The organism is Arthrobacter glacialis, assembly GCF_002909415.1.
Lineage (GTDB): Bacteria > Actinomycetota > Actinomycetes > Actinomycetales > Micrococcaceae > Specibacter > Specibacter glacialis.
Genome location: NZ_PPXB01000005.1, coordinates 113692 through 342923, shown reverse-complemented (window position 1 = coordinate 342923; position 229232 = coordinate 113692). Strand labels below are relative to the sequence as shown.

Here is a 229232-nt window from a genome sequence, read left to right as displayed (position 1 = left end):
TCAGAAAAGCAAATCCACTAAACAGCGAACCAACCAACCAAAACACCACAAAAACACCGGAAAACCGGCATCAAGTAGGGGGTTTTTCGTTCCCCCAACGAGCGGGGCAACTCGAAAAACAATACACTCTTTTACGCGAACACGCAAACCACAGAACCCTCCCATGTCTAAGCATGCGAGTGGCGATGCTGGACACGGTGAAGCTAGTTGGTGACGGATTCCTTCAACACGTACTTGGGCACCAGAACGGCGCAAAGGGCAGTCACTGCCCAGACGATGAGCGGCGCAAGCATCCAGGTAAAGAATCCGTTGATGTTGATCCCGCCAAAACCGAAGTCTGCAATGACGAGTGCAAGGAACGTTGAGACCAACGATGCGATGCCGGCAAGTGCCGGTGTGTACTTGGTGGCTAATTTGGCCACCAGCCCTACCAGCAACGACTGCGCAATGGTAAAGACGATGATCGCCGTCAGGAATCCCGAGAAGCGCAGATGGAACCCCGGCAGGAATAGTGCGGCGAGAATAATGGCCACGGCCGAGCTGCCCAGCTGTACGCCGATGCCTATCACTAGTTTCTTCATGTCCCGAGCCTAATCGCTGAGAGAGATGAACGGGAGGATCCGTGCCTGCTTAGGACTGTTGCTGCACCCACGTAGACGAGGAAGCCATACCTACGCATCCCTGATGCGTCCACTATCCATCCATCGGGCCTGACGCCGAGCTCCACAAGCAGCACTGCACGACTATGGGCTCCTATATAAGGACTCCTATGCCTCTACATAGACTGCTGCTATATGGGTTAGCCGCCAGAATGTGTTTACAGGATTGCCATTTTGGTCAGAGTTTATGGGGGTTGTAGGGGTGTGCGCCTGCTTTGAAAGCATGCGGGGTTGCGGTTCCTAACAGTCAATCCCGGTGAGGTGTGTGTACTCAGAAGCTCGTGCGGAACGGTTCTGCCAGTGCTGTGAGACCTGGGTGGCGTTGAAAATCTGTGGCGCTCCAAGCCCTTAGTCACGCGTTGGCGCTAGCAAAAGGCCTGAGTTCCCAATGCGTCCCCAACTCGATGCCAGCAAGGAATCAGTGGCCTTAGCCAAAACAGACCCACCGGACACCGAGCCTTTGACTGGTACCTCTATCCTCCGCACCGATTTGCCGCAAGACCTCTGCGAACTCGTGTGGTTCAGATCGGGGCACAACAAAAAATCCCCGGTGGAACCATTGGTTCCACCGGGGATTGATTCAAAAACGTGCGCGAGGGGGGATTTGAACCCCCACGCCCTTTCGGACACTGGCACCTGAAGCCAGCGCGTCTGCCGTTCCGCCACTCGCGCGTTTTTCGCAGTCCATCGAATGTTTTTCAACATTCAGTGGAACAGCGAAATCAAGCATATAGGAGACTTTCCGAAATACCAAAACGAGCATCCCCACACGACTCAGGATGCCACTACTGCTGCCATCCCAGACCCTGAAATCCTCTATTTCTAGGGGCTTTAGCTAGCTTTTCCCGCTAAACCCCCAACCCCTACCCTGGTAGGAAATCCGCCACATCCCCTCCCGGCAATAGGGATATTCCAAGACTCGCGCAGTAGTATCAACTTTGAACCAGGTTGACCGCGCTGCGGGCAGCTCGGCATCTGCGCCGTTTCAAAGCGCTGATGCCAGCCGATTTTGCTGTTCCCGTACTGGGGCAGCAAGAGAGATTAGGAGAGGAGAGCACATGGGATTGTTTGACAACGTTGAAAAAGGCATTGAAAAGGCAGTTCGCGGCGCCTTCTCCCTCGGCTCGAAGCAGCTCCAGCCCGTGGAGATGGCCAGCGCCCTTCGCCGTGAACTCGATGACAAGGCGATGACCTTGGATGCAGGTCGCACCTTGGCCCCCAATGTCTTCAATATTCAATTGGGCGATGCAGATTTTGAGCGGGCCCGCGCCTGGGGCGTCACCCTGGCCGAAGAATTGTGCGATGTGGTCATTAACCACTCACGGAGTCAGGGCTATGTGCTGCAGGGGTCCGTACGGGTTGCCTTCAATCACCTTGCCGAGCTCCGTGCGGGACAATTTGACGTCTTGTCCGCCACCGAGAAGGAAAGCGGGGCTCCGGCAGTACCAGCAGCCAGCCCGTCACGCCCTCCGGCAAGGCCCAGCCAGAATCCGGCCTCATCGACATCGGCACCTGCGCCGCTCTACAAGCGCCAGCCAACGCCGTCGTCGGTCCAAGGCCAGCCGGTATTGGACATTGACGGCCAGCGGTACTCCCTTAACGCCCAGTCAATCATTCTGGGCAGGTCGACTGATGCAGACATATTGATCGACGACACAGGCGTTTCACGCAAGCATTTAGAGATCCGCACCCAAGGCACTGCCACAACAGCCGTTGACCTGGGCTCCACCAACGGCAGCTATGTGGACGGACGTCGCGTCAACGGCACGGCGCCGCTGCATGACGGATCGACGATCACCATGGGGCACACCCAAATAACTTTCCGGATCTTGCCAGCACGAGGCGGTATTCAAGGATGAACGATCTCAGTCTTGTAGTCACCATCATGCGGTTCGGCTTCCTGGTCTTGATGTGGATCATGGTGTTTGCCGTGGTGGCAGCCATGCGACGCGACCTGGTCATTGGGCGCAAAGCAAAAGTTGGTGCCCCCACGGCCCGCCAGGCACGCAAACATCCGGAGCTGGTTCAGGATTCTCCTCCAGCCAAGATTCAGGCCCGCCAATTGGTGGTCACCGAAGGTCCCTTGGCGGGCACCACCTTAGAACTCGATGGCACGCCCATCTTGTTGGGCAGGGCGCAGGAGGCCACCTTGGTCTTGGAGGATGACTACGCTTCAGGACGCCATGCACGCCTGTTTCCGCAGGGTACACGCTGGTTCATTGAAGATCTGGGGTCCACCAATGGGACCTATTTGGGCGGCACCGCGCTGACACGCGCACTCCCTGTGGAACTCGGTGTTCCGGTGCGGATCGGTAAAACGGTCATCGAATTGAGGCCATGAGTATGGCCAAAAACCCACTGATTCTGCGGTATGCCGCCCGATCACATGTGGGCATGGTTCGGGCCAAGAATGACGACTCTGCCTATGCAGGCAAGTACTTGGCCGTGGTTGCTGACGGTATGGGCGGTCATGCCGGTGGCGATGTAGCCAGCGCCTCCACCGTCCTGGATCTGATCCATCTCGATCACAACCACCACGACGGCGACGCCGGCACGCATCTTGCTGACGAGATCCAAAGCGCCAACTCCCTGCTCTCGGAGCTTGTCCACGTCAATCCCAAACTTGCCGGCATGGGCACCACCGTCACTGCCCTGCTGCTCTCCGGGGACCGCTTGGCCTATGCGCACATTGGCGATTCACGCGCCTACAGGCTCAAGGATGGCACCTTCGAGCAGATGAGCACCGATCATACTTTTGTGCAGCGCATGATCGATGAGGGGCGCATGACCGAGGCCGAGGCCGAGGTGCATCCCCACAAGAACGTGCTGATGCGCGTACTGGGTGATGTTGATGCATCCCCCGAATTGGATTTGAAATACTTCGACGTCACGGCTGGTGAGCGTTGGCTCCTGTGTTCGGACGGGCTGAACTTTGTTCGCCATGAAATGGTCGAAGAGGTCATCCGGCACACCAAATCGCTAGCCACGGCCGCGGATACCTTGATTGAACTGACTCTTGCGGCCGGTTCTCCTGACAACGTCACCGTGGTGGTGTTCGACGTCGTTGAAAGCGTGCCAAACGACACTGACACCGCCGCATTGTCCACCGTTGGGGCCACGACTGTTGCCGAAGAGCCAGAGCTGGCATCGTTGGCCGATGAGACTGCCACGGACGACGCCACGGACGCCCCTGAGCAGCTCCCGGCAGCTGAGGCGCAAAGCCAGGCCGCCGACGATTCAGCTGCCCTCGACGAGGGCCCAGGCACAGCAGAATCAGGCGCTGCAGTACCAGTCGCTGCAGTACCAGGCGCCGAGACATCAAAAACCCGCGCCGACGACGCGGCTGCGCTTGATACGCACATCCGGGCTGCGGTGATTCTGCGGGAACTGGCCTCGCGCGAGCATGAGCTGGTGGGAGCGGCAGTGACAGCCAATGCTGAGGGGAAGATCCCACAGCTGGCCAGACAACCTGCAACGCAGCGAGCTGCAACTGTCCTCACACACAAAACCAACACTGCGCCGGTCCTTGTGGAGGACACGGAAGTCTCCTTGCCTCGACTTCGGCAACGCCCATGGGTTTGGGCAATCACCGGCGCACTGACGGCACTGGTCATCGTGGCGGCCTCCTGGGGAGCGTACGCATGGACCCAAACACAGTACTTTGTGGGCGAATCCAACGGCAATGTAGCAATCTTCCAAGGCGTCTCACAATCATTGGGCCCCATTTCGTTGTCCCACCTGCACCGTGAAACCGGCGTGAACGTTGATTCCCTGCCGAGCTATTCGCAACAGCTGGTTTCCCAGACTGTGCCGGCCTCCACACTGGCCAGTGCGGAGCAAATCATCAGCGACCTGCAACTGGGCACCGGCACGAGCACGCCCCCGTGCGATCTTGCATCAACGGCCCCACCGGCGAGCAGCTCTGCCAGTTCAACCACCACGGCAGCTCCAACATCCAGCCCGTCTGCCTCCGCCAAAACCAGTGGGACACCAACTCCGCAGGCAAGCAACACAGCAACCGCGCAAGCTACGTGCATCCCCGGAGGCGGACAATGAGCCAACTGTTAACCGTGGCAAAGCCTCGGCGCAACACTGAACTGCTCTTGCTGATCTTGGCGCTGAGCCTTGCCACCATGGCCAATGCTCTGGTGAATCTCAATCTGGGACGCACTTTTGACAACGACTTTTACACCCAGATCGCTATTCTCGCCGTTCTTTCCATCGGTTTCCACATAGCGCTTCGCATCAAGGCTAAATATGCCGACCCGGTTATATTACCGGTGGTTGTTGCGCTTAACGGCATTGGATTGGCCGTCATTCACCGCCTGGACATCACCTCAGGCGACACGGCCGGACAGCGCCAGTGGATGTGGACAAGTCTCGCCGTAGTTGCTGCCATAGCTGTGATCTGGTTCCTGCGCGATCACCGAATTCTGCGCCGCTACACCTACATCTCCCTGCTTGCCTCCGTTGTGCTGCTGGTCTTGCCGCTCGTTCCCGGAATCAGTGCCGGCAACGTCAACGGCGCCACCGTATGGATTGCCATTGGGCCCTTCACTTTTCAGCCAGGTGAAATTGCGAAGATCACCCTGGCTATATTCTTTGCCGGGTACCTATCCTCAAACCGTGACTTGATACTGCTGGCCGGCAAGAAGATCGGCAAGCTCCAATTGCCTCGGGCCAGGGACTTGGCGCCCATGATCGTAGCCTGGCTGGCCAGTGTGGGCGTGCTGGTTTTCCAGCGGGATCTTGGTTCATCAATCCTCTTCTTTGGCTTGTTCATGGTCATGATCTATGTGGCCACGAGCCGCATCAGCTGGATCTTGATCGGCCTAGCCCTCATCGCCGTTGGTGGTGTCGCGGCATACCAGATTTTCCCCCACGTCACCCGGCGCATCGACGTGTGGGTCAATGCCCTTGACCCCGAATACATTGGCGCTGCAGGCGGCAGTTTTCAAGTGGTCGAAGGGCTTTTCGGGCTGGCGAATGGCGGCCTCATAGGGACCGGCTTTGGTCAAGGCTCACCCGACACCGTACCCCTGGCCAATAGCGACATGATCATTGCCAGCATTGGTGAGGAGCTTGGCCTTGTTGGCCTATTCGCCGTTCTTAGCCTCTACACACTCTTCATTTCCCGCGGCTTCCGAGCTGCCCTGGGAACTCGGGACGCTTTCGGCAAGCTGCTTGCTGTGGGGTTGTCGTTTGCTGTCGCACTGCAGTGCTTCATCATCATCGGCGGAGTCACACGGCTCATTCCCCTGACAGGACTGACCACGCCGTTTCTGGCCGCCGGCGGTTCTTCACTCTTGGCGAACTGGATCATCGTGGCCTTGATACTAAAGATTTCCGACGCCGCACGCCGCCCCATTGACGTCTCCAACACGCCCGAACCATCAGCTTCAGGGCCGCAAGAACACGATACGAAACTGGAGGTGACCAAGCCATGAATCAAGCAATTCGAAATTCCTGGATAGTAGCCATCGCCTTGTTTGCACTGCTTTTTGGATCGATCTCCTATGTGCAGTTCTTTGCCGTGGACTCGCTCAACGCCAACCCCAACAACAACAGGCAACTGCTCAAGACTTTCTGCGGAAACCGTGGGCCCATTCTTGTTGACGGACAAGCCATCGCCGAGTCCGTTCCCACTAACACCGATTGCAAGTTCCAGCGCAAATACAACGATCCATTGCTGTATGCGGGCCTGACAGGTTTCTTTAGCAGGTTCTCCGGACAGTCCGGCATAGAGTACGCCATGCGGGAGCAGCTCACGGGCACCTCCGACGACGCCTTATTTGATCGCATCGCCCAGACCTTTACCGGGAAACAACCTCAGGGCCGCTCCGTGGAGCTGACCATTGATGCGAATATTCAAAAACTTGCCTATGACATGATTCCTGACGGTGTGGACGGCTCCATCGTGGTCATGAACCCCAAGACTGGCGCCATCATTGCCATGGTGTCCAAGCCTTCCTATGACACGAACCTGCTGGCCAGCCACGACGAGAAAGCTGTCAATGCGGCCATGGCGTCACTCGTGGGTGTTCCAGGAATCAACCTGTATGGCTCCAAAGCCTACAAAGGCTTGTACTCACCAGGCTCTGTTTTCAAGCTCGTTGACACGGCAGCCGCGCTCGAGTCCGGAAAATACAACAAGGACAGTATCCTTCCCAACCCTTCCCCCATGACCTTCCCCGGCATCACCTACACGCTGCCAAACTACGCGAACGGGCAGTGCGCAATCCGGGACAAGGCGTCCTTTGCCTTTGCTCTGGAGAACTCCTGCAACACACCGTTTGCCAGCATCGCGCTGGATCTGGGCCAAGATGCCATGACAGCCCAGGCCAATAAATTTGGCTTCAATGATGATTCCGTGTACTTCCCGGATAGAGTTGTTGACAGCCGCTTCCCCGGGAGTCAGGGTGTCCTCGACGCCCCCGGCCTGGCCCAGAGCGCAATCGGCCAGAAGGATGTTCTGGCATCGCCGCTGCAAATTGCCATGATGACAGCCGCGATTGCCAACGGCGGCCAACAAATGACACCCAATTTGGTGAAAACGGTCCGCACCCCGGATCTAAAGACCGTTTCAAGCTTGACCCCTGAGGTCCTGCGCCAGTCCACCACGCCGGAAATCGCAGCACAGATCACCGACTGGATGGTCAGTGTTGTTGACAATGGCATTGCCTCGGCGGCGGCAGTTCCCGGCGTTGAAGTTGCAGCCAAGACGGGCACGGCTGAGCTCGGTCTGAATGAGTCCGGCACTATGTTGAACAACGCATGGTTTACCGGCTTCGCTCCAGCCAATGATCCCGAAGTGGTGGTGTCGATCGTCATGCCAGGGGTCGACGTTGCCACCGGAGCACAATTAACTAGTCCAAACGCAAGCAAACTCTTCAAGGCGGTGTTGAATAAGTGAGGCCTATTTCTGGTATCACCTTAGGCGGCAGGTTCCAACTCACATCACGCATTGCCATTGGCGGTATGGGCGAGGTTTGGAAGGCACAGGACCTGGTCCTGGGCCGTATAGTGGCCATCAAGATTCTCAAGGACGAATACACCGGTGATCCCGGCTTTCGAGCCAGGTTCCGGGCCGAAGCCAAGCACACAGCCCTGCTGAACCATGAGGGAATCGCTAACGTCTTTGACTACGGCGAAGAAGATGGCTCCGCCTATCTGGTCATGGAATTGGTGCCCGGCGAGCCGCTGTCGGCTTTGATCGAGCGTGAGCATGTGCTCTCCGCCGACTGGACACTGTCCATGATCGCCCAGACGGCCCGCGCCTTGGCTGTGGCGCACGCCCAAGGCTTGGTCCACCGCGACGTCAAGCCCGGCAACTTGCTCATCACCCCCGATGGTCGGGTCAAGATCACCGATTTTGGCATTGCACGCTTGGCTGACCAGGTGCCTTTGACGCAGACGGGCCAGGTCATGGGCACCGCCCAGTACTTGGCTCCCGAGCAGGCCACCGGCCAAATAGCCACGGGATCCTCTGACATATATGCCTTGGGCGTTATTGGTTACGAGTGCATCACCGGACACCGGCCGTTCTCCGGCGAATCGCAGATTGCCATCGCCTTGGCTCAGGTCAATGACGCGCCGCCGCCACTGCCCGACACTCTGCCCACACCAGTGCGGGCCCTGCTGATGTCCATGCTCGCCAAGGAACCCAGCAACAGGCCTGCAAATGCCCTGAAGCTGGCGGAGGCTGCCGAGGCCATCCGCGCTGGCGACATTCCGGCTGCCCATGCGGCAGTCCCTGGCATGCTGCTGTTTGAATCCACCACAGGTCCCATCACGGCGCCCGTTGACATCAACGCAACGGCGCCCACGACTGTGGTTTCGAGCATCGCTGAGCCCAGCACCACGGCCCTGCCCATTCTCGGTGACGACGGCCAGGAAACAGCCGCACATCAGACACGGGCTGAAATCCTCGGTGCCGAACGTGCCTGGCAGGCCGAGAGCGAAGACCACGATCTCGCCCTGGACGAGGAAGAGCAGCAGGAACCGGCCAAGAAGCGCCGCAGTCCCTGGACTTGGCCGCTCATTGCCTTGATTGCCTTGCTGGTCTTCGCACTAGGCGCCCTGCTGCTGCAGGGTGCAGGGTTCTTTGGTGGAGATGCTTCACCGACCGAAACTAAGGCGCCCACCACCGCCACGCGCACGACGTCGGCCCCGCCCACTACCTCGGAAGCCCCCACCCCCACACAGGAGTCGTTGCCCCCCACGTCGGAGGCTCCCCAGCAATTCGACGTCGTCAGCAATATGTTGGTTGGCAAGACCTTCGGCGAGGCCGAAGGGATCCTGAAGAACGCTGGAATGACTGTGGTGAGCGTTGAGGAGTTCAGCGACTCGGTGCCCGCGGGGCAAGTCGTCTCCGTGAGTCCAACTGGGCTCCAAAATGTTGGCTCCGCTGTCACCCTCACGGTTTCAAAGGGCGCTGAGCCGCCTGTAACGGCGGCTGTCCCATCGTCCGCTGGTCAGGAAGGCAATGCATACGACGCTGCCTTGGTTGCAGCTGGCTTCATCCCGGCACGTGTTGAAGAAGCATCAGTGGTTACCGTGGGGAACGTGATTCGCACCAATCCGACTGCAGGAACACAGGTAGCTGTTGGTTCAGTTGTCACCTACTACGTCTCCACCGGTCCCGCCACTGCAGCTACCACCCCGGCACCGGCGGACGGCAAGAAGCCATAGTCTCAACCCGCGCATCTCTCCAATCTCATCCACCAACGCCTCACAATGAAAGGACAAACCAGATACTCATGAGTGTTCCGCGCGTCCTGAATGACAGGTATGAGATTGGGGAGTTGCTGGGTCGTGGCGGCATGGCTGATGTCTACATGGCTCATGACATCCGTTTGGGCCGTACTGTGGCCATCAAATTGCTGCGCGCCGACGTCGCTAGGGACTCTCACCTGCAGGCCCGCTTCCGCCGTGAAGCTCAGGCTGTGGCCGGGCTCAATCACCCGTCGATCGTTGCTGTCTACGATACTGGTGAGCACTTCACCGCGGATCAGACGCGTGACACCGCGCATTTGCCCTACATTGTCATGGAGTACGTCCGGGGCAAGACGTTGCGTGACTTAATCCGCAGCAAGGACATGAGCGTGGATGCGGCCATCGACTACACCCTTGGCGTGCTGGCTGCCCTGGATTACAGTCACCGCGCCGGCATTGTGCACCGCGACATCAAGCCAGCCAACGTCATGGTCACCCAAGACGAACACGGCTTGTTGGGCCAGGTCAAGGTCATGGATTTTGGCATCGCCAGGTCTCTTGCCGACTCCGCGGCAACCATGACACAAACTCAAACGGTCATGGGCACCGCCCAATACCTGTCACCCGAACAGGCTCGCGGTGAAAGTGTTGACGCCCGCAGTGATCTCTACTCAGCTGCCTGCCTGCTCTACGAAATGCTGGCTGGGCGCCCACCATTCACGGGTGATTCACCCGTTTCCGTCGCCTACCAGCACGTGCGTGAACAACCGCCCACCCCGAGCACCTTCAACCCCGAGCTGTCAGCCGCGCTGGATGCTGTGCTCATGCGCGCACTTCAAAAGGATCGCAACCACCGATTCCAGGATGCCACATCCTTCCGCAGAGCCCTTCGTGCTGCCCGTACGGGAGTCATGCCGACGCCCGGGCCCAGCGTGGACCATTCGGTTGATCCGGTTGTTCCGGTTTCTGCGCCTGCCCTGGCAACACTTGCGAGTTCCCCAGTTCTCGACGACGACGGACCTGCCACCCGCGCCATGGCAAAGGTCATGGCAGGGGGAGCGCTCACGACGGCGGACACCAGTGGACAGGAAGTCGCGGATCTCGCTCCGGACCTGAAGCGGCGCCGCAGGGCTTGGATGGCAACACTTTTTGTCTTGTTGGCGATTGTGCTGGGCGGTGGTGCAGTTCTGGGCTACAACCTGCTCAATCCCCGGCCTATAGCCGTTGAGCAAGTCTCCGTGCCATCCCTTGTTGGTGTCAGCAAGGATGACGCTCTGACCCAGTTGCTGAATTTGGGGCTCGAGCCCGACAGTACAGAGGAATTTTCCGCAACGATGGCACCAGGAGACGTCATCCGCACCGATCCGGGCACCGGGGCTTTAGTGAACCCTCAGTCAAAGGTCGATGTTTTTGTTTCAAAAGGTCCCTCGGAGGTCACCATCCCCAAGGACTTGGCAGGAAAGACCGAGTCCGAGGTCCGGGCGAACCTGGGCGCGCTGAACTTGAAATTCAATTCCAATGACTTCGTCACTGACCCCGCCATCGCCGCAAACCTTGTGGTCACCACTGACCCGGCACCCGGGGCCAGCGTGGCCGTGGGTACCAGTGTCACTTTAAAGATCTCCAACGGCCAGGTCATCATGCCGTCACTGTTTGATCTCACCAAGGATCCGGAGAAGGTGAAGGAAGCTGTCACGGCAGCGCTCAAGAAGGCTTCCCCCTATTTGGAACCCGAGTGGCAAGAGGCTGAAAACTCCGTTGTCACCCCTGGCATGGTGACGGATCAGTCGATAACGGCGGGGAGTAAAGTGGCACAACGGACCACCGTTGTCATCACCTTGGCCAAAGCACCCGAACCGGCCACCCCATCACCGAGCAGCACGCCGACACCCACGCCGCTGGCACCGGTGAAAACCAGCGATCCGGCCCCGCCGGACCCTTAAGCCAAAGCTCCGGGCCAATCCGGGCAACTGCCGGACTAGCTGTTGATAAGCGGGCTCAGGGTTGCCGCTGTAGCCGCCGCTCCTGCCAAGCCCAACGATTCGAGCCAGTTGCCCAACATAAGGTAACCACCCTGGGTGAGAACAGATTCTGGGTGGAACTGCACACCGCACAATGGGGCGTGCTTGTGCGCCAAACCCATGATCACGCCGTCGGCCGTCTCTGCAGTAATCTCCAGTACGTCCGGGATAGTCGCACGCACTGCCGAGAGTGAATGGTAGCGGGTGGCTGTCACGGGGCTGGGTAGCCCCGCAAAAACGCTGGTGCCGTGATGGAGCACCTCGCTGGTTTTGCCGTGCATGAGCTGTTCGGCATGGGTTACGACGCCACCATAGGCCTCGGCCAGCGCCTGGTGGCCCAGGCACACGCCGAGCATGGGCTTGGCGTTCTCGCCGCACCACTTGATGAGATCGATGCAAACGCCAGCCTCGGCGGGGGTGCCCGGGCCGGGGGAGACCAGTACGCCGTCGCGCGCAGATGCCAGTTCAATGGCTTCAGCCAAGGTGACGTCATCGTTGCGCACAACTGTTGTCTCTGCACCCAGTTGCTGCAGGTAGCCAACCAGTGTGTAAACAAAGCTGTCGTAGTTATCTATGACAAGGATTCGTGTGGCCATCTTAGGGTCCGCTGCCAATCGTGGAGTCGGTAAGGGGGTTGAACTGTGACAACCACGGGAAGGCGTATTGCATCAACAGGAACACGGCCGCCACGACGAACAGAACTGCAGTGATGATGCGGAACCACAGGGGCCCTGGCAGGTGTCTAAAAATCCAGCCGTACATTATTGGCCTTTCTGGTTCGCTGCAACTTGTGCGGCAATCGCTGCGGGCGGGCCAACGCTGGCAGGCTGCCACGATTCGAGGATCGAGTAGGCAATGATGCGTTCCTCGGCACCAAACCTTGGATTGCAGCTGGTCATAGTCAAGAAACGCTCGGTGGCTTTGGCATCCGGTTGGGTCGGTACCGGCAACAAGACGTCCCCACGGCTGGGCATCACGATCTGGTTGTTGCGGAACACGTAGGTGTAGTAACCATCTTTGGTTTGGATGTAAATCTTGTCGCCGGGAACCAGTGTATGAATGGCATCCAAAACAGCGCCGTGGGTTTGCCTGTGCCCGGCCACGGCAAAGTTGCCAACACCGCCCGGCATGGTTGAGCTGTCATACCGCCCCAGACCCAAGGTATCCAGCTGTGCCTGGCCCACACCCTCCACGAGCGGACGGCTGTAATTTTCGCCAAATCGCGGAACGTAGGCGATGCCGAAGACTGTGCTGGGTAGTTCAGGGGCGTCCATGACCTTGGGTGGACCAAAATCGGTGGGAGCGGCTGGGGCCGGGGGAGTTACCGGGCCCTGAAATTCCTGGGCAAACTGTGACACGGCCGCCTGCTGGGCCGTGTTGGCCTCAATATTGGTCCACCACAGCTCCCACACCACAAACAGCAGCAAGATGATGCCGCAGGTGATGAGGAGTTCACCAATGATCTGGACCAAGGTACGGAAGAAGCCTTGCTTGGGACGCTGGGCGCGCTGGCGCCGGGCGGCACGTCTGCGCTGATGGCGCACGTTTTCGTTGTCGGAGATCAACTCATCGACGCCCACGGCTGAATCGACGTGGCCTGGCGATCGAACCACGCGGGTCTCCTGACTGAAGTTGAGCGGCAATGTCATGCAATCCGCGACTGCACTAAATGCAGCTAGAATTACGTCAACAATAGCGGCAGTTCACCGCCTTGGAATAATTTGCCCAGCAACATCACAGCAACAAGAACTGCCGTCCACCCACCACGGTCGCCGATTTAGTCGGCCACTTCGTCAAGGAGCTCCTGTGCCCGAGTCAAAATCGCGTCCCCGCCCCACCAAAGGGCCGGCCACTACGCCTTCCAGCAAGACACAGAAGCCCAACGCCGTCTGGTTCTTGCCGGTCATGGTCACGCTGATGTTGCTCGGGTTGGTGTGGATCATCACCTACTACATCTCCGACGGCGCCCTGCCCATCCCAAACATTAATAACTGGAACATTGGCATTGGCTTCGGCATCGCCTTGGCCGGCTTCATGATGACCACCCGCTGGCGCAGCTAGTCCTTTAAGTATTGTTTTCTTCCTCTTGCTCGCTTTGAATGTAGCGGCCTTTAGGATCCTCAGCGGCACGGCCAGGGACATCTCCGGCCGTGCCGTAGTCAGCTTCAACGAACTGTCCGCGGTCCCCACCGTCCTGAGCCTCCTCTGAGCCTGCCGTCCCGTAGTCACCTTCTACGTAGCTACCCTCCGGATCTCCGGCCCTGTGACCCGCCTCGGCGCCGGCCTTACCGAAGTCACCTTCCACGTAGCGTCCACTCTCAGCTTCCTGCTCAGACATCCTGCTGCCCTGCTTTCTAGAGCATCGCGCCAGACCTGTTCCGGCGTCAATGCCATCCTGCTTCTGAGTCTAGGCGGATTGCAATCCTGTGCACAGGGCAACAACAACCTGATGGCACAAAACCCACCCCTGTCAGATCCGAATTGTTCCAGCGGTTCATCGTGGCCCGGAAAAACACCGACATTGGTGTGTATTAGAACGTCAAAGGGGTCTAGGAGTAGAGAACATCCGAGTGTTGCTCGGAAGTGTCGTCTCCACCGTTGATTTTGGTGGCCAATTGCTCCCTAGACTGAATGTCCAATTTAATAAATGTCCTGTAGAGGTGTCCTTCAATGGTGCGCAATGAAACATTCAGCCTGTCTGCAATGAAATTGTTGGACTCCCCTTGGGCCACCAATAGTGCTATCTGGTGCTCGCGGCGGGTCATTTGGGGCTGATCGATGGCCTGAAAAACCGGCGACACCAGCCCTGGCATCTTTTCCCGCATGGCCACGACCTTGCTGGCTGTCTTGCGGCTTTTGTGAACCTTGCCGTGATCGTTGAACTTCTTCAGGGCAAGGGTGGCCAGCTCAACGGCAATAAGCTCAAAACCATATGCCATGGCGGTGTTGCTTGCCTTGTCAAGGCCTGCCGGTTCCTGTGATCGCATGGCACTGGACCATTCTTCGAAGAACCCTTTACTGCCGGACTCCAATAGCCTGGCCACCTCGAATAGCCTAAGCACGGCCGCAGCATCACCCACACGAACCATGAGTGACAAAACAGTCAGCTCGATGCCAAGAAAGCCCCGAGTGGCACACTCACGTTGCAGATGCCTCAACCGTGCCAGGCCCAGCTCGGATTGGCCTGACATGAATTGGGCCGCCGCAGCGTAGGCCGCTCCTTCCAAGTAGTAAAACTTGTTGCTGCGCCGATTGAGGGCTGCCAACTGGCTCAAGCGTTCTTGCGAACCAGCAATGTCCCCACGCATCGCCAGACAATAGGCCAGCAGCCCAAGTGCCGAATGCAGTACCGACCAGGGATCATAGTCAGACAAAACCCCCACTGCCGCGTTCAACGCCACAATGGCTTCCTCGACGTGGCCACGGCGGCACTGCACCATGGCAGCTGCCAAGTCTTTCAGCCCGCCTGAAAACAGCATGAGGTCAGGATTGGTAAACGTTGAAGGTTCCAGGGCCCCGCGCACATGCTCCCAGGCGCCGTCGTATATGAAGACGGCAACAGATCTGGCATAGGCCAGCAGGGCTATATCTGGACGAGGGAATCCCTCAGGGCGGCTCAGATTGGCGATTACTTCCATGGCTGTCAGCACGGCTGAGCTCATCCGGCCGGTGGCGCTGAGAATCTCACCCATCAATGATTTCAAGGCCGTTTGATCGCTGATGTTGGCTGTCAGCGGGTGCCGCAGCAATGCTTCAATATTCTCACTTGCCCGAACACTGTCCCCTACCGCCACATCCCTAAAGGCACACAGGATTAGCACTTCGATGTCAGCCCGGGTAGAGGATTCCTGCAGGATCACCGGAGAAAATCGGCTTTCAAAATTCTTCAGGGCACCATCAAAGATGGTCTCGTAGTCCAAATGCGACAGGTGGCTCAGATGCACTGCATGCAAGGCGCTGGCGGCAATCTCCGGTGTTGGTGCCAGAGCAAGCGCCTGCAGTGCGAGCGAGCGTGCCACATCTTTATGGTTTTGGTTCAGTCGGGCAATGGATTGCTGTGCCAACAACGCCGCGGAGTGGTTAGCATCTACTTTGATGGAGCAAAATTGCAGGGCCTCCAAGGGGCGCATGAGCCGGTTCGCCCATGTGGCCGCCGCCAAGATTTGCCCATCACCGACGGGGACCCCGCAGTCCAAGGCCCATCGGGTGAAGTTGACGATGAATTCCGGATTGCCATGCTGTTCCGGGGGCACGACCTTTGAAACGTCGGCATAGAGCCGGCGACTGCTTCCCACCGGAATCGCCGCCCGGATGGGTGCCGCCGTGGCGGCCCGTGCCAGGCGCATGGTTAAACATACGCCGGGCACAATGACCACTAGTTCACGCTGTTGAATATCATCCACCACGTCGGGGCTGGTTAGATCAAGGAGCACATCCAATGGCAATGGGCCGGCCAGAGCCAGAATTTCAATGATGCGTCGGGATGGCGCAGGCACGTGGTCCAGATCCATCTGCAGGTATTCCCAAGATTCCGAACCGAGCCGATCGGCCGGGTGAGCCAAAATCCACACATTGTTGACTTTGCGTAGGGAACCCTCTTCTTGGGCGCCAGCCACCAAGCCATTCAAAATCAGTGGATTCCCGCCCGAACGGCTGGTTAGATAGTCGGTTGTTGGGCGCGCTACTTTGCCGCCCAGCAGTCCTTCAAGGAAATCTTGCACATCTTCGGGCTTGAGCGGTGCCAATTCAAAGCGGGACAAGTGCCCATCACGCCATAGTTCCCTCAAATGACTTTGATGGCTGCCGTGTTGGTCCACCAGGATCAATTTGGCGCTCGAGGACATGACCACTTGGAGAATGATGGCCGTGCTCTGGGAATCCAAATGTTCGGCATTGTCCACCATCAACAGCACCTGACTGGCGCCCTCTGCCGATGCATGGATCTGATCCATAAGTCCGTTCAGGACCTCATAGTAGTCACTGCTGCGGATCACACTTGTGCCCACCCGGGCATTGACGGCACCAAAAGGTATGGCGGCCAAGGATTTGCTGGCCGAGAGCCTGATAGTCACAACGTCCGGGCCAAGGGCGGCCAGAAGCTGACCGAGTATCCACGTTTTTCCCGTGCCTCTGGAACCTACTATGAGGACACCTTTGGAGGTGCTGTCCATGAGTAGCTCAACTATTTCCCCAATATTTGCCCCGCGGGCCACACATCCCCATTTCATGTACCAAGACCTGTGCGTCCAGCCGAAGCGTGGCGCCACCGCCGCCGTGGCTGGCAGCTGGTCCAGGTGAGGCCAATAACACTGTCCTTAGTCTAAGTACGTGTTGGTGATTGTGTCGATAGGGATGCCGTATTAGTCCCGCGAAACGAAATATAGGTCACTATCCCCAAGGTTATCCACACTGTGTGTAACTTTTTCCCACAACCCACAGACTTATCCACCGACGTTGAAAACCCATTCGAACTATCCACAGCCCGTCTTCGAAGCTGTGGTTATCCATAGTTGTTCACAAAGTTATCCACAGAAGTGGATAACTTTGTGGCGGTTTGGTCCGAAAGTACGAAAAACTGCGTCAGGAAAGTAATCCACAGCTGTGGAATTACATGTGTGTAACTTATGCCCAATGTGCAAAACTATGGGGATAACTAGTAGTTCGAGTAGTTTTAAAGTACTCGAACTACAGCTCTGTAAGTTATGCCCAACTGTGGATAGTGCTGTGGACAACTGTGGATACGTGCAACCATGGAGCCATGGAAATATCCGATCCCCTTGATATCCACAGAGTTTTCCCACAGCACCCTGAACAAGATCAGATAGACGAGTACCGCCGGCTCACTGCAGAACAGGCCGGTGGCGTTGCCATCATCAGCACCTCCGTGCGCAACCGCGATCTTGCTGCAACCGTCAGTTCTTTTCTGTCAGTCTCCTACGACCCTCCGACATTGCTGGTGAGCCTGTACGCGGAATCTCGGATCGCATTGGCAGTGTTGGAGTCGGGATCCTGGGCCTTGTCTCTACTGACGGCTGAGCAGAAGGGCCACGCAAACTGGTTGGCCAGCCCTGGAACACCTGTTGAGGGGCTGCTCCAGCAGATTGATTTTAGGCGCGGGCCGATGACAGGCAACGCCGTGATCGCGGGCGCGCTGGCCTACTTTGAGGTGGAAACCACTGCAGTCCATGAAGCGGCCACCCACGTGTTGGTGGTGGGACATGTGCTTTCCATGGGCGAAGACGCACCCTGGAGCAAAGAATTGTCGCCCCTGCTGCACTACGGCGGAGACTACCGCCGGCTGAAGTAATTCGCGGGCGGGCGCTCCAAGGGCTGCTAAAAAGGTCGGGGGCGGGCATGGATGTCCATGCCCGCCCCCGACCCGAGTCGATCAGCAGAATTCACTAGCCCACTATGAAGTTGGGGAACGTGGAAACCTTGTAGAAGGTCAGCCCGATCAGCAGAACAAGGACGGCAGCGATGCCGCCCCACTGGATGAGGTTGCGGTTCTTGGCCGGCGCGTAGGCTATGGCGGCGGCGCAGAGCGCACCTGCAATCAACCCGCCAAGGTGGGCCTGCCAAGCGATGCCTGGAATGATGAATCCAATGGCCGCGTTGATGAGCAGCAATACAACGATTTGCCGAAGATCGCCGCCACGTTTCTTCTGCACCACAAACAGTGCACCAAACAGACCAAATACGGCTCCCGAGGCGCCAACAACCACTGTGTCCAGCGGCGAGATCAGCAGCACGCCGACCGAACCCGCAAAGGCACTGACAAGGTACAAGGCCACATAGCGGGCCCGGCCAAAGGCTGGTTCCAAGGCGTTGCCCAGAATCCAAAGCGCGTACATGTTGAAGGCGATGTGCATGATGTTGCTCGAATGCAGGAAGGCGCTGGTCACCATGCGCCACGGTTCGGACTCGGTCAAAAATGGTGCATAGGCAAAATTCTGGAACACAAAGCCATTGGGAATAGCCCAGTCCAGCGCGAAGGCAACAACACAAATTGCCATCAGGGTAATGGTGGCCACCGGCCGCCCGGTGCGCACTACACCACCGAAAATGGTCCGTCGGGATGGGGTCGACTTCGCGGATTCCCGCACGCAATCCACACACTGAATTCCCACAGCCGCGCTGCGCTGGCACTCCGGGCATGTTGGCCGCCCGCAACGCTGGCAGCTCACATAGGAGACCCGTTCTGGGTGGCGAGGGCATACGGGAGCCTCTGAGGGGGCGCCCGGAGGTGGGAAAGCAGAACTCATGGATTGGGTCCTAACGAAAAACAAGGAAGGCCTCAGCCGCCGGATCCCACAAGGAATCCGGCGGCCAAAGCCATGGAGATTACGAGCTTGTTAGAGCTGTTCAACCGTGATGGAGTTGATGACAACATCTTCACGCGGCTTGTCGCCTGCGCCTGTTGCCACGCCTTCAATGGCGTCAACAATTGCCCGTGAGGCCTCATCTGTGACGTCACCGAAGATGGTGTGCTTGCCCTGAAGCCAGCTGGTGTTGACAGTGGTGATGAAGAACTGTGAACCGTTGGTGCCGCGGCCGCCCTGGATGCCGGCATTTGCCATGGCGAACTTGTAGGGATCGTTGAAGTTCAGATCGGGGTTGATCTCGTCGTCGAACTGGAAGCCGGGGCCGCCAATTCCGCGACCCAAGGGGTCTCCACCCTGGATCATGAAGTCCTTGATGATGCGGTGAAAGATGGTGCCGTTGTAGAGCGGCGCGTTGGTCTTCTCACCCGTACCCGGGTGGGTCCACTCAACGGTTCCGGTCGCCAGACCAACAAAGTTGGCCACTGTCTTGGGCGCGTGGTTACCAAAGAGGTTCACCTCGATATCGCCAAGGCTTGTGCTGATAGTTGCTTTTGCGGTTGGGATAGCAGTCATGGCGATATTCTGCCATGCCATGCTGAAGATTTTCACGCTTACCGGGCGCATTCCGCGTCAGGCGAACTGTCCAGGGATAGCAAGCAGGCAGCAGGAGACGTAGGCTAAGCCTTGAAACAGCTGAATATCTGGAGGAAACGTGAAGAAGGTTGACCGCTTTACCCAAGGCCTGGAAGATTCACTCACTACTGGTGTTGACAATGCCATCGAGTGGGCTTCTCCGCATGTTGAAAACGCCAAGGACTGGACAGCTCCGCGGGTGGAGGCTGCCTTGAACTGGGCTGTTCCGCGCATTGAGAGGGGCATTGAACAAGCTTCCCCCATGGTTCAGGACGGTCTTCGCAAGGCTGCCCAGTACACGGCCGACGGCGTTGCTGCCGTCACACCGAAGCTCCAGGAAGGCCTCGAGAAGCTTGCGCCACGCATTTCCGACGCCGTCGACGGGGCTACCCCGCATATTCAAGAGGTGTTGGACAAGACAGCTCCGGCCATCACCTCGGCCAAGGACAAAGTGGTGGATGACTTCATCCCCAGGGTTTCGAGCAAGTTGGGTGTAGCAGCCCACGCTGTTGGTTCGGCGTTGGACAGTTCAGCGATGACCCACCAGGTAGAGATTGCTGCGGCGAAACTCACAGGCAACAAGAAGGCTCTGGCGAAGGCTGAAAAGGCCGCGTCGCAGGCGAGCAAGAAACTGGCTGCCGAGTTGCACAAAGCCAGCAAGGGAACGAAGAAGAGCCACAAGGGCTGGATCATTGTGGGCATTGTTGCTGCCGCCAGTGCCGCGGGTGTAGCTGCATGGAAGGCTTCAAAGCCAGTGGCTGATCCGTGGAAGACGCCCGCCCCCGTTGCGCCAGCTGCGGTTCCCCCTTCAGTGCCGGCGCCGGTTCCTGCTAACCGCGACGCTGAGAAGGACGTCGAAAACGCTGTTGAAGACGTTGTTGAGAAAATCAGCGAAGGCGCCAAGAACGCCGCCGGGACCGTGAAGGAGAAGGCGGCAGAGATCGTCAAGGACTCCTCTGACGCAGTTGAGTCTGACTCAATTGAGAAAGCCAAGGAGAGTGCCGCCGAGGCCGTTACCAAGGCCAAGGAAGCTGCGGCTGGGGCCGCGTCTACGGCAAAACACGCTGTCACCGACGCGGTGGGCGATGGAACTCCCAAGCCCAAGCCCACAGGGCCCAAGAGCTAGCTTCCAGCGCGCAACAGAGCATGAAACGGCAGGTGCCCGGATCCTTGATCCGGGCACCTGCCGTTGTTTAACGGGTCATCTGAGGGTGCAGATCATCTTTCCTGTTTGAGTCCGCTGCGTCCCTGGCGCAGAATGACCACTGCCAGGCCTGCCAAAATTAGGCCAAGTCCTAGGTAGGTTCCCGGCGGCAGGGCTTCGGCAAGGAAAATAGCAGCCAAAATAGCGGCTCCTGGAATCTCCACCAGAATCATCATGGACACCACCAGCGGCGAAATGGTGGCCAGCAGGTAGTTGAAGATGGTGTGGCCAAAAAGTTGGGCCGCCACAGTGACGCCCACGATCCCCCACCAGGCCTCGGCGGGGATGTCCACCAGTGGCTGGCCAAAAGCAAAACACATCAGCAGCAAAATCACCGAGCACAGGCCATAGCAGAGGCTTGAATAAACGCCCGTGGAAAGGCTTTTGCGGGCCTTGGCCCCCGCCAAGGTGTAAACCGCTGCCAGGGCGCCTCCTGCAAGCGCCAGAACGTCTCCTACCAAGGCTTCGCGGGACACTCCCATGTCAAAGCCTGTGATGACCACTACGCCAAGCATGGCGGCGCCCAATCCCAGCAGAATGGGACGAGGCGGCTTTGAGCCCCTGATCCACTGGAAGAGGGCTATCCACGCCGCCTGAAGGCACACCAAGGCCGTAGCGACCGCCACACTGGTCATTTTTACGGAGGTGATGAAACAGGCGAAGTGCAGTGCCAAGGCAGTTGCAGCAATGGCTGTGTATTTCAGTTCCTGGCGGGTCAACGCCTTTAAAAACCCAGGATTCTTAATGAGAGCCGGGGTGCCTAGGGCTAGTGCACCCAACACGTTGCGCCACAAGGCAATGGTCAGTGCGGGGGCTGCAGTGGCTGCCATGATGGGACCGGAGGCCGAAACGCCCAGGATCCCTACGATGGCCAGGAAAAATATCACCCCTCAAGCGTAGGGGGTGACCTACAGGCTTAAGACAAAACAACCCCGGTCCAAAGACCGGGGTTGTTTCCCATGGTGGAGGCACGGGGACTCGAACCCCGAACCCCCTGCTTGCAAAGCAGGTGCGCTACCAATTGCGCCATGCCCCCATGAGGCTTGTTCAGTATATCTGTAACAAGTTCAAAAGATTCAATTGACTGAATCAGTTGCCTTGCTCCAGGTTGCCTTCGCAACTTTGGATTCCCGCCGCTTCTTATTCAAGAAAACCGCTGCACTGAGAGCTGCGACCAAGATCATCAACTTCTTCACTACAAACCATCCTTGCCTAAGAACCTTTAGGTTCCGTGGGCGCACCAGGACTTGAACCTGGGACCTCTTCGTTATCAGCGAAGCGCTCTAACCGCCTGAGCTATGCGCCCTTCCGGCCCTGTTCGGGCCGAGACAAAACTTTACCGCACACTTTCCCAAAATCCCAAATCGGCGGGTCCTAGGCCTGCTCGGACCCGCCGATTCAAGGGATTTTGGCGATATTTCTACCTGTTAGTCATCGGTCAGGGTAACGCCGATGCCGCCGACCAAGGTGGCCGAGATGTTGTACAGGAACGCTGAAAGCACCGAAAGGGTTGTCAGCAGCAAGACATTCACCACGGCAACGATCGTTGAGAACGACGCAACCTGGCCCAGTGACACAATCGTCAACAGGTCAATGGGTGTGCCGCCCTCCTTGCCCTGAATGTCATTGATGAAGGAGTTGACAGTGTCAAACAACCCAATGGTGTCCAGCACCGTCCACAGCACAATGGAAGCCACAACGGTGACGATGCCCAGTGCAACCGACAGCAGGAACGCCATCTTCAGCACGGACCACGGCTCAACTTTGCTCACCAAAAGGCGTGCTCGGCGGGCTTTTGCCTTGGGTGCGGGCTTGACCAGCGCCGGCGCTGTTTTGGGCGCTGGCTTAGGTGCTGGGCGCTTCGCCGCAGCACTCGTGGTGGTTGCCGGAGCAACGCCAGGCCGCTGCGGAGGGCGCGCCGGAGCACCTACCCTCGGGGCGGAACCAGGCCGCGGAATCGGGTTATTGGCGCTCAATCGGTACCTCCAGTTGTTCCATCTTCGTTGCTTAACGGTACTTCATCAAGCTGAGGCTCACCTTCGAGAGCACCCTCAACGGATTCTTCAGGGACGTCAGTTTGTACTGACTCATCTTCGTCATCAAGGCCCCGCTCGCTGTTTCGGGCCACCTCAATGATGCGGTCGTTCTTGTCCGGCTTGGCAAAGATGACACCCATGGTGTCACGGCCTTTGGCGGGCACTTCCGAGACGTTGGAGCGCACCACCTTGCCGCCGCTCATCACGACCAAAACCTCGTCATCCTCTTGAACAATCAAGGCACCAACCAGGTCTCCGCGGTCGTCGGCGAGCTTGGCAACCTTGATGCCCAAACCGCCTCGACCCTGCAAGCGGTATTCACTGACGGCTGTGCGCTTTGCATAGCCACCCTCCGTGACAATAAACACATATGAGTCTTCGGTGACAACATCGGCGGCAAGAAGTTCATCAAAGTCACGGAATTTCATGCCCGTGACGCCCGATGTTGCCCTGCCCATGGGCCGCAACGCCTCATTGCTGGCGGTGAACCGGATGGATTGGCCCTTGCGGGACACCAGCAGCAGGTCGTCGCTGTCGGACACCAGCTGGGCTGAGACCAGCTCATCACCGTCGCGCAGATTGATGGCAATGACTCCAGCCGAACGGTTGGTGTCGTAGTCCGCCAAGGAAGTCTTCTTGACAAGACCGTTCTTGGTGGCCAGTACCAGGTAGGGGGACTGCTGGTAGTCCTTGAGCTCCATGACCTGGGCGATTTTCTCGTCAGGCTGGAAGGCCAGCAGGTTCGCCACGTGCTGTCCCTTGGCGTCACGGCCGGCTTCAGCGAGCTCGTAGGCCTTGGCCCGGTAGACGCGGCCCAGGTTGGTGAAGAACAGCAGCCAGTGGTGGGTGGTGGTGACAAAGAAATGCTCGACGACGTCGTCGCCCCTCAGCGCTGCTCCCTTGACCCCCTTACCGCCACGGTGCTGGGAACGGTAGTTATCGCTTCGGGTGCGCTTTACATAGCCGCCCCGGGTAATGGTGACAACCATTTCCTCTTCAGGGATGAGGTCTTCCATGCTCATGTTGGGGTCGTAGCCCATCATAATTTCGGTGCGGCGGTCATCACCAAAGCGGGCAGTGATTTCAGCTAGTTCGTCGCTGACGATACCCCGCTGAATTTCAGGATCGGCCAGGATTCGGTTGAACTCGGTGATCATGCCCTCGAGCACGTTGTGGCGATCAGTGATCTTTTGGTGTTCCAAGGCTGCCAAACGGCGCAGCTGCATGTCCAAAATGGCCTTGGCCTGGATCTCATCAATGTCCAGCAGCTGGATCAAGCCGTCGCGGGCTTCCTCCGTGGTGGATGAGCGTCGAATCAACGCGATGACCTCGTCAAGGGCGTCAAGGGCCTTCAACAGTGCGCGCTGAATGTGAGCTTCTTCTTCCGCCTTGCGCAGGCGGAATCTGGTGCGGCGGACAATGACGTCCATCTGGTGGGTTACCCAGTGGCGAATAAAAGCATCCAAGGGCAGCGTGCGGGGGACACCGTCAACGATGGCCAACATGTTGGCGCTGAAGTTTTCCTGCAGCTGAGTGTGCTTGTACAGGTTGTTCAGAACAACCTTCGCTACGGCGTCGCGCTTGAGCACGACAACCAGGCGCTGGCCCGTGCGTCCGGAAGTCTCGTCACGGAGGTCAGCGATGCCGGAAATCTTGCCGTCCTTGACCAGATCGGCGATCTTGATGGCCAAATTGTCAGGGTTGGCCTGGAACGGCAGTTCGGTAACTACCAAGCAGGTGCGGCCCTGAATTTCTTCAACGTTAACCACAGCACGCATGGTGATGGAACCACGGCCAGTCCTGTAAGCATCTTCGATGCCCTTGCGGCCCAAAATCTGGGCACCTGTGGGGAAGTCGGGGCCCTTGACACGCTCAATGAGTGCCTCCAGGAGTTCTTCGCGTCCCACATTGGGGTTGGCCAAGTACCATTGGACGCCCTCGGCAACTTCGCGGAGGTTGTGCGGGGGAATATTGGTGGCCATACCCACGGCAATGCCCGAGGAACCGTTGACCAGAAGGTTCGGGAACCTTGAGGGCAAAATGGTGGGCTCTTGGTTCTTGCCGTCATAGTTGTCCTGAAAATCGACGGTTTCCTCGTCGATGTCCCTGACCATTTCCATGGCGATGGGTGCCATTTTTGTTTCGGTGTAACGAGGCGCAGCAGCGCCGTCATTGCCCGGTGAGCCAAAGTTGCCCTGTCCCAGTGCCAAGGGGTAGCGCATGGTCCAGTCTTGGATCAGGCGTACCAAGGCATCGTAAATGGAGCTGTCGCCATGGGGGTGGTACTGACCCATGACTTCACCCACCACGCGGGCGCACTTGTTGAAGGAGCGCTCGGGGCGGTATCCGCCGTCGAACATGGCGTACAGCACGCGGCGGTGCACAGGCTTGAGCCCATCACGGACGTCGGGGAGCGCGCGGCCCACGATGACCGCCATGGCGTAGTCGAGGTAGGAGCGTTTCATCTCCTCCTGGAGATCAATTTGCTCAATCTTGTCGTGCATTACATTGCCTTCAAGGACGTCATTTCCCGTGGCATCCACGGAAATATCGTCTGGATTCTGAGGTGTTTCGTCACTCATAGTTCTTTATATTCCATTCGCAATATATGTCTGATTCGCTCTATAACTAGGGGGTATATCTTGCCCTGGCTAGATGTCGAGGAACCTTACGTCCTTGGCGTTTTGCTGAATAAAGTTACGTCGTGATTCAACGTCTTCGCCCATGAGGGTGGAGAAAACCGTGTCCACTTCGGCGGCATCGTCCATGGTGACCTGCAGCAAGGTGCGGTGTTCCGGGTCCATGGTGGTGTCCCACAGCTCCGTGTAGTCCATTTCACCGAGGCCCTTGTAACGCTGGATTCCGTTGTCCTTGGGGATGCGACGCCCCGCAGCAGCTCCGGCAACCAACGCCGCGTCACGTTCCTTGTCACTGTAGACGTAGTCGTGAGGCGCATTGGACCACTTGATCCGGTACAGCGGCGGCTGGGCCAGGTACACGTAGCCGCTTTCTATCAGCGGACGCATGTAGCGGAACAGCAGAGTCAGCAACAAGGTGGTGATGTGCTGGCCATCAACGTCAGCATCAGCCATCAAAACAATCTTGTGATACCGGGCCTTGTTGACATCAAAATCTTCACCAATGCCGGCGCCGAAGGCTGTAATCATGGCCTGAACTTCGGTATTCCCCAAGGCACGGTCGAGGCGGGCACGCTCCACGTTCAGGATTTTTCCGCGCAACGGCAAGATGGCCTGCGTGGTTGGGTTGCGACCTCGCACCGCCGAACCACCAGCTGAGTCACCCTCCACAATGTAAATCTCTGAAAGCGCAGGATCCTTGGACTGGCAATCCTTGAGCTTGCCCGGCATGCCGCCGGACTCCAACAAGCCCTTGCGTCGGGTGTTTTCGCGAGCCTTGCGGGCAGCCAATCGGGCCATGGAGGCCTGGATGGACTTGCGAATGACGTCCCTGGCCGGGCCGGGGTTGCGCTCCAGCCAGTCACCCAAACCATCGGTGACGACGCGCTGAACAAAGCCCTTGACCTCGGAGTTGCCCAACTTGGTCTTGGTCTGGCCCTCAAACTGCGGCTCGGAGAGCTTCACCGAGATGACGGCAGTGAGGCCTTCACGGATGTCGTCACCGGTGAGGTTGTCATCCTTTTCCTTGATGATGTTCTTCTCGCGCGCATACCTGTTGATCAACGAGGTCATAGCTGCGCGGAAGCCCTCCTCGTGGGTTCCACCTTCATGGGTGTTGATGGTGTTTGCATAGGTGTGGACGCTCTCGGAGAACGAGGTGGTCCACTGCATGGCAATTTCCACAGCCATGCTGCGTGAGGAATCCTCAGTTTCGAAGGCGATGACGTCCTCGTGGACGGGCTCGTACTTCTTCGATGTGTTCAGGTGTTTAACGTAGTCAAGCAGCCCGTCCACGTATTGGTAGATGACCTCGCGCTTGCCGGTGGTGACATCCTTGCCTTCAGGGATGGCATCCAGATCGGGGTCTTCATCGTGGACAGCATTCACTTCACGCTCGTCGGTGAGCGTGATCTTCAGACCCTTGTTCAGGAACGCCATCTGTTGGAAACGGGCACGCAGGGTCTCAAAATCAAACTCAATCGATTCAAAGATCTCCGGGTCCGGATAGAACGTCTGCGTTGTTCCAGTTTCGGTGGTGGCTTCGCCCTTGACCAGCGTGCCCTGGGGCTTGCCGCCGTCGGCAAAGCTCATCCGCCAAACGAATCCCTTGCGCCGAACTTCGGTGTCGACCCGCCGTGACAGGGCGTTGACAACGGAAATGCCCACACCGTGCAGACCACCAGAAACTGCGTAGCCGCCGCCACCGAATTTTCCACCCGCGTGCAGGATGGTCATGACAACTTCAACCGTGGGCTTGCCCTCGGTGGGGTGAATGTCAACCGGAATGCCACGGCCGTTGTCCACCACTTTGACACCACCGCTGGCTGTCAGGGTGATCTCAATGTGGTCGCAGTAGCCGGCAAGAGCCTCATCGACGGAGTTGTCCACCACTTCGTAGACCAAGTGATGCAAACCGCGCAGGCCAGTGGAACCGATGTACATGCCAGGACGCTTGCGGACGGCTTCCAAGCCCTCCAGCACAGTGATGTCACTGGCGTCATAGTGACTGGTGTCCGCTGGCTTTTCGGTTACTGCAACCTCACTAGGCTGCGTGTTTACCGACTCTGGATTCACGGCACTATCCGAATTATTCGTCGTCACAGGCGCGTTCGACCCCTCTTATTGTTCAGCTCGATTGCCAACGTTGAGACAGGGCAAGACTTTCACTTGCCCGTGCATCGAGTCCTCGTTGAAGGCAGATAAATACCGCTCTCAACGAAACTAAAAACGAGCCACAGCGCCGCAGAGAGACGGTTATGGTCCAATTCTACCTTGAGGCTGGTGTATATGTGCCCTCAACGTGCCCTAGCTGGGCAGAAAAGCGCCTTAGAACGCAATTGTTATTCCATCTTTAAGGGGATGTACGGCGTGAGGGGTTTGAATCGTCCTACAGCGGCCTGGCTAGCTCGGTTACTGTTTGGCTGCCGCAGCCGGATCTACCCGTAAGTGTCCCGGGGACCACGGCCCTTCACAGTGCGGAAACCCTTGCGCCAACTTGGTGCGGCAGGTCCCAGCACAAGAATTTTTGTCACCACGCCCCGGCCAAGATCGGCGTCAAATTTGGCCAACAGTGACGATGATAGCAACCGCAACTGGGTGGCCCAGCTGGTGGAATCACATCTGACGTGAAGCGTTGTTGCTTCAAAACTCTCCGGCTGGCAGTGGGCTGCTATCTCCGGTCCCACCAACGTGTCCCACTGCGCCATGACCGAGCCCACGGCCAGCGGGGAACTCCACCCACGGTCCGAGACCAGCCGGCTCACAACGTTGCCCAGCCCCAAAGGATCCCTGCCGCCGCCATATTTGGCATCGAGAAACGGCTGCCGTTTTGCCTTGGGCGTGGCCTTTTCACCCAATCTGCTTCGGGGGATCCGCAATTCGCCACGGCTTTTGGCGATGGTGCGCATCCGGTTCAGGGCTGCCTGGGCCGCATCCACTTCTGTGACATGGTCCGTGGCTGCCGCGAGTTTGCTGCGTCCTATTCCCGTGGGGTCGCTGCTTGAGGGACCGTTGGGATCCTCACTCATGGGGAACCACTCCACCTGGAATGACCTGGACCTTGGAGCCGGACAGCTCCTCGGGAATATCTTCTGCCACGGCAGCTGTCACCAAAACCTGTTCGGCCGAGCCAACCATCACTGCCAATTTTTTCCGCCGTTGGGCATCGAGTTCAGCAAAAACATCATCAAGAATCAGGATGGGCTGGTTTCCGGCCACATGTTTGTCTTCATCAAGTACATGGAATGAGGCAAGCCGCAGCGCCAGGGCAATGGACCAGGATTCCCCATGGGAAGCATAGCCGCGGGCCGGGGCCTGGCCCAGAAGCAGGTCCAACTCATCCCTGTGCGGCCCCACCAATGACATACCGCGGTCAAGTTCACGGGCACGGGACCTCTGCAGCTCGGCACCATACATCGACGCAAGTTCTTCCACACTGAAAAGCGAAAGATCCACGTTTTCGCCTGCACCAGGAGCATCGGCGACACCGAAAGTGTCGGGGGAGGCGCCGTCGTGCGCGGAAGTGTCAGCCAAACTGCTGAGGTAGTTGGCCCGCAAAAGTTTGGAACCATCGGTCAGCTGGGCATAAGCCTCGGCCATGTGGGGGCGCAGGCGGTTGAGTAAATCGAGCCTGGCAGCCAACAAATTTGCGGCAACGGCGGCCAGGTGCTGGTCCCACACATCCAAGGTTGCCAGCTGAACTTCCGGGACACCCGATCGGGAAAAATGGGCTGCCCTTGCGGACTTCAACAGTGCATTGCGCTGTTTGAGTACCCTGTCATAGTCGCTGCGCGTGGCAGCATGCCTAGGCATCAAAACAACCAACAGGTCATCCAAAAACCGGCGCCGGTTCCCGGGATCACCCTTTACCAAGGCCAAATCCTCCGGCGCAAACAGGACGGTCCGGCAGATACCCAAAATATCGCGGGACCTGATCGGGTTGGCCCGATTGATGCGTGCACGGTTGGCCCGTGAGGCGTTGATTTCCACCTCCACCATGACCTTTTGCTCGGCGCGAACCAACTGTGCCCGGATGAGGGCCCGTTCAGTGCCGAAGCGCAAAAGAGGCCCGTCCTGGCTTACTCTGTGGGAAGAAAGGGTTGAAAGATAGCCGATCGCTTCCACCAGATTAGTTTTGCCCAAACCGTTGGAACCAACAAGCACAGTTACACCGGGGCTAAGCGTTAGATCCACCTGGGTGTAACTGCGGAAATCGGTGAGGGAAAGATGTTCAAGATACATTGAGCTGAGAATTATCCACTGTTAGGAACCCGCAGGTTTTGTGGCGTGTCCACCAAATTGGTGGCGCAAGGCCGAGACCATCTTCATGGCCGGCGAGTTATCTTCCCGCGAAGAGAACCTGGCAAAAAGCGCCGCCGTGATGGCTGGTGCCGGGACGGCATTGGCAATGGCTTCCTCAACGGTCCACCTGCCTTCACCGGAATCTTCAACGTAGTCATCGATCGATTCGAGCCCCGGATCCTCATCCAGTGCCTTCACCATGAGGTCCAGCAGCCAGGAACGGACAACTGTCCCTTTTTGCCATGCACGGAAAGTGCCCGGCAGGTCTTCGATGATTTCCTTCTTCGCGAGCAGCTCATAGCCTTCGGCGTAGGCCTGCATCAAGCCGTACTCGATGCCGTTGTGAACCATCTTGGCGTAGTGCCCTGCACCAATGTCTCCCACGTGAACAAAGCTGTCGGCCCGTTCACCTTCGGGGCGGAGCACATCCAAAACGGGAAGTGCCCATGCAACGTTCTCCTTGGATCCGCCTGCCATCAGTCCGTAACCATTTTCCAGACCCCAGACCCCACCAGACACGCCAACATCGATGAATCCGATGTTCTTTTCAGCGAGCATGGCACCGTGCTTTTGGTCCTCAGTGAATCGTGAGTTTCCGCCATCCACCAGCAAATCACCAGCGTCCATCAACACCGACAGTTCGGTGATGACCGAGGAAGTGATATCCCCTGAAGGGACCATGACCCAAATGAGCCTGGGAGCAGGAACAGCAGCCACCAATTCAGCCATTGAGGCTACATCGGTGACTGCTGGGTTCCTGTCAAAACCTGTCACCTCAATCTGCGCTGCACGCAGGCGAGCCCTCATATTGAAGCCCATTTTTCCTAGTCCAACAAGTCCAATATGCACGTTCGTCTCTCTTCCGTGTTTGGCTGATCTTGGTGCGGCAGCGTTGCTGAGGCTTACTGGTTGGGCAACCTCACCGGCATAACCAGGTAGCGGTATTCATCACGTCGTTCACCGTCAATGTCATCCTGCGCACTGAGCATGGCCGGCTTGGGGGCCGAGGTGAAGGAGAACCTGACGTACTTGCTGTCAAAAGCACTCAGACCTTCGCTGAGGTAGTGCGGGTTGAAAGCCACTGTGATGTCCTCGCCCACCAACGTTGCTTCAAGGTTTTCCGAGGCCTGGGCATCCTCGCCAGTTCCGGCGTCGAGTGTCAGCTGACCGTCTGTGAAGATCAAACGGACAGGGGTGTTCCGCTCGGCAACCAGGGATACACGGCGAACTGCTTCAGCCAATGCGTGGGTTTCCACCGTTGCGTGGATGGGAGTATCGCTGGGGAACAAAGAACGGATCTTGGGGTAGTCACCGTCAACCAGCAATGACGTGGTGCGGCGACCGCCACTTTCGAAACCGATCAGCTCGCTGTTCTGGGAAAGGGCGATGTTGATATTTCCGGAGCTTCCCAACGTCTTGGCTACTTCGCTCAGAGTTTTAGCCTTGACCAAAGCCCCCGTTGAAATGTTCGGTGAGCTGGGGTTCCAGCGAATTTCACGGAGTGCCAAACGGTACCGGTCCGTTGCCAGCAAGGTAATCAGGTCGCCTTCAATTTCCATTTTCACGCCAGTGAGAATGGGCAAGGTGTCGTCCTTGCTCGAGGCAATGATGACCTGCGAAACGGCCTGAGCGAATGCTTCGCCGTCAACGGTTCCACTGACTTCAGGCAAGGCAGGCAATTCTGGGTAGTCTCCCACTGGCATGGTGGCCAAATGGAAACGGCTGCTGCGGCAGGTCAAGGTGACTTTGTTGCCGTCAGTTTCAACGTCAACCGGTGCAGCCGGCAGGCTGCGGCAAATGTCAGCCAACAAACGGCCGGAAACCAGGATGGTTCCTTCCTCAGAAATGTCCGCAGGGATCTGCAAGCGTGCCGAAATTTCGTAGTCAAAGCTAGCCAGGCTCAAAGTTCCGGCTTCAGCTTTTAACAAAAGCCCTGACAGTACGGGAACTGGTGGGCGTGGTGACAAGGATCGTGCGGCCCAGCTGACTGCTTCAGTCAGAACATCCCGTTCGACTCGGAACTTCACGGAAGGGTGCCGCCTTTCATGGTGCGAAAAATTTTGGTGAACCACTGATTGACCAGACCTGGGAAGGGTCTGGTGTAACCATCGGAATTACATACTTTCCAACAGCTTAGCCCCTTGATGGGCCCTCGTGGGCATTGGACTTTCCTTCAACGAGGGTGCTGGGCGGCGCAAAGGTAAATGTTGTTTGAAACGAATGAATCTTGTAGTTAGAAGTGTTAATAAGTCCTGTGGATACTGTGGATAACTGCCCCTGTCCACGCGGTCTAGCCGAAGTTGCCTGTGCACAGCCTGTGAGGTCCCACCGCTTTGGGCTGTGGGCGGCGGTGGAGAACTTTCTGGCCGGATTTAACGATCCACAGCTGCACTAGGGGTTATCCGCAGGAAGAGGGCGGTTGTGCACTTAACCATCCACAGGGTTATCCACAGCTGTTAATTTTAAGATTTTTTCTCCGCTACGCGGATTAGCCTTCGCGCTGTTGCTGCTTGATCTTGTTCGTCAGTTCGGTGACCTGGTTGTAGATGGCGCGCCGTTCGGCCATCAATTCCCGGATCTTCCTGTCTGCATGAATCACTGTTGTGTGGTCGCGCCCACCGAATTCCTGACCAATTTTGGGAAGTGACATGTCAGTCAGTTCCCGGCAGAGGTACATGGCGATCTGGCGGGCTGTCACCAAGGACCGAGTCCGGGACTTGCTGCAGAGTTCTTCCAGGGAGATGTTGAAGTAGGCGGCCGTCTGCCCCAGGATCGCCGCAGATGTGACTTCCTGGGCGCCGTCGTCAGTAATCAGGTCCTTGAGAACCAGTTCAGCCAAGCCAACATCCACCGGTTGGCGGTTCAGGCTGGCAAAGGCAGTGACGCGGATGAGGGCACCCTCAAGCTCGCGAATGTTTGTGGAGATCTTCGAGGCGATGTACTCCAGGGCATCGTCGGGGGCTGAAAGACCTTCGCCGATGGCCTTCTTGCGCAAGATGGCAATGCGTGTTTCCAGTTCCGGAGGCTGAACATCCGTCAAAAGGCCCCACTCGAAACGTGAACGCATCCGCTCTTCGAAGCCCTGCAAACGCTTGGGAGGCAGATCGGAGGTGATCACAACCTGCTTGTTGTGGTTGTGAAGGGCGTTAAAGGTGTGGAAGAACTCTTCCTGGGTGGCGTCCTTGTTGGCCAGGAACTGAATGTCATCGATCAGCAGGATGTCCACATTGCGGTAAAGCTGCTTGAAACTGGCACCTTCGTCATCGCGGATCGAGTTGATAAAGTCATTGGTGAACTCTTCAGAGTTGACATAGCGGACGCGAATGCCTGTGTAAAGTCGGCGCGCATAGTGGCCAATCGCGTGCAGCAGGTGGGTTTTGCCCAAACCAGAATCACCGTAGATGAACAAAGGGTTGTAGGCCTTGGCCGGAGCCTCCGCAACTGCCACAGCCGCTGCGTGGGCAAAACGGTTTGAGGAACCAATGACAAAGGAATCAAACACATACTTCGGGTTGAGCCGGCCAAATTCCTGCGAAGTACTGGGCAACGTTGGTGCAGGTTTGGAGACCTGTTCGGTTCGTTCGGTGTGTGTGGGGCGTTCGGTGCGCACCGCAACTGGTGCTGCAACGGGCTCCTCTTCCTTAACAGGAGGCACCAGATCGGCGTTGACGCTGAAGGCACAACTGATTTCTTCTGAAAACACTTGAGACAGCGCGTCGCTGAGAGCGGTACTGAGCTGAGTCTGCAGGACTTCCCGGGTTAGTTCATTGGGAACAGCCACCAACAGGGTGTTGCCAATCAAACCCTGGGGCTGGGTAAGGACCACAAAACCACGCTGGCGCGGCGAAACGCGTTCGTCTTGTTCAAGAATTCGTATGACACGCCGCCAGGAACTACCAACGTCATTGATGTCCTCAGTGCTCATTGGCAATTCCACCCTTACTACCGGTTGTTGAACCGGAATATTTATTGATTGCGCGCGTACTGCACGTGACTTCCATTACACACTTCAAAGCTCTAGCCAGGATGCGTAAGTAGCCGTTAAATCGCGGTAATCCACAGAGTTATGCACATCCGTGGATAACTTTCTACTGGCCCAGCCTAAGGGATGCATACGTCAGAAGATAGCGGGAGAAAGTGCTTGTGGATAAATGTCACAGGTGGGTGCCTTGAACTACTTCGTCCACAGACGTTGTCCACGGGGTTATGCACAGCTGTGGATGGAGACTATGGGAATGCGTTAAAGTGGCCTACAGACGGATTTGGCTGGGCCCGGTGCCCTCGGAAGCCGGAATTTGGCAAACCCTGGTTTGACTGCCGGGGCGCAAATGACCTAATGTTGTGAAGTCCCATGTGTCTGCTTTGCGCTCTTGCGTGTGCCTCTTGTAAATGAGAGGCAAATGAGCAGGCATCCATATACTTAGCGTCGACCCCTTTCTTACTGTTAGCTACGGGCAAGGCGCATCTTTGATTGTCTTGGAGTAACTACCGTGAGCAAGCGGACTTTTCAGCCGAACAACCGCCGTCGTGCCAAGAAGCACGGCTTCCGCCTTCGCATGCGCACCCGCGCCGGCCGCGCCATTTTGGCAGCACGCCGCACCAAGGGTCGCGTAGAGCTGTCGGCCTAAACAATAACTGCTTGACGATTCGTCGGGCCTTAGTGAAGTTGCGGTTGATCGCAGGGTGCTAGCCACCAAGAATAGAATGCGGACTTCCGCCAACTTCTCACATACTGTACGTTCCGGCGTCCGCAATGGACGCCGGAACTTAGTGTTATATATGGTGTCCACTTCTTCGGATGCGCCCAGCCAAGTTGGGTTCATCGTTGCGAAGACTGTTGGGAACGCTGTGACCCGCAATCTCGTTAAACGGAGACTGAGGGAAATTGTTGTCGAGACAATTAAGCAGCATCCCCAGGGAGTCAATGTCGTGGTGCGGGCTCTGCCCGTATCCGCCGATGCCTCCTTCAGTGACCTTGCTAAGGACTACCGCAAGGCCGTTTCCACTGTTTTCCCCCGCCTGCGGGAGAGAATGGGAGATTCTGCCCTGTTGGCACCAACACCTGCAGTAGACAAGGCTGACGTGTCTAAAGGAGAAGATGTGTTGTGACCCCGTCACCAACCGAGTATCGCGCGCGTAGGCCCATGGCCGCCGTCGTACGTTTCTTCTGGCATCTTCCCCGCAATATTCTTATAATCGTTTTGAAACTGTACCGGCGCGTCGTCTCACCCACTTATGGGCAGGTGTGCCGGTTTTTTCCGTCATGTTCGGCTTATGCTTTGGAGGCTGTGACCGTTCACGGCGCAGTCAAGGGCGGTTGGTTTGCTGCGCGCAGAATTGTGCGGTGCCACCCTTGGAACTCTGGCGGGCTTGATCCGGTTCCATCACCGGCCACTGTTGATTGGGATGACCCTTCCATGGTGCCCATGATTGTCCAGCTGAACCACCCGCATGTTTTTCTGGCCAAGCAACAGGAAACACAAAGCCGCAACGCGGCTTGAGGAGATTAGAAAAGAAAAATGGGCTTCTTCGATACAATTCTGTTCCCCTTCAAATGGCTTGTGTCATGGATCATGGTGCAGTTCCATGATGGCTTGACCTTCCTTGGGATGGATGCTGCCTCCGGTGTTACGTGGACGCTGTCCATCATCGGTCTGGTGCTGGTCATCCGTGCCGCGTTGATTCCTGTTTTTGTCAAGCAGATCAAGGCCCAGCGTGGCATGCAGGCGCTGCAGCCGGATATGAAGAAGCTTCAGGCCAAGTACAAGGGCAAGACGGACCAGCTGTCCCGTCAGGCTATGGGCCAAGAACAGATGGCCTTGTACAAGGAACATGGCACCAACCCGTTCTCCGCGTGCTTGCCCATGTTGATTCAGATGCCGTTCTTCTTCTCCCTGTTCCAAGTGCTTTCAGGTGTAGCCAAGGCCAACGCCGATAGCGATGGCATCGGCGCCATGACCCACGACCAGGTGGCTCAGTTTGACCAGGCGACCATTTTTGGAGCCCCGCTGTCCGCGGCCTTCCTGCCGCAGCTCCAGGGTGGCGACCTGAACGTCGCCGTAGTTTGGCTCTCCATCATCATGATTCTGGCCATGATTGCCTCGCAGTTCATCACGCAGAAGCAGATCATGTCTAAGAACATGTCTGAAGAAGCCATGCAGGGCCCCTTCATGAAGCAGCAGAAGATGATGCTGTACGTGCTTCCGCTGGTCTTCGGTATTGGTGGCGTGAACTTCCCCATTGGTGTTTTGATCTACTGGACCACCACCAACATTTGGACCATGGGTCAGCAGTTCTTCGTAATTCGCCGCATGCCTACGCCCGGGTCACCTGCTTACAAGGAGTACCAGAAGCGCCGCGAAGCCAAGGGCTTGCCGCTGTTGGGTGCTTCGAAGAAGAAGGTCGAAGAGGTCGTTGAAGAGATTCCTGAGCCCAAGGGCCAGCGCAGCCAGCCACAACGTAAGAACAGGAAGAAGAAATAATGCCTGACGAAACGCAACTTGCCACTGAAGAAGTTGAAGAGGCAACAGCCCCCGAGGGCACCGGCGCAAGCCGCCTGGAAGAAGAAGGCGACATCGCCGCCGACTACCTCGAGGAACTTCTGGACATTGCCGATATCGATGGTGATATTGACATCGAGGTCCGCAACGGACGCACTTACATTTCCATCCTTACGGATGAAGAGACCGATTCACTGGCCAACCTCGTTGGTGAAGGTGGCGAAGTTTTGGACGCTCTGCAGGAATTGACGCGTTTGAGCGTTCTCTCCGCTACGGAAAACCGCTCACGCCTGGTTCTGGATATTTCCGGCTACCGTGACCGCCGGAACGTGGAATTGGCCAAGATTGCTGGCGATGCCGCAGAGCAGATCAAGGCTGGCAGCGCCTCCGTTCCGCTGGAACCGATGGGTGCTTACGAGCGCAAGATTGTGCACGACGCCATTGCTGAATTGGGTTTGGAATCCGAATCAGAGGGCGAAGGCGCTAAGCGCCACATTGTGGTGTCAGCCGCCGAATAGGGCGTGCTGGTTGAGAAGTTTACAAATGGTCCCGCTCATTGCCCTTGGCAGTGGGCGGGACCACGGTTAAGAGGACACAAAATAGTGGTGGAACTTACTGCACAAGAGGCCGTTGCAGCGGAACGCATTTTTGGGGATCGTTTGGATCTCGCCAAGCGCTACGTGGAGCATTTGGCTACATCGGGGATCGAACGAGGGCTGATCGGCCCGCGTGAAGTGCCCCGTTTGTGGAGCCGTCACGTGTTGAACTGTGCTGTTGTGGCGGAGCTGATTGCCGACGGCGCAAAGGTCGCCGACGTAGGCAGCGGTGCAGGCCTGCCAGGACTATGCTTGGCGATTGCCCGCCCGGACCTGTACCTTACGCTCATTGAGCCGTTGGAGCGCCGAGTGGTCTGGCTTGAGGAAGTGGTCATGGACCTGGGCCTGAACAATGTGGAGATCGTACGCTCACGTGCCGAGGCAGCCATCGGCAAGGTCGAATGCTCAGTTGTGACAGCCCGAGCTGTATCAGCACTGGACACTCTGGCGCCATTGACCATCCCTCTTCTGGGCGGTGAAGGTGAACTCTTGGCCATCAAGGGACGCAGCGCCGAGGAGGAAATAACCAAGGCAGCCAAGACACTTAAGAAGCTTGGCGGCTACCAGACCGAAGTACTGGTTGCCGGCCAAGATGTATTGGAAGAACCCACCACAGTGGTTCGGGTCAAGGTGAAGCGGCGCTGATCCACAATCGTGTGGGTTGGAACCGATAGGCTAGAGGTTGGCAACCATTGCCTGAGGAAAGTGAGAGTGTCAGCGTGACCAGTAGCGAAGCAGCTTCGCAACGGATCCCCCCGTTCATGACGTTGGGGTCGGCACGTTCAAATGCCTCCGGTCAACCAAAATTGGTTGATTACTCGCAAGCGGGCACCAAGGTGGATGTTTCACGTGAAACGGACCCCATTGCCGCCATTCCGCTGAACAATGAATTTGACGACAGTAGCCCCATTGCAAGTCAATTGGTCAGCGAGACCAGGCGACGTGAACGGCTGCTCGGGCGGAAATTGCCGCGCCCCTCACACACCAGAATTCTGACTGTCGCCAACCAAAAGGGTGGCGTTGGCAAGACAACAACGACAGTCAACGTTGCGGCTGCCTTGGCATCAGCCGGGCTGCAGGTTCTGGTTATCGACATCGATCCCCAAGGGAACGCATCCACAGCCTTGGGTGTACCGCACCATGCTGACGTCGACAGCATCTACGATGTGTTGATCAACGATATTCCCATGTCTGATGTCATTGCAGAATGCCCCGACATTGCGAACCTCTATTGTGCGCCGGCCACCATCCACCTTGCTGGTGCGGAGATTGAACTCGTATCCCTGGTAGCGCGCGAACAGCGGCTTCGACGCGCAATTGATGAGTATGTAAAGTACCGAGCCACCCAAGGGCAGGAGCGCCTGGACTTCATCTTCATCGACTGCCCGCCTAGTTTGGGGTTGCTGACTGTCAATGCTTTCTGCGCTGCCAATGAGGTCATGATCCCGATTCAGTGCGAATACTATGCACTTGAGGGATTGAGCCAGCTGTTGAAAAACATTGAGATGATTCAAAAGCATCTCAATTCGGACCTGGTGGTTTCTACGATTCTGTTGACGATGTATGACGGGCGAACCAATTTGGCGGCCCATGTGGCAGCCGACGTTCGTGAGCACTTCCCCAAGCAGGTATTGCGTGCGCTGATTCCACGTTCCGTCAGGATTTCCGAGGCTCCGAGCTACCAGCAGACGGTCATGACCTACGATCCTTCGTCGACCGGGGCGCTTTCGTATCTGGAAGCCGCTGCGGAATTGGCAGAGCGTTCAACGGAATAGTGCGTCCCGTAGCTCGGAACTTTGCAGATTACAATGAATTTAAGCAGACCCCACTCTTTGGGGTTCATTCAACGGAGGAAGTCACAATGACTGACAAGCGCAGGGGTCTTGGTCGTGGTTTGGGTGCCTTGATACCCAACTCTTCTGGTGATGAAAGCGGATCCTCGCAGCCGACACGGCCAGTAGACTTGTTCTTTCCTGAGCCCAAGGGGCGCAAGCCCGTTGCAGCTCCAGTGCGAAGCGCCAAGAAGCCTGTCGTTGAAGCTGTGGAACTTGTAGAAGTTCCTGGTGCACGCTTTTTGGAACTGCCGGTTGGCCAGATCCACCCGAACCGCAAGCAACCCAGAACCGTTTTCGATGAAGACGATATGGCCGAGCTTGTACATTCGGTACGCGAAATCGGTGTTCTGCAGCCCATTGTGGTGCGCGTATCGACCGAAGTTGGCGATCAGCCGTATGAATTGGTCATGGGTGAGCGCCGCTGGCGCGCCAGTCAGGCCGCCGGTCTAGAAACCATTCCTGTTATTGTCCGGGAAACCAGTGATGACAACCTCCTCCGTGACGCGCTGTTGGAGAACCTCCACCGCAGTCAGCTGAATCCCTTGGAAGAAGCTGCGGCTTACCAGCAGTTGCTGGAGGATTTTGGTACCACTCACGAACAATTGGCTGATCGGATTGGGCGTTCGCGTCCCCAGGTTTCGAACACGCTTCGTCTGCTGAAGCTTCCTCCAGTGGTGCAGCGCAGAGTTGCGGCAGGTGTTTTGTCCGCTGGTCATGCGCGCGCTTTGCTCGCTCTGCCAGAAGCTGCCGCCATGGAGCAGTTGGCTCAGAAGATCGTGTCTGAGGGGATGTCGGTCAGGGCCACTGAGGAAGCTGTGCAGCTTTACCAGGCGCCGCTTAATGGTCAGCAGCCCGCAGCAAAGAAACCCAGTCCCCGCCACGAGCGGTTGGATTTCTTGGCAAGCTCTCTGGCCGACCGCCTTGACACCAATGTGAAGATTTCCCTGGGTGCCCGCAAAGGCAAGGTCAGTATTGAGTTCGCCTCCGTTGAAGACCTCAACCGGATCATGGATGTCTTGAGTCCCGGCGGCAACTAGTTCTCACCTCTAACCAGCGGCAGTGTTTCACGTGAAACACTGCCGCTGGTTGCTTAATTGGAGTTCCCCAGGATTGATTCTAAGCATCATTTTTTCGAACGTCCGAAGTGGAGTGATCAGACCCTGATGGGCCATTTCGAATAGCGCGATAGTGTTTCACGTGAAACAAGAGACAAATTCGGAAGTTGCCACTGCTGCTGGATTTGATAGTCAACAATTGGGCGACGCTCACTTTTGGTTCATATGGCGAATTGTCATTTGCTCGCATGGCCGAAGCCAGACCTTTGGTCAGTTCGATTCCCCGGGCACGAGCCTTCCCTGGAGATGAGTCGATCGTGGTGCATCCACTTGAGTGGGATCCACAGACTGTCGGGGGAGGGTGGCGTTTAGCCAGACGTCTTAATCGCATCAGGCGCAGTGAGCCAATCAGTCCCGCTTCAGCGGAGCCTGCGGAACCTGGTTGCCATTCGGAACTTAACGGCTGTGTTGCATACTGGTGGTGAATCCGGTGCACTTGAGGCCCACGGGTGTAGCGATGGCTCCTCCGTCATTGTATCCGTGAGTATGACGTCAGAATACTGTGCCCCCTCGAGTGGAATCGGTTCAGAATTCAGTACGGTCGCAGTCCGACCATCCTCCCCAATTGCTTCCATGCGGGACCCGGGAGTTGGGTAGGTGGAGGGCGGGTGTCGTGCGGTCAGCCCGGCCTCCGTGCCCCTGGATTCTACCTGGGGGATCAACCCACCCCGCCAATGGGCGCCAATGGCCGCCAGGGCCCGCCCTAAGGGGCTCCAGTCCACCAAGGTAACCCGGGTTGCCCTAAGGGCCCCGCAGGGCCCTGTAGGGGCGTTGTAGCCACCAGCGGTGCCGTCGACCGCAAGAACCGGCCCTACGTGACCGGCGGCGCCGACCCGGACCTCACCCGGTGCGCTGAAGTGGAAGCCGTGCTGCCGCGGTCAGGAAACCCAAGTATGGGCGGCCACGATCCGCGCGAATGTTTCACGTGAAACGGACGATGAAAGAGCCGGTCCTACGACACCCAAAGGACTCCGTGTCCTCGTAAAATCAGGGACAGCAATGGTAGGTGGGTGCGCGATCGGCGCTTCGATCAGGTTGACTGGAATGCCCTGCAGGGTGGAAGCTTTCGCATGCGAAGTACAGCCGCGCCCTGGTCATGGACATTTGGGGACGACGGCCCTGAGTTGCGGTGCGGCCGGCAGATACCCTCATTCGCGGGCTACCTTGCTCAGCGGTGAGTGTTGGGTATTTCAGAAGCGTGAATACCGGCGGTCGCCACTATTGTCGTCGGAGATTGTCCGCCCAAACCGGCACTTCGCCAGCGAGACACCACCTTGATCAGGGAATCCGATGATGTTGCAGCCAGAAAGGGCAGGGCTGAGAGTTGGTGGGAATATCCCATGTCTCGCCGCGCGCCTCGGGCCCGTCTTCGAAGGATAATTCCAGGCCTGTAGTCTTCCGGAAGGCTCCATGGTGGTGAATGTGGGAACTGGGTATCGGCATAGAATTACGCCGCAAATCCTGGCAAATCGGTCTCGGTCGCGCAACCACTCACACAGTGCATATCCCCTTCCGTTCTCCATCAATCGACTGGAAGTTGACCCCACCGCTCGTCTACGCCTCGCTGGCCAAAAGCTGACGGACGGGAATCGAGCCTCAGGCGGATGCCACCGAATCGTCAGTGTCGCTCTGGAGTTGAGACGCATCCACACTGCCTGTCGTTTCGTGGAGATTCGTCCACGTCATTGCTCCAGTTGCGGCCATGGGATCTCAGGTCATACTTCCCGCTGTGCCGGTGAGGGGATGCTGGATTGCGAGTGCGCTGCCACGATCACTTGGCATCTTTGAACCCGAAAGCCACCAGCCACCTGCGGTGGCGATAGCCTCGAAATGGCTGCACCAGGCAAGGGTCTCTGCATTCGCGAACCCCACAAGCGCCCACCTGCCACACTGGGAAATCAGCGTGACCGCCCAGCTGATCGAGGTCAGGCATTCCGACCTCGCCCGTCGGCACCTGGGCAACGACCAAGACGTGTTGGTCTTGAATCCCCGATGACCACTCACGGGTGCGGAAAGGGCGCGTAATCCACACCAGCGAGGCCGGCCCGATTGCATTGTAAGAAATCCTGAGACCGGGCGTGAGTAGACCCGGAAGATACCGGCCGTCGCCGACTTGGCAGTGCCGAATGCAGTCCCGGAACAGGAGCAGGGTGGGCAGCAGGTCTGTGTGGACCGATCCAATGGGAAAGGGCGTGGGTGCCAGCGCTGCTGAACCAAACTGTTGCAGTTCGGTCCGGTGAGTTTTCAGGAGTATGACAAGCTGCAGCGGCTCATCGCAGAGTTCACTATGGACGACAACAAGCACCGGCAGCCAAAAAAGGAAGCCCCCGGTCCACAGACAGGATTGCAACTATTCCGTACCCACCTCAAGTGGGAACTAGGTCTCGAGGAATGGTCGGAGTCACGCACCCAGACGTGTCACTTCGGTGTAGCTTCCCACCGGCAAGATCATGCTTGCCTGCCTCCTGACAGATTCTTGGCGGGTTGGAAGGACAGTGAGGGTGCCACGCAAAACCTGACGCGAGGTCTGGACCCCGAGGCCAAGTGACTGAGCGACGCCAATTCGCAGTTGGAAGCCGCGTACCCCAAGGCATGGGATACCCTATGCAGCAAAACCAACGGAGCTACGGAGCTGCAGTGCGTATGTGGGCTGCTCGTTGCAGCGTCGCTTCCATGGGCCACAAGCATGACCCGCATTTCTCTTGGACTGGATTCCCTCCAATTATTGGCTAATGAGCCGACGAGCTGCACCAGTGCCGGGCCCAGCCTGGTCAGGCACGCAGTGCGGTGCAGCAGACGCCCTGTCTTGACGAAGGTCAGGGAGGTTACAGCGGAGCGGTCCCGTGGATTCCACTGCCCGCCATATTGCGGGGAGTGGACCGCAGTAGGTTTGGGCTGTCCAGGTGTGGTTGTCCCGGCATTGCCCAGCGTCCGGCAAACAACCCATCGTGCCCAACGAGGACGACGATGTCGATCAAGGATTCCTTTGGCAAGGAGCACATCGGGCAAGTCTTGGCGACTGGCCACTGGCCTGGATTCTTTTGGTGATGACCGCTGCCGTGATCTCGGGTGAGGTGGTCTCGTCAAAGTGAACGTTCCACCAGGGTGGAAGCCAGACATCAATTCCAAGCATGGCCGGTACCGATTGTCCGTCCGGATTGACCCATCCTCCGCTTGCCTGCCTGAAACTAAAACCCACTTCCAATGACCCCTGCAGTCTGAACGTTCTCCTGGTCATCCAGTCAAAGTGCGTGGCAGCTATTTCAGGTGTTGGACAGGGAGTTACGTGGTTCGGCAGTGCACCATAGCAATATGGATGCTGCAGGGGGAGTGCCTTGTGAAAAAAGCGTGGGGTATTTGTCGAAGGTGCCACCGCAAGAGCCGCGCGGTCGCATCAAAACGCGTGACACCGGGCGGCTGGGATGGTCTTCGGGAAGATGAAACGGCCCGAATTCTTCTGTGCATGCTTGGTGACGAAAGCAAGGCCTGCAACGCACTAGATCAGTGACTGGTGGTCGGAGCGCCGATGTGTCACTGCGCAGCGGAAGAGTTGTGGTTGGCGCTCCACACCTCAGCGAGCGGATGCACCCTGTAATCCCATTGGACCGGAAACTCTCCCGCGGGAAGACGGCCATGCGCAGGCCCGTAAATCTTGGATGCGGCTGGTGTCGACGCCAAAGTCCGACAGTTGTACTGAGGGACTATGCATCGTGGTGAGAGGCAAGGCAATAGGGGCTAGTCGCAATCGAGGGTGTTGTCGGGGTCTTAATCCACCGGCTTCGAACAACGGGCATGCCGTGTAGTTCCTTAGGATCCGGATCCGTGAGGAGTGTCCGCGGAGGTGTGCGAGTCCGCCAAGGACGTCCGTGGCACGTTGCTTGAGGGCCGGCCGACGAGGCAGTGGTAGTAGGTCGCGCAGGTCGCCACGACCTCGACATGCTGCGAGACAGAGAGAAAGGCCGCGAGACAGACTTGGCACTTCTCGACGATCCGCATGGCGCTGGTGTGGAGGGTGCGCTGCGCGGCATGGAGCGGAGTGGGCTTGCGGCCGCGGTTTCCACAGATGGGTTGCTGGACACGGCGGCGCCAATCAAGTGCACACCACCGAGCCGGTGTGGGCCCTGGATCAATGCATGTATGCCCACAGCCAGCACCGTGTCGTTCCCCGTGTTCCATGAAATGCCGAGCCCGCGGCTCGGCAGTCCGCCAGTGTCCTGGCGCCACACACGCCCACAACCGCTGCAGCGACAGGGACGGATCACGATCGACAATGTCCTCGGGAGCCAACCCGGCCGCTAATGCACCGGCCGCGGGGTCATGCTGTCGCGCCGCTCAGCCTGGCATCCGCAGCCGCGACACCACCGGGCGAACTTGTCTGTCTCGACGACCCGGTAGGCAACCGCCGCTCGACCTGGATCGAACTGTTGACTCACGAGCTCCACACCGAGTTCGTGAAGACGGCCGAACGAGCCTGCATCAGGGGCCGGACGCATCGACAGAGCCATCGCATTGGCGCCGAACATCTCCCCGGGGTTGCCGTCCAGGATGATCGTTTCGACGCTGCTGCCGCCTGCGCGCAGTTCTTCGAGCTGCATGCCCCCCGTCCAGCGGATGCCACGTTCTGCCGCCGAAGGGGGCGACTACAGCACCCGCCCGTAGCTGGCTCGACTCCGTTCTCGCGGTCTAACACCACCGGTTGACCAGTGTGGGAATTGACCGCCGTGATGAGTGCGGTGCGTTGCGGCCAGCGCTGACTGGGAAGCCGGGCGGCGACGGCAGCGCGCCGCGTTGCTCAGGAGCCGTCCGCCACCACCGAGGACCAACGCTCGCTTTCTGGCGGCGCGGATCCGGTAGTGGCGTCGAGCTGCGGCTGATCCTGCTCGGACCTCCGCTGGTTGGAGCCCGTCGTCGAAGTGACGAGCACAGTTGAAAATGGGGTCGTGTTCATGGGTATCGCCTCCGGCCGTAAGATCACGCTCCGACTCGGTGCGCAGCCAGGATCGCGCCGGTGCTTTTCGCCGCGGAACGCTCCGCGGCACCAACTTTTCTGTGGTGGGGGGATTCATCGCCTGCCGGTTGAGAGGCTTCGTGCAGGACGATGTACTTGTGTGGACGTCGATGGGGAAGGGGTGCAGATGAATGACGATGCGACTTTGAGCTCTTTCGAAGCCAGCATAGGTGCGGGCCCATACATGCTCGTTGTCAATACTGGCGAGGGGTCATGCGGAAATTGGTCGATGGGAAGTCCCCCGGGGACTCGACTGTCGGAAAGGTAATCAGACGGGCAGCCGGCATCGAAGTTTCACGTGAAACAACCAGATGACTGGCCGGCACCCGCCGCTGATGAACCAAACGAGGGCGAGCCCCCACGGCGGGACTCCCGATGGGAGACACTTAGGCAGGCTGTTGGAAATCGCAGATGATGCCGATAGTTGGCGACTTCGTCATGCCCCATGCCTTTCGATACCCAGATGGCAGTCAAGCTTCTGACACTGGCCGATGTGGCTTGGGTGAGTTCTCTGGCAATTCTGGCTGGTGGGTTGGCTGGCCTGAGATCGAGGCAGTCACTTCCAACTTGTACAGATGCCAAGGGGCCATTGGGGGTTCGGGCGGGGTGCTTGAACAGTCGCCTTAACTAGTTCAGCGGTGTCCACTGCATACATGCTGAGCCAACAATGAGGGCTCCGGGGCCACACAACGCAACTGACGGAAGCTGAAACATGGATCCCTCATCCCAAGACTCCGCACCTCACTCCGAGTACAACTCTCGAACGACATCAGCCACTGATTCCGTGGCTGGCAGGCGTCTCTGTTTCACGTGAAACACGGGCAGGAGCGGGGCCCGTTTGGGACTACTCTTTGCCGATTCTTGAGGGGCGCCCAGTCACGGCTAGGTGTCCAGGACCATGGCGTGATGTGAGTGCCGCGGGCTGGGCTAGAAGTCCATCAGCTGCGATCTGCAAATAATTGGGTATGGGCGCTGTGGGCGTTTCGGGGTGTTATTCCTCGTGTGGTCCGTTGAGGTCGCGTTGTGCGGCCTGCTCATTGCATTGTTGTTGGGCTTCATGGTTGTCAGGGAAGGCCCAAGCGGGTGGTTCGGGCAGGGGGTGGGTGCCGTAGTCTTCTTCAAAGTCCATGGCCATGATCTCGTTTTCGTTCAGTTGGCTGAAGGGGTCCTCATCCCAGCCCAGGGCGTCGAGGCGTTGCTGGATGTTCTTTTTGAGCCATTTGGGGTAGCTGGCGGGCTGGGTTTCCAGGGGCTGGGGTGGGTGGTACCGGCCGGAGGGTGAGATCCAGCTGGGCCGGCCGCTCTCGGTCATGACGGCTGTCCAGCCGCGGAGTTTCAGGGCCCGCCGTTCCGGTCGTTGCTGCTCCCGGACCTGCCCGGAGCGGGTTTTGCCGTCCTTGAAGTGCTTGGCCAGGTGGTGGCGTTTACACAAAAATTCAAGGTTGCCCGCGGCGGTTTTCCCGCCGCTCTCCCACGGCAGGATGTGGTCGAGTTCGGCCAGAGACGCCTTGGCGGTGCAGCCTGGAAATTGGCAGTAGTGATCCCGGCCGCGGAGCATGAGCCGCATGGCCTTGCCCACCCGGTACGTGTCCGGGGCAAGATCCAGGGGTTCGTTGCTGATGGGGTCGGTCAAAACCCGGTAGAAACTGGTGGACCCGGCCAGCAGTCGATTGGCGACCTCAACACTGATCGGCCCGTACCCCTCCAACACGGCCGGGGCATTAATGTGCCCCAACAACGACAGTGCCGGGACGGTCACCAACACAGTGGCCCGGGGCATGGGCGGCCCGTCAATCCCACAATAGTCCGCTGCATCATTGATGCCAGAGGGCCACTGAGCATCATCAACCCGGGGAGGGTATGCTGTGCGGTCAGCTTCTGTGGCCGTGGCTGTGGCTGGTATCAGGGGTGGAGGTGTGGCGTTGGGATGCCAATCGGGGTGACTGCGATCGTCGGGATCCTTGAAGCCCGGGTCCTGATAGTCGGGGTCTTCAAAAACGGGAATGCTGGTGCCAGGGATCCTGTAGCGGCCGGTGTCAGTATCCGGGAAGGGTGCTCCAGCGCACGGATCAGTCTCGATCTGAATGAACCTTGGATCAGCAATCGGAGATGTTTCAGGGACTCGGACAGCTGTTGAAGGAAAGCCCATGTCTGCTCTGCTGTCAGTGGCTTGGCCGCAATCCTGGCTGTTGCCGAGGCTACTACCGTGGACGTCCGCGTTGCCAGCGGCGGTGGCGCCCCAGCCGTCGGAGTAGGGAGTTCCGCTGGTGGGGGTTGGTGGGGTGTGGATGTTGTTCCGGGACAGGGACTGGTTCAGGAGCAGCGCTGCGGCGACGTCGGCACGGAGTTGGGTCAGGGTGCGGGGTTCGTGGGGGCCTTGGGCAGCTTGGGCGGTGAGGGTGCATTGGTCCCAGATGCCCTCGATCGTGGCTGCCGGGGCGTACAGGCTTAGCCAGTACATGCCGTCATGCGCGCGGCTGACACTCAGGGCCCGGCGCCGGCAGGCGTCGCGGGTGCGGGCGGGGATGCTCTCGGGGTGGAGACGTTCGCGGAGCCGGCGGGCCTTGTCCTTGAAACTGTTCAGGGAACAATCCCGGGCCTTCTCCAGCAACAAGGTCTCGTACTCGGTGACACCGTCCGTTGGGAGGTTATTGTTGCGCAACAGGGTGGTTTCCTCGGCAATGATCACCGCGTACGGCCATCCCAACTCCCCACTGGCCAGGCGTTCATGCGTGGCCGGCAGCTCACGGACCATGACAGTGGAATGGTCCACCAGGCCGTTGGCGGCGGCCTCACTGATGCCCAGGATCGTTGCAATCTCAGCATTGGTCCCGGCCGTGGACACCTCGTTCTGCCAAGCGTCCAACCCCAGGAGCCTGCGCTCGGCCTCTGCAGCAGTGGCGAAGCGTTCCAACACTGTGGCCAGGGACGCGGCAGCCCGGTTCTGCAGGGCGTTAAACGCAGCCACTATCCCCACACACTCATCCATGAACGCCTGCACCAAGGCCAACTGCGAGGGGGCAACCCCGGTGCCGTCCGGTCCACGATTCAAGGATGGCAGGCGGGGCAACGAGGACACGGCTGCCATGTCAGTAGCCAGCGGTTCAATGGAGGGAAGAACGATCCCAGCCACCAGTTCCGCCACAGCCGCTGTGGTGGATGAACCTTCCCAGCCATCCGGGAAATTCACTGAACCGCCCATACCATAAGTCTAGTTGGCATGTACCCAAATATCAATAGGACTCTTTACTTTCCCAAACAAAAGTTCTATTTAATTTTCAGCTCATCTCCATGCGAGTGAATCCCCTGAATCAACGCAAGTGCCCGAAGGATGGAGTGGCACACGGCAACTACAGGCCGTGATGGGCACAGCGTTTCACGTGAAACCGGATTTTGGGCCGAAGAATGCGGTGTCCAACGGGGATAGGCCACAACTTTCTGGAGCTTAGAATCAATCTGGGAGAAGTGGAAATGACCCGTTAAACAGGTGTGGACCGGACAATGTCCGGTCCACACCCTTCAAGAAGAATTCATCGCTGCGACCCCATTATGGGGCGCAGCAACTGACTAGCTCAGTACTCCGGAGAATTCCTTCTCGAAGTACTGCTTCGGCCGGGCCCCAATGACGGAGCCGATTACCTCGCCGCCCTTGAACAGGTACACGGCCGGGATGGAGGTAATTCCGTACTTCGCGGAAATGGCGGGGTTGGCATCGACGTCGACCTTAACGACGTCAACCTTGTCCGCGTACTCAACTGAAATCTCATCCAGGATAGGACCAAGTTTGCGGCAGGGGCCACACCACTCAGCCCAGAAATCCACAATGACAGGCTTTTCGGAGTTCAATACGTCTTCGGCAAATGTTGCGTCCGTTGCACTCTTGGCATTACTCATGGTGAACTACTTTCTCTTAGGAATTCTGATCGGCCAGGAAGTGTTCCACATCCAGTGCGGCAACACATCCCGAGCCCGCGGCCGTGATGGCCTGGCGGTAAGTGGGGTCCACTACGTCTCCGGCGGCAAATACACCCGGCAGGCTGGTCTTGGAAGACCGGCCCTCAACGGCAATGGTGCCGGCTCCGGTCAGGTCCAAAACTCCCTTGACCAGGTCGACGCGGGGATCGTTGCCTATGGCAACGAATACGCCTGTGACAGCAAGCTCGCTCTTCTCACCCGTGACCAGGTTGTTCAAGCGAATGCCGGTAACCTTGGCCTCGCCGTCAACGCCAACAACCTCCGAGTTCCAGATGAATTTGATCTTCGGGTGGTTCAGGGCGCGATCGGCCATGATCTTGGAGGCACGCAGCGTGTCGCGGCGGTGAACCACTGTCACGGAATCCGCAAACTTGGTCAGGAAGATTGCCTCTTCCATGGCGGAATCGCCACCACCAATAACGGCAATATCGTGACCCTTGAAGAAGAAGCCGTCGCAGGTGGCGCAGGAGCTCACCCCGTGGCCAACAAGACGCTTTTCGCCCTCAACACCTAGCTCGCGGTAGGCGGAGCCGGTGGAAATGATGACGGTGCGTGCCTTGAATTCCTGGCCGTCGGCCAGGGTTACAGTCTTGATGGTGCCTTCCAACTCAACGGAAGTCACGTCGTCGTACATCACCTCGGTGCCAAACTTCTCAGCCTGCTGGCCCAAGTTCTCCATGAGATCCGGACCCATGATGCCTTCGGGGAAGCCGGGGAAGTTCTCCACCTCTGTAGTGTTCATGAGCTCGCCGCCTGCGGTAACGGAACCGGCGATCATGAGCGGCTTCAGATCCGCACGGGCGGTGTAGATCGCCGCGGTGTAACCTGCGGGACCAGAACCTACGATGATGACATCACGGACATCGCTTGCGGGGGTAGCTTGCGTGCTCACGGGTGAGTGTTCCTCTTCCTACTTTGACTGACCGCGGCGTGGCGGTTCAATGGGACCTTCGCTATCCACAACCGGCATGGGGGCGCGGTTATTCCTCTCACGCGGACGTGGGGGAATGCCAGCGGCTAACTAATGCTGATCTCGGTGATCTTCAACCCAAAGGGGTAGGTCACGAATGGCTGGAGTTTGGGCAACTCCGTGAAGCTGATGATGACATACTTTGCCTTGACGCCGGGGGCCGCCTTCAACGTGAAGTCGGGGGAGCTAAAGGAGCCGCTACCAATTTTGGTGGCACCAGCGATCTCGGGCTTGCTGTTGGTCAGGATGTTGAATTGCCCACCCGATCCAGCTAGTTGATTGATGGTCACGGAGCTGATGGTGGATTCCTCCGCGAGTTCAACCACTAAATCAACGCCCTCAGTGAGGTTGGCGAAGTCGGCATTGGAGAACTCCACGGTGGGCCAGTAGGTGCCCTTGTTGCCGTCAATGGCGTCCTTGAGGCGGGGGAAGTACGCTTCACCGTAGTTCTGCACGCCGGGTGCATAGGTGGTGATGTCAGTCAGGCCCTTGATGACGGGGGCAACAGCAGCTGGCACCGGCGCCGCGGAGGGGGATTGTGCCTCAGTGGGGGGCGGCGTAGCTGAGGAGCTGGTGCCGGCCTGATTGCTGGAACCGTTAAACAAAGTGCCAATGTGTTGGAGCGCAAAAATAAGTGCACCGATGAGCAAAACACTCACAATGGCACCGGTCAGCAAGCGCCCGCTGATCCGGGGAGCGTTTCTGTCGTCGTCGTCGTCCTCGTCAAGCAAATCATCGGCGACGTAGTCATTGCTCGCCTGGCGCGCCGCCGCCGGGAAGGTCCCCGCGCGGCGTTCCTGGGCCACGGTTTCCTCATGGTCCTCATTGATAAATCCGTAGTCGTCCTCATCCCACAAGGTCACCTTGGACGGGGTTCCCGGGGCGGGAGAGGAAGGCTCGACGGCGGGAATCGCCGCAGCTGCCACAGCCGCCGTGGGCGGTGTGGGGGCGGGTGTTTGCCGGACGGGAGGCAAGGGGTGCGCCGGTGTCATGGGCGAATTGTCCTCATACACGTAGGCGCTGCTCACGGGAGCAGCGTCGCGTGCCTTGCCAAAGATTTCAGTGCCGAGGGTATCTGTGAAGAACGGCTCCTGGTAGACCTGCTCCACAGCATCTGTGGGGACAACAAGGTCCAGCAATTCCGCCGGCGAGGTTCTGGCTGCGATGAGGTAGGTGGCTTGATCCTGGACACCCAGATCAAGGATGGAGACACCGGACACACGTGTCCCAATGGCAACCTCACGGGCACTTTGCGTCAGGTTGGCTGAGTTGTCAACAGCCGAAACCAGGATGCTGACAGGCCTGTTGAGAACCTGGTCAAGGCCATCCAAAATGACGTCGTTCTCGGCAGAAGCCAAGATACGGCCAGTAACCTTGTAACGGCCGCCAAGGATGGAGCCCACGTCGATGGGTTGTGGCACCAAATCCTCCTCTTACAAACACGGTGGCTTCGGCGGGTAATGCGCACAAAGCCATATTTTGACTGATTCTATCGGAAAACACTGCATGTTCCGTGGTTGCGGCTCGATTGGCCGCAGATACTTCCAGCTACCTTGACGGCAGGCGACTACGAACCTTGCTGATCAGCGGATTGAGCAGCGCATCAACTTCGTGCACGCGCATACGTTTAAGGATCATGATGTAGACCACAGCCATGATGGTGCCCACAACTGCCAAAGTCACTGCCGCGGCGGGAATGGAACTCCACATAAACCCTCCGGCCACGGTTCCGCCAAAGAGCATGAGGGTCAACTCTCCGACAATTCCTGCGGCCAGGGCCGCCGCCAGAAAGCGCATGTGCGCACGGACAATGAGGCCACCGCCGTAGTCGCCCAGCTTGGCCCGCAGGAACAGGTGGCTGACAACGGGGCCCAGAACATTGCTAACGGTGTAGCTGGCTGCAAGGCCGTAAATGATGAACTCCTGCGGCAGGAGACTTGCCAGCAATGCCCCGCCCAAGCCAATGCAGACCATGATGCATTGGATGATGAACGGGGTCTTGGCATTCTCCTGCGCGTAAAAAACCCGGTTGAGGATGAAGTTAATGCTGTAGAACGGTGCGCCAATGGCCAGGATGGAAAGTGTGATGGCAATGTGACGGCCCACTGTTTCCGTGCCGCCGCCGAAGAGCATGCCGAAGGGGCCTGAGAGCACCACCAAGGCAATTCCAGCGAATACAGTGGCCATGCCGGTGGTGCGCAGCGCCCCGGCCAACGAAGTGCGCAGACCCGACATGTCTCTGCTGGCCGCGGCGTGCGACATGGCCGTGAACATCACGGTGGCAATGGACAGGGCAATGATGGAGTGCGGCATGATGTACAGCTCGGTGGCGCGGTTCAGCACCAGAATGCCGGGAATGGTGGCGTCGGAATCGGCGCCTCCATCGCCTCCGGCAGGGATGGTGGCGACGCGCAAGATGATGATGAAGCTCAGATTGCCAATGACCATGGTGCCCATGGTCCACACGGCAACCTTGGCGGCAGCTCCCAGGCCGGAATCCTTCCAGCCGAACTTGGGACGCAGATTTAGGCCCAGTCGGTGAACGGGCAGTAGCAGCACTGCCGACTGCGCCACGATGCCCAGCGTGGCCGTTCCGGCCAGCATCCACGTTTGGCCTGCGGTCCAGTTGTCCACCGTGTGCGGGCTAGTGGTCGCACTGCCTGCCACGAGGATGAACACCAGCAGGCCGGCAATCGCCACCACATTGTTGACGACAGGGGCCCAGGCATAGGCCTTGAAGGAGTTGTGGGCGTTCAAAACCTGGCCCAGTAGGGAAAACAAGCCGTAAAAGAAGATCTGCGGCAGCAGGAACAGGCCAAAGGTGATGGCCAATTCCAGGTTCTTGCCCGTGAAGGACGTGGACAGTCCCATGATGGGAGCGGCCAAAAGCATGACAACAGATGTCAGCGCCAGGAGGCCAATGACACCCAGGGTCAAGAGCCGGGAGATGAAATCTGTGCCCTTGTCAGGCTGTTTGCTTGCCTTGGCGATCTGCGGGATCAGCACCGCGTTGAACAAACCGCCGGCAAGCATCAAGAAGATCAGGTTCGGCAGGTAGTTGGCGCCTTCAAAGATGTTTCCAACAGTGGAGTTGGCGATCGCGATGCCGAGCACGATGGCCTTGATGAAGCCAAGGATGCGCGAGGCAAGTGTGCCGATCGCCATCGACGCGCTGGAGCGGGCGGCGCTCGACGGTATGGTGTTCTTGCTTTGCTGGCTAACCACGGGCTGCGACTGCGTTGGCGGCGCCTGCATTGCAGACTGCGGCATGGTCTCCATATTGCTCGGGGCTATGGTTTGCAGCAGGGACACTCGTGGCGCAGCAGTGGGTTTTGGCGGGATATTGACCCGTTCTTCGTTAGACATCGTTCCCATCATCTCACTGCCCGCTTCAAGAGTGCTGACAGCGCACAGCCACGGTGGTGGCTAGAAGTATTCGGGGAGCAGTTCGCGGGCCAAATCGCTGATGCGGCGTTCATTGGGGAAGGAGAGCTTCTTGGCCAGCTCATTCAAGGGTACCCAGGCCACGTCCACTGCTTCATGGTCGGGGTCATTTTCAATGGTCAGAAAACCGCCCGTGGCGCGCAACAAGAAGTGGTGAACAGTTTTATGGACCCGGTGCCCGCTGACAGTGAACCAGTAGTCAATGCTGCCAAGGGTTGCCAAAATGTCCCCGGCAATACCTGTTTCTTCTTCAATCTCGCGCACGGCAGCTTCGGCATGCGTCTCTTGGCCTTCGGGATGACCCTTGGGCAGGCACCACTCCAGCCGGCCACCGCGGTTGATGCGGGCAATAATCGCAACCCGGGGGACGCCGTCGTGCATCTGAACAACCACGCCGCCGGCGGAGACTTCCTCAACAGTGGGCAGCTGGCTCGGGGCGCTCGGTGCTGCGGGCACAACCAGCGGACCCATAGCCGTTGGCAACGGGTTCCTCTTGGGCGCGCGCGGCACTGGGTGAACCATGGAGTCCACTCTAGCTATCTTTGTGCACGGATGATGACAGCCACGGATCCGTAGTTTTCGATGGCGCCCAAACTCATGGCGGCGTGAGGGCAAGCGCGTGGCGGGAAAAGTCTGGCATTCTTAAGGGACTATGAATTTGGTGGCCGATACTTCAAAATTTGACCCGGTGGTTCTTGAGCTGGGACGTCTCTTCACTGACGCAGGCTACGAGCTTTCTCTTGTGGGTGGACCCGTTCGCGACCTCTTTTTAGGGCGCATATCGCCTGATCTGGATTTCACCACGAACGCCACACCCGATGAAATACTCCAGGTAGCCAAGAAATGGGCGGATTCACACTGGGAAATGGGCCGGGATTTCGGCACCATTGGTTTCCGCAAGCGGAACAGCAATAAAGAAGTCTTGCTCATTGAGGTCACCACGTACCGTGCCGAGGCGTACGACCCGCAGTCGCGTAAACCCGTTGTGGCTTTTGGCACCTCCTTGATAGAGGACCTGCAGCGCCGTGATTTCAGTGTCAATGCGATGGCCCTGCGGCTGCCTGCCATGGAGCTCGTGGACCCCTTCGGCGGTGCCGAGGACCTAGCCGCGGGCCTGTTGCGGACCCCTGGCAAGGCGGAGGATTCGTTCTCCGATGACCCGCTGCGCATGATGCGTGCTGCGCGTTTTGCCTCGCAACTGGGCTTCTCGCTGCACCCGGACGTCCTTTCGGCCATGACAGGGATGGCCGAACGAATCAGCATTATTTCCGCCGAGCGGGTTCGCGATGAACTGGTGAAGCTGATTTGTGGGGCTCATCCGCGCGCCGGCGTCGACATCCTGGTGGGCTCGGGACTGGCCGATCTGGTGCTGCCGGAAATTCCCGCGCTCAAGTTGGAAACCGATGAGCACCACAGGCACAAGGACGTTTACCAGCACTCCCTGCAGGTCCTGGAACAGGCAGCATCCCTGGAGAGCGGGCCTGACGGGGCCGTTCCGGGCCCTGACTTTGTGCTGCGTTTCGCTGCCCTGATGCACGACGTCGGTAAGCCCAAGACCCGCCGTTTTGAGCCCGGCGGTGGTGTGAGCTTCCGCCACCATGATCTTGCCGGCGCAAAGCTGACAGCAAAGCGCATGAAGGAACTGCGCTTTGACAACGACTCCATCAAGGCTGTTTCACGCCTGGTGGAGCTGCACATGCGCTTCTACGGCTACGGCGAAGCCGGCTGGAGCGATTCAGCTGTGCGCCGCTACGTGACGGACGCCGGGCCACTGCTGGAGCGTTTGCACCGCCTGACCCGCTCCGATGTGACCACCCGCAACCAGCGTAAAGCCGACCGTCTGGCGTTTGCCTACGACGACTTGGAAGAACGCATTGCGGTGCTGGCTGAGCAGGAGGAGCTGGATTCCATCCGTCCGGACCTTGACGGTGGCGCCATCATGGCCTTGCTGGACATCAAACCGGGGAGGGTGGTGGGCCGTGCCTACAACTTCCTGCTGGATCAGCGCATGGAGTACGGACCCTTGGGTGCCGAAAAAGCTGAAGAGGTATTGCGTCAGTGGTGGGCGGAGCAGCCTGAATCACAGCCTGCGCCGGCCGTTGAAGCCTAATTAACAATCGCCGATTGGACTGGATCACAATGAGCAACAGCACCACGCAGGCACCGAACATTCCGGCACCGCAGCCTCCTATTCCTGGCGGCCCCAAACTGTGGCTTCTGCGCCACGGCGAAACGCAGTGGTCCCGCAGCGGGCAGTACACGGGCCTGACGGATATTCCGTTGACCAGCGAGGGCGAAGCGCAGGCCCGCTCCGCGCAGGCGGCACTGTCCGGCGTCGACTTTGACCTGGTGCTTTCCTCACCGCTGCAACGTGCCCACCGCACGGCGGCCCTGGTGGGCTTCCCCGACGCCGTGGTGGAGCCGAACGCCGTCGAATGGGACTACGGCGACTACGAGGGCATTGACAGTGCAGTGGTGCGGGCGCAGAACCCCGGGTACTTGATTTGGGATGATGGCGTGCCCAACGGCGAGCTGCTCTCCCATGTGGCGGAGCGCGCCGATGCGATTGTTGCGCGTGTGCGTGCGGTTCAGCGGCCCGACGGAGCCCCGGCGAACGTGTTGCTTGTGGCTCACGGCCACTTCCTGCGCATCGTGACTGCGCGTTGGCTGGGACTGCCCGCGGGGCAGGGCCGCCACTTTGTTTTGGGCACCGCCAAAGTGTGCACGCTGGGTTGGGATAAGAAGACTCCGGCCGTTGAACAGTGGGGCCTGTAGCGCCGTCGTGACGCAATCCGGTTGAAAGGGCAACACCGAGTAGGCTCGTAATCATGGCGGATTCACAGGCTCCGGGGACAAAGCCCCGGCATCACATAGTTGTGCCCTCACGCAGCGACTCCTTGCTGCGCACCATGACGGAGCCGGTTGGCGGACCGTTGGGCAGGCGGACGGCGCCGGGGAGCACCAACCCCGGTTTCTTCACCGTGGAACGGGTCTTAGTGTTGATGACAGCCGTTTCCGCGATCATCGCCGTGATGACCAAATCCCATTGCCGGACCGCCGGGTGGACCACGCCAGACCAGCAGTCAACGGTGTGCTGGTCTGCTTTTCCAAATTCATTTGTCGACGACAAATTGGGCACCATGGTTCCGTTTTTTTCGCAGGGATCACCGTTCGACCATCCTGTGTTGGCGGGCTGGATTGCCGGGATTACTGCATGGTTGACCCGTAGCTCGGGCGACGGGGCGCTGCGCCAGCTGGCGTTTTTTGATCTGAACGCGGCATTGATCGCCGTCGCGTGGATGGTCACAGTGGTTCTTGTGGCCCGCACAGCCGGGCGCAGGGTCTGGGATGCTGCCCTTGTGGCTGCCAGCCCGGTTCTCATCCTCACCGCCTATGTCAGTTGGGACTTCTGGGCCGCAGCCTTAGTGGCGTTGGCGATCTATCTCTTTGCCCGCAGGCAAACACTCTGGGCTGGAGCGGTGTTCGGCGTTGCCGCCTTGGCCGCCCCCTACGTGATCTTCATTGTGCTCGCCCTGCTGCTACTGGGCATCAGAACCGGCCACACCACCAAAATGCTGGAGATGGTTGCTGCTGCGGCCATTGCCTGGCTGCTGGTGCTGGCCCCCATCATGGCGGTGAACCCGCCGGCCTTCCCGGATTATTTGAAGAACTTGCTGGCCAGTGAACCCTCGGAGTCGTCGATTTACGGCGGCATGAACCTGCTGGCCAAGCGCATGGGATGGCCGGGGCTGGATGTTGGGGCCACCAACACACTGGCCACCATCCTCCTGGTGGTGCTGGTGTTTGGGCTGATTGCCCTGGCCCTCTACACCCCACGCAAACCCCGCATGGCCCAATTGATGTTTGTGGCGGCCGCGGGATTCATGGTGGTCAACAAGTCCACCGAACCGTGGCATGCGGTTTGGCTGGTGCCGCTGCTGGCCTTGGCGTTGCCGCGATGGCGCCCGGTGCTCGTTTGGCAAGCCGCCATCATCACCCATTTCATTGCCCTGATGCTGTTCCGCAGCAAGGTATTGGGCAATCTCAGCGACCAGCATGCCATTGACGCACCATATTTCCTGATGGCCGCACTGGCAGCTGGCGTTGCCACATGCGCGCTCATTGGCCTGTGCATTCGCGACATGTTCGTCCCCGGTTTCGACGTGGTGCGCCGTGGCGCTGGCGGTGACCCGCAAGGCGGTGTCCTGTTGGATCCACCCGCAGCTGCCACAAGGGCCCTCGTTACTGGTGCGCGGACCGACGTGTCCGATGCAGCAGAGACGGGTAGTCCCGAAAAGGACGCTGCAGAGACGGGCGGGGAGAAGTCTTTGCAATGACAGATGTAGCCGTGGTGGGGGCCGGACCCAATGGTCTTGCTGCCGCCGTAACGCTTGCCCGGGCCGGGCTCTCGGTGCGCCTCTTCGAAGCCGCCGAGTCCATCGGAGGTGGCACAAGAACGGCCGAACTGACGTTACCCGGATTCCGGCACGACGTATGCGCGGCCGTTCACCCGATGGCGTTGGCCTCACCGTTTTTCAAGGCCTTTGAGCTGAGCCGGCGGATCGAGCTGCTGGTGCCGGAAGTCTCTTACGGGCACCCTCTGGACGGTGGCCGGGCAGGGATCGCCTACCGCGATCTGGAGCGGACAGTTGAGGGTCTTGGTGCCGACGGTCGTGCCTGGCAGGCCCTGATGAAACCCCTGCTGCGGCGCCTGGACGGCGTTGTTGATTTCACCCAGGGGAGCCTGTTGCGCCTACCCAAAGACCCATTGGCAGTTCTTGAGTACGGGTTGCGGACGCTGGCGCAGGGAACCCCCGCATGGAATATGGGGTTCAAGGAAGATGTTGCACCGGCCATGCTGACGGGTGTCGCCGCGCACGCCATTGGCCGCCTGCCTTCCTTGTCCGCCTCGGGTGCGGGAATGCTGCTGGGGGTGCTGGCCCATGCATCGGGTTGGCCTGTTCCCCGTGGTGGCTCGCAGGCCATTGCGCAGGCCATGGCGGATGACCTGCTGACCCACGGCGGCCAGATTGAGGTAAGCCACCGTGTTGTCAGTGTGGCCGGTCTGAAAAATGCCACGGGAGCAAGGGCCGTCATCTGCGATGTCACGCCCCGGGCACTGGCCACCATGGCAAGCGATGCATTACCGACCAGATATATACGCCAGTTGGAATCATTTAAATACGGGGCAGGAGTGTGCAAAGTTGATTTTGCGCTTTCCGGACCAGTGCCGTGGACAGCGCCGGAACTACGCAACGCACCTACCCTCCATCTCGGCGGCACCCGCAGGGCCATTGCCTTTGCTGAAAATGAGGTATTGGCGGGGCGGCATCCGGAAAATCCCTATGTTCTCGCCGTTCAGGCGGGGGTCATTGACGACAGCCGGGCACCTGCCGGACAGCATACGTTCTGGGCCTATACGCACGTCCCGGCAGGGTCCACGCGGGACTGCACGGAGGACATTATCCGTTCCGTGGAAAAATACGCCCCAGGGTTCAAAGACCTTATCCTGGCCAGCACCACCCTAACGGCGCAGGATGTGGGCAACTACAACGCCAATTACATTGGCGGGGACATTAGCTCCGGAGCGGTGACCATGGCGCAGTTGCTCAAACGTCCCGTGATCTCACCTGATCCCTGGCGGACGCCTGCGGAAGGGCTCTATTTGGGTTCGGCCTCCACGCCGCCGGGACCGGCCGTTCATGGCATGGCCGGCTGGCTTGCGGCCAAGTCTGCCCTGAAGAATACCTTTGGCCTGCCCGCCCCCGACTTGGGCCTGTAACTTAAACAACTGACCCGCAGTAATCGCCGAAAAAACAGGGAAATTCGTGTTTTTTCGGCGATTACTGCGGGTCAGTTTGGCGTAGCCCCGTATTTGGGGAGGGCGCGGGGACTAGCCGCGTCGTTCCAGCGTGCCCAGGGTTGCGCCGTTGGCATCGGTGACCGTCAGAACGTCGCCGGAGATGGTGCCCCCTGCTGCCTTGGACAGCCAGGTGTCCATGCCTTCGCACGCCATCTGGGTGCCACCGATCTGCGGGAAGGTGAGTTCTCCGTCGAGCATGAGCCACTGGCCTGAAAGGCGGTTGCAGCCATCGCTGCCCGTCAGGAAACCAGCCTTGTTGGCATCCTGCTCCTGGCCCAGAGCAAGCTCCAAATACGGCAACTTGTCAGTCTTGTAGCCCTCTCCCCACGTGCCAACGGGGCCCGTTGCGGCGCCGCAGGAGGAGATGGTCAAAGCAAGGAGAAGGCTGCCGGTGAGGGCTGCAAGGCGTTTCATGATGAAGGTGGCTCCGATCGCGCTGGTCTAACAGAAGAGTTTCCTTCATGGTATTGCATTGCCGGGAATTAGTGGCTGTGCGCCGTGGCCCCTAGCGGGCGGAGGCAGTCTCCATTGCCGGGACAGGAGCCGTAAGAGCGCCATCGAGCATGGTGGCAACGGCATCAGTCAGGGGAACGAACTCTGTGTCATGGGTGACCATGACGGTTGCCACGTTGAACTGGTCGCAGACCTCACGCAACAGCCCCACAATGGAGGCACTGCGTTCATGGTCCAAGGCCGCCGTGGGCTCATCCACCAACAAAACCTTTGGCTGTGCCATGAGGGCACGAGCAATGTTGACCCGCTGCCTCTGGCCGCCCGAGAGCTGATGCGGGCGCTTCTTGGCACAGTCGGCAAGGCCCACCATCTCCAGCAGCTCATTGGCTCGAACAGCTGCCGCGCGCAACGACTTCCCGCGCAGGTGGTCTGTGATGATCAGTTGCTCGGCTGCCGTGAGCGAGGCCAAGAGATTGGGCTGCTGGAAGATGATGCCTACTTTGTCCCGGCGCAAGGCGGCCAGTTCCTTCTCACGCAAGGCCGTAGCATCAACACCGTCAATCATGACCAGACCCGATGTGGGCTTGATCAAGGTGGCGGCCACGGCCAACAAGCTTGACTTTCCGGAGCCCGAGGGGCCCACCAAGGAAATGAATTGGCCAGGATGGACCGCGAGATTCACGGTGTCCAAGGCCGTCATGAGCCCCTCACCATCGGGGTATTGCAGCGTCACGTTGATCAGATTCAGTGCAGTCATGGGGGATTCCTTAGCAAGTAAGAGAGAAAGAAAGGAGAGGGCGGGCGGAATTGGTTGGGCCCACGCCTGCGAGGGGCCCCATTTGTGGGTCGCTTGCGACCCACAAATGGGGAGCAGGTGGAAACTAGTTCCCGCCGAGGGCGATCATGGCGTCAACCCGGGTGACCTTGCGGACGGCCAATGCCGCGCCAGCCAGGCCCAGCGCCACAATGCCAAGAACCGGGAGCAACGTCGTTGCTGGGGTTAGCAGGAACGGCGCTGCCTGTCCGGCAAGGATGCCGCCCACCACCCCAATGAGACCGCCCAGGCCCGCACCGGCGAGCAGCACCAACGTCGCCTGGGTCAGGGCATCGCGGAGAAGGTAGCTCCCTGAGGCTCCCATGGCCTTCAATACGGCAATGTCGCGGGTGCGCTGAACTGTCCACACTGTCAGGAATGCCACGATGACAAGGGCTGAAATTCCGTACAGGAACGCCTGCATCATCATCAGCGAGCCGTTCTCGCTCTTGTACCCGCCCAGGCCGGCAAACGATCCGCTGCGCGTGGTGCTGATGGTGCCGGCTGCTGCGTTGGCGGCGTCGATGTCCACCGTGGCGCCCTTCTCAAAGGTCACGGCCAGCACTGTTGCCAACTGGTCCGGGTCGCTGAGGTGTGCCACCTTCTTCCACGTGGGCAGTGTGGTCCATACAACCGAGCTGTGTGAATACCACTGGTCGGGCACGATCCCCGTCACCAACAGCTCCGTGCCGGCAATGGTCACGGGGTCGCCGGTTGAGAGGGAGAGTTCCTTGGCCACGCTTTCGCCAATGACCACTGTTGAGTCGCTGATGGCCGCCGGCGCGATCCCGGCTCCGGCGCCATTCCCGCCCGATGCCGGTTCGCCAACACCAAACACGGCTACGTTGGCAATGCCTTTGCTGTCGCCGGCGCCCTGAAATCGGCTTTGGCTGATACCCAGGGGCACTACTGAGCCCACGCCGGCCTCCGCCGCCCACATGTTTAGCTGGTCTGCCGTGACCTGGCTTTCGGTGAAGGAAATCTTGGGATCGTTCTCGGCAGGGGCACCAAACACCAGCTGGCCGACGGCGTTGCCGGTTTCCTCGCCAAGTTGGGCCACGGCGGAGGTGGACTGGTTGCCCAGACCCGCGGTGAGGCCGGAGAGTAGAACTAGCAGCAGACTGATCAACGCCACCACGGCGCCCATGAGGGCAAACCGGCCTTTGGCAAAACGGATATCTCTGATGGCGAGGAACATGTGCGACTTCTTTCATATGCCCATTCGATGCGGGCTCTTGTGAAGGAGATTTGGCTGGTACTTCCACTGTCCTGCGAATGGGGGGCACTTCCATCGCGGTCTTGGTTGATCTCGCAACTGCCAGGAGGATGAACTCGGACTCAACCATTTGGTTGACCTGCTGGCGGGTCCCAGCGCCTAAGCTGGTGACATGTCTGCCGTGGAAGCCCCGCCCGTGACAAGTGGAACCATTCTTCGATTCCTGCGCGTCACCTTGCATGTTGGCTTTGCCGTGCTGTTGGGCGTTGGCGTGGTTCGCCTGCTCGCCATGGAATCCGGGCACCACTTGAGGTATTTGTTCCTGACCTTGGCCCTGTTGTTGGCAGTGGTTTACCTGCTGGGCACCGTGGCCGAGAAGAGATTCTCAGTTGGCGCCATAGCCCGCAACCCTCGGCGTTTTGCCGTCCTGTGGCTGGCGGCGATCACTGCGCTCTGGGCCGTGCTCATGATTGGTTCGGTGGAATTCTCCTGGCTGGCCTTCCCTTTGTTCTTCCTTCACCTGCACCTATTGCCCCGCTGGGCTGGACTCTGCGCAGTGGTGGCCATGACGGCCGGGGTCATCGTGGCCCAATGGATTTCCACGGGATCCAGCACACCGCCCCTGCCAGTGATTCTGGGGCCGGTTTTCGGTGCAACATTTGCCGTGGCGACATCCAAGGCGTACAGGCTTCTGTACCAGGAGGGCGAAAATCAGCGCCAGGCCGCCGAGGAATTGCGCCGCACCCGTGCCGAGCTGTCCGCCACCCAGCACGAGGCCGGCGTATTGGCCGAACGGGCCAGGCTGGCACGGGAAATCCACGACACCCTGGCTCAGGGATTTTCTTCCATTATTTTGGTCTCCCGCGCGGCGTTGCGCAGTTTGGAAACGGGCGACCAGGAATCCACCAAGGAAAGTTTGTCCATGGTGGAAGCCACCGCGGCTGAAAATCTGGCGGAGGCCAGGAACTTCGTGCGCGGACTGTCCTCGCCCGCCTTGGCCGAAACTTCCTTGGCGGAGAGTTTGTCCCGGCTGTGCGCAAAAACCCAGCAGGAGGCAGCCGTGCGCGGCGGATCGTTGCGGTGCAGCTTCCGCCTCGACGGCGAACCCATCGACCTGCCGCAACCTTTCAAGGTGACCCTTCTGCGCGCCGCCCAGGCGAGCCTGGCCAATGTCTGGCTACACGCCCACGCCAAGTCCGCCGTCGTCAGTCTGGCCTTTCTGGGCAGCGAAGTGACCCTTGACGTGTACGACGACGGCCGTGGCTTTGAGCCCCAAAGGCTTGCGGACACTGTGGCGGCCCGGGCGGACGGGAGCGGCTTTGGCTTGAGGTCCCTGCGTGAACGGGTGGAGGCGCAACACGGAACCCTGACGGTCGAGTCGGCTCCGGGTGAAGGAACTGTGGTGGCCATCCGGCTGCCCTTGGAAGGCAGCGGCACGCAGGGAGAGAGCGCATGAGCGAGATCCGCATTTTATTGGTGGATGACCACCCTGTGGTACGTGCCGGACTGCGCGCCATGCTCACCGAATTCGAGGGCTTCACAGTCGTAGCGGAAGCGCCAGAGGGAGCTGCCGCCGTGAAGGAAGTGGAACGCCTGCACACCTTGGGTGAACCCGTGGATGTGGTGCTCATGGACTTGCAAATGGGCGTTGGCATGGACGGGGTCAGCGCCACCAGGGCGATCAAGGCGTTGCCGGATGCGCCGCCTGTCCTGATTTTGACCACTTACGATACAGACTCCGACATTCTGGCTGCCGTAGAGGCCGGGGCAAGCGGGTACATGCTCAAGGATGCCCCGCCCGAACAGATTCGAGGAGCCGTGCAGTCCGCGGCCGCAGGGCAAACGGCCTTGGCCCCTGAAGTTGCTGCCCGGCTCATGGGTAGAATCCGCAACCCTGCCCCTGTCCTATCCGCCAGGGAAGTGGAACTGGTGGAGTTGCTGGCCACGGGCATGAGCAACAAGGCCATTGCCAAAGCCCTCTTTATCTCCGAGGCAACTGTGAAAACGCACCTGGTGCACATCTACGACAAATTGGGTGTGGACAATCGCACGGCTGCCATCGCTGTCGCCGTGACGCGGCGGATCATTCGCAGCGCCGGATCTTAGGTGGTGTAACGCGAAACACATTTTCGTCTTAAAAGTCCCCCGTGAGCTTCATAAGTGCAGCAAGGACGAAGATGATCTACAGTGTGATATGCATAACATTTGTGCGGGTAGTTAGAAATAACGTTCGCCGATGAAATCTGTGTTTTTTGTAAAAACGCTGTTTGCTTCTGAGGATGCGGCGTATGCTCATCACTATCTTGTGCAAGGAAGCGGGGGACCACCGAGTGAAGTTTTCACCAGGCAAATCACGGCCCTATCAGTTGAGCATGGCAGTTGCCTGCACGCTCTTGGCCTCGGGTGGATTTGTGGGGGCTGGTTATGTTGGTACGTCCACGGCAGACACCGCTGCCGCGTTGAGTGCCCAAAACCTGATCAGAACGGCTGAAACCTTCCAGGAGGCCACGCCCCTTGGATTTGATTCCTTTGCAGCCCAAGGACTTGGAGTGAAAATCTCCTTCGCTGACACCTTGATTCTGGCCAAGAAGCCCGCTGCCAAACAAATTTTTGACCTGACGGACCCCAATGGAAATACGCCGCAGCTGGGGCGTTCCGTCAGCGCCATGCGCGGGGATATTCCGGAGGTCTCCGCGGAGCTGATCTCAAAGGTTCGCAAGGACATTCTTGCTGCCGCATACCAAGGCCTGGGCCACAGTTACGTTTGGGGCGGCACCAGCTTTGAAAATGGCTGGGACTGTTCCGGTTTTGTGCAATGGGCCTATCGCCAGGCTGGCGTGGGTCTGCCGCGCACGGAGCAGTGGCTGCCCATGGTGGAAACCAACAATCCTCAACCCGGCGACATTGTGGTTCAGAATCCCGACGGCCCCAACCACTGGTCGCATATTGGGATTTACATTGGTGGCGGCAAGATGATCAGTGCCCTGAACCCCTCGGTGGGAACCATTTTGCACACACCAGCATCCACGAGCAGCTCCTCCACGTACTTCACCATGCCCGCGTTTGCCGCCGCTGATGAAAAAGCCAGAGCCGAGGCCGCCAAGGACAAGTCCACCTCAGCGCCTGGGGCAAGCACGAGTCCATCCGCCAAGCCCGCCCCTGACACCACGCCCCCGGGCACCACTGATCCGGGCACCACTGCTCCAACCACGCCGCCCGTGACAACGGACCCGGGCACCACGCCTCCGGTAACCACCCCGCCTGCGACGACGGACCCGGCAACCACTCCGCCGGCAACGACGGACCCGGCAACCACTCCGCCGGCAACGACGGACCCGGCAACCACTCCGCCGGCAACGGTTGACCCCACGCCGGAAGTAACGAGTCCACAGACGGCAACGGCACCGGTGGCAAATCCGCCTGCGTCGACAGCTCCCACCACTTCCGAACCGGTGACAGAGGGTCCTTCGCCCACTGCGACGGAGCGAATGAGCGCCTTGGCTACAGAGCCACAGTCAATTGAAAGTGCTTTCCCCGCCCCCTAGCCGTCAGAGCTCTATGAACTTTCCTGCGGCGTTTGCCACCAACTTTTAAGCGGTGGCAGGCGCCGCATGTTTTTGGCGAGCCGGGAAAGACGTGCCTGGTCATGCGGACAATCCGTGTAACAAATTGTTGATATCGGTCACATGACCAAAAGAACTTGACCTGGATCACATATCTGGGTGATTGTTAATGAGTGTTTGGATAAGCAATTAGTCACAAACCATCGCGACAGTCCGAAAGAGAGTTCACATGACATTGCTTCATGAGTCGAGTCCGGCGAAAACGCCGGTCAAATCACCCGGTCGGAGGAGAATGAGCCGGCGGGCCACGGTCGTGGCGCTTGTCGGGCTGCTTGCCGTGGGAACTCTGCCGGCGTTGGCGCTGTCCCAGGCTGCCGTGGCTGCCCCCGGAACCCCCATTGCGGCGTCGAACATCAAGCCCGAAGTTCAGGTGGAAAGCAACGGCACCACACTCGGTACCATCAGCACCTTCACCAAAACAGGCAACGTGGTCACTCTGACCCCTGCCAGCGGTGCCATTCGCGTCACCTTCCTTGACGACGGCAACTTCCGTTTGGAAGCCAGCCCCACAGGAACGTTTAGCGACCCGGCCAACACACCGGCGGCTCCGGCAGACCCCCAGCGCTCGGCCAATATTGTTGTAGGCCAGGGCGACTTCACAGCCGGTACTGTCACCGCGACCGAGGCAGGTGGCGTCATCACCATGGCCACTCCCAAGGTCAAGCTCGAGGTCAGCAAGTCCACGGGCGCCTTCACGCTCAAGCGGGCCGACGGCAGCATTGTGTGGCAGGAATCCTCCGCACTGAGCTTCGGTACAAACACCACAACGCAGCACCTCAAGCCGATCACCGGCGAACAGTTCCTCGGTGGCGGCATGCAAAACGGCCGTGTAGTCCACACCGGCTCCACCATCAACATCTCCAACAACTACGACTGGGATGATGAAGGTCACCCCAACGCGGTCCCGTACTACATGACAAGTGCCGGCTATGGTGTCCTGCGAAACACCTTTGCCCCCGGTTCGTACACGTTTACGGAGAATGAAACCACCACGCACAAGGAAAAGCGGTTTGACGCTTACTACTTTGTGGGCGACTACAAGCAGAATCTTGACGGCTACACCAAGCTGACAGGACGGCCCAACCTTCCCCCCGTTTACGGCTTGGAATACGGTGATGCGGACTGCTACAACCGTGCCCTCCGCGGGGAAGCCCCGCCGGCCGATCCCAATGCCACGAAAAAGCAGAACACCTTCGACTCCGTGGCAACGGCCAAAGAGTTCAAGGCCAATGACATGCCCGCCGGCTGGATGATTGTCAACGACGGCTACGGCTGCGAGTACACCCAAGATGCTGCCGACTTTGACAAGAACGCCCCCTACGACCCGAACAGCACCGACAAGGGCTTGGGTAACACCGTCAAGGCCATCAAGGCCGAGGCGGATCTGAAAACCGGTTTATGGACCCAGCGAACGCTGACCAACCAGGAAAAGGAAGTCGGCACCGACGGCATTGCGATGCGCAAGCTTGACGTTGCCTGGGTCGGCGAAGGTTACCGCATGGCCCTGACGGGCTGTGAGTCCGCCAAGAGCGGCATTGAAACGTACTCATCCGGCCGCGCCAACACCTTGATGGTGGAGGCCTGGGCAGGTGCCCAGCGTTGTGGCGTGCCGTGGACAGGTGACCACTCGGGCAACCTGGACGCAGTCCGGTGGGCTGTTCCGGCCATGGCCGGTGCCACGAACTCCGGACAGGCCTTCACCTCCTCCGATGTTGACGGCATCTTCGGCGGCAGCACCGAGAGCTACGTTCGCGATTTGCAGTGGAAGGCTTTTGCCCCGGAGCTTTACTCCATGAGCGGCTGGTCCAGCGTGGACAAGCGCCCCTGGCTCTACGGCGAAACCGCCACCGAGATCAACCGCAAATACCTGCAGATGCGCCAGGAACTCATGCCCTTCATCTACTCCCTGGCTGTTGATTCCAACACCAACGGCGTGGGCATGATGCGCAGCATGCCGCTGGAATTCCCCAACGATCCGCTGTCCTACACCAAGGAAGCTGAAACCCAGTTCCTGCTGGGCAGCGACTACCTGGTTGCCCCCGTTTCCACCAACACCCCTGTCCGCAACGGCATTGTGCTCCCCACCGGAACCCAGTGGGTAGACTACTGGTCCGGCACCGTCTACACGGGTGGCCAGGTCCTCAACGGCTACAGCGCCCCGCTGGAGAAGCTGCCCATCTTTGTGCGCGCTGGTGCCATTGTGCCCAAGGGACCCATTGCCCGCAACGCCTCGCTGGTTCCGGAAAATTCTGCCCTCACGGTAGACGTATTCCCGGCCGGGGCTTCCTCCTTCACCTTGAACGAGGATGACAAGGTTTCGCGAGAATTCAAGAACGGCAAGTCCAGCAAGCAGGCGTTCAGCGTCACCGCTCCGGCCAAGAATGGTGGCGACGTTGTTGTCACCATTGGCAAGCGCGACGGCGACTACGCCGGCAAGGCTGCTGCCCGCCCCTACAACCTGGCTGTTCACAGCGGTTCCCAGCCCCAGGCTGTCACCATTGGCGCAACCACGCTGACCAAGGTGGCAGACGCTGCTGCATTCAAGACGGCCGTCACCGGCTGGTACTACGATGCTGCCGACGCCGGTGGCACGGTCCACGTCAAGGCCGGCGACATTGCTTCCACGGCAACCGCCACTGTCACGCTGAAGGCAACCTCCGCCGTCGGCGGCACCGATTCCGATGCACTGGCGGCCCAGGTGGCTGTGAACCTGGAAACTAAAGTATTCCAGGGCCAGAAGACATCAGCTTCGGCAACCTTCACCAACAACGGCAGCAATGCAAAGACAAACGTTGTCATCACCCCCGTCACTCCGGCCGGCTGGACCGTGAGCAATGCCCAGGGTGCCACAGTTGCCTCCGTGGCGCCGGGTGCCACGGTGCAGGCAACCTTTGACCTAGTTCCGGGCACCACATCGGCCGCTGGACTGCAGAGCGTTGGTGCCAAGGCAAGCTACAAGGACTCCAAGAATGTGGCCCAGGAAGTCACCGGATCCAACCAGATGTATGTTGCCTACGGTTCACTGGCCGGGGCATTCAACAACATCTCCGTCACGAGCGCCAATGGTTCATTCGTGGACAAGTTGGGCAACTTTGACGGCGGCGGAGCCTCCTTCAATGCTGAGCAGCTGAAGAATGCAACGCTCCCTGCTGGCGGAGTGACCCCCGGTTCCACCGTTACCGTGGACGCTGGCCTGGCCACCGAGGTCAACTACACCTGGCCTGCCGCGGGTGCCGATAAGGACAACGCCGTTGCGCTGAATGGGCAGACAGTTGCCTTGACTGGCAAGGGTACCGAGCTGGCAATTCTTGGATCGGCTGCCGCTGGTTCAGGTGTCAGCCCCGAGCTGACCATCACCTACAAGGACGGCACTGTGCAAAAGCAGAGCCCGTACTTCCCGAACTGGCTCCCGCAGGGTGACACCCGTGGGGCCAAGGTGGCCATCAAGGCCATGGGTCGCAATAGCAAGGCACAGGCCAGCAACCCGGAGTACGTCACCACCGGCTACCAAATCTACTCAGCCACCGTGCGTCTGCTTCCCAACAAGGAACTGGCCTCCGTGCAGTTGCCCGTTGCCGAGAACGTCAAGTTCTTCGACTGGAAGGTAGTGGACTTCCCGCTGCCCACAGCACCGAACAAAGACAGCTTCATTTCTGACCTGACAGCCATGAGTTCCACCAACGGCTACGGCATCATCGGCAAGGACGTTGTCAACAAAGATGCTGCGAACTCACCGGATGTCCCGTTGACAATTGTTGACCGGACAGACACCGCGAACCCGAAGACCACAACGTACACGAAGGGCCTGGGTGTCCACGCGGCGTCCAAGCTCAGCTACTACGTGGGCGAACAGTGCAGCCTCTTCACCGGTGAGGTTGGCCTCGAAGGCGACTTTGGCGGAACCATCATCTTCACGGTGATTGGCGACGGCAAGGTTCTCTACCAGAGCCGCACCATCGTCAAGGGCTTCGCCCCGGAAAAACTGAACATCGACCTGACCGGCGTTTCCTATCTGGAACTCAAGGTTGACCCGATTCCCGGCGGCTCCATCAACGGCGCCCACGGTGTGTGGGGCGATGCAAAGTTCGCCTGTGCAGAGCCCGCACCTGCTGACACGGTTGCTCCGGCAACCACTGCCACGGTTTCCCCGGCCACCCCGGCTGCCACGGGTTGGTACACCACCGCCCCGAAGGTCACCTTGGCTGCAACTGACAACGTTGGCGTTGCCAAGACCGAATACCAGATCGGTACCGGCCCCTGGACTGCCTACACCGCAGCAGTGACCCTCCCAGAGGGTGTCAACGGCTTCAAGTACCGCTCCAGCGATGCCGCAGGCAACGTTGAAACCGTCAAGGCCACAGCTGATTTCAAGGTGGACACCCAGGTGCCTGTTGTGGCAGCCGCGGTGGACGCCAAGGAACGCACCGTCACCGTGACGGCCAGCGATTCCGGATCCGGCGTTGCCGCAGTGGAATACTCCACAGACGGCGGCACCACCTGGAAGGCATACACGGGCGCAATCAAGGCCGGGGACGACGGCGTATCCGTTGGCTACCGCGTCACCGACAAGGCAGGCTTGCGGGCCTCCTCAACGGTTGATGCCGTTGTGGTACCCGTGGAGACGCCGGAGCCGGCGGCCCCCACCATGTCGGCACCGGCCAAGGCAGCTGCTGGTTCCTCCATCACTGTCACCGCCAAGAACTTGGCTGCCGGTGAATCCTACGAACTGTGGATTCACTCAGATCCGGTCAAGCTGGCAACAGTGAAGGCTGGCGCTGACGGCTCAGCGTCGGTAACGGCAACCATTCCGGGCGCACTTGCCGCCGGAGCCCACGAGCTGACACTGGAGCAGGGCGGCACAATTCTGGCCCGCACCGCCCTGGTGGTTACGGCTGCAACGGTTGAACCCCCGGTTACCCCGGAACCGACCGTTCCTGCAACCACGGCTCCGGCAACCAACAATGGCAGCAACACTGCCGGCGATGCTGACGACCTGGCCAACACCGGCGCGAAGGTCCTGCTTCCGGCAGGCCTGGCATTGTTGCTGGTGCTGGGAGGTGCCGGCGCGCTGGCAATCACCCGCCGCCGTCGTACATAGGCAGCGGTACATAAGTAAAGAGCAGTAACTGATGGGCCCGTCCGCAGTGCGCGGACGGGCCCATCAGTTTTCAGTCTTGTGGAGTTGCTGACCCTAATTGCGTTGCAGGAAGCTCAGGACGGCGAGCACGCGGCGGTGGTCGTCAGTGCTTTGGTGCAGGCCCAGCTTGGCGAAGATGGCGCTGATGTGCTTTTCCACGGCGCCGGCGCTGACCACCAGGGACTTGGCGATCCCGGCATTCGTGAGCCCCTGGGCCATCAGCTCCAATACCTGTGACTCACGGGGGCTCAGGGTGTTGATCGGATCGCTCGCGCCGCGATTGGTCAGCAAGGCACTGATGACCTCGGGATCAATGACAGTTGCCCCGGCCGCCACACGTTCAATGGCGTCAGTGAAGTCCGCAAAACGGGCCACCCGGTCCTTGAGTAGATAGCCCAGACCTGCACCGTTTGAGGCGCCTGCCAGCAACTCACTGGCGTAACTCAACTCCACATACTGTGAAAGCACCAAGACAGCAACGGAGGGGAACCGCCGTCGGACATCAATGGCCGCCCTGAGCCCTTCGTCCCGGTGCAAGGGAGGCATTCGCACATCCGTGATCAGCAGGTCCGGAACATGCTCGGCAACGGCCAGCAGCAGCGCCTCGCCGTCGCCCACGGCTGCGCACACCTGCGCGCCAGTCTCTTCGAGCAGGCGGACAAGGCCCTCGCGGAGCAATACAGAATCTTCAGCCAAAACAACACGCATAACCTCAGGGTAGCCGCTGGCTGCGTGGTTGCCGGCCTGGCTCATGGGTGCGGGATTCAAGCGTCCAGGACTCAAATGCCCAGCGGGATGCTGGCCCGCAGAGTTGTGGGGCCGCCCGCTGGACTGACGATTTCCAAGGAACCATCCACGCCAGCCAATCTGTCGACCAAACCGGCCAGTCCGTGCCCCTTGCCTACATGGGCGCCACCATTTCCGTCGTCCCTGACCTCGATCAGCAACTCTGCCGGTTCCGCGTTGACTGTTATGGCGGCCTTGCTGGCCCCGGAATGTTTGGAGACGTTGGCCAGTGCCTCGGAAATCACAAAGTAGGCAGCATTCTCCGCACTTTCGGCCAAGCGGGTGCCATGCTCAAGGTTACTTGTAAGCGCTACCGGCACAACTGACTTGCCGGCTAGCGACTCCATGGCTGTTCGCAGGCCCCTGTCGGCGAGCAATGGCGGGGCAATGCCACGGGACAATGACCGTAGTTCGGCCAAAGCTTCCCGGCTTTGCTCCAATGCCCCGTCCATCAGGTCCCGGGCAGCAGCCGGGTCGGAGGCCATGCGCCGCTGGGCGGCTTCAATATCCATCTGCAAGCGAATGAGGCGCTGTTGGGGGCCGTCGTGCAGGTCCCGCTCAATCTTGCGCAAAGTGGTGGCTCCCCCCGAGACGACTTGGGCGCGGCTGGCGGCCAGCTCCTCGCTGCGGGCGCGCAATGCGGCGTTCTCGTTCGTGAGCAATCCACGGGTCATGGCGGCATCGGTGCCCGCCAGGAAATGGGTGACAAATGGCAGGGTCAAGAGAAAGAGAACACCGTAGGCCAGGCCCAACCAACCCTCGGCGGCCGCAGGGCTCAGGCCGATCAATTCCGCTAGCGGAATATTGTCTGCCGGCAGGAACCGTCCCCAAAACCATTGTGTCAAACCGCCAAGCGCCGCGGCCAGCCAAGTGACAGCAACGCTGAAGGAGGCGGTGCGAAAAGTGAACGACACTACTGTTCCGTGGATCAGGTCCTTCCACAGCTGCGGATCCGCCAGGTTGCTGAACATGCCGCCAATGGTATTTTTATGCCGCGCCTTGTAGTGCACGGGTGGGACTCTGCCAGCCCAGCGCTGCACCATCGCCCGGTTAATGTTGGCGAACCAGCGGGAAACGCCAAGGCAGCACAGCAGGATGGGCAGACCAAGCCAGATGATGAGCGTGGAGACACCCACGGAAAACAAGGTCACCAAGACAATGAAGGACACTAGCGAAACGAAGAAGCCTGGCAGGATGTAGACCACGTCAGCACCGATCTGGCGCCAGGTGGCGGGGCGTAGGATCAACCACGAATTGCGGGGCTTGGAAGTAGCTGAGGTGTTCATAGTTCCATCCTTGCCGCGGCGCCGTCGTGAAACCATCATGCCACCCGGTCAATGCAGGGTAGGGAAAACCCCACCCCGGCGCCCCGCACCAGTGCCTGCCGAACGGGCAGTAGTTGTTGATGTTTCCGCTCAACATCAACAACTACTGCCCGTTCGCGAGGCGGGGACTGCCCGTTCGAGGGGAAGCGAGGGTCCCGCCGTCGGCCGTTCGGCGTGGAGCACCGGGGATGGGAGAATTGCTGAGTGGGACATATAGACGTTGCAAACATTGACTACTTTCTCTCCGACGGCCGACAGCTGCTGAACGGGGTGAATTTCCGCGTCGCCGATGGCACCAAGACCGCCCTGATTGGCCCCAACGGCACAGGCAAGACCACCCTGCTGCGCATCATCTGCCAGGACATTAAGCCCGATGAGGGGGCAGTGTCCCGCTCGGGAACCATGGGCGTCATGCGCCAGTTTGTTGGCCAGGTGCGCGATGACAGCTCCGTGCGAGACCTGTTGCTCTCCGTGGCTTCGGCCAACATTGCCGCCGCCGGCAAGGCCGTCGATGACGCCGAACTGGCCATGATGGAGCGCGACGACGAGCCAAGCCAGATGGCGTACGCCCAGGCGATCGCCGACTGGGGTGATATTGGCGGCTACGAAATGGAAACCACTTGGGACGAAGTCACCATGGCCGCCATGGGTGTGGATTTTTACACGGCCCAGTACCGCAAAGCGTCCTCCCTCAGCGGTGGCGAGCAGAAGCGCCTGGTGTTGGAAGCGTTGTTCTCCGGACCCGACGAGGTCCTGCTGCTGGATGAGCCCGATAACTACCTCGATGTTCCCGGCAAGCGCTGGCTGGAAGCCAAAATGGCTGCGTCAGAGAAGTCGGTGCTGTTCGTCAGCCACGACAGGGAACTCTTGGCCAACGCTGCAGACAGGATTGTCACGCTGGAGCCGGGCATCAATGGTGCCTCAAGCTGGACCCACGGTGGCGGTTTCGAGTCCTATGTGAAGGCCCGCGAAGACCGCAATGCCCGCTTTGAGGAGCTGCGCAAGCGCTGGGACGAGGAGCACATCAAGCTCAAGGAACTCGTCATCATGTACAAGACCAAGGCCGCGTTCCGCTCTGACATGGCCAACAGGTACCAGGCCGCGCAGAGCCGCCTGGCGCAGTTCCTGGAAAAGGGCCCGCCGGAGGCGCTGCCCATTGAGCAGAACGTGAAGATGCGACTCAAGGGCGGGCGTACGGCCAAGCGCGCCATTGTGGCCACCAAACTTGAACTCACGGGGCTGATGAAGCCGTTCACCACCGAGATTTGGTTTGGTGACAGGGTGGGCGTTCTGGGTTCCAACGGTTCAGGAAAATCCCACTTCCTGCGGCTTCTGGCGGCGGGCGGTTCGGATCCGGACAAGGAACACGAGCCAGTGTCCGACGTCGATATTGCCCATGTGCCGCACGAGGGCAAGGTGAAGTTGGGTGCCCGCATCCGGCCCGGCTTCTTTGCCCAGACCCATGCGCGCCCGGACCTGCTGGGCAGGTCCTTGCTGGACATTTTGCACCGAGGGGACGAGCACCGCTCCGGGCTGGGTCGCGAGGCCGCCGCTGGCGCTCTGGACCGCTACGGACTGGCGTCCAGCTCTGAGCAGAAGTATGACTCCCTGTCCGGTGGCCAGCAGGCGCGGTTCCAGATTCTGCTGCTGGAGCTCTCCGGCGCCACCCTGCTGCTGCTTGACGAGCCCACCGACAACCTTGACCTGCACTCGGCCGAAGCGTTGGAGAAGGCCATCGACTCCTTTGAGGGAACAGTGCTGGCCGTGACCCACGACCGTTGGTTTGCCCGTTCATTTGACCGGTTCCTGGTGTTTGGTTCAGACGGCAAGGTGTACGAATCCGAAGAGCCCGTGTGGGATGAAAAGCGGGTTGAGCGCGCCCGCTAGGAATCTCTCCAACTGACCTCTCCACCTGAAACGTAAATAGGGCGGGTTGGGCAGTTTGGATAGGGGCGACCGCAGTATCCGAGTTGCCCACAGCTCTTGAGTGTCTGCTGGTGGCGAGCTGTGTGGTGTTGGCAGCTTATGCGCCCGCCTGGGAGTTGGGGCCGCGCATAAGCCGGGGCCGCTTTGGGCATGCGCGCTACTGATACCGGGCATGGCGCCAGTGTCAAAGCTGCGCCGCACTGGCTCCTGGCGCGACGCATAGCCAAAGCAGGCGTGCCCAGATTGAGGTCTATGCGCCACACACGTTTCCACGGCTGCGCATAAGCCACGGCAGAATTTACAGTTGCCACTGGCGCGGCGAAGCCGCACACCAGCTGACTCAACTGACCCGCAGAAAACGCCGAAAATCAGGGTTTCCCCCTGTTTTTCGGCGTTTTCTGCGGGTCAGTTGTTTGGGGGAGGGTTAGAACTGGCTGAACGTCTTTTTGGCCAGACCAAAGGAGATGGTCATGCCGATTCCGCTGGTGACGGAGACCGCCGTGACGTTGGGTGCAACGTCCTTGATCAAAAAACTTTGCTGCGGGCTCGAGGCGTAGATTCCCTGCCAGCGTTGCAGCACGGTGTAGCTGCCCATGCCAAGTAGCTTGCTGGTGGCGTTCAGCAGGGTGTCCTGGGTTTGTTCAATCAGGAATGGGTCTTGGGTGGTCGCCGTGTGGTGGCTGTCGCCAATCAGCAGCGTGCCGTCGGGGCGCTGGGTCAGCATGAGATTGGCGTCAATGGCCAGGAGTTCGGCGCTGTTGGCGGCCAGTTCCTTCTTCAGTTCTGCGGCTGCGCCCGTTTCAGCGAACGCCGGGTAGCGCAGCATGGAGGTGCCCGTCAGGACTGCGCGCTTGATCGTCAGCGGTGCGGCTGGGCGGACCAACGCCATCTGCAGGGAACAGCGGTTCACCTCAAAAGGTTCGGCAACGTCCGGGTGCACGTAGTCAAGATCGTGGCCAACGCAGACGATGACCCGCGACGCCGTGAGTGTGCCGCGGGAGGTGCGCACGGTCACGTCGGTGCGGTGGGAAGTTTCGGCGTCGGGCGTGGCACTCGAAACAGGCTCTCGTGAATCGGTGCCGAAGTACGAGGTGCGCCACGAGAAGGTGACTTTGGGCTGCTTTGCCAACCAAGCGGCCAGCTTGGCAACCGCCTCACGGGGATCCACCCGGATGTCATCACGGATCAGGGCTCCGGCCAGAATTGCCGGATCCCCGCTGCCGGAGAGCTCCTGGCGGACCTGCGCGGCATTGATCAGCTGCATCTGGTCGGAGCCGCGCGTGGCGGCCAGCTCCTCCAGGACGGCAACTTCCGCTCTGCTGCGGGCCACGACCAGGCCGCCGGATTCCACGGAGAAGAAACCGGCCAGCTCGCTATGGCGCAACCAGCCTTCGCGGGCCACCGTGGCCAGCTCGAGCAGTTCACCGGACTGGGCGCCCACGCAGCAATGCCCAAAGTTGCGGATGGAGGCGCCCACGGCCCGCGTGTCCCGGTCAATGATGTGTACGCTCAGGCCGCGGGCAACTGCCTCGGCAGCGTGTGCCAGCCCGGTGATGCCGGCCCCCACAATCAAGACATCCGTGGGCTGAAGGTGAATTTTGGATTGGTTCATGAGAACGACTGTGCCTTGCAGTTGACCCCCAAATCAAATGAAAATGGCACTTGTATGGACAAGTTCTTTGACGGTTCATTTTGGTGGCCAAATGTTTACCATTTGTTCAACGAGAGAGCCGAAATTTAGCGTTTTTTGGCCATTTTCCACTTGTACACTCAAGGAATGAAAATGGCCATGCACCAACAACTTCGGGATGAATTCAGGCACAGGATTGACTCCGGGAGTTGGCCCGAGGGCCAGCCTGTGCCGTCCGAGGCCGTGCTGTGCCAAGAGTTTGGTGCATCCCGCGGGCCCGTTCGCCAGGCGTTGGCCGCCCTTCGCCAAGACGGGGCCATTTCAGGTGGCCGGGGCAAGCCTCCCGTGGTTCGCCCGGCAGTGATTTCCCAGTCGGTGGAGACGTTCCTGTCCTTCACCCAATGGGCCGAATCCATGGGCAGGGTGCCCGGGCAGCAGACTCAGGAAATTACGCGCAGGCCTGCCGGGCCTGTTATTGCCGACCAGCTGGGATTGCAGGCAAGTGAGCCGGTGGTGAGCCTGCTGCGGCTTCGCCTGCTTGACGGCGAACCCGCCATGGTGGAGCGCTCACACTTTGTGCCCTCAGCTGGGCGGGCCCTCTTCGACTTTGACACCGACTCCGGTTCAACATTCAGCTACCTTTTGGGTGCCGGTGTGGACCTGCACAGTGCAAGGCACACCATTGATGCCGTGGCCGCTGACACCGTCGACGCCGAACTGTTGGGGATTGCCAAGGGTGCACCCCTGCTGCGGGAGCGGCGCGTGACATTCTCCAGCACCGGCGACCGCCTGGAATACGCCGATGACAGGTACCGGCCCGAACTTGCCAACTTCATGATCAACAACACCCTGCACGGCCGGACCCCCGTGGCCCGCGTCCAAAGCACCACCACTTATTAAGGAATGAACACCATGATTGAACTTGCCGTCTTTGACATGGCCGGAACCACCGTGGATGACCACGGCATTGTCTACGTTGCGCTGCAGGACGCCGTGGAAGAGACCGGGGCTCCCGTGGCCACAGCAGATTTGCAGGAATGGATGGGGGCCGACAAGGTCAGTGCCATCACCGCGTTGATGGCGCTGGGCGGGCAGGAAGCAACTCAACAGCGGGTGGCCGCGGCGTTTGTCCGGTTCCGTGAAATCCTGGTCGAACGGTACACCGCAACACCTCCTGTGGCCCTGCCGGGCGTTGCCGCAGCCATTGCCACGCTGCGTGAGCGAGGCATTAAAGTTGCCCTGACCACAGGATTTGACGACGACGTTGCCTACCCCCTGCTGGAATCGCTGGGCTGGGCAGTGGGTGCCGATGCCGGTTCCACCGTTGATGCCGTTGTCACCACCTCCGACGTCTCCGCCGGACGCCCGGCCCCCTACATGATTCACCGCGCCATGGAAAAGACCGGCGTGATCAATGTGCGCAAGGTGCTGGCAGCCGGAGACACTGTGGTTGATGTGCAGGCCGGACGCAACGCTGGCGGTATCTCGGTGGGCGTCCTGACGGGCAAATTGAGCCGGGATGACCTGGCCGCCCACTCTCACGACTACATCCTCACCGGAGTGGTGGAGGTGCCTGAATTGGCTGAGACTCAGCGCCCAGCCTGAGCCGCCGGCGGGAGGGCGACACTAGAGTGGTTCCATAGACTTATGCCGACCATCGACAGAAGAGCGTCTCCACCATGAATCAGCAAGCGGTCCGTTCCGCGGCCATTGCCACATTTGCCGTGTTTGCCATCAACGGCTTTGTGTTTGCCAGCTGGGCGGCACGCATTCCTGCCGTGACCCGGATCCTTGACCTGACGGCCGGTGAGATGGGCATGCTGCTGCTGACCATTGCGGCAGGGTCGGTGGTTGCACTGCCCCTGGCGGGGGCGGTTGTGGCGCGGATTGGCACGGCGAGCACCGTGCGGACCGGCGGATTCACTGCCGCCTTTGGTGGGCTGATTGTGGCGTTCGCCCTGGCCCAGGGCTCCGTGACGTTCACGGCAGTGGGGCTGGTCTTCTTCGGTGTGGGGATTGGGCTCTGGGACGTTGCCCAAAACATTGAGGGCGCCGATGTGGAAAGGCATTTGGGCCGGACCGTGATGCCGCAGTTCCATGCCGGGTTTAGCGGCGGGGCGCTCATTGGTGCGCTTGTTGGTGCGGGGTTGTCAGCCATTAACGTGAGCATGTCCTTGCACCTGGCCGCCATTGTGGTCCTGGTCAGCACCGCGATGGTGCTCGTGCCGCGTTGGTTCCTGCCCGAAAGCAAGGCCGGCGCCAGCATGGTTGCCACAGGCGGCGGGCCCGCGGAAACAGCTCCCAAGGGCCGCAGCGCGTGGACGGAGAAACGCACGCTGCTGGTGGGCCTGGTGGTTTTGGGTGCCGCCCTGACCGAAGGTGCCGCGAACGACTGGATTGCCAAGGCCACGGTGGACGGGCTTGGCGCCACGGAAGCTGGCGGGGCCATCATGTTTGCCGTTTTTGTTGCTTCCATGACCTTGTTCCGGTTTTTCGGCGGCCGGTTCGTTGACAGCTACGGCCGGGTGCCTGTGCTGTACTTCAGCCTTGGCACAGCTCTGGCCGGCCTGGTGATCTTTGTGCTGGCGCCGAACATGCTGGTGGCGGGACTGGGTGCCGTGTTCTGGGGCGCCGGCGCCGCCATGGGCTTCCCCATGGGCATGTCGGCGGCTGCCGATGATCCGGCACGTGCTGCGGCAAGGGTCTCCGTGGTGTCAACCATTGGCTATGTGGCCTTTTTGGCCGGGCCGCCCCTGCTCGGGTTCCTGGGCGACCATGTCACCATTCGTTGGGCGTTGCTGGCCATTGGCATTGCCATTGTGGCCTCCATCCTCACGGTTCCGGCCGCACGGCCGCTCGCGGAGTCCGAGTTTGAGTCGGTCGAGCGCTAAGGCCTGAAAATATTCCCACCAAGGCATTTATCCTTCAGGGCCACCCACAGCAAAAGTGTGACACCCACCCCCAGCAGCGCCCCGGCGATGGTGTCCGATACCCAGTGGGCGCCAAGGTAGGTGCGGCTGTACATCATGGCCACACTCAAAATGGCCCCGCTGATCCACATCCACACCTTTCCCAGCACGACGGCGGTTGTCACCATGGCTGCCACCGTGCCACTGACATGCCCCGACGGGTATGAGCCGGAATCCACGTGCACCAGCTGGTCTTCCGGCCGTGGCCGGGCCACCAGGAACTTGATCAAGTGTGTCAGGCCTAAGGCGGTCAGATTGGCCACGGCAGTAAAGTATGCCAGGCGCCTGTGGCGGATCATGAGGACAAGAAACAGTACGGCGCAGTACATGACCATGCCGGCGTTGCCAACAACGTTCAAAACCAGGTTCGCGGCCGTGAGCCACGGCGTCCGCGAGTCCACCATGAGGTGGTACCAGCCGTCGTCGAGCCCCTGAAATGGCGGCTGGTTCCCGGTTGCGAAGACCACCACGGCGCCGGCCAGCACGATCGCCAGTGCTGGCAAGGACGCCCATAGCAGGCGGGTGTGGGGCCAGTCCACAGGCTGAAGGCCTGCAGCTGACTGTGTTTGAGTGAGCATCTGGCCATTCTATGGTGTTCATCTGTGGGCAAGCCCTGCCGCGGCATCATCCAAAGGGACGACCCTGAATGGACCCTGATTCATCCCTGAGATAGAGGAAAAATGGTTGGCGGGTGCGTACGGTAGTAAGTAGATTCCAAAAGAATGCAACAACTTTTCAGAGATCATCCAAAGGGGATGTCCACATGATTGAGGCAGTAAACCTGGCCAAGCACTACGGTGCCAAGACGGCCGTTGGCGGCGTCACCTTCACGGTCAAGCCCGGCATGGTCACAGGCTTCCTGGGCCCGAATGGTGCAGGCAAGTCCACCACCATGCGCATGATCGTAGGCTTGGACAAGCCGTCGGCCGGCAAGGTGACCGTCAATGGCAAACGCTACGCCGACCACCACGACCCCCTGCATCAGGTGGGCGCGCTGTTGGACGCCAAGGCAGTGCACACTTCCCGCAGCGCCTACAACCACCTGCTGGCCATGGCAGCCACGCACAACATCCCCACCAAGCGGGTCAACGAGGTCATCGATATGACCGGACTGGCAGCCGTCGCCAAGAAGAAGGCCGGCGGTTTCTCCCTCGGCATGGGGCAGCGGCTGGGCATTGCCTCGGCACTGCTGGGCGATCCTCAGACACTGATCCTGGATGAACCCGTGAACGGTCTGGACCCCGAAGGAGTGCTGTGGGTGCGCAATTTGGCCAAACATTTGGCTGCGCAGGGCAAAACAGTGTTCCTGTCCTCGCATTTGATGAGTGAAATGGCGCAAACGGCCGATCACTTGATTGTGATTGGTCGTGGCCAGATCATCGCGGACGCCCCCATCGCCGAGATTCTGGCTGGCACGCAGCAGGCCAAGGTTCGGGTGCGCACCGCGGAGGTCACCCGCCTGAGCCAGCTGCTGGGCGCCAACGGCGTCAAGGTTGAGTGCCACGAGAACGAGACCCTGGAGGTGTCCGGCCTGGATGCCCGCCAAGTTGCAACGATTGCCATGGACAACAGGGTGCTGGTGTATGAACTGACACCGCTCACCAACTCCCTGGAAGAGGCCTACTTCAATCTCACTAAGGACGCCGTTGAGTACCACTCGCAAGAATTTACTGACAACGCGCCCGTTCCGGCCGCTGTGAAGGGACGCTAACAATGAGCACTGCAACGATTCCGGCCTCCAGTCGTGCTGGCCGCAAGTCCCTCACCTTCAGCGGAGTGTTGCGCAGCGAGTGGATTAAGTTCCGTTCCCTGCGCTCCACCCAGATGCTGCTCGCCTTCACCTTTGTGGCAGTGGTTGGCGTGGGCGCCTTTGCCGCCTGGGTGCGCGGCACAGTCATTGACGCGATCATGCATAGCGGCCCGGCAGGCCCCGGCTCCGGCACAGGTGAATCGCAAATGACGCTTCAGCAGGCCATGGACGCCGCCAGTGCGCAGGGCTTCAGCATCTACGGCACACCGATTGCCGGGTTGCAGCTGGGCGTTCTTGTGCTCGGTGCACTGGCCGTGCTGTTGATCTCCTCCGAATTTGGTACGGGCATGATCCGCTCCACCTTGACCGCGGTGCCCAAACGCCTGCCGGCGTTCTTCGCCAAGGCCATAGTCCTGGTGGTGGTTTCCTACGTGCTGACCCTCGTGGCAGCCTTCGCCACGTTCCTGGTCTCCATCCCGATCCTGGGTTCCTTCGGCATTGACATGTCACTGAGCATGGACGGGGTGCTCTACAGCATCCTCATGGGCGGCGTATACGTTGCAGGTGTTTCCCTCATTGGCCTGTCTCTGGGAACGCTGATCCGGAGTTCCGCAGGAGGCATCATTGTCCTCGTGGGGCTGCTCTTCCTCCTGGAAATCGGCACTTCACTGCTGACCCTGGTTCCCGGTGACTTCTGGAAATACGTGGGCCAGTACGTGCCCAGCGTGGCCGGTGGACGCATGCTGGAAATCGGTGACAAGGCCGCCTTCATCAGCCCCCTGGCCGGCGGCATGATCTTCCTGGGCTGGATTGTCCTGGTCACCGTGCCGGCCTTGGTGTCCCTCAAGAACCGTGACGTCTAAGCAGGGCGCCGGACCCGTGCCAGGGTCCTAAGCTCACACTTATGCGTACAAAAAGCCAGGCGGGGGCCGCGGAACGAACGGCCCTGGCCCCCGCCGAATTACCTTCCGTTGAGCGGCGGGCCGACGAGTTTTCGGCCCGCCGCCGCGGCAAGCTGCGCACGTACTTTTACAACCATCCCCGCGTCATGGACGTGGTGGTGGTTTTTGCGTACCTGCTGGCCGGATCAGGTGTCTTCCTGAGCTCCCGGGCGGAGATGAATTTGACGGCCCACTTTGTCATCGTCGGGGCCTCGGCCACGGTGCTCATGTTCCGCCGCGACAAGCCCCTTGCGGTACTGGCCATCCTCTCCGTTTTTGAGTTGCTCAATATTGCCATGGTGCCCAATTCCGGCAGTATTGGCATCAGCATCTGGTTTGCCCTCTACGCCGTGGCGGTGGCCTACCGCCCCCCGCTGAGCTTCACGCTGGCCGTGGTGGCTGCGGTTCCCCTGAGCCTGTACACCCTCTTTATCTACCAACTCCCCAGCGAATACCTGGTGGCAGACGGTCCCACAGCCGATGAAACGAACATTATTTCCGCCATCATGATGCCGCTGGCCAATATTATTGCCACAGGAATTGGCGCTTCCGTGCGCAGCGGGCGCAAACATGAGGCGGAGCTGCGCCAGTGGGCCGTCCGCAACGCCCAACTGGCTTCGGTGGCAGAGCGAAACAGGATTGCCCGGGAAATGCATGACGTCGTGGCGCACTCGCTGACAGTCATGGTGGCCCTGTCCGACGGCGCCGCCGTGGTGGCCAGGCATGATCCGAGCAAGGCTGGGGAGGTGCTGAGTCAGCTGTCCCAGACGGGGCGCACTGCGCTGAACGACATGCGCCGGGTTTTGGGCGTCCTACGTGCCGACGGCGGTGCCAACCGTTCCCCGCAACCGGACCACACCACCATGGGTGCCCTGATTGAGGGCTTCCGGCAGGCTGGCCTGCCGCTGGCGCTGACCCATTCCGGGCCGCCACTGCCAGCGGACCCATCCCTGGAGCTGACGGTGTACAGGATTGTGCAGGAATCACTGACCAACGTGCTTCGCTATGGGACGGCTGTTTCCCGGGTTCAGGTGATGGTCGAGAACAACTTGGCCCAGGGAGAGCTCACCGTGCGAATAAGCGACGACGGGCACGGAACCATGAACGCCTCATTGGGCTCCGGCAGTGGCATTGTGGGAATGCGGGAGCGTGCTGGGATTTATGGTGGAACGGTCGACGCCGGACCGGCGCCCCAGGGTGGCTGGACGGTCCAGGCAATTTTGCGCCCTAACGTAGGTGCACCATGAGCGATGTTATGGGGGAGAACGCTGTGGATGAAGATGCAATAAAGGTTCTGCTGGTGGATGACCAGCCGTTGTTACGGATGGGTTTCCGGCTCATCCTTGAAGGGGAAACGGATCTGCTCGTTGTTGGTGAGGCCTCCAACGGCGTTGAGGCGCTTGCCGCCGTGGATCGCTTGACGCCGGATGTGGTCTTGATGGATGTCCGCATGCCGCTCATGGACGGCATTGAAGCGACGGGGAAGATCAGTGCTTCCCCGTCGGAGGCAAGGGTCATTATTTTGACCACCTTTGATGTGGACGAATACGCCTTTGCCGGACTGCAGGCCGGTGCCAGTGCCTTCCTGCTCAAGGACGTGGCCCCGGCGGAATTGGTGCAGGCTGTGCGGCTGGTGGCCAGCGGCGACGCAGTGGTGGCGCCGCGCGTCACCCAGCGGTTGTTGGAAAACTTTGTGCGCAGCCGTCCGCCCCGCCCGGCACACCAGTCCGATCCGCTCCTGGAGGATCTCACCCCGCGAGAGTTGGAGGTGGCCCAATGCATTTCCCAAGGACTCTCCAACGCCGAAATTGCGCACAAATTGTTCCTCTCCGAGGCCACCGTGAAGACTCATGTGCGCCGGATTCTGACTAAACTGCATCTGCGGGACCGGGTGCAGGTGGTGGTGTACGCCTACGAAACAGGCTTGGTCATCCCCAGCAACCCTGACTACTAGCGCAGGTGCCGCCGTCCTGGGGTTGCCCTTGCCTGCGGCCTCACAGTTCTAGTCTTGGTCTACGCCGTGGTGACGTTTCCGGCGGCCACTTCAACTCCGCACCGTCCGCGGCCCTTCGTGGTTGAATCTAGGTATGACTTTCGTTAAGCACATCGTGGACCTTCGTGACTTCATTGAGGCGTCGCCGTCGAGCTTTCATGCAGCTCACGAGGCGGGACGCCGGCTGGAGGCGGCAGGGTTCAGTCAACTCGCGGAGACGGCTCCGTGGCCCACGCACGGCAAATTCTTTGTGATCCGCGACGGCGCCATCATCGCCTGGGTGGTGCCGGAAAACGCCACCGCCACCACCGGGTTCAACATTCTGGGTGCGCACACGGATTCGCCGTCGTTCAAGCTCAAGCCCAAATCCACCACGGGCCGTTATGGGTGGCTGCAGGCAGGCGTTGAGGTTTACGGCGGGCCCCTGCTCAATTCATGGCTGGACAGGGAACTGCAATTCGCCGGACGTTTGGTGGACCGCGACGGCACCGAAACCCTGGTGGCCACCGGGCCCCTGCTGCGCTTCCCGCAACTGGCCATCCACCTTGACCGCAGCAGCAACGACGGACTCAAGCTGGACAAACAAGCGCACATGAACCCCATTTGGGGCCAGGGCAACCCGGCCGACGAGGATCTGCTGGGCTTGTTGGCGAGCCGGGCAGGGGTGGATGCCAACACGATTGGTGGCTACGACATTGTGGTGGCCGATACTCAGCCCGGTGCGATCTTTGGCGCCAACGATGAGTTCTTTGCCGCAGGCCGGATGGACAATCTGACGTCGGTGCACGCGGGCGTTGTGGCACTCATTGCCGCCGCTGGCGCTGCAGAAGCAGGGGAGGCCAAGGCCGCCGGGGCTGCACAGGCGGGGGGACGGCCCGTGATCCCCGTCCTGGCCGCTTTTGACCATGAAGAAATTGGTTCGGCTTCCCGCTCCGGTGCGTGCGGGCCCATCCTGGAGGATATCCTGACCCGGGTCTCGGATGGTTTGGGTGCAAGCGTGAGTGAACGGCGCCGCGCCTTTGCGAACTCCCTGTGCATCTCGGCCGACGCCGGCCACGCCGTCCACCCCAACTATGGCGAACGGCATGATCCGGCGAACCTACCCGTGCTCAACGGCGGCCCGCTGCTGAAAATCAATGCCAACCAGCGCTATGCCACAGATGCTGTGGGTGCCGCCATCTGGGCGAACCTCTGCGCCAGCGCCGGTGCGCCGTACCAGGAGTTTGTCTCCAATAACGGCGTTCCCTGCGGATCAACGATCGGCCCGTTGACGGCCACCCGTTTGGGCATCCGCACCCTCGATGTGGGGACTCCGCTGCTGTCCATGCATTCCGCCCGGGAGTTGTGCGGCATTGCCGATCCCTACTATCTGGCGCGGATCTCGGAGACCTTCTTCGGGGCCGCCATTTAGTGGCGGCTAGTTGGCCAGGCTGACCACCAGGTTGATGGTGGTGGCCAGAATGCCCGTGCCAAACACGAAGGCGAGCAAGCTATGCCGCAGCGCCGCCGAGCGCATGGTCCGGGTGGTGATGTTGGTGTCCGAAACTTGGTAGGTCATACCCACGCTGAAGGCCATGTACGCAATGTCCGTGTACTGGGGCGGCTCCTCCTGGTTGAAATTTATGCCGCCGGGCTCGCCGCTGTAGTAAATCTCGGCGTATCGCAGCGTAAACAGGGTGTGGACCATGAGCCAGGACAGGGCCGTGCAGCTGGTGGCCAACAGGGCTAGCAGCAACCGCCCCGGCCCCTCCACATCTTTGCTGCCCAGGATGACCAGCACGACGGCGGCCAGCGAGCCTATCGCCGACAGCAAGATTAACAGATCCGAGGTGCGCAGCCCCGGGTCCTCCTCCACAGCATGCGCTGCAGTGCGCTGGGCATCCATGGGAGCAATGGCGAGCCACACGGAGGCGTTGTAGATGAGTGCCGCCGCAGTCCACCCCACAGCCGGGGCGTAGATCCAAGCGCCCAACAAGCCCGTCAGAACTGTGGCCAGGGCACCACAGATGACCATACTGAGAATGCGAAGCTGCCGGTGCCGCCTGCGGCCGGAAGTCAGGTGGTCCATGCTGTGATCATGCCATGGTGTCTGGTCCCGGTGCCGCTGCCGCGCCCTTGGCTGACATGGAATGGGCAGGCGCCGCGTTGCACAATCCAATGAAAGCGCCCAGCTCAGCCATGCCGGAGGTCTTGGACGGCATGAAGTTGCTCAGTTCAGGGGAACGGATGATGACTGCCCGCCACTGCCCACGTGAGACCGCCACGTTGATGCGGTTCCGGTTCAGCAGAAACTCCATCCCGCGGGGAGCTCCCGTGGGATCGGCACACGCCATGGTCACCAATACCACTGGCGCCTCCTGGCCCTGGAACTTGTCCACGGTGCCAACTTTGACGCCCGTGAGTGCTGCCGCATCCAGCACTCCACGGACCAGGTGGACCTGTGCGTTGTAGGCTGCGACCACCAGGATGTCTTCCTGCACCAACGGGCGAGGTGTTTGGCCTTCCCCGGGTGTCCAGAGAAGCCCAAGATGGGCCTTCGCCTGAGCCGCCACCTCGGCAGCCTCCTCGGGGGAGGACTGTTTATTGTCCTTCCCGCTGTCCGGGGCTTGGGCCACGAAAACTGTCTCCACTCCGGGAGCTCGGCCCGTCAGGTGACGCTGGGATGCTGCGGGAGCTGCGGACAGCTTGCCGTCGTAGCTCAGTTTGGAAACGGCTGCGCACAGTTCGGGGTGCATGCGCCAGGAATCGGCCAAAAAATAGCCTTTGGTCGCGGGCAGCGTGGCGTGGCCGGCTGACAGCCAGCCCAGCGCCGATTCGTCCACGGGTGCCGGGTGCGATCCCTGGGTGACTTGGGGAAGCTGCTGCGGGTCTCCCAGCAGCAAGAGGCGTTGGGCGGACTGTGCCACGGCCAGCGTGTTGGCCAGCGAGTACTGCCCGGCCTCGTCAATCACCAACAGGTCCAAGGAGCCGGGCGGCACATTGGCGCCCGTCATGGTCCAGGCAGTCCCGCCAATCAGTGCGCCTTGGGTACTATTGAGCAGCTTGCCAAACTGCTTGTCATCGGTAATTTTCCACGGTACGTCGTGAGGTGCTGACAGCTTCTTGCCCACCCGCTCCGGGTCCACGCCGGCGGCTTCGATGGCTTTGCGGAGCAAATTCTCCACCACGGCGTGCGATTGCCCCACCACGCCAACTTTCCAACCCTCCTTGATGAGATTCGCGATGACGTGGGAACCCACGTGCGTCTTGCCGGTCCCGGGCGGGCCCTGGACAGCCAGGTACGAGTGGTCCAGATCCAGCACCGCCGCTGTGATGGCGCCGATGTAGTTATGCTGTTGCGTGCTGTGCCCGTCGCTATGGACGACGGCGGAGGGCAGGCTGCCGCCGCTGGCCAGCCGGGGCTTGGCCTTGCGCAGGATCTCGATGCCCGGATGCTTGGGCAGGTGCGGCACGTTGCTGCCCACGGTGTTGGCCAGCGTTGCAAGGGCCTCGCGGATGCTCGCGGTGGGAACAGGCTTGTTGGGTGTCAGGGCTATGGGTTTTTGATGGTAGGGCTGGACTTTTGTGGTGGACTTTTCGGTCACCAGCAAGGTGGTCAGCTCCGGCGTTGACGGCTCGGAAAGGTCCTCGAGCACGGTGATGCTGAAGTGCCCGTCCCTCCCGAGCTTGCTGCCTTCCGAGGCTTCCATGCCGTCGGGCAGCGGGGCATTGAACATGCCAAACCACGACGTGCCCGGGCGGAAGTCAGATCCTTCCGTGGCCGAACCCGAAAGTTTGAGCGTGCGCGTTTCAGTTCTGGCCCGAGGGGTTGCCTTCGCCCAGTCGTCGATCTCCTCGGCAGCCTGGACGATGAAGATGTTGCGTTCCTCCGACCAGCTATCCACTGCGCTGTCCAGACGGTCAAAGTGGCCCCACCAGAACTGCTTGTCCTCGCGGCGGTGGTAGCTGGCTGCCGCGGCCACCATGGCGATGGCGTTCTCGTCGTCCGTGAACGTGTGGCCTTTTTCCTGCGCCAAGTTTTCGATGAACGCCTGCAACTTGCGCTCATCGTCGGTGGGTTCGTAGCTGACCTTCTTCTCGTCGGGAAGGTTGAGCTTGCCGCTGCCCTCGGTCCAAGCTCCGATTTGAACGGCCGCCCCAATCTCAAACAGCCAATCGCGCAGGTGCAGGGTGGAGAGGCAGTCATATTCGTTGTAGTCGCTGATGGACGCCAGTATCTGCGCGGCCTTGGCGGTCAGGGCAGTGTCCCCGGCCAGTCCGGCGTCGCGCGCTGTGCAGTAGTCCGCGTAGGCAACCACGGAGGCCCCTGCATCCGTCACGTCGCCCTCCCGCCCGGCGGGCATATAGAACGGTTCGAGCTTCTTGATGGAGTACGAGGATTCGGAGATCCGCACTGACTGGCGCACAGTGTCCAGCAGGTCAACCAGAAGGCCCGTGCGCAGCCAATTGTCCACAATGTCCTCGGTGGCCCCGCCCGCGCCATGGCGCACCGAGAGGTTGCGCAGCGCCGACTTCTCGTACGGCGCGTAGTGGTAAACATGCATGTCCGGCCATATTTGCCTGCGGGCTTCCACATAGTCCAGAAAAGCTGTGAAAGCCTTTCGTTCCTGGTCGCGGGAATGTGCCCAGAAGGGTATGAATACCGGAGGGATCTCGGAGCCGGCCGGGGGCGCCTCGATGGAGCCAAAGAGATACTCGATGCCCCACTTTCCATCCGCGGGATCCTGCCAGAGCGGATCGCCCTCAAAGTCAAAGAAGATGTCCCCGTCGCTGGGAGCGGGCAACTTGCTGATGCTGCTCCGCAACACCTTGTAGCTGATGGGGTGGGCGGCTTCGTCTTTGCCAGCCATGGCAGTCCCGTCCACCACCTCCTGACCCAGCTGCATCCGGGCCTGGTCACGCAGCCGCACCAGCGGGCCGGACTCGGGTGCGGGCAGCTCTGCCAGCTTTTGGATAGTGGTGATGCCGGCGGCCATGAGCTTGCGTCGCTGGGAAGTGCTCATGCCGTTGACCAACAGCAGATCCTGGTGCTCCTGCACTTGCTGCGCGCAGTAGTCGCACCGCCCGCAATAGCTGATGCCCTCCTGGAGCCAGGCAACGGGTTCCGGCTGGGCCCGGTGCGCCGCCGTCACGGCCAGGAAATTGTCGCGGCGTTCGCGGAATACCGGCAGCAGGTCCGGCATGGGGTGCTCACTGTGGTCGCGATTGCCCAACACCAAGGTGGCCACGTCTGAGACGGGAATATCGTATTTCTGCAGCTGATCGCCATAGGCGGCCAGCTGCAGCAGTGCACTGACCTTGGCGTGCCGGGCCAGCTTGGTGTCGTGAACGGCGTAAGTGCCGTCGGGTTGCCGGACGAGGAAATCGGCAAACCCCACCAGCGAGCCGTCAAAGAACGTCGCCTGGAAGACCACATCGGCCCCGGTCCGCAGCGCGTCAAGGGTTTCCTCCCGTTTAGCTTCGAGTCCCGCCCAGCTGAGTGCGCCGCGGTCAACCACCTTCACGCCCTTGCCCGTGGCGGGGTCCCACACGCCGAATTCAGCCTTGTACTCGTCAAGGATTTTGTGCTCAAAGGCGTCGCCCAACTCGGCGGCACGCTCCAGCATGGCGTCCCTGGCGAAGCCGGGCTTAGCTGTCCTGCCCAGCTTTTCATCCAGGATCCGCAAGGATTTGTACTGGCATTCGCTGGCCGTCACCAGGTCCGACGCCGAGAAGATCAGCGGGGTGCCGCCCCCGGGAGAGTCAAGCAAAAACATGTCAGTACCTTCCGTGCCGTGTGAGTGCAGCACCTTGAATCTAGCAAGGGTCGCCCACATTCCTTCGCATGCCGTCCCCGCCATGGGGCAAGATGGAGGTGTTACCCACTTTGGAGGCATCATGAGCTCGTTCCGCTACGTAACATCCATCCCCTACCCGCGCGCCGACGTCTTCGCCTGGTTTACCCGGCCCGGCGCCCTGGTGCGGCTCACGCCGTCGTTCTTTGGGAGCATCCTGGCCGAACCATCCGACGGCATTAATCCAGGCTCGACGGCGGCTATGGGCGTGGGTGCCCCTGGCGGGGTGGGCATGTGGCTGGGCTCGGCCGCGGGCAGTGTGCGGGGCCTGTTGCCTGCCTCGCTGGCGGCGAAGAAGTGGACGCGTCCGGAGATCCGCTGGGACGCGCTGCATACGGAACTGGTGCCCGGAACAAGCTTTACCGACGTCATGGACAAGGGTCCTCTGGCCGCGTGGACGCACCGCCACACGTTCACCGACGGGGCCCAGGCCGGCACCACACTGATGGTTGATGAGGTCACCTATGAGCTGCCGGCCGTGGCGCGCGGGGAGTGGGCGTACAAGCGGATGGATGCGGAGCTGACGCGCATGTTTGCGTTCCGGGAACGGCAGCTGCTGGCGGACCTGTCCTTCCATTACGCCCATCCCGGAGAGCAGCTGACCATTGCCATCTCCGGTGCCTCTGGCCTGGTGGGGCGCCAATTGGGTGCACTGCTGACCGGCGGCGGGCACAGGGTGCTCACACTGGTGCGGCGGGCACCGCGGAACGAGGGCGAGATTTTTTGGGATCCGGAGACCGGGGCCATTGATTCCGCGGCCCTGGCCCAGTGCCAAGCGGTGATTCATTTGGCCGGGCACCCCATTGGTGGACGGTTTACCGATGCGAACAAGGAAGCCATTCACCAAAGCCGGATACGCGGCACCACGCTGCTGGCGCAGGCACTTGCTGAGCTGGCCTCTGACGGTGTGGAGCGGGCGCTGGTTTCCGGCTCGGCCGTGGGGTACTACGGTGCGGAGGGGCAGGCTCCGGGCGGTTCTTCCCGGGCACTGGTGGAAACTGACCCTGCCGGCAGCGATTTCCTGGCCACGGTGTGCAAGGACTGGGAGGCCGCCTGCGCGCCAGCTGCTGCGGCCGGGGTGCGGGTGGTCAACGTGCGCACGGGCATAGTGCTTTCGGCTGCCGGGGGCGTTTTGCAACGGCTCCTTCCGCTGTATCTGGCGGGTGCTGGCGGGCCGTTGGGGGACGAACAGTGGCAAAGCTGGGTTGGCATTGATGACATTGCCGGGATCTTTGCCCACGCGGCGCTGAACCCCACGCTGGAGGGGCCTGTCAACGGCGTGGCCCCGTACCCCGTCACGGCCAAGGAATTTGCCCACACCCTGGGCAAGGTGCTGCACAGGCCCGCAGCCCTGAAGGTGCCGGCGTTGGGCCCCAAACTGCTCTTGGGGGCCCAAGGCGCCGCCGAACTGGCGCTGGCGAGCCAACGGGTCTCGGCCGCAAGAATTCAGGCCAGCGGCTACCAGTTCAGGCATGCAAGCCTGGAACTGGCCTTACGGCACATCCTGGGGGAGTAGACGGCTGCGGACCGGACGCGAGTGCTGACGCCAGCCCCGAGATGCATGGTTACTCAGGCATTCCTGCGGCTACAGTCAGCATTCGCGTTCATTTGACGTCCGGAGCCGAACGCAAGGCGCGAACACCAAGGACCACCACGGGGATCAGCACGGCCAGGGCCATCATGTTGACCCAGAAGAAGCCGCCCAGAGCTAGGACGGGGCCGGCCAACGCAGCCATGCCAGCCGCGCCAAAGTTCATCATCATGTCATTGGCGCCCTGCAGTGGTACGCGCAACTCGGTGGGGGCCGACTGGGTGAGAAGCGATGAGCCGCCGATCAGGCTCGCGGACCAGCCCAGACCCAGCATGGTCAGGGCCACGGACATTAGCAAGGGGTCGCTGCTGTCCGAGACCACAGCGCCCAGGCTGATGGCGGCCAGAAAAATGCCGCAGCCAATGAACACCACGGGAAGTGCGCCCAGCTTGTCCACCAAGATGCCAAACACCGGGCTTGCCGCGTACATGCCCAGAATGTGCAAGCTGATGACAATGCCAATGATCTCCAAGGTGTGCCCATGGGCGTTCATGGCAACGGGTGTCATGACCATGACGCCCACCATGATCGAGTGCCCGCCAGTGACAGCTGCCAGGGCAAAAAGTGCCCGCGGATTGTGGGCAGCCAGGCGCAGCGCACGCCAAGCCCCATGGGTTTTGACGCGCTGGCGGGGCTCGGTGCTGGCGTCAGAAAACGCCGGGGGCGTCAAGAAGAAGACGGCTATGACCAGGGCTGCCGTGACAAAGGCAACGAGGGAAAAAACAAAGGGACCGGCCAACGGCACAAGACCCAGCTGGAGGCCCATGAGTCGGCCCGGTTCGGATAGATTTGGGCCTGCCACAGAACCCACCGTGGTGGCCCAAATGACAATGGCCATGGCGCGCCCGGCCTTCTCCGGGGCCGCGCCGTCCACTGCTGCATAGCGTGCCTGCAGGCCGGCAGCCGTGGCCGAACCAAAGAACATCATGCCGGCGGCCATGAGCCAGAACTGGCCAAGGGCCGCTGCCAGCAAAACCAGGGCGGCACCCACGGCGCCCAGGGCAAAGCCTGTGCTCAGGGCCCAGCGGCGCCCGGCACGGACCGCCAGGTTGGCCAGCGGCACTGCCACCAGCCCGGCGCCCAAGGCTGCCGCCGTTTGAACAAACCCCGACGCCGCCGTGGTGCCAGCCAATTGGCCCGCCAGGATGCCGCCCACGGCCACCCCTGAGGCAACCCCCACCCCTGACAGCAGCTGGCCAATGACCAGCACGCTTTGGTTGCGGCGCTGGAGGGAAATGGTGCTCATGGAGTGGATCCTTGCGTGGAAGCTGGAGGTCGACGCAACGCTGCGCCGTCGGGCTCGAGTGCGGCAGCCGCCGTCGTGCGGACAGCATGGCTGAGCATGTCTAGGGCGGCTGAATTGATCTTCCAGCGCTGCCAGTACAGCTTAATGCTGGAAACGTGGCCGGGAACAAGTTCAAGCAGTGCCCCGGAGTCCAGCCCCGCCCGGCAATGCGCTTCGGGCATGAGCCCCCAACCCAGCCCCAGCTCAACGGCCCTGGCAAATTGAATGGTGTCGGGGATGAAGTGCTGGGCGCCGCTGAGCGTGGTGCCGGTGATGGCGGCGAAGAAGTTGCTTTGCAGGGTGTCGCTGCGGTCGAACTGCACCGCAGGGGCCGCGGCGAGCAGTTCGGCGCAGAATCCCTGCGGAAACCAGTGGCGCATGAAATCAGCCGAGGCAACAGCGCGGTAGTTCATGGCGCCCAGCGGCACCACTGAGCAACCCTGGGCGGGCTCGGCAGATGCCGTGACCGCCGCCATGACCTCGCCGGAACGCAGCAGGTTCACGGAATGGTGCTCGTCCGCGCGCACTATTTCGAAGGTCATGTGCTCGGTGGGCGGCACCGCAGCCAAGGCATCCATGAACCAGGTGGCCAGGGAGTCTGCGTTGACCACCACGGCAATGGCGCTTTGATTGGCACCGGTCATCCCCAGTTCCGCAGCCGCATCCGCTTCCAGCTGCCGCAGTTGGCGGGCCAGCTTGTGCACCACGGCGCCGGCGGCTGTGGGAGTGACAGGGGTGGTGCGCTGCAGCAGGACCCGTCCGGCGGCTTGTTCCATGGCCTTGATGCGCTGGGAGATAGCGGAGGCGGTGACGTGCAGGTGCCCGGCGGCGGCGTCAAAGGTGCCCAAGTCCAGTACCGCCAGAAACGTGCGCAACTGTTCCGTCTGAAAAGCCAGCATTAGTTTTCCTTATGTAGCATCAAAATAATTAGCTGTACTGTCTGTCCCGAGCCTAGTAGTTTCAATGCTTATGATGCCACTTGAAATTTTCGCCACCGTTGCCACAGGACTCGGAGCCGGCTTGGCCCTGATCATCGCCATCGGCGCCCAGAATGCACTTGTGCTCAGGCAGGGCATTCGAGGTGAACATGTGGGGCTGGTGGTCCTGGTTTGCATGCTCAGCGACATAGTTCTGATTGCGGCCGGGATCTTCGGCATTGGCGCCGTGATCACTGCCGTGCCTGCTGTTGTTGTGGTGATCAGGCTAGCCGGGGCGGCATTCTTGATTGGCTACGCCGTTCTTGCCGCCAAGCGTGCCGTACATCCGGGCACGCTGCATGCCAGCACCCAAACGGGGACCATGAGCAGGAAGGCTGCACTGATCACCGTCCTGACCCTGACCTGGCTGAACCCCCACGTATATCTGGACACCGTTCTGCTGCTGGGCACGCTTGCCAACCAGCACGGGGAGCTGCGCTGGTGGTTCGGCGCCGGAGCGGCGCTGGGCAGCGTGGTGTGGTTCAGTGCCCTGGGCTTCGGTGCCAAACTGCTGCGCCCGGTGTTCGCCAAGCCCGGTGCGTGGCGCGTGCTGGATGGGATCATAGCCGCCGTCATGCTGTTCCTGGGCATCAAGATGGCATTGGGCGTCTAACCTGCGGCGCCGCAGGTGGAGGGGACCGGTTCATTGGTTCCCAAAAAATGGTGTTGCGGTGTAGTTCGCCTCAGACCCGCCCACTGGACCTTCCCGCGTCACTTGAAACAGCAGCTATTGCGGGTGTGCCGGCGGTGATTCAGCGGAACTGGCCAACGCCGCCAAGAATAACTTGGATGTGGGCCTTCATACATGGCCAGGGAAACGGCCAAGTACGGCGAGCAGCAGGGCTTCAAAGTAACATGCAAGAATCCCGTCAGGGATGGTCCGCAAGGCGCCCTGGGCCGTTGCGGGCCATCCCTTCTTTACTTTTTCGATCGGAACATCAATGTCACTCTTCACCATCGGTGAGCAGGATTTCATGCTCAATGGAAAACCCCACCGAATACTGGCCGGTGCCCTGCACTATTTCCGGGTGCATCCGGACCAGTGGGCGGACCGGATCCGAAAGGCACGCCAAATGGGTTTGAACACCATTGAGACCTACGTGGCCTGGAACATGCACGCCCCAACCCCCGACACCTTTGACACCACCGGGGGGCTGGACCTGGGCCGTTTTCTGGACTTGGTCGCCGCCGAAGGCCTGCACGCCATTGTTCGGCCCGGGCCTTACATTTGTGCTGAGTGGGACAATGGCGGACTGCCGGCCTGGTTGTTTGGCAGTGGAAATCCCGTGATCAGGTCCTCTGACCCGGTCTATATGAACCTTGTCCGCAGGTACTTTGAACAGCTGGCCCCCATCCTGGTTCCCCGGCAGATCGACGCCGGCGGCCCCATCATCTTGGTGCAGATTGAAAACGAGTACGGTGCCTACGGTGCCGACAAGGATTATCTTCAAGAACTGGTGGAACTAAACCGGCAGATTGGTTTGAGCGTCCCCTTCACAACCGTGGACCAGCCGGAGCCGGACATGCTGGACAACGGGAGCCTGCCGGGCCTGCACAAGACAGGCTCCTTTGGTTCCCGCGCGAAGGAACGCCTGGCAACACTGCGCCAACACCAACCCACCGGTCCCTTGATGTGCTCCGAATTCTGGGTTGGCTGGTTTGACCATTGGGGCGCCCACCACCACACCACCGCGGCAGGGCAGGCGGCCCAGGAACTGGAGGATCTGCTCGCGGCTGGAGCCTCAGTCAACATATACATGTTCCATGGCGGAACCAACTTTGGGTTCACCAACGGAGCCAACGACAAGGGCGTTTTCCAGCCAACGGTCACCAGCTACGACTACGATTCGCCACTGGATGAATCGGGGCACCCCACGGCTAAGTACTGGGCGTTCAGGGAAATCCTGGCCCGCTACACGGAGCTTGATGAGCACGACGTTCCGGCGGCCAAGGAAGAGGCGTGCTCCCTGGAGCTGCCCCTGACACAGGAACTTTCCTTGTGGGATTACTTTGACGCAACCGCCGATTGGACCGGCTCACAAGAACTAACCAGCACCGATGCCATGGGCCACTACAGCGGATTTAGTGTTTACCGGACCCAGGTTCAGGCAAGTGCGCAGGCAGTCCTTGAATTTGAGGAAGTCCGGGACCGGGCCCAGGTCTTCCTCAACCGCCAGCATGTTGGGACTCTTTCACGGGACCAAAAGGAAACGTCCCTGGTGCTGCCGGCACACAGTGGTGGGACCCTTGAGGTTTTGTTGGAGGACCAAGGCCGCGTGAATTATGGACCACGCCTGGGTGAGCCGAAGGGCTTGATCGGCTCTGCCAGGCTGAATGGGGTGCCGCTGAAGAATTGGCAGGTGTCGCCGCTTCAGCTGCTGGCTGGCGGCCCCGTTTCGCAAGCCTTCGACGGAGTGCCGCAACAACAGGTGGAGGTATTGGCCGGACCGGTATTTGCGCGGGCCACGTTTGACCACCCCGTTGCCGGGGACCTGTATTTTGCCACGCACCACTGGAGCAAGGGGTTGGTGTGGGTCAATGGTTTTTGCCTTGGGAGGTACTGGGCCCGCGGGCCGCAGCAAACCCTCTACGTTCCGGGAACATTGTTGAAGCCCACGGGCAATGAGGTTTTGGTGCTGGAATTGCATTCGGCAACCCGCGCCATGGTCTCCTTCGTTGCCGAGCACAACTTGGGGCACACGGAGTCCTAGGGCGTTCAGCGCCGGGTAACTTCCTGGAGGGTGCCGCCACGGAACACCTCATTGTTCCGTGGCGGCACCTCTTTTGGGCCGTGGCCTAGATGAAATCCATCTCCACCTGCAGGAATGACTCGGCCGAATTGATGGCCTGGGCGAAGGCTTCTTCCTCGGTGGGGGACTGCTTGGGGGTGCGCAGATACCATTCGTGGATGGTGGTGTGGACCCGAATCACCCCTCCGCTGGCCGGGGCGTAAAACAGGCCAAAACGTTGAACCGGCCACTCGGCGGAGGTTTCGATCCCCACTAGCAGGGCGGCACCCAATGCCGGATTGAACCACTGGGCGATGGGTCTGCGCCTGTCCTCGAAAAATAGTCCCGCTGCGTAGCGGCTCGCCACGGTGGGGCCCATTTCGGCGCACAGCCGTTCACGCCATAACGGCAGAATCTCCGTGTCATGGCGTCGCCACACTGCTGGGACCAAGGGCTGGTCGCTATGAGAGCTCACACCCCAATTTTAGCCACTCCTGAACTAGTTGCTAGAGGGAATCTCACATACTGTGCAGAAGAGCAGCCCGCGGCGGAAAAAATACTACTCGCAGGCCACGCCGTCGCCGTCGCCGTCCAATTTGGTGCTGTAACCCGGCTGGCCAGCACGAATGGGCGCGGCTCCAGCGGCGCGAACAGCGGAACAGTTCTTGTAGAAAACATCCGGCGCCTGGACCAGCGGGGCCGCCGGCACCATTGCGGGTGGGGCCGGCGCAGCCTCCACAGGGGCCACGGGAGCAACCGGAGCCACGGGCGGCACAATGACCGGCTTCACCTGCGGTTCGGCAGCGGGTGCAGTTTGATTGGTGGGCACTTCAATGGCCGCGCAGCTGGCCAAGACCTTCGCCATGGCGTCATGCTCCGCCTGCGTTATCCACAGGGAGTAGGTGGCCTTGACGGAAATCTGCCGTGCCACATAGTCGCAGCGGTAGCTCTTGTTTGGCGGCAGCCAGCTTGCCGCGTCACTGGCACCCTTTTGCTGGTTGGCGGGGCCGTCCGCCGCCAGCAGATTCAGTGGATCGTTGGCGAGGGCTGTGCGCCGGGCAACGCTGAGCTGCTGGGCGCCCTTTTGCCAGGCGTCGTTGAGCGCCACAACGTGGTCAATCTGGACGGCGCTGCTGGTGGCCGAGCCGCGAACAAAATCGATGGTGGTTGCCGTGTAGGGATCCGCCAAAACACCCGTCAGCACCAGGCATTCGCCGGTTCCGGGCTTGAACGTCTTGGCGTTCAGGTCCCGTTTGAGGATGTCATTGCGCGTATCGCAACCGTTCCTGTCCACATCGGCCCAAGCCTGCCCAAACTCTTCCCGGCTGTAGCCCGTCTTGGGGGCCCGGCCCTTGATGGGAATCGTGGCCAGCACTGCTACGGCCGTGGCCGCAAATGCTGGCTGGCTGTTGGCGGCCAGATCGGCGCCGCCGGCGTCTGGAACCACATCGACTTCGAGCGGGGCGCTGTCAGCCGGCGTCGTTGTGGGTTCGGCAGGGACACCCTGGGTTGGCATGCTCGACGCCGGGGCCGCAGCGGGTGCCGGGGCGCCGCCACATGCTGTGCCTAGGAATAAAACGGAGGCCAGGACCGTGCCCACAATGAATTCGGTGGCCCCAACAGGGCGGGTGCTGCGTACAAGCGACAAGACAGAGTTCTCCCCGGATAACGGATTGTGGTGAACGTCCAGCCTACCGCCAGCCACCGACAACGTCGGTCTCAAGCCCAAGGGGTCAGGCGGCGGTGACCTCTGCCAGGATGCTGCGCAGGATTTCTTCGCCCGCCAGGATGCCGCGCACCGAAGTGAGTCGAAGATGGGCGGCTAGGTATCCGACGTCGTGCAGTTCTCCGTGGATGGGCCGGAAGGCAAGGGTGGCGTCGGCGAGCATGTCCGCATCCAGCAGCGAATCTCCCGCGGCAATGACCGTCGTGGCGCCTGTGCGGCGGGCAACCTCGGCCAGGGCGTCAGTCTTGTTGATGGGCACGGGGACGCAATACAGCTTCCGACCCTGCACCGAGACAGTCCAACCGGCCTCCGTGCACACACGTGTCAGCTCAGTGAGAAACGCCTCCGGCATGGCGTCGCGGTCAATGATGGCGTAGACAAAAAGGTCCTCGGCACGGCGCAAACGCAGGATCCAGCCGGCAAAATCAGGGTTGGCCAGATAGGCCTCAATGGTTTCCAGCGGGGCGCAGGCTGCTGCCATCTTTGCCGTGAGCTGTTCATGCCAAGCCGCGTCCGGGGTTCCGTGGTGCAGCAGCACGCCGCCGTTGGAGGTGATGGCGTATTGGGGGACAGGGCCGGGCAATTGCACGCGCTCATATTGGGCCTGTGTACGGGTGGTGACGGGCACAAAAGTGGCTGTGTGCTTGAGTGCCAGCAGGTGTTCCTGGGCCGTGCGGGTCATGTAGGAGAGGGGTGCGCCGTCGTACACCTCAGCCACCACCATGGCGGGGGCGTCCTTGTCGGCGCCCGTGAGCCAGAGGGCGTTCTTGGAATAGATCAGCGTCCGGTCAAGATCGCAGGCTACAAGAATCGGGGTATTCATGCGTTGTGTACTGCCTTACCGTCGGCGCCCACGGCGCTTTTATCGAATTGGGGGTGGATCAGGCCGACACAGCTGTAGGGAAGGTCCGGCACCGCCTCCACGGGGACTCCGCGTTGTTGCGCCAGCAGCAGCACGTGGGCCACGTCGTCCATGGCGTCAGGGTTGACCAGCACACGCCACGGGACGCGGCGCAGCAGCACGCGCGTGGTTTCACCCACGCCCGGTTTGACCAGGTTGACGTTGTTGATTCCGTACTCTGTGCTGATCCGCTCCACTGCCTGCCAGCCCACCCAGGTGGGGGCCGGGGCGGCGGCTGTATGCTGCGCCAGCTGTTGTTCAACGGCTGCTTGAACTCCCGGAAAGTGCGCACAGATGGCGGCCAGGAAGTCGTTGGAAACGTCGGCCGGGGCCAGTTCGGCATAAAACTTGGCGCCGTGGAAATCGTGGGGGCCAATGTGGTCGGTGTTGAAAACGGTGCGCGACACCAGGCCTGACACTGTCGAGTTCAGGCAGGCCGAGGGGATCAGGTAGTCCTCCCGGGTGCCGAACATCGACACGCAATGCCCGGGATCGGCCAACACGGCAAGGTCATCCGGAAAACGGACGCCATCGCTGGCCGCGAAAGCGTCCAAGGCGGCGCTCAGCTCCCGTGAAATGGCTCCCTTGCCCGTCCAGCCGTCCACAAACAGTATCCGGGCAGGGTCAAAATTGGCTGCCAAGTACCGCAGCGCCGTTTGATCCAATCCCACTCCGCGCACAATGCTCATGGTGAAGTGCGGCAAGTCCAGACCGTGAATCTGTTGGGCCCAGCGGCGCATCAAAATGCCAATGGGTGTGCCGGCGCGTGCTAGGGACACCAGTACGGGCCGGTTTTGGCGGGCGGCCAGGGCCAGCTCGGTCACGACGCCTACGGCCGTGGCAATACGCTCCCCGGCGCGTTCCACGGCTTCCTGGTACAGGGCCTGGTATTCGGGGCTTGGCGTGTACTCAACCGGCAGGGACTCGGCGTAGTTCGCCGCACCCGATTGGATGGCGTGCTCGCGGTCGGCTGTTGGCGCCTCCAAGGCAAGGTGGCTCAGGTCCTTCAACAACCAGGTGACCTCACTTGCCTCGTAGGAGCCAAAGTCCGGCCCGGTCAGGGGCGTGGGGAGTGGAAACTGGCTCATGGCTGATCCTTTGTGGCGGTGGCGGATGGTGCATCAGCGGGCAGGAGAACCACCACAACGTCGTCGGCGGCTGTTCGCAGCGCCCCCGCCAGTGGCGGAAGGTCGGTGGCGGGATCGCCCTGCAGAACCGCTTGCCTGTTGGTGCCCGGCTCCGGGAACACCACAATGGTGCCGGGGCGCTGCCCCGGTCCGTTGAGGTTGTAGGCAAAGCGCACGCCCGGGCCGTCGGTGGTTAGGTCGTGGCTGGCAAAGGTGAGTGCCCCGGCAATGGCATAGTCGTCCCGCGCGAGAGGGACTATGGGGGAGCGGGTGGTGGTGGAAAAACGCACGGCGATCTCCGGCAGCATGGCGGCCAACACATCGGCAACGGCCAGCGGCAGGAACATGTTCTCCTCGGTTCCCACCACAACCACAGGCCCGCGCAACGCCAGGCTGCTCAGATGTTCGGCGACCTGGCCGGCCACCAGCGCAATGGTGGCCTCCTGCGGCGGCGCGGCGTTGCCAAATCTGTCGCTGCGTACGGGCGCCACGTCCTGCGCCGCGAGCTCCAGCATGGACAACCGGCCGGGCTCCTCTGCTGCAACTACTGGCTGCGGCAGGGTGGCAAGAAGCTCCGCAGCCTGGTCCAGAATGTCATCGGCGAGCTCAACACGGCCCGTTCCCAATGCTGCCACGGCAATGCGGCAGCCCAGCTCATCGGCCAGCGCATCAAACCGTGCCCTGTCCGTGTCGCTGCGCAGGTCAATGAGGGCAGCCACCACATAGACGGGGTGCGGGATGAGCGCGTGCAGCTCGCGGATGGTGTTGATGACGGTGGAACCCGTGCTGAGCTCGTCGTCCACCAAAATCACGGGACCTGCCCCGTCAAACCAGTGCGGATCCGTGGGTGCCAAGCTGTGCGAGGTGGCGTGCGAATGCCCCTCTTCAAAGCCGGCCGCGGAGGGAATCCCCGGTGTGGCATGGCGGGTGGAGTGGATGTAGTAGGCGCCCAGGGCATTGGCCACCAGGCGCCCCAAGCCGGTGGCCGTCTCTGCATAGCCAAGGACCACGGCGCCTGCAAGCTGTGTGCGCATGCCCGCCACCGCACCGGCCAGGGCGGCTACGGCATCCGCGCGATGCCCGGTCGGGCTTTGCAAGACTGTTGCCAATTGCGTGGCGGCGTCCGCAAGAGCCTGGTCCGGAACGGCGTAGATGGGCATGGCCAGCCGGTCGCCGGCGTCGTACGTGAGCCTTGAAAGCTGCCTGGCAACAAAGGCGCCCAACAATTCCCCGGCGGCGATCACCAGGGCAGGTTCGGTGGGGACATGTTTGGCCAGCACCTTGGAGACCAAGAGGTGCGCCCGTTTGGGGTTGCGGCGCAGCGCCAAACCAACCAAATCCTGCACTGCCACGGCGCTGCCGGGATCGGAGTGGATGCGGACTTTGAGGCGCTCGGCAACAAAGCCGCCGCTCCAGGCAGGGCCAGGCTGGAGGTGATCAGCGGTGGAAGTGTTCATCTCATGCTCGCTTCCAGGAGGTCCACGAACGTGACGTTGGCGGCGGAAACACCAAAGGCATCGGCGCGCAACAAGGTCCGTTGGGCCCAGGCTTGGTGGGGTTTCATCTCATTCATTTTGTTCCCATAGGGGGATGCGGCGGCGCCGCCGCCAACGTTTGAAGCGATAGCCAGCGCATCGAGGTATTCCTCATGGCTGACAACGCTCATGGCATGCACCAAAGCAACGTGGGTGGGATGGATGACCGTCTTGCCCAACAAGCCGTTGGCCAAATCCAGCTCAATCTCCCGAATCAGGGTGTCCAGGTTTGCCGTCATGATGCGTTTGCGCAGGTTCTGCTCGTCCTGGCGCGCAAACGGTGTGACACGCAATTGTGGACGCAGCACCCGCTCAGTGTTGGAGTAGTGTTCCCAGACGGGACCGGAGATGACAAAGCCGCCCTCCGGCCGCCCCAGCACGTTCACAATATCCCCAATGACCCCTGCCACCACGTTGACGTCGTAGATGGTCAAATCTCGGGAGCGGCGCAACCCAAAGGTGCTGGACATGTCGGTGGCGCCTATCCGCACCGACAAAATGTCCTCGCGGTTGGCGGCCAGCAGCGAGTAAATGTTTGTCAGCGCAGCAGCCCGCGTCTCCAAGTGGATCACCGCGGGCGATTCCAGGATGGGCATGATGCGCAGCCGCCGTCCCGGCACGCCATCGGGGCTCTGTGCGCCGTCGAGCCCCAACTCGGTCTGAACCACATGCAATGCCTGCAGGAACGCGGCACCCTTGCCCGATTCGTTGTCGAACTTGGGGATCACAAAACCCGTCAGCAAGGACGTGGCGGCACCTGCACGGCGCGCCACCGAGAGCAGCTGTTCAGGTGTGCGGACGCGCACAAACAGCAAGGGCAGATCGTGCTGGTGCCCGGCGAGCGAAAGCAGGGTGGAAATGACGTTTTCCTCGGCCCGCGGCACTTCTGCGTCGGAGATGGAATCCTCCAGGCACAGCACCATGGACACGCAGCCCAGATCGCGTTGGCGCAGCACGTCCTTGACCAGGTCCAGTCGATTGGCCGGGGTGTACAGGGTGCCGCCCAACGCCACCGCGAGGAATGCCGGGCTGCTGGCAGGGCTCACCTCCGCAGGGAGGCGGTGGAAGAGCTGGGCGGACTGGGATTCGGTCAGAGAGCGGAAATGTCGCATTAGCCCTTTCAAGCTGGGGCAGGGTTTGCGGCCCTGCAGGGAAGGAAACTAGCGCCCGTAGGCGGAGGCTGGCGCCCTGTGTGTCATGGAAAAATCAAACTCCGCCCAGACCTCAATGTCGGGCCAATCGTGCGGGACAGGCTCCGCGCGAAGCTCCAGAACATTGCCTATCCGGTGGACCAGCAGCACTATCTGGGTGCCGTTGGTGGCCGGGGGCACCGCAATGGATTCACCGGACAGCAGCCGCACACCCATGGCGGCGCTGCTGCGGTTGATAAAAATCGCCCGCCGCAACTCACGCACATGACGCAAAGAAATTAATGCGTCCTTGCCGTGATAGCCCACCAGTTCACGGTTCCCGGCTGTCATGACGGGAGTCCCCGCCTTGTGCCCGTCAGCAGTGGCGCCACCTGTCACGCGGCGCACGCTTTCCCATGCCACGGCCGAGCAACCGCTGACCACCATGGTGCCAACAGCCGATTCAAGGGCAGAGAGCCGCAACACCCGTTGGGCCAAATTCAGCTCATACAGCTCCGCGATTCCCGGGGCGGGGAAGAGCAGCTGGACCTCATGGTCCTCGTTTTGGGCCTTCTCACGCTGGGCCGCCAACATTTGGGCCCGACCATCGGTGGCCAGCACCGGGGCTGCACCTCCCAGAACCAAGCCCGCGGGGCGCTGGGCACCCGTTGATCGGGCTGGCGGTTGGGGTGCTTGGGTTGCTTGGGGCCGAAGCGTCAGCGAGGGGCTGGATGCGGCCGGACTGCTGGGCGCTGTTGCGCGTGCGGGCACCGAAAGTCCGGCCGTTGCCGCGGCACCGGGTGCGTCTTGGGTGCGGCCCGGTTTTATCCGCCGCCGCAGGAAGGGCAGATCGGTGCGTGGGTTTGCAGGAACATTCACCGGGGCGCCCTACAGACTGATTCCGTAGTCCTTGGCCACTCCGGCCAAGCCTGTGCTGTAGCCCTGGCCCAGAGCCCGGAATTTCCAGTCCGTGCGGTGCCGGTACAGCTCACCAAAGATCATGGCGGTGACGGAAGCCAGCTGGATCGCAGCAATGTCAAAGCGCACCAGTTCGCGGTTTTGCGCGTTGGCCACCCGGATATGGGAGCTGCGAACCGAGGCGAAAGTCCCTTGGCCGCGAACCTCAGGATCCACATAGGCGAGGAAAACAATCTTGGCAACGTCCTGCGGGACCTGGTTGAGCAGAACATCAATTTGTTCCTGGTCCGCGTCACCGATGAATGTCATCGACGCATCGGCACTGACCAGCTGGTTGAAAAAGACCAGATGGTCGTTGGAGATGGCCTTGCCGTCCGTGTTGCACATAAGCGCAAAAGGCACCAGTTCCACCTGCGGGCCATTGCTGGGGATGGTGTCCCAGCCCATACCCACCACCACGTGGTCCAGGTCTGGATTTTCAGCTGTCAGGGCGGCGTTTGCCCCCGGTACTAGTGCTGCCACTGTTGGCCCTCCAGACGCAATGGGTCCCTTTCTTGAACTGGTTGTTGAAGTTGCAAGGCAACATCCTGGGCGGAAAATTTATCCGCCAAAAAGCGCCCATGGGTGGAGAGTTCCTCCACAGCGCCGATGCGAATCTGGTTCAGCAAGTCCGCAAGAGTTTCCTCAAGGGTGGCCAGCTGCTCCGCAAACATGAACGTTGCCTTCGATTCCTCGTCATGATGCGCCGGCGGCAAGGCCAGGTACGCCTGCAAGGGCGTTGGCACGTAGCTGGTGATCATGGCGTTGAGCAGCACCCGCTGCTCTGTGGAGCAGCCACGGACACTGATATCGGCCACAGCCTCCTGCATGAGGTCGCCCAGATGGCGCAGCTGTGACATGAGCAGGGGAGGCAGCTTGCTCCCTGCCCTGCGCACGGCAGAGCGCAAGCTGTCCACAGCTGTGCCCATCTCGGCAATCTCCTGTGCCACGGGATCCACTGCGGGGAGGTTTGGCTGCTGCGGTGCTGACCCGCCACCAAACCTGCCCGCCACAAAACGGCCAATCATCGCACTACCCTTGCTTCGTCGTCGGTACGTTCTAGGCTACTCCCGATCGGACTGGCGGGACCGCTCCAGGTACGGCTTGGCCTTGGCCAGGCCGTCTTCGAGGGCGTGCACGGTGCCTTCCATGTTCTTGGCGGCAGACGCCCGGAACGTGTCAATGGCATCCATGGTCTCAAAGACGTTGTCGAAGGCCTTTTGCAGCGTCTCAACACTGACGCCGGAGCTCGCGGCCTGCTGGTGAATGCGCACGGTTTGATCCTTGAGCATTTCACTGGTCTTCAAAATCATGTTGTTGGTGGTGGTGTTGATGGCATCGATCTGATCCAGCACCATCTTCTGGTTGGCGAGGGCTTGGGCCACGATGACGGCCGTGCGCAGGGCCGAAATGGTGGTGGTGCGGGCCCTGTCAACGCCCTTGATCAGTTCAAGGTTGTTTTTGCGGATCAAGTCCATGGCCAGGTAACCCTGGACGGACACTGCCAGCTGGGTCAGGATGTCCTGGTGGCGCTGGCGGATGGGGAAGAGCACATCCGCTTCCAGCTTCTGGGCCTGCTCAATCTGGCCCGAGGCGCGGGTGGCGTCGATCTTCTCAACACAGGCGCCATCCAGGGCCTTGGCGAACACGGCGTACTCGCTCAGGCTTTGCATGGTCTCCCAGAGCTTGACCTTTTCCCCTGCCAGCGAAGCATTGTCCTTGAGGAGTTCATCCTGGCCGGCCATGAGGGATTTGATGATGGCGTCGAGCTGGGTTTGTGCCGACTCGTACTTCTGGAAGTACTTGGCCAGCTTGTTGCCACCGGGGATGAAGCCCAGGATCTTGCGGCCGGTGCTGAGGTCGGCGTTGTTGGGCGTCAGGTCCTCAACGGTGGTGCGCAGATCATTCAAGGTGCCGGCCACATGGGCCTGGGCGCCGTTGCCGCTCTTCTTGGCTCCGGCAATGGAGGTGGTGGAGCGCTCCAGCATGCGGCTGGAGGCGTCCGAGGAGCTTGTCATCTCGGAGCCGGCCAGCTTGGAAATGCCATCCACCTTGCTGGTGAATTCGGGGCTGCGGGCATCGAAGTCGGCAATCTCGGCGATGAAATCCTTCGCCTGGCGGCTGATCTCCGCCTGACGTTCTGCCGGGACAGGCACCATTCCGGGTGCCTCTTCGGCCACAACAATGCCGGGGGCGTCAGGGGCTTTCAGCACGAGGGCAGTTTCAGACTCGGTGGGAGGTGTCAAAGGTGAAGTCATAGTGAGATCCAATTTCCAGTTGCCAGGGGTGAAGTGATTGGGGCCCTGTTGCAGACGCGCCAACGGCTGCAACAGGGGAGGGCGGAGGAGCTGGGTGGAGCCGCGCCCGCGAGGGTCCCAAGCCGAGGTACGAGGCTAGGGAGCGGGGGCGGACTAGCCCATGGGGACGCCGAAGTCGGACACAATTCCAGCCAGGCCGGAGGCGTAGCCCTGGCCGACTGCCTTGAACTTCCATTCGGCGCCGTTGCGGTAGATCTCCGCAAACAGCATGGAGGTTTCCGGTGCGGCGTCTTCGCTGAGATCAAAGCGGACGATCTCGTTGTCGTTGCTCTGGTTGATGACACGGCAGTAGGCGCCGCGCACCTGGCCAAAGTTCTGGCCGCGCGTATCCGCCTGGTCGATGGAGACAACTATGACAACGCGCTCAACATCCGCGGCAACCTTTGTCAGGTCAATCAGGATCTGCTCGTCGTCGCCCGCGCCTTCACCTGAACGGTTGTCACCGAGGTGGGTTACTGAGCCGTCCTTGGCTGTGGGTTGGTTGTAGAAAATGAAGTCATCGGCGGAACGAACCTTGCCGTTGGCGGCGACCATGAGTGCAGAAGCGTCCAGGTCAAACGCCTCACCAGTGGTGGTGCGGGGGTCCCAGCCCAAACCAACCACGGCCTGCTGCAGGCCCGGATCAGTTTTGGTCAGAGAAAGGTTGTTGCCCTTTGCAAGCGTCAATCCAGCCATGAGATCTTGTCCTTACGTTGTTGATATTCGGAGGTGGCTCTTCTGGGAAAGAAAAGCCTGTGTGCTGTGCCCTGGGTTGGGCGAGGCACTAAAAGTTAGTCCAGAACAATTCCGTAGTCCGTGGCAATGCCGTGCAGTCCGCTGGCGTAGCCCTGGCCGACGGCGCGGAACTTCCACTCCGCACCGTTGCGGTAAATCTCGGAAAACACCATGGTGGTTTCCGAGGCGGCGTCTTCGGAGAGGTCGTAGCGAACAATTTCGATGTCGTTGTCCTGGTTGACCACGCGGCAGTAGGCGTCACGGACCTGGCCAAAGTTCTGCCTCCGTGCGTCAGCTTGATCAATGGAGACAACTATGATGACGCGTTCAATGTCCGCGGAGACAGCATTGAGGTCGATCAGGATTTGCTCGTCGTCACCGTCGCCCTCGCCCGTGCGGTTGTCGCCCAGATGCTTGACCGAGCCGTCTTTGGCTTCGAGCTGGTTGTAGAAGATGAAGTCATCGTTGTTGCGGACTTTACCGTTGCTGCCTACCAACAGGGCTGAGGCGTCCAGGTCGAAGGCTTCACCACTGGTGGTGCGGGGATCCCAGCCCAAACCAACTACGGCCTTGCTCAAACCGGGGTCGGCTTTGGTCAAGGATAGGTTGTTGCCCTTGGAAAGCGTTAGAGATGCCATGAAAGCTAAAACTCCTTAGATACGAAGCTGTCGGAACGATTGAACTGTTGGCGACACCCTACAGGGCGCTGGCGGCAGGCTGGATCAAGTCCATGACTGTGCGGCCGTTGGCACGGTCGCCAATGGCGGTGAATGTCCAGCCCGCAGCATCACGGGAAACCTTCGCCATGACCATGGCGGTGTGGGTGCCGGCATCCGTGAGTTGGAAGCGGGCAACCTCGGGGGAGCCGGGGGTGGAGTCGTCCACCAGGCGGCAGAAGGCGTTCGCCACGGTGTCAAAGGTCTGGCGGCTGTAGCTGCTGATGACAAACACGATCTGGGTGACGGCCGGTGAAACCTTGGCCAGGTCAACCAGGATGACCTCATCGTCGCCGTCGCCCTCGCCGGTGAGGTTGTCACCTGTGTGCTGGGTTGAGCCGTCCTTGCTCTTGAGCTGGTTGAAGAAGACCGTGTCCACTGCGTTGCCGGTGGCGTCAAAGAGGATCGCCGAGGCGTCCAAGTCAACCTCGCCGCCCTTCTTCATGCCGAACAGGCCGCGCTTGACAGGAGCGGCTGAATCCCAACCCAAACCCATGCGCACACGGGTGAGGGAGCCGCCGTCGTTCTTCTTCAGCGAGAGTGACTGGCCCTTTTGTAAGCTGAGTCCCATAACGTTTTGCTCCTTTGAAAATGGTGAGAATTGAGTAATTTGATGCGCTAGCTGGAAAGCTGGTCCACCGAGGGCAGACTTGCCGCAGTCACGCGTTTGTTGCGAACAATTGATGAAATGAACGCCGAGCCGATAAACAGCACGCCGATAAGTCCTGTGATGATTTCGTTGATTTCTACGCTAATGGTTAGCAGCAAGATCAGGGCCAAGGCGCCGATGGCCCAATGCGCGCCGTGGTCCAGGTATTCGTAGTCATCCAAGGTACCCTCGCGAACCAGGTACACGGTCAGGGAGCGGACAAAGATGGCGCCGATCAGGCCAAGGCCCAGGGCGATGATGATGGGGTCGGAGGTGATGGCGAACGCGCCAATGACGCCGTCGAACGAGAAGGACGCATCGATGACTTCAAGGTAGAGGAACAGTATGAACGCCGCCTTGCCGACGGCCTTGCCCAGGCCTCTCGTGGCGGACTTCGCGAGGGCCCCGGCGTCGTCGGCGTCAGTGTCGCCGTCGTTGTCGACGTCGAACAAGTCGCCCAGGCCACGGACCAGGAAGTACGTGACAAGGCCCAGAATGCCGGAGATTAGGACGTCGATTTCCTTGCCAGGGCGCACCATGGTTGCCGAAGCAACCAGGACCAGCAAGCCGATGACCAGGGATGCCCCATTGAGGCGGCCCACGAACGCCAATGGCCGTTCCAGCAGGCCCAACCAGCGCAGCTCGCGCTCCTCAAACATGAAGTCAAGGAACAGCATGAGCAGGAAAATGCCACCAAAGGCGGCGATTTGCGGGTGGGCTTCATGCAGAAGATACGCGTAGGAGCCGGGGTCGTCAATGCTGCCCTTTTCCATGGCCAACCGGATGGCTTCAACGGGGTTGAGGTTGGCTGTCACGCCCACGATGAGCAGCGGGAACGCAACGCGCATGCCCACAACGGCTATCAAAATGCCCACAGTCAGGAACATTTTCTGCCAGAACGCGCTCATCTTTTCAAGGATGCGGGCGTTAACCACTGCGTTGTCGAAGCTCAGGCTGACTTCAAGAACGCCCAGGATTGCGCAGAGAATAAGTGCTTCAAGGCCGCCATAAATGAACGCGACAATGAGAGCCACTGCGGAGATCGCGAACGACCACCCAAACGTTTTCATGAACACGCGCTGACAAGCTCCTCAAAAGTTCCCCAAACAATGCTGACTTAAGGAATCATGGTCGATGCTCTTACGGACCCATCTGCCCCGGTGGAACAGATGAGAAATCGTCCAAACTCAATTATCTCCACTCCCGCTACATATTCCTAATGGAATGGGGGCAATAAAGCTGGGAAAACGCTGGGTATTGGCCGCACATCGCTCGGGTGCCCGCCTAAACTGGCGGGCAAGGCGATCTGAGGGCAATAGTGTTCCCAGCTGCCACCTAGCGCCCGGACCGAAAACGATTGGGGGAATCAAAAAATGGAGAATTCGGCAATTGATGCAAAGTCACGGCTGCGGTCATGCTGCGGCCGTATACTTGCGCAATGACCACAGCTTCTCTGAAAAATATTGACTCCGCCGCGCTGACAGCCCTGCCCAAGGCGGAGCTGCACCTGCACATTGAAGGCACCCTGGAACCGGAGCTGATCCTGGCTCTTGCTGCCCGCAATGGCATCGCGCTGCCGTTTCCCACGCTGGAAACGTTGCGCGAGCAGTATGAGTTCAGCGATCTGCAATCATTTTTGAACCTGTACTACGCCAACATGGCTGTCCTGATCACCGAGGCCGATTTTGCCGACATGACCCGGGCCTACCTGGCCCGCGCCAAGGAATCCGGGGTGCAACACGTTGAGATCATGTTTGACCCCCAGGCGCATGTGGCCCGTGGTGTGGAACTTTCGACGGCGGTCAACGGCATAGCAGCCGCGCTGGCTTCCAGCGAGGCTGAGTTTGGCATCACCACGGGGTTGATTGCTGCGTTCCTGCGTGATGAGTCCGAGGAGTCGGCGCTGGCTGTTTTGGAAGCGCTGCTGGAAATGCGGGCGCCCATCATGGGCATTGGCCTGGACTCTGCGGAGGTGGGGAATCCGCCGTCGAAGTTTGTGCGTCTCTACCAGCGGGCCAAGGAAGCGGGTCTGCATCTGGTGGCCCACGCGGGCGAGGAAGGACCGCCCAGCTACGTGGAGGATGCCCTGGATTTGTTGGGTGTGGAACGCATTGACCACGGGATCAGGGCTGTGGAAGACAAATTCTTGATCAAGCGGTTGGTGACGGAGCAGGTTCCGCTGACGGTGTGCCCGCTCTCCAATGTTCGCCTGCGGGCAGTTGATACGCTGGCCGCCCACCCCTTGCCGCAGATGATCGAAGCGGGGTTGAATGTGTGCGTGAATTCCGATGATCCGGCGTATTTTGGCGGCTATGTGGGCGCCAACTTTGCGGCGCTCGTGGCTGAGTTCGCGTGGGACGCCGCCACGGTGGAGACACTGGCACGGAACTCCATCCGTTCCTCCTTTGCCTCGGCGGAGCGCAAAAGCGAGTTGTTGGCAGATCTGGCGGCGTGGAGTGACACCCACGGCTGATTCAGGAATGCACTTCTGCGCTTTGGCGGCTCATCAGCGGTTCGCCAACCGCTGATGAGCCGCCAAAGCGCAGATATGCGCCAAAAGTTCTAGACGCGGGCCAGCCAGTGGCCCGCCACCTCCACGACGGGGCCGGCCTGCTCCACCAGGAGCAGGGCGCCCAAGGCGCACATGATGATGCCGCTGGAGAGTGTCACGCCACGGGCCGCGCCCGGTCGTGAGCGCAGGAGTTTGCGCGAGCCGGCGGCAATCGCGGTGTAGATGACAGCTGTTGTGGCTACGAACGTCAAGCCCAGAATCATGGATTGCAGCGGCACCGAAAATGCGGCGTCGGACTTGATGAACTGGGGTGTGAGGGCAACGAACAGCAGCATGCCCTTGGGGTTGATGCTGCTGGTGCCAACACCCTGGAGATAGGCGCCCATGTGCGTGCCGGAGGAAGCCGCGCCCGGGGAGCCTGCCGGCAACTCCCCGTTGGGGCCCACCGTCATGAAGCCGGCGCTGCGCCAGGACCTGGCAGTCGTGACGCCCAGCCACAGCAGGTACACCGCGCCGGCCACGGTGAGCCAGATCAGCAGGCTTGGAACGGCCGCCATGAGGGCTGCAATGCCCGCCGCGAGCAAGATGGTGTGCAGCACGTAGCCGCTGCAGAGTCCCGCCACGGCGGGGAGAAAGCTGCGCTTGCCCAGACCCGCGGCAATGGAATAGGCCCAGTCCGGGCCAGGCGTGCACGTCAGGGTGACGGCAACTATGAGGAAACCAATGAGTGCCTACGGTTCCATGCTGCTCCTTGTGGTGGGCTGACAGGAGCAAGCTTAAGGAAAATATCGCCATAAGTGTTTGCCTTTTTAGCCGCAAACCACCGTAGGAGCGATAAGATTTTGCTGTGATTGACGCCATTGACAGAGAAATTTTGCGCACCCTCCAAAATGAGGGCCGGATGAGCGCCACTGCACTGGCCGCCCAGGTGGGTTTGACGGTGGCGCCCTGCCATCGCCGGCTCAAGGATTTGGAGGCGTCCGGCGCCATTAGCGGCTACCGGGCTGTCATCAATCCCAGCTCAGTGGGTCTCGGTTTTGAGGCGCTGGTGTTCGTGACGCTGGCGCAGGTGGACAGGGACACCATTGACGACTTTGAGGCGCAGGTGGCAGCGAACACCCGCATCACCTCGGCCCAGCGCTTGTTTGGCGACCCCGACTACATTCTCAAAGTCATGGCCCGGGATTTGAACGACTACCAAAAGTTCTATGACACCGAGCTGACAAGCCTTCCGGGTGTGCTGCGGCTGCGCTCAACCCTTGTCATGAAGAATCTCAAGCCCGGCGCTGGCCTGCCGCTGTAACTTCCCGGCCCGGGTTCCGGCTCAGCCGAAGTTGTGGTCCCCGGTGCCGTGGTCGATCAGCTCCCGGACAATGTCCGCATGCCCGGCATGGCGGGCGGTTTCCTCCACCATGTGAACCAGCACCCAGCGCATGGACACCGTCTCCCCGTCCCAGCTGCTGCCCGTCTCTTCAAGTCCGACGGCGGCAATCACCTCATCCGCGGCGGCGCAGGCGCGCTGGTAGAAGGCTAGGATACCTGCCGTGGTCTCCTCGGCGGTGGCCCGCATGTCGGCTTCGGGATCTGCATCCACATCGGGCAGCGGTTCGGTGGGCCGGCCAAAGGTCTCGCAAAACCAGCCGTATTCCACCGCCGCCAAATGCTTGATCAGGCCCAAAAGATTCGTCCCGGATGGAACCATGGGGCGGCGCAGATCGGTGTCTGAGACGCCGTCGAGCTTCCACACGACGGCGGCACGGTGGCGTTGCAGCGCCACATGCAGGCACGTCTTTTCATCACCTTGCGGCGGAACGCGCAAAGCACGCGGTGATACGGACATGGTGGTCTCCCTGGGTGGCCGTGCCTGTGCCGTCCAAGCTACAGCAGTGGGCTCGGCGGGGGAAGCAGCCAGTGAATCGGGTGGCCGGATTCGCAACTTAGGGTGTGGTCAGTCCACATCCCAGCCGTTTTGCCCTACAGTGGGAATCATGAAAATTGCGCTGTTCGCCACCTGCATCGTTGACGCCATGTATCCGCGCACTGCACAGGCCACTGTTGCCTTGCTGGAACGGCTGGGACACGAGGTGGTGTTCCCGTCCGGGCAAGCCTGCTGCGGCCAGATGCACGTGAATTCTGGCTATTTCAAGGAAGCCCACGCGGTGGTGGCCAACCATGTTGAAGCATTCGACACGGACGACTACGACGTTGCCGTGGCGCCCTCGGGATCCTGCGTGGCCAGTGTGAAACACCAGCACGAATTGGTTGCCCGCCGATGCGGTGACGCAGCGCTGGAAGCCCGGGCCGCCGTCGTAGGCGCAAAAACCTATGAACTCTCACAGATGCTCACTGACGTCTTGGGCATCACCAACGCGGCCGAGCAGCTGGGATCCTACTTCCCGCACAAGGTCACCTACCACCCCAGCTGCCACGGCATGCGGCTGCTGCGCCTGGAAGACCGGCAGCTGAACCTGCTGGCGAGCGTGGGCGGGATCGAGATGGTGGAACTGCCCGAGGCTGAGCAATGCTGCGGCTTTGGTGGCACGTTCTCCATGAAGAACGCCGACGTCTCCAGTGCCATGAATGCTGACAAAGCAGCGAACATCTGCGGCACCGGAGCCGAGTTGTGCTCCGGTGGTGACGCCAGCTGCCTCCTGCACATTGGCGGCGGGTTGTCCCGGCAGGGCAGCGATGTGGGCACCCTCCACTTTGCTGAGATCCTTGCCAGCACCCTTGAAAACCCCGCAACCGTCTCAGGCGTCGTCAAATTGGCAGGGAGCAAGCGATGAGCAACACTTTTCTGGGCATGCCAACACTGCCGGTATTTGGCCAGGGCAACATCAACGCCACGGAGTCCTTCCCCCAGGCTGCCCGCAGGGAACTGGCCAACACCCAGCTGCGCGCCAACCTGGGCCACGCGACCCACACCATCCGTGACAAGCGCCTGAAGGTGGTGGCGGAGCTTCCCGATTGGGAGGACATGCGCAATGCTGGCAGCGCCATCAAGGACGCCACCATGGCGAACCTGCCGGCCTTGTTGGAGCAGTTTGAAGCAAACTTCACTGCACGTGGCGGCATCATCCACTGGGCCCGCGACGCCCAGGAAGCCAATGAGATTGTCACCGCCCTGATCCGGGAAACAGGTGAAACCGAGGTGGTCAAGGTCAAGTCCATGGCCACCCAGGAGATCGGTCTGAACGAATACCTGGAAGAGCAGGGCATCGCCGCCTATGAGACCGACCTGGCCGAGCTCATTGTGCAGCTTGACCACGACAAGCCCAGCCACATCCTGGTGCCCGCGATTCACAAGAACCGCAGCCAGGTCCGGGAGATCTTCCTGCGAGAAATGCCGGTGGTGGACCCGAACCTCACGGATGAACCGGCACGCCTGGCCGAGGCGGCGCGCAAGCACCTGCGCAAGAAGTTCCTCTCCGCCAAGGTGGCTGTCTCCGGCGCCAACTTTGGGCTTGCGGATACGGGCACGCTGACTGTTGTGGAATCCGAAGGCAACGGCCGCATGTGCCTGACCCTGCCGGAAACCCTCATCACCGTCATGGGCATTGAGAAGCTGCTGCCCACGTGGAGCGACCTTGAGGTGTTCATGCAGTTGCTTCCCCGGTCCTCCACAGGTGAACGGATGAACCCGTACACCTCCCTGTGGACTGGAGTCACCCCCGGCGACGGCCCGCAAAATGTGCACCTGGTCATGCTGGACAACGGCCGCACGGCTGCCTTGGCCGATGAATATGGCCGGACGGCGCTGAACTGCATCCGCTGTTCAGCCTGCATGAACGTGTGCCCCGTGTACGAGCGCACCGGCGGGCACGCCTACGGCTCCACCTACCCGGGCCCCATTGGTGCCATTCTTTCCCCACTCATGACGGGCACCAAGAGCGAGGAAAACAGCTCCCTGCCCTACGCCTCCTCACTCTGCGGTGCATGTTTCGATGCCTGCCCCGTGAAGATCAACATCCCCGAAATTCTTGTCCACCTGCGCGGCGAGGACGTGGATTCCAAACGCGCCAAGCTCAAGGTCCCCACCCAGATGGACCTCATGATGAAGGGGGCGCAGTGGGCGTTCTCCAGCGGATCGCACCTGAATCTGCTGGAAAAGGGCCTGCCTCTGGGCAAGCTGGTGGCGGGCCGGGACAAGGTCATCAAAAAACTGCCCGGCATCGCCGGCGGCTGGACCCAAAGCAGGAACATTCCAGCCCCGCCCAGCCAATCGTTCCGCCAATGGTGGGACAAGGAGCACAAGCCCGGTGCCGCCGTCGTGCCCGGCACCACAATAAACGAAGGGGAGCAGGCATGAGCGCCCGCGAGGACATCATGAACCGGATCAAATCGGCGCTGCGTGACGCCCCGGAGACCCCTGTGGTGCCCCGGGCGTACCGCCGCAGCTCCACCATGAGCGACGCGCAACGGCTGGAACAGCTGGTGGACAGGCTGGTGGACTACAAGGCCAACGTTTTTCTCACCCCGGCAGCAGAGGTGCCCGCCAAGCTGGCCGAACTGCTGGCTGGCACCTCCTCCATTGTGGTTCCGCACGGGCTGCCCCAGGAGTGGCTTTCGGCACTGAAGGACGACGCCGGGGCGCCGGCTGTGCACGTTGACTCGCCGGAGCGCCGCCTCACCGTGGCCGAGTTGGACGCAGTTGACGCTGTGGTCACGGGTGCTGCGACGGCGGTTTCGGAGACCGGCACCATCATGCTGGACGGCAGCGACGATCAGGGCCGGCGGATCATCTCGCTGGTCCCGGACAGGCACATCTGCCTGCTCCATGCCGCGGACATTGTGGAGGTGCTGCCCGAGGCCATTGCACGCCTGGAGGCAAGCCGCCCGCAGACCTGGATCAGCGGGCCTAGCGCCACGAGCGACATTGAACTTGAACGCGTTGAGGGCGTCCATGGCCCGCGCACCCTGGACGTGATGATCCTGACGTAGCATTCTGACCTGACCCTCCCCACGCCCTCCCCAGCCTCGTTCCTCGGCCAGGGAACCCTCGGGCGCCCGGGCCCAACGCCGAAAAATGGCACGAAATCGCGTATTTTCGGCGTTTTCCGCGGGCTAGTTGAGTTGTTGTGGGCTCAGTGATGCGGGGAATTTTGGGCCCGATGGGGTTCCCAAGCGGCGCCTGCGGTGGAAGCATGGCCAGCATGAGATCCTCGGAGTTACTGGCAGACGCCTACAGCCGCATCGACACCATTGTTTCCGGTGTCCTCACCGGGCTGGAGGTGGACAAAGCGAACTGGCGCCCGGCCGGGAGCGGGAATTCCATCGCCTGGCTCATTTGGCACCTGTGCCGCAGCCAGGATGAACAAATGGCGCAGGTGGCAGGCGTGGAATCAGTCTGGCACCGCGGCGCCTATGCCCAGCGATTCGCCTTTGACTTGGAACACGACAGCACCGGGTATGGCCATTCAACACAGCAGGTCGATGCCGTGCACCTCGACTCCACGGACCTCCTGCGTCAATATCACCAGGCAGTGCTTGCGCAGAGTCTGGACTTTATTGGCACCTTGGAGGATGCCGACCTTGACAGGGTGGTGGATAGTCGGTGGAACCCGCCCGTCACGCTGGGTGTGCGCCTCATCAGCATTGCTGACGACTGCGTGCAGCACGGCGGCCAGGCAGCCTACGTCAAGGGCTTGCCGCGAGCCATCTAAGGCAGCCGCCGCGGGATGCTGCCCTTGAGAAACGACCCTTACATATTTGGTGATCCGCCCATAGACTGACTGGAACCCCATAGTCCGCCCTCAAGCACCGGCACTTTTTGTGCCTGGCGTCTGCGCTGGTGGCTACATGGGGTTGTTTTCTTGTTGCACTAGAAGGTTTCACTAGGGACCTTCTGAACTAACTAGGAAGGAAACATATCCATGTCAGGAAACAAAGCCGTTGCCTACAAGGGACCGGGAGTGGTTGAGGTCATTGACGTCGCCTATCCAACGTTTGAACTCAAGGACGGGCCGGGCGTCAACCCGGCCAATGTGGGGCGCAAAGTGCCCCATGGCGTCATCCTGCGCACAGTAGCCACCAATATTTGTGGATCCGACCAGCACATGGTGCGCGGACGCACCACTGCTCCCTCGGATCTGGTGTTGGGCCATGAAATCACTGGTGAAGTGATTGAGGTGGGGCCGGATGTTGAATTTATCAAGGTGGGGGACATCTGCTCGGTTCCCTTCAACATTTCCTGCGGCCGCTGCCGCAATTGCAAGGAACGCAAGACCGGCATTTGCCTGAATGTGAACCCCGACAGGCCAGGCAGCGCCTACGGCTATGTTGACATGGGTGGTTGGGTTGGTGGCCAGGCTGAGTATGTTCTGGTCCCTTATGCCGACTGGAATTTGTTGAAGTTCCCGGACCGGGACCAGGCGTTGGAAAAGATGCTGGATCTGACAATGCTCTCGGACATCTTCCCCACAGGTTTCCATGGTGCCGTCACTGCCGGTGTCACAGTGGGCTCCACTGTTTACATTGCCGGTGCCGGCCCCGTTGGTTTGGCAGCTGCCACCAGCGCGCATTTGTTGGGGGCAGCTGTGGTGATTGTCGGTGACATGAACGCCAGCCGGCTGGCGCAGGCACGGACCTTTGGTTGTGAAACCATTGATCTTTCGCAGGGAGATCCAGGCAGCCAGATTGAGCAGCTGCTAGGCGTTCCCGAGGTGGACTGCGCAGTCGATGCTGTGGGCTTCGAAGCGAAAGGTCATGGACATGGGGCCGGTGAGGCGCCAGCAACCGTGCTGAACTCGCTCATGGACATCACGGCAGCCGGTGGCTCAATGGGTATTCCCGGCCTGTACGTCACAGGCGATCCCGGCGGCATTGACGCCGCGGCACAAAAGGGGGCGCTGAGCCTGAGCCTTGGCACCGGCTGGGCCAAATCACTGTCCTTCACAACGGGGCAGTGCCCGGTTATGAAGTACAACCGCGGCCTGATGATGGCGATCCTGCATGACAAGGTCTCCATTGCCAAGAACGTCAACGCCAAGGCGATTCCCCTCATGGATGCACCGCGCGGCTACGCCGAGTTCGACGCCGGTGCTGCCACGAAGTACGTCCTCAACCCGAACGGCTACCTGAACTAGCCGGACCTGCAGTTTCGCCCATCCCACCTGTGTGGCAGATATTGGACCGATTAGCCCGAATTTGGGTCGATTTGCTCCAATATCTGCCACACAAATTCTTTAGGCCGGAGACAGGGGGTGGCGCAGCGGCCAGTCGGTGCCTTCCAAAATGATTTGAGCACAAACGCCATTGTCGGGGTTGACCACAATGGGTGCTGACAGGTTCACAGTGCTCGTGACTCCTGGATTGACTACCACCAGGACCAAGGATGACTCCTGGCTCGCGCCGATGGCGGCGAGCTCCGCCGCGGGCAGCCGCGGTGTGTATGCCGAAATATACACGGCCGGATCCAGCACAAAAAGCCTCGCAGCACCGTGTAGGGAGGTCAGGGAAAACAGGCCCGGCGTGTCGGCAATTTGGGTCAGCGTGAAATCGGTGCTCGGTTCCAGGCCCGGCGGCGGGCTCAGGAAACGCAGCTGTTCCAGGTTCGTGACGGCCGGGCTCATCGCAGGAAGTCCATCAGGGTGGTTGACAGCACCTTCGCCGTGACACTCAGGGATGCCTGGTAGGCCAGCTCCTGCGTCTTCAGGTCAAGGATTGCCTTGCCCAAATCAAGGTCTTCAACGCTGGCACGCTGGGATTCCAAGTCAACCTGAGAGCTGACGTTGATGTCCTTGGCCCGGAGCAGTTCGGCATGCCTGGCGCCTACCTCGGAGCGCTGTCCAATCACCTTCTCGAGGGCTACGTTGACGGGGCCTATGGACGCGGAGACGTCAGCTCCTGAGCGCAGATCGGCGGAAACTTTGGAGATCAGCTCGAACACCGAATTTGCGGCGGTACCAAAGATGGCGGCACCGTCGGCATCAACCCGAATGCTTGCCTCGCCACTGATGCGCCGCTGGACGGTGCTGCCGGGCGCTCCGGTAAATGTGGGCGGGGTGCCGTCAACGAAGGCGCTTCCCGCATCGGAGTTCCCGGCAAAAATGGTCCGGCCCAGGTACTTCGTGTTCGCCTGGACTAGCAGGTCGGCCCGGATGGAATCAAGCTCCACGGCGATCGCCTCCTTGGCCTGTGGGGACGCGGCTCCATTGGCGCCCTGGAGGGTGAGCTGCTGCACACGCTGCAGCAACGCCACAGAGGTGTCCAGGGCCGAGTTGGCCGTGGTGAGCCAGCCGTTGCCATTGTCAATGTTGCGGCCGTGCTGGGCCGACTGGGCCTGCGCTGCGCGCACAGCAAGGGAGTCGGCTGCCGCGGCGGGATCATCGGAGAGACGGACATTCTTTTGAAGCGTATTGGCCCGCAGCTGTGCCTCCGCCAGCCGTGCCGCGTTGGCCTGCATCCCGCGCTGTGCCGCGGTGGATGTGGTTTGCATGGTGACTCTGCCCAACATGCTAGCGGCCCACCCTTCCGGTCTGGTTGATGAGCACATCAAGTGCCTCGTCGATGGCTGTCATGACTCGTGCCGCGGCCTGATAGGCATGCTGGTACGCCAGCAAGTTCACATTTTCCTCGTCAATGTCCACGGATGCGTTGGACTGCTGGCTGGCTACGGCGTTCGTCAGTGAAACATCCGCCAGGACCGCCTGCTGGAGCCCTGTCTGGATCTCGACGCCGAGGCGCACCACTGTGTCCGACCACACTGCATCGGGGGAATCCTTGCCGGTGCCCAGCTGCGAGATGTCCGCGGCAATTGAGCCGTCTTTGCCGCCAGCGCCGGGAGCGCCGACTTGAATGCTGCCGGCATCCTTGGGCACCACCGTGAGACCCAGTGCCGCCGGAACCCCTGCCTTGAACTCGAAGAAGTCTTTCCCCGTGGTCTTGTCGGGCGCCACCCCGCCCTGATAAATCGGGTTGACTGTACTGGCCAGCTTCGCGGCCATGGTGTTGTAGGACGCCGCCGTCTGGGCGATCATGCCCCCGCTGCCGGCCGCCTCAGCGGGCTTGAGGACGGACAACAGGCCAGCCAGCTTGCCGCCGTCGAGGTCCACGGCGGAACCCGGGCGGTGCGCCCACTCCAGCTGGACGGTACCGCCGTCGGCCATCTTGGTGGCGCCTGAAAGCTTCAACTCGTTGGCGGTGCTGCCGGACAACAACACGTTCCCGCCCAACAGGATTTCATTCGTACCGTCGGGCAGATCCCGCACCGTGCCGCCTGTCAGATTGGCGATCTTGGCCGTGAGTGCATCGCGCTGGTCAATGAGTTCATTGCTGGGCGTGCCCGAGGCTGCGGCCGTACGGATGGACTTGTTCAGCGACGCGAGTTGGGCGGCAGTGCCATTGATGTCCTGGACAACTGTGTTTGCGTTGGATCTGGTCTGGGACCATTGGCCGTCAAGGGCCTCGTATCCGGAGGCGATGCTCTGGAGAAGAGTTGCGGATTTCTCCAGCAGCACGGCCGAGGAGGCGGCATCGCCGGGAGTGTTGGCGACGCCCTGCCATGAGGTCCAAAATCCCTGCAACTGGCTGGAGATGCCGTTGGGGCCCGGCTCGTTGAGCGTCTTCTCGATGCTGTTTAACGCATCGGCCCGGGCCCCGGTGTAGCCGGCGACCGAGAAACTGGTGCGTACGCGCGCGTCCAGGAAGGCATCGCCCAAGCGGGAGATGCCGCTGACGCCGACTCCCTGGCCCACCTTGATGCCCAGATCGTTGAGGGCGCCGCGGGCGGGTGTGCCCAGCGCCGCGAATTCAGCGCGCTGGCGTGTGTAGCCTGCCGTATTGACGTTGGTCAGGTTCTGGCCGGTGGTGTTCAAACCTGTCCTGGCCGCATTGAGCCCGGACAAGGCCGTGTTCAATCCACTAAAAGTACTCACGTATTCCTCAACTAGGATCTAGACACTTTGGTCCAGGATCCGCGCAACGGCGTCCTGGCTGGTGTGTCCACGGTGGTCGTATGTACCAGCCTCGGTGGTCAGGTTGGCTGCTGTGTCCTGGGCTGACCGCAACCCGGCACGCAAGAATTGCAGATTGGTGTCCCGCAAGCCACGGATTTGCTCCACAGTTGTCATCATGGCGCTGTGGTGGTCGCTCAGGATTTCCTGCCACGGCCCGGCAGGGGCGCCGTCGGCCAGATCCAGCAAACCGGCGTCGTCCGTCAAGCCCCACTTCAGGGCCACCTCCGCGGCAACAGCCGTGCGCTCCAGCGTGGCGGCGCGAAGCCGGTTCACAACATGGCTGACTTCGCGGGTGGCGTTGTCCAGCCACCGGGTCTTGCCCGACGTGAGGATCAGGTGCTCTTCCTCCAGCTTGAAAACTAGGAGTTCGAGCAGTTCCCGTTCACGCCACAATAAAGTTGTTAGTTCCTCGGGACCCATGGAATAAGTCCTTTCATCGGCCCAGTTTTGGTTTCAATACGAGACTATCGGCAATTAAGCCTGTCTGGTTAGACAGTTTTAACCTGAAATCCACCTTCAGGCCCAGTGGGGCCGATTTCGGGGGCTGATCGTGTCGTACAGTTACTTGCATATGTGCGCTGTCGACGGCCGCTGATTTCTGGGGGTGTGCCGTCGCTGCACTCTTATGAATTGCCTAGGGGGGCAAACAATTGAATCGCGTTGAGCGCGACGACTTGGTCGTGCAAAATTTGCCACTGGTTGGGTACCTGGTGGCGGAGATCTGCATGCGCGCAGACCACCTGAGCCGGGAAGACCTGACTCAAGTGGGGGCCATTGCTCTCATCCACTGCGCCGAATCCTTCGACGAAGGGCTCGGTGTCCCTTTTGGCGCCTACGCCCGGCGCCGCATCAAGGGTGCCTTTGCGGACGAACTCCGGCGCGATGATTGGGCCACCCGGGGTGCCCGCACCAGAATGGGTGAACTGGCGGCCGTCAAGGAGACGCTGACCAATGCGCTCAACCGTGTGCCTACGGTGGATGAATTGGCCGCTGCCATGGGCGTGGAGCGGGCCGTGGTGGAGGCTTCGCGCCTGGATGCCACTCGCACCATCACGCCGTTGACGGACATCATTTCCGAGATGGTGGCCGACACCTCTCAAAGCCCCGAGGATGCGCTAGTGCAGGCCGAGCACGAGGAATTCCTGACTCACGCAGTCTCCGCGCTGCCTGCCAAGATGCGCTACGTGGTGGAACAGGTTTACTACCAGGATCGCAGCGTCAAGGAACTGGCCGCCGAGCTGGGCTCAAGCCATTCCGCCGTGTCCCAGCAGCGCACCGAAGGGATGCGGCTGCTGCGGGACGGGCTGGAACGGCACTACTTGGCAACCGCGACGGCGGACTCCCCCGCCCACTCCCGGATCGCTGCCTCCCGCCGCGAGGACTACCTGGCGGAATTGGGCACCCGCACCTATGGTGGGGCCACTCGCGCGCGCCTGGCTGCTGCGGGCGGGCACCAGCTGACGGGCGTGCCCGCAGCAGGCTAAACGCGCGAGTTTGGTGTAGTTGCTTACGGGTGGCCCGGGGGTGCCGACAGTGGGGTGTAGCTGCCCATGGATGGGCGGCTATGGCATCACCCAAAAACTCATGGAGGATATAGCTCATGGCTATGCAGATCAACACCAACCTTTCGGCAAACAACGCTTACCGAAACCTGAACAACACGCAGAACCAGCTGTCCAAGTCGATGGAGAAGCTCTCCAGCGGCCTGCGCATCAACCGTGCAGCCGACGACGCCGCCGGCCTGGCAATCTCCGAGGGCCTGAAGTCACAGGTCAACGGTTACACCGTTGCCGCCCGTAACGCCCAGGACGGCATCTCTGTCATCCAGACCGCTGAAGGCGCCCTGTCCCAGGTGCACTCCATCCTGCAGCGTGTGCGCGACTTGGCCGTCCAGTCCGGTAACGACTCCAACAACGCTGACTCCCGCGCCGCGATCAAGACCGAGTCCGACGCCCTGAGCGACGAGCTCGGCCGTATCAGCACCTCGACCAACTTCAATGGCATCAATTTGCTGGACGGTTCAGTCGCCACCCTGAGCTTCCAGGTTGGCGCCGGCTCCACAGCTGCGAATGACCAGATCAACGTCACTAACTCTGACTTGAGCGGACTCGCGGCGACGGTCAAAGCACTGACCTTCGACACGGCAGCGAACGCTCTGACCACGATTGCAGCGATCGACACCGAGATCACGGCTGTTTCCACGGACCGTTCGGCCCTCGGTGCCGCACAGAACCGCATGGAGTCGGCCATCAACACGCTGAACATCGGCAAGGAAAACCTCTCCGCTGCCGCCTCGCGCATCACCGATGTTGACATGGCATCGGAAATGGTCAGCTTCACCCGCTCCAACATCCTTTCCCAGGCAGGCACGGCCATGCTCGCCCAGGCCAACCAGTCCAACCAGGGTGTCCTGAAGCTCCTCGGCTAAATCGACTGACCGCGCCGAAACCTTCACGTTTCGGCACAACAACGTGACTGGCGGCCGTGGACTTCTTCACGGCCGCCAGTCACGTGTGTGCACCCCCCCCCACAGATTTACCTCAGCACCGCGAAAGGACCCCTCTCATGGGCATGGGAATCGACGGCATGGCATCGGGCCTAAACACCACCGAGATCATCAATGCGCTCATTGCCGCCGAGGCCCGGCCGCAGGCGCTCATGAAGTTCAAGGTCACCAAGGACACCGCCCTGGTGACAGCCATGCAGGCACTGAACACCAAGTTCGCGGCGCTGACCACGCAGGCCACGGCCCTGTCCAAGCCCGGCGGCCTGGACAAATACCAGGTGCTGAGCTCCTCGGACGCCATCACGGCAACCATCTCCGCCGGCGCCAAGGCCACCAGTCTGGACCTGGCCGTCAACAAGCTGGCCCTGGCACACACCATCGTCAGCGCCCCCATGACAGCGTGGCCGGCAACACCGGCCACCATGACGTTCGTCAAGGACGACGGCACCACGACCGAGGTCACGGCAACCTCGAATTCCCTCGATGAGTTGGCCTACGCCATCAACCAATCCGACGCCGGTGTTTCTGCCGTCAAAATCGCCTCCGGTGTCGATACCGCGGGCGTCCCGCAATTCCGTCTTCAGATGACGGCCAAGGACACCGGCGCCGCCAACTCCTTCACCGCGCACCAGGGCACGGCCGCGGACGTCGCTGCCGGTACCGCCGCCGACCTGGCCAAGGCGCCGGGCGCCGCAGTGCTGCGGGCGGGGCAGGACGCCGAGGTGACCCTGTGGGCCGGCACTCCCGCGCAGCAGACCATCACCTCCGCCACCAATACCTTCGCCTCCCTGGCTCCAGGGGTCGACATCACCGTCAAGAAACTCTCGGCCGACCCTGTCACCATGGCCGTGACCCGGGACGCTGCCGCCATGACCGCCACGGCGAAAGAGCTGAGCACTGCCGTCAACATCATCCTCGGCTCGATCTTCACCCAGTCGGCCGTCACCCCTGGGGCGGGCGCCGACGGCAATTCGACGGTGACTGCCGGCATTTTCATGGGGCAGAGCACCATCACGGCCGCCAAGGCGAAGCTGTTCAACGCCGTAGCCGATCCCATCGATGGAAAGTCTGCGGCCACCATTGGGATTAACACCACCAAGAACGGAGACCTTTCCTTCGACGCGGACGCGTTTGCCGCCGCCTACGCCAAGGACCCGGCGGCAGTGGAGAAGACACTAGCGACCATCGCCGGCCGCGTGGCCGAGGCGTCGAAGTCAATTTCGGACCCGTACAGCGGGACACTGTCGCAACGCGTCAAGGGTCAACAGTCAGTGATTGACGACCTGAACTCCCAGATTGTCGACTGGGACAGCCGCTTGGCCAACCGCCGCACAACCCTGCAGGCTGTCTACACCAATCTTGAAGTGCAGATGAGCAAGATGCAGTCCCAACAAAGCTGGCTGACCGCCCAAATCAGTTCCTTCGACGCGGCAGCGAGCAGCAAGAAATGATGACCACACCGAACCGCGCCAAGGCTATGAACTCCTATCAGCGTGAGGCGATCCTCTCCGCGTCTCCGGCCCGGCTCCTGACGATGCTTTATGACAGGCTCCTGTTGGACCTTGCCCGGGCCGAAACCGCGCAAACATCCGAAGACTGGGCAACGGCAAGTGAAAACCTGCTGCACGCCCAGGACATCATCGCTGAGCTGTCGGGGTCCCTGATGCCGGAACTGTGGGACGGCGCCGATCAGCTGCTGGGCATCTACAACCATGCCGGGTCAACGCTGGTGAGCGCCAACATTCAGCGCAACCCCCTGCTCACGCAAGAGTGCATTGCCCTGCTGGAACCGCTCAGGCTTGCCTGGCATGAGGCGGCTGCCCTCCCCACGGGCGCCATGCCGGTAGCCCAGGGCGGCGGCTACAGCTCATGATCTGGCCCACGCTCGAGAGCGAGCGGGAACTTGCCGCCGGCCCCAACGAGCCAAGCGGCGCGGAGCTTGCAGAACTTGCCGAGCTGAAGGAGGTTGCAGAACTTGCGGCGCTCACGGAACTGTGGACTCGTGTATTGGACGAGCTTGAAACGCAGCTTCTGCTGGAGGATCCCGCAGCACCCCACTGGGCCCCGCCCTATGATCTTGCCCCCATGCCCGAGTCCTTGCGGGCACGGGCTGGCGTGTTGGCCCGCGCCCAGATCCTGACCATCACCGAACTCCACGATTCCCTTGCGGCGGCTTCGGCCGAACTGGCCACGCTGGTACCTGTGCGGCAAACGACGAAGTCCGTCTATCTGGACGTCTTGGGCTAGCCTCAGGCACCTTGCGCAGGGGCTGAAAATTGTTGCGAAACCTTCTTACCGGACAGTATCGGCGTCCGATAGTCACTGTTGAGCATGGATCGCTCGACCATTTGGCCAAGGAACGGCCGCCGGATCTCGTCAAGGAAGAGCACAGTGCTTGATTCTGTGGTCACAGTGGCGCTTACAAGCGCCCTGGACGGTTTGTCCCTGCGCCAACGCGCCATCGCCGACAACATTGCCAACGTCAACACCCCCGGCTACACAGCCCAGCGGGTGAAATTTGAAGAAGCACTGGCTGAGTCCGTGAGCCGCCGGGACGGTGACGTGCGTGCCACCACCGAACGCTCCCTGGAACCCACCCAGCTCAACGGCAACAACGTCAACCTGGACACCGAAACGCTCTCAAACATTGAAACGGTGCTGCGCTACCAGTTTGCCGCGCAGGCGGTCAACAGTGAATTCAACGGCATGCGCACAGTGCTGAAGTCCCAATAGTGAGTGACGCAATCGGCATCGCCTCCACGGGCCTGACACTGCACCGGAAATGGCTTGATGCTGTCTCGGACAATTTGGCAAACGTCAACACGGTCACAGCCACCGGCGACGATGCGTTCCGTGCCCGCTACGTCATCGCCCAGGCCGGTGAAGGGGACTCAGGTGTGTACGTTGCTGGAGCCGCCTACGGCGACGCCGAAGGGCGCATGGTGCACGAGCCCGACCATCCCCTGGCCGACGAGGCCGGCTATGTCAGATACCCCGACATTGACCTTGCCTCCCAAATGGGCCAGCTCATCATGGCCCAGCGCGGCTATCAGTCCAATGCTGCAGTGGTGGACAGGGCCAAGGCCATGTACGAATCCGGATTGCAGATTGGAAAGTAGCCCATGAGTATTTCGGGAATCGAAGGTGTACAGGCAAGCGCCGGCACCAGCTATCTGCCAGCCATCGCCGAAGGCAGCGGCGGGGGCGCATTTGGCGCTTCACTGGGCGACGCGCTGGTTAATCTGCAGGGGCTGCAGTCCACTTCGGGCGCCCTGGCTGTCAAGGCAGCAACAGGCAGCCTTGATGACATCCACCAGGCAACCATCGCCTCCACCCGGTCCGCTGTCACCCTGGAGCTGGTCTCAACGCTGCGCATTAAGGGCGTTGATGCGTTCAACGAGATCATGAGGATGCAGGCCTGATGCCGCCATTCGTATCTTCCTTGGCTGGTCGCTTTTCAGGAGTCGCCAGGGGTTTCACCATGGCCCAAAAGACGCTGGTCATCATCGGCATTGCGGTGCTGGTTCTGGGCGGCGTGGCACTTGCCGCATGGCTGTCCAAGCCGAGCTACTCCCCGCTGTTCTCCGCCTTGGCCCCGGCAGACGCGAATGCCATCGTCACGCAGCTGAAAACGGACAACATCCCCTACCAGTTGGTCAACGGCGGCTCCACCATTTTGGTGCCGGACGCCAACGTTTACGATGAACGGCTCAAGGCTGCCTCGGCGGGGCTGCCTGCGACAACCGCGGCTGGGTACTCCCTGCTGGACAGCATGGGCGTCACCTCCTCCGAGTTCCAGCAAAATGTCACATACAAACGTGCCATGGAGGGTGAACTGGCCCAAACCATCATGGCCATGAACGGGGTAACAACCGCCTCCGTCAAGCTGGCCGTGCCGGAAAAAACAGTGTTTACCTCAACGAAGGAAGACCCCACGGCGTCAGTTTTCGTTGAGACAACCCCCGGGGTCAGCCTCTCCGATGAACAGGTCAACGCCATTGTGCACCTGACGTCCTCCGCCGTTGAGGGGCTGAAGCCCGTCAACGTTTCAGTGGTTGACTCCAGCGGCGCCGTCCTTTCTGCTGCGGGCACGGGCACCACCGGCAGCGGCGACAAACAAACCCAGGCTTATGAACAACGCGTCACGTCAGCAGTCCAGTCCATGCTGGACAAGGTTGTGGGTGCGGGCAATGCCACTGTCTCCCTGACGGCCACCATGGACAAGGCCTCAACCGACAGGGTGAAGGAAGCCTTTACCGCCCCTGACGGGGCCCCGGCCCTGAATGAATCATCCACGACGGAGAAAACCACTGGTGGAACATCAACCGGCACCGGCGTCTTGGGGCCGGACAACATCGCCGTCCCCAATGGTGCCGGCACCACGGGAAGCTCGTCCGAATCCGAGAAGACCACCAAGAACAACGCCGTTGACAAGGTCACCGAAAACACGCTCATTCCGGCTGGTGCGCTGCAACGCCAGTCATTGGCCGTAGCCGTTGACACGGCAGCAGCGGCCAAAATTGATGCGGCAACACTGACCGAGATGGTTTCTGTAGCAGCGGGCATCGTTCCCGGGCGCGGGGATACTGTCAGTATGCGCGTGGTGCCGTTTTCGACCGCCCAAGCCGACGCCGCCAAAGCGGCCATTGACGCGGCCAAGGCTGAGGCCGGGTCGGCTGCCACAGCGCAAAACTGGCGCAACATCATGATGGGTGCATTGCTGCTGCTGGCGGTGTTGGTTGCTGCCGTGCTGTACGCACGCAAGAACCGCCGACAGGTGCGTGAACTGGTGGATCTCGGGGAGCAGGCTCCACCCATGCTCACCATGAGTAAGGTGACGGCCGAGCCCGCGCCGGACACCACTGCCATGGCCGTCATCCCGGCCCGGGCTGCCCTGCCGGTTGCCGAAAGCACAGACACGGACACCAAACGTGCCTCCCTTGAAGCCATGGCCGGGGCGGATCCCAAGAAAACCGCAAGCCTGCTTCGCTCGCTCATGGATGAGCGGGCGGGCTCCTGATGGCCGGGACAGCCCTGACAGGGACGCAAAAGGCTGCGGCCCTGCTCATGCAGTTTTCCCAAGCTGCGGCGGCTGCCGTCATGTCGCACCTCAGTGATGCAGAAGCTGAATCGATTGCCGCGGAAATTGTAAAAATGCGCCGGGTCCAGCCCGATATTGCCGACGCCGTTATTGATGAGTTCCATGGCATGGCGGTGCGGGGCAGGCATGCGGCCCAGGGTGGCCGGGATTTCGCGGCAGGCCTGCTGGCTGCCTCCTTCGGCAGCGAAAAGGCTGCAGGCGTCATGGACAGGCTGGCCTCCACCATGGCCGGGCGGCCTTTCGAGTTTCTCGATGACGCCGAGCCCGGACAACTGTTGTCCCTGTTGGAAGACGAACTGCCGGCAACCATTGCGCTGGTCATGGCCCACCTGCGCCCGGACAAGGCATCCGCGACCCTAGCCGGCTTGCCGGGGGACCTGCGTGCCGACGTGGCACAAGCCATCGGCACCATGGGGGCTGCAACGCCTGAAGCTGTTGGAATTGTTGCCGCAACCCTGAGGCAGCGTGCACTGGCCGTGGTGGCTCCCCGTGAACAGATGGCAGTGATAGGCGGCGTCCAGCCGCTGGTGGACATCATCAACCGCTCAGACGTCGCCACGGAACGGGCCCTCTTGGAAGAGCTGGCGCTGCGCGATCCGGAACTGGCGGAAGAAGTGCGTTCACGCATGCTGACGTTCGCGGACCTGGTGAAGCTGGACAACCAGGACGTGCAGCTGGTGCTGCGTGGCCTCGACGCCAACACCCTGGCCCTGGCCATGAAGGGTGCACCCACACCCGTCCTGGACACCATCCGGGCCAACATCTCCGAACGCAACCGTGAACTCCTTGAATTTGAGCTGGAGGCACTGGGGCCTGTGCGCACCTCCGAGGTGGAACAGGCGCGGGCCGACATTGTGCGGATCATCCGCGAGCTGGAAGCCGTCGGCGAGATAACCATCCGCCGCGGGGACGACGATGACATTGTCTATTAGGAACAGCGCGCCTGCGAACTCCGCGGCGCGCCCGGCAGTATTCCCTGTGGTCGCCACCCCCACACAGTCCCAGGCCCACGCGGATGCGAAGACCCGCGGATTCACGCAGGGCCATGCGGCAGGGTATGCCGCGGGGTTGCAGTTGGCGGGCCAGGAAACGGCTGCCGCCCGCGCCCGCCACGACGCTGAACACGCCGGGCGAGTGAGTGCACTCGAAGCCCGGCATGCCGCCGAGGTGGCGGCCGTGAGGGTGGCCGGTGCTGCCCTTGTGGAGCGCACTGTTCCTGTCCTGGCCGACTCCGAGCAAGCCTTGTTCAGCTGCGCCCTGGAGCTGGCCGAAGCCTTGCTGGGACATGAACTTCGTGACGGGGAAACCTCCGCCCGGGCAGCGTTGGCGCGGGCGCAAGGGACTGGCGAAGCTGACGTTCCCGTGGCCATTCGCATGAATCCGGCAGATCTGGCAGTCCTGGGCGGTGACAGCGGGATGCTCCCGGAAACCCTGACGCTGGTGGGGGATCCCGCCCTCAACCGCGGCGACGCCGTGGCGGAGTATCCGCACGGTTTTGTTGACGCCCGTCTCGGCACCGCCGTTGACCGGGTCAGGGCGGTCCTGGCCGGCGGTTCCCTGCCGGAACAAGCCCTGCCGATACACGCTGTGCTGGATGCCTCATGAAAGGCACCCTCATGCCCGGGGCTCGGAAACTTTCCCTGGCCACCCGCGCGGCGGCCCCGGAACGTGTAGGAGTAGTAACGGGCGTCGTTGGCTTGGCCGTCCAGGTGCAAGGCCTGCGCTGCGCCGTGGGTGACATGGTGACGATCGGCGGGCGCACGCCCATCGATGCCGAGGTGGTGGCGGTCAGCGCCGGCAGCATCAAAATCATGCCCCTCGGGCCCATGGCCGGGCTGGGGGAGGGCGACCCCGTCCGTGCCAAGCTGGAACCCCTGCTGGTTCCCACCGGCGACGGCCTGCTGGGCAGGGTCATTGACGGGCTGGGACGCCCCATTGACGGCTTGGGGCCGCTGAGAGGCGTGCGCGGGGTTCCGCTGGAGAACAAGTCGCCAAATTCCATGGACCGGGCCCGGATAGCGGCACCGCTGCAGACGGGCGTGCGGGTTCTGGACACCCTGACCACCCTTGGCCGCGGGCAGCGGCTGGGCCTTTTTGCTGGTTCCGGCGTTGGCAAGTCATCCCTCTTGTCAATGATTGCCCGCGGCACCGAGGCGGACGTCTCTGTCATTGCCCTGGTGGGGGAGCGCGGGCGTGAGGTGCGCGAATTCCTGGAGGACGATCTGGGGCCGGCGGGCCTGGCCCGTTCAATAGTTGTTGTGGCCACGAGCGACGAACCGGCCCTGCTGCGCCTTCGTGCCGCATTCACCGCCACCCGGATCGCCGAGTCGTTCCGGGAACGTGGCGTGGACGCCATGCTCATGATGGATTCACTGACGCGCGTTGCCATGGCGCAGCGTGAAATTGGCTTGTCGGTGGGTGAGCCGCCAGCCACCCGCGGGTACCCGCCGTCGACCTTTTCAATTCTGGCCCGGCTGCTGGAACGGGCGGGCACCGACAAGATTGGTTCAGTTACCGGGCTGTACACGGTGCTGGTGGACGGGGACGATCACAACGAACCCATCGCCGACGCCGTCCGATCCATCCTCGACGGGCATGTGGTGCTGGAGCGAAAACTGGCCGTGGCGGGACATTTCCCAGCCATCGACGTGCTGGGATCCATCTCCCGGTTGGCCTCCAAGGTGTGCACCCGGGAGCAGAAGCACGACGCCGGGACCTTGCGCAAGGTGTTGGCGGCCAGGGCCGCGGCCCAGGACTTGATAGACGTGGGCGCGTACCAGTCCGGCAGCAACCCCCTGGTGGACGCGGCAGTGCGGCACGGGCCGGCGATCAACGATTTTCTGCAACAAGGCATGGACCAGCAAGTTCCTGCACGGCAGTCGTGGGCGGAACTCAACGCCTTGACCAACAACATTTTGGGAGCATAGATGGGCAAGTCATTCCGCCTGGCCGGGCTCTTGCGATTCCGCCAGGCCCAGGAAGAACAAGCCGCGGCGGCGTTGGCACGGGCCAATTCCCGACGCAAGGAACACGAGGGCCGAGTGGGCCGGGTACGTGGCATACTGGCGGACACCCCGTCGGATCCCGGATCGGCAGCTGCCCTGCGGGCCAGTGCCGCGGCCCGGTCGTCCGCGCGCAGCATGCTGTTGGAACTGCACGCCTTGACTGACTCCACGACGCAGCTTGCCGCGCAGGCTCAGGCGGAGCTGCTCGCTGCCAAAAAATCCGCGGCTTCCTTGGAGAACCTGGCCGAGCGGCACCGGGTTGAGCAGCATCACCTCATCCTTCGCGAGGAACAACTCTTCCTCGACGAACTGGCGTCATCCCGCACACAGGAACACGGCACACCCAAGCTTGGTGCCACGGCTGACGCTAGGTTGGAGAACGCATGAAGATGCCAGCAACCCTGTTCTCGTCCCTTTCGGCCAGCCCGACGACGCGCGCAGCAATGGCGCCGGCGGCAACAGCGTTGACGTTCGGCACGCGCCCGGGCACTGCTTTCGGTACGGCGTTGGGTGCGGCTTTGGGCGAGGCGGCGGCCAGCCCCGTCGACGGGCTGTCGACGGAAGAACCCGAAGACCCCAGCGCCACCGCCGAGCCGGCGGAAGCCGCCGATGCCGCCCTGCCGGACCCTGCCGGCCCCCTTGCACAAGCCGGCCCGGAGCGCACACCCCTGCTGGACGCCGCAATGACCCAATTCTGGGCGGCCGCCCAGGTCCCCGCGACCCAACAGCAGCTCGAGGCGGCCCTCGTGGCCGCTCCCCAGTCGCCCGCGCCCGCGGCATCCGACGGGGTGTCCCTGACCGCTGCGGCCGACGGTTTGGTACTGGTTCCGGTAGCTGCGGCCGGCACCGGAACGCTAGCCGTCAAGCGCCCTGTCAGCGGTGCAGCGTCGGTTGCGGGTCCATCGCAAACCGAGCCGGGTGCGGCCGTGCCCCAAAGCGGTGGCACCCCCGCCGCAGCCGTTGGCGGACAACCTGGAAACGCGGACGCAGAGTCCGCGGCTGTTCCCGGTGGCGTCAGGGCGCCCGGTGCAACGCCCCAGCCTATGGCGGCAGTTGCACCAAAGTCGTCGGCGGACAGCCTGCCGGCAAGGTTCAACAGTGCCATTGCCGCACCACACCTTGAAGGCCGGTCCCCGGTGGCAACAACGGAGCCAGGTCGGCAGCTGGTTGACGGGGCAGTTGCGCCCGCGCCGTCCGCTCCGGCATCTTCTGCAACATCCGCAATAGTTCCCCCGGCGATCCCGCTGCCAGCCCAACCGCCAGTGCCGGCGTCCATGGCACCCGGCGGCACGCAGCAGCTTGTGCCAGCAGGCACTCCTCTATTGAGCGAACAACTGGCCCGCCCGCTGTTTGCCTTGGCCGCCGCACCCCTGGGTGAACACGTCATGACCATCAATGTGGTCCCCGATGCGCTGGGTCCAGTCACAGTGCGCGCACATCTGGCCGCCGACGGGATCCGCATCGAGATGATGAGCCCAAGCGACGCCGGGCGCGAAGGGCTGCGCAACATTCTGGCGGATCTCCGGCGTGACCTGGCCGCTGGCGGCATGACGGCCTCCCTGAGCATGGGGTCAGGCAACGGCAATGGCAGTCCCGACCACGGCGCCGGCCAGCGGAGCCCCCAAGGGCCAGGGAACCCCTGGAGCGCCGTGGCGCGGCCCGGCGATCAGGACCCGCCAGCGCAGCGCAGGCTGGCGCCGTCGGATATTCCATCCGCTGCAAACAATTCACTGGACATCACGGTTTAGAAAGGCACCCACCATGAGCAACGACTCCATCGCCGCGGTGAACTCCACCGCCGGTTCCCCGCCGCCGGCATCCGTCAACGGAATTAACGGCATCGCAGGCAATCGCGCGCCCAAGCAGGTCATGGACTCAGAAGTGTTCATGAATTTGCTGGTGGCCCAACTACGCCACCAGGACCCCTCTTCCCCCATGGACACCAACCAAATGATCAGCCAGACCACCCAGCTGGCCACCATGGAGAAACTGACCAACATGGACTCGACAGCGACGGAGAACTTCGCGTTGCAAATGCGCACTTCCGCGGCTGCCCTCATTGGCCAGCAGGTTTCCTGGGAGGACGCCGACGGTACCAAGCACAGCGGCGTTGCCACCTCCGTTTCCTTTGCCGGCGGCGTCCCGCAAGTCACCGTGGGGGACAAGTCTGTTCCCCTGGATGTGATCTCCGGTGTCACCACAGTTCCTGCCGCCAATGATGCGCCCCCGGAAACCAAACCACCGCCCGAGCCCGGGCCGGACACCAGCGTCAACTAGCCCCCACCCACCCAGCACAGAAAGGCATCATAAGCATGCTTCGTTCCCTGTATTCAGGCATTTCCGGGCTTCGCGCCCACCAGACCATGCTTGACGTCACCGGCAACAACATTGCCAACGTCAACACGGCCGGGTTCAAGTCCTCCACAGTCCAGTTTCAGGACACGCTTTCACAGGTGGCCCGCGCCGGTGCGGCAGCCCAGGCCGGTGCAGGCGGAACCAACCCCGCCCAAGTGGGTTTGGGTGTTCAGGTGGCAGGTGTTTCCACGAACTTCTCTCAGGGCTCGGCCCAAGCCACCGGCAGGTCTTCGGACATGATGATCTCCGGTGACGGCTTCTTCATCACCTCCAAGGGCGGGGAGCAGCTGTACGCTCGGGCCGGGGCATTCGACTTTGATTCCCAAGGCCGCCTGGTATCACCCGACGGTGCCCTGCTGCAGGGCTGGTCGGCCGTCAACGGGCAGGTCAACGCCGGTGCCGGGTTGAACAACATTGTCATCTCCAAGGCGATGGTTGCCCCTGCCGAAGCCACCACCGGCGCAACCATGGGCGGCAACCTTCCCGAGGACGCAGCGCTCAACACCGAACTGACCCGTGACATGAAGGTCTTCGACGCCAACGGCACGCCCCGCAACGTGACGCTGACCTTCACCCGCACGGGAACCGGCTGGGATGTTACGGGAGCCGACGCCAATGGTGCCGCGGGGGCAACAGCCTTGACGTTCGCCAACGGTGCCGCCGCCCCCGGCAGTGCCCTGACCGTTGGCGGCATTTCTGTGGACTTGTCCGGGGTCACCGGCTTTGCGGGATTGTCCACCGTGGCCGTCACGGAGGCAAACGGCAACGCGGCCGGCACCTTGGATTCCTTCAGTATGGGCGCCGATGGCACTCTGACAGGAACCTTCAGCAACGGCGAAAACGTGGTGATCGGGCGCATTGCCCTAGCCAACTTCACCAATGCCGGTGGCCTGGAAAAGGCAGGATCATCCAGCTACCGGGAAACGGCCTCCTCGGGCGCAGCCACCGTTGGCGCGGCAGGCACCAACGGTTTGGGTGCCCTGACCAGCGGGTATGTGGAGATGTCAAATGTGGATCTGTCCCAGGAGTTCACCAATTTGATTGTGGCTCAGCGAGGATTCCAGTCCAACGCCCGAATCATCACCACCTCCGATGAAGTGCTGCAGGAATTGACCCAGCTCAAACGCTAATAGCGGCACGGGGTCAACACCAAAGCTGTCCCGCAGCTAACCAATGCGGCGGGACAGCCGACAGTACCAAAGGGGGGCGGCTGGCGTCTTCGCAACTCAAAGGATGAGCATTTGATAGTTGTCACGCGTCTGGATGGCAGGCAATTTGCGTTGAATCCGGATCTTATTGAGCGCATCTTTGAATCACCCGACACGACTGTGGTCATGGCTGACGGGGCAAATTACATTGTCACTGAATCCATGTCAGACATTATTGAAAAGATTGCCCGGTTCCGGGCCCGCATCATCTCGATGGCCTACGACTACTCCGACGACGTTGAACAGCAGCACTCTCCGCCCAAGCTGAGCGTTATCCACCCTTCGGAAAACCCCTCCAGTTAAGGATAGTAAAGCGATGGATCCCGCAACAATTGCAGGCCTGCTCATAGCCTTCGGTGCGCTGTTCGGTATGATCACCCTCGAAGGCGCTAGCGTTTCGAGCATCACGCTGCCAGCCCCCATGCTGCTTGTCCTGGTCGGAACGGTTGCCGTTGGTGTTGCCGGTTCAACGATGAAAGACGTTGTGCACGCCGTGAAGTCCCTGCCGCGGGCGTTTCTTGGAAAGCCCCCCAATCCGGGGGAGAGCATTGACGAGGTTGTGGCCCTGGCCGACAAGGCCCGCCGCGAGGGACTCTTGTCCCTTGAAGCGGCCGCCGCCGAAACAAAAGATCCGTTCCTGCGCAATGCCCTGCAAAACATTGCAGACGGCACTGACGGTGAGGATCTGCGCGAACTGCTCGACGACGCCGTCGAGGCCAAAATCAAGAGCGACCACACAGCGTCGAAATTCTTCATGACCTTGGGCGGATACGCCCCCACCGTGGGGATCATCGGCACAGTTGTGTCCTTGACCCATGTACTGGAAAACCTCTCCCAGCCCGAGGAGCTCGGACACATGATTGCGGCCGCTTTTGTGGCCACGCTGTGGGGCTTGTTGTCCGCGAACTTCATCTGGCTGCCCATTGGCACGCGCCTGGGGCGCCTCTCCGAACTTGAGGTGGACCGCATGACGCTGGTCATGGAAGGTGTCCTGGCCGTGCAGGCTGGCTCCCAGCCCACACTGCTGCGTGAACGTTTGAGCGCCATGGTGCCCGCGTACCGCCAGCAACGCGACAAGAAGGCAGGCCGCACTGACGCGCAAGCCAAAAAAGCGGCATGAGTCGGCGTGGGAAGTCCGGGCGCAAGCGTCGCGGAAAACCTGAGGAGAGCCACCCGGACGAGCGCTGGATGGCTTCCTATATGGACATGGTCACGGTGCTGATGTGCATGTTCATCGTCTTGTATGCCATGTCCACCGTTGACGAGGACAAATACGTAAAACTTCGGGACTCCCTGGCCACGGGCTTTGGCCAGGTGTCCGTCGGAAAGGTCGACACCGCCTCCGGGATTGTGGTCCCGCCTGCGGATGTTGGCAAGGAGGGAACCTTGGCGAAGACTCCCCTGGACCTTGCCAAGACGGAGGTGGATAAGCTCAGTGCGCTGAAAGAGGCCATGAGTCTGCGGCTGGGGAACAAAGGGCTGTCCGAGAATGTCCAGTTTCAGATTGACCAGCGCGGCCTGAGCGTGAAACTTGTTGGATCGCAGTCGTTCTTCCAGCCGGACAGCCCCCAATTGTCAGCCAGGGCGGCGGACGTGCTTGACACAATTGCTCCCGTGTTGAAGGCCTCCGGGTTGGAGGTTTCCGTGGAAGGGCATGCAGCCAATGCCATCACCAACTATCCCTCCGTCTGGGAGCTGTCAGCCGAGCGGGCAGTGGGAGTGGTCAGGCACCTGGTCGAGAACCAAGGGCTTGCCGGGGACAGGATTGGGGCCATCGGCTACGGTTCCTCCCGCTCCGTCAATGACAATTCCACCGAACCCCTGCGCGAACTGAACCGCCGTGTGGACATTGTGGTGCTCTCCAACCAGCCCGAGCAGGTACGGGCCCTGATTCCCGAGGTATTAAAAGCCAGGGCGGCTTCTTCCTAACGAACGCACCGCACCTGCCGATAGTGACAGATATGCCCGCACTCTCACCTGTTTCACAGCTGCCCGCTTCCCGGGCCAACAAGGTGGTTGAGGCATACGATTTTCGGCGCCCCACAACATTGGCCCGCGAGCACAGCCGCGTCCTGGAGTTGGCCTTTGAAACGTTCGCCAGGCAGTGGGGGACGCAACTCACCACCAAAATCAGGGCCGGTTCCGCCGTCGTCACCGAGCAGGTGACAATGGCAACGTATGACGAGTACGCAGCCTCCCTGCCCGCATCGACGGCCATGGTGTTGTTTGCATTGGACGGCCAAGAGTCCCGCGGTGTCATCCAATTCCCGTCCGAGGCGGCGCTCTTCTGGGTCACACGCATGCTCGGTGGGGCCTCCACGGCAACGATCCCCGATCGCAAGTTCACCCAAATTGAGCATGCCTTGGTGAAACGCCTCATGGAGGACGCGCTCGAGGACCTGCGGTACTCCTTCGGATCGCTGCTGGTGCAGGCGCCCGCCGTCCACGGCATTCACTTTAATTCCCAGTTCGCCCAGGCGGCCGCCACCAACACCTTGATGGTTGTTGCCGGGTTCACCGTCCGGGTGGGGGAGCACAGCTGGCGTGCCACCATTGCGCTCCCGGCCGAGGTTCTGGTGCAGCAGCTGGGCAACAGCAACCCGCTCAGTGATGCAGCTGCGGCGCCGGCCCAGCTCCGCGCCCAAATGGGGGAAGTACCGGTTGAGGTGGCCCTGGCCTTGGCCCCGGTGCCCGTCACCCCCCAAACCATCCTGAATTTGGCAGTGGGAGATGTCTTGACGCTTCCCCACCCCACCACCAGGCCGTTTGACCTGACAGTGGGGGGCAAGCCGATTGCCAGCGCCCTGGGCGTGACCCATGGGTCCCGCAAGGCTGGGCAAATTGTTACAACTGAGGAGACAAATTCATGAGTACCACCTTGGCAACACAGGCCGCGGCCTCCGCTCTGGTCACGTTGCTGCCCTCCCCGTCGCCTCTGTCGGCAAGCCTGCAGCCCGCCGGTGCGGTGCCTGCCGGAACTATGGGTGTGGCAGTGGATTATGTGGGTCCGCAGTCGGCCGAGCTTGCCCTGGTGCTGTCATCCCGTGCCGCGGACTCCTTGCGTGTGGCCGGAGGTGCGGGCCCGTTCTCGCTGGCCGACGTCTTGCGCCCGGCCTTTGAGGCGGCCACTGCCGAACTTGGTTCGGGCGTTCTGGGCGAGGTCTCGGAGCATGATTCGGCAGCCCTCTTTGCGGACTCCGGTGCGGCCGTTTTCCAGGTGCTCGACGGCGGCGCAGGCCAAGACCCGTTTGCCTGGTTGGCCATCAAGATCCGCAATTCGGCCGGCAACGGCGGGGGCGAGTTGAGCGCCGCAAAACTGGGGCGCATCCATGACGTTGAAATGGCATTGTCGGTGGTCATTGGACGCACCCGCATGAGCGTGGCCAACGTCCTTGGACTCGAGCCGGGCAATGTTGTGGACCTGGACCGTTCGGCAGGTTCGCCCGCCGACGTGCTGCTCAATGGCCGCCTCATTGCCCATGGAGAAGTTGTTGTGGTGGACCAGGACTATGCCGTGCGCATCACTAAGATCCTTGACACGGCAGAGACGGTTGGTTAGGTGGACGCGTTCCTCCTGGTACTACGGGTGGGACTTGCCCTCACAGTAGTCATGGTCCTCTTGTGGATGGCGCAAAAGCGTTTCTCCCGGGGCGGACGTCAAGGCGGGCAGGCAGTGGTTGAGGTGGTTGGCCGGCGCAATGTGGGCCAGAAAGCCTCGGTGGTTGTTATTGAATCTGCCGGGCAGCGCTTTCTGCTCGGCGTCACCGAACACGCCATCAACGTCCTGCACACCTCCGATGCTCCCATGCCCGACCCCGAAGCCGACCGTGTCGACCTAGACCTTGTGGGTGACCCCGCCTTTGAGGAAGTGCTCAAGGCCGCCGGTGAGCCCGCACTGCGCCGCGACGGTGCCGCACGCCGGCTGCGCCTATCGGCTCCGGAAGCTGGCCCCTTGCACGGGACAATCTTTGCCCGCAGCACGTGGACACAGGCGGGCGCCGCGGTAAGAAAAGGCTTGAATCTGTGAGCAGGGCGTTCGTGCACCCGCGCAGTTGGGTGCAGGCCGCCGTCGTGGGCGTCCTGCTGCTGGCCGTGCTGTACCTGCTCATCATGCTCAACGCTGCGCCTGCGCACGCCATCGCTGTGATGGCCCCCACCGACCCGCTGGAACCAACACCGCCCACAGATCCGAGCAGCCCGGGCACGGGTGCCGGCGGAGTGAACCTGAGCGTCAACGGCCTAGGTGGCACGCCGAGCTCCTCCATTGTCACTTTGCTCGCTGTCACCTTGCTGTCGGTGGCTCCGGCACTGTTGCTGATGATGACCTCGTTCACCAAGATCTTTGTGGTGCTGGCCATGACTCGCAACGCGATAGGCCTGCCCACCATACCGCCGAACCAAGTGCTGGCTGGTTTGGCCCTGTTCCTGTCCCTGTTCATCATGTCCCCCACCCTCATCGACATCAACTCCACCGCCGTCCAGCCATTTTTGAACGGCACTGTGGACGTCAACAAGGCGTTTGAGCTGGCCGGGGCGCCGCTGCGCGAGTTCATGCTGCCGCACACGCGTGAGGCGGACATTGCCCTGATGACCCGGGCCGCGAACAGGGAAAACCCGGAATCGCCCGACGCCGTGCCCATGCTGACGCTGATCCCTGCCTTTATGATTTCGGAGCTGCGCGCAGCCTTCATCATCGGCTTTGTCATCTTCATCCCCTTCCTGATCATTGACCTGGTGGTGTCCTCGGCACTGATGTCGCTGGGCATGATGATGCTCCCGCCCGTCATGATCTCGCTACCGTTCAAGATCCTGTTGTTCATCCTGGTGGACGGTTGGGGACTCATCATTACCTCCCTCATTCAAAGTTATTCCGGTGGTCCGTGAATTCCGCAGAAGTCTTGAACATTGCCGTCCAGGCCCTCTGGGTTGCGGCAAAATTGTGTGCCCCGATCCTGCTTACAGCACTCGTGGTGGGCTTTGCCGTGTCCTTGCTGCAATCCATCACCCAGATCCAGGAAGCAACCCTGTCCTTTGTGCCCAAAGCCGTGGCCGTGATGATAGCCCTTGTCATTTGCGGGCACTGGATGATCACCGAAATTGTCACATTTACGCACCAGCTTTTTGACAAGATCCCCGCATTGCTGGCCGGGTAGACAGCCAAACAATGAACATCCCCTTGGACCTTGGATGGCTGGAGGCAGCCCTGTTGGCGGTGGTGCGGGTTACCGCCTTCATTGTCATTGCGCCGCCCTTTTCCTACAACGCCATCCCGTTGCGCATCAAGGGCATGCTGGCGCTGGGTTTGGGACTGGCCATGACCAGCCGCATCAGTATTGACCGCCAGGTCAGTGAGACTGGGGCGTTCATTGGCTCCGTCATGCTGGAAGTCGTGACGGGTGCCGCCCTGGGGTTCCTGGTCTTCTTAGTGTTTGCCGCCGTCCAGTCGGCAGGTTCGCTCATTGACTTGTTTGGCGGCTTTTCCATGGCCCAGGCGTTCGACCCCCAGTCCATGGTCAACGGCGCCCAGTTCACCCGGCTGTTCCAGATGACAACCCTGGCACTGCTCTTCGCCTCCGACGGGTACCAGCTCATCATTGGCGGGCTGGCCAGGTCCTTTGATGCCATCCCACTGGGCGGCGGCCTTGACCTGACCCATCCGGTGGAAGCCATGGCGGGCGCCGTGACCCAAATGTTTGTGGCGGCCGTGCAAATAGCCGGGCCTCTGCTGGTCATCTTGTTCCTTGCCGATGCCGGACTGGGGCTCCTGACGCGTGTGGCTCCGGCACTGAACGCCTTCGCGTTGGGCTTCCCGCTGAAGATCATGCTCACCCTGTCGCTGGGCGGGATGCTCCTGCTCGCGTTGGGGCCTGTTGTGGCGTCCCTGGTGACCACAGCGATGACCGCGTTGACGGGGGTGATCAGCCGTGGCGGATGAGCCCACCGGTGAAAGAACCGAGCAAGCTACCGACAAACGCATGCGGGAAGTACGCCAGAAAGGCCAACTCTCCCGTTCCCAGGACCTCACTGCCTGGGTGGGTGTCGGGGCAGCAGTCATCATGATCCCCAACGTCATAACTCGTGCCACGGACGCCCTGGCAGACCAGATGTTCACTGTCACGGCAGTCGCGGCCAATCCCGAGGTGCCGGCTGCGCTCCAGGCCATGGAAGACGGCCTTTTCTCACTGGCAGGCATTCTGGGGCTCCTGTTCGCTGTGGTTGTGGTGGCCGTGCTGGCGGCAGCCGTGTTGCAGGGCGGGGTGCGCTTCAAGCAGTTCAAACCCAAATACGAACAGTTCAACCTGCTCAAAGGCCTCAAGACAGTTTTGGGCACCCAGGCGCTCTGGAATGGTGCCAAGTCGCTGCTGAAGACTGCCGTTGTCGGCCTGGTTTTGTATATTGTTGTCCAGGGCCTGAGCGCCACCCTGCTGGGAGCCGGGTCGCTGCCGATTTCCGAACTGCTGGCCACGGCCGGGCAGGGGCTGGTGCAACTGATCCAATATGCCGTGGCAGCCGGGATGCTGCTGGCCGTGGCTGACGTCTTTGTGGTCTCCAAGCGCAACCGGAAAAGGACCCGGATGACCAAAAAAGAGGTCAAGGATGAGCACAAAAGCACCGACGGCGACCCGCTCGTGAAGTCGGCCAGACGCCAACGGCAACTGTCTATGGCACGCAGCCGGATGATGAGCGCCGTGGCAACAGCTGACGTGGTACTCGTCAACCCAACCCACGTGGCAGTGGCTCTGCGCTACGAACCTGGGAAATCGGCTCCCCGGGTGGTGGCGAAGGGGGCGGACAGGGTGGCCCAGCGCATCCGTGCCGAGGCCGAGGCGAAAAAGGTGCCCATGGTAAGAGACATTCCGCTGACCAGAGCCCTGCACGGTTCCTGTGACTTGGGGGCTGAAATTCCCGTGGAGCTCTACAACCAGGTTGCCGCGGTCCTTGCCTTTGTCATGGCACTGAAGAAACGCGGCAGTGCTTCCGGGACACACCAGATCCTGCCGGCCGGGTCGAGCATCCCGGCCGGTCTGGCCCCCGCCTGAATGCCAGCACCCCATCAACTCCAACACCTCGTCAAGCTAAGGAATTCTCCGTGAACCGCAATGTGTCCGCATTGGCCATCCCCATGGGCGTGGTCGGCATTGTGCTGCTCCTTGTAGTGCCCATCCCAACACTGTTGCTGGACATCCTGATCATCATCAACATCGTGTTTGCTCTGTTGGTGCTCATGAACACCATGTTTGTGAAGAAGCCGCTGGACTTCTCCGTGTTCCCGTCACTGCTGCTGGTGGCCACGTTGTTCCGGCTGGGGCTGAACGTGGCCTCCACCCGTTTGGTGCTGGGCCAGGCGCATGCCGGTCAAGTCATTCAGGCTTTCGGTGAGGTGACTGTGGGGGGAAACCTGATCATCGGTGCCGTGATCTTCCTGATCCTTGTTGTCATCCAGTTTGTGGTGGTCACCAAGGGTGCCGAGCGGGTTGCAGAGGTTGGGGCCCGCTTCACCCTTGACGCCATGCCAGGCAAGCAGATGGCCATTGACGCCGATTTGAACTCGGGGCTCATCACCGACGCCGAGGCGAAGGAACGCCGTGTGGAGGTGTCCGCCGAGGCCGACTTCTACGGCGCCATGGACGGTGCCTCCAAGTTCGTCAAGGGCGACGCCATTGTCGGCATCATCATCATTATCATCAACCTCATTGGCGGCATTGCCATCGGCATGATTCAGCGCGGCATGGACCTTGCCGACGCCGTCCACACCTACTCGCTGCTGTCCATGGGCGACGGGCTGGTCTCGCAAATTCCGGCACTGCTCATGGCCGTTGCAACAGGCATGATTGTCACCCGCTCCAATGCCTCCTCCGATTTGGGCACGACGGCGGCCGTGCAGCTGACCCAGTCGCGCCCGGCCCTGATGGTGGCTGGCATCGCGGCCATCATCATGGCAGTCATTCCCGGCATGCCCGTGTTCTTGTTCCTGGGTGTTGGCGCCCTGCTGCTGTTTATGGGGCAGCGGGTCAAGGCCGCCGAAACAGCCGCGGCCAAGACGGCCGCCCTGGATGCCATGCCATCAGCCCAGCGGGTCGAAACCACCGAGGACATCATTGAACAAATGCGTGTCCAGCCCCTGGAAATCCAGCTCGCCACCGACTTGGTGGACCTGGTCAACGGCTCCGCCGATGACCTGCTGGCACGCATTCGTGCACTCCGGCACAAGGTGGCCATGGAGCTGGGCATCGTGGTTCCGCCGGTTCGCACCAGGGACCACGTTGAACTGCCGCTGTCCACCTATGTCATCCGCATCGCCGGTGTGGAGGCGGGGCGTGGCACGGCGCCTGCCGGACGGGTCCTGGCATTGGGGGAGAACCTGTCCTCTTTGCCGGGCACACCCACTGTGGAGCCGGTCTTTGGGCTGGCCGGAAAATGGGTGCCGGCGGAGATGCGGCACAGCGCGGAAATGGCCGGAGCCACAGTGGTGGACAGGGTTTCGGTGCTGGTCACGCACCTGTCCTCGGTGGTCACGGCGAATGCCGCCAGGCTGCTGAGCCGCGAGGATGTCCGGGTGCTGACGGAGGGAGTCAAGGAGACCTCACCGTCCACTGTTGAGGAGCTGATCCCCGGGCTCATGTCCCTGGGCGAGGTGCAAAGCGTGCTGCAGGGGCTGCTCTCGGAGCAGGTGCCGATCAACGATCTTCCCAGAATTTACGAGTCCTTGTCACTGCAGGCCAAGAAGAGCACTGATGCCGAAGGCCTTGTCGAGGCTGGCCGGACAGCGCTTGGCCCCGTGGTGGCGGACAAGTACCTTGAAAACGGTGCTTTGACGGTGTTGATGATCGATCCGACACTGGAGCAATCACTCTTGGAAGGTCTTCGCCCCTCCGAACTAGGCACCCAAATTGTGGTTGACCCAAGCCGCGTGGAAGGGTTCCTGACCTCCGTCACGGACTTGTTCGCGGACGCTGAAGCGTCAGGACGCAGCCCCGTTCTAGTTTGTGCCCCTGCGCTGCGCCCAGCCATTTGGCGGCTCGTATCCGGGCGCGTCAAGGGACTGCCGGTGCTTTCCTATACGGAGGCGACAGCCGGGAACCCCATCATCGAAACAGTAGGAGTAGTACGCAGTGCCCACTCAATTTCAGCTTAGGGGCCACAGCCTGGAGAGTCTGCGCTGGCAGCTCTTTGAAAAATATGGGGCGGCTGCCCGCATCGTTCGTGCCGAACGGATCCAGACGGGAGGGCTGTTCGGCATCGGTGCCACGACTTCCTTTGAAGTGGTGGTCGAGGTGGACACGGACCCTGCATCACACACAGCGTCCGGTGAAAAGAGAGGACTCCGCAGCGCTGCACCCACCCGCCGTGCTGCCATCCCGAGGCGCAGCCTGAGCGATTTGTTGGCCGAGGCTGACAGGGCCGACGACGCCCGGCCATCCGGGTCCGACGTGGTCATGGAGATCAAACCAGATTTTGACGTGGTCCTGCGAAAAATTGCCGCGGACGAGGCGCACGGACCAGACACAGACTCTCAGGGGGTGGCTCCTGGCCACGGGGAAATGGCCATTCCACGGCCCTCAACCATGCCCGGGGACTTGATTGTGCTGGTGGGGTTGCGCGACCAGCCACTGAATACTGCGTGGAGCATGCTCGGTCATCTTCAGAACGGGGCAGAACTGCTGACCGCCGGCGATTACCGGTCCAACGGTCTCAGTCACGTCTTCCTTGACAGTATTGAGGTGAAGAAGGCGCAGGCCATGGCTTTGGGGGACGGGAAGCCACTGTTGATAGCATTTAGCTTTGGACAGCGCGGATCCTCCAACCTATCAATGCTGGCGTCGTTGCGGCCCAAGCAGCTTTGGTTGGTGGTGGATGCGGCCCACAAGCCCGAAGATACCCAGTCCTGGGTTCGGCGGGCGTGCCGGTATTCGGTCCCTGATGCGTTGGCAGTTCTTGGGGCAACTGACACCGCGACCCCTGAGAGCGTCAACGCACTCAAGGTGCCGGTTGGTTGGGTAGATGGACGCCCGGCAACATCAAGTGAACTTTAGTAATTACCCCATCTGCACATCCATGGAAGGAACTGCATGCTGGTATTGACACGCAAGATTGGCGAGAAGATCGTCATCGGCGGAAATATAACTCTGACAATACTCGACGGCGGCCGCGGCGAAGGGGTGCGCATAGGCATTGACGCGCCACGAGAAGTCAGCATCCACAGAAGCGAGGTGGTGGATGCTGTCTCGGCCAGCAATCTGGCAGCGGTTAAAGAATCAACAGGCCCCGCCGCGGAGACCTCCGAGCAACTGATTCTGGCGGCATTGGGGCTCGCTGGGTCCTAGCCTGGCAACTGTCCAGTTTTTGCACTACTTTTCCCAAGGGGCCTTAAAAGGAAAGTACTTGTCCAAAAAGTCGGTGACCAGTTCGCGGCGTTCGGCTGGCGTTGCATCACCGGAGCTGCCGTCGTTGAGACAGAGGAAATCGGCCCGGCGCCTCGCCAAGACGTGGCCAAGTGAGAACAAGCCTGCCTTGCTGGCGGTGTCTACGTAGATGCCCTCGCCGTCGGACTGCATGACGGCGCGACCTGTCAGCAGGGCGTAATAGTGGTACAGGGAATTTGTGACCGAAATATTTTCTGCTGCTCGGAAGGTGCTCGCGGCGGTGGCGGCAAACTCCCCAGCAAACTCCTGCTCCAGCTCAGCAAGCACCGAGCGGCGCAATGGTGCCGCACTGTGCTCAAGATGGTGGGTGGTGAAGGTGCCAAAGCGGTCCCACAGAAGGCGGCGATTCACCCGGGCAGAGTTCTCGAAACCGCTCCTTTCGGCGTCGCTTTCGCCAAGCCCGATGCGGTTGGGGGAGAGCATGAAGCGGGTAATCCCGCCTGCCGTGAAGAACAGCTCGGGTGACAGGGGGCGGCCAAAGAACATGTCGTCATTGGAATATAAGAAGTGTTCGCTCAGCCCGTCTATATGGTGGAGCTGGGATTCCACTGCCATGGAATTGTGTGTTGGCAGCACCGTAGGATCGGCAAAGTGCTCCTGGCTGCGGACAAGTGTCACTTTGGGATGGGCGGCCAGCCACTCCGGGGCGGGGGAGTCGGTGGCAATGAAGATGCGCCTGATCCATGGGGCAAACATATGCACAGAACGCAAGGCGTATTTGAGCTCGTCAACATGGCGGAACCTGGATTCGTGGTCATCGCCTTCACCCAGGAGAGCTGTTGCTTCCAACGCGCGGCGGGCGGACTGATAGGCGGGGTCGCTGCCATCGACCCAGGAAAACACCATGTCTATCTCAAAGCGGACGTCAAAAACGTGGTCAATGAACATGTTCTCAATGGTTGGCCAGCTCTGCCCATAAAGTTCCACGGTGCTGCGCCGGGCCTCGCGCGGATCAAGGCTACGCCGGGATATCGAGTTCTCCTGGGGCAGTTCTATGCGGGTGGGGGAGAACGCCCACAGTTCTATCTGGACTCCCCACGCTGCGCCATAGTACAACCCGCCGCGCGGTTCGAGCCGCGGCCTAAAAAGTCTAAAGATCCGTGTTTTTGCGGATCGTCCCAGAGCTCCCTCAGCGAGCAGGAGGGTGGACTTGCTGGTGTCAACGCTGCGGGCGTAGAAAGGCTCGTTGGCGAAGGATGCGGCCAAGGCCCGCGCCAAGGCGTCCCGCATGGATGCGTCGATGGCCAGCACCGGTCGCTGATCGTTGCCGCGCACCAGCAAATACTCGATGGCGTATGTATCCAAAACGTTCCGCACGGCCAGCAGGTCGCTCACCATGGCTTCGCGCGGCGTGAGGGCGTCCGTGGCGTCAGCGCTGTTGAGCAATGCCAGCCGTCCACGGTGGGGCACCACGTCGGCCCGTTCCGCAATGGCTGCCATGCGTGGAGTCAAGGGTGCCGAAGCATGGGCGCCGGGTGTGCGGGGCATGGCAGTGTCCTCCGTAGCAGGGCGGTCGGGCAGGCAGCTGATGTTGGCCCTGCAGTGAGCTTACAGCGCCCGAACGTGGCCCAAACGGGACACAGCACCGGGTCAAAGTGTTGGGCCAGGGCGGCCGGTTTTCCAGCACAGGGGCGTGTCGCCAGCGCCGAGCCGCTCAGCCCTGCCCGCGTTTCCGATGCCCTTGCGCTTAGCCGATCCGTGCGGGACGTTTGCGGTGAAAAATCAGGGCAACGGCAATGCCAGCCAGCCAAAAATCCTTGGCCATGGCGGTTCCGGCCGGGGTTGGGCGGATGCTGTCCGGCTCGGTCAGGCCCGGAGTCTTCAAATACGTCGCCACCAGGCCCGCCGAAAATGCGCCCAGAGCCAAGCCTGCCAGCCGGCTCGGAACTAGGGGTGTCAATACAAATGCACCCAGAGCGATTTCAGAGAAGCTCAAGTAGTGCCCGAATTTTTCAGCTTCCAAGGACCCCACCTGGGGGATGACCCGTTGTGCCGAACTTTTCAAGCCGGCTGCCTGCTCCGGGGTGAGGTTGAGCTTGCCAATCCCGGTATTGAGAATGAATGCCCCGGAGACTATCCGAAGGGCGAGGTTGCTGATGCTGATTCCCATAATTTTCTCCTGTGAACTCAAGTGGCTTCTCTGGGATTCAGCCTAGGGTTCCATTCCGGCCGTGGCTAGTGCCCGGCGTCGGACGACAGGGCATCACCGAAGTCCTGCACGGTGCAGACTTAGCCATTTGGACAGTTTTGCGGCGATTCTCAGACCTTTAAGGTCACGAATTGATAACGGCACTTCCGGGATCGTGCGGCATGAGGAAACCTCATCAGGGTGGAATGGCTCCTATTTTGGGAGCAAATCAAAGGAGAAGTCATGAGAACAAGAGCACTGCTGGTAGCCGGGGTGGTCGTTGCGGCCATGTTGGTTCCAGTAACGGCCGCGTCTGCCGTGGATGACGTCAACACCAACAAATTGCGCAAGTCGGTAACGGTGAGCGGAATCCTGGCACACGAACGCGTGCTGCAGCGAATTGCCAACAACAATGGCGGAACGCGAGCCTCGGGGACGGCCGGCTATGCTGCTTCGGCCGACTACGTCAAGAAGGAGTTGAAGAAGGCCGGCTACAAGGTCACCGAGCAGGCTTTTGAGTTTCCTTTCTATCAGGAAGTCACCCCGACCACCCTTAGCCAGGTCTCGCCGTCGTCGATCCCCTATGAGACGGAATCCATGCAGTACTCGGGCAGTGGAGCAGTGACCGGCACGCTGGTTGCCACCCTCAACGTGGTGGTTCCGGCAACCCCGGAACCCAGTTCAGCCTCCGGGTGTGCCGTGGCGGACTTTGTCCCCGCTTCTGCAACCGTGCCCCAGGTGGCGCTCATCCAGCGCGGCACCTGCACCTTCGCCGTCAAGGTGGCCAACGCGGTTGCTGCCGGATACGACGCGGCAGTGCTCTTCAACGAGGGCAACCCCGGCCGGACGGACCTTCTGACCGGCACACTTGGAGACCCGGCAGCCATACCCGTGGTTGGCATCAGCTACGCGGACGGAGTGGCGCTGTACAACGCCACCGTGGCGGGGGCAACAAGCGTTGCTGTCAGCACCGAGATTATCAATGAAACCCGCACCACCACCAACATCATCGCCGATTCCCCCAAGGGCGACCCCGCCAAAACAGTGGTGGTGGGCGCTCATCTGGATTCAGTGCTCGAGGGTGCCGGAATCAACGACAACGGCAGCGGCACGAGCGTGATTCTCGAGACTGCCATCCAGATGCAGAACTTGAAAATCAAGCCACGCCAGCAAGTCCGTTTCGCCTTCTGGGGTGCTGAGGAGTCCGGCTTGCTGGGTTCCACACACTACGTGGACAGCCTCACTGACGAGCAGTTGTCAACCATTTACGCGAATCTGAATTTCGACATGCTCGGTTCAACCAACTACGTGCGATTCGTCTATGACGGCGATGGTTCCACCGATGGCGTGGCAGGCCCTCCCGGGTCAGCCCAGATCGAATCAGTCCTCAACGACTACTTCGCAACGCAGGGCCTGGCGAGTGCCCCGACGGCTTTTGACGGCCGATCCGACTATGGACCGTTCATTGCCGCAGGAATTCCTGCCGGTGGACTCTTTAGTGGGGCCGAAGACCTCAAGACAGCCGAGGAGGCCACCATCTATGGCGGAACTGCCGGCGCTCCCTATGACGCGTGCTATCACCAAGCATGTGACGATTTGAACAATCTGAGCACGGCGGCGCTGAACGAGCTCGGTGACGCCGCGGCGCATGCCGTGATGACCCTGGCCACCAGCAAGTCCGGGTTCTTCGAAGATGGCAGCAGAAGGGCCGCACGCCCCGAGATCTCCAAGGACAGCTTCGAGTACTGGGGCAGCGGGCTGGTTCGCTAAGTAGCACCGAACTGCACCACGAACACTGGGCAAGGGTCCGGTCTGCCGCTGATGCGGCGGGCCGGGCCCTTGTCCGTTAAGAGCTTGTCCGTTACGAGCTTGGCCGTTACGTCAGGGTTGCTGCAAGACCCGCAACCATTGCCGCAAGCCCCAGTTCAAAAGCGGCATCGGCGTCATTGCGAGCAGTTGCGCCGGCAGTTTCTGCGGACTTCAGTCCCCGGCGGGCGACGGCGGCGCTGAAGTTGGGTACCGCCGGTGCCATGGTCCCGGTGTCGAAAATATTTCCCGGCGCGTTGGCGTCATAGGCCGAGCCGTAGATGAAGGATTCAAGGGCCACGATGGCGTCGATGATGGCTGAGGGAGGCCAGCCGGCCGCCAAGAAGCCGTTGGTGACAGCCTCGTACATGGTGATGGTTTTGGGTGCGTTGGTCACCGGCAGCAGCGCAATGACGGGGATCAGGGGCAGGTGCGCGGCAAAAACATTCCGGTAGGAGTGCGCCCAAATACTTACGGCCTCCACCCATGGCCGGTCCGTGAAGGCGGAAACATCCACCCTGCCCATCAAGTGGTCCTCCACCAGCAGCAGCACATCCTGCTTGGAGTGCACGTGGTTGTACAGGGCCGACGGTGCCACATTGAGAGACTTAGCCAGGGCGGCCATGGTCAGGCCCTTGTAGCCGGAGTGGCTAACCAGCTTGAGCGCCGCCTTGGTGATCCGTGCGGAACTGAGCACTGCCTGCGATGGGCGACCTGCCCGGCGTCGTTCCTGAACTGCTCGTTGCGCTGGCTCCATTTGCCCCACTCTCCTCCTTGGCGCCACCGGGGCCTAAATTTTTCAGCCCAGCCCTTTACCTCAGGTGGTGACGTCCGTTACAGTCTATTCTAAATGAACATCATTCATTTAGTGAAGCGCATCACCGACGGCTTCGCAGGAGAGGGAAACATGGCAGCGGAAGTAAACCCAGTGACTATTGAGCGCGATGTGGTCATCATTGGTGCCGGACCGTCAGGATTGACTGCGGCCCATGAGCTGAGGAAGGCCGGCCTGAGTGTCGCCGTTCTCGAGGCCCGTGACAGGGTGGGTGGCCGCACCTGGTCCAACACCATTGACGGCGCGTGGCTGGAAATTGGCGGCCAGTGGGTCTCGCCCGACCAGACGGCGCTGATTGGCCTGCTCAATGAACTGGGCCTGGACACGTACTCGCGCTACCGCGACGGCGACAGCGTCTACGTGGCCCCCGACGGCACCCGCACCCGCTACACCGGCGAGATGTTCCCCGTATCGGCCGAAACCGAAGCGGCCATGAATCAGCTCATCGACACCCTCGACTCCCTGTCCGCACTCATGGACCCGGAAAAGCCGTGGGACCACCCGCAGGCCCGTGCACTGGACACCATCTCCTTCCACCACTGGCTGCGCACCCAATCCAGCGACGAGGAAGCCTGCAACAACATCGGCCTGTTCATCGCCGGCGGCATGCTCACCAAGCCCGCACATGCCTTCTCCGCACTGCAGGCAGTGTTCATGGCCGCCTCGGCAGGCTCCTTCTCCAACCTGGTGGACGACAACTTCATCCTCGACAAGCGCGTGGTGGGTGGCATGCAGGGAGTTTCGCTGAAAATGGCGGCCGGTCTGGGGGCGGACGTCATCCTCAATTCCGCCGCCCGTACCGTGCGCTGGAGCGAGGTTGACGGCGAGTACCGCGTCACTGTTGTTTCCGACGGCGCCACCGTCACCGCCAAGCGTGTGGTCATGGCCGTTCCGCCGAACCTTTACAGCCGCGTCTCCTTTGACCCCCCACTGCCGCGCCGCCAGCACCAGATGCACCAGCACCAGTCTCTGGGTCTGGTCATCAAGGTCCACGCCGTCTACGACACCCCGTTCTGGCGTGAAGACGGCCTCTCAGGCACCGGCTTCAGCGCCTCCTCACTGGTCCAAGAGGTGTACGACAACACCAACCACGAGGACCCCCGCGGCACACTGGTCGGTTTTGTCTCCGATGAAAAGGCCGACTACGCGTTCACCCTCACCGCCGAACAGCGCAAAAAAGAAATCACGGCATCCCTGGCCGAATTCCTCGGCGACGCAGCCGCCGAGCCCGTTGTCTACTACGAATCCGACTGGGGCTCCGAGGAGTGGACGCGAGGCGCCTACGCCTCCAGCTACGACCTGGGCGGACTGCACCGCTATGGCCCGGACCAGCTCACCCCCGTTGGTCCCATCCACTGGTCCTGCTCCGACCTCGCCGCCGAAGGCTACCAGCACGTAGACGGCGCAGTCCGCATGGGCCAGTTCACCGCCAAAAAGCTGATCGCAGACCTGGAATAGCCACCAGCCCTGCCGTGCCAGCCCCCCCTCGGCCCGGCATTTTTCCGGCGGGGCCGACGGGCGCGGGGGCCCCGCTGCGAGCTTGCGAGCAGTGGGAGCGCCTGGGGACTATCCGACGCGTCGGCCGCGGGCGGCCTTTGGCGTCTCCTTTACGTCGCCTACAAAAAATGTCGGCTCCGCGGTCTGGCCGACGGCCCACGGATTAGCCGGGGCTGCCCACAGCTTTTGGCGGATTCACTTGAGCAGTTCATGACACTAACGTCCTTTAGGAGGACCCTATGCGGTACGTAGTTGGATATACGGCCAATGCACGTGGCGGCGATGCCGTTAACTTGGCTGTGGCCTTGGCTCGCCGGCAGGGTGCTTCCCTGGATCTGGTGATGGTCATGCCGGAGGATTCGCCCTACAACGGGGTGTATCCTCCGGTGGCAGGATTTGAGAGCATCCTGGCTGCGCAGGTGTCGCAGTGGATCGACGAGGGCCTGGCCCTGATCCCCGCGGATGTCCCCTCAAGCGCCCACATCCGGCGCGGCGAGTCGGAGGCCGAGGCGTTGATTGCTGCAGCCGACGACCTGGGGGCGTCACTTTTGGTGATTGGTGCCAGCGCCACCGGGTTGTTCAAGCGCTTCAGCGTCGGCTCGGTGGCAGGTGCACTGCTGCACGCCTCAACGGTTCCGGTGGTCCTTGCGCCGTCGGGATACAGCCGCACGGAGCCCATTACGCGGCTGACTTGTGCACTGGGCACCCGGGAAGGCGCCGGCCAGGTGTTGGCTGCCAGCATCGCCATGGCCAGGCGACGCTGCCTGCCACTGCGCCTGGTCTCGCTGGTGGCTCTCGGCAACGACGACGCCGGCACCACCGTCGAGGACGCCATGGAGCACCTGCGCGGCGTTGCCGAAGCCAGCCAGGCACTCGACGTCAGCGCCTTAGATAAAGTCGAGATCGACGTCGTGGTTGGCAGTGGGCGAACCATTGAGGACGCCGTCGACCGTCTGGACTGGCAGGACGGGGAACTGCTGATGATCGGTTCCAGCCGCCTGGCCCAGACAAAATCCATCTTTCTCGGCGCCACGGCCAACCGGATTTTGCGCGCCTTGCCGGTGCCCATGATTGTGGTCCCGCGCGACTTTGAATTCACAAGCGATGAGGTGACGGCATGAGTGCCAAAGAAACTGTCAGAAACGCCCCCGGCGATCACGGATTGAGCGAAAAGGGCCTGAAGGCTGGGTCGGTGGGCCTGATTGGCGCCGTCGTCATCGGCATTTCCTGCATCGCCCCGGCGTATACGCTCACAGCGGCGCTGGGCCCCACGGTGTCCGAGGTGGGCGTACACCTGCCGGCCATTTTCCTGGTGGGCTTCATCCCCATGCTGCTGGTGGCCCTGGGCTACAGGGAACTGAACAATGCCATGCCCGACGCCGGCACCTCCTTCACCTGGGCATCGCGAGCGTTTGGTCCGTGGATAGGCTGGATGGGTGGTTGGGGCTTGATCGCCGCCACCATCATTGTGCTTTCCAACCTGGCGGCCGTCGCGGTGGACTTCTTCTACTTGATGCTGGCGCAGATCTTTTCCAATGATTCGCTGGCCGACCTGACAACCGTGCTGCCGTTGAACATCGTCACCACCTTGGTGTTCATTGCCGGTGCCTGCTGGATTTCCTACCGCGGGATGGAGACCACCAAGACGTTCCAATACGTTTTGGTCGCGTTCCAGCTGCTCGTACTGGGCTGGTTCGCCATAGCCGCCTTCGCCCACGTGGCCAACGGCACGGCTTTTGATGCCACTGCCATTACGGCCGACTGGTTCAACCCCTTCGCAGTGGAGTCGTTCTCACAATTTGCTGCCGGTGTGTCGCTGTCCATCTTCATTTTCTGGGGCTGGGATGTCACCCTGACCATGAACGAGGAAACCAAGAACCCGAAAAAGACACCGGGCCGGGCAGCTACGGCAACAGTCATTGTCATCATGGTCATCTACATGACAGTTTCCCTCGCCACACTGGCGTTTGCCGGCATTGGGACCGAGGGTTTGGGTGCCGGAAACCCTGACAACCAGGGCAGTATCTTTGCGGTACTGGCAGGGCCTGTCATGGGTCCGTTCGCGATTTTGATGTCGCTGGCCATCCTGAGTTCCTCGGCGGCGTCCTTGCAGTCAACGTTCGTGTCACCGGCGCGGACTCTGCTCTCCATGGGCCACTACCAGGCACTGCCCAAGAGTTTCAGCAAGATCAGCCCCACGCACAAATCACCCAGCTATGCCACCATCGCGGCTGCCATTGCTGCCGCGGCGTTCTACGTGATTACCCGCACATTTTCAGAGAATGCACTGTGGGACACCATCACCGCCTTGGGCATGATGATCTGCTTCTACTACGGCATTACCGCCTTGGCGTGTGTTTGGTACTTCCGGGCAGAGGCCTTCCGTGGGGCGCGGAACTTCTTCTTCAAGTTCCTGGCACCCTTAGTGGGTGGAGTCATCCTGCTGGTCATGTTCTTCAAGACGGCCTACGACTCCATGGACCCTGACTACGGTTCCGGCTCAAACATTGCCGGACTGGGTCTGGTCTTCATCCTTGGCGCCGGCGTGATCCTGTTGGGTGCTGTGCTGATGTTCTTCATGTACCTGCGCAACCCGGCCTTCTTCAAGGGCCAGGTCCTCAGCCGGGCCAGCCAGACCTACAACCCTTAAACAACTGACCCGCAGAAAACGGCGAAAATTCACGGTTTTACCGTGTTTTTCGCCGTTTTCTGCGGGTCAGTTGTAAAGGCGGGCCTAGCTCTGGGGGCGGCGGGCGGCTTCGCGCTCTTTCGCCAACTGGGCCTCGGCGCGCGCCTTGGCATGCACGGCACGTTCCTCAACCAGCCACGCAGGGGGAGCCTGCAGCAGGGCAGTGATCTCCGCCGTCGTGAGGGCATCGGTGATGCTGGAACGGCTCAGGCCGCCAATGGAAATGTTCAGTTTCTGGGCCATGACGGCACGCGGGTGCGGACCATTGCGGCGCAGTTCGGCCAACCATTCCGGGGGGTTCTCCTGCAAAACCTTGAATTCCTCCCGGCTCAGCGCGTTCTCTTGGAATTCCGCAGGGGCGGCGGGCAGGTGGATGCCCAGCTTCTTGGCCGCCGTGGCGGATTTCATGGCTTGGGGGGAAGGTTTAATGCTCATACCTCTAAGGGTACCGGTGGGTGCGGGGTGCGCTAGGGTAAATAGGTGTCTGAATCCCGCGAACTTACAGTGACCTTTGTCCCGGGTGTGACTCCTGGAAAGTGGATCCACCGCTGGCAGGAGCGCATGCCCGACGTGCCCCTGGTAGCGCAGCCGGTTCAAGAAACCCACCAACTCGACGCCGTGCGCGCCGGCGAAGTGGATATGGCGTTCGTGCGCCTGCCCGTGGACAAGACCGGGCTCCATGTCATTCCGCTCTACAGCGAGCTCAATGTTGTGGTGGCGCCCAAGGACCATGCCATTTCCGCGTTTGAGGAATTGGACGTTGCCGACCTGGCTGATGAGTACCTACTCGCGGACCCGGACGATTTCCCGCAGTGGCGCGATATTTCCAGCGAAATTGCAGCCGGCACGCGCAAGCCGCTGCCGCCGATAGCCTCCCTAGAAGAGGCCCTTGACCTGGTTGAGGCCGGGTTGGGAATCCTGATCCTGCCGATGTCCGTAGCCCGCCACTTCAGCCGCAAAAACCTGCGCTCAAGGCTGGTCCATGGCGTTGAAGAGACCAGCGTTGGGCTGGCCTGGATCGATTCGTTCCACCCGCTGCCGGAAGAAGACGAAGCAGTCATCCAGGAATTCATTGGCGTGGTGCGCGGCCGCAGCGCCAACAGCTCCCGCCAACCATCGGTTCAGGCAAAACAGGATGCCGCGCCCAAAAAGGGCGCAAAAACAACCAAAACTCCTGCGCGCACCAACGTCGCCAAGAGCAAGTCGGCCCCCAACCTGCGCGGCGGGGGCCGGGCAGGCGGCAAGGCCAGGGCCCAAAAGCGGGGCCGCCGCTAGTTGCTTCCAGGCAAACTCACTATGTGCTGACAGATTCGGTTTCGTCGAGCGCGCGAATCGGGGTGTTGATGAGCGTGCGGTCGTAGAGGACTTTGGCATTGTTTTCAACCACAAGCTCGTACGCGGTTTCATTGCCGGTCCGCTTGTCTCGGGTGCTTCGGTACACTTTGTTGCGCCGGTACACCTCGCCGTCGGCTTCCTCTTGGAAATAGGCGTCCTGCTCTTTGACATGATATTTCACCGGCAGTGACTGCGCTGCACGCAATTCGCCGCGCAGATGCTCCTCAGTCACGCAAATGCGGAGCTGAAAAGTATTGTCGGTATTATTCTTGACCCGGTAATCCAAGTAGTTGTACACAATGGATGTTCCCGTACCAAAGGGAATCTGCCGATTGAAGTCAGGGAACAAGTCAATTTCACCGTGGTGGTGGTGTTCCACAATGTCCAAGGGGCTGTGCAGCACCATCCAATGCAGCAAGTTTGTGAACTGGCACAAACCACCACCTATGCCGGAATCCGGTCCGCTGTGGTTGATGGTCAGACCAACACGGTAGCCCTTTTTGGCTGAGCAACGCCCCACCAGCTGCCAAAATGAGAACGTTTCGCCGGGAGCAATCAGCACTCCGTCAATATGCGGAGCTGCGAGGCCCAAACTGATGGCCTTGTTTTCCTGCAGTGCCAAATCGACTGTGCCGAGTTTGCGGCGAATCAGCGAGTTGTGTTTGTAAACACTGACGGGCAGGTCCCCGTACTCCTTCTTGGTGGCGAACTTGGTCCCTGCTTGGAAGTTTTGAATCTTGCGCAATATGATCTGCCGGTTGACAGCGATTGCATATGTCAACGGTGAAATTTCCCCAAATAATTTCCGACCCACGCCGAACTGCCCCCCGATATGCTTTTCTTGATTGAGATCTCTGGAGGTGACGGACCACGCAGTCCAACAATTCAGAAGCGAATGGGGCCTTGTGCGCCAGTCGTACCCAATAGCAAGAATCCTAATATTGACGACGCCTTGAACAGGAAGCCCACGCCCAAGCCATGTCATAAATGAACTTTTAGGGTTTTTGTATGCATTCCCCAGCCATTTCCCAAAAGCGGGCCGCCGCTCATAGCCTTTAAACAACTAGCCCGCAGTAGTGGTCGAAAAAACGCGATTTCTCGGTGTTTTTCAGCCACTACTGCGGGCTAGTTGCTGTCCAGCCACAGGGCGGGAACAAGACCTACTTGGAAGCGTCGAGCTGCTGCTGCTTCTGCTTGGCCACAATTGACTTGACGTCGTTCAGCTCGGCGATAACCCGGGCCAGCTGCTTCTTGGAGGCGGGCCACTGGGTGCCCTTGAAACGGGTGGCGTCGGGGCCTTCCCAGCGAACCGACTGGGCCTTGCCGTCCAAGGTGGACATTGCCTGGGTGATCTGATCAACGGCAGTTGACAGCTTGGAAACCAGTTCCGCCATATCCTGGGGGTCATTACCAATCATTCCGGCCATGATGCACATCCTTTGCTAGAAATTTGCGGCGGTGCCGCAGTTGTTTCACTGTGGCCGGGAAGTTCCGGTTGAGCGATTACCAAGAATCTATCCCACCCCGCTCAACGCCGTCGATGGGGCGAGCTACCCATGCAGGGCTGCCCATGCTCGCCTGCCAGCCGGCGCATCGGCAACACCGCGTGGACAACCAATCATTGACAGCCCAAATGTGCCGTGCCATATTGACGGCAGAAGCCTAAAACCGGCCAAAGCCAAGGGTTGCCAGCTCAAAGGAGATCCAAGACGTGAAAGCGGCATTGTGGGAAATAGAAACCTTTGACTATCACGCGGCCGGGGAGCCCTTCAGGATTGTGCCCACGCTGCCCTTCCTCATCCCGGGTAACACTGCCGCGGAACGGCGCGAAAATGCCATGGCGGGCGATGCCAACAAACTCCGCCAATTACTTGTCAACGAACCCCGAGGACATGCCGAAATGTACGGCGGATTTGTGGTGCCGCCCAATGACGCAGGCGCCCATTTCGGTGCCTTGTTCTGGCACCGCGAAGGATTCTCAACCGCCTGCGGCCACGGAACCATGGCGTTGGGCGCCTGGGCCGTCCGCAGTGGCCTTGTCAGGGCCCCGGACGACGGCGAGACGGACGTTGTCATTGACGTCCCCTCGGGGCGCGTCACGGCTCGTGTGAGCATGGTTGGCGGCAAAGTGGCCCAGGTAGCATTCCACAACGTCCCCTCCTACGTGGTGGCTCGGGACGTTGAGATCAAAACACCTGACTTTGGGCACCTGCGTGTGGACCTCGCCTGGAGCGGCGCCCTGTACGCCTCCCTGCCTGCCGCCGCAGCGGGCCTTGAGGTTACGCCGTCGAACCTGGCCAAGGTGGTTGCTGCCGGTCACCAAGTACGCGCGGGGCTGGCCAACCATGCCATCCTCGACGAGCAGGCAGATTCACGCATTGAGGGAGTGTTTGGCACCATTTTCCATGAGCCCATGGCGCATTCCGGGGCCGGGCTGCGGCAGCGCAATGTCAACGTTTTTGCCGACGGCCAGGTGGATAGATCACCCAGTGGGTCTGGCACGGCAGCCCGGGTGGCATTGCTCAGCGACGCGGGCCAATTGCCCGATGGTGAATTGCTGGAGCACTACTCCATTATTGATTCGCGCTTTGCCGCCCGCGTGGTGGACAGGGTTGCAGGGCCACGCGGTGGCCTGGTGGTGGAGGTCAGCGGGCGGGCGTTCCCCGTGGGGGAGGGCAAATTCACCCTCGACGCCGACGACGAGCTGGGCATGGGGTTCCTGCTGCGCTGATGGGGTGCAGCCGCGGCGCTCTGCACTTCCTTGCCCAGTGCCCGTTGCGCCGCATTTGGGTTCCCAGCGGATACTATGGCGACATGTACGTTGACCCCGCCCCGCAGCCGGACGCAGCAGCCGTGATACCGTCCAGACGGCAGTTCTAAGATGCGTGTGCGGACGGGTAGGGCGTGGCAGGGCATTGTCCATGGCGGCCTCTTCAAGATCGGCATTTCACCCCTGCCATTCTGGGCCAGTTTTCTCCTGGCTCTTTTTGTCACGGTGTCAGCTTTCGATGACCTGCGGCTCTTTTTCCTCTCTGACAGCCCCGGGGACTTTCCTTTGTTGGGGCTTGCCGGCACGGTTGCGTATTGGGTGCTGTGGATTTCGCTGGCCTTTAGGCCCCAGCTGACCCCCTTCGCCTTTTTGGCGCTGCTGGCAAGCATGTACCCGCAAGTCCAGCCCGGGGGTGCACTGCTCTTGGCCTTCGGAGCGCTCGCCGTTGCCGCGTATCGAGTTTCCGTCCGCGGCTTGGCAATCATTGTTGGTGGCTTCATCGTGTGGCAATTTGCTTGGACACTTGGCGTTTCGCTGCTGGGTCCGGCAAACCTGTGGGCCTACCTCCCCGCCACCTTGCTGCTCGTAGCGCCGGGGCTGGCGGTAAAGTTGTTGAGGGAAAAATCCATCCAAACTGAGCAGGCCCAAAGGGCTGCGAAGGAAACGGCCGCAAAAGCTGCCCTGGAGCAGCGTACGGAACTGGCCAGGGAACTTCATGACGTTGTCACCCACGGGCTGACAATGATTGCCGTGCAAGCCAATCTTGGCAAGATCTCTAGTGACTCTGACTCCCAGCATCATGCACTGACTGAGATTGGTGTCATGGCCAGAAGCTCCCTGGATGATCTTCGCCGGCTCCTACAAACCATGCGCGCCGACGATGCTCCCGCGATGGCAGGGGCGGAAACCAGCGTCTCACTCAGTTCGGCCACGATCGACCTGGCGAAGAGCGTCGCCGAATCCCAAAAACAGCTCAACAGCCTAGGTTTTCCCACCCGGGTTACGACATCCGGGGAGTTGGACCGGATACCCAATGGGCTGCGATCCACTGTGCTGCGAATACTGCAGGAAAGCGCCACCAACGTGGTCAAGCACACCGGCGGCAGCAGCGAATGCGATATTTCCGTGGACGTGCAGGATGACGTCATTGAGTTGCTTGTTCGCAACCGCATGACGCCGGGCAAGCCGCGCCTGCCCATCTCGGGGACGGGTCTCATTGGCTTGCGGGAGCGCGCCTCACGGCTCGGCGGAACCCTCGACGCTGGCCCGGTAAACGGGTGGTGGAGCGTTCGCACCGTTCTCCCCATCAAGGGCCGGCAGCTGCTTCACTAGCAGCACGCCGCTGGAACCTTCATATAGTAAGCCAAATGGCTAGTCCTTGCCGGAACAGCCCATTTTCGGCTGTCCGTTCGGGCAGACCCGACCTTGAGGCATTGAAAGTTAAAGTGCGCCTTGCGTAACGTCGAAAGAGTTCGGGAGACAACAATAAATTCCGGGCACCTTTAGAAGGCGTTGCACACGCCCCGCCTTATTTTTAGGAGAATGTCATGAACACATTGAACATGCTTGGAGCAGTAGCCACGTCACAGCACGGGCGATCCAAGTCCGGAGGCATCTGGCCTTCCGGCTCATTCCCATCGCTCACCCGCTGATCCTTGGGAATATCGCCCAAGACCGGCGACCTCCCGGTCTTGTCAAGCCAAGAGTGCACTGGATGCCCTGCGGCATGAGCCAAGTTACGTAGACTGACAGCATGAGTGTGATTGTTGAAGCATCCGAGGCCATTAACGTGGTCATCGTCGATGACGAAAAATTTGTCCGGGGTGCGCTGCGGACGTACCTATCCCAGGCTCCAGATTTGGTGGTCCTGGAAGAAGGCGAGAACGGCGCTGATGCCGTCCGTCTGGCGCACGAATTTCATCCGGACGTGATGCTCATCGATATCCAGATGCCCGTCATGGACGGTATTGCGGCCATTCGCCAAATCGTGGCGGAAATTCCCGAAATCCGGATACTGGTCGTCACCGGTCATATTTCCGATGTGTACCTCAAGGCGGCCCTCATCGCAGGGGCAAGCGGCTATGTGGTGAAGGACGCCGAGCCGGAACGCATTGTGGCAGCCGTCCGGGAGGTTCACGCGGGGGACTGCCCCATTGACCCTGCCGTCACCCACCTCTTGGTTGCAGATGTTCGAAGGAGCCGGCCCGCCACGCGCACGGAGTCGCTTATTGAGCTCTCAGACCGTGAAGAGGACGTGCTGAAGTTGCTCTGTGAAGGCCGCAGCAACAGCGAAATTGCAGCCTCGCTCTTTCTTTCTGAGTCCACGGTCAAGTATCACTTGGTCCGTTTGGGTCGAAAGTTCCAAGCCCGCGACCGTCTGCAGCTTGTCATCACGGCGCTTCGCACAGGCGTTGTTGCGTAGCAAAGCTGACAGCACCTTTCGGAGAGCACGCAAAAAGACTGTCCAAAAGGACAGGGGTTTGTGGCCGTCCCGAGTGTATACCTGTCCTTCCGGGGCATCTATGCTGGAAAGTAGCCATGTAATGGTGATCGATAACACTCAGTTGAAAGGCTCTTTCATGAAATCTCCCTTTGCATCAGTGGGTGTCGCCGCAGTACTCGCTGCAGGCCTTATCTTGGCTCCCGGGTTGTCCCCTGCCCAGGCAGACACGGCTACCTCCAATGACACCGCCCCCGTCAGCTCAGTGCAGACGGAAAACGTAGCCACAACCTATGGCATGTGGTTCATCCCGTGTAACGTATTCGGGTTTCGCATGTGCTAACTGGCTCCTAAAGCCAAGTTCACAAAAGTTCTGCGCTGGACAACGGAAGTTGCCCAGCGCAGAACTTTTTTAAGCGGACCGCACTGGAACCCGCCTAGAAGCCTTGCGCCTTGCGGTAGCGCTGCATTTGTTGATGGCGGCGTACCAGGCTGTCGCGGCGCGGGGTCTGGTCGGTGCCAGACTCCTCGGCGGTTAGATCAATGTGGCTTTCACCAAACTGCCACAGGAGCAAATCATCGAGCAGCCTGTCGGGGCCGGGCGAGTACCGGTGGTCCAGGGCCTTGCGGACGTTGGAGATGATCTGCGGCTGCAACAGGGCAGCCAGGTCCACTGTTTTGCTTAGGCCGTGGGCGGCCACCAGCTCGGCAGCCCAGCCCCAGTCGTCGTCGGCCTTCCTGTCAACATGGGGCAACAGGGTCTGCCAGACGGCCTTGATTCGGTTGGGCGTCAGCGAAACCTTACCCTCGCCGTCAACGTCCCAGTAGCTGGTGACGGTTTCGTACCTGTCATGGAGTTCGGAAAAGGCTGACTCAACAGTCTCCAACATGGCAGCTGTTGCGGTGAACTGCCTGTCAAAGTACGGGCTCCAGGCGCGGGGGTCCTGGGACTTGAAGCGAATGTCATGTTCAATTTCGCTCCACGCGTGGGCAAAGATGGTGCGGATCTGGCATTCGAAGAAGTAGCTGCCATTGGGCTTGTTTTCCGGGTCAAGGAGCTCCTGGTAGGCCCGCACCACATCATTTTGGATGGTGCGCAGTATCAAGTGCCGGCTGGAGTAGCCGTAAGTGCCCGACTCAATGGAGCCAATGTCCTTCTCGGTATCTCCGCGGCAGTCAAAGATGTTCCGGCGCCGTTTGATCAGGTTGGCCGCCTGGGCGTTCTCCCCGGGAAGCGTGGTGATGACGCGAACGCCGATCATGTCCGTGAGGTTCCGCAGCGGATCGGGGAACTGCAAGGTGGGGGCGGTGTCTGGCTCCGCCACCATGCGGGACGCCTTTTCGCGGAACGATTCCACGGATTTGGTCCGGCTCGTGACAAACAGCGGCTTGTCTTCGGCCTCCGCTAAAACGTCACGGACAAGCCTTTCCATCTCAGCCGTGACCTTTTCCAATGCCGGCCGCGTCCGCTCATAGTCGGCCACCGATGCGCTGACGGCCGGCCGCAGCGATTCATCGAGTCGATCCCAATTACTACCCATGGTCTCGAGCCTAAACGCCCCGGCGGTGACAAGGCCAGTCGCAGCACCGCAGATGAAGCAAAAATTGGTTTAAGGGCTGGTGGACACCAGTGCCCGCGTGCGGCTACTTGGACGGTGGCGCGGCCGTGCTGCTGCGAATGATCAGCTCCGGGAGCAACGCAAAAGGCGGGAAGGGTTCTTGGGAGTTCGCCAGGCGGTGCCGCAACCGTTGGACAGCCAGTTGGCCAATCTTCTTGAAGGGCTGCGCCACAGTGGTCAGCGACGGGGAGCTGAACTCTGCCAGTGGAATATTGTCCACGCTGACAATTGATACATCCTCCGGGATGCGGCGGCCGCTCTCGTGCATGGCGCGGATCACACCGAAGGCCATCTCGTCGCTGGAGACAAAAATGGCCGTCAGGCCGGGGGTTTGGGCCGCAATGAGCCCATTGGCATAGCCCGACTCCGGTGACCAGTCGCCCTTAAGTTCAGGTGGGACGCTCTTGCCGGCCCGCTCCAGGGTGGAGCGCCAACCCTGGCTGCGGTCGATGGCTTCAATCCAGTTTTGCGGGCCAGCCAAATGCCACACCGTCTGGTGCCCCAGGTCCAGCAAATGCTGTGTTGCGAGTTCGGCAACCAGTGCCTGGTCTATAACCAGCAGCTCGCTGGATTCGGTGCGCGACCCATCCAAGGTGACGATGGGGGTGGTGTTGCCAATCTTGGACACTACCGGGCTTGAGTCGATCATGGGGACGGCCAGAATGATGCCGTCGGCGCCGCGGTCCACCAAGCTCTGCACGGCCGCCTCAATGGTTTGGTCATCCATGGCGCTGATGGGGGAGGTGATCACCGAGTGGTCCAGCGCTGCGGCTGCCAGTTCAATACTGCTGACAACAATCGAGCGGGCGTATGAATCGGTGTTGAACATGACAAGGCCAATGATTTGGGTCCGGCCGGTGGAGAGGCTGCGTGCAGCGTAGTTGCGATGGTAGCCGAGCTGATCGATGGCTTCCTGGACACGCTCCCGGGTGGCGGGCTTCACGCTGTGGTGGCTGTTGAGTACCCGGGACACGGTCTGGGGTGACACGCCGGCAATTGAAGCCACATCGCGAATACTGTGCGGTCTCGACGCCGAAATGCTCATACCTGTCTGCCGATCCCATTCTTGTTTATTGCACGTCAAATACCATCCCTGAGCATAGCTTGAACGGTTCGCCGCCGCGTATATTTCCGGGCTGAGCCACTGCACAAAAGCTGTGGCGGTTGGGAACCTTCCTCCCAACCGCCACAGCTGCCTTCTGATGCTGGTCTAGTCGCCTAGCCTTGGTAGCGCCCGCGTGATGAGCGACGGCGCGCCAGGGTCAGTGCGCCGGCCCCCATCAGCAGCATCCCGGCGAAGACAACTGCCGTGATGCTGGCACCTGTGCTGGCCAGCTCGCCGTCCGCTGCGGCCGGGGCTGTTGCCGGCATGGTGGGCGCGGCCGTGCTGGTTGCTGCCGTGCCCGGCCCCGACGTTGCCGGAGCCGTTGTGGCCGGTGTTGTGGCGCCAGTGGTGGCAGGAGCCGTGGTTTCCGTGGGCCCCGGGGTGGGTGACGGTGAAGCGCCGGGTGTATCCAGGTCCAGGGCAACGTAGCCGGCAAAAGTTTCCGCGCCGCTGTTGGCACGGTACTCAACAGTTGTCAGCTGGTAGCCGGCCACTTTGAATGGTGCACTGTAAGAGGTCCAGGGGCCCTGGCCAATCCGGTACTCCAGCGCAGCGCCTTGGGCGCCGGCGCCGGTAGCCGCCAGCGTTACTGTGGGTTCGGCGTCGAACGTACCCTCAGCATTGGGTGTGCCGGCCAAGGAACCGGCAACACCCAGGGCGGTGACCTGCGTGTTGCGAACCTCGATCTCGTAGGCGGAGAGGTAGATGCCCAGGGTTGAGGACTGGATCTCCACCTTGACGTGACGGGCGTTGACAGTGTCAAACGGCACTACGTCCGTGCGCTTGCTCGCGGGCATGGCCGTCTTCGTGGCAGCTACGGTCCAGGTGACACCGTCCAAGGAGGTCGAGACTGTGTAGTCCTTCGCGGAGGCGCCTTCCCAGGCGATGGTGACCTCGTTGATGGGCTGCACCTTGCCCAGGTCGCCGGCGATCCACCGCACGCCGTTGTAGTTGGCTGACCAGCGGGTGGCAAGGTTGCCGTCGAAGGCCTGGTCTGCAGGCAGGGTGGGGGCTTCATTGCCAGATGCGGTGGCTTTGGCGCCGATGGCAACGTTGGTGATTCCCTCAACTCCCACGCTCCACGCGCCCACGGTCCCGGATGCTGCGCGGGCCGCCTTGTCACCTGCAGGAGTTAGGCCAGCCAAGCGAACAAAACGAGCCTCAGTGGTGGGGAAGAGGACACGGTCATTGCCCGCCCCCGCCACCTCATGGGTGGTGACGCGGTCCCAGAACAAACCGTCCTTGGACGTTTCCACGGCGTAGCCAGCAGGGGCGTTGGCGGCCCATTCAGCGTTGACGCCACCAACCTTCTGCACACTGCCCAAGTCAATGGTCAGTGACGTGTTGGCGTCATCGGCAGACTCCCAGCGGGTATTTTGCTCGCCGTCAGTGACGTTCGACGCCGGGTATCCGGCCTTGGTGGAGGAAGCCGCCACGGGCTTGCCGGACGCGAGGTTGCTGGCCCCGGCAGCCGGGGTGGTGTCCTTCACTGTGCCAAGGGAAGGGCCCATGCCAATCTTGTCGAGGGCACTATTGAAGCTTGCGTAGGGCAATGCGGGGGTCTTAGCCGTCCAGGTCTTCTGGGCAACAACGGGGAAGGAGCGCTCGATCAGACCATGGACGTCCTGCTGGCTGTAGTCCTCGTTGACAAGGTCGTTCCACACCGCGAACATGGCACCCATGACCTGCTCAGGTTCCACTGTTTCGTTGCCTGCAGTGTTGGGCAGCCAATTGGTGTACAGCCATTGATTGTTCAAACCACTGCCGTGGTAGTAGTCGGCAAAGGGAACCACGTACAAGGTGCCGTCATTGGTGTTGATGAACTTCATGCCGTCCGAGGCAGCGGCATCCAGTCCGTACCAGCCGTTGTTCCAGGAATTGATGATGACGTCTTTGTCGAAACCCTCCACGCCGGAGAATCCGGTCCCCTTGCTCATTTCGGTGAAGCTGCCCCAGGCTCCGGGCTGCTTGCCCTTGGCCCGGATGTGCGCCGCCATGGCGTTGTAGAAGTCCCGGTACTGAAGCTTGTTGCCCGGGTACTCATCCGCACCGAAGTTCACCTCAGCGCCCTGGAACCAGGGCATGAACTCGTCAAAGATCCCCTTGACAGCAGCCGTGGTTTCCGGCTTGCTCAGGTCAAGGTGGTCTGACTTGCCGTTGTTCAGGCCGATGTCCGGGCGCCATTTAATAATGGCGGCCGCGTGGGCGGGAACATCGATTTCAGGGATGATCTGCACGCCGCGACTGCCCGCCGTGGCCTCGAAGCCGTCCCAGTCGGCGCGGTCATAGGAGCCGTCCGCGGAGGCCAAGCCTGCGTACAGCGGGTTTTCCGACTTGAGCCGGAAGCCCTGTTGGAGGTTGCGCCAGTCCTTGTCAGCCCCGGCAAAGATCTCATTGTCGTTGAGGTGAATCTGGAAGCGGTTGAGCTTGTAGTAGCTCATCATCTTGATGTAGTCATTGACAAAATCCGCTGTGAAGAAGCGGCGGCCAACATCCAAGATGAAACCGCGGGCTTCATAGTCGGGCCAGTCAACAGAGGAGCCCACAGGCAACTTGTTGCGGCCATCGGACTGGGTCATGACCTGCAAAATGCTGCGTGTACCGTAATAGGCGCCCGTCTCGGTCGGGGCTGTGACCTTCACGCCCGCGGCGGTGACGTCGAGCTTATAACCTTCGGCGTCATACCGTTCGCCACCGGCTGCGTACTTATCCGCCACATCCAGGACCAGGGAGATGTCACCGGGCTTGCTGGCCCCTGTGACGACGGCCAGGTCCAGCCCTGTCATTTCGGCCAGATCATCAGAGAACTCCTCAGCTACTTGATTCAGTGTCGGCGGGACAACAATGCGGCTGGACGAGGTAATCTCCACCGTGCCCTTGCCGCCGGTCCACTCGTGCAAGGACGGGACAACCACGGGTGCCGGGTTAATGGCTGGCTCCTCAGGGGCTGCCGTGGCCGGGGACATTGCTGAGATGCCGGCTAGCGGCATGCCTATTGCCGCCACCATCGCTATCGTGCGCCAAGTACTTTTCATGCAGGTGCTACCTCTCGTGTGCTTTGCTCGCACATGACGTGCGGTTGACTTCTGCCTGTGGGGAGCCCTGGACAGAGGTGCCTGGTTGCTTGGAGTTATGGATCTCATGACTGGTCGATGGGCCTGCTGTATGGCGAGGGTAAGCGCTTGAAATCAGGCTTCCCACGCGATGTTATCGATCACTATTTGAAGTATAGGAGTCCCATGTCACATCTGAGTAGGGTTGTTGTGAATATGACGCAGCCAGGTGTGGGGAGGGGCAGGGGCCATGTTCACGCTTCGGCCGCAGCGAAGTGGCGCCTAGGCTAGTGCCATGTTGACTGTTATTGGTGAAGCTCTGATTGATGAAGTTGTACGCCCCGGCAAGGATCCGTTGCCACATGTGGGGGGCAGCCCCATGAATGTTGCTGTGGGGTTGGCGCGACTGGGGCATCCGGTGCAGTTTCTTGGCCGGTATGGTCACGACGCCTATGGGGACATGGTGGGTGGGTATTTACGCACCAACTCCGTGATGGTTCCCTTGGCTCCCGATGCCCAGCCCACCTCCGTGGCCCGGGCAGTTCTTGATGATGCCGGGGCTGCCAGCTACGAGTTCGCGTTGGACTGGTCCCTGCCGGAATTGACCAGCACTGACGGTGCCCCGAATTTCATGCTTGGTGCCACCACCTTGCTGCACACGGGCTCCATTGCCACCATGTTGTCCCCGGGTGCCAAGCAAGTTCTGGCCGCCGTCACTGCCCTGCACCCGCTGGCCACTATTGCCTTCGACCCCAATTGCCGGCCCAGCATCATCACTGACGTGGACTATGCGCGCGTGCAGGCAGAAAAGTTCGTCCGCATGGCCGATGTGGTCAAAGCCTCGGATGAGGACCTTGCCTGGCTCTACCCAGGTGTTGACCCCAAGGAATCAGCCCGAGCGTGGCTGGCCATCGGTGGCACGCAAGGCCCTGCCATCGTCGTCCTCACCCAGGGTGGAGATGGCCCGTGGGCGGTGTGTGCTGCGGGCGAGGCTGCCTGCCCCGTGCCCGATGTGCAGGTGGTTGACACCGTGGGTGCCGGAGATTCGTTCATGGCCGCCTTGCTGTCCACGCTGGTGGACAGGGAATTGGACGGTGCCCAGCGTCGCGGTGACCTGAGGGGGATCAGCACGGCCACGCTGGCCGAGATGATCGGCTATGCTGCCCGTGCGGCCGCCATCACCGTCTCCCGGGCCGGCGCCAATCCGCCCAGTCGCGACGAATTGCAGAAGTGACCCAAGCCAGAAGAGGTGGCGCCGTGGTGCTCAGTTGGGCGGGCGCAGCAGGGCGGCAGGGCTTAATACGAGCGTTTCGGCGCCGCCCGGGCGCCGCCGGGGCCGAAGTTGGATAGCCTTGGGTATGCGTTTAATTGCCAGTGACATTGACGGAACCATTCTTGGCCACGACGGCACCATCAGCACCCGCACGGTGGAAGCCTTCGCGGCTGCCGCCGAGGCGGGCATTGAGATTGTTTTTGTGACAGGACGGCCGCCGCGCTGGTTGGACCCCATCCGCGAACAAATTGGCCACACGGGAACCGTCATCTGCTCCAACGGGGCAGTGACCTACCACCTCGGCACTGAAAGAGTGCTCAACTCCCATGTGATCAGCTGGGACACGGTGGCACAGGTCCGGGACATTGTTACAGCACTGGCTCCCGATGCGCGCTTTGCGCTGGAGTCCCTCACCGGGCTGCACGTCGAGGACGGTTTTCTGGGCAACCGGATCCCGGCCGGCAGCCTGAACGTTGTCCCCGCCGTGCTGACCGCCGACATTGCCGACGGCGGCATCGTGAAGATGCTGGCTGTACTGCACACCGGCAACGCCGACGACTTCCTGGAGCTGGTTGCGCCCGGCATGGGAGCCCTCATTGAGGTCACCCACTCGGCGCCGGAGCTGGCGCTGTTGGAAATGGGCCCCGTAGGTGTCAACAAGGCTGTGACGCTGGCCCACTATGCTGCGTCCCTGGGCATTGACGCCGCCGATGTGGTGGCTTTCGGTGACATGCCCAATGACATTGAAATGCTTGGCTGGGCAGGCGCCGGCTACGCCATGGCCAGTGGGCACCCGCAGGCGCTCGCAGCCACTGCGCTGGTGGCTCCCCGCTTCGAGGACGACGGCGTTGCCCAAGTCATCGAGTCCCGGCTCGCCGCCCTGCGCCTGGCGTAGAGCGCCGTCGTGTCACGTACCACAGCTGCAAAGCCCTATCTGGACGCCGCACACCCTGTGGCCATTGCGCACAGGGGGTTCTCCCAGGGTGGTTTGGAGAACACCCTCACGGCTTTTAGGGCAGCCCTGGATCTGGGGTACAGCTATGTTGAGACGGACATCAACACCACGGCCGACGGCGTCACCGTGGTGTTCCACGATTCAACCCTGGACCGGGTCACGGACCAGCACGGCGTCATTTCCCAACTTCCGTACTCGGTGGTGAGCAAGGCGCGCATTGGTGGCCGGGAACCCATCGCCACCCTGGCCGAGTTTTTTGCGGCACTGCCAACGGCACGGTTCAATATTGACGTCAAGGACCAGGGCTCGGTGGTGCCGCTGGCGGAGCTCATCGAGGAACGGGGCCTGCACGACCGGGTGTGTGTAGCTTCTTTCTCCGGAAAACGCCGTCGTGCCGTGTTGTCCCGGCTGAGCCGCCCCGTGGCGAGCTCCCCGGGCAAATGGCACCTGGTGGCCTATTTCTGCCTGAGTCCGTGGCTGCCCGTTCCCTTGGTGCGCTTGCTGATGCGTCAGGTGGATGTCCTGCAGATACCCCGCAGGCTCGGGCGACATGATCTGGTCACGGCGGCGTCGGTTCGTCGGGCCCACGGACTGGGGCTGAAGGTGCACGTCTGGACCATTGACGAACCTCTTGAGATGCACCAGCTTTTTGACCTCGGCGTGGACGGCATCATGACCGACAGGGCTGATTTGCTGGCCGAGGTGATGCGCCAGCGAGGTTACTGGGCGTAACTATTCAGCCTTGTCAGTGACCGGTGGCAGGATGGAGACATGCGTATTCTCATTGCCCCGGACAAGTTCAAGGGGACCCTCACGGCTCCCGAAGCCGCAGCGGCCATGGCTGAAGGGGCGCTGCGGGTTTACCCCGACGCGGTGGTGACCACACTTCCCATTGCCGACGGCGGTGAAGGCACGGTGGATGCCGCGGTGGCTGCAGGCTATGCCGAGCGACTCAATGCTGTGGTGGGTCCCATCCTGAAGCCGGTTGGTGCGGCCTGGGCATTCCATCCCGGCACGTCGGTGGCCGTCATTGAAACGGCACAGGCCAGCGGCTACCTGCTCAGCGAACCCACGGTGGAGAACTCCCTGCGCGCCCATTCCTACGGGTGCGGGCAACTGATCTCCGCGGCGCTGGAGGCCGGTGCCACCGAAATTATTATTGGCCTGGGCGGGTCCGCCATGACCGACGCCGGAACGGGCGCCTTGCGTGCGCTGGGCCTGAAACTATCCGATGCCAATGGCAATTTGGTGCCTTTGGGCGGCGGATCCTTGGGTGATGTTGTTGCCGTGGATGCCTCGGAACTCGACCCGAGGCTGGCCAGCGTGAAACTGCGAATGGCAGTGGATGTGGACAACCCGTTGTACGGTCCCAACGGTGCGGCTCATGTATTTGCGCAGCAAAAGGGCGCCGACGCGCAGGCAGTGGACCACCTCGATGCCGGGCTGCGCAAGCTGGCCGCCGTGGTGGCGGCGGACACCGGGATTGACATAGATGTGGCGGGGGCGGGCGCTGCCGGCGGCTTCCCCTCCATGTTTGTGGCCTACGCCAGCGCCACCATCGAGCGCGGCTTTGACCTGGTGGCCACCATGATCAATCTTGACGCGGCCCTGGCTGACGCTGACTTGGTCATCACCGGCGAAGGCTCACTTGATGTGCAGTCCCTCTCCGGCAAGGGTCCGCTGGGAGTTGCCGACGCCGCGCACGCACGGGGGATTCCCGTCGTCGTAGTTGCCGGACGAATCACCGTGACACCCCAGCAGCTGGCCGAACACGGGGTGGTCTCAGCCGTCAGTGCGACGGATGTGGCGGGTTCCCCGGAGGCTGCCCTGGCCGACGCCGCACTTTTCACCACGAGGGCCACCTCCGAGGCGCTCAACGGCATCTGAGCACGTTTTACGCCCGGCAATGCCGCATCACAAAGATTATGCGTAAGACTCATGGAGAGTCTTACGCATAATCTAAAGTCACTGCGCTGGGAAGGGTTGCCGGGCTAGTGACCCTTGTCCGGCTTCGGGGCTGCCGGCTCCAGCTCGGCGGCGAGAGGGTCCGTGGCAGTGCCGCGCCACTTCGCCAGCGCACTCATGCCGTGGTAGACAATGAGTGCCGCCGCGGTGCCCAGGGCGATGCCCTCGAACGTCAGGCTTCCGGCATTCCAGGTGAAGTTGGCAACGCCAATGATGAGCGCGACTGCTGCCGTGGTGAGGTTGATGTTGTTGGCGAAGTTAACCTTGTTCTGCACCCAGATGCGCACACCCAGCACGCCAATCATGCCGTAGAGCAGGGTTGCTGCACCGCCAAGAACACCCGCCGGGACGGTGGCAATGAGCTCGCCAAACTTGGGGGAGAAACTCAGCAGCAAGGCCGCAACGCCTGCCACCCAGTAGGCAGCCGTTGAGTAAACCTTCGTGGCAGCCATGACGCCAATGTTTTCGGCGTAAGTGGTGGTGCCGGAACCGCCGCCAAACCCTGCCAAGGTGGTGGCCACGCCGTCGGCAATGATGGCCCGGCCCGCGTAGGGGTCAAGATCCTCCCCAGTCATCAGCGCCACCGACTTCACGTGGCCAATATTTTCCGCCACCAGGACCAGCACCACGGGGATGAAGAGGCCCAGAACGGCAAAGTGGAAGGTGGGGGTCTGGAAGTGCGGCAATCCGATCCAGCCGGCCGCATCGATTTTGGAGAAGTCCACCTCGTTGCGCAGCACCGCCACCAAGTAGCCAACCACCACGCCCACCAGGATGGCAAGGCGGCCCAGAATTCCTCGGAACAGCACGCTGACCAAGATGATGACCAGCAGGGTGACAAGGGCCGTGATGGGGGCCTTTTCAAAGTTGCCGCGCGCGGAAGGTGCCAGGTTCAGGCCGATCAACGCCACGATGGTGCCCGTGACGGGCGCCGGCATGAGCCTGTTGATCCAGGACGCGCCAAACTTTTGCACGATCAAGCCCAGAACTGCGAGTGTCACACCGGCAACCACCACGCCGCCCAGTGCACCAGAGACACCAAATTGCTGCTGTGAGGCCATGATGGGCGCGATGAAGGCGAAGCTGGAACCCAAATAGCTGGGGACCCGTCCCCGCGTGAGGACCAGGAAGAACAAGGTGCCAATACCGGAGAAGAACAGGGTTGTGGCCGGTGGCATGCCGGTGATCAGGGGCACTAGGAACGTGGCACCAAACATGGCCACCACGTGCTGCAGGCCAATACCAATGGTCCGGGGCCAGCTCAGCCGCTCGTCGGGGCCGACAACCTGCCCCGGTGCAATAGTTTTGCCGTCCCCGTGAACGCGCCACTTAGTGCCCAACAAATTCATCAACGTGCCTCCAGTCAATGCCGTGCCAGTGCACAGCCTGCCGATAAGAATATCGGCACACGGAGATTTACGGGTGGTTCGGGGCGCCTGTGCCCACCGGCCGGACGAACTAGGGGTGGGGGACGTGGCCTTCGCTGGTCAGGAGTACGACGCCGAGAAGGTCGTTAAGTGCGTGGGCCAGGTCCGGGTGGGCCAGTTCATACCTGGCCCGGCGCCCCTCGGCGATGGCAACGGCCAGTCCGCAGTCTCGCAGGCAGGAAAGGTGGTTGGAGATGCTTTGGCGCGAAACGCCCAGTTCGGTGGCCAGGTCGGCTGGATACTGGGGTGCCTTGGCCAGATTCATCAAGATTTCGGCCCGGGTGGGGTCGGAGAGGGCGTAGCCAAACCTGGCCAGCACTGCTGCGTTGCTAATGGGCTTCATTCTCAATATCATACATTAGTTGATGAATTCAGCCATCGATGTACTATTGAGTTATGTCTGGTCACGATCACTCCCATTCCCACGCCGGGGCCCCGGGCGAGAGCCACCAAGGACGCATTGCCGTTGCCTTGGCAATCACGCTGGCCGTGTTTGTCTTTCAGGTCATCGGCTCCCTGCTCACCGGATCCCTGGCGTTGCTGTTTGATTCCGCGCATGTCCTCACGGATGCTGGCGGGCTTGCCATGGCCTTGCTGGCCGCCCGCTTGATGACCCGCCCGGCAACCAGCAAGCGGACGTGGGGTTTTGCGCGGGCGGAAGTACTCGCGGCAACAGCGCAGGCAGCGGTGCTTCTCGCCGTCGGGCTTATTGTTTTGGTGGAAGGCGTCCAGCGCCTCTTCAACCCCACCGAGATTGCCTCCAATGAGATGATCATCTTCGGCGCTATCGGCCTGCTGGGAAACATCATCTCGATGTTTGTCCTGATGGGCGGGCGCGGCAAGAACTTCAACATGCGGGCAGCGTTTCTGGAGGTTGTCAACGACGCCCTGGGCTCGGTGGCAGTCATTGTGGCAGCCATCGTCATCTCGCTGACCGGCTGGATGCAGGCCGACGCCGTGGTGGCCATGCTCATTGGTGCCATGATCCTGCCGCGCACCGTGAGGCTGCTGCTGGAAACCATTGGTGTGCTGCTGGAATCGACTCCTTCAGGACTTGACCTGGATGAGGTCCGCGCGCACATACTGGCGCTCGATCATGTTCGCGGCGTCCACGACCTCCACGCCAGCCAAATCGCCACTGGCCTGCCCATCCTCTCCGCCCATGTGGTGGTGGACGAGGAATGTTTCCACGACGGCCACGTCCCGCTCATGCTCGACGCCCTGCAAAGCTGCGTGGCCAGCCACTTTGACGTCAGCATTGAGCACTCCACCTTCCAGCTGGAACCCGTCACCCACGCCGAACACGAACTAGGCGCCCACCACTAACCGGGTGCGTGCGCCGGTGCGTGCTGCGGACCGGAATTCCCTCGGCGACTATCCGACGCGTCGGCCGCGGGCGGCCTTTGGCGTCTCCTTTACGTCGCCTACGGAAACACCGGCTCCGCCGCCCGGCCCTCAATTTGCATATGCGCTGCGCGAATACCTGTGTCTGCGCATAAACCCATGCGACTTTGTTTATGCGCAGCTGTCGAGGCCAGCATGGCGCCTCTCTGACAGCTGCGCTAGGCACGGGGTCCAAACTTGCGCATGCCCAAAGTGGACTTGGGCTATGCGATCGCGAAGTCGGCAACACAGCGCATAGCCCAAATTCGCAGCCGACACTGAAGCCGGAGGCCCCGGAGCGGGCGGAAAATCTTACTGCTCGCGAGGGATGGCGGAAGTGGCCCAGCTGCCGCCGCGTTAGGAGATGACGCCGTCGACCAGGGCCTTGGCCTCGGCTTGGACTTGGGCCAGGTGGTCTGCGCCCTTGAAGGATTCGGCGTAAATCTTGTACACGTCTTCCGTGCCGGAGGGGCGCGCCGCGAACCAGGCGTTCTCGGTGGTGACCTTCAAGCCGCCAATGGCGGCGCCGTTGCCGGGGGCCTCCGTCAGTTTGGCCGTGATTGGCTCCCCGGCCAGCATGGTGGCGGAGACGTCGGCGGCAGAGAGCTTGCCCAGTGCCGCCTTCTGTTCACGGGTGGCTGCGGCGTCAATGCGGGCGTACGACGGCGCCCCAAAGCGGGCTGTCAGCTCACCATAGTGCTGCGAGGGTGATTTTCCGGTGACGGCCGTGATTTCCGAGGCCAGCAGTGCCAACAGGATGCCGTCCTTGTCGGTGGTCCAGACGGAACCGTCCTTCTTGACGAAGGAGGCGCCTGCGGATTCCTCCCCGCCAAACACGCCCTCGCCGGAGAGCAGGCCCGGCACAAACCATTTGAAACCCACGGGAACTTCAACGAGCTGGCGGCCAAGATCGGCGGCGACCCTGTCAATGATGGAGGAGGAGACCAAGGTCTTTCCCACGCTGGCTGTTGCGGGCCACTGTGAACGGTGCGTGTAGAGGTACTGGATGGCCACAGCCAAGTAGTGGTTGGGGTTCATCAGCCCGGCATCCGGGGTGACGATGCCGTGGCGGTCGGCGTCGGCGTCGTTCCCGGTGGCAATGTCAAAGGGGGCTCCAGCGGCCAGCTTGTTAATGAGCGACGCCATGGCTGAGGGGGAGGAGCAATCCATGCGGATCTTCTCATCCCAGTCCAGTGACATGAAGGCCCACTGGGGGTCCACGGTGGGGTTGACAACTGTGAGGTCCAGATTGTGGCGTTCGCCGATCTCGCCCCAGTAATCCACCGAAGCCCCACCCATGGGGTCCGCCCCAATGCGCACGCCTGCGGCCCGGATCGCGTCAATGTCAAGGACGGAGGGCAGGTCGTCAACGTAGCTGGAGAGGAAGTCGAACTTGCCGGTGGTGGAGGCCGCCATGGCGTCTGAAAGCACGACCCGCTTCACGCCTCGCAAGCCGTTTTCCAGCAGTTCGTTGGCCCGGTTGGCAATCCAGCCGGTGGCATCGGAATCGGCGGGCCCGCCGTGGGGAGGGTTGTATTTGAAACCGCCGTCGCCGGGCGGGTTGTGGGAAGGAGTCACCACAATTCCGTCCGCCAGTCCCTCTGTGCGGCCCGAGTTGTAGCTCAGGATGGCATGCGAAACGGCCGGGGTGGGCGTGTAACCATGGCGGGCGTCAATGAGAACCTCGACGCCGTTGCCCGCCAAAACTTCCAAGGCCGTGTTCTGTGCCGGATCGCTCAGGGCATGCGTGTCCTTGCCCATGAACAACGGGCCGGTGATTCCCTGACCGTTGCGGTACTCCACAATGGCTTGGGTGATGGCGGCAATGTGGCCCTCGTTGAAGGAAGCCTTCAATGAGGTGCCGCGGTGCCCCGAGGTGCCAAAAGCCACCCGTTGCGCCGGATCGCTAAGATCTGGAGTCAGATCGTAATATGCATCCAGCAAAGCAGAAAGATCAACAAGGTCCTGGGGAAGGGCAGTAGTGCCCGCGCGGCTAGCCATATTCACAGCATGACAGAGCGGGCGCCGGATTGGCACGTGCTGCCCAGAGTATGAACTATCTGAGCGAAGACTCACCCGGCTGTCTCAGGAGACCGGACTATTATGGGAGTCAACTTTAACTTTCCCCCTTGCGTGCCTTCACGGGACAGCAATTCCAGTAGGAGTCAGCAATGTCGAACCAGCCAGAGCAGCCGCAGCCAGAGCCTGGCCAGCCCGGCAGCCCCACGCCGCCCTACGCGGCGCCTGCCGTGCCGGATAGTTTCTTGGGCCAGAACCAGCAGTTCCAAAACCCGCCGGCGCCCCAGTATGGACCACCGGCAGGCGGGCAGTATGGGCAGCAGGCACCCTTTGCCCAGCAGCCTTACGCCCAGCAACACTACGCCCAACAACCGTATGGGCAGCAGCCCTACGCCCAGCACTATGGTGGCCCAACGTATTATCAGGGCGGTCCGGGCTATGCGGACAAGACCAGTGGCCCGCGCGGCATGAGCCTGGCCAGCATGATCATTGGCTTGGTCTCGCTCGTGGCAGGATTCGGGTTTTTTATGGTCCCGCAGATAGTTGGCATCGTTTTGGGCCACATTGGTCTCAAGAAGGAAAGCCCTCAAGGCAGGTCATTTTCCATCACCGGGCTGATTACCAACTACTTGGCGCTACTGATCTATGGTGCGCTCTACGGCTTTGTTCTCTTCGGCCTGGCCATGATGGGTTTTGACTCCTACAGCCCAGCAGCTGAGGGCTACACCTGATTGGCAACAACTCACTAGGGTCCTTAACTGACGGCGGCACCTTTCCCAACACAACTGCGATGGGAAAGGTGCCGCCGTCGTACTTTAAGAAAAGACCTACATGACGCCAGCCATCAGCTTCTTGATGGGCTTCTTGACCAGGAACAACAGGACACCAAATCCAATGGAGACCAAGCCGATGACCATGAAGTACGGGGTCTCGTTGGCGGGGTCGTACCACTGGGCGAGCACACCTGACATGGCGGTTCCGAGCGAGATGGACAGGAAGAACAAGGCAACCATCTGTGTCTGGAAGGCGGCAGGGGCAAGCTTCGTGGCCAGTGAGAGGCCCACGGGCGAGAGCATGAGTTCAGCAACTGTGAAGAGCAGCAGGATGAAAACAATGGCCATCATGGGAACAGCGGCCATGCCGGCGAACGGGATGAATGACAGATAGGCCAAACCCATCACGACCAACGCGACAGAGAACTTCACGGGTGTGCCGGGCTGACGCGGGCCCCACTTGGTCCAGACGGCTGCAAACACGCCGGCCAGAATGATGATGAACACCGGGTTGATGGAGGCGACCCAGCTGGCGGGCACCTCCCAACCCAGAATGTTGCGGTCAAGGCGCTTGTCAGAGTAGAGGGCAATCACTGTGAACTGCTGCTGGAACAATGACCAGAAGACGGCGCTGGCCAGGAACAACGGCATGAACGAGTAAACGCGGCTGCGTTCCACAGCCGTTACGGTCTTGTTGGCCAAAATGAGTGCAAAGTAGGCGATAGTCGCCACGATGACAACTGCCACGATGATCCACTTGAGGTTCTCGGCGGTAATGAGCTTCAAGGCCACGGCCACAACAATGATAATGATGGCTGCAGCGGCCAGGGCGATGAACTTGCCGTATTGCGACTTCGGCAGCGGGTTGGGGACTTCGTGCGCCGACTGGGGAAGGTTTTTACGGGTCAGGCCGTACTGGAGCAGACCAAAGGCCATACCAACTGCTGCTGCGGCGAAGCCCACATGGAAGCCCCAGGTGACCTGCAACCAGCCGGTGACGAGCGGGCCAATAAGCCCACCAATGTTGATGCCCATGTAGAAGATGGAGAAACCGGCGTCGCGACGGTCGTCGTCCTTGGCGTACAAGGTGCCAACCAGTGAGGTGGCGTTGGCCTTCAATCCACCGGAGCCCACCCCAATCAGGATCAGACCAACGGTCAGGCCAACAGCTCCCGGCAGCAGGGCTAGGGACAAGTGCCCGGCCATGATCATGATCGCGCTGTAGAAGAGCACCTTCTCAGAGCCCATGAGGCGGTCGGCAACCCAGGCGCCAAGAATGGTGGAGAGGTACACGCCACCGCCGTAGGCGCCAACAATGCCCAGGGCGGTGCCTTCGTCAATACCGAGGCCACCTTGGGTCACGGAGTAGTACATGTAGTACGCCAGGATGCCTTGCATGCCGTAGAAGGAGAACCTCTCCCACAGCTCCACACTGAAGAGGTTCAGCAGCATTTTTGGCTGTCCGAAGAAGGATGTATCGCGGGGTTTTTGGGGTGCCAGTGCCGGATCGGCGGGGCTGTTTTGTGAACTCACAAGTCTAATTTTGACACTAACCTTGCTGAACGTCACATTTTAGGCTTCTGGAGGACTGCAGCGTATACGTCTGGTTGGCCCCTCGGGCAGTAGCGCCTCCCGCCCTCCCCATCCCTCGCTTCGCTCGCGCGTGGCCCCACGGGCAGTAGGCTTAAGCCGGATTTGTCTTTACTTGCAAGGAGAAAATACATGTCAGACATCATGAGCGTCACGGTGGCCGAGTTGGCTGCGGGCGCAGTGATTTTGGATGTCCGTGAAGATTACGAGTGGGAAGCGGGCCACGTTGAGGGCGCGCTGCACATTCCGCTGGAGCAGTTGCCGGCCCGTTTGGACGAGCTTGACCCGGACACGGATCTGTTCGTCATCTGCCGCACGGGCGGCCGTTCGTTCCGGGCCACCAACTGGCTGACCGAAAACGGCTACAGTGCGTTCAACGTGATGGGTGGCATGGGTGCCTGGTTTGAATCGGACAAGCCCATGATTTCCTCCAACGGTGAAACTCCCCGCGTCCTCTAAATTACTTCCGCTTCAACGAACAGGTGCCCCATGACTTCCGTGCCCACTGATTCCGTGCTGCCCCTGACGTTCCTTGGGCCCGAAGGGACTTTCACCGAGTCGGCCCTGCTCAAGGTTCCCGGTGCGGCCGCTTTGGCGCGGATTCCCTCCAACACGGCTGCCGCGGCCCTGAACAAAGTGCGCAACGGCGAGGCTTTTGCCGCAATGCTGCCCATTGAGAACTCCATTGAAGGTGGCGTTCCGGCAACGTTGGATGCCATCGCCAACGGTGTTGAGCTGCGGATCATCCATGAGGTGGTGGTGCCCGTGAGTTTTGTGCTGGTGGCACGGACTGGAGCCACGCTGGCGGATGTCACAGCCGTGGGCACACACCCGCACGCGTGGGCGCAGACCAGGGAATGGTTTGCCGCAAAGCTTCCACTGGCCGCGCATGTTCCGGCGAATTCGACGGCGGCCGCCGCCCACGAGCTGGTGGCAGGCACATCCGCCTTCCAGGCCGCCGTCTGTGCACCGCTGGTGGCGGAACAAACTGGCCTGAACATTTTGGCCGCAGGCATTGAGGATAACGCTGGGGCTGTGACGCGCTTTGTGCTGGTGGCCAAGCCGGGCTCACTGCCTGTTCCCACGGGGGCTGACAAGACAACGCTGGCAATTCCTTTGCCGGAAGACCACCCCGGCGCCTTGATGGCCATCCTGGAACAGTTTGCCAGCCGTGGGGTGAACCTGAGCCGCATTGAATCAAGGCCCACGGGGCAGTACCTGGGTCACTACATTTTCAGTGTTGACATGGAGGGGCACATCCGTGACGCCCGCGTGGCTGAAGCTCTGCGCGGCCTGCACCGGGTCAGCCCGGACATGCGCTTCCTGGGCTCATATCCGCGGGCGGACGGGCAGCCGCCGCTGATCCGGGCCTACAATTCCGATGTTGCCTTTGCCGAGGCTTCCACGTGGGTTGAATCGCTCCTGGCGTAGGGGACGGTAGCCGGGGCCGCAGCCCTCCTGCGGCCATGAGCTTGCCGATATTGGCGCGCACACATCTCTTTCGCTGCGGCATCGGCAAGCCTATGCTTTGGGGTATCTTCATGACCATTTGTCTGAAGAGGGAAAGTTGATGCCAGCAGGGAAGAGGCGAGTCACCATGGATCCGCATGTAGGCAGGAGCAGCAGCCAAGAAGGCACCATTGTCAATCCTGGTGCCAAGGAAGGCCGTGACACATCGGTCGGGGACGAAAGTGACGACGCCAACGAGTTGCGCTTTGACGAAGAGCAACGCCTCATCAAGGAACAGTCGCAGCGCCCGGAAACTGACTGACTCCGTGCCGCTGCGGTGTCACTGGCTCTTCCGCACGAAGCCTCTTCCACATGGAGCTGTGGCGCCGACAGCTCTTAGGCGGGGTTGTTGGGTGCTGGCACACGCACCAGCACAGCCTTGGGCTCCACGCTGACCTGGACGCATGTTGCGGGGCCTGACGGGTCGCCGTCGATCTGGGTCTCCACCGGCATGACAGTGCGGATGGTCAGGTTCTGTGAGCGGTAAAAGTCAATGACGGGCAGGTTGTTCTTGTGTCGGAACACCACTTTTCCGGCCATGGCCAGCCAGCCCAAAGCGCTCCGGGGGCTGATCACCACAACGTCCAGTACGCCGTCGTCAATCAGGGCGCCGGGCACAAAATCGATGCCACCCGGGAGCAGCCCGCAATTGGCAAACAGTACTGAACGGATTTTGCGCTGCTGGGCGGGTTCATCATCCAATTCGATGCTTACCTTCTTGCGCGGACCCGCCATGTGCCGCAATCCTGCTTCGCTGTAGGCCAGCCAGCCAACATGTTCCTTCAACTTGGAATTGGTGTCATTCATGACGTCGGCGTCCATGCCAAGGCCGGCAATGACCATGAAGGAATGCTTGCCAACCGCGCCGGTGACACTGTCCTCAATCTCCATCAGCCCGGCATCAATGTGGCGCTGGTGCCCAAACAAGGCGGTCTGGACGCTGCTGGCAATGTCTGTGACATCCAGACTCAGATTGCGGGCCAGCAAATTTCCGGTGCCCAGGGGGATGATGGCCAAAGGAACTTCGGTGTGCCGCAGCGTTTGTGCCACAGCCCGCACAGTCCCGTCGCCGCCGCCCACAATAACCACATCGGCCTTCGCCTCCAGCGCGGCCGCGGCCATGGTGAAGCCCGGGTCCGCAGCACTGGTTTCAAAGAAGAGGGGGGCTGGCCAGCCAGCTTTGGACACGGAACGGGTGATGAGCGTTTTTGCGTCGTCGGTCCCGTTTTTGGTGGGGTTGTAAATGAAAACTACTTGCTGCTTTGCCAAGTGAATTTTGTGCGGTGAATCAGCCACGGCGCTGCGCGTGTGCTTCTGGGCGAGCTTGCGCACACCCAGCCAGCTGATGGCAACGGCGAGCACAGTAATGACCACAATAATGACTGCAAGAAGTTCAGTTGGCATGATTCTCTAACCATAGCCCGTCAAGTTGCATTGATTGGATAGGCTTAGGGTGTGATCGATGTACGAGACCTCAGCGAAAATCCCGAAAAATACCGTGCCAGCCAGCGTGCGCGCGGTGCCGAACCGTCTGTGGTGGACTCCGTCATAGCCGCCGACGCTGCACGAAAGTCTGCGATCACCTCTTTTGAGGCTTTGCGCGCCGAACAAAATGCCTTCGGCAAAAAGGTGGCCCAAGCCAAGGGTGAGGAAAAGCAGGCCCTGCTGGCAGAGGTGAAGGAACTCGCCGCAGCCGTCAAGGCGGCCTCGGCAGCAGCCGATGCAGCCAGTGCTGAACAGGACGCCCTGGTGCGCAGCATGGCCAACCTGGTCTCCGAGGGTGTCCCGGAAGGCGGCGAGGACGACTACGTGGTGGTCAAGACCGTTGGCACACCCCGGGAATTCCCCGACTTCAAGCCACGCGACCACCTGGAAATTGGTGAACTCATTGGCGCCATCGACATGGAGCGCGGCGCCAAGGTGTCCGGTTCACGTTTCTACTTCCTCAAGGGTGTTGGTGCCCGCTTGGAAATGGCGCTGCTGCAGTTGGCCATGGACCAGGCCATCGAAGCCGGCTTCACACCCATGATCACCCCCACGCTTGTGCTGCCCGAGACCATGGCCGGCACCGGTTTTGACGTGGAGCACGACGCCGAAATTTACCGTCTCGCCGAGGACAACCTGTACCTGGTGGGCACCTCCGAGGTCGCGCTGGCCGGCTACCACGGCAACGAAATCATCAACGTTGACGAACCCGTCCGCTACGCCGGATGGTCCTCCTGCTACCGCCGCGAGGCCGGTTCGCACGGCAAGGACACCCGCGGCATCATCCGCGTGCACCAGTTCAACAAGGTGGAAATGTTTGTTTACACCACGGTTGAAAAGGCTGCTGAGGAGCACCAGCGCCTGCTGGCCTGGGAAGAGGAAATGCTGGCCAAGGTTGAGCTGCCTTACCGAGTGATCGACACGGCAGCTGGCGACCTTGGCGGTTCCGCCGCCCGCAAGTTCGACTGCGAGGCCTGGGTGCCCACCCAGGATGCCTACCGCGAGCTGACCTCCACCTCCAACTGCACCACCTACCAGGCCCGCCGCCTGAACATCCGTGAGCGCCTGGTGGCTGACGACGGCGGCAAGGGTGGCACCCGCGCAGTTGCCACCCTGAACGGCACCCTGGCCACGACCCGCTGGATTGTGGCCATCCTGGAGCACCACCAGAATGCCGACGGTTCAGTCAACGTCCCGGTTGCCCTGCGCAAGTACATGGGCGGCCTGGAAGTCTTTCCCGTCCTGTAATTCCCTAGGCGTTTCGTGAACGCCGGGTAAATACTCACACTGTGCACACAGCTGTGAGTATTTGCCCGGCGTTCATGGTTTTAACAGCCAAAATATGTGGCAGTACCAGCCCAATCTGCTTGACTGGAGACATGACTATGACAGTAAATAATGTAATTCCCGGCATCGATGACCGGACAAATGAAACAACAAAGTACCTGATAGCCCTGGATGTTGACGGCACCCTGGTGGACCACGATGGCATCATGACCGAGGGCGTCCGCACCGCAGCCGCGGCAGTGGTTGACGCCGGGCACCACGTCATCATTGCCACGGGCCGTTCCCTGGGCGCGCTGCTTCCCATTGTGGAGGCCATTGGGCTCCGCCACGGTTACGGAGTGTGCTCCAACGGCGGTGTGACCATCCGGCTGGATCCGTCCCTGGTTGACGGCTACGAGATCATTGACCGCGTGACGTTCGATCCTGCCCCCGCGCTGACTGCCCTGCGCGACAGCATCCCCGGCGCCAAGTTCGCCCTTGAGGACGCTGAAGGGAACTTCCTGTCCACATCCCGTTTTCAGGACAACAGCTTCGGCATTGAGGCGCGCGGCGTGGATTTCCACCACCTGCTGGAGGCCAAGGCGGTGCGGGTGGTTGTCAACAGCGCCGAGGCCTCCACTGCGGAGTTCGCCGACGCCATTGCGGCTGCCGGCCTGCACGGGGTCACCTACGCCATTGGCTGGAGCGCGTGGCTGGACATTGCTGCAGACGGCGTCAACAAGGCATCAGCATTGGAGGCTGTCAGGGCTTCCCTGGGCATAGAGAACGCCCTGACGGTGGCCGTGGGCGATGGCTCCAATGACATTGAAATGCTGCGCTGGGCCAACCGGGGCGTGGCCATGGGCCAGGCGGACGATGAGGTGAAGGCTGCCGCCGATGAGATCACCGCATCCGTTTACGACGACGGTGCTGCCGCCGTCCTGCGCAGCCTGGTCTGACACCTCGAGTGTGCAGATATTGCGCTTAAAATCGATTTTGAGGGCATTATCTGCACACTGACCGCGGGGTCAGTCCAGTATGGTCCTGCCGGGAAGCACAACGGGCGGCAACGCCTGCACTGCGATCCGCTCAGCGCCAGGAATTCGTGCTTCCACCATGGCCTGCTGGAGGGCCAGAACAAGTGGGCTTGGCTCGTCTGTCGTTTCAAACGTCCAGAAACCGGCCTGCGGGGGTTCTGTGCTGCTGTTTGTGGCCGGCTCCACTTTGGCGGGCACGGCCTGAAAGACAACGGCGTATTTTCCGCGAACACTGAGTTTTGTCAGCTTCTTGGCCACCAGCAAGTGGGTGGGGCCGGAATCATCCTGGCTTGTCACAGCCTTGATGGATTCCGGGTTGACCTGATTCCAGTAAAAGATCCGCGTCGTGGCCTTTTGGGCAAATGAGGTGACAATTCCGGCGTCGAACACCAGAAGTGTCCGGAAGGAGAAGGCGAGCGTCAGGGACCAGAGCACCAGTCCCGTCAGCAGGGACACCACCATGAACAGCGGAATGTCCTCAAACCTGTCGGGGGTCCGGTCCGTGGAGCGCGGGCTGCTGATGAACTGCCCGATGACTCCGTAAACAAAGCCAATGGCAATGCATGGCACCAGCCAGGCCCAGTGGATCCGCCTCGATGCGGCCACATGGCGCAACTGGCCCAGCTCGGGTCCCAGCCGCTGCTCGGCCCGACGGACCCAAAAACTACGACCGTGCATCCGGGGCCTTTCCGTACAGGTGCGGCATCTGGGCGCGTGTCTGAGCCTCGGCCTGGGCTTCGGCTTGCTCCTTCGCAACAATCGCGGGGTCGGGAACCGGGGCATGACCTTTCGCCACACCGGAGTCCAAGTCCAGCGGGACGTATCCGGGGGTGTGTTCCACGCCGCCGTCGAACAAGCTGGCAATCATGAAAACCGCGTACAGCGGCAGGAACGACCACAGGATGACTCGCCAGCCGCCGAGCCACGGCCCGGACAGGGATCCGTCGGTGATCCGCACACTGCGCATGCGGGCCGCACGGTCGCCAAAGAGGCCCCATTTGCCCCAAATCATGCCGTACACATAGAGCGCGGGGAACCAGAACAGTGCGATTAGCCCGATGAAGAAGCCGTTGCTGTACGCCAGCTCCCACAGCGACGGACTGTTTTCCATGGCTTTTCGCACCGGGATCACCAGCAACGACAGGATTCCGAACGCGGCCAGGAACACTGCCCCGTCCAGGACCCTGCCCCAGAAATGCCTGGTGGCAGTGGCGCGGACGTAGTAGTTCCCAGTCATGGTGAACTGCCGCACTGGGCGTCCGGTGAGGGGATCGATCAGGCGGGTGGGCCCGTCAAATTTGGGTTTCGTGGCCATGAATACCTCGTAGGAAGAACGGCGTGGGGGGCACCTGACGGTGCACACCGCCACAGTGGGTGGCTATTTGGGTGACAGCATGCCCGCCAGAACGTTGGTGAGGGAGGGTGCAGAGACTTCCTGCAATGCCAACGTCAACGAGCCGTTCACGGCATGCGGGGTGAGGATGTGCACAGACTCGGGGCCCGTGTAGATGGTGAGTGTTCGCAACGCGTCAGCATTGGTTTCAAAGACCGCCAAGTTGCTGGCCGCCAGTGTTTGGGACAGCTGCTGCGAACCGGCGGTTTCAAACTCTGCTTCCGTGTAGTTCGTGGCTTGGGAATCCTTGGCTGCCGCGCCCTGAGGGTCGGCAAAGGCGGCGAGGCGGGCGGGGATCTGATCCACGGTGACTACCGTGAACCCGTGGAGGCCGCTCTCGTCCACTTCCTCCAGGAGGGTGCCGCCGTCGTGGGTGTAGGCAAAAAGCCAACGCTTGCCGGTGGACACTGTTCGCTCCAGCGAAGCAACCTGGCGCGAGGTGCGGCGCAGGGCCAGCGTGCCCGTGATCTCGGGTGTGGTGTGAAGGCGTGTCGGTTCGGTCTCGCCTTCAAAAATCACGGGGTAGGCCAGTTCCTTGGCCAGCAAGCCCCTCAGGGCAACGCCGCACAGGGCGTTTCGATCAGCGGTTTGGGCGGAGAGCCACGGCGTGGGCACAGCCTGCTCGCGCTGCACACCGTCCAGCGCCACCACTTCCTCATCGGTCAGCGTGGGCAGCGGCGTGCCTTCGGCACTGGCCATGGCAAGCACTTGGGCTGCGGACTCCACATCGCGTTCAGTCCACTGGATAGTATTTGTGCTCATCCGAAAATTCCCTTCAAGAATTTGCCAGTCGATTTGGCTGCGTCACCTACGCCGTTCACCACTTTACTGCCTACGTCCTTGGCAAAGTTTGTGACCTCTTTGGCGCCGTCACTGATGTATTGGCCGGGGTTCTTGGCGAAGTTGGTGATGCTGTCCCAGTTGTCCACCACCAGGTTGCCCAAGGCCCAAGCCCCTGCAATCACGCCGGCGGCGACCACTATGGGTGCGCCGATGGGGCCCAACAGGGCAGCGCCCCCGGCCGTCATCAACATAATGCTGCCCACGCCGCCCACCACGGAGAGGCCGCCCGCAACCCGGTCGCCTCCCCCTCGCCAGCCGTCATGCTCGGGGGAAATCATGTCGTGGATGCCGCCGGCAATGCTGAGCGGCCCCGTCAGTCCGCCAGCTATGCGCAAGCCCTTGGAGAATTTGCTGGCGTCGTCAAAGGCCTGGCTATAGGGGATTCCCGCCTTGAGGTCGCTCAGGACGTCGCTGAGCTTGCCGCCATTTTTTAGTTGGTCGAGGCCGCCCTTGAGCCACCGGCCGGAATCATCCCAATTGGTCAGCAGTTCTTTGGTCTTGGCCCAGTCCTCAGCGCCGAGCTTGTGGAGCTTCCAAGCGTTCAGCAGGGGTGTGATGGCTCCCTTGCCGCCCATACCGACGTCGTACACATCCTTCAGGACGGACAACGCCGGGCCATCGCCGCCTGTGCCACCGGCAATGCTGGCCACGGAGCTGGCGGTTTCCTGCTCGTCGGCGTTCTTGCGCAGCTGGTCTGAGACCTGCTGCAAGTTCCGGGCGTTGGAAGCCAGTGTGGGGCGGTGGGATGAATTCCAGGTTTGGCGGAACCGCTCAGCATCGGGGCCCTGCCAGCCGCGGTTTTGGTTGACAACTGAGGACAGAGCTTGGGCCTGCTGCGTCAGTACATATGAGGCCTTGTCCATGGCCTTGGCAAAGTCCCGGAGGTCCGCGATGTCGGCGCCGATAAAACCGTCCATGACCATCCTTAGAAGTGTAGGGCCGAACATTGTGGGATCAGTGCGGCGTGTGCGGGCGGCCATTGGGTGGCCATGACCAGTTTAGACAGAGCTGGTCCTTGGCGGCGATGGGCACAACTACCCGCAGCTATGCAGTGCGGGCGAGCCGAAGTGCCTGCACCAAAAAAAGCGGCGCTCCCCGAAAAGGGAACGCCGCCTTCAACCTCTCACCGCGCCCTCGCCGAATCAGACGGAGGCAGGAGCTGGGGACTAGTGCTTGGTGTCCGCAAAGCGCTTGATGGAAGCTTCCAATTCAGCCTCGGCGGCTGCGCGGTCGGCCCAGCCCTCAGCCTTGACCCACTTGCCCGGCTCCAGATCCTTGTAACGCATGAAAAAGTGCTCGATCTCCTTGACCAGGAATTCGTCAACATCGGAGAGTTCCTGGATGTGGTCGAAGCGCTTGTCGTCAACAACACACAGAACCTTGGCGTCGCCGCCGCCGTCGTCGGTCATGTTGAATACAGCGATGGGGCGGGCATCCACCACAACGCCCGGGTGCAGGTCAAAGTCCTGCAGCATGACGAGCGCGTCCAGGGGATCGCCGTCTTCGCCCAGGGTGTTGTCGAAGAACCCGTAGTGGGTGGGGTACTGCATCGAGGTGAACAGCACACGGTCCAAGCGGACGCGGCCAGTCTCGTGGTCAACTTCGTACTTGACGCGTGATCCGCGGGGGATCTCGATGGTGACATCGTGCTTCATCGTTATGCTCCTCATGATGGGGGTGTGCGAGGCCTGACAAGGCCGCGCGGAGAATTTCCGTCTAGTATGAGGATATAGGCGCTTTTGTTGCGCTAAAAACCCACCCAGGACCAACAGGGTCGGATCGCTCACTTGACCCGCCCATTTGCGCGCCGGGACCACCAGCTTCGAAGGAACTACCTGCTCTATGGGACGCACGTCAAAAGTTGTGACGAGCGGCTTGCTCATCTGTGCATTGGCTGCCGTCAGCGTCCCCGTTGGCTTGCATCTGGCCCCCGCGTTTCTGCCCAAGGATCCGGCTGCCGTGGCCGTCGTGCCGGGCGCCCAATTGCCGCCCACTGTGATTAGCGGAATCTCAGCCGTGGCCCCGCTAAATGCTGAGGCCCCCTTGCCGGATGCTGCCAAACTTTCCGCGGATTTGACCCAGGCGTTGACGTTCGACGGCGATGGCTCCTTCGCCATGTTCGTCACCGACACCGCCACGGGCAAAGAGCTGTTTTCCCAGGACGGCGAGGCGGCCAGGGTGCCGGCCTCGAACCTGAAGCTGCTCACTGCCGGAGCCGCGCTGAGAACCCTGGGCACCGAGACGCGCTTCAGCACCCAGGTTGTGGCTGGGTCCGCCGCCAATGAGCTGGTTTTGCTGGCCGGCGGGGACGCCATGCTCGGTGCCGGTGACAGCGCAACGGACGCCGTGATGGGCCATGCCGGGATTGCCACCTTGGCTAAGAAAACAGCCGCGGCGCTCGCAGCTGCAGGGGTCAACGGCCCGATCACCCTCAGTATTGACGACACCTTGTTCACGGGCCCCGCGCTGAACCCCAAATGGGCCGACGGCGACGTTGATGCCGGGGAAATCGCACCCATTTTTCCCATGGCATTGAATGCGGGCCGCCTTGCCCCTGATGTTTTGAGCGGACCGCGCCCCCAGGATTCCGCTGTGGCTGTGGCGGAAGCATTTGCGGCGGCCCTGGAAGGTGCCGGTATTGCTACCACGGGGACACTTTCCAGAAGCAAGGCGCCAGCAGCGGCCAATGGAGCACCCGCAGGGGCACCCGGTACAGTCCTTGCCGCGGTGGAATCGGCCACCGTGGCCCAGCAGACCCAGTACATGCTGGCTGAGTCGGACAACTATGTTGCCGAAGTTGTGGGCCGCATGGTGGCCGTGAAACTTGGTCAGGAAGCCAGCAATACGGGCGCCGTGGCTGCTGTTCGCCAAGCGGTTGCCGAGCTGGGCCTGCCCATGGACGGCGTTGTGACAACAGATAACTCCGGCCTGGCCACAGGCAACCTGATCAGTTCCGCAAAGCTGACTCAATTGCTGGCTTTGATGCTTGCCGACCCGGCATCGGACATTGGCCAGGCACTGCCCGGCCTTCCCATTGCAGGACTCAGCGGTTCCCTGGCCCACCGGTTTGTGGCGGGGCCCCAGCTCGACGGTGCCGGGTTGGTGCGGGCCAAAACAGGTTCCTTGAATGTGGTCACAGCGTTGACTGGCTACGTCATCAACTCCCAGGGGCGACTGCTGGCGTTCTGCATCATCGGCAATGGCTTCACCGACGGAGCCGCAGCCGCCAGGCCCGTGGTCGATGCCGCCGCGGCAGTGCTGGCACGCAGCTAGGTAGCCCGTCCTAGTTGGCGAGGGCCTTCTCCAGGGCCTCGGCACGCTGGTTTAGGAATGTCCTCAGAGTCTTGGATTTCTCCGCAATCTCCTCCTCAGTTAAGTCCTCACTTGCCGGAATGGACTCGGTAATGGTTGCCAAAAGCGACGAGGCGGTTCCCTCCGTGTACACCTGGGTGTAGAGCTCCCGATAGGCAGAGTCGTAGAACTTCTTGAAGGTGTCCGAGGGGCGGAACAAGGCGGGGATTTTGGGGGAAAATTCCCGGATCTTACCCAACGCCTCAATCCCGTCCATTCCGGGCATCATGACATCGAGCACCAGCACGTCGGGGCGGAAAGTCCTGGCAACTCGCACAGCCTCGGCGCCATCGCTGGCCGTAGCCACCTCCTAACCGGTCATGCGCAATCCCATGCTGATCAGCTCCGTCAGGCTGGCCTCGTCATCAACCACCAGGGCGCGAATGGGGCTGCCGTCAGGGAGAGTCAGGGGCGGAAGATCTGTGAAGGTGTTCCGCGGCGTCTCAGTCATGGATGCATGTCTCTCGTGAAGGCAGGCTTGCAATCGGCCCGCGGTTGGTGGTTCCTACAGTAAATGCCAGTCACCTAAAGGCTGTGGGAAGCAATCCCCAATTTCAAGTGTGGTGGAAAATTCTAAGCTGTTTCTAGTCCTATCCTGTGCCGCAGCTGTGAGCCAGCGGCAAGCTGTCAGCGTTCTGTGATCTGATGGTATTCATGAGCCAGCAGAGCAATGCCGCAGCCACCCCTTCCACGTCCCCCAGCATGGTCAATTGGGAGCTTGCCGCCAAGACGGCAGCAAATTTGGCTCCTGCCGGGCCGGCGCTTAAGGGCTCGGAAATCTCCGCAGCGGTGGAGAATTTGCGCCTCATGGCCGAGCGTTCGGTACCCCACGTCCATGAGATCAGCCGCCTGGAAGCGGCCAGAGACCTGCGCGATTCAGAGGTCTTGGTGGTGGACAGGGCATCCTGGGCCAAGGCAAACACCCAGAGTTTTGCCGTCATGATGGACCCCGTTCTGCGCGCCCTGGCAGCCAAACAAGCCCTTGCCGCAAAGGAGTCCGGTGGTCGCCCGGTTCAGGGGAGCTCTTCTGCCACATTCGGCGCCACCGTTACGGGGGCCCAGCTGGGCGGGGCGCTCGCATTTCTCTCCAGCAAGGTTTTGGGCCAGTACGATCCCTTTGCAGCTCTGGCAGCGTCAAACAACGGGCACCAGCAGGCCGCCGGCGGGCGCTTGCTGCTGGTTGCCCCCAACATCATCACGGTTGAGCGTGAACTGAAGGTGGATCCTGCCGATTTCCGACTCTGGGTCTGCCTGCATGAACAAACCCACCGCGTGCAATTCGCTGCAGCACCGTGGTTGCGCCACCACATGATGGGGGAAATTGAAAAGCTGGGCACCCTGTTGGTGGGCGATTCGGATAACTTTGGCGAGCGCCTTCTGCAGGCAGCCAAGCAAATGGGCAACAAGCCTGGCCAAGCCGAGAAAATCGCCAAAGACGCAGCAGGACAGGGCCCGAGCCGCGGCGGCATGCTCGACCTACTCCAAAACCCGGATCAAAAAGCAGCCTTGTCCCACTTGACGGCTGTCATGAGCCTGCTTGAAGGCCACGCAAATGTGGTCATGGACGGCGTGGACCAGCGCATTGTTCCCACTGTGCGCACCATCCGCCAACGCTTCAACAGCCGGGGCAAGGACCGTGGGGTCATTGAAAAGTTCATTCGGAACCTCCTGGGCCTGGACGCCAAAATGCGCCAATACAGTGACGGTGCAAAGTTTGTTCGCGACGTGGTCGCCGTGGTGGGCATGGACGGATTCAACAATGTCTGGTCGCAGGAGAAAAACCTGCCCACTGAAGCGGAAATTCACAATGCACGCCTTTGGGTTGAACGGATGGGCCTCTAAATGTCAGCAGTACCCGAACAGCCACACGTCAAGGCCCGCCGCCGTCTCGACCCCACAGTGGGCAAGGCGCGTGCCGCGGTGGGCGAGCTTTTGGGCCTTAAAACCACAGGCAAGAACCTTGTGGTGGGAAACCCGCCGCTGATCCTTGTGGGCTGCAGTGGCGGGCCCGACTCCCTTGCCCTGGCCGCCGTATGCGCCTTCTTCGCCAAACGGGGTGAGGTACGTGTGGGCGCCGTGGTGGTTGACCATCAGATGCAAGAAGGCAGCGCACAGGTTGCCCAGACCACCGCGGGCCAGTTGCGGGCCCTGGGCCTGGACCCGGTTGTGGTGCGGACCGTTGACCTCAACCACGACGGCGTGGGTCCAGAAGCTGCAGCCCGCGCGGCCCGCTTTGAGGCGCTTGAGGCGACGGCCCAAGAACTGGGAGCCCAGAATGTCCTGTTGGGCCACACCCTGGATGACCAGGCAGAGTCCGTGCTGCTCGGCCTCGCCAGGGGCTCGGGAACACGATCCCTAGCCGGCATGCGTGAACGCCGTGGCAGGTATCTGCGCCCCTTCCTGGGACTGCGGCGGGATGAGATTTTGGCCATATGTGACGCCTTGGAACTCACTCCATGGCACGACCCCGCAAACCACGATCCTGCTTATTTGCGGGTGCGCGTCAGACGAAACGTCATTCCGTATCTCAGCGCAGAGCTTGGCCCGGGCATTGCCGAATCACTGGCACGCTCGGCAAGCATCCTGGGCCACGACGCCGACTTCCTCGATGATCTCGCAGCAGCCGAATACAACAAATTGGTGCTCCGCCGGGCAGCAAACACGGCGCCAAACGGCGGCGAAAGCAGCCCCGCAGCAGAGATTGAGCTGGCCGAGGACGCGCTCAGGGGACTGGCCCCGGCCCTGAGGATGCGAGTGTTGGCGCTGGCCGTCGTCGAACTTGGCGGAGTCCAACCAAGCCTTGAACGCCTAGGTGCCGCCGAATACCTGCTGGCCAGAAAAGGCTCGGCAGGTCCGGTGCAGCTGGCCGGAAAAGTCAGTGCTTGGCGGATCTCGCGCAATCAGAGTGTTCCCCACGACGGCCCCGGCTATGGGAAGCTTGTTCTTAGACGCAGCACGTAGGCGCCAAACAGTACCTAAACCAGTACCACGACCTTCACAATCAGGAGCCCTGGGTGGATTCACAAGACGTCCAAGCCGATCTTAAGCATGTTCTTTATACCAAGGAACAAATCCAAACGCGTGTAGCCGAACTGGCCGCGCAGATTGATGCTGACTACCAGGGCCGCGACGTCCTCCTTGTCGGTGTGCTCAAGGGTGCAGTCATGATCATGGCTGACCTTTCCCGTGCGCTTCACAGCCACGTCACCATGGACTGGATGGCAGTTTCCTCCTACGGCTCCGGCACCCAGTCCTCGGGCGTTGTGCGGATCCTCAAGGACCTCGAAACCGACCTCATGGGCAAGCACGTCCTGATCGTCGAGGACATCATCGACTCGGGCCTGACCCTGTCCTGGCTGCGCGCCAACCTGATGTCCCGCGGCCCCGCCTCGGTAGAAATCTGCACCCTGCTGCGCAAGCCCGCAGCCGCCAAGGTTGAAATCGACGTCAAGTACGTTGGCTACGAGATCCCCAACGAATTCGTTGTGGGCTACGGCCTGGACTTCGCCGAGCGGTACCGCAACCTGGACTTCATCGGCACCTTGGCGCCGCACGTTTACGAGTAAATCGCCCGTCANGTACCGCAACCTGGACTTCATCGGCACCTTGGCGCCGCACGTTTACGAGTAAATCGCCCGTCACTGATTTCTGCCGCCGTTCCCGCTTTTTGCCGCCGATATACCGGTGGCAAAAAGCGGGAACGGCGGCATTTTTCATCCGTACCACCTCCGCCGCGCCCGTCCCCGCTTTTCGCGCCCGTCCGAACGGGCGCGAAAAGCGGGGACGGGCGCGGCGGGTGCATGGGACGCTGCGGGGACGGGTGCGAAAGTGGGGGACGGGCGCACCGGGCGCCGGTTTCGTCATTTTGGCCGAAATCGTTATGCCCTCAGGGAACTAAATGCCATTCCCGTGCGTGTAGCAATGCGAACGGTGTAAAGCTATTACTTGGGGATGTGTCGGCGCACCCCGTATAGGTACGAATTGGTTGAGCGGGAGGGACGAGGCGTAGCCTCGAACACATGAAAGTCAAGAAACTCTTCAAAGGTCCATTTGTCTGGATCGTTGTGGTGGTCGTGCTCATCGGAGCTGGCCTTCTCACGTTGACCGGTACGGGAACCAGCCGCATCGGCACTTCCGAGGGCCTGGACCTGCTCTCAACTGACAAAGTTGCCTCGGCCAAGGTCTTTGGGTCCGAGGGCCGTGTGGACATGATCCTCAAGGACGACTACACAACGGCTGACGGTCAAAAGGCCGGCAAGAACGTCCAGTTCTACTACGGCAGCTACCGGGCGACCACCATGGTGGATGCCATTGACGACGCCAAGCTGGGCAAGTTTGATGACCAGCCGGCGTCGAACAACTTCTGGTCAAGCATGCTGTCCCTGCTGATCCCCTTCATCCTCATTGGGTTGATCTTCTGGTTCTTGTTCTCCCGCATGCAAGGCGGCGGCTCCAAGGTCATGCAATTTGGCAAGTCCAAGGCCAAGCTGCTCACCAAGGACCACCCGCAGGTCACGTTCAGCGACGTTGCCGGTGCGGACGAAGCCGTGGAAGAACTCCACGAAATCAAGGACTTCCTGCAGAACCCCGCCAAGTTCACGGCCGTTGGTGCCAAGATCCCCAAGGGCGTGCTGCTGTACGGCCCTCCCGGAACGGGCAAGACGCTGCTGGCCCGCGCCGTTGCCGGCGAGGCTGGCGTGCCGTTCTACTCCATCTCCGGTTCGGACTTCGTGGAAATGTTTGTGGGTGTGGGTGCTTCCCGTGTCCGTGACCTCTTCGAGCAGGCCAAGGCCAACTCCCCGGCCATCATTTTTGTTGACGAGATCGACGCCGTTGGCCGTCACCGTGGTGCCGGCATTGGCGGCGGCAACGACGAGCGCGAGCAAACCCTCAACCAGTTGCTCGTGGAAATGGACGGCTTTGACGTCAAAACCAACGTCATCCTGATTGCCGCCACCAACCGTCCCGACGTCCTGGACCCCGCATTGCTGCGACCGGGCCGTTTTGACCGCCAGATTCCCGTTGATGCCCCGGACCGTTTGGGCCGTGAACAGATCTTGAAGGTTCACGCCAAGGGCAAGCCGATGGCGCCCGGGGTTGACCTGAACGCCGTCGCCAAGAAGACGCCCGGTTACACCGGCGCAGACCTTGCCAACGTCCTCAACGAGGCAGCCTTGTTGACTGCCCGCTCCAACGCTCAGCTCATTGATGACCGTGCCTTGGATGAGTCCATCGACCGTGTCATGGCGGGCCCGCAAAAGCGTACCCGTGTCATGAAGGAACTGGAACGCAAAATCACCGCGTACCACGAGGGCGGACACGCACTGGTGGCGGCAGCCATGCACAACACGGCACCAGTCACCAAGATCACCATCCTGCCCCGCGGCCGCGCCCTGGGTTACACCATGGTTGTGCCCGAGGATGACAAGTACTCGATCACCCGCAACGAACTGCTGGACCAGATGGCCTACGCCATGGGTGGCCGCGTTGCTGAGGAAATCGTGTTCCACGATCCGTCCACAGGCGCCTCGAATGACATTGAAAAGGCCACCGGCACAGCCCGGGCCATGGTGACCCAGTACGGCATGAGCGAGCGCATCGGCGCCGTCAAGCTCGGTGCCGCCGGGGGCGAGCCGTTCCTTGGCGCCAGCGCCGGGCACGACCGGGACTACTCCGAAGCTGTTGCCTCAATGGTTGACGAGGAAATTCGCAAGCTCATCGACCAGGCTCATGACGATGCCTATGAGGCCCTGATTGCCAACCGGGACATCCTGGACCGGCTGGCCCTTGAGCTGCTGGAGCGCGAGACCCTGAACCAGGCCGAAATTGCGGAGATCTTTATCGATCTGCGCAAGCCCGCCCCGCGCCAGGTCTGGCTGTCCAAGGAAACCCGTCCGGTCTCCACGCTGCCTCCCGTCACCACCGACAAGGAGCGCCGCGAGGCCCTGGCCGCAGGTGCACCGGCTCCGGAGAGCATATCCCCGCAGGACCAGCTCGCCAGCGCCCACCTTGACGGTGCAATCGACGCCCCGAATTCAACCCCGGGCATCGATTTGGGCAAGGGTGAGACACCCTCGCTGCCGGAGCAGCCGTAATCGGCGATAGGATCACATCCGTGACTGATTACGACGACGACGTAGATTCCACCCAGGGCGGCGCCGCTGGCGCCGCCCTGGCGGGGAATAATAATCCAGTGGATTTGCCGCGCATTGAGGCTGCTGTCCGGGAAATCCTGCTGGCCATTGGCGAAGACCCGGAGCGCAGCGGTCTGATCGACACCCCCAAGCGTGTGGCCAAGGCGTATGCGGAAGTGTTCTCCGGGCTCCATAGCGATGCTGCCGAGATCCTGGGCACCACCTTTGACATTGCCCACCAGGAAATGGTGCTGGTGAAGGACATCCCGTTCTATTCCACCTGTGAACATCACCTGGTGCCGTTCCACGGCAGCGCCCACGTGGGCTACATCCCCGGCGATGACGGCCGCGTGACAGGCCTGAGCAAGCTGGCCCGGCTGGTGGATATTTACGCCAAACGGCCGCAAGTTCAAGAACGTCTCACCACCCAAATTGCCGAAGCGCTGGTTGAACACCTCAAACCACGCGGCGCCATAGTGGTCATTGAATGTGAACACATGTGCATGTCCATGCGTGGCGTGCGTAAACCAGGAGCCAAGACAGTCACCAGTGCTGTTCGCGGTTCGCTTCACGAGCCCGCAACCCGGGCCGAAGCCATGAGCCTGATTCTCGGAAGGTAGCCTCACACACCATGGATTCCCTCGCAGCAGGGCCCGGAACGGGCCCTGCCACATCCCCCCTGCCCGTTCTTCGGGCACGCAAATCAGTCGCGAGCTTTGCCGCCTTGCCCAAGGACCGCGCGGTGGTCATGGGGATCTTGAACTGCACCCCGGACTCCTTCAGCGACGGCGGTGAGTACAACTCCACCGAGACTGCCATTGCCCACGGCCTGCGCATGTTCTACGGCGGCGCCGACATCATCGACGTCGGTGGCGAGTCCACGCGCCCGGGCGCACAGGAGGTCGACGAGCTTGAGGAACAGCGCCGAATCCTGCCGGTTATCTCAACACTGGCCAAGGCCGGTGCCTTGGTGAGCGTTGACACCCGCCACGCCACCACGGCTGCCTTGGCATTGGATGCCGGTGCCGGGCTGATCAACGACGTCTCCGGCGCCCGCGTCCACCCGGACATGATCGCCTTGATTGCCCAACGCCAAGTGCCGTATGTGTTGATGCACAGCCGCGGTGATTCGCGCTCCATGGACTCGTTGACCCAGTACGCAGATGTTGTTGCCGAGGTTGTGCAGGAATTGAGCGCGGTTCGCGAAAAGTTCTATGCGGCAGGTGTCACGCCGGAAAACATCATTCTTGACCCGGGAATCGGCTTCTCCAAGAACGCCGAACAGAACTGGGAACTGCTGGCCAATCTGGACGTTGTTACCGCCATGGGCAACAAAGTTTTGCTGGGCACGTCCCGGAAGCGCTTCCTGGGCTCACTGCTGACGAGTGCCGGCAAGGCTGCGGCGCCCAAGGAGCGCGACGACGCCACCTCCGCCACCACCGCGCTGGCGGCTGCGCAGGGCATTTGGGGTGTCCGGGTGCACGACGTCGGCGCGAGCCTAGACGCTGCCAAGGTCGCCGCAAGGCTCCTGGCTGGCAAGCGCAGCCGTGCAGCGCGGCTGGAAGCTACCCAGCTCACGGACGCGGGTTCGCAGTGAACCGTTCCGACACCATCACCTTGACAAGTGTGACGGCCATTGGCTACCACGGCGTGTTTGAGCATGAAAAACGTGACGGGCAGCCGTTCATTACTGACGTTGTTCTGCACCTGGACGTCTCGGCCGCGGCCGAGACGGACGATTTGGCGAAGACAGCTGACTACGGCGCCGTGGCGGAGACAATCGTTGCCATGGTTACCGGCGAAGCCTTTGACTTGATTGAAACGCTGAGCGTTCGAACCGCTGAAAAGATTCTGGCCGACTTTGCACTGGTCGACGCCGTGGAAGTGACCATTCACAAGCCCAAGGCACCCATCCAGGTTCCTTTTGGTGATGTCAGCATTACAGTTTTCCGCACCCGTGAGCAGCTCCAAGACGCCCACGGGAGCCGGTGATGAGCCATGCCCGCCCGCTAACCCGCGCCATTTTGGCGCTGGGGAGCAACCTGGGTGAGCGTGCAGGAACACTTCAGAGCGCCGTCGGAGATCTGGTGGACCGCCCAGAAATGCGCCTGCACAACGTATCTCCGATTGTCACCACCAAGGCCGTGGGTGGACCCGGCGGGCAACCGGATTTCCTGAACATGGTCATAGCCGTTGACACCACTTTGGGGCCCTACGAGCTGCTGGCTCACTGCCAAGCCGTGGAGCTGGCCCACCACAGGACCCGTGAAGTGCGCTGGGGCGCCCGCACCCTCGATGTGGACATCATTTTGTACGGCGATCAAACAAGCGATGACCCAGTATTGACCCTTCCGCATCCGCGCGCAGCCGGGCGGGCGTTTGTGCTTTATCCGTGGTCGCTCATGGATCCGGGCGCAACGCTGGTGGGGCAGTTGGTGGCGCAGCTGGCCGCGGACGCCCCGGACATGGCAGGCATTGCCCATGTTCTCAACGCACCCATGGAACAGGGATCCTAGGAAGCGCCAGTGGCACGGCCAAGAATTGGCGTGCGCAAGAAGTCCAAACGGACAAAAAGCCAGTACGGTTAAATGATAAGTTCCAAAGCGAATCGGTGAGGCAACCATGAGAAGCACAATGCGGACCATCAGGCCTGCATGGCTAGTGGCCATCAGTATTGTTCTGGCAGTTCTTGGTTTCGTGGCCACGGAACTCACCTCCCGTGCCAGCCTGCCGCTGCCCGTGCTGCCACTGAGCTCAATGATCACCATGGGCCTGATAGCGGTTGTGTGCCTGATCCTTGGCCTGAAGGTGCGCCGCTGGCGTGATGGGAACAGGGAGAAAGCCCTTGACCCGCTCATGGCGGCCCGGACAGTGGTGCTGGCACAGGCCTGCGCCTATGCCGGTGCCGTACTGTTCGGCTGGCACACGGGCATTTTGATGGACCAGCTGCCCACCATCTCCATGCGCATTGACCTTGGTGTGATTTGGCAAATGGTTGCTCTCATGGCCGGGGCCCTGGTGATGGTTGTCGTTGGCGTTATTGTGGAGCGTTTTTGCAAGCTTCCCCCGGAAGACACCGAGCCACCAGTGAAGCCGCGTACCAAGCGTGAGGGGCGCGGGGAGGAAGAGTTTGCCTGAGCAACACAGCAGCGCCATTGACCCGGCCGACGTGAAATTCCTGCGAGTATCCGAAAAACTTGTTACAGCACGATTCATTGAGCGGGGAATTGTTGGGCTGATCCTCCTAGCCCTCACCTCCGTGCCGCTGATCCTGCGCCTCACAGACGTGTGGGGTGGGTACCCGGCATGGTTGGGGTGGGGCCTGCCAGCAGTAATTGCAATTTCCATCGTCTGGGAAATGATCCTGATACCGCGCCAGGTGCGGGCCATTGGCTACGCCGAGCGCAATGATGACCTGTTGATCCGCAGCGGCATCATGTTCCACCGCGTCATGGTGGTCCCGTACGGGCGCATGCAATACGTGGATGTCACCATGGGGCCGTTGGAACGAATGCTTGGCCTGAGCACCATCCACCTCCATACCGCCTCACCGGGCACCAACGCCTTGATCAACGGCCTGCCGGCGGGCGAGGCTGCACGGCTGCGGGAACAGCTCTCGGCCCGCGGTGAGGCGAAACTGGCCGGCTTGTGAGCAATCAACTTGTGAGCGAGCAACCCTTCACCACCGATGCCCCCGAATCCTGGCACCGTGTACACCCCGTCTCGCCCCTGGTGCGCGGCTGGGTAGCCGTGGTGGCAGTGCTTTTTATCTTCGGGCGCAACTCGCTGGAGACCTTGTTTTCCAGCAGCCTGGGCAATTCCGGACCGGGGCCTGGGGGAGCGCCGGCAGTGCTTGTGTTGGCAGTGGTGGGCGCCGCCGTCGTCATTTTCGGTGTGAGCTTTTTCCTGCAATGGCGCTTCACCCGCTACCAAGTGACCGATGAGCACGTTCATATCAATTCCGGGGTGATCTTCCGCCAGCAACGGCGTGCCCGGATTGACCGGGTCCAGGCCATCGATGTGGTGCAGCCGCTGGTGGCGCGGGCCTTTGGGCTGGCTGAGCTGAAGTTTGAAGTGGCCGACGGCGGCAAGTCGGCCATGAAGCTCTCCTTCCTCAAGCTTGCCGAGGCCAAGCGGTTGCGGGCGGCCATTCTTGCCAGGGCGGCGGGCGTGGTCATTGACCCGCAAGCGCCGCAGCACATACAGGAAGCGCCGGAAACACACATCCTGGCCCTGAAGCCCGCCCGGATCTTTGGGGCGGCAATTTTCTCCAGCACAACAGTTTTTGCCCTCATCGTGGTGGTCGCAAGCATCGTTGCGCTCGAATGGACCGGCCATCCCGGCATTCTGGTGGCCGCCATCCCCATCTTCATTGGCATTGGCGCCCAGTATTGGAAAACCATCACCGGCGATTTCAACTTCCGGGTGGCGGTTTCCCCTGACGGGGTGCGGCTGCACTACGGCATGCTGGAAACCCGTGCGCAAACCATCCCGCCCGGCCGGGTGCAGGCGGTGGGAATCAGTCAAGGCCCCATCTGGCGCCGCTTCGGCTGGTACCGGGTGCACGTCAACGTTGCCGGTTACGGTTCCGACGTCAGCGAGGGCGGCTCCCGCACCGTCATGCTGCCGGTAGGAACGCTTGATGAGGTCATGGCTGTCCTGGGTTTGGTGTTCCCCAACCCCGGTGTCGAGAACCCCTTCGAGGTGTTTGCCGCAGGCCTGCAGGGCCCGGGCAACGCCCAAGGCTTTGTGCACTCGCCGCGGTCGGCGCGGTGGATCGACCCCCTCGCCTGGCGGTACAACGCGTTCCGGGCCACCGACACAGCCCTGCTGTGCCGGCATGGGAGATTCTTCCGCAGGCTCCAAGTGGTCCCGCACGAGCGCACACAGTCCCTGGTCCTTGCGCAGGGGCCGCTCATGGCTGCGCTTGGTTTGGTGAACTTTGAATTGCACTCCACGGTTGGCCCCATCCGGCCCGTGGTGCACCATATGGCCTTGGCGGCAGGCCGGGCGCTGTTCGATGAACAAGCTGCCCGCGCAGCGACTGCCCGGCGCATCCACAACAGCGAACGGTGGCTGGCGCCGTCGGACACTGCGGCATCATCTCAACTGGATCTTTCGAAGGAGCACCAACGTGGCGATTAAGCCCGGCCGGCTAGGCATCGGAATCATTGGCGCCGGCAAAGTTGGGGCCGTCCTGGGGCATGCCCTCCGCGCTGCCGGGCACGCCGTGATTGGGGTTTCGGCAGTCTCCGAGGCCTCCAAGGAGCGTGCCGAGCTGTTGCTTCCGGGCGTGCCCGTGCTGGAGATCCAAGACATTGTGGAGCGGGCCGAACTGGTGCTGCTGGCGGTCCCGGATGATGCCTTGCCGGAGCTTGTCAGCGGGCTCGGCGCCATGGGCGCCTGGCAGGTGGGCCAGCTGGTGGCACATACCTCCGGCCGCTTTGGCACGGGTGTCCTGGCGCCTGTCAAGGACGCCGGCGGCATTGCGCTGGCACTGCATCCGGCCATGACTTTCACGGGCATGACCCTGGATTTGGCGCGCCTGGGCGATTGCTGTTTCGGTGTCACGGCGGATCCCGCCATGCTCCCCATTGCCCAGGCCCTGGTGGTGGAGATGGGGGCCGAGCCGGTGGTCATTGCGGAGGCGGACAGGGTCCTGTACCACGCGGCGTTGGCGCATTCGGCAAACCACATGGTCACCCTGGTGGCCCAGGCCGCCCAAATTTTGGCTGACATTGGCGTGGAGGCCCCCAACCAGGTGCTGGGCCCGCTGCTGCGTGCGGCCCTGGAAAACGCGTTGACCAGCGGTGAGTCGGCGCTGACGGGTCCCGTTGCCCGCGGCGACGTTGGCACCGTTGCCGCGCATTCGGCGGCCCTTCGCGAGCACGCCCTGGACACGGCATCCACTGATGTCCTGGACGCCTACCTGGCCATGTCCTCCGCCACGGCTGCCCGGGCTGCCAAGCGCAGGCTGCTCTCGGCAGAGGAGTATCTTGGTGTTCAGGCCGCGTTGAGTTCCGACGACGGCGAACCCGGCGTCCTCAGCTGACCCCCTCGATTTCGAAAGCGATTTTCATGAGCACCACACTTTGTACCTCCATTGCCGAGCTCAAGGCAGCCGCGGCGGCACTTTTGGCCCAGCGTACGGCTGGCAAAGGCGGCACACTCGGCCTGGTTCCCACCATGGGCGCGCTGCACTCCGGCCACGCGGAACTGGCCACAACAGCGGCGGCCGAAAACGACGTGGTGATTGCCACCGTGTTTGTGAATCCGCTGCAATTTGGCGACGCCACGGACTTGGCCAGATATCCGCGAACCACACAGGCTGATCTTGAATTGCTGGATCAGGCAGGTGTGGACTTCATGTTTGCGCCACCGGTGGAGGAGATGTACCCCCACGGAGAGCCCCTTATTCGGGTGACCGCCGGAACCATGGGCGAGCTGTATGAGGGTGCCTCCCGGCCCGGCCATTTTGACGGCGCCTTGACGGTTGTGGCGAAATTGCTGCACCTGGGCCGGCCGGAGACGGGTTTGGCGGCACCGGCAGCCGACGGACGTAGTGCCTACAGGGCGTATTTTGGCCAGAAGGATGCCCAGCAGCTGGCCCTGGTGCGCAAGATGGTCGCCGATTTGAACTTCCCCGTGGACATCGTGGGCGTGCCCACCGTGCGCGACGCCGACGGGCTGGCACTGTCCAGCCGGAACCGTTTCCTGTCCACGCAGGAACGCGAATCCGCGCTGGTCCTCTCCCGTGCGCTGCGGCTGCTGCAACGGCGTGCCGACGCCCGCGAGCCGCTGGACATCGTCTCCGTCCAGGACTTGGTGAATAGCGCCCCGGGTGTGGAACTGGACTATCTGGAAGTGGTGGACCCGGTGACGTTGGCCGTGCGTGCGGAGAACTGCCAGGACACCCCGTTCACGGGCCAGGCGTTGGCGCTCATCGCGGCCAAGGTGGGCCCGGTCCGGCTCATCGACAACATGCCCCTCGGTTAACTGCAGCTGTCGCCTGCCGAACGTACAGTAGTTGTTGATGTTTCCGTTAAACATCAACAACTACTGTACGTTCGGCAGGCGTTTCTGGCGTGGGGACTAGAGGCGGGCGGCCACTTCGGCCACTTCAGCCACTGTGGGGTACGCGGTTTGCGTACCCTTCTTGGTGGCGGCCAGGGCTGCAGCCACGGACGCGTAGTGCGCCGCATCAACCAAGGTGTCGCCAGCGGCCAAGCGGGCAGCAACACCGCCGGTGAAGGCGTCGCCGGCACCAGTGGTGTCGACGGCGTCAACGCGTGTTGGCGCAATGCGGGCCACCGGCTGGGCCGCATTGGTGGAATCCAACACCACCGAGCCCGCTGCACCCAAAGTCACCAGCACCTTGTTCAGCCCGCGGCTGGCGAACTTCTCCACTGCTCCAGCCCACGCACCGACCGGGGCGTCCGGGGCCGGCAGGTGGAAGCCGTCCAGGAACTGCGAGGCCTCATGGGCGTTGACGAGCAGGACGTCTGTCAGCCGCGCCAGCCCCTCGGTGACCGGAGCGTAGGGGGAGAGGTTCAGCAGGACTGTTGCTCCGGCGTCGTGCCCGGCCTGCGCCGCGGCCTGGACGGTGTCCAGGGAGACCTCCAGGCACAGGCAGACTACGCCAGCCCCCACAAACACGGCCGGGGACATGTCGGCGGGGGAAAGGGTGCCGTTGGCGCCCGCGTTAATGATGATGGAGTTCTCGCCGCTGTCCTCCACGGAGATGACGGCAACACCCGTGGGCTCCGCAACGCGTCGAACATGGCTGACGTCAACACCGGCACCCGCCGTGGAAGCCACCAGCATGTCGCCATTTGGGTCCTCACCCACAGCGCCCAGCAGGGTGACGTTGCCGCCCAGCTTGGCCGCGGAGACAGCCTGGTTGGCGCTCTTGCCGCCGGGGTTCACGGCAAAGCCGCTGCCGTGCAGGGTCTCCCCGGGGGAGGGGAGCCTTTCGCAGTAGATGGTCAGGTCGGCGTTCAGTGAACCGGCCACAACAATTCGCGCCGAGGTCATGCGGCAACCTCGGCATCAACGGGCTTGGGCACCAGCAGCGACGCGGCAAATGCTGCGGCCGTGATGGCCAGGGAAACAATGACCACTGTCAGGTAGGAGCCGTGGCCGCCCAGTGAGGTTGTCGCCACCAGAACGGCCGGCAGGATCAGGAAGCTGAGGCCCGCACCCAAGTTGAAGGCGCCGGCGTTCATGCCGGGCAGGAATCCGGGGTTTCCTTCGGGGGAGAGCACCACACCAAGGCCGTTGAGCATGATGTTTACGGTACCGGCGTACATGATGCCGAGCAAGACTGTGCCAACGATCATCATCGGCAGGCTGTTCAAGCCAAGGAAGCCGATAATGGCCAAGGCCACAATGCTGCCCAGCAGCCCGATCCGCAGCATCTTGGTATAGCCAATGACCGGCGCCAGGCGTCCCGTGATGGGACCAAAAAGCCAGCCCAACAGGGCGTACGGGGTCAAGATGAGCAGGCTCATCTGTGTTGCGCCAATGCCGAAGCCGGGGTCTGCGGCCTGCACAAACGCCGGAACAATGCCGTTGATGACGGCAAAGATGCCAGTCATTGTCAGGGTGGTTGTCAGCAGCGGGGCCCAGGTGGAGCGCTGGCGCAGGTGCACCGTCTCAACCATGGGGTGTGTGGACACCTTTTCAACTTTCCAGAAGGCCATGAACGACAGTACGGAGACCACGGCCAGTGCCAACGAGGTGACGAGCGGGAGCGTGGTTACCCCGCCAATGAGCTTGCTTGCCTCATTCAGGGCAGTCAACAGGGCGCCAACGGCCACCACAATGAAGAACACGCCCAGCCAGTCCATCTTGGTGCCCTCGCCGGGCTTGGATTCGCCGGCCAGGAGAGCAATCAAGACCACGGCAATCGCGGCGATGACAACCATGAGCCAGAAGATGCTGCGGAAGCCAAAGTGCTCGGCAAAGTAGCCGCCCACAAAGGAGTCAATGCCGGCGATGCCGCCGTTGACGGCCGTCACGAGGCCCATGAGGGCGCCATACTTCTTCGGGTCCTTGACTGCGGAGCGCAGCATGATCAGGCACAACGGAACGGTGGGGCCGCTGACGCCCTGGATGATGCGGCCAATGAAAAGCCAGGTGATGTCCGGGGCCATGGCGGAAATGATGGAACCGACGCCCATCATGACCATCATGCCGATGAGGACCTTCTTGCGCCCGATGATGTCACTCAGGCGCGGCAGGAACAGTGAAAAGACGGCCGCCGCGGTGAAGAACCAGGTTTGGGACAGGCCAATGGCTGCCTGGCTGGCGTTCAGTTCCTCGCCCATGGTGACCAGTGCGGGGCTGAGCATGGAGGCGTTGAGCTGGAACGCCACACAGGCCGTCAGCAGTGCAACCATCAAGGCGGTGATGTTGCCGGGCTTGCTCAGGACCTTTGTTGCCGCGGTGCTCATACGTCAACCTCGCCAATGCGAACGAGTGCGTCGGTGACCATGTTCCAGAACTTCTCGTGGTCCAGCGTCACGGCAACGGAGGTCTTGCAGTCCGCCGGGGCGGGAGCGCGGAAGTCGGCCACCGTCATGCCGAGCGTCAGTGTGCCGGTGAGCTCAATGTCCACGGGCACCTTTTGGGTGGTCATGACGGTGGGGTCAATGACGTAGGCGACGGCGCACGGGTCGTGGACGGGCGGGTAGTCGAAGCCCTGGGCGTCCTTGTACGTCTTCGTGAAGAACTCCATGAGTTCCATGACGAACTTGGCCGGCTTGGTGCCAACAGCCTCAATGGCCGCGCATACTTCCGGGGTTGCCAGTGCCTGGTGGGTCAAATCAAGGCCCACCATGACCACGGGCCAGCCCGCATTGAACACGATGTGGGCGGCCTCGGGGTCGATGATGATGTTGAATTCGGCCACGGGGCTCCAGTTGCCCACGTGGTAGCCGCCGCCCATGAGGACAACTTCCTTCACACGTTCCACAATGCGCGGCTCCTTGCGGGCGGCCATGGCGATGTTGGTCAACCCGGCCGTGGGGACCAGGGTGATGGTGCCGGGCTCGTGGGCCATGATGAGCTCAATGATGAGGTCGACGGCGTGGCGGGGGTCAAGTTCGATCGTGGACTCGGGCTGGGCGGGGCCGTCCATGCCGCTCTCGCCGTGAATGTCCGGCGCGGTTTCGATGGTCCGCACCAGGGGGCGGTCGCATCCTGCGGCGAACGGGACGCCCGTAATGCCTGCAATGGTGCCAACGCTCAAGGCGTTGCGGGTGACCTTTTCCAGGGTCTGGTTGCCCACCACTGTGGTCACGGCCAGCAGCTCAATGTTGGGATTGCCGTGAGCAAGCAGCAGGGCGACGGCGTCATCATGGCCGGGATCGCAGTCCAAGATGATCTTGCGGGGCTCTGTGGCTGACAGGGCGGTTTGTACTTCCGTGTTCACTTTTTCTCCACGTCGTTGGGGACCGTTCCGGAAAAGCCCGGAGCTGTGCGCAAGAGTAAGTGTGACATTCAAATCAGATCAACGTCAAGCGCTTAACGTGATTCACGTCAAGCGCTTAACGCGTTGCGCTTACGGCAAAGTGCGTTTGGCGGCTATACGATCATTCCATGCAACCGGCAACGACACCCCCATCCCGCAGCGCTGCCTCCACCCGAGTCACGGCAGCCATGGTCGCCACCCGGGCCGGCGTCTCAGCCGCCACGGTATCGCTCGTGACCAGCGGCAAGACGGCCGGTCGGGTGTCTAAGGAAAACATTGCCAAGGTTGCCGCTGCCGTTGATGAGCTGGGCTATGTTGTGGACGGCCTGGGCAGTTCCTTGGCCAAGGGGCGCAGCAACATTGTCATCCTGGTTGCCCCGGATGTGTCCAATCCCTTCTACGCCAAGGTCATTGCTGGCATTCGTGATGCCGTCGGGGACGAATACCAGCTGCTGCTCTCCGTAACAGAGGCCGGGCAGACGCCGGAGCCGGAGGACGTCAAAAACCTGCTGGCATTGCGCCCCGCGGGGCTTCTGGTTGAGGCGCCCAGTGCACGGTTCCTTGCGGAGCTTCGCTCGACAGGTCCCATGGTGCTTCTGGATACGGCGGGGATTGAAAGCGCGGCGCCGTCGGTTAATTTTGACGTGGCCAGCGGATCCCGCATGCTGGCCGACCATCTTGGCGAACAAGGGCACCGCAACGTTGCCTATCTGGACAGCGCCACTGGAACGGAAACGTTCCGCGTCCGGCGCGAAGCCTTTTGCCGGCACGCCTCGGGGCTCGGCGTTGATGTTGTGGCAACGGCCACCAGCACCATCGACGTTGGTGCTGCAGCGCTTGCCTTTGCGCAAGACTGGCCCGAGTGGGCCGCCAAGGGTGTGACTGCCGTGGTCTGTGCCACTGACACCCACGCCTACGGGGTCTTGCAGGAAGCCCGTGTTGTGGGGATTCGCGTGCCGGCTGAGCTGGCGGTTACGGGCTTTGATGACCTGCCTTATTCGGCAACATCCAATCCGGGGCTGACGACTGTTCACTTGCCCGCGATGGAGATGGGGCGGATGGCCGGGAAGCAATTGCGCCGACTCATGGAGGGTGAAGAAGTAGCCGTTGCACAGCTCACGCTCAACGGCACTCTGGTGGTCCGCGGCTCCACGGATGCCAGCGCCCGGGGGTGATCTTGGGTGCAATCCGGCCGTCATTCATATGGCACGGAGGATTCACCCAGAATCAACCACTAAACTGGTATCTCGTGAGCGCAGAAAATAACCCTTCCCCTGAACCCAGTGACGTCTCTGAGCAAATGCTCGTTCGTTTGGACAAGCGTGCCAAATTGCTTGAACGAGGCGAAGAGGCATACCCGGTAGGGGTGGCACGGACCCATACGTTGGAGGAAATCCGCGAGAAGTACCCCGAGCTGGAAGCCGACTCCAGCACCGGTGACATTGTGGGTGTCACGGGCCGCGTGGTGTTTGTGCGCAACACAGGAAAACTTTGCTTCGCCACCTTGCAGTCCGGCGCCGGCACCCGCCTGCAGGTCATGCTTTCCCTGGCCAATGTTGGCGAGATGTCACTGGCTGACTGGAAAGCGCTGGTTGACTTGGGCGACCATGTGTTTGTCAAGGGTGAAGTCATCAGCTCCCGCCGCGGCGAACTTTCCATCATGGCCGAAGAATGGCAGATGGCCTCCAAGGCCCTGCGCCCCCTTCCGGTATTGCACGCGGAATTGTCCGAGGAAATGCGCGTCCGTCAACGCTACGTTGATTTGATTGTTCGCGACACCGCCCGCCAGCAGGTCAAGATGCGCTCAGCGATTGTCAAAGCAATCCGGGACACTCTTCATGGCGAAGATTACATTGAACTTGAAACACCCATTTTGCAGTTGATTCATGGTGGCGCCTCGGCGCGTCCTTTCCATACGCATTTGAATGCCTTTGACCAGCCCATGACATTGCGTATTGCTATTGAGTTGTACCTCAAGCGTGCAGTGGTGGGCGGCATGGACAAGGTATTTGAAGTGGGGCGTATTTTCCGCAATGAAGGCGTTGATTCAACGCACAGCCCGGAATTCACCATGCTGGAGGCCTACGAAGCTTACGGTGATCAATTCACCATGGCCAAGACCATGCAGCGCATTATTCTGGCTGCGGCAGATGCCACGGGAACACGCGTGATCCAAAGTGCGCGCGGTGAGATTAACCTCGACGGCGAATGGCCCTGGCTCCCCGTTTACGAGGGCCTTTCCACTGCCGTGGGCCAGGAAATTACCCCTGACACAACCGCCGATCAATTGCGTGCCATTGCCGCTGATCGTGAGATAAAGATTGATGCGGCCTGGGATGCGCAGAAGCTCGTTACCGAGCTGTTTGGTGAAATTGTTGAGCCAACGCTTATTCAGCCCACCTTTGTTTGCGACTACCCGCCGTCGGCCCAGCCGTTGGCGCGCCAGCACCGCGACAAGCCCAATTTGATTGAGGCGTGGGACCTGGTCATTGACGGCAAGGAAACAGGAACGGCGTTTTCGGAACTTGTTGACCCTGTCATTCAGCGTGAGCGCCTGGCCGCCCAGTCGCTGGCCGCAGCAGCGGGAGATCCCGAGGCAATGCAATTGGATGAAGACTTTCTGCGCGCACTTGAATACGGCGCACCACCCATGGGTGGCCTCGGTTTAGGTGTGGACCGCCTCGTTATGCTCTTCACGGGTGTGGGAATCCGTGAAGCCATTCTTTTCCCCTTGATGAAACCAGAGTAGGAGCCGGCCGGTTATGGAATATGTTGCGGTTATCCTGCCTTCTTTAGGCGTTGGAGCTCTTTTTTACTTCGCCATGAAGGCAATATTCAACGCGGATCGCTCCGAGCGTGACGCGTTGGCGCAGGCTGAACGGGATGCCGATTCCAAACGCGAGCCCGGGGCTTAAATCAAGCATTTTTAACTAATTCTTTGACTCGAGTTAATTTTCGCACCATAATTGATAATGAAGTATTCATCAAACTATGTGAGGCGATTACTCCCCATGGCACAGAAAATTCATATCACGCTTGTAGACGATATCGATCAGAGCCCGGCAGATGAGAATGTCATCTTCGGACTGGATGGGATCAATTATGAGATTGATCTGTCCGCCGATAACGCCCAGGCTTTGCGCGATGCGCTGAGCAAATACATTGGTGCCGGCCGCCGCGCCGGTGGCCGGGCAGTTCGCGGCCGCGGACCGGCCGCCGCTGCCCCCAAGGGGGGCAGTGACGTAGCTGAGATCCGCGCCTGGGCACGTGAAAACGGCTATGACGTTCACGAGCGCGGCCGCATTCAGGCCGAAATTCGTGACGCCTACAACGCGGCAAAGGCATGATCCCCACCCGCTCCCACACCTCGCAAGCTCGGTGCGGGGCCCTCGCGGGCGTGGGCCCACAGTAGTTTCTTGGGGCGCTGGGGACCCCTGTACGACGGCGAGCTCACCACCTGTGGTGAGCTCGCCGTCGTCGTTTAAGCTTTCGGCGCCAGCAAATGTGGCGATTGTCTGGACCGGGAGGATTTGAAAAACGCTCTCCAAGTTGGTACTTTTTGTACTATTGGGGCTTTTCTGTGCGTTCGTAGTGCTACAAATTCCTAATTGTTCCCCGGCAATTCCGGAGATCCCCCTTCGCAGCGGCAGTTAGGTTCCTTTCCGTGATGACACCTGTTTTCTCCCGGTCAACGTATGAGTATCCGGGAAGGAGAACCCGTCGCACGCTCCGCCAGGGAATTGCCATGATGTTGGCGTTTGTGCTGGCCGTCGCAGGAATTACCGCTGGCGTGCAGCTCGCCACAAGCACCCCCGCGCAGGCCGACTACGCCAGCGGCGTGGGCCGGTACGCAGGATCCATCTACTGGTTTGACTGGACCAGCGCCACGGGCCTGACGAATGGCCAGCAGGTCAACAATGGAACCACGCTCACCGTGAATCCGCTGCCTGGCTACACCGTCACGGCAACGCTCTCAGAAGTCACTGCCTCGGCCAGCCGGAGCGTCCGGGCAACCCCGCAGGACGGAACTTATTCGGAGATCCGGCGAAACGGGTACAACACGGGCAATCAGTGGTCGGTTCTGACGCCAAACGCGGCAAATTCCCAGGCCACCTTTAAAGTCACCATGTCGGCCGTATTCAACGGCCGGCCCGTTCCTGTTGATGTCATTGCAGCCGACGGCGAAAGCGCCGGGCCGAGCGAACAAATCCGGTTCACTACCAATGGTGCGCCGTGGCAGAACATTGACAACACGACGCGCGCAGGTGCCGTCATGTGGCGCCAAAACAACTTCGGTTTGGGTGTCAATGGTGGTTTTGGCACGCAGACCATGGGCAACTGGATCACAGACATCGGCAGCGCTGCAGGTGTGGCTCCCATCGGTGTTTCCATGGGGCCGCGACTGGGCAACGGTCAGCCCAGTGCACCCACCGAGGTGACTGTCGCCATCAACTCCTCCGGACTTCAGAACGTCATGTTGGGCCTCATGCTCCCGGTGGAACGCGGTGACGCACCAACAAGCTTCGGCGATGCCTCCCACCTGCTTTCCTGGACCCCACAGGGAAGCATCAACCAGGCACGCATTGCCACCGGGCAAGCGGGCGCCCCGGGTGTGCTGTTCAATGGCGGCGCCACACCCTACCTGGGCAGTGTTGCCCCGGACGGGGAAGCCGCAACACGCGACGCCGCGTGGGTCAACTGGGTGACGGATGAAAAGACTCCGGCCGGCGCCGGTGATGAGGGCGGAACCCAGCTCACAGGCCTTGCCGGCAGTGGTTTCCCGGCCTTGAAACGCTGCGAAAATACCTACAGCGTCACGGCCATCGCGAAAAATGCCAATGGCATGCCGGCTTCGGCCTGGATGGACTGGAACAACAACGGCGCATTCGAGGCCGGCGAGAAGTCTGCCGCGGCCATGGTTGCCAATGAGCAGGTGACCTTCAGCTGGGCACACGCGCCCATTTCCGGCACGACTGCCGGTGTGGGGGCGCGGTTCAGGATCGCCACGGCGCCAAGTGACATTGCGGACCCCACAGGCTCAGCCCTGGACGGTGAAGTTGAGGACTACCTCATTCCCGTCGCGGACTGCCCTTCCATCAGTGTGGTGAAATCGGCCAACACGAACAGTGTTGGCGCCGTTGGGGAAACCGTCAGCTACAGCTTCTCCGTCACCAACACCGGTGACGTGGCGTTGAGCAACGTTGTTGTCAACGATGCCAAAGTCTCGGCAACGCCGCTGCCCGTCACACCGGCAATCCTTGCCGCAGGTGCCACCGGCACGGCCACGGCCAGCTACCAAGTCACCCAGGCCGACATTGATGCGGGCCTCCTGTCCAACACGGCCACGGCTGGGGGCACCCCGCCCACCGGCGCTGCCGTGAGCTCAACCCCATCCACTAAAAATGTGACAACCCCGGCCCGTACTTCGGCCCTGACCGTCGCCAAGAGCGCAGACAGGACCATGTTCGGCAGTCTGGGTGAGGTGATTCGCTACACCTTCACCGTGCGGAACACCGGAAACACAACACTGGCAAGTGCCACCGTTAGCGATCCGCGCGCAGGCGCTACGGCTCTTGCCGTGGTCCCCGTCTCGCTGGCACCCGGGCAAAGTGGGACCGCCTTCGTGGACTATACGGTGACGCAGGCGGACGTTCTCGCGGGCTCGATCAGCAATGTTGCCACGGCCACGGCCACCCCGCCGGCCACTGCAACGCCGATCCAACCTGTTTCCTCCAATGAAGTGGTCATTCCCCGCCAGAATCCCGCGTTGACACTTGTTAAGGCTGCGGCCGAAGGCGATTTTGATGCTGTCGGTGACACACTCAACTACACCTTCACCGTGACTAACAGCGGAAACGTGCCACTCACCGGGGTTTCGGTGTCCGATCCTCGAATCGGCGCCACAACCCTGGCGGTCACGCCGTCGACCCTTGCCCCGGGCCAGGTGGGCACGGCAACGGCTGTCTACACCGTCACCCAGGCGGACCTTAACAACGGCGCAGTGATCAACACCGCCACCGTGTCGGGCACCCCGCCCGTCGGCAGTCCGGCACTGCCGACCATCTCCTCCAACGTGGTCACGGTTCCAGCCGTCCAGACGCCATCCCTGACGCTGGGCAAATCCAGTGCCACCACAGAGTACGCCACCGTTGGGCAGCGGATCAGCTACGTGCTGGATGTGCGCAATAACGGAAATGTGGATGTTTCGGAGATTGTCCTCAACGACCCCCGCATCGGTGCCGCGAACGTGGCCCTGAACCCGGCAACACTGCAGCCCGGCGGGACCGGACAGCTGAGCATCAGCCACACCGTCACCCAGGCAGACCTGGATGCAGGCAAGATCGTCAACACGGCAACCGTCTCAGGAACCGGACCCAAGGGCCAGGCCGTTGGTCCTGTCTCCTCCAACACCGTCACCATTCCTGCGGATCAGAATCCCTCCTTGCAGGTGGTCAAGTCGCTCAAGCAGAGCGCGTTTGCTGCAGCCGGCGACGTCCTTGACTACACCTTCACCGTCACCAACAACGGCAACGTCACCATGAACGATGTGGCAGTGGCGGATGCCCGCATTGGTGTGGGCTCCGTGGCGGTAACCCCGGCCACGCTGGCACCGGGCCAGACCGGAACGGCTACTGCCAACTACACGGTCAAGCAGGCCGATGTAGACGCCGGCCGGATCAGCAACATTGCCTCCGTGGTGGGAAAGCAGCCCGGCGCAGAGCTTCCGATTGCTCCCATGCCCTCCAACGAGATTGTGGTAACGGCTCCGGCCAATCCTGCAATGACGTTCGTCAAGAGCGCTGACAAGGAGAAGTTCGCTGCAGCCGGCGAGAAGATCAACTACACCTTCAGGGTCACCAACACCGGAAATGTGACCTTGTCCCAGCTGACTGTCACCGACCCCCGCGTCGGCGTACCGAGCATCGCCGTCACTCCGGCAAGCCTGGCTCCGGGGGCCTCCGGGACAGCCACTGTGGAGTATGTGGTGACACAAGCTGATGTGGATGCCGGTGTCGTCAAGAACATCGCCACGGTGGCCGGATCTGCCCCAGCCGGAGGCGAGCCGTTGAAGGTTCCCTCCAACGAGGTGGCCCTTCCCGCCGTGCAGGCATCAGCCCTGAACATCAAGAAGTCCGCAACTGTCACCGCGCTGCCCAAGGTTGGCGAGAACATCACCTACCAGTTTGTTGTCACGAACACGGGCAACACAACGATTGCCAATGTCACGGTTGCCGATGAAAAGGTCGACGCCGGGACCCTCACCTTTGGCGGGAAGGCTGTTGCGGCGCCGTCGGGCATTACGCTGGCTCCCACGGAGCAGGCAATCTTCCAGGCCACCCACAAGGTGACCCAGGCAGATGTTGATGCCGGGGACGTGGTCAACACTGCCACGGCCACGGGCGTCCCGCCGCTGGGCAATCCGCCGGTGGAGTCCACGCCTGACACCGTCAATTTGCCGGGCACCGCCGAGCCGGCGCTGACCGTTCAAAAGAGTGCAAATGCGAGCGACTTTGCCGAGGTGGGACAGGCGCTGGAGTACAGCTTCACTGTCACCAACACTGGCAACGTCACCATGTCAGGGATTACCGTGGCCGATCCCCGCATTGGCGCGGAAGACCTTGAGGTGACGCCTTCCAGTCTTGCCCCGGGCCAGAGTGGGACGGCACAGGCCAAGTACACGGTGACGCAGGATGACCTTGATTCCGGCGCCATTGTGAACACTGCTTCCACCACAGGCACGCCGCCGCGAGGCACGGAGCCGATCGTGGCAGTTCCTTCCAACACGCTCACCACTCCTGCTGTGCAAAAACCGGCCATGACAGTTCTCAAGTCGGCCAAGCAGAAGACCTTCGAGAAGGCAGGACAGACCCTGGAGTTCAGTTTCCTTGTGAGCAACACCGGTAACGTGACGCTGACAAACGCCACTGTTACGGACGCCCGCATCGGTGTGGACAAACTGGGCGTTGGGGTTCTGGCGCCGGGTCAGTCCGCAACGGTGAGTGCCAAATATGTCACTACCGAAGCTGATGTGAAGGCCGGCAAGGTGGTCAACACGGCAACCACCACGGCGCTTGTGGCCAAGACTGCCAATCCACTGCCGCCGGTGGCGTCAAACACCGTAACGGTGAAGCTGGGCAAGCCTCTGGCCAGCACCGGCGCCACCTCCATGGTGTTCGCCTTGGGCGGAGCGCTGCTGTTGGCGGGCGGATTGCTATTCATGCAATTTAGCCGCCGGCGCACCCGCAGCTAGCCCCACCCAGCCATGAACGACGGCGAGATCACCACACACGGTGATCTCGCCGTCGCACTTTAAGCACACAATCGAAGCAAAGTACACCAACTTGCTATTTCCCCTGTGGCGAACACGGCCCCATAGTGGCCGGGTACTGCGTAGCATCAAAGTACGCAGTAAAAGGAGTGTGGCGAAATGTTTGAGCGATTTACTGATCGAGCCCGACGTGTTGTTGTGCTGGCCCAAGAAGAGGCCCGCATGCTCAACCACAATTACATCGGCACGGAGCATATTCTGCTCGGCCTCATCCACGAGGGTGAAGGTGTTGCCGCAAAGGCCTTAGAGTCCTTGAACATCTCCCTTGATGGTGTCCGGGAACAGGTCCAAGAGATTATTGGCCAGGGGCAGCAAGCTCCCAGCGGGCACATTCCCTTCACCCCGCGCGCCAAGAAAGTCCTGGAACTTTCGCTGCGTGAGGCCCTGCAATTGGGCCACAACTACATTGGCACCGAGCACATCCTGCTGGGGCTAATCCGTGAAGGTGAAGGCGTCGCAGCGCAGGTGCTGGTCAAGCTCGGTGCCGACCTGGCCCGTGTGCGCCAGCAGGTCATCCAGCTGCTCTCCGGCTACCAGGGCAAAGAGCCTGCAGCCAGCGGTGGCGGCCAGCCTGAAGGTCAGCCCGCCGGCTCCGTGGTTCTGGACCAGTTTGGCCGCAACCTGACCCAGGCAGCCCGGGAAAACAAACTCGACCCTGTTATTGGGCGCGAGCATGAGATGGAACGCGTCATGCAGATCCTCTCCCGCCGCACCAAGAACAACCCTGTGCTCATTGGTGAGCCGGGCGTGGGCAAGACAGCTGTTGTGGAAGGTCTGGCGCAGGCCATTGTGCGCGGCGACGTGCCCGAGACCATCAAGGACAAGCAGCTGTACACCCTTGACCTTGGTTCGCTGGTTGCCGGTTCACGCTACCGCGGTGACTTTGAGGAGCGCCTGAAGAAGGTCCTCAAGGAAATCCGCACCCGTGGTGACATCATCTTGTTCATCGATGAGATCCACACACTTGTTGGTGCCGGTGCGGCCGAAGGTGCCATTGATGCTGCATCCATCCTCAAGCCCATGCTGGCTCGCGGGGAACTGCAGACCATTGGTGCCACAACGCTCGATGAGTACCGCAAGCACATTGAAAAGGATGCGGCCCTGGAACGACGTTTCCAGCCCATCCAGGTGCAGGAACCCACAGTTCCGCTGACCATTGAGATCCTCAAGGGCCTGCGTGACCGCTACGAGGCGCACCACCGTGTCTCCATCACAGATGGTGCCCTGAGCGCTGCTGCCACATTGGCGGACCGGTACATCAGTGACAGGTTCCTGCCTGACAAGGCCATTGACTTGATCGATGAGGCAGGTGCGCGTCTGCGCATTCGCCGCATGACGGCGCCGCCCGAGCTCAAGGCCATGGATGTTGAAATTGCCGTGGTCAAGAAGCGCAAGGAAGACGCCATTGACGCCCAGGACTTTGAGGGGGCCGCTGCGCTGCGCGACGACGAGCAGAAGCTCATTGTTGCCCGCGCTGACAAGGAGCGCCTCTGGAAGACCGGTGGCTTGGATGAAATCTCCGAGGTGGATGAAGAACTCATCGCCGAGGTGCTTGCCAACTCCACAGGCATCCCCGTCTTCAAGCTGACCGAGGCCGAGTCCACGCGTCTGCTCAAGATGGAAGACGAGCTGCACAAGCGTGTGGTTGGTCAGAATGAGGCCATCAAGTCCATCTCGCAGGCCATCCGACGCACCCGATCAGGGTTGAAGGATCCCAAGCGCCCCGGCGGCTCATTCATCTTTGCCGGCCCCACGGGTGTTGGTAAGACTGAGCTGGCCAAGGCTCTTGCCGAGTTCCTCTTCGGTGACGAAGACGCACTCATCACCTTGGACATGTCCGAGTACTCGGAAAAGCACACCGTTTCCCGTTTGTTCGGTGCACCTCCTGGCTATGTTGGCTACGAGGAAGGTGGGCAGCTGACCGAGAAGGTCCGCCGTCGCCCGTTCTCCGTAGTGCTCTTCGATGAGGTTGAAAAGGCGCACGCCGACCTGTTCAACTCCTTGTTGCAGATCCTGGAAGATGGCCGTCTCACCGACAGCCAGGGCCGTGTGGTGGACTTCAAGAACACCATCATCATCATGACCACCAACCTGGGGACGCGCGATATTTCCAAGTCGATCGCCACTGGCTTCCAGCAGGGTTCGGACACGCAGACCGGCTACAACCGGATGCGGGCACGGGTCACCCAAGAGCTCAAGCAGCACTTCCGCCCCGAGTTCTTGAACCGTGTGGATGACGTTGTGGTGTTCCCGCAGCTCACCCAGGACGAGATCATCGAGATCGTTGACCTGATGGTGGCACGCCTGGAGGCCCGTCTGGCTGACAAGGGCATGGGCATTGTGCTCACACCCGCAGCCAAGATCCTGCTCGCCACCAAGGGCTACGACCCCGCCATGGGTGCACGGCCGCTGCGCCGCACCATCCAGCGCGAGATCGAGGACCACCTCTCGGAGAAGATCCTCTTCGGCGAACTCAAGGACGGGGACATTGTCACCGTTGGAGTTGAGGGCGAGGGCGACGACGCCAAGTTCACGTTCGTGGGCACGGCCAAGCCGCACATCCCGGACGCCATCACAGCCTCCGCATAGCGAAACACAATAAAGGGCGCACAAGCTGCACAGCTTGTGCGCCCTTTATTTTTTGCACGGCGGGCCGAGTGGGGCTCAAGGGTGCCCGTCACAGGAGCGCCGCCAAGGGTCATAGACTAATCCAGTGACTTCAGCTCTAACTATTCGCCCCGCACGCACCTCAGACGTCCACGCCATCAAGGACCTGGTGGCGCCGCTGGCCGAGAAGCGAATCTTGATCTCCAAGGAGTCCGTCACCTACTTTGAAGGCATCCAGGAATTCCTCATAGCGGAGATCGACGGCGAGACGGTTGGCTGCGGTGCCCTGCACGTCATGTGGGAAGACCTCGCCGAAATCCGGACGCTCGCCAGCGCCGACGCCTGGCGCGGCAAAGGGATTGGCCGCACGCTGGTGGAGCAGCTCCTGGAGCGGGCCCGGGCTCTGGGGGTCAGCCGAGTATTCTGCCTAACCTTTGAAGTTGATTTCTTCATCCGGCACGGCTTTGAAGTCATGGCCGATCAGGGTGCGATAGATCCGGCAGTTTACTCAGAGCTGCTGCGCTCCGCCGATGAGGGTGTTGCCGAATTCCTTGACCTGGCCAGGGTCAAACCCAACACGTTGGGCAACACGCGGATGATCCGCCACCTCTAGGAGCCAGCGGCTGCCTGGCCGAAACAGTTTCCGTGCCCGGTGCAGCCCCTAGCAACAGGCAATCTCCCCGGGTAGGGTTCAAGGCAAGGCATGCGAATTATCCGCGCGTCTGCAATGTTCGCTGCGTGATTTCGGAGGGTTTGGCCGTGAAAAAGCTCATCAATGATCCCAAGACTGTAGTCAACGAATCGGTGGAAGGATTTGGGCTGGCGCACGCTGCCCACGTCACTGTGCACCCCGACCCCTTGTTTGTCACGCGTAAACAGGCACCCAAAGCTGGCAAGGTCGGCTTGATATCCGGCGGCGGCAGCGGCCATGAGCCCTTGCACGCAGGATATGTTGGCTACGGAATGCTGGATGCGGCAGTGCCCGGGGCCATGTTTACCTCCCCCACACCGGATGCCATCATTCCCGCCACCCTGGCAGCGGACTCAGGTGCCGGTGTGGTCCACATCGTAAAGAACTACACGGGCGATGTCCTCAACTTCGAAACGGCGGCCGAAATGGCCCAGGCTGAAGGCGTTGAAGTCCGCACCGTGTTGGTGAACGACGACGTTGCCGTGGAAGATTCGCTGTACACGGCCGGGCGCCGCGGCGTGGGCGGCACCGTGCTGGTGGAAAAGATTGCCGGCGCCGCCGCCGAACGCGGTGATGACCTGGATTCAGTTGCCGCGATTGGCCAGCGCGTCAACGACAACGTGCGCAGCATGGGCGTGGCCCTCTCTGCCTGCACTGTCCCGCACGCGGGCGTGCCCAGCTTTGCGCTGGCCGAGGACGAGATTGAGATTGGTATTGGCATCCACGGCGAGCCTGGCCGCCACAAGATTCCCATGGAGAACGCCGATGGCATCACGGACAGGCTGCTCCAACCCATTCTGACCGACCTGGCACCGGTGGCGGGGGACAAGGTGCTTTTGTTTGTCAACGGCATGGGAGGCACACCCGCCAGCGAGCTGTACATCGTTTACAGGCGCGCCGCCAAGGTTCTCGCAGATGCCGGGCTGGTGGTGGAACGTTCGCTGGTGGGCAACTACATCACGGCACTGGAAATGCAGGGCTGCTCCATTTCAGTTCTGCGCCTGGATGATGAAATGACTGCCCTGTGGGACGCTCCCGTCAACACACCTGCTCTTCGCTGGGGGATGTAAATGGCGGACTCAACTTTTCTCACTGTTGACTGGGCCATTGACTGGTTGCGCCGCAGCGCAGCCGTTGTCGCGGAAAACCGCATGGCCCTGATTGAGCTGGACAGGGTCATTGGCGACGGCGATCACGGGGAGAACCTTGACCGCGGCTTCAGCGCCGTCCTCGAGGCCTTGGATGCGCAGGCGCCAGCAACTCCGGGAGCAGCCTTCAAGCTGGCTGCCATGACCTTGATGTCCAAGGTGGGCGGCGCCGCCGGGCCCCTGTACGGCACGGCGTTCTTGCGTGCGGCCACAACCGTTGGCGATGCTGCGGAACTGGATGCGGCCATGCTCGGTGCCGCCCTGGGCGCAGCCCGAGACGGCGTGGTGGCCCGTGGCAAAGCCGAGGTAGGCGACAAAACCATGATCGACGCCTGGACTCCGGCAGTCGATGCCGCGGTGGCCGCAGCCGCGGCAGGGGCTGGACCGGCCGCTGTGCTGGATGCTGCAGCAACCGCCGCCGAGTCTGGAGCCGTGAGCACCGATCCCTTGATTGCGCGCAAGGGCCGGGCCAGCTACTTGGGGGAGCGTGCCATGGGCCACCGCGATCCGGGTGCGGCCTCCTCCGCGCTGATCCTGCGCGCTGCAGCCAATGCTGCGGGGGCTGGCGCATGAGCGTCGGCCTGGTGATCGTCTCCCACAGCGTCCAACTGGCGGCCGGGGTGGTGGAGCTGGCCGCTCAAATGGCCCCCGATGTGGTGTTGATCCCCGCCGGCGGAATGGACGACGGCGGCATTGGGACGTCCCTGGACAAGGTCATGACAGCCTTGGGTCTGGCTGACACGGGCGCCGGTGCTGTGGTTCTCACCGACTTGGGTTCGGCCGTCATGACCGCAGAGTCCGCCCTAGAGTTCATGGGCAACCCGGATACTGTTCTGTTGGCCAACGCGCCACTGGTGGAGGGCTCCATCGCTGCAGCCGTTGCGGCGCAGTCAGGGGCAGCCCTGGATGTTGTGTGCAAGGCAGCCGAGACGGCGCTTAATCCCGTGGCAGCATCCCCTGCTGGCGGCACCGCTACCGCGCTCCCATCGACGGCTGACGCGGGGGAAGCCGGCGCCGTGACGGCAGTTGTCACGTTGATCAACCCGATGGGCCTGCACGCCCGCCCAGCTGCCGTGTTGGCCGGGGAACTCGGTGCCATGGACGTGGAGATAGAGATCAACGGTGTGGACGGACAATCCGTCATGATGCTGATGACTCTGGGCGCGGGCCAAGGCGCCGAGCTGAACATCTCCGCCACCGGGCCCGACGCCAAGCGCGCCGTGGACCTGGTGCGCCGGGAAGTCGAGGCCGGCTTCGGCGAGATCTAAGTCCCCGGCTACGCATCGGCGGCGGAACCGGCATTTCCTCGGCGACTTTCCGGCCCTCGGCCGCGGGCGGCCTCCGGCCTCCCTGACGTCGCCTCCGGAAACACCGGTCCCGCCGCTGCCGGTGGTCAAGCTTGTCGGTTCGGTGGTCGAGCCTGTTGAGACCTTGATCTCGACAGGCTCGATCAGTGGGGGAGGTGGTAGCCGGTTTCGGAGAGTTGGGCCAGTCCGTCGGAGAGCAGGCCAGCCAGGGCGCGCTCAAGCTGCGGGGCGTGGGTGTTGAGGTCGTGCAGCTTGCGCAGCGCGGGGGCCGTTTCGGCGTGGACTTGTGCGGCCACGGAGTCCCAGAACAGATCGGCGTGAACGGGGGAGCTGGCGGCACGCAACACGGCCATGACCGCACCGCGCACCTGCCTGTCGGTCCCGGCCCACGGCTGGCCCTTGGGAATGTATGTGGGCTCCGGCTGGCCGGCTGCAATCCATGCGCACTTCTCCAGTACGGGGCACAGATCGCACTTTGGGCTGCGTGCCGTGCAGATGACGGCACCAAGTTCCATCACGGCCGCATTCCACAGCACCGATTCGTCAGCATCTTCCGGTAGCAGGTCCGTGGCCAGGGCTGTTTCAGCGGCTGTGAGGGCCGGGGCGGGGAGCGCCTGACCAATGACCAGCCGGGCATGAACACGGCGAATGTTGGTGTCCACAACTGTTGTGCGCCGGCCAAACGCAAAAGCGGCAACGGCCGCCGCTGTGTACGTCCCCACGCCGGGAAGGGCCAGAAGTTCCGGGTAAGTGTCCGGGACTGCGCCGTCGTGCTCCTCAAGAATCCGCGCAGCGGCGGCATGCAGGCGCAAGGCCCGGCGGGGGTATCCCAGCCGCCCCCAAGCCCGCAGGACATCGGCGGCCGGAGCGGCGGCAAAATCCGCAGGGGTGGGCCAGCGCTCCATCCACTCCTCCCAGACGGGCTGCACACGGACCACCGGCGTTTGTTGGAGCATGATTTCGCTGACCAGGATGCCCCACGCCGAGCAGTCCCTGCGCCACGGCAGATCCCTGGCCTGTTGCCCGAACCATCGCGTGATTTCCTGATGCACCACATCTCCCTTCGCTGCGCCGCTGGCTTCGCCCAAAGCGGCAGTTCAACTCTAAGTCACGCGGCGTGGTTCACATGCTGGCTGGCGGCGTGGTTGGCGCCAAGGCGGCCGGCCCTTCGATACTCTGGATAGGTGGGTGAGCAAGGGAATTCAACAGGCGGCAGGGGCCCCGCACCCGTGCCTGCCAGCAGGCAGCCAGTTTCGGACAAGGTGTACCGCAGGCGCCGCCAAGTGGCGGGTGTGCTGGTCCTGTTGATCATCGCGGGGCTGATAGCCGGCGGAATTTTCATCTCAGGACTATTGAGTAGCGGCTCTGCGCCAACCAGCAATGCCGAACCGGCCAGCACCAGCTCAGCGAAAGCCAAACCGGCAGTGAAACCGGGCACGCCGCCGGCAGCCGTGTGTGATGAAGCCGGGATCAAGGTAACCGCCACTGTGGACAAGCCGGCTTACGGTCCCGAGGAATTCCCCGTCCTGACGCTGCGTGTGACCAACTCAGGAAAGTCCCCGTGCGACATCAACGTGGGCACCAGCCAGATGGAATTCCAGATCACCAGTGGCGAAGACGTCATCTTTAATTCGATGCACTGCCAGCTGGACGCAACTGACTTGGTGAAAAATTTGGCACCGGGAGCTTCCGAGACCGCCAATTTTGTCTGGAAGGTGAAGCGCAGCGCCCCCGGCTGCGCCAAGGTTGCCGTTGAACCGGGGCGCTCAGGCGGCACCTATGCGTTTGTGGCAAAACTTGGCAAATGGTCCAGTGAACCGGTGACGTTCACGCTGCAATAGGGGCGGCTGCCTTGGTGGCCGGGGACGCGGGGTTACAGGAAACGGTCCAGCAGGCTGGCTTCGGCAATACGCGACAGGCCCTCGCGCACGTTGCGTGCACGCAGTTCACCGATGCCATCCACAACCATGAGCTCATCAATGGTGGCTGCCATCAAGTTCTGCAGCCCGCCAAAGTGGTCAACCAGGCGCCCGGCCACTGCACCGGGCACGGCCTTCAAGCCCGACACCAAGCGGTATCCGCGCGGCTGGATCATGATGTCCAGGGAATCGTTGCCCCCGGTGGTCAGGCCAACAATGTTGGCAATGAGGTTCAGGTTGATCAAATCCGCTTGATCGATCTCTTGAAGCGCCGCTACAGCAGCATCCACATCCGTTGTCTCCGGGACCGTGTAGTCGCGAATCACCATGTCAGCTCCGGAGCCGCGGGTGGTGGAGAGTTCCTCCAGTTGCAAGGAGAGCAGGCGCCCGTCCACGCCGAGTTCCAGCACGTATTGGGCGATTTCTTCCGAGATTCGGCGCACCATCTCATGGCGCTGCAAGGTGACGGCAACATCGCGGACAGTGACCATGGCCTCGATCTCCAGGGCGGAGAGTGAACTTGTCACCTGGTCCAGGCGCGCGCGGTAGCGTTCCAGGGTGGCCAGGGCCTGGTTGGCGCGGGCCAGGACCTTTTCTGAACCCTCCAAAACGTAGCGCAGCCCGTCCACGTACAAGGCAATGATCTGCATGGACTGGCTGACCGAAACAACAGGTACACCGGTTTGAATGGCCACCCGCTCCGCGGTTCGGTGGCGGGTTCCAGATTCCTGGGTTTCAATGCTCGGGTCCGGCACCAGCTGGACGGCTGCCCGAATAATTTTGGTGACGTCCTTGTCGCACACAATAGCGCCGTCCATTTTGGCCAGTTCACGCAGACTTGTGGGGGCAAAGTCAATGCCGATCTCAAAGCCGCCGGAGCACAGGCTGTCAATGGTTTTGTCCGAGCCGAGCACAATCAGTGCGCCCGTGCGGCCTCGAAGAATTCGTTCCAGTCCATCACGCAACGGCGTTCCCGGCGCGACACGGGCAAGAGTGGCTTTCAAAGCCTCTTCGGGGCTGCGGAGCATGGGCGGTTCCTTCTTTTCGAGCACGGGAATCCGCGCAAGTCACAATGCCCATAATAGTGGGAAGTAGCCGTGTTTTCCGGCTGGATTGGCCTTTTAGCCAGCCAGTCGTGGAAATGTGCCGTTTTCGCGCAATTTCGGGACAACAGACGGCGTCGGCGGAGCTCGCTTTAGCCGTGGAGCAACAGTTCCGTCGCCTCTGCGATGTGCTCGATTTCCTTCACTGTGAAGTCCGGCGGAATGGGGCCGGGCCCCGTTGAGCTCAACGGGACCAGGGCGTGGGTGTAACCCAACCGGCTGGCCTCCTGGATGCGCTGATTGATGCCCGGCACGGGGCGGACCTCCCCGGCCAGACCCACCTCGCCAAACGCCACCATCTTGCCGTGGACCGGCTTGTTGGTTTTGGCGGACACAATGGACAAGGCCACGGCCAGATCCATGGCCGGTTCGGAGAGCTTGGCGCCGCCCACTGTTGCCACGTAGCTGTCGTCAGCATCCAAGCGCAGTCCGGCCCTTTGCTGCAGCACGGCAAGCAACATGCCAATGCGGGTCGAATCCAGGCCGGAAACCGTGCGGCGGGGCGAGGAACCCAGTGCCGGGGTCAGTAGTGCCTGCACCTCAGCCAGCAACGGCCGGCGGCCCTCCATGGTCACCGTGATGCAGGTGCCGGAAACGGGCTGGGAGGTGCGGGAGGTAAACAAGCCGCTGGGATCGGCCAGGCCTTCAATGCCGTTGTCGGTGAGGTCAAAACAGCCCACCTCATCGGTTTGGCCGTAACGGTTCTTGACCGCACGCAGCAGACGCAGACGGGAGTGGCGTTCGCCGTCGAACTGGCACACAACATCCACCAGGTGCTCCAGCAGGCGGGGCCCGGCAATGGAGCCGTCCTTGGTCACGTGGCCCACCAGCAGAGTTGTCATGTTCAGGCGTTTGGCTGCTGCAATGAGCGACGCCGCAACCTCGCGCACCTGCGACACCCCGCCGGCACTGCCGTCAACCATGGCGCTGCTGAAAGTCTGTACCGAATCCACAATCAACAGGGCGGGCTGCACGGCCTCCACCTGGCCAAGCGCCGTGCCAAGATCGGTTTCGGCACCCAAATACAAGGTATCGGCCACGGCGCCAATGCGTTCGGCCCGCAATTTCACCTGGGCGGCAGATTCCTCACCCGTCAGGTACAGGACCTTTTTGGGTTCGCGGCCATGCTCATTGCGGGCAAACTTTGCCGCAACATCCAGCAGCAGCGTTGATTTTCCGACGCCGGGTTCCCCCGCCAGCAGGATCACGGCACCTGGCACCATGCCGCCGCCCAGGACGCGGTCAAGCTCCGGCACACCCGTGAGATTGTGGGCTGCCTTGGAGGCATCCACCTCGGAGATGAGCTGGGCAGGCCGGACAACTGTGGTGGCGGCGGTGGTCCTGATGACGACCATGCCGATTTCCTCCAGCGTGCCCCAAGCCTGGCATTCGCCGCAGCGGCCCACCCATTTGACGGCCGTCCAGCCACATTCGCCGCAACGGAAGTTTTGCCCTGAGTTGGTCTTTGCGCTCTTTGTTGCCATGACTCAACCCTAGCGCCGGGCACTGACATGATGCTGCTGGTGCCCAAGGCGCTGTGGATAAGTTCGCGCAGAAAACTAAAGTTCGGGCAGCAAATCCCGGGCTTCGGAAGGATCCATCTGGGCCGCCTCCAGAAGATCCACCACCAGTGGACGCAAGAGCAGCACAAGGGCTTCGCCCTCCATCCGTGAGATTTCCAGCTTGTTCGGGTGCAGCCTCATGGCAATGTCGGCGAGCGAATCGCGGGCATGACTGAGGGTGGCCCTGGACGTAGTGTCAGAAACCGCTGCAGCGAGCTCATCCACAGCTGATGCGCATTCGCTCATGATTTCTCCAAGGTGAACGCTGCCGGCCTCGGACAGTGCCGCATTGTTGATGGTGCTGGCCAGCCGACGGGCAAAGACCCGACTGGAACGCATGGCATAGTCAACCCGGACCATCAACTTGGCCATCCCCTCCACTTCCTGGAAATGGCGCCTGTACATGGGCGACAATCTGGCAATTTCCACAGAGCCGCGCAAGCCTTGGCGCATGGCATCGATGCGTGGTTGTTGGCTGCGGGCTCTCACCAGGGCGTGCCAGGCCGTGGTGGAATCGTTGTAGGAAAGGGCGGAAGCGCATTCACGCAACACAAGCGACAACTCGCCGAGGACTTCCTTGAGGTCCTCCTTGGGCTCCCGCCGCGGATCCCGGGGCAGCAGGAACGTTGCCGCCAGGGCGAAACAACCACCCACGATGGCGTCAATGCTGCGGGTGAATGGCCCACCTGCCGGCATGGGCAGCAAAACTACCAGCAGGGACTGGAGCGCCAGTTGGGTGGTGAAGATGGCGCCAGTGTCCAAGAACCGTGCCAGCAGGATGGACAGAAAAAGCACCAGTGCCGCCTGCCAAATGCCAGGACCCAGCCAATGCACCAGGACGTCACCCACCGCAATGCCAAGGGTGCAGCCCATTCCCACCTCCAGTACCCGGCGAAGACGCGGATCCCTGGTAAAGCCAAGGGCAATAATGGCGCTGGTGGCAGCAAACAAGGGGCCTTGATGCCCCAAAACCAGTTCGGAGAAGTAGTAGGCGCCCACTGCGCAGACGGTCATCATCAGGGCCTGGACCACTGAACCGTAGCTGCGGCGCAACCCTAAACGGGCGCGACGTTTCAGGAAACGTACTGTTGCTGCCGGCTTTGTGTGCTTTGCCGGGGCTGACTCGGGCATGGTGCCAAGTCTATGCTTCACCGGGCCAAACACCCGATGGGCTTGCGCTGGCCCACGGCTTTTGCGCCCGGCGACAGCGCAACGCCCAGCGAACAACGGTTACTGATGTGACCGGCGTCGTACAGCAAAACCAAGAATCCCCGCAGCGTTAACCTTCCGTTCACCTAGGTGGGGGTGTTGCGTTACCTCGGTTGCTTAACGTCAAAGAGTAAGAAATCGAAAGCAACCCAACGAAGAGGTAGATCGCGTGAAGGCACTTCACATTGGCCGCGTGGCAGCAGTACTCACCGTCGGTGCATTGGCACTGACAGCCTGCGGAACTGACAACGTGGTGGAAACCGGCAACGGCGCAACCACTGGAGCAAGCGCGGGACCCACCGTCACCGGCACACTGACCGGCACCGGCGCCAGCTCCATCTCAGCAGCCATGGACGCGTGGAAGGCCGGCTTCGAATCCGCCAACTCCGGCGCCAAGGTCCAGTACTCTCCCGAAGGCTCCGGCGCGGGACGCAAGGCCCTCATTGCAGGCGCCGTACAGTTCGCCGGCTCGGATGCGTACCTCAAGGACGAAGAGCTGGTCTCCGCCCAGGAAAAGTGCGGGCCCGACGGCGCCATCAACGTCCCCTGGTACATCTCACCGATCACCGTTGCGTTCAACGTTGAGGGTGTCAAGGCTTTGAAGCTCGACGCCGACACCATCGCCAAGATCTTCCGCGGCGACATCAAGAACTGGAACGACGCAGCCATCAAGGCAGCCAACCCGGACGCTACGCTGCCGGACCTGGCCATCACCCCCGTGCACCGCTCGGACAACTCCGGCACCACGGAAAACTTCACGGATTACCTGGCTGCAGCCGCCAAGACTGTCTGGACAGATGCGAAGTCAGGCGACTGGCCCACCGCACTGCCGGGCGAAAATGCCAAGGGCACCTCCGGCGTCGTCAAGACAACCACCGAAACCGCCGGCGCCATCACCTACGCCGATGACTCAGCAGTCACCGACGCCCTGGGCAAGGTTGAGCTGAAGGTTGGCGACACGTTTGTCCCCGTCACCGCCGAGGCAGCAGCCATTGCCGTTGACGCCGCAACGGTGGTCGAAGGCCGCTCCGCCAACGATCTTTCCTTGAAGCTGGACCGCACCACCACTGTGGCCGGCGCCTACCCGGCAGTTCTGGTCTCCTACGGTGTGTTCTGCGCGCACTACCCGGACGCCGCAACCGTTGACCTGGTCAAGTCCTTCGGCACCTTCGTGCTCAGCGATGAGGGCCAGAAGCAGGCAGCCGACGCAGCCAAGAGCGCACCGCTCTCAGCCGCGCTCGCCACCAAGGCGAAGGCTTCGGTCGACTCCATCAGCGTCGCCAAGTAAAGCTCAAACAAAAAGGTATTAGATTGTCCACCACCAAGCTCGCACGTCGAGCCGGAACAGGCCGCACCGGAGATAAAGTCTTCTCCGGTGCGGCACTGGGTGCCGGTGCCCTGATTGTGGCTGTCCTCTTCGCTGTGGCCCTGTTCCTGGTTGTCCAGGCGTTGCCAACCTTCAGCGCACCCGCTGCCGACATCACGGGCGGGGAAGGCTTCTTCACCTACATCTTCCCCATCGTCATTGGCACGCTCATCGCCGCCACCATTGCCCTGCTCATTGCCACACCCATTGGCATTGCCGTGGCCCTGTTCATCTCCCACTACGCCCCGCGCAAGCTGGCCCGTGGCCTGGGATATGTGGTGGACCTGCTAGCTGCCATCCCCTCAGTTGTCTACGGCGCCTGGGGTGCAAGCTTCCTCGCTTCACAGCTGAAGGTGCCGTACCAGTGGCTCGCTGAGAACATGGGCTGGATTCCCCTTTTTGCAGGACCTGCTTCAAGCACTGGCAAGACCATTTTGACGGCCGGCATTGTCCTCGCCGTCATGGTCCTGCCCATCATTGCCTCACTTACCCGGGAGATTTTCCTGCAGGCACCCATGCTGCACCAAGAAGCGGCGTTGGCGTTGGGCGCCACCCGGTGGGAAATGATCCGCATGGCTGTTCTACCTTTTGCCCGCGGCGGCATAATCAGCGCCGTCATGCTGGGCCTTGGCCGTGCTCTGGGTGAAACCATGGCTGTAGCCCTTGTCCTTTCCTCAGGACCCCTGATCGCCTCCCTGATCCGCTCCGGCAACCAAACCATTGCCGCCGAGATCGCACTGGACTTTCCCGAAGCCTTCGGCCTGCGCATGCACGAACTCATCGCAGCAGGCCTGGTGCTCTTCCTCATCACCCTGGCAGTAAACATGGTGGCCCGCTGGATCATCAACCGCCACAAAGAATTCTCGGGAGCTAACTAATGGCCACGCTCATGACTGAACGTAAGCGCTCCGCCCTGACCCGCGGCCGCCTCCCCAAGTACACCCCCTACGTCATCGCCCTCAGCGCAGTGGTCATTGCTGCTGCCTTGATGTCGCTGATTGGCTTCCACGTCTTTGGTTGGGCCGTTCTCTCCGCCGTGTTGTTCGTTATTGGCAACGTGACGGCCGCCGGCGTCGTCGAAGGCCGCCGCAAAGCCACCGACAAGTTCGCCACCTCTTTGGTCTACGGCGCTTTCCTGGTTGCGCTCCTGCCGCTGATCTCAGTCATTTGGACTGTTCTTGTCAACGGTGTGCCCGGACTGCTGACCCCCGGTTTCCTGAGCACTTCCATGAACGGCGTGACGGGCGCCGTGGACAACGCCTCCGTGAAGGACGGCACACCCGTGGTGGGCGGTGTCTACCACGCACTCATGGGCTCGGTCATGATCACCTTGTGGGCAACCCTGATCTCCGTTCCCGTGGGCCTGCTGACAGCCATCTACCTGGTTGAATACAGCGCAGGCAACACGTTCTCCAAGGTCATCACCTTCCTGGTGGATGTCATGACAGGCATCCCCTCGATTGTGGCGGGCCTGTTCGCAGCAGCGTTCTTTGCCATGATCCTGGGGCCGGGCACCAAGACCGGATTCGTGGCCGCCGTGGCACTTTCGGTACTCATGATCCCGGTGGTGGTGCGCTCCAGCGAGGAAATGCTCAAGATTGTGCCGAACGAGCTGCGCGAGGCCGCCTACGCGCTGGGTGTGCGCAAGTGGCGCACCATCCTCAAGGTGGTCATTCCGACGGCGATCTCGGGTATCGCTTCAGGTGTCACCTTGGCCATTGCCCGTGTCATTGGCGAAACCGCCCCGCTTCTGGTGACGGCAGGATTTGCCACCACCATCAACATGAATGTGTTCTCCGGGTGGATGGCCTCGCTGCCCACGTTCATTTACACGCAGATCATGACACCCACCTCGCCGTCCAACGCGGACCCGTCCACTCAGCGTGCCTGGGCTGCGGCGCTGCTGTTGATCATTCTTGTCATGCTGCTGAACCTCGGAGCCCGCCTGGTGGCCCGCCTCTTTGCGCCGAAAACCGGCCGCTAACTTTTTCTTAGAAGGAACCCTAGCTATGTCTAAGCGTATTGATGTCAGTGATTTGAATGTTTACTACGGTGATTTCCGGGCCGTGGAAGATGTCAGCATCACCATTGAAGCCAAGTCCGTCACAGCGTTCATTGGTCCGTCCGGTTGTGGCAAGTCCACGTTCCTGCGCACCCTGAACCGCATGCACGAGGTCATCCCCGGCGCTCGCGTTGAGGGCAAGGTGCTCCTGGACGGCGACAACCTCTACGGCGACGGCGTTGACCCCGTGACCGTGCGCAGCCAGATCGGCATGGTGTTCCAGCGGCCCAACCCGTTCCCCACCATGAGCATCCGCGACAACGTCCTGGCCGGTGTAAAGCTGAACAGCCGCCGCATTTCCAAGTCCGACGCCGATTCCCTCGTGGAGAAGTCCCTGCAGGGTGCCAACCTGTGGAATGAGGTCAAGGACCGCCTGGACAAGCCCGGCTCCGGCCTCTCAGGCGGCCAGCAGCAGCGCCTGTGCATCGCCCGCGCCATTGCCGTGTCACCGGATGTAATTCTGATGGATGAGCCCTGCTCCGCCCTTGACCCCATCTCCACACTGGCCATTGAGGACCTCATCAACGAGCTCAAGGATGAGTACACGGTGGTCATCGTGACACACAATATGCAGCAGGCTGCCCGCGTCTCCGACAAAACGGCCTTCTTCAACATTGCCGGCACCGGCAAGCCCGGAAAGCTGATCGAATACGCGGACACCGCCACCATCTTCAACAACCCGGGCGAGAAGTCAACCGAAGACTACGTTTCCGGCCGCTTCGGGTAAGCCACCCTGAATCGTTCGTGAGTGCGCACATAATGCTCTCAAAATTGATTTTGGGCGCGTTACCTGCACACTCGGGGGGAAGATGCGGGCCAACTGCTAGGGGCGGGATGAAACTTTGTCGCCGGGCTCGGCCTCGAGCACCTCAGCGCCGGGCCGCTTGACACCGCCCTTGCGGTAGCGGAAGACGCCGATGGCCACCACCACGGCTGCTAAGGCGACAGATAACAGCAACGCCTCCCGTGTTTGCGGAACAATGATCATGCCAACGATCAAGGCCATGATGGCAGCGATGGAAAGCCAGGTCAGGTAGGGGAAGAACCACATCTTCAACTCGAGCTCCCTGGCCGCGGCGCCCATCCGGCGTCGCAAAATCAACTGGGACGTGGCTATCACGA

The 229232-nt window shown here is 61.2% G+C and carries 208 protein-coding genes, 3 tRNA genes and 2 pseudogenes (1 of these 213 running past the window's edge); 124 read left to right on the top strand and 89 right to left on the bottom strand.

Going from position 1 to position 229232, the window contains the following annotated elements; translation table 11 throughout:
• Positions 1 to 203: 203 nt before the first annotated feature.
• Together CVS28_RS08500 and CVS28_RS08495 are read right to left on the bottom strand one after the other, a co-directional pair.
• A complete protein-coding gene (locus tag CVS28_RS08500; protein WP_103481220.1) occupies positions 204 to 581 on the bottom strand; it encodes a phage holin family protein in 378 nt (125 codons plus the stop codon).
• 667 nt (positions 582 to 1248) lie between these two features.
• A tRNA-Leu gene (locus CVS28_RS08495) sits at positions 1249 to 1331 on the bottom strand.
• Between the two features lie 386 nt (positions 1332 to 1717).
• Here CVS28_RS08495 and CVS28_RS08490 point away from each other — a divergent pair.
• The 7 genes from CVS28_RS08490 to pknB all read left to right on the top strand — a co-directional run bounded on the left by CVS28_RS08490 (position 1718) and on the right by pknB (position 11317).
• On the top strand, positions 1718 to 2518 hold the full coding sequence (locus CVS28_RS08490; protein ID WP_103481219.1) for an FhaA domain-containing protein: 801 nt from the start codon (positions 1718 to 1720) through the stop codon (positions 2516 to 2518).
• The gene (locus CVS28_RS08485; protein ID WP_103465106.1) at positions 2515 to 3000 is read left to right on the top strand and encodes an FHA domain-containing protein FhaB/FipA; all 486 of its coding nucleotides are present in this window, start codon (positions 2515 to 2517) and stop codon (positions 2998 to 3000) included. The genes CVS28_RS08490 and CVS28_RS08485 overlap by 4 nt, the downstream gene beginning before the upstream one ends.
• Entirely contained in the window at positions 2997 to 4715 is a 1719-nt protein-coding gene (locus CVS28_RS08480) for a protein phosphatase 2C domain-containing protein (RefSeq protein WP_341476402.1), read from the top strand. The genes CVS28_RS08485 and CVS28_RS08480 overlap by 4 nt, the downstream gene beginning before the upstream one ends.
• On the top strand, positions 4712 to 6106 hold the full coding sequence (locus CVS28_RS08475) for an FtsW/RodA/SpoVE family cell cycle protein (protein ID WP_103465107.1): 1395 nt from the start codon (positions 4712 to 4714) through the stop codon (positions 6104 to 6106). The genes CVS28_RS08480 and CVS28_RS08475 overlap by 4 nt, the downstream gene beginning before the upstream one ends.
• Positions 6103 to 7572: a peptidoglycan D,D-transpeptidase FtsI family protein gene (locus tag CVS28_RS08470; protein WP_103465108.1), complete on the top strand. Its 1470-nt coding sequence runs from the start codon at positions 6103 to 6105 to the stop codon at positions 7570 to 7572. Before CVS28_RS08475 ends, CVS28_RS08470 begins: the two co-directional genes overlap by 4 nt.
• Positions 7569 to 9350, top strand: a complete 1782-nt coding sequence (locus CVS28_RS08465; RefSeq protein ID WP_103465109.1) for a protein kinase domain-containing protein — start codon at positions 7569 to 7571, stop codon at positions 9348 to 9350. The genes CVS28_RS08470 and CVS28_RS08465 overlap by 4 nt, the downstream gene beginning before the upstream one ends.
• A 68-nt stretch (positions 9351 to 9418) precedes the next feature.
• A complete protein-coding gene (pknB, locus tag CVS28_RS08460; protein ID WP_103465110.1) occupies positions 9419 to 11317 on the top strand; it encodes a Stk1 family PASTA domain-containing Ser/Thr kinase in 1899 nt (632 codons plus the stop codon).
• 35 nt (positions 11318 to 11352) lie between these two features.
• On the opposite strand, the gene CVS28_RS08455 is transcribed toward pknB, so the two are convergent.
• The 3 genes from CVS28_RS08455 to CVS28_RS08450 are packed head-to-tail and all read right to left on the bottom strand — an operon-like array spanning position 11353 to position 12939.
• The gene (locus CVS28_RS08455) at positions 11353 to 11991 is read right to left on the bottom strand and encodes an anthranilate synthase component II (protein ID WP_103465111.1); all 639 of its coding nucleotides are present in this window, start codon (positions 11989 to 11991) and stop codon (positions 11353 to 11355) included.
• Position 11992: 1 nt separating this feature from the next.
• Entirely contained in the window at positions 11993 to 12157 is a 165-nt protein-coding gene (locus tag CVS28_RS19660; protein WP_165788108.1) for a hypothetical protein, read from the bottom strand.
• Positions 12157 to 12939 (bottom strand): class E sortase, encoded by a 783-nt coding sequence (locus CVS28_RS08450; protein ID WP_370739489.1) that lies wholly within the window; start codon positions 12937 to 12939, stop codon positions 12157 to 12159. The genes CVS28_RS19660 and CVS28_RS08450 overlap by 1 nt, the downstream gene beginning before the upstream one ends.
• Before the next feature lie 262 nt (positions 12940 to 13201).
• Here CVS28_RS08450 and CVS28_RS20130 point away from each other — a divergent pair, with 262 nt between their 5' ends.
• Positions 13202 to 13456: a cell division protein CrgA gene (locus CVS28_RS20130; RefSeq protein ID WP_243399780.1), complete on the top strand. Its 255-nt coding sequence runs from the start codon at positions 13202 to 13204 to the stop codon at positions 13454 to 13456.
• Between the two features lie 4 nt (positions 13457 to 13460).
• On the opposite strand, the gene CVS28_RS08440 is transcribed toward CVS28_RS20130, so the two are convergent.
• Positions 13461 to 13733: a hypothetical protein gene (locus CVS28_RS08440; RefSeq protein ID WP_103465114.1), complete on the bottom strand. Its 273-nt coding sequence runs from the start codon at positions 13731 to 13733 to the stop codon at positions 13461 to 13463.
• A 211-nt stretch (positions 13734 to 13944) separates the two neighbouring features.
• A complete protein-coding gene (locus tag CVS28_RS08435) occupies positions 13945 to 16566 on the bottom strand; it encodes a helix-turn-helix transcriptional regulator (RefSeq protein ID WP_165788107.1) in 2622 nt (873 codons plus the stop codon).
• Here CVS28_RS08435 and CVS28_RS20295 point away from each other — a divergent pair.
• Both CVS28_RS20295 and CVS28_RS08430 read left to right on the top strand, forming a co-directional pair.
• The gene (locus CVS28_RS20295; RefSeq protein WP_279325063.1) at positions 16565 to 16693 is read left to right on the top strand and encodes a hypothetical protein; all 129 of its coding nucleotides are present in this window, start codon (positions 16565 to 16567) and stop codon (positions 16691 to 16693) included. The two genes, CVS28_RS08435 and CVS28_RS20295, sit on opposite strands and share 2 nt — an antisense overlap.
• A 460-nt stretch (positions 16694 to 17153) precedes the next feature.
• Positions 17154 to 17702, top strand: coding sequence for a flavin reductase family protein (locus CVS28_RS08430; protein ID WP_103465116.1), 549 nt, complete (start codon positions 17154 to 17156; stop codon positions 17700 to 17702).
• Between the two features lie 94 nt (positions 17703 to 17796).
• On the opposite strand, the gene CVS28_RS08425 is transcribed toward CVS28_RS08430, so the two are convergent.
• Both CVS28_RS08425 and CVS28_RS08420 read right to left on the bottom strand, forming a co-directional pair.
• A complete protein-coding gene (locus CVS28_RS08425; RefSeq protein WP_306418483.1) occupies positions 17797 to 18408 on the bottom strand; it encodes a rhomboid family intramembrane serine protease in 612 nt (203 codons plus the stop codon).
• A 339-nt stretch (positions 18409 to 18747) separates the two neighbouring features.
• On the bottom strand, positions 18748 to 19290 hold the full coding sequence (locus CVS28_RS08420) for a peptidylprolyl isomerase (RefSeq protein WP_103465376.1): 543 nt from the start codon (positions 19288 to 19290) through the stop codon (positions 18748 to 18750).
• A gap of 139 nt (positions 19291 to 19429) precedes the next feature.
• Between CVS28_RS08420 and CVS28_RS08415 the strand changes: the two genes are divergently transcribed.
• Complete coding sequence (locus CVS28_RS08415) at positions 19430 to 20476, top strand: hypothetical protein (RefSeq protein WP_103481216.1); 1047 nt, start codon at positions 19430 to 19432, stop codon at positions 20474 to 20476.
• Positions 20477 to 20568: 92 nt separating this feature from the next.
• Here the strand turns inward: CVS28_RS08415 and CVS28_RS08410 are convergent, their stop codons facing one another.
• From CVS28_RS08410 to dnaA, 12 genes are all read right to left on the bottom strand, one after another.
• The gene (locus tag CVS28_RS08410; protein WP_103465119.1) at positions 20569 to 21441 is read right to left on the bottom strand and encodes a DMT family transporter; all 873 of its coding nucleotides are present in this window, start codon (positions 21439 to 21441) and stop codon (positions 20569 to 20571) included.
• 73 nt (positions 21442 to 21514) lie between these two features.
• Positions 21515 to 21590 (bottom strand) — tRNA-Ala (locus CVS28_RS08405).
• A gap of 40 nt (positions 21591 to 21630) precedes the next feature.
• Entirely contained in the window at positions 21631 to 21738 is a 108-nt protein-coding gene (locus tag CVS28_RS20430) for a DLW-39 family protein (protein ID WP_370739490.1), read from the bottom strand.
• A 48-nt stretch (positions 21739 to 21786) separates the two neighbouring features.
• Positions 21787 to 21860 (bottom strand) — tRNA-Ile (locus CVS28_RS08400).
• Positions 21861 to 21981: 121 nt separating this feature from the next.
• A complete protein-coding gene (locus tag CVS28_RS08395; protein ID WP_103465120.1) occupies positions 21982 to 22530 on the bottom strand; it encodes a DUF3566 domain-containing protein in 549 nt (182 codons plus the stop codon).
• Positions 22527 to 25172 carry a DNA gyrase subunit A gene (gene gyrA, locus CVS28_RS08390; RefSeq protein ID WP_103465121.1) on the bottom strand — a complete coding sequence of 882 codons (2646 nt, stop codon included), beginning with the start codon at positions 25170 to 25172 and terminating at the stop codon, positions 22527 to 22529. Before gyrA ends, CVS28_RS08395 begins: the two co-directional genes overlap by 4 nt.
• 69 nt (positions 25173 to 25241) lie before the next feature.
• On the bottom strand, positions 25242 to 27329 hold the full coding sequence (gene gyrB, locus CVS28_RS08385; RefSeq protein ID WP_103465122.1) for a DNA topoisomerase (ATP-hydrolyzing) subunit B: 2088 nt from the start codon (positions 27327 to 27329) through the stop codon (positions 25242 to 25244).
• 335 nt (positions 27330 to 27664) lie between these two features.
• The gene (locus CVS28_RS08380) at positions 27665 to 28255 is read right to left on the bottom strand and encodes a DciA family protein (protein WP_103481215.1); all 591 of its coding nucleotides are present in this window, start codon (positions 28253 to 28255) and stop codon (positions 27665 to 27667) included.
• Positions 28248 to 29468, bottom strand: a complete 1221-nt coding sequence (recF, locus tag CVS28_RS08375; RefSeq protein ID WP_103481214.1) for a DNA replication/repair protein RecF — start codon at positions 29466 to 29468, stop codon at positions 28248 to 28250. The genes CVS28_RS08380 and recF overlap by 8 nt, the downstream gene beginning before the upstream one ends.
• A 21-nt stretch (positions 29469 to 29489) precedes the next feature.
• Positions 29490 to 30377, bottom strand: a complete 888-nt coding sequence (gene gnd / locus CVS28_RS08370; protein ID WP_103465125.1) for a phosphogluconate dehydrogenase (NAD(+)-dependent, decarboxylating) — start codon at positions 30375 to 30377, stop codon at positions 29490 to 29492.
• A 53-nt stretch (positions 30378 to 30430) separates the two neighbouring features.
• Complete coding sequence (gene dnaN / locus CVS28_RS08365; protein WP_103465126.1) at positions 30431 to 31555, bottom strand: DNA polymerase III subunit beta; 1125 nt, start codon at positions 31553 to 31555, stop codon at positions 30431 to 30433.
• A 461-nt stretch (positions 31556 to 32016) separates the two neighbouring features.
• Entirely contained in the window at positions 32017 to 33453 is a 1437-nt protein-coding gene (gene dnaA, locus CVS28_RS08360) for a chromosomal replication initiator protein DnaA (protein WP_103465127.1), read from the bottom strand.
• 565 nt (positions 33454 to 34018) lie between these two features.
• Between dnaA and rpmH the strand changes: the two genes are divergently transcribed.
• The 8 genes from rpmH to CVS28_RS08320 all read left to right on the top strand — a co-directional run bounded on the left by rpmH (position 34019) and on the right by CVS28_RS08320 (position 39496).
• Positions 34019 to 34156, top strand: a complete 138-nt coding sequence (gene rpmH / locus CVS28_RS08355) for a 50S ribosomal protein L34 (RefSeq protein WP_044569795.1) — start codon at positions 34019 to 34021, stop codon at positions 34154 to 34156.
• 55 nt (positions 34157 to 34211) lie between these two features.
• Complete coding sequence (gene rnpA / locus CVS28_RS08350) at positions 34212 to 34637, top strand: ribonuclease P protein component (protein ID WP_103465128.1); 426 nt, start codon at positions 34212 to 34214, stop codon at positions 34635 to 34637.
• Between the two features lie 35 nt (positions 34638 to 34672).
• Positions 34673 to 35029, top strand: coding sequence for a membrane protein insertion efficiency factor YidD (gene yidD, locus CVS28_RS08345; protein ID WP_103465377.1), 357 nt, complete (start codon positions 34673 to 34675; stop codon positions 35027 to 35029).
• Between the two features lie 18 nt (positions 35030 to 35047).
• Complete coding sequence (gene yidC / locus CVS28_RS08340) at positions 35048 to 36010, top strand: membrane protein insertase YidC (RefSeq protein ID WP_103465129.1); 963 nt, start codon at positions 35048 to 35050, stop codon at positions 36008 to 36010.
• Positions 36010 to 36546, top strand: coding sequence for a Jag family protein (locus tag CVS28_RS08335; protein WP_103465130.1), 537 nt, complete (start codon positions 36010 to 36012; stop codon positions 36544 to 36546). Before yidC ends, CVS28_RS08335 begins: the two co-directional genes overlap by 1 nt.
• An 84-nt stretch (positions 36547 to 36630) precedes the next feature.
• Entirely contained in the window at positions 36631 to 37269 is a 639-nt protein-coding gene (gene rsmG, locus CVS28_RS08330; RefSeq protein WP_103465131.1) for a 16S rRNA (guanine(527)-N(7))-methyltransferase RsmG, read from the top strand.
• 116 nt (positions 37270 to 37385) lie between these two features.
• Positions 37386 to 38399, top strand: a complete 1014-nt coding sequence (locus CVS28_RS08325; RefSeq protein ID WP_103481239.1) for a ParA family protein — start codon at positions 37386 to 37388, stop codon at positions 38397 to 38399.
• Between the two features lie 86 nt (positions 38400 to 38485).
• Entirely contained in the window at positions 38486 to 39496 is a 1011-nt protein-coding gene (locus CVS28_RS08320; protein WP_103465133.1) for a ParB/RepB/Spo0J family partition protein, read from the top strand.
• A gap of 4373 nt (positions 39497 to 43869) precedes the next feature.
• On the opposite strand, the gene CVS28_RS20425 is transcribed toward CVS28_RS08320, so the two are convergent.
• The 8 genes from CVS28_RS20425 to CVS28_RS08280 all read right to left on the bottom strand — a co-directional run bounded on the left by CVS28_RS20425 (position 43870) and on the right by CVS28_RS08280 (position 53493).
• Positions 43870 to 44169 carry a hypothetical protein gene (locus CVS28_RS20425; RefSeq protein ID WP_423716391.1) on the bottom strand — a complete coding sequence of 100 codons (300 nt, stop codon included), beginning with the start codon at positions 44167 to 44169 and terminating at the stop codon, positions 43870 to 43872.
• A 197-nt stretch (positions 44170 to 44366) separates the two neighbouring features.
• Entirely contained in the window at positions 44367 to 44522 is a 156-nt protein-coding gene (locus tag CVS28_RS19655; protein WP_165788106.1) for a hypothetical protein, read from the bottom strand.
• Between the two features lie 1051 nt (positions 44523 to 45573).
• The gene (locus CVS28_RS08305) at positions 45574 to 47784 is read right to left on the bottom strand and encodes an HNH endonuclease signature motif containing protein (protein WP_103481212.1); all 2211 of its coding nucleotides are present in this window, start codon (positions 47782 to 47784) and stop codon (positions 45574 to 45576) included.
• A 365-nt stretch (positions 47785 to 48149) separates the two neighbouring features.
• The gene (trxA, locus tag CVS28_RS08300) at positions 48150 to 48476 is read right to left on the bottom strand and encodes a thioredoxin (RefSeq protein WP_103465138.1); all 327 of its coding nucleotides are present in this window, start codon (positions 48474 to 48476) and stop codon (positions 48150 to 48152) included.
• A gap of 16 nt (positions 48477 to 48492) precedes the next feature.
• Positions 48493 to 49449, bottom strand: a complete 957-nt coding sequence (gene trxB / locus CVS28_RS08295; protein WP_103465139.1) for a thioredoxin-disulfide reductase — start codon at positions 49447 to 49449, stop codon at positions 48493 to 48495.
• A 125-nt stretch (positions 49450 to 49574) separates the two neighbouring features.
• Positions 49575 to 50948, bottom strand: coding sequence for a hypothetical protein (locus tag CVS28_RS08290; protein ID WP_103481211.1), 1374 nt, complete (start codon positions 50946 to 50948; stop codon positions 49575 to 49577).
• A gap of 127 nt (positions 50949 to 51075) precedes the next feature.
• The gene (gene murJ / locus CVS28_RS08285; protein WP_165788105.1) at positions 51076 to 52893 is read right to left on the bottom strand and encodes a murein biosynthesis integral membrane protein MurJ; all 1818 of its coding nucleotides are present in this window, start codon (positions 52891 to 52893) and stop codon (positions 51076 to 51078) included.
• Between the two features lie 60 nt (positions 52894 to 52953).
• Complete coding sequence (locus CVS28_RS08280) at positions 52954 to 53493, bottom strand: NUDIX hydrolase (protein ID WP_207767473.1); 540 nt, start codon at positions 53491 to 53493, stop codon at positions 52954 to 52956.
• A gap of 139 nt (positions 53494 to 53632) precedes the next feature.
• Between CVS28_RS08280 and CVS28_RS08275 the strand changes: the two genes are divergently transcribed.
• Complete coding sequence (locus CVS28_RS08275; protein WP_243399778.1) at positions 53633 to 55081, top strand: CCA tRNA nucleotidyltransferase; 1449 nt, start codon at positions 53633 to 53635, stop codon at positions 55079 to 55081.
• 29 nt (positions 55082 to 55110) lie between these two features.
• A complete protein-coding gene (locus tag CVS28_RS08270) occupies positions 55111 to 55746 on the top strand; it encodes a histidine phosphatase family protein (protein ID WP_103465143.1) in 636 nt (211 codons plus the stop codon).
• A gap of 91 nt (positions 55747 to 55837) precedes the next feature.
• On the opposite strand, the gene CVS28_RS19650 is transcribed toward CVS28_RS08270, so the two are convergent.
• Complete coding sequence (locus CVS28_RS19650; RefSeq protein ID WP_103465144.1) at positions 55838 to 56113, bottom strand: hypothetical protein; 276 nt, start codon at positions 56111 to 56113, stop codon at positions 55838 to 55840.
• On the opposite strand from CVS28_RS19650, the gene CVS28_RS08260 reads away from it, so the two are divergent.
• Both CVS28_RS08260 and CVS28_RS08255 read left to right on the top strand, forming a co-directional pair.
• Positions 56112 to 57308, top strand: a complete 1197-nt coding sequence (locus tag CVS28_RS08260; RefSeq protein WP_103481208.1) for a glycosyltransferase 87 family protein — start codon at positions 56112 to 56114, stop codon at positions 57306 to 57308. The two genes, CVS28_RS19650 and CVS28_RS08260, sit on opposite strands and share 2 nt — an antisense overlap.
• The gene (locus tag CVS28_RS08255) at positions 57305 to 58753 is read left to right on the top strand and encodes a phytoene desaturase family protein (protein ID WP_103481207.1); all 1449 of its coding nucleotides are present in this window, start codon (positions 57305 to 57307) and stop codon (positions 58751 to 58753) included. The genes CVS28_RS08260 and CVS28_RS08255 overlap by 4 nt, the downstream gene beginning before the upstream one ends.
• Before the next feature lie 111 nt (positions 58754 to 58864).
• On the opposite strand, the gene CVS28_RS08250 is transcribed toward CVS28_RS08255, so the two are convergent.
• The 3 genes from CVS28_RS08250 to CVS28_RS08240 all read right to left on the bottom strand — a co-directional run bounded on the left by CVS28_RS08250 (position 58865) and on the right by CVS28_RS08240 (position 61299).
• Positions 58865 to 59248 carry an META domain-containing protein gene (locus CVS28_RS08250; protein ID WP_103465147.1) on the bottom strand — a complete coding sequence of 128 codons (384 nt, stop codon included), beginning with the start codon at positions 59246 to 59248 and terminating at the stop codon, positions 58865 to 58867.
• A 91-nt stretch (positions 59249 to 59339) separates the two neighbouring features.
• Positions 59340 to 60044: an ABC transporter ATP-binding protein gene (locus tag CVS28_RS08245; RefSeq protein WP_103465148.1), complete on the bottom strand. Its 705-nt coding sequence runs from the start codon at positions 60042 to 60044 to the stop codon at positions 59340 to 59342.
• A 124-nt stretch (positions 60045 to 60168) separates the two neighbouring features.
• Positions 60169 to 61299, bottom strand: coding sequence for an ABC transporter permease (locus CVS28_RS08240; RefSeq protein ID WP_103481206.1), 1131 nt, complete (start codon positions 61297 to 61299; stop codon positions 60169 to 60171).
• A gap of 190 nt (positions 61300 to 61489) precedes the next feature.
• Between CVS28_RS08240 and CVS28_RS08235 the strand changes: the two genes are divergently transcribed.
• From CVS28_RS08235 to CVS28_RS08220, 4 genes are all read left to right on the top strand, one after another.
• Positions 61490 to 62773, top strand: coding sequence for a sensor histidine kinase (locus tag CVS28_RS08235; protein ID WP_103465150.1), 1284 nt, complete (start codon positions 61490 to 61492; stop codon positions 62771 to 62773).
• Positions 62770 to 63423 carry a response regulator gene (locus tag CVS28_RS08230; RefSeq protein ID WP_103465151.1) on the top strand — a complete coding sequence of 218 codons (654 nt, stop codon included), beginning with the start codon at positions 62770 to 62772 and terminating at the stop codon, positions 63421 to 63423. The genes CVS28_RS08235 and CVS28_RS08230 overlap by 4 nt, the downstream gene beginning before the upstream one ends.
• Before the next feature lie 224 nt (positions 63424 to 63647).
• Positions 63648 to 64862: a C40 family peptidase gene (locus CVS28_RS19910; protein ID WP_243399776.1), complete on the top strand. Its 1215-nt coding sequence runs from the start codon at positions 63648 to 63650 to the stop codon at positions 64860 to 64862.
• A gap of 310 nt (positions 64863 to 65172) precedes the next feature.
• The gene (locus CVS28_RS08220) at positions 65173 to 70038 is read left to right on the top strand and encodes an NPCBM/NEW2 domain-containing protein (RefSeq protein WP_243399774.1); all 4866 of its coding nucleotides are present in this window, start codon (positions 65173 to 65175) and stop codon (positions 70036 to 70038) included.
• A 93-nt stretch (positions 70039 to 70131) separates the two neighbouring features.
• Here the strand turns inward: CVS28_RS08220 and CVS28_RS08215 are convergent, their stop codons facing one another.
• Positions 70132 to 70830, bottom strand: coding sequence for a LuxR C-terminal-related transcriptional regulator (locus CVS28_RS08215; RefSeq protein ID WP_243399773.1), 699 nt, complete (start codon positions 70828 to 70830; stop codon positions 70132 to 70134).
• A 26-nt stretch (positions 70831 to 70856) separates the two neighbouring features.
• Positions 70857 to 72149: a sensor histidine kinase gene (locus CVS28_RS08210; protein WP_165788104.1), complete on the bottom strand. Its 1293-nt coding sequence runs from the start codon at positions 72147 to 72149 to the stop codon at positions 70857 to 70859.
• 243 nt (positions 72150 to 72392) lie between these two features.
• Here CVS28_RS08210 and CVS28_RS08205 point away from each other — a divergent pair, with 243 nt between their 5' ends.
• A complete protein-coding gene (locus CVS28_RS08205) occupies positions 72393 to 74075 on the top strand; it encodes an ABC-F family ATP-binding cassette domain-containing protein (RefSeq protein WP_103481204.1) in 1683 nt (560 codons plus the stop codon).
• 463 nt (positions 74076 to 74538) lie between these two features.
• Here the strand turns inward: CVS28_RS08205 and CVS28_RS08200 are convergent, their stop codons facing one another.
• Positions 74539 to 75726 carry a TIGR03364 family FAD-dependent oxidoreductase gene (locus CVS28_RS08200; protein WP_103481203.1) on the bottom strand — a complete coding sequence of 396 codons (1188 nt, stop codon included), beginning with the start codon at positions 75724 to 75726 and terminating at the stop codon, positions 74539 to 74541.
• Positions 75727 to 75897: 171 nt separating this feature from the next.
• Between CVS28_RS08200 and CVS28_RS08195 the strand changes: the two genes are divergently transcribed.
• From CVS28_RS08195 to CVS28_RS08185, 3 genes are all read left to right on the top strand, one after another.
• The gene (locus tag CVS28_RS08195) at positions 75898 to 76644 is read left to right on the top strand and encodes a GntR family transcriptional regulator (protein ID WP_243399772.1); all 747 of its coding nucleotides are present in this window, start codon (positions 75898 to 75900) and stop codon (positions 76642 to 76644) included.
• A gap of 12 nt (positions 76645 to 76656) precedes the next feature.
• Entirely contained in the window at positions 76657 to 77349 is a 693-nt protein-coding gene (locus CVS28_RS08190; protein ID WP_103481202.1) for a phosphonatase-like hydrolase, read from the top strand.
• Positions 77350 to 77423: 74 nt separating this feature from the next.
• Entirely contained in the window at positions 77424 to 78635 is a 1212-nt protein-coding gene (locus CVS28_RS08185) for an MFS transporter (protein WP_103481201.1), read from the top strand.
• On the opposite strand, the gene CVS28_RS08180 is transcribed toward CVS28_RS08185, so the two are convergent.
• Positions 78632 to 79291 carry a phosphatase PAP2 family protein gene (locus CVS28_RS08180; RefSeq protein WP_103465158.1) on the bottom strand — a complete coding sequence of 220 codons (660 nt, stop codon included), beginning with the start codon at positions 79289 to 79291 and terminating at the stop codon, positions 78632 to 78634. The genes CVS28_RS08185 and CVS28_RS08180 overlap by 4 nt on opposite strands.
• 185 nt (positions 79292 to 79476) lie before the next feature.
• Here CVS28_RS08180 and CVS28_RS08175 point away from each other — a divergent pair, with 185 nt between their 5' ends.
• From CVS28_RS08175 to CVS28_RS08155, 5 genes are all read left to right on the top strand, one after another.
• A complete protein-coding gene (locus CVS28_RS08175) occupies positions 79477 to 80424 on the top strand; it encodes an ABC transporter ATP-binding protein (protein ID WP_103465159.1) in 948 nt (315 codons plus the stop codon).
• A gap of 2 nt (positions 80425 to 80426) precedes the next feature.
• A complete protein-coding gene (locus CVS28_RS08170; protein WP_103465160.1) occupies positions 80427 to 81326 on the top strand; it encodes an ABC transporter permease in 900 nt (299 codons plus the stop codon).
• Between the two features lie 41 nt (positions 81327 to 81367).
• Positions 81368 to 82651, top strand: coding sequence for a sensor histidine kinase (locus tag CVS28_RS08165; protein WP_243399771.1), 1284 nt, complete (start codon positions 81368 to 81370; stop codon positions 82649 to 82651).
• A complete protein-coding gene (locus CVS28_RS08160) occupies positions 82648 to 83358 on the top strand; it encodes a response regulator (RefSeq protein WP_243399770.1) in 711 nt (236 codons plus the stop codon). Before CVS28_RS08165 ends, CVS28_RS08160 begins: the two co-directional genes overlap by 4 nt.
• Before the next feature lie 133 nt (positions 83359 to 83491).
• Complete coding sequence (locus tag CVS28_RS08155; RefSeq protein WP_103481200.1) at positions 83492 to 84808, top strand: M18 family aminopeptidase; 1317 nt, start codon at positions 83492 to 83494, stop codon at positions 84806 to 84808.
• A gap of 6 nt (positions 84809 to 84814) precedes the next feature.
• Here CVS28_RS08155 and CVS28_RS08150 read toward each other — a convergent pair whose 3' ends face one another.
• Positions 84815 to 85465, bottom strand: coding sequence for a DUF1345 domain-containing protein (locus tag CVS28_RS08150; protein WP_165788103.1), 651 nt, complete (start codon positions 85463 to 85465; stop codon positions 84815 to 84817).
• Positions 85466 to 85472: 7 nt separating this feature from the next.
• On the bottom strand, positions 85473 to 89153 hold the full coding sequence (locus CVS28_RS08145; protein WP_103481236.1) for a TM0106 family RecB-like putative nuclease: 3681 nt from the start codon (positions 89151 to 89153) through the stop codon (positions 85473 to 85475).
• A gap of 121 nt (positions 89154 to 89274) precedes the next feature.
• On the opposite strand from CVS28_RS08145, the gene CVS28_RS08140 reads away from it, so the two are divergent.
• Positions 89275 to 90747: a TIGR01777 family oxidoreductase gene (locus CVS28_RS08140; RefSeq protein WP_103481199.1), complete on the top strand. Its 1473-nt coding sequence runs from the start codon at positions 89275 to 89277 to the stop codon at positions 90745 to 90747.
• A gap of 88 nt (positions 90748 to 90835) precedes the next feature.
• Here the strand turns inward: CVS28_RS08140 and CVS28_RS08135 are convergent, their stop codons facing one another.
• Positions 90836 to 92068, bottom strand: coding sequence for an MFS transporter (locus CVS28_RS08135; protein WP_103465163.1), 1233 nt, complete (start codon positions 92066 to 92068; stop codon positions 90836 to 90838).
• Positions 92065 to 93006 (bottom strand): LysR family transcriptional regulator ArgP, encoded by a 942-nt coding sequence (locus CVS28_RS08130; protein WP_207797177.1) that lies wholly within the window; start codon positions 93004 to 93006, stop codon positions 92065 to 92067. Before CVS28_RS08130 ends, CVS28_RS08135 begins: the two co-directional genes overlap by 4 nt.
• A gap of 70 nt (positions 93007 to 93076) precedes the next feature.
• On the opposite strand from CVS28_RS08130, the gene CVS28_RS08125 reads away from it, so the two are divergent.
• Both CVS28_RS08125 and CVS28_RS08120 read left to right on the top strand, forming a co-directional pair.
• Positions 93077 to 93697, top strand: coding sequence for a LysE/ArgO family amino acid transporter (locus CVS28_RS08125; RefSeq protein WP_207797178.1), 621 nt, complete (start codon positions 93077 to 93079; stop codon positions 93695 to 93697).
• A 328-nt stretch (positions 93698 to 94025) separates the two neighbouring features.
• Positions 94026 to 95795, top strand: a complete 1770-nt coding sequence (locus CVS28_RS08120) for a glycoside hydrolase family 35 protein (protein ID WP_103481234.1) — start codon at positions 94026 to 94028, stop codon at positions 95793 to 95795.
• Between the two features lie 85 nt (positions 95796 to 95880).
• Here the strand turns inward: CVS28_RS08120 and CVS28_RS08115 are convergent, their stop codons facing one another.
• From CVS28_RS08115 to CVS28_RS08050, 14 genes are all read right to left on the bottom strand, one after another.
• On the bottom strand, positions 95881 to 96288 hold the full coding sequence (locus tag CVS28_RS08115; RefSeq protein ID WP_103465165.1) for a hypothetical protein: 408 nt from the start codon (positions 96286 to 96288) through the stop codon (positions 95881 to 95883).
• 84 nt (positions 96289 to 96372) lie between these two features.
• Positions 96373 to 97461, bottom strand: coding sequence for a GmrSD restriction endonuclease domain-containing protein (locus tag CVS28_RS08110; protein WP_243399769.1), 1089 nt, complete (start codon positions 97459 to 97461; stop codon positions 96373 to 96375).
• A gap of 85 nt (positions 97462 to 97546) precedes the next feature.
• Complete coding sequence (locus CVS28_RS08105; protein ID WP_103465166.1) at positions 97547 to 98362, bottom strand: HAD family hydrolase; 816 nt, start codon at positions 98360 to 98362, stop codon at positions 97547 to 97549.
• Complete coding sequence (locus tag CVS28_RS08100) at positions 98359 to 99528, bottom strand: cysteine protease StiP family protein (protein ID WP_103465167.1); 1170 nt, start codon at positions 99526 to 99528, stop codon at positions 98359 to 98361. Before CVS28_RS08100 ends, CVS28_RS08105 begins: the two co-directional genes overlap by 4 nt.
• Positions 99525 to 101024, bottom strand: coding sequence for a phosphoribosyltransferase domain-containing protein (locus CVS28_RS08095; RefSeq protein WP_103481197.1), 1500 nt, complete (start codon positions 101022 to 101024; stop codon positions 99525 to 99527). The genes CVS28_RS08100 and CVS28_RS08095 overlap by 4 nt, the downstream gene beginning before the upstream one ends.
• Positions 101021 to 102214 carry an HpcH/HpaI aldolase/citrate lyase family protein gene (locus tag CVS28_RS08090; protein WP_103465169.1) on the bottom strand — a complete coding sequence of 398 codons (1194 nt, stop codon included), beginning with the start codon at positions 102212 to 102214 and terminating at the stop codon, positions 101021 to 101023. Before CVS28_RS08090 ends, CVS28_RS08095 begins: the two co-directional genes overlap by 4 nt.
• A 48-nt stretch (positions 102215 to 102262) precedes the next feature.
• Entirely contained in the window at positions 102263 to 103111 is an 849-nt protein-coding gene (locus CVS28_RS08085; protein WP_103481196.1) for a hypothetical protein, read from the bottom strand.
• 9 nt (positions 103112 to 103120) lie between these two features.
• Entirely contained in the window at positions 103121 to 103672 is a 552-nt protein-coding gene (locus CVS28_RS08080) for a TerD family protein (RefSeq protein WP_165788102.1), read from the bottom strand.
• Positions 103660 to 104217, bottom strand: a complete 558-nt coding sequence (locus tag CVS28_RS08075; protein ID WP_103465172.1) for a hypothetical protein — start codon at positions 104215 to 104217, stop codon at positions 103660 to 103662. Before CVS28_RS08075 ends, CVS28_RS08080 begins: the two co-directional genes overlap by 13 nt.
• A gap of 36 nt (positions 104218 to 104253) precedes the next feature.
• Positions 104254 to 105447 carry a toxic anion resistance protein gene (locus CVS28_RS08070; RefSeq protein WP_103465173.1) on the bottom strand — a complete coding sequence of 398 codons (1194 nt, stop codon included), beginning with the start codon at positions 105445 to 105447 and terminating at the stop codon, positions 104254 to 104256.
• Between the two features lie 153 nt (positions 105448 to 105600).
• Positions 105601 to 106182 (bottom strand): TerD family protein, encoded by a 582-nt coding sequence (locus tag CVS28_RS08065; RefSeq protein WP_103465174.1) that lies wholly within the window; start codon positions 106180 to 106182, stop codon positions 105601 to 105603.
• Between the two features lie 95 nt (positions 106183 to 106277).
• Positions 106278 to 106859 (bottom strand): TerD family protein, encoded by a 582-nt coding sequence (locus CVS28_RS08060; protein WP_103465175.1) that lies wholly within the window; start codon positions 106857 to 106859, stop codon positions 106278 to 106280.
• Positions 106860 to 106917: 58 nt separating this feature from the next.
• Entirely contained in the window at positions 106918 to 107508 is a 591-nt protein-coding gene (locus CVS28_RS08055; protein WP_103465176.1) for a TerD family protein, read from the bottom strand.
• 47 nt (positions 107509 to 107555) lie between these two features.
• Positions 107556 to 108656: a DUF475 domain-containing protein gene (locus CVS28_RS08050; protein WP_243399768.1), complete on the bottom strand. Its 1101-nt coding sequence runs from the start codon at positions 108654 to 108656 to the stop codon at positions 107556 to 107558.
• Between the two features lie 368 nt (positions 108657 to 109024).
• Here CVS28_RS08050 and CVS28_RS08045 point away from each other — a divergent pair, with 368 nt between their 5' ends.
• A complete protein-coding gene (locus tag CVS28_RS08045; RefSeq protein ID WP_103481194.1) occupies positions 109025 to 110059 on the top strand; it encodes an adenosine deaminase in 1035 nt (344 codons plus the stop codon).
• 89 nt (positions 110060 to 110148) lie between these two features.
• Here CVS28_RS08045 and CVS28_RS08040 read toward each other — a convergent pair whose 3' ends face one another.
• A complete protein-coding gene (locus tag CVS28_RS08040) occupies positions 110149 to 110823 on the bottom strand; it encodes a LysE family translocator (RefSeq protein ID WP_103481193.1) in 675 nt (224 codons plus the stop codon).
• A gap of 122 nt (positions 110824 to 110945) precedes the next feature.
• On the opposite strand from CVS28_RS08040, the gene CVS28_RS08035 reads away from it, so the two are divergent.
• A complete protein-coding gene (locus CVS28_RS08035) occupies positions 110946 to 111401 on the top strand; it encodes an Lrp/AsnC family transcriptional regulator (protein WP_103465181.1) in 456 nt (151 codons plus the stop codon).
• Positions 111402 to 111422: 21 nt separating this feature from the next.
• On the opposite strand, the gene CVS28_RS08030 is transcribed toward CVS28_RS08035, so the two are convergent.
• Complete coding sequence (locus CVS28_RS08030) at positions 111423 to 111938, bottom strand: DinB family protein (protein WP_103481192.1); 516 nt, start codon at positions 111936 to 111938, stop codon at positions 111423 to 111425.
• A 148-nt stretch (positions 111939 to 112086) separates the two neighbouring features.
• Here CVS28_RS08030 and CVS28_RS08025 point away from each other — a divergent pair, with 148 nt between their 5' ends.
• From CVS28_RS08025 to fdhA, 5 genes are all read left to right on the top strand, one after another.
• Entirely contained in the window at positions 112087 to 112884 is a 798-nt protein-coding gene (locus CVS28_RS08025; protein ID WP_103481191.1) for a (Fe-S)-binding protein, read from the top strand.
• On the top strand, positions 112881 to 114407 hold the full coding sequence (locus CVS28_RS08020; protein WP_103481190.1) for a LutB/LldF family L-lactate oxidation iron-sulfur protein: 1527 nt from the start codon (positions 112881 to 112883) through the stop codon (positions 114405 to 114407). The genes CVS28_RS08025 and CVS28_RS08020 overlap by 4 nt, the downstream gene beginning before the upstream one ends.
• Positions 114404 to 115039: a LutC/YkgG family protein gene (locus CVS28_RS08015; RefSeq protein WP_103481189.1), complete on the top strand. Its 636-nt coding sequence runs from the start codon at positions 114404 to 114406 to the stop codon at positions 115037 to 115039. Before CVS28_RS08020 ends, CVS28_RS08015 begins: the two co-directional genes overlap by 4 nt.
• A gap of 212 nt (positions 115040 to 115251) precedes the next feature.
• Positions 115252 to 115761, top strand: a complete 510-nt coding sequence (locus tag CVS28_RS08010; RefSeq protein WP_103465387.1) for a mycothiol transferase — start codon at positions 115252 to 115254, stop codon at positions 115759 to 115761.
• 210 nt (positions 115762 to 115971) lie between these two features.
• Positions 115972 to 117183, top strand: coding sequence for a formaldehyde dehydrogenase, glutathione-independent (fdhA, locus tag CVS28_RS08005; protein WP_103465186.1), 1212 nt, complete (start codon positions 115972 to 115974; stop codon positions 117181 to 117183).
• A gap of 99 nt (positions 117184 to 117282) precedes the next feature.
• On the opposite strand, the gene CVS28_RS08000 is transcribed toward fdhA, so the two are convergent.
• From CVS28_RS08000 to CVS28_RS07985, 4 genes are read right to left on the bottom strand one after another with little or no spacing between them, the layout of a single operon-like run.
• The gene (locus CVS28_RS08000; protein WP_103465187.1) at positions 117283 to 117669 is read right to left on the bottom strand and encodes a flagellar assembly protein FliW; all 387 of its coding nucleotides are present in this window, start codon (positions 117667 to 117669) and stop codon (positions 117283 to 117285) included.
• The gene (locus tag CVS28_RS07995) at positions 117666 to 118535 is read right to left on the bottom strand and encodes a flagellin N-terminal helical domain-containing protein (protein WP_243399767.1); all 870 of its coding nucleotides are present in this window, start codon (positions 118533 to 118535) and stop codon (positions 117666 to 117668) included. The genes CVS28_RS08000 and CVS28_RS07995 overlap by 4 nt, the downstream gene beginning before the upstream one ends.
• A gap of 19 nt (positions 118536 to 118554) precedes the next feature.
• Complete coding sequence (gene flgK / locus CVS28_RS07990; protein WP_103481188.1) at positions 118555 to 119973, bottom strand: flagellar hook-associated protein FlgK; 1419 nt, start codon at positions 119971 to 119973, stop codon at positions 118555 to 118557.
• An 18-nt stretch (positions 119974 to 119991) separates the two neighbouring features.
• Positions 119992 to 120474, bottom strand: coding sequence for a flagellar protein FlgN (locus tag CVS28_RS07985; RefSeq protein WP_103465190.1), 483 nt, complete (start codon positions 120472 to 120474; stop codon positions 119992 to 119994).
• A 230-nt stretch (positions 120475 to 120704) separates the two neighbouring features.
• On the opposite strand from CVS28_RS07985, the gene CVS28_RS07980 reads away from it, so the two are divergent.
• The 29 genes from CVS28_RS07980 (at position 120705) to CVS28_RS07840 (ending at position 144554) form a co-directional block, all read left to right on the top strand.
• Positions 120705 to 121538 (top strand): sigma-70 family RNA polymerase sigma factor, encoded by an 834-nt coding sequence (locus CVS28_RS07980; RefSeq protein WP_103481187.1) that lies wholly within the window; start codon positions 120705 to 120707, stop codon positions 121536 to 121538.
• Positions 121539 to 121654: 116 nt separating this feature from the next.
• Positions 121655 to 122482, top strand: coding sequence for a flagellin N-terminal helical domain-containing protein (locus CVS28_RS07975; RefSeq protein WP_207797176.1), 828 nt, complete (start codon positions 121655 to 121657; stop codon positions 122480 to 122482).
• Positions 122483 to 122619: 137 nt separating this feature from the next.
• On the top strand, positions 122620 to 124011 hold the full coding sequence (gene fliD / locus CVS28_RS07970) for a flagellar filament capping protein FliD (RefSeq protein ID WP_103481185.1): 1392 nt from the start codon (positions 122620 to 122622) through the stop codon (positions 124009 to 124011).
• Positions 124008 to 124433 carry a flagellar export chaperone FliS gene (gene fliS, locus CVS28_RS07965; RefSeq protein WP_243399765.1) on the top strand — a complete coding sequence of 142 codons (426 nt, stop codon included), beginning with the start codon at positions 124008 to 124010 and terminating at the stop codon, positions 124431 to 124433. The genes fliD and fliS overlap by 4 nt, the downstream gene beginning before the upstream one ends.
• A complete protein-coding gene (locus CVS28_RS07960) occupies positions 124430 to 124807 on the top strand; it encodes a hypothetical protein (RefSeq protein WP_103481183.1) in 378 nt (125 codons plus the stop codon). Before fliS ends, CVS28_RS07960 begins: the two co-directional genes overlap by 4 nt.
• Before the next feature lie 144 nt (positions 124808 to 124951).
• Complete coding sequence (gene flgB / locus CVS28_RS07955; RefSeq protein ID WP_103481182.1) at positions 124952 to 125293, top strand: flagellar basal body rod protein FlgB; 342 nt, start codon at positions 124952 to 124954, stop codon at positions 125291 to 125293.
• Positions 125290 to 125679: a flagellar basal body rod protein FlgC gene (locus CVS28_RS07950; RefSeq protein WP_103465197.1), complete on the top strand. Its 390-nt coding sequence runs from the start codon at positions 125290 to 125292 to the stop codon at positions 125677 to 125679. Before flgB ends, CVS28_RS07950 begins: the two co-directional genes overlap by 4 nt.
• A gap of 3 nt (positions 125680 to 125682) precedes the next feature.
• On the top strand, positions 125683 to 125982 hold the full coding sequence (fliE, locus tag CVS28_RS07945) for a flagellar hook-basal body complex protein FliE (RefSeq protein WP_103465198.1): 300 nt from the start codon (positions 125683 to 125685) through the stop codon (positions 125980 to 125982).
• A 59-nt stretch (positions 125983 to 126041) separates the two neighbouring features.
• On the top strand, positions 126042 to 127580 hold the full coding sequence (fliF, locus tag CVS28_RS07940) for a flagellar basal-body MS-ring/collar protein FliF (protein ID WP_243399764.1): 1539 nt from the start codon (positions 126042 to 126044) through the stop codon (positions 127578 to 127580).
• Positions 127580 to 128593, top strand: a complete 1014-nt coding sequence (gene fliG, locus CVS28_RS07935) for a flagellar motor switch protein FliG (RefSeq protein ID WP_103481181.1) — start codon at positions 127580 to 127582, stop codon at positions 128591 to 128593. The genes fliF and fliG overlap by 1 nt, the downstream gene beginning before the upstream one ends.
• Positions 128577 to 129266, top strand: coding sequence for a FliH/SctL family protein (locus CVS28_RS07930; RefSeq protein ID WP_103465201.1), 690 nt, complete (start codon positions 128577 to 128579; stop codon positions 129264 to 129266). The genes fliG and CVS28_RS07930 overlap by 17 nt, the downstream gene beginning before the upstream one ends.
• Positions 129263 to 130588, top strand: a complete 1326-nt coding sequence (locus CVS28_RS07925; RefSeq protein WP_103481180.1) for a FliI/YscN family ATPase — start codon at positions 129263 to 129265, stop codon at positions 130586 to 130588. The genes CVS28_RS07930 and CVS28_RS07925 overlap by 4 nt, the downstream gene beginning before the upstream one ends.
• Positions 130589 to 131053: a flagellar FliJ family protein gene (locus tag CVS28_RS07920; RefSeq protein WP_103465203.1), complete on the top strand. Its 465-nt coding sequence runs from the start codon at positions 130589 to 130591 to the stop codon at positions 131051 to 131053.
• Positions 131050 to 132414: a flagellar hook-length control protein FliK gene (locus CVS28_RS07915; RefSeq protein ID WP_103481179.1), complete on the top strand. Its 1365-nt coding sequence runs from the start codon at positions 131050 to 131052 to the stop codon at positions 132412 to 132414. The genes CVS28_RS07920 and CVS28_RS07915 overlap by 4 nt, the downstream gene beginning before the upstream one ends.
• A 13-nt stretch (positions 132415 to 132427) precedes the next feature.
• Positions 132428 to 132943, top strand: coding sequence for a flagellar hook assembly protein FlgD (locus CVS28_RS07910; protein WP_103481178.1), 516 nt, complete (start codon positions 132428 to 132430; stop codon positions 132941 to 132943).
• A gap of 35 nt (positions 132944 to 132978) precedes the next feature.
• Entirely contained in the window at positions 132979 to 134151 is a 1173-nt protein-coding gene (locus CVS28_RS07905) for a flagellar hook protein FlgE (protein ID WP_103465206.1), read from the top strand.
• Positions 134152 to 134262: 111 nt separating this feature from the next.
• Positions 134263 to 134532 (top strand): flagellar FlbD family protein, encoded by a 270-nt coding sequence (locus CVS28_RS07900; RefSeq protein ID WP_103465207.1) that lies wholly within the window; start codon positions 134263 to 134265, stop codon positions 134530 to 134532.
• Between the two features lie 13 nt (positions 134533 to 134545).
• Positions 134546 to 135349, top strand: coding sequence for a motility protein A (locus CVS28_RS07895; RefSeq protein ID WP_103465208.1), 804 nt, complete (start codon positions 134546 to 134548; stop codon positions 135347 to 135349).
• A complete protein-coding gene (locus CVS28_RS07890; RefSeq protein ID WP_103465209.1) occupies positions 135346 to 136158 on the top strand; it encodes an OmpA/MotB family protein in 813 nt (270 codons plus the stop codon). Before CVS28_RS07895 ends, CVS28_RS07890 begins: the two co-directional genes overlap by 4 nt.
• Positions 136159 to 136190: 32 nt before the next feature.
• On the top strand, positions 136191 to 137099 hold the full coding sequence (locus CVS28_RS07885; protein WP_103465210.1) for a flagellar motor switch protein FliM: 909 nt from the start codon (positions 136191 to 136193) through the stop codon (positions 137097 to 137099).
• A complete protein-coding gene (gene fliN / locus CVS28_RS07880) occupies positions 137096 to 137788 on the top strand; it encodes a flagellar motor switch protein FliN (protein WP_103465211.1) in 693 nt (230 codons plus the stop codon). Before CVS28_RS07885 ends, fliN begins: the two co-directional genes overlap by 4 nt.
• Positions 137789 to 138256 carry a FliO/MopB family protein gene (locus CVS28_RS07875; RefSeq protein WP_103481177.1) on the top strand — a complete coding sequence of 156 codons (468 nt, stop codon included), beginning with the start codon at positions 137789 to 137791 and terminating at the stop codon, positions 138254 to 138256. It begins immediately after the preceding gene.
• An 83-nt stretch (positions 138257 to 138339) separates the two neighbouring features.
• The gene (gene fliP / locus CVS28_RS07870; RefSeq protein ID WP_103481232.1) at positions 138340 to 139113 is read left to right on the top strand and encodes a flagellar type III secretion system pore protein FliP; all 774 of its coding nucleotides are present in this window, start codon (positions 138340 to 138342) and stop codon (positions 139111 to 139113) included.
• Entirely contained in the window at positions 139110 to 139382 is a 273-nt protein-coding gene (fliQ, locus tag CVS28_RS07865) for a flagellar biosynthesis protein FliQ (RefSeq protein WP_103465213.1), read from the top strand. The genes fliP and fliQ overlap by 4 nt, the downstream gene beginning before the upstream one ends.
• Before the next feature lie 11 nt (positions 139383 to 139393).
• Positions 139394 to 140164, top strand: a complete 771-nt coding sequence (locus tag CVS28_RS07860) for a flagellar biosynthetic protein FliR (protein ID WP_103465214.1) — start codon at positions 139394 to 139396, stop codon at positions 140162 to 140164.
• Entirely contained in the window at positions 140154 to 141269 is a 1116-nt protein-coding gene (locus tag CVS28_RS07855) for an EscU/YscU/HrcU family type III secretion system export apparatus switch protein (RefSeq protein WP_103481176.1), read from the top strand. Before CVS28_RS07860 ends, CVS28_RS07855 begins: the two co-directional genes overlap by 11 nt.
• Before the next feature lie 83 nt (positions 141270 to 141352).
• A complete protein-coding gene (locus tag CVS28_RS07850) occupies positions 141353 to 143365 on the top strand; it encodes a flagellar biosynthesis protein FlhA (protein WP_243399783.1) in 2013 nt (670 codons plus the stop codon).
• Positions 143343 to 144263, top strand: a complete 921-nt coding sequence (locus tag CVS28_RS07845) for a hypothetical protein (RefSeq protein WP_103481174.1) — start codon at positions 143343 to 143345, stop codon at positions 144261 to 144263. The genes CVS28_RS07850 and CVS28_RS07845 overlap by 23 nt, the downstream gene beginning before the upstream one ends.
• A 36-nt stretch (positions 144264 to 144299) precedes the next feature.
• A complete protein-coding gene (locus CVS28_RS07840) occupies positions 144300 to 144554 on the top strand; it encodes a carbon storage regulator (RefSeq protein WP_103465218.1) in 255 nt (84 codons plus the stop codon).
• Positions 144555 to 144578: 24 nt separating this feature from the next.
• On the opposite strand, the gene CVS28_RS07835 is transcribed toward CVS28_RS07840, so the two are convergent.
• Together CVS28_RS07835 and CVS28_RS07830 are read right to left on the bottom strand one after the other, a co-directional pair.
• Entirely contained in the window at positions 144579 to 146141 is a 1563-nt protein-coding gene (locus CVS28_RS07835) for a stealth family protein (RefSeq protein ID WP_207767475.1), read from the bottom strand.
• A gap of 199 nt (positions 146142 to 146340) precedes the next feature.
• Positions 146341 to 146763 (bottom strand): hypothetical protein, encoded by a 423-nt coding sequence (locus CVS28_RS07830; RefSeq protein WP_103481173.1) that lies wholly within the window; start codon positions 146761 to 146763, stop codon positions 146341 to 146343.
• A 261-nt stretch (positions 146764 to 147024) separates the two neighbouring features.
• Here CVS28_RS07830 and CVS28_RS07825 point away from each other — a divergent pair, with 261 nt between their 5' ends.
• Positions 147025 to 148551, top strand: a complete 1527-nt coding sequence (locus CVS28_RS07825; protein WP_103481172.1) for a M20/M25/M40 family metallo-hydrolase — start codon at positions 147025 to 147027, stop codon at positions 148549 to 148551.
• A gap of 106 nt (positions 148552 to 148657) precedes the next feature.
• Here the strand turns inward: CVS28_RS07825 and CVS28_RS07820 are convergent, their stop codons facing one another.
• Complete coding sequence (locus CVS28_RS07820) at positions 148658 to 149344, bottom strand: TetR/AcrR family transcriptional regulator (RefSeq protein ID WP_103465221.1); 687 nt, start codon at positions 149342 to 149344, stop codon at positions 148658 to 148660.
• 150 nt (positions 149345 to 149494) lie between these two features.
• Between CVS28_RS07820 and CVS28_RS07815 the strand changes: the two genes are divergently transcribed.
• The 3 genes from CVS28_RS07815 (at position 149495) to CVS28_RS07805 (ending at position 153569) form a co-directional block, all read left to right on the top strand.
• Positions 149495 to 150880, top strand: a complete 1386-nt coding sequence (locus CVS28_RS07815) for a flavin monoamine oxidase family protein (RefSeq protein WP_103465390.1) — start codon at positions 149495 to 149497, stop codon at positions 150878 to 150880.
• Between the two features lie 278 nt (positions 150881 to 151158).
• Entirely contained in the window at positions 151159 to 152040 is an 882-nt protein-coding gene (locus CVS28_RS07810) for a universal stress protein (protein ID WP_103465222.1), read from the top strand.
• Entirely contained in the window at positions 152037 to 153569 is a 1533-nt protein-coding gene (locus CVS28_RS07805) for an APC family permease (RefSeq protein WP_103481171.1), read from the top strand. The genes CVS28_RS07810 and CVS28_RS07805 overlap by 4 nt, the downstream gene beginning before the upstream one ends.
• Before the next feature lie 84 nt (positions 153570 to 153653).
• Here CVS28_RS07805 and CVS28_RS07800 read toward each other — a convergent pair whose 3' ends face one another.
• Positions 153654 to 154016: a DUF5997 family protein gene (locus CVS28_RS07800; RefSeq protein ID WP_207767485.1), complete on the bottom strand. Its 363-nt coding sequence runs from the start codon at positions 154014 to 154016 to the stop codon at positions 153654 to 153656.
• 72 nt (positions 154017 to 154088) lie between these two features.
• Here CVS28_RS07800 and CVS28_RS07795 point away from each other — a divergent pair, with 72 nt between their 5' ends.
• Positions 154089 to 154883, top strand: coding sequence for a substrate-binding domain-containing protein (locus tag CVS28_RS07795; protein ID WP_103465225.1), 795 nt, complete (start codon positions 154089 to 154091; stop codon positions 154881 to 154883).
• Positions 154884 to 154902: 19 nt separating this feature from the next.
• Here the strand turns inward: CVS28_RS07795 and CVS28_RS07790 are convergent, their stop codons facing one another.
• Together CVS28_RS07790 and CVS28_RS07785 are read right to left on the bottom strand one after the other, a co-directional pair.
• Positions 154903 to 156006, bottom strand: coding sequence for a VanW family protein (locus CVS28_RS07790; RefSeq protein ID WP_243399762.1), 1104 nt, complete (start codon positions 156004 to 156006; stop codon positions 154903 to 154905).
• A 97-nt stretch (positions 156007 to 156103) separates the two neighbouring features.
• Positions 156104 to 156370: a hypothetical protein gene (locus CVS28_RS07785; RefSeq protein WP_103465227.1), complete on the bottom strand. Its 267-nt coding sequence runs from the start codon at positions 156368 to 156370 to the stop codon at positions 156104 to 156106.
• 284 nt (positions 156371 to 156654) lie between these two features.
• Between CVS28_RS07785 and CVS28_RS07780 the strand changes: the two genes are divergently transcribed.
• From CVS28_RS07780 to CVS28_RS19905, 4 genes are all read left to right on the top strand, one after another.
• Positions 156655 to 157674, top strand: a complete 1020-nt coding sequence (locus CVS28_RS07780; RefSeq protein ID WP_243399761.1) for a proline racemase family protein — start codon at positions 156655 to 156657, stop codon at positions 157672 to 157674.
• A 150-nt stretch (positions 157675 to 157824) separates the two neighbouring features.
• Entirely contained in the window at positions 157825 to 159045 is a 1221-nt protein-coding gene (locus CVS28_RS07775) for a sensor histidine kinase (RefSeq protein ID WP_103465228.1), read from the top strand.
• 421 nt (positions 159046 to 159466) lie between these two features.
• Positions 159467 to 160135 (top strand): response regulator, encoded by a 669-nt coding sequence (locus CVS28_RS07770; protein ID WP_103481170.1) that lies wholly within the window; start codon positions 159467 to 159469, stop codon positions 160133 to 160135.
• A 157-nt stretch (positions 160136 to 160292) separates the two neighbouring features.
• Complete coding sequence (locus CVS28_RS19905; protein ID WP_133159079.1) at positions 160293 to 160496, top strand: hypothetical protein; 204 nt, start codon at positions 160293 to 160295, stop codon at positions 160494 to 160496.
• 94 nt (positions 160497 to 160590) lie between these two features.
• Here the strand turns inward: CVS28_RS19905 and CVS28_RS07760 are convergent, their stop codons facing one another.
• The 3 genes from CVS28_RS07760 to CVS28_RS07750 all read right to left on the bottom strand — a co-directional run bounded on the left by CVS28_RS07760 (position 160591) and on the right by CVS28_RS07750 (position 165912).
• Complete coding sequence (locus tag CVS28_RS07760; RefSeq protein WP_103465231.1) at positions 160591 to 161694, bottom strand: GTP pyrophosphokinase; 1104 nt, start codon at positions 161692 to 161694, stop codon at positions 160591 to 160593.
• 103 nt (positions 161695 to 161797) lie between these two features.
• Complete coding sequence (locus CVS28_RS07755) at positions 161798 to 162778, bottom strand: LacI family DNA-binding transcriptional regulator (RefSeq protein WP_207767477.1); 981 nt, start codon at positions 162776 to 162778, stop codon at positions 161798 to 161800.
• 212 nt (positions 162779 to 162990) lie between these two features.
• Positions 162991 to 165912: a discoidin domain-containing protein gene (locus tag CVS28_RS07750; protein WP_165788100.1), complete on the bottom strand. Its 2922-nt coding sequence runs from the start codon at positions 165910 to 165912 to the stop codon at positions 162991 to 162993.
• Positions 165913 to 166225: 313 nt separating this feature from the next.
• Between CVS28_RS07750 and CVS28_RS07745 the strand changes: the two genes are divergently transcribed.
• From CVS28_RS07745 to CVS28_RS07730, 4 genes are all read left to right on the top strand, one after another.
• Positions 166226 to 167164 carry a carbohydrate kinase family protein gene (locus CVS28_RS07745; RefSeq protein WP_103481168.1) on the top strand — a complete coding sequence of 313 codons (939 nt, stop codon included), beginning with the start codon at positions 166226 to 166228 and terminating at the stop codon, positions 167162 to 167164.
• 124 nt (positions 167165 to 167288) lie between these two features.
• Entirely contained in the window at positions 167289 to 168098 is an 810-nt protein-coding gene (locus tag CVS28_RS07740) for an HAD family hydrolase (RefSeq protein WP_103481167.1), read from the top strand.
• Positions 168099 to 168107: 9 nt separating this feature from the next.
• Positions 168108 to 168890 carry a glycerophosphodiester phosphodiesterase family protein gene (locus CVS28_RS07735; RefSeq protein ID WP_243399760.1) on the top strand — a complete coding sequence of 261 codons (783 nt, stop codon included), beginning with the start codon at positions 168108 to 168110 and terminating at the stop codon, positions 168888 to 168890.
• Positions 168891 to 168929: 39 nt separating this feature from the next.
• Positions 168930 to 170045, top strand: coding sequence for a glycerate kinase (locus CVS28_RS07730; protein WP_103481166.1), 1116 nt, complete (start codon positions 168930 to 168932; stop codon positions 170043 to 170045).
• A gap of 104 nt (positions 170046 to 170149) precedes the next feature.
• Here CVS28_RS07730 and CVS28_RS07725 read toward each other — a convergent pair whose 3' ends face one another.
• Together CVS28_RS07725 and CVS28_RS07720 are read right to left on the bottom strand one after the other, a co-directional pair.
• Entirely contained in the window at positions 170150 to 171472 is a 1323-nt protein-coding gene (locus tag CVS28_RS07725) for a uracil-xanthine permease family protein (protein ID WP_103465237.1), read from the bottom strand.
• A gap of 109 nt (positions 171473 to 171581) precedes the next feature.
• Complete coding sequence (locus CVS28_RS07720; protein ID WP_103481165.1) at positions 171582 to 171893, bottom strand: ArsR/SmtB family transcription factor; 312 nt, start codon at positions 171891 to 171893, stop codon at positions 171582 to 171584.
• Positions 171894 to 171946: 53 nt separating this feature from the next.
• Between CVS28_RS07720 and CVS28_RS07715 the strand changes: the two genes are divergently transcribed.
• On the top strand, positions 171947 to 172876 hold the full coding sequence (locus CVS28_RS07715) for a cation diffusion facilitator family transporter (RefSeq protein WP_103465239.1): 930 nt from the start codon (positions 171947 to 171949) through the stop codon (positions 172874 to 172876).
• A 414-nt stretch (positions 172877 to 173290) separates the two neighbouring features.
• On the opposite strand, the gene pgm is transcribed toward CVS28_RS07715, so the two are convergent.
• Positions 173291 to 174934 carry a phosphoglucomutase (alpha-D-glucose-1,6-bisphosphate-dependent) gene (pgm, locus tag CVS28_RS07710; protein ID WP_103465240.1) on the bottom strand — a complete coding sequence of 548 codons (1644 nt, stop codon included), beginning with the start codon at positions 174932 to 174934 and terminating at the stop codon, positions 173291 to 173293.
• Between the two features lie 170 nt (positions 174935 to 175104).
• On the opposite strand from pgm, the gene CVS28_RS07705 reads away from it, so the two are divergent.
• Positions 175105 to 175683 (top strand): DUF4190 domain-containing protein, encoded by a 579-nt coding sequence (locus CVS28_RS07705; RefSeq protein ID WP_103481164.1) that lies wholly within the window; start codon positions 175105 to 175107, stop codon positions 175681 to 175683.
• A 96-nt stretch (positions 175684 to 175779) separates the two neighbouring features.
• Here CVS28_RS07705 and CVS28_RS07700 read toward each other — a convergent pair whose 3' ends face one another.
• Complete coding sequence (locus tag CVS28_RS07700) at positions 175780 to 177258, bottom strand: peptide MFS transporter (protein WP_279325062.1); 1479 nt, start codon at positions 177256 to 177258, stop codon at positions 175780 to 175782.
• 189 nt (positions 177259 to 177447) lie between these two features.
• On the opposite strand from CVS28_RS07700, the gene CVS28_RS07695 reads away from it, so the two are divergent.
• The 3 genes from CVS28_RS07695 (at position 177448) to CVS28_RS19645 (ending at position 179086) form a co-directional block, all read left to right on the top strand.
• Entirely contained in the window at positions 177448 to 177774 is a 327-nt protein-coding gene (locus tag CVS28_RS07695; protein WP_103465242.1) for a rhodanese-like domain-containing protein, read from the top strand.
• A gap of 30 nt (positions 177775 to 177804) precedes the next feature.
• A complete protein-coding gene (gene pheA / locus CVS28_RS07690; RefSeq protein ID WP_103481162.1) occupies positions 177805 to 178746 on the top strand; it encodes a prephenate dehydratase in 942 nt (313 codons plus the stop codon).
• 166 nt (positions 178747 to 178912) lie between these two features.
• A complete protein-coding gene (locus CVS28_RS19645; protein ID WP_165788099.1) occupies positions 178913 to 179086 on the top strand; it encodes a hypothetical protein in 174 nt (57 codons plus the stop codon).
• A 74-nt stretch (positions 179087 to 179160) separates the two neighbouring features.
• Here CVS28_RS19645 and CVS28_RS07685 read toward each other — a convergent pair whose 3' ends face one another.
• Entirely contained in the window at positions 179161 to 180228 is a 1068-nt protein-coding gene (locus tag CVS28_RS07685) for a diacylglycerol/lipid kinase family protein (protein WP_103481161.1), read from the bottom strand.
• A 51-nt stretch (positions 180229 to 180279) separates the two neighbouring features.
• Here CVS28_RS07685 and serS point away from each other — a divergent pair, with 51 nt between their 5' ends.
• A complete protein-coding gene (serS, locus tag CVS28_RS07680; RefSeq protein ID WP_103481160.1) occupies positions 180280 to 181557 on the top strand; it encodes a serine--tRNA ligase in 1278 nt (425 codons plus the stop codon).
• Between the two features lie 131 nt (positions 181558 to 181688).
• Positions 181689 to 182534, top strand: coding sequence for an HAD family hydrolase (locus CVS28_RS07675; protein WP_103465246.1), 846 nt, complete (start codon positions 181689 to 181691; stop codon positions 182532 to 182534).
• A 69-nt stretch (positions 182535 to 182603) separates the two neighbouring features.
• On the opposite strand, the gene CVS28_RS07670 is transcribed toward CVS28_RS07675, so the two are convergent.
• The 5 genes from CVS28_RS07670 to CVS28_RS07650 form a co-directional block, all read right to left on the bottom strand.
• The gene (locus CVS28_RS07670; protein WP_103481159.1) at positions 182604 to 183290 is read right to left on the bottom strand and encodes a hypothetical protein; all 687 of its coding nucleotides are present in this window, start codon (positions 183288 to 183290) and stop codon (positions 182604 to 182606) included.
• Positions 183277 to 183927: a hypothetical protein gene (locus CVS28_RS07665; RefSeq protein WP_103465248.1), complete on the bottom strand. Its 651-nt coding sequence runs from the start codon at positions 183925 to 183927 to the stop codon at positions 183277 to 183279. The genes CVS28_RS07670 and CVS28_RS07665 overlap by 14 nt, the downstream gene beginning before the upstream one ends.
• 63 nt (positions 183928 to 183990) lie before the next feature.
• Positions 183991 to 184767: a hypothetical protein gene (locus tag CVS28_RS07660; protein WP_103481158.1), complete on the bottom strand. Its 777-nt coding sequence runs from the start codon at positions 184765 to 184767 to the stop codon at positions 183991 to 183993.
• On the bottom strand, positions 184764 to 185765 hold the full coding sequence (locus CVS28_RS07655; protein ID WP_103465250.1) for a WXG100 family type VII secretion target: 1002 nt from the start codon (positions 185763 to 185765) through the stop codon (positions 184764 to 184766). Before CVS28_RS07655 ends, CVS28_RS07660 begins: the two co-directional genes overlap by 4 nt.
• 249 nt (positions 185766 to 186014) lie before the next feature.
• Positions 186015 to 186503, bottom strand: coding sequence for an inorganic diphosphatase (locus CVS28_RS07650; RefSeq protein ID WP_103465251.1), 489 nt, complete (start codon positions 186501 to 186503; stop codon positions 186015 to 186017).
• Between the two features lie 187 nt (positions 186504 to 186690).
• Between CVS28_RS07650 and dacB the strand changes: the two genes are divergently transcribed.
• Positions 186691 to 188121 carry a D-alanyl-D-alanine carboxypeptidase/D-alanyl-D-alanine endopeptidase gene (gene dacB / locus CVS28_RS07645; RefSeq protein WP_103481157.1) on the top strand — a complete coding sequence of 477 codons (1431 nt, stop codon included), beginning with the start codon at positions 186691 to 186693 and terminating at the stop codon, positions 188119 to 188121.
• Between the two features lie 232 nt (positions 188122 to 188353).
• Here dacB and CVS28_RS20125 read toward each other — a convergent pair.
• Positions 188354 to 188650, bottom strand: a pseudogene (locus CVS28_RS20125) (response regulator); the annotation flags it as partial.
• A gap of 203 nt (positions 188651 to 188853) precedes the next feature.
• Between CVS28_RS20125 and CVS28_RS07635 the strand changes: the two are divergent.
• From CVS28_RS07635 to panC, 13 genes are all read left to right on the top strand, one after another.
• Positions 188854 to 190041, top strand: coding sequence for a zinc-dependent metalloprotease (locus CVS28_RS07635; protein WP_423716389.1), 1188 nt, complete (start codon positions 188854 to 188856; stop codon positions 190039 to 190041).
• Positions 190042 to 191160, top strand: a complete 1119-nt coding sequence (gene tilS, locus CVS28_RS07630; protein WP_103481155.1) for a tRNA lysidine(34) synthetase TilS — start codon at positions 190042 to 190044, stop codon at positions 191158 to 191160. It begins immediately after the preceding gene.
• A gap of 53 nt (positions 191161 to 191213) precedes the next feature.
• Positions 191214 to 191765: a hypoxanthine phosphoribosyltransferase gene (hpt, locus tag CVS28_RS07625; protein ID WP_103465255.1), complete on the top strand. Its 552-nt coding sequence runs from the start codon at positions 191214 to 191216 to the stop codon at positions 191763 to 191765.
• A 453-nt stretch (positions 191766 to 192218) separates the two neighbouring features.
• Positions 192219 to 194294 (top strand): ATP-dependent zinc metalloprotease FtsH, encoded by a 2076-nt coding sequence (gene ftsH, locus CVS28_RS07620; RefSeq protein WP_103465256.1) that lies wholly within the window; start codon positions 192219 to 192221, stop codon positions 194292 to 194294.
• Positions 194295 to 194314: 20 nt separating this feature from the next.
• Positions 194315 to 194953, top strand: coding sequence for a GTP cyclohydrolase I FolE (folE, locus tag CVS28_RS07615; protein ID WP_207797175.1), 639 nt, complete (start codon positions 194315 to 194317; stop codon positions 194951 to 194953).
• Positions 194954 to 194964: 11 nt separating this feature from the next.
• Positions 194965 to 195930, top strand: a complete 966-nt coding sequence (gene folP, locus CVS28_RS07610) for a dihydropteroate synthase (RefSeq protein ID WP_103481154.1) — start codon at positions 194965 to 194967, stop codon at positions 195928 to 195930.
• Positions 195927 to 196325, top strand: coding sequence for a dihydroneopterin aldolase (gene folB, locus CVS28_RS07605; RefSeq protein WP_103465258.1), 399 nt, complete (start codon positions 195927 to 195929; stop codon positions 196323 to 196325). The genes folP and folB overlap by 4 nt, the downstream gene beginning before the upstream one ends.
• Positions 196325 to 196849 carry a 2-amino-4-hydroxy-6-hydroxymethyldihydropteridine diphosphokinase gene (gene folK / locus CVS28_RS07600; protein WP_103465259.1) on the top strand — a complete coding sequence of 175 codons (525 nt, stop codon included), beginning with the start codon at positions 196325 to 196327 and terminating at the stop codon, positions 196847 to 196849. Before folB ends, folK begins: the two co-directional genes overlap by 1 nt.
• A gap of 106 nt (positions 196850 to 196955) precedes the next feature.
• The gene (locus CVS28_RS07595) at positions 196956 to 197471 is read left to right on the top strand and encodes a DUF3180 domain-containing protein (protein ID WP_243399759.1); all 516 of its coding nucleotides are present in this window, start codon (positions 196956 to 196958) and stop codon (positions 197469 to 197471) included.
• Positions 197464 to 197985 carry a PH domain-containing protein gene (locus tag CVS28_RS07590; protein ID WP_103465261.1) on the top strand — a complete coding sequence of 174 codons (522 nt, stop codon included), beginning with the start codon at positions 197464 to 197466 and terminating at the stop codon, positions 197983 to 197985. The genes CVS28_RS07595 and CVS28_RS07590 overlap by 8 nt, the downstream gene beginning before the upstream one ends.
• Before the next feature lie 11 nt (positions 197986 to 197996).
• A complete protein-coding gene (locus CVS28_RS07585; RefSeq protein WP_243399758.1) occupies positions 197997 to 199478 on the top strand; it encodes a PH domain-containing protein in 1482 nt (493 codons plus the stop codon).
• Positions 199468 to 200385 (top strand): Rossmann-like and DUF2520 domain-containing protein, encoded by a 918-nt coding sequence (locus CVS28_RS07580; protein ID WP_165788094.1) that lies wholly within the window; start codon positions 199468 to 199470, stop codon positions 200383 to 200385. Before CVS28_RS07585 ends, CVS28_RS07580 begins: the two co-directional genes overlap by 11 nt.
• A 26-nt stretch (positions 200386 to 200411) precedes the next feature.
• The gene (gene panC / locus CVS28_RS07575; RefSeq protein ID WP_103481150.1) at positions 200412 to 201329 is read left to right on the top strand and encodes a pantoate--beta-alanine ligase; all 918 of its coding nucleotides are present in this window, start codon (positions 200412 to 200414) and stop codon (positions 201327 to 201329) included.
• A 96-nt stretch (positions 201330 to 201425) separates the two neighbouring features.
• Here panC and CVS28_RS07570 read toward each other — a convergent pair whose 3' ends face one another.
• Genes CVS28_RS07570 through uriH form a run of 3 tightly spaced genes read right to left on the bottom strand, consistent with a single transcriptional unit; the run spans position 201426 to position 204768 of the window.
• Positions 201426 to 202367, bottom strand: a complete 942-nt coding sequence (locus CVS28_RS07570) for a ribokinase (protein ID WP_103481149.1) — start codon at positions 202365 to 202367, stop codon at positions 201426 to 201428.
• A complete protein-coding gene (uriT, locus tag CVS28_RS07565; protein ID WP_103465266.1) occupies positions 202364 to 203788 on the bottom strand; it encodes a uridine transporter UriT in 1425 nt (474 codons plus the stop codon). Before uriT ends, CVS28_RS07570 begins: the two co-directional genes overlap by 4 nt.
• Positions 203785 to 204768 carry a uridine-preferring nucleoside hydrolase UriH gene (gene uriH / locus CVS28_RS07560; protein ID WP_103465267.1) on the bottom strand — a complete coding sequence of 328 codons (984 nt, stop codon included), beginning with the start codon at positions 204766 to 204768 and terminating at the stop codon, positions 203785 to 203787. The genes uriT and uriH overlap by 4 nt, the downstream gene beginning before the upstream one ends.
• 167 nt (positions 204769 to 204935) lie before the next feature.
• Here uriH and CVS28_RS07555 point away from each other — a divergent pair, with 167 nt between their 5' ends.
• The 10 genes from CVS28_RS07555 to dhaM all read left to right on the top strand — a co-directional run bounded on the left by CVS28_RS07555 (position 204936) and on the right by dhaM (position 218850).
• Positions 204936 to 205982: a LacI family DNA-binding transcriptional regulator gene (locus tag CVS28_RS07555; RefSeq protein ID WP_243399757.1), complete on the top strand. Its 1047-nt coding sequence runs from the start codon at positions 204936 to 204938 to the stop codon at positions 205980 to 205982.
• A 125-nt stretch (positions 205983 to 206107) separates the two neighbouring features.
• A complete protein-coding gene (lysS, locus tag CVS28_RS07550; protein WP_103465269.1) occupies positions 206108 to 207556 on the top strand; it encodes a lysine--tRNA ligase in 1449 nt (482 codons plus the stop codon).
• Positions 207557 to 207569: 13 nt separating this feature from the next.
• Entirely contained in the window at positions 207570 to 207722 is a 153-nt protein-coding gene (locus tag CVS28_RS19640; RefSeq protein WP_165788098.1) for a hypothetical protein, read from the top strand.
• 96 nt (positions 207723 to 207818) lie between these two features.
• On the top strand, positions 207819 to 208154 hold the full coding sequence (locus CVS28_RS07545; RefSeq protein ID WP_103465270.1) for a histone-like nucleoid-structuring protein Lsr2: 336 nt from the start codon (positions 207819 to 207821) through the stop codon (positions 208152 to 208154).
• A 398-nt stretch (positions 208155 to 208552) separates the two neighbouring features.
• Positions 208553 to 213058: a CshA/CshB family fibrillar adhesin-related protein gene (locus tag CVS28_RS07540; protein ID WP_165788097.1), complete on the top strand. Its 4506-nt coding sequence runs from the start codon at positions 208553 to 208555 to the stop codon at positions 213056 to 213058.
• Positions 213059 to 213235: 177 nt separating this feature from the next.
• A complete protein-coding gene (locus CVS28_RS07535) occupies positions 213236 to 215725 on the top strand; it encodes an ATP-dependent Clp protease ATP-binding subunit (protein ID WP_103465272.1) in 2490 nt (829 codons plus the stop codon).
• 124 nt (positions 215726 to 215849) lie between these two features.
• Positions 215850 to 216356 (top strand): amino-acid N-acetyltransferase, encoded by a 507-nt coding sequence (locus CVS28_RS07530; protein WP_103465273.1) that lies wholly within the window; start codon positions 215850 to 215852, stop codon positions 216354 to 216356.
• Positions 216357 to 216502: 146 nt separating this feature from the next.
• Positions 216503 to 217504 (top strand): dihydroxyacetone kinase subunit DhaK, encoded by a 1002-nt coding sequence (dhaK, locus tag CVS28_RS07525; RefSeq protein WP_103481229.1) that lies wholly within the window; start codon positions 216503 to 216505, stop codon positions 217502 to 217504.
• The gene (gene dhaL / locus CVS28_RS07520) at positions 217505 to 218155 is read left to right on the top strand and encodes a dihydroxyacetone kinase subunit DhaL (protein WP_103465274.1); all 651 of its coding nucleotides are present in this window, start codon (positions 217505 to 217507) and stop codon (positions 218153 to 218155) included.
• On the top strand, positions 218152 to 218850 hold the full coding sequence (gene dhaM / locus CVS28_RS07515) for a dihydroxyacetone kinase phosphoryl donor subunit DhaM (protein WP_103465275.1): 699 nt from the start codon (positions 218152 to 218154) through the stop codon (positions 218848 to 218850). The genes dhaL and dhaM overlap by 4 nt, the downstream gene beginning before the upstream one ends.
• Before the next feature lie 182 nt (positions 218851 to 219032).
• Here the strand turns inward: dhaM and CVS28_RS07510 are convergent, their stop codons facing one another.
• Entirely contained in the window at positions 219033 to 219944 is a 912-nt protein-coding gene (locus CVS28_RS07510; protein WP_423716392.1) for an A/G-specific adenine glycosylase, read from the bottom strand.
• 129 nt (positions 219945 to 220073) lie between these two features.
• Here CVS28_RS07510 and CVS28_RS07505 point away from each other — a divergent pair, with 129 nt between their 5' ends.
• Positions 220074 to 220730, top strand: coding sequence for a hypothetical protein (locus CVS28_RS07505; protein ID WP_103481146.1), 657 nt, complete (start codon positions 220074 to 220076; stop codon positions 220728 to 220730).
• 32 nt (positions 220731 to 220762) lie between these two features.
• Here the strand turns inward: CVS28_RS07505 and disA are convergent, their stop codons facing one another.
• From disA to CVS28_RS07490, 3 genes are all read right to left on the bottom strand, one after another.
• The gene (gene disA / locus CVS28_RS07500; RefSeq protein WP_103465278.1) at positions 220763 to 221836 is read right to left on the bottom strand and encodes a DNA integrity scanning diadenylate cyclase DisA; all 1074 of its coding nucleotides are present in this window, start codon (positions 221834 to 221836) and stop codon (positions 220763 to 220765) included.
• Between the two features lie 167 nt (positions 221837 to 222003).
• Positions 222004 to 223395 carry a DNA repair protein RadA gene (gene radA / locus CVS28_RS07495; RefSeq protein WP_103465279.1) on the bottom strand — a complete coding sequence of 464 codons (1392 nt, stop codon included), beginning with the start codon at positions 223393 to 223395 and terminating at the stop codon, positions 222004 to 222006.
• Between the two features lie 75 nt (positions 223396 to 223470).
• Positions 223471 to 224604: an FUSC family protein gene (locus CVS28_RS07490; protein ID WP_103465280.1), complete on the bottom strand. Its 1134-nt coding sequence runs from the start codon at positions 224602 to 224604 to the stop codon at positions 223471 to 223473.
• A gap of 247 nt (positions 224605 to 224851) precedes the next feature.
• On the opposite strand from CVS28_RS07490, the gene pstS reads away from it, so the two are divergent.
• The 4 genes from pstS to pstB are packed head-to-tail and all read left to right on the top strand — an operon-like array spanning position 224852 to position 228837.
• Positions 224852 to 225970 (top strand): phosphate ABC transporter substrate-binding protein PstS, encoded by a 1119-nt coding sequence (pstS, locus tag CVS28_RS07485; RefSeq protein WP_103465281.1) that lies wholly within the window; start codon positions 224852 to 224854, stop codon positions 225968 to 225970.
• 23 nt (positions 225971 to 225993) lie between these two features.
• Positions 225994 to 226926, top strand: a complete 933-nt coding sequence (gene pstC / locus CVS28_RS07480) for a phosphate ABC transporter permease subunit PstC (protein WP_103465282.1) — start codon at positions 225994 to 225996, stop codon at positions 226924 to 226926.
• 11 nt (positions 226927 to 226937) lie between these two features.
• Positions 226938 to 228032: a phosphate ABC transporter permease PstA gene (pstA, locus tag CVS28_RS07475; protein WP_243399754.1), complete on the top strand. Its 1095-nt coding sequence runs from the start codon at positions 226938 to 226940 to the stop codon at positions 228030 to 228032.
• Between the two features lie 25 nt (positions 228033 to 228057).
• On the top strand, positions 228058 to 228837 hold the full coding sequence (gene pstB, locus CVS28_RS07470; RefSeq protein ID WP_103465284.1) for a phosphate ABC transporter ATP-binding protein PstB: 780 nt from the start codon (positions 228058 to 228060) through the stop codon (positions 228835 to 228837).
• A gap of 96 nt (positions 228838 to 228933) precedes the next feature.
• On the opposite strand, the pseudogene CVS28_RS07465 reads toward pstB, so the two are convergent.
• Positions 228934 to 229232: pseudogene (locus CVS28_RS07465) on the bottom strand (amino acid permease) (it continues 1114 nt past the right edge of the window).

Coding starts and splice junctions, on each gene's coding strand:
- CVS28_RS08500 (WP_103481220.1), bottom strand. CDS start 581: ATGAAGAAACTAGTGATAGGCATCGGCGTACAGCTGGGCAGCTCGGCC.
- CVS28_RS08490 (WP_103481219.1), top strand. CDS start 1,718: ATGGGATTGTTTGACAACGTTGAAAAAGGCATTGAAAAGGCAGTTCGC.
- CVS28_RS08485 (WP_103465106.1), top strand. CDS start 2,515: ATGAACGATCTCAGTCTTGTAGTCACCATCATGCGGTTCGGCTTCCTG.
- CVS28_RS08480 (WP_341476402.1), top strand. CDS start 2,997: ATGAGTATGGCCAAAAACCCACTGATTCTGCGGTATGCCGCCCGATCA.
- CVS28_RS08475 (WP_103465107.1), top strand. CDS start 4,712: ATGAGCCAACTGTTAACCGTGGCAAAGCCTCGGCGCAACACTGAACTG.
- CVS28_RS08470 (WP_103465108.1), top strand. CDS start 6,103: ATGAATCAAGCAATTCGAAATTCCTGGATAGTAGCCATCGCCTTGTTT.
- pknB (WP_103465110.1), top strand. CDS start 9,419: ATGAGTGTTCCGCGCGTCCTGAATGACAGGTATGAGATTGGGGAGTTG.
- CVS28_RS08455 (WP_103465111.1), bottom strand. CDS start 11,991: ATGGCCACACGAATCCTTGTCATAGATAACTACGACAGCTTTGTTTAC.
- CVS28_RS19660 (WP_165788108.1), bottom strand. CDS start 12,157: ATGTACGGCTGGATTTTTAGACACCTGCCAGGGCCCCTGTGGTTCCGC.
- CVS28_RS08440 (WP_103465114.1), bottom strand. CDS start 13,733: ATGTCTGAGCAGGAAGCTGAGAGTGGACGCTACGTGGAAGGTGACTTC.
- CVS28_RS20295 (WP_279325063.1), top strand. CDS start 16,565: ATGAGTAGCTCAACTATTTCCCCAATATTTGCCCCGCGGGCCACACAT.
- CVS28_RS08435 (WP_165788107.1), bottom strand. CDS start 16,566: ATGGACAGCACCTCCAAAGGTGTCCTCATAGTAGGTTCCAGAGGCACG.
- CVS28_RS08430 (WP_103465116.1), top strand. CDS start 17,154: ATGGAAATATCCGATCCCCTTGATATCCACAGAGTTTTCCCACAGCAC.
- CVS28_RS08425 (WP_306418483.1), bottom strand. CDS start 18,408: ATGGCAATTTGTGTTGTTGCCTTCGCGCTGGACTGGGCTATTCCCAAT.
- CVS28_RS08420 (WP_103465376.1), bottom strand. CDS start 19,290: ATGACTGCTATCCCAACCGCAAAAGCAACTATCAGCACAAGCCTTGGC.
- CVS28_RS20430 (WP_370739490.1), bottom strand. CDS start 21,738: ATGATCTTGGTCGCAGCTCTCAGTGCAGCGGTTTTCTTGAATAAGAAG.
- gyrA (WP_103465121.1), bottom strand. CDS start 25,172: ATGAGTGACGAAACACCTCAGAATCCAGACGATATTTCCGTGGATGCC.
- CVS28_RS08380 (WP_103481215.1), bottom strand. CDS start 28,255: ATGAGTGAGGATCCCAACGGTCCCTCAAGCAGCGACCCCACGGGAATA.
- recF (WP_103481214.1), bottom strand. CDS start 29,468: ATGTATCTTGAACATCTTTCCCTCACCGATTTCCGCAGTTACACCCAG.
- dnaA (WP_103465127.1), bottom strand. CDS start 33,453: ATGAGCACTGAGGACATCAATGACGTTGGTAGTTCCTGGCGGCGTGTC.
- yidD (WP_103465377.1), top strand. CDS start 34,673: ATGGCCGCCGTCGTACGTTTCTTCTGGCATCTTCCCCGCAATATTCTT.
- yidC (WP_103465129.1), top strand. CDS start 35,048: ATGGGCTTCTTCGATACAATTCTGTTCCCCTTCAAATGGCTTGTGTCA.
- CVS28_RS08335 (WP_103465130.1), top strand. CDS start 36,010: ATGCCTGACGAAACGCAACTTGCCACTGAAGAAGTTGAAGAGGCAACA.
- CVS28_RS08325 (WP_103481239.1), top strand. CDS start 37,386: ATGACGTTGGGGTCGGCACGTTCAAATGCCTCCGGTCAACCAAAATTG.
- CVS28_RS08320 (WP_103465133.1), top strand. CDS start 38,486: ATGACTGACAAGCGCAGGGGTCTTGGTCGTGGTTTGGGTGCCTTGATA.
- CVS28_RS20425 (WP_423716391.1), bottom strand. CDS start 44,169: ATGCAGCTCGAAGAACTGCGCGCAGGCGGCAGCAGCGTCGAAACGATC.
- CVS28_RS19655 (WP_165788106.1), bottom strand. CDS start 44,522: ATGAACACGACCCCATTTTCAACTGTGCTCGTCACTTCGACGACGGGC.
- CVS28_RS08305 (WP_103481212.1), bottom strand. CDS start 47,784: ATGGGCGGTTCAGTGAATTTCCCGGATGGCTGGGAAGGTTCATCCACC.
- trxA (WP_103465138.1), bottom strand. CDS start 48,476: ATGAGTAATGCCAAGAGTGCAACGGACGCAACATTTGCCGAAGACGTA.
- murJ (WP_165788105.1), bottom strand. CDS start 52,893: ATGTCTAACGAAGAACGGGTCAATATCCCGCCAAAACCCACTGCTGCG.
- CVS28_RS08280 (WP_207767473.1), bottom strand. CDS start 53,493: ATGGTTCACCCAGTGCCGCGCGCGCCCAAGAGGAACCCGTTGCCAACG.
- CVS28_RS08270 (WP_103465143.1), top strand. CDS start 55,111: ATGAGCAACAGCACCACGCAGGCACCGAACATTCCGGCACCGCAGCCT.
- CVS28_RS08260 (WP_103481208.1), top strand. CDS start 56,112: ATGGTTCCGTTTTTTTCGCAGGGATCACCGTTCGACCATCCTGTGTTG.
- CVS28_RS19650 (WP_103465144.1), bottom strand. CDS start 56,113: ATGGTGCCCAATTTGTCGTCGACAAATGAATTTGGAAAAGCAGACCAG.
- CVS28_RS08255 (WP_103481207.1), top strand. CDS start 57,305: ATGACAGATGTAGCCGTGGTGGGGGCCGGACCCAATGGTCTTGCTGCC.
- CVS28_RS08250 (WP_103465147.1), bottom strand. CDS start 59,248: ATGAAACGCCTTGCAGCCCTCACCGGCAGCCTTCTCCTTGCTTTGACC.
- CVS28_RS08245 (WP_103465148.1), bottom strand. CDS start 60,044: ATGACTGCACTGAATCTGATCAACGTGACGCTGCAATACCCCGATGGT.
- CVS28_RS08240 (WP_103481206.1), bottom strand. CDS start 61,299: ATGTTCCTCGCCATCAGAGATATCCGTTTTGCCAAAGGCCGGTTTGCC.
- CVS28_RS08235 (WP_103465150.1), top strand. CDS start 61,490: ATGTCTGCCGTGGAAGCCCCGCCCGTGACAAGTGGAACCATTCTTCGA.
- CVS28_RS08230 (WP_103465151.1), top strand. CDS start 62,770: ATGAGCGAGATCCGCATTTTATTGGTGGATGACCACCCTGTGGTACGT.
- CVS28_RS08220 (WP_243399774.1), top strand. CDS start 65,173: ATGAGCCGGCGGGCCACGGTCGTGGCGCTTGTCGGGCTGCTTGCCGTG.
- CVS28_RS08215 (WP_243399773.1), bottom strand. CDS start 70,830: ATGAGCCAGGCCGGCAACCACGCAGCCAGCGGCTACCCTGAGGTTATG.
- CVS28_RS08210 (WP_165788104.1), bottom strand. CDS start 72,149: ATGAACACCTCAGCTACTTCCAAGCCCCGCAATTCGTGGTTGATCCTA.
- CVS28_RS08200 (WP_103481203.1), bottom strand. CDS start 75,726: ATGAACCAATCCAAAATTCACCTTCAGCCCACGGATGTCTTGATTGTG.
- CVS28_RS08195 (WP_243399772.1), top strand. CDS start 75,898: ATGGCCATGCACCAACAACTTCGGGATGAATTCAGGCACAGGATTGAC.
- CVS28_RS08190 (WP_103481202.1), top strand. CDS start 76,657: ATGATTGAACTTGCCGTCTTTGACATGGCCGGAACCACCGTGGATGAC.
- CVS28_RS08185 (WP_103481201.1), top strand. CDS start 77,424: ATGAATCAGCAAGCGGTCCGTTCCGCGGCCATTGCCACATTTGCCGTG.
- CVS28_RS08180 (WP_103465158.1), bottom strand. CDS start 79,291: ATGCTCACTCAAACACAGTCAGCTGCAGGCCTTCAGCCTGTGGACTGG.
- CVS28_RS08175 (WP_103465159.1), top strand. CDS start 79,477: ATGATTGAGGCAGTAAACCTGGCCAAGCACTACGGTGCCAAGACGGCC.
- CVS28_RS08170 (WP_103465160.1), top strand. CDS start 80,427: ATGAGCACTGCAACGATTCCGGCCTCCAGTCGTGCTGGCCGCAAGTCC.
- CVS28_RS08165 (WP_243399771.1), top strand. CDS start 81,368: ATGCGTACAAAAAGCCAGGCGGGGGCCGCGGAACGAACGGCCCTGGCC.
- CVS28_RS08160 (WP_243399770.1), top strand. CDS start 82,648: ATGAGCGATGTTATGGGGGAGAACGCTGTGGATGAAGATGCAATAAAG.
- CVS28_RS08155 (WP_103481200.1), top strand. CDS start 83,492: ATGACTTTCGTTAAGCACATCGTGGACCTTCGTGACTTCATTGAGGCG.
- CVS28_RS08150 (WP_165788103.1), bottom strand. CDS start 85,465: ATGGACCACCTGACTTCCGGCCGCAGGCGGCACCGGCAGCTTCGCATT.
- CVS28_RS08145 (WP_103481236.1), bottom strand. CDS start 89,153: ATGTTTTTGCTTGACTCTCCCGGGGGCGGCACCCCGCTGATCTTCTCG.
- CVS28_RS08140 (WP_103481199.1), top strand. CDS start 89,275: ATGAGCTCGTTCCGCTACGTAACATCCATCCCCTACCCGCGCGCCGAC.
- CVS28_RS08135 (WP_103465163.1), bottom strand. CDS start 92,068: ATGAGCACCATTTCCCTCCAGCGCCGCAACCAAAGCGTGCTGGTCATT.
- CVS28_RS08130 (WP_207797177.1), bottom strand. CDS start 93,006: ATGCTGGCTTTTCAGACGGAACAGTTGCGCACGTTTCTGGCGGTACTG.
- CVS28_RS08125 (WP_207797178.1), top strand. CDS start 93,077: ATGATGCCACTTGAAATTTTCGCCACCGTTGCCACAGGACTCGGAGCC.
- CVS28_RS08120 (WP_103481234.1), top strand. CDS start 94,026: ATGTCACTCTTCACCATCGGTGAGCAGGATTTCATGCTCAATGGAAAA.
- CVS28_RS08105 (WP_103465166.1), bottom strand. CDS start 98,362: ATGAATACCCCGATTCTTGTAGCCTGCGATCTTGACCGGACGCTGATC.
- CVS28_RS08100 (WP_103465167.1), bottom strand. CDS start 99,528: ATGAGCCAGTTTCCACTCCCCACGCCCCTGACCGGGCCGGACTTTGGC.
- CVS28_RS08095 (WP_103481197.1), bottom strand. CDS start 101,024: ATGAACACTTCCACCGCTGATCACCTCCAGCCTGGCCCTGCCTGGAGC.
- CVS28_RS08090 (WP_103465169.1), bottom strand. CDS start 102,214: ATGCGACATTTCCGCTCTCTGACCGAATCCCAGTCCGCCCAGCTCTTC.
- CVS28_RS08075 (WP_103465172.1), bottom strand. CDS start 104,217: ATGATTGGCCGTTTTGTGGCGGGCAGGTTTGGTGGCGGGTCAGCACCG.
- CVS28_RS08070 (WP_103465173.1), bottom strand. CDS start 105,447: ATGACTTCACCTTTGACACCTCCCACCGAGTCTGAAACTGCCCTCGTG.
- CVS28_RS08065 (WP_103465174.1), bottom strand. CDS start 106,182: ATGGCTGGATTGACGCTTGCAAAGGGCAACAACCTTTCTCTGACCAAA.
- CVS28_RS08060 (WP_103465175.1), bottom strand. CDS start 106,859: ATGGCATCTCTAACGCTTTCCAAGGGCAACAACCTATCCTTGACCAAA.
- CVS28_RS08055 (WP_103465176.1), bottom strand. CDS start 107,508: ATGGGACTCAGCTTACAAAAGGGCCAGTCACTCTCGCTGAAGAAGAAC.
- CVS28_RS08050 (WP_243399768.1), bottom strand. CDS start 108,656: ATGAAAACGTTTGGGTGGTCGTTCGCGATCTCCGCAGTGGCTCTCATT.
- CVS28_RS08045 (WP_103481194.1), top strand. CDS start 109,025: ATGACCACAGCTTCTCTGAAAAATATTGACTCCGCCGCGCTGACAGCC.
- CVS28_RS08030 (WP_103481192.1), bottom strand. CDS start 111,938: ATGTCCGTATCACCGCGTGCTTTGCGCGTTCCGCCGCAAGGTGATGAA.
- CVS28_RS08025 (WP_103481191.1), top strand. CDS start 112,087: ATGAAAATTGCGCTGTTCGCCACCTGCATCGTTGACGCCATGTATCCG.
- CVS28_RS08020 (WP_103481190.1), top strand. CDS start 112,881: ATGAGCAACACTTTTCTGGGCATGCCAACACTGCCGGTATTTGGCCAG.
- CVS28_RS08015 (WP_103481189.1), top strand. CDS start 114,404: ATGAGCGCCCGCGAGGACATCATGAACCGGATCAAATCGGCGCTGCGT.
- CVS28_RS08010 (WP_103465387.1), top strand. CDS start 115,252: ATGAGATCCTCGGAGTTACTGGCAGACGCCTACAGCCGCATCGACACC.
- fdhA (WP_103465186.1), top strand. CDS start 115,972: ATGTCAGGAAACAAAGCCGTTGCCTACAAGGGACCGGGAGTGGTTGAG.
- CVS28_RS08000 (WP_103465187.1), bottom strand. CDS start 117,669: ATGAGCCCGGCCGTCACGAACCTGGAACAGCTGCGTTTCCTGAGCCCG.
- CVS28_RS07995 (WP_243399767.1), bottom strand. CDS start 118,535: ATGCAAACCACATCCACCGCGGCACAGCGCGGGATGCAGGCCAACGCG.
- CVS28_RS07985 (WP_103465190.1), bottom strand. CDS start 120,474: ATGGGTCCCGAGGAACTAACAACTTTATTGTGGCGTGAACGGGAACTG.
- CVS28_RS07975 (WP_207797176.1), top strand. CDS start 121,655: ATGGCTATGCAGATCAACACCAACCTTTCGGCAAACAACGCTTACCGA.
- fliD (WP_103481185.1), top strand. CDS start 122,620: ATGGGCATGGGAATCGACGGCATGGCATCGGGCCTAAACACCACCGAG.
- fliS (WP_243399765.1), top strand. CDS start 124,008: ATGATGACCACACCGAACCGCGCCAAGGCTATGAACTCCTATCAGCGT.
- CVS28_RS07960 (WP_103481183.1), top strand. CDS start 124,430: ATGATCTGGCCCACGCTCGAGAGCGAGCGGGAACTTGCCGCCGGCCCC.
- fliE (WP_103465198.1), top strand. CDS start 125,683: ATGAGTATTTCGGGAATCGAAGGTGTACAGGCAAGCGCCGGCACCAGC.
- fliF (WP_243399764.1), top strand. CDS start 126,042: ATGGCCCAAAAGACGCTGGTCATCATCGGCATTGCGGTGCTGGTTCTG.
- fliG (WP_103481181.1), top strand. CDS start 127,580: ATGGCCGGGACAGCCCTGACAGGGACGCAAAAGGCTGCGGCCCTGCTC.
- CVS28_RS07930 (WP_103465201.1), top strand. CDS start 128,577: ATGACATTGTCTATTAGGAACAGCGCGCCTGCGAACTCCGCGGCGCGC.
- CVS28_RS07925 (WP_103481180.1), top strand. CDS start 129,263: ATGAAAGGCACCCTCATGCCCGGGGCTCGGAAACTTTCCCTGGCCACC.
- CVS28_RS07920 (WP_103465203.1), top strand. CDS start 130,589: ATGGGCAAGTCATTCCGCCTGGCCGGGCTCTTGCGATTCCGCCAGGCC.
- CVS28_RS07915 (WP_103481179.1), top strand. CDS start 131,050: ATGAAGATGCCAGCAACCCTGTTCTCGTCCCTTTCGGCCAGCCCGACG.
- CVS28_RS07910 (WP_103481178.1), top strand. CDS start 132,428: ATGAGCAACGACTCCATCGCCGCGGTGAACTCCACCGCCGGTTCCCCG.
- CVS28_RS07905 (WP_103465206.1), top strand. CDS start 132,979: ATGCTTCGTTCCCTGTATTCAGGCATTTCCGGGCTTCGCGCCCACCAG.
- CVS28_RS07895 (WP_103465208.1), top strand. CDS start 134,546: ATGGATCCCGCAACAATTGCAGGCCTGCTCATAGCCTTCGGTGCGCTG.
- CVS28_RS07890 (WP_103465209.1), top strand. CDS start 135,346: ATGAGTCGGCGTGGGAAGTCCGGGCGCAAGCGTCGCGGAAAACCTGAG.
- CVS28_RS07885 (WP_103465210.1), top strand. CDS start 136,191: ATGCCCGCACTCTCACCTGTTTCACAGCTGCCCGCTTCCCGGGCCAAC.
- fliN (WP_103465211.1), top strand. CDS start 137,096: ATGAGTACCACCTTGGCAACACAGGCCGCGGCCTCCGCTCTGGTCACG.
- fliP (WP_103481232.1), top strand. CDS start 138,340: ATGCTCAACGCTGCGCCTGCGCACGCCATCGCTGTGATGGCCCCCACC.
- CVS28_RS07860 (WP_103465214.1), top strand. CDS start 139,394: ATGAACATCCCCTTGGACCTTGGATGGCTGGAGGCAGCCCTGTTGGCG.
- CVS28_RS07850 (WP_243399783.1), top strand. CDS start 141,353: ATGGGCGTGGTCGGCATTGTGCTGCTCCTTGTAGTGCCCATCCCAACA.
- CVS28_RS07840 (WP_103465218.1), top strand. CDS start 144,300: ATGCTGGTATTGACACGCAAGATTGGCGAGAAGATCGTCATCGGCGGA.
- CVS28_RS07835 (WP_207767475.1), bottom strand. CDS start 146,141: ATGCCCCGCACACCCGGCGCCCATGCTTCGGCACCCTTGACTCCACGC.
- CVS28_RS07830 (WP_103481173.1), bottom strand. CDS start 146,763: ATGGGAATCAGCATCAGCAACCTCGCCCTTCGGATAGTCTCCGGGGCA.
- CVS28_RS07825 (WP_103481172.1), top strand. CDS start 147,025: ATGAGAACAAGAGCACTGCTGGTAGCCGGGGTGGTCGTTGCGGCCATG.
- CVS28_RS07820 (WP_103465221.1), bottom strand. CDS start 149,344: ATGGAGCCAGCGCAACGAGCAGTTCAGGAACGACGCCGGGCAGGTCGC.
- CVS28_RS07815 (WP_103465390.1), top strand. CDS start 149,495: ATGGCAGCGGAAGTAAACCCAGTGACTATTGAGCGCGATGTGGTCATC.
- CVS28_RS07810 (WP_103465222.1), top strand. CDS start 151,159: ATGCGGTACGTAGTTGGATATACGGCCAATGCACGTGGCGGCGATGCC.
- CVS28_RS07805 (WP_103481171.1), top strand. CDS start 152,037: ATGAGTGCCAAAGAAACTGTCAGAAACGCCCCCGGCGATCACGGATTG.
- CVS28_RS07800 (WP_207767485.1), bottom strand. CDS start 154,016: ATGAAATCCGCCACGGCGGCCAAGAAGCTGGGCATCCACCTGCCCGCC.
- CVS28_RS07785 (WP_103465227.1), bottom strand. CDS start 156,370: ATGGCCGGAATGATTGGTAATGACCCCCAGGATATGGCGGAACTGGTT.
- CVS28_RS07775 (WP_103465228.1), top strand. CDS start 157,825: ATGCGTGTGCGGACGGGTAGGGCGTGGCAGGGCATTGTCCATGGCGGC.
- CVS28_RS07770 (WP_103481170.1), top strand. CDS start 159,467: ATGAGTGTGATTGTTGAAGCATCCGAGGCCATTAACGTGGTCATCGTC.
- CVS28_RS19905 (WP_133159079.1), top strand. CDS start 160,293: ATGAAATCTCCCTTTGCATCAGTGGGTGTCGCCGCAGTACTCGCTGCA.
- CVS28_RS07760 (WP_103465231.1), bottom strand. CDS start 161,694: ATGGGTAGTAATTGGGATCGACTCGATGAATCGCTGCGGCCGGCCGTC.
- CVS28_RS07750 (WP_165788100.1), bottom strand. CDS start 165,912: ATGAAAAGTACTTGGCGCACGATAGCGATGGTGGCGGCAATAGGCATG.
- CVS28_RS07745 (WP_103481168.1), top strand. CDS start 166,226: ATGTTGACTGTTATTGGTGAAGCTCTGATTGATGAAGTTGTACGCCCC.
- CVS28_RS07740 (WP_103481167.1), top strand. CDS start 167,289: ATGCGTTTAATTGCCAGTGACATTGACGGAACCATTCTTGGCCACGAC.
- CVS28_RS07730 (WP_103481166.1), top strand. CDS start 168,930: ATGCGTATTCTCATTGCCCCGGACAAGTTCAAGGGGACCCTCACGGCT.
- CVS28_RS07725 (WP_103465237.1), bottom strand. CDS start 171,472: ATGAATTTGTTGGGCACTAAGTGGCGCGTTCACGGGGACGGCAAAACT.
- CVS28_RS07720 (WP_103481165.1), bottom strand. CDS start 171,893: ATGAAGCCCATTAGCAACGCAGCAGTGCTGGCCAGGTTTGGCTACGCC.
- CVS28_RS07715 (WP_103465239.1), top strand. CDS start 171,947: ATGTCTGGTCACGATCACTCCCATTCCCACGCCGGGGCCCCGGGCGAG.
- pgm (WP_103465240.1), bottom strand. CDS start 174,934: ATGGCTAGCCGCGCGGGCACTACTGCCCTTCCCCAGGACCTTGTTGAT.
- CVS28_RS07705 (WP_103481164.1), top strand. CDS start 175,105: ATGTCGAACCAGCCAGAGCAGCCGCAGCCAGAGCCTGGCCAGCCCGGC.
- CVS28_RS07695 (WP_103465242.1), top strand. CDS start 177,448: ATGTCAGACATCATGAGCGTCACGGTGGCCGAGTTGGCTGCGGGCGCA.
- pheA (WP_103481162.1), top strand. CDS start 177,805: ATGACTTCCGTGCCCACTGATTCCGTGCTGCCCCTGACGTTCCTTGGG.
- CVS28_RS19645 (WP_165788099.1), top strand. CDS start 178,913: ATGGATCCGCATGTAGGCAGGAGCAGCAGCCAAGAAGGCACCATTGTC.
- CVS28_RS07685 (WP_103481161.1), bottom strand. CDS start 180,228: ATGCCAACTGAACTTCTTGCAGTCATTATTGTGGTCATTACTGTGCTC.
- CVS28_RS07675 (WP_103465246.1), top strand. CDS start 181,689: ATGACTATGACAGTAAATAATGTAATTCCCGGCATCGATGACCGGACA.
- CVS28_RS07670 (WP_103481159.1), bottom strand. CDS start 183,290: ATGCACGGTCGTAGTTTTTGGGTCCGTCGGGCCGAGCAGCGGCTGGGA.
- CVS28_RS07665 (WP_103465248.1), bottom strand. CDS start 183,927: ATGGCCACGAAACCCAAATTTGACGGGCCCACCCGCCTGATCGATCCC.
- CVS28_RS07660 (WP_103481158.1), bottom strand. CDS start 184,767: ATGAGCACAAATACTATCCAGTGGACTGAACGCGATGTGGAGTCCGCA.
- CVS28_RS07655 (WP_103465250.1), bottom strand. CDS start 185,765: ATGGACGGTTTTATCGGCGCCGACATCGCGGACCTCCGGGACTTTGCC.
- CVS28_RS07650 (WP_103465251.1), bottom strand. CDS start 186,503: ATGAAGCACGATGTCACCATCGAGATCCCCCGCGGATCACGCGTCAAG.
- dacB (WP_103481157.1), top strand. CDS start 186,691: ATGGGACGCACGTCAAAAGTTGTGACGAGCGGCTTGCTCATCTGTGCA.
- CVS28_RS07635 (WP_423716389.1), top strand. CDS start 188,854: ATGAGCCAGCAGAGCAATGCCGCAGCCACCCCTTCCACGTCCCCCAGC.
- tilS (WP_103481155.1), top strand. CDS start 190,042: ATGTCAGCAGTACCCGAACAGCCACACGTCAAGGCCCGCCGCCGTCTC.
- ftsH (WP_103465256.1), top strand. CDS start 192,219: ATGAAAGTCAAGAAACTCTTCAAAGGTCCATTTGTCTGGATCGTTGTG.
- folP (WP_103481154.1), top strand. CDS start 194,965: ATGGATTCCCTCGCAGCAGGGCCCGGAACGGGCCCTGCCACATCCCCC.
- folK (WP_103465259.1), top strand. CDS start 196,325: ATGAGCCATGCCCGCCCGCTAACCCGCGCCATTTTGGCGCTGGGGAGC.
- CVS28_RS07595 (WP_243399759.1), top strand. CDS start 196,956: ATGAGAAGCACAATGCGGACCATCAGGCCTGCATGGCTAGTGGCCATC.
- panC (WP_103481150.1), top strand. CDS start 200,412: ATGAGCACCACACTTTGTACCTCCATTGCCGAGCTCAAGGCAGCCGCG.
- CVS28_RS07570 (WP_103481149.1), bottom strand. CDS start 202,367: ATGACCTCGGCGCGAATTGTTGTGGCCGGTTCACTGAACGCCGACCTG.
- uriT (WP_103465266.1), bottom strand. CDS start 203,788: ATGAGCACCGCGGCAACAAAGGTCCTGAGCAAGCCCGGCAACATCACC.
- CVS28_RS07555 (WP_243399757.1), top strand. CDS start 204,936: ATGCAACCGGCAACGACACCCCCATCCCGCAGCGCTGCCTCCACCCGA.
- lysS (WP_103465269.1), top strand. CDS start 206,108: ATGCTCGTTCGTTTGGACAAGCGTGCCAAATTGCTTGAACGAGGCGAA.
- CVS28_RS19640 (WP_165788098.1), top strand. CDS start 207,570: ATGGAATATGTTGCGGTTATCCTGCCTTCTTTAGGCGTTGGAGCTCTT.
- CVS28_RS07545 (WP_103465270.1), top strand. CDS start 207,819: ATGGCACAGAAAATTCATATCACGCTTGTAGACGATATCGATCAGAGC.
- CVS28_RS07540 (WP_165788097.1), top strand. CDS start 208,553: ATGATGTTGGCGTTTGTGCTGGCCGTCGCAGGAATTACCGCTGGCGTG.
- CVS28_RS07535 (WP_103465272.1), top strand. CDS start 213,236: ATGTTTGAGCGATTTACTGATCGAGCCCGACGTGTTGTTGTGCTGGCC.
- dhaL (WP_103465274.1), top strand. CDS start 217,505: ATGGCGGACTCAACTTTTCTCACTGTTGACTGGGCCATTGACTGGTTG.
- dhaM (WP_103465275.1), top strand. CDS start 218,152: ATGAGCGTCGGCCTGGTGATCGTCTCCCACAGCGTCCAACTGGCGGCC.
- disA (WP_103465278.1), bottom strand. CDS start 221,836: ATGCTCCGCAGCCCCGAAGAGGCTTTGAAAGCCACTCTTGCCCGTGTC.
- radA (WP_103465279.1), bottom strand. CDS start 223,395: ATGGCAACAAAGAGCGCAAAGACCAACTCAGGGCAAAACTTCCGTTGC.
- CVS28_RS07490 (WP_103465280.1), bottom strand. CDS start 224,604: ATGCCCGAGTCAGCCCCGGCAAAGCACACAAAGCCGGCAGCAACAGTA.
- pstA (WP_243399754.1), top strand. CDS start 226,938: ATGACTGAACGTAAGCGCTCCGCCCTGACCCGCGGCCGCCTCCCCAAG.
- pstB (WP_103465284.1), top strand. CDS start 228,058: ATGTCTAAGCGTATTGATGTCAGTGATTTGAATGTTTACTACGGTGAT.